Origin of the sequence: Nitrospira sp. (assembly GCA_005116745.1) — a bacterium.
Classification (GTDB): domain Bacteria; phylum Nitrospirota; class Nitrospiria; order Nitrospirales; family Nitrospiraceae; genus Nitrospira_D.
Genome location: SWDS01000006.1, coordinates 139979 through 370664, shown reverse-complemented (window position 1 = coordinate 370664; position 230686 = coordinate 139979). Strand labels below are relative to the sequence as shown.

220 protein-coding genes, 8 tRNA genes, 1 other RNA gene and 4 pseudogenes (2 of these 233 cut by a window edge) are annotated in these 230686 nt (G+C 54.8%); 103 read left to right on the top strand and 130 right to left on the bottom strand.

Translation table 11 applies throughout. The features are described from left to right. A protein-coding gene (locus tag E8D52_07430) for a hypothetical protein (protein TKB68808.1) crosses the window boundary here: on the bottom strand, positions 1 to 3076 show its 5' portion. It extends 149 nt beyond the left edge of the window; 3076 of the gene's 3225 nt are visible here — the first part of the coding sequence; its start codon is at positions 3074 to 3076; the stop codon falls past the left edge of the window. A 128-nt stretch (positions 3077 to 3204) separates the two neighbouring features. Next, on the bottom strand, positions 3205 to 4680 hold the full coding sequence (locus E8D52_07425) for a YdiU family protein (GenBank protein TKB69439.1): 1476 nt from the start codon (positions 4678 to 4680) through the stop codon (positions 3205 to 3207). Between the two features lie 311 nt (positions 4681 to 4991). On the opposite strand from E8D52_07425, the gene E8D52_07420 reads away from it, so the two are divergent. The 17 genes from E8D52_07420 (at position 4992) to E8D52_07340 (ending at position 22728) form a co-directional block, all read left to right on the top strand. Next, a complete protein-coding gene (locus E8D52_07420; GenBank protein TKB68807.1) occupies positions 4992 to 6350 on the top strand; it encodes a Na(+)-translocating NADH-quinone reductase subunit A in 1359 nt (452 codons plus the stop codon). Next, positions 6350 to 7564 carry an NADH:ubiquinone reductase (Na(+)-transporting) subunit B gene (locus tag E8D52_07415; GenBank protein ID TKB68806.1) on the top strand — a complete coding sequence of 405 codons (1215 nt, stop codon included), beginning with the start codon at positions 6350 to 6352 and terminating at the stop codon, positions 7562 to 7564. The genes E8D52_07420 and E8D52_07415 overlap by 1 nt, the downstream gene beginning before the upstream one ends. Further along, positions 7551 to 8360: a Na(+)-translocating NADH-quinone reductase subunit C gene (locus E8D52_07410; protein ID TKB68805.1), complete on the top strand. Its 810-nt coding sequence runs from the start codon at positions 7551 to 7553 to the stop codon at positions 8358 to 8360. The genes E8D52_07415 and E8D52_07410 overlap by 14 nt, the downstream gene beginning before the upstream one ends. A gap of 5 nt (positions 8361 to 8365) precedes the next feature. Beyond that, positions 8366 to 9031: an NADH:ubiquinone reductase (Na(+)-transporting) subunit D gene (locus E8D52_07405; protein TKB68804.1), complete on the top strand. Its 666-nt coding sequence runs from the start codon at positions 8366 to 8368 to the stop codon at positions 9029 to 9031. After that, complete coding sequence (gene nqrE / locus E8D52_07400) at positions 9028 to 9636, top strand: NADH:ubiquinone reductase (Na(+)-transporting) subunit E (GenBank protein ID TKB68803.1); 609 nt, start codon at positions 9028 to 9030, stop codon at positions 9634 to 9636. Before E8D52_07405 ends, nqrE begins: the two co-directional genes overlap by 4 nt. A 22-nt stretch (positions 9637 to 9658) precedes the next feature. Continuing rightward, a complete protein-coding gene (locus E8D52_07395; GenBank protein ID TKB69438.1) occupies positions 9659 to 10876 on the top strand; it encodes an NADH:ubiquinone reductase (Na(+)-transporting) subunit F in 1218 nt (405 codons plus the stop codon). A gap of 6 nt (positions 10877 to 10882) precedes the next feature. Next, a complete protein-coding gene (locus E8D52_07390; GenBank protein TKB68802.1) occupies positions 10883 to 11941 on the top strand; it encodes an FAD:protein FMN transferase in 1059 nt (352 codons plus the stop codon). Continuing rightward, on the top strand, positions 11938 to 12138 hold the full coding sequence (nqrM, locus tag E8D52_07385; GenBank protein ID TKB68801.1) for a (Na+)-NQR maturation NqrM: 201 nt from the start codon (positions 11938 to 11940) through the stop codon (positions 12136 to 12138). The genes E8D52_07390 and nqrM overlap by 4 nt, the downstream gene beginning before the upstream one ends. A 115-nt stretch (positions 12139 to 12253) precedes the next feature. Further along, on the top strand, positions 12254 to 12685 hold the full coding sequence (locus E8D52_07380; protein TKB68800.1) for a universal stress protein: 432 nt from the start codon (positions 12254 to 12256) through the stop codon (positions 12683 to 12685). Between the two features lie 467 nt (positions 12686 to 13152). Further along, positions 13153 to 14436, top strand: a complete 1284-nt coding sequence (locus tag E8D52_07375) for a citrate transporter (protein TKB69437.1) — start codon at positions 13153 to 13155, stop codon at positions 14434 to 14436. An 87-nt stretch (positions 14437 to 14523) separates the two neighbouring features. Further along, on the top strand, positions 14524 to 16509 hold the full coding sequence (locus E8D52_07370; protein TKB68799.1) for a PAS domain S-box protein: 1986 nt from the start codon (positions 14524 to 14526) through the stop codon (positions 16507 to 16509). Position 16510: 1 nt separating this feature from the next. Next, positions 16511 to 17914 (top strand): sigma-54-dependent Fis family transcriptional regulator, encoded by a 1404-nt coding sequence (locus E8D52_07365; GenBank protein ID TKB68798.1) that lies wholly within the window; start codon positions 16511 to 16513, stop codon positions 17912 to 17914. A gap of 311 nt (positions 17915 to 18225) precedes the next feature. Beyond that, positions 18226 to 19596, top strand: coding sequence for a SulP family inorganic anion transporter (locus E8D52_07360; protein TKB68797.1), 1371 nt, complete (start codon positions 18226 to 18228; stop codon positions 19594 to 19596). A 104-nt stretch (positions 19597 to 19700) separates the two neighbouring features. After that, positions 19701 to 20102: a universal stress protein gene (locus E8D52_07355; protein ID TKB68796.1), complete on the top strand. Its 402-nt coding sequence runs from the start codon at positions 19701 to 19703 to the stop codon at positions 20100 to 20102. Between the two features lie 634 nt (positions 20103 to 20736). After that, positions 20737 to 21129, top strand: a complete 393-nt coding sequence (locus E8D52_07350) for a DUF2294 family protein (protein ID TKB68795.1) — start codon at positions 20737 to 20739, stop codon at positions 21127 to 21129. A 530-nt stretch (positions 21130 to 21659) separates the two neighbouring features. Further along, positions 21660 to 22298, top strand: coding sequence for a hypothetical protein (locus tag E8D52_07345; GenBank protein ID TKB68794.1), 639 nt, complete (start codon positions 21660 to 21662; stop codon positions 22296 to 22298). A gap of 190 nt (positions 22299 to 22488) precedes the next feature. After that, on the top strand, positions 22489 to 22728 hold the full coding sequence (locus E8D52_07340) for a hypothetical protein (GenBank protein TKB68793.1): 240 nt from the start codon (positions 22489 to 22491) through the stop codon (positions 22726 to 22728). Positions 22729 to 22772: 44 nt separating this feature from the next. On the opposite strand, the gene E8D52_07335 is transcribed toward E8D52_07340, so the two are convergent. Further along, positions 22773 to 23114, bottom strand: coding sequence for a DUF2294 domain-containing protein (locus E8D52_07335; GenBank protein ID TKB68792.1), 342 nt, complete (start codon positions 23112 to 23114; stop codon positions 22773 to 22775). Between the two features lie 386 nt (positions 23115 to 23500). Here E8D52_07335 and E8D52_07330 point away from each other — a divergent pair, with 386 nt between their 5' ends. From E8D52_07330 to E8D52_07295, 8 genes and pseudogenes are all read left to right on the top strand, one after another. After that, positions 23501 to 25204 carry an NADH-quinone oxidoreductase subunit L gene (locus E8D52_07330; protein ID TKB69436.1) on the top strand — a complete coding sequence of 568 codons (1704 nt, stop codon included), beginning with the start codon at positions 23501 to 23503 and terminating at the stop codon, positions 25202 to 25204. Next, positions 25201 to 26502, top strand: a complete 1302-nt coding sequence (locus E8D52_07325; protein ID TKB68791.1) for a hypothetical protein — start codon at positions 25201 to 25203, stop codon at positions 26500 to 26502. The genes E8D52_07330 and E8D52_07325 overlap by 4 nt, the downstream gene beginning before the upstream one ends. Then, complete coding sequence (locus E8D52_07320) at positions 26373 to 29735, top strand: DUF2309 domain-containing protein (GenBank protein TKB68790.1); 3363 nt, start codon at positions 26373 to 26375, stop codon at positions 29733 to 29735. The genes E8D52_07325 and E8D52_07320 overlap by 130 nt, the downstream gene beginning before the upstream one ends. A gap of 34 nt (positions 29736 to 29769) precedes the next feature. Next, positions 29770 to 30111, top strand: a complete 342-nt coding sequence (locus E8D52_07315; protein TKB68789.1) for a P-II family nitrogen regulator — start codon at positions 29770 to 29772, stop codon at positions 30109 to 30111. Positions 30112 to 30443: 332 nt separating this feature from the next. Further along, positions 30444 to 31430 (top strand): hypothetical protein, encoded by a 987-nt coding sequence (locus tag E8D52_07310; GenBank protein ID TKB68788.1) that lies wholly within the window; start codon positions 30444 to 30446, stop codon positions 31428 to 31430. A gap of 85 nt (positions 31431 to 31515) precedes the next feature. Further along, on the top strand, positions 31516 to 32040 hold the full coding sequence (locus E8D52_07305) for a hypothetical protein (protein TKB68787.1): 525 nt from the start codon (positions 31516 to 31518) through the stop codon (positions 32038 to 32040). 302 nt (positions 32041 to 32342) lie between these two features. After that, positions 32343 to 32843: pseudogene (locus E8D52_07300) on the top strand (DUF4440 domain-containing protein). 822 nt (positions 32844 to 33665) lie between these two features. Then, complete coding sequence (locus tag E8D52_07295; protein TKB68786.1) at positions 33666 to 33890, top strand: hypothetical protein; 225 nt, start codon at positions 33666 to 33668, stop codon at positions 33888 to 33890. 116 nt (positions 33891 to 34006) lie between these two features. Here the strand turns inward: E8D52_07295 and E8D52_07290 are convergent, their stop codons facing one another. Beyond that, entirely contained in the window at positions 34007 to 34768 is a 762-nt protein-coding gene (locus E8D52_07290) for a DUF2490 domain-containing protein (GenBank protein ID TKB68785.1), read from the bottom strand. A gap of 253 nt (positions 34769 to 35021) precedes the next feature. Here E8D52_07290 and E8D52_07285 point away from each other — a divergent pair, with 253 nt between their 5' ends. After that, the gene (locus E8D52_07285) at positions 35022 to 35438 is read left to right on the top strand and encodes an aminoacyl-tRNA hydrolase (GenBank protein TKB68784.1); all 417 of its coding nucleotides are present in this window, start codon (positions 35022 to 35024) and stop codon (positions 35436 to 35438) included. Positions 35439 to 35467: 29 nt separating this feature from the next. On the opposite strand, the gene E8D52_07280 is transcribed toward E8D52_07285, so the two are convergent. Both E8D52_07280 and E8D52_07275 read right to left on the bottom strand, forming a co-directional pair. After that, positions 35468 to 36124 (bottom strand): hypothetical protein, encoded by a 657-nt coding sequence (locus tag E8D52_07280; GenBank protein ID TKB68783.1) that lies wholly within the window; start codon positions 36122 to 36124, stop codon positions 35468 to 35470. A 31-nt stretch (positions 36125 to 36155) separates the two neighbouring features. Beyond that, positions 36156 to 36947, bottom strand: coding sequence for an enoyl-ACP reductase (locus tag E8D52_07275; protein TKB68782.1), 792 nt, complete (start codon positions 36945 to 36947; stop codon positions 36156 to 36158). Between the two features lie 426 nt (positions 36948 to 37373). Between E8D52_07275 and E8D52_07270 the strand changes: the two genes are divergently transcribed. Beyond that, positions 37374 to 37610, top strand: coding sequence for a hypothetical protein (locus E8D52_07270; GenBank protein TKB68781.1), 237 nt, complete (start codon positions 37374 to 37376; stop codon positions 37608 to 37610). A gap of 58 nt (positions 37611 to 37668) precedes the next feature. On the opposite strand, the gene E8D52_07265 is transcribed toward E8D52_07270, so the two are convergent. From E8D52_07265 to E8D52_07210, 12 genes are all read right to left on the bottom strand, one after another. Then, on the bottom strand, positions 37669 to 38187 hold the full coding sequence (locus E8D52_07265) for an NUDIX hydrolase (protein TKB68780.1): 519 nt from the start codon (positions 38185 to 38187) through the stop codon (positions 37669 to 37671). Between the two features lie 30 nt (positions 38188 to 38217). Beyond that, the gene (gene gcvT, locus E8D52_07260) at positions 38218 to 39330 is read right to left on the bottom strand and encodes a glycine cleavage system aminomethyltransferase GcvT (protein ID TKB68779.1); all 1113 of its coding nucleotides are present in this window, start codon (positions 39328 to 39330) and stop codon (positions 38218 to 38220) included. A gap of 7 nt (positions 39331 to 39337) precedes the next feature. Further along, a complete protein-coding gene (locus tag E8D52_07255; protein TKB69435.1) occupies positions 39338 to 39709 on the bottom strand; it encodes an FKBP-type peptidyl-prolyl cis-trans isomerase in 372 nt (123 codons plus the stop codon). Between the two features lie 135 nt (positions 39710 to 39844). Then, positions 39845 to 41053 carry a hypothetical protein gene (locus tag E8D52_07250; protein ID TKB68778.1) on the bottom strand — a complete coding sequence of 403 codons (1209 nt, stop codon included), beginning with the start codon at positions 41051 to 41053 and terminating at the stop codon, positions 39845 to 39847. Positions 41054 to 41080: 27 nt separating this feature from the next. After that, positions 41081 to 41308 carry a hypothetical protein gene (locus E8D52_07245; protein ID TKB68777.1) on the bottom strand — a complete coding sequence of 76 codons (228 nt, stop codon included), beginning with the start codon at positions 41306 to 41308 and terminating at the stop codon, positions 41081 to 41083. A 102-nt stretch (positions 41309 to 41410) separates the two neighbouring features. Continuing rightward, a complete protein-coding gene (locus tag E8D52_07240; protein TKB68776.1) occupies positions 41411 to 42634 on the bottom strand; it encodes a P1 family peptidase in 1224 nt (407 codons plus the stop codon). After that, entirely contained in the window at positions 42624 to 44021 is a 1398-nt protein-coding gene (locus E8D52_07235) for an MBL fold metallo-hydrolase (protein ID TKB68775.1), read from the bottom strand. The genes E8D52_07240 and E8D52_07235 overlap by 11 nt, the downstream gene beginning before the upstream one ends. Beyond that, on the bottom strand, positions 44018 to 44872 hold the full coding sequence (locus tag E8D52_07230; protein TKB68774.1) for a TIGR00730 family Rossman fold protein: 855 nt from the start codon (positions 44870 to 44872) through the stop codon (positions 44018 to 44020). Before E8D52_07230 ends, E8D52_07235 begins: the two co-directional genes overlap by 4 nt. Before the next feature lie 67 nt (positions 44873 to 44939). Next, entirely contained in the window at positions 44940 to 45365 is a 426-nt protein-coding gene (locus E8D52_07225; GenBank protein ID TKB68773.1) for a hypothetical protein, read from the bottom strand. A 1-nt stretch (position 45366) separates the two neighbouring features. After that, positions 45367 to 45753 carry a hypothetical protein gene (locus E8D52_07220; GenBank protein TKB68772.1) on the bottom strand — a complete coding sequence of 129 codons (387 nt, stop codon included), beginning with the start codon at positions 45751 to 45753 and terminating at the stop codon, positions 45367 to 45369. 13 nt (positions 45754 to 45766) lie between these two features. Beyond that, positions 45767 to 46267, bottom strand: a complete 501-nt coding sequence (locus tag E8D52_07215) for a GNAT family N-acetyltransferase (protein TKB68771.1) — start codon at positions 46265 to 46267, stop codon at positions 45767 to 45769. A 3-nt stretch (positions 46268 to 46270) separates the two neighbouring features. Then, a complete protein-coding gene (locus E8D52_07210; protein ID TKB68770.1) occupies positions 46271 to 46882 on the bottom strand; it encodes a DUF502 domain-containing protein in 612 nt (203 codons plus the stop codon). Positions 46883 to 47013: 131 nt separating this feature from the next. Here E8D52_07210 and E8D52_07205 point away from each other — a divergent pair, with 131 nt between their 5' ends. Next, positions 47014 to 47274, top strand: coding sequence for a Trm112 family protein (locus tag E8D52_07205; protein TKB68769.1), 261 nt, complete (start codon positions 47014 to 47016; stop codon positions 47272 to 47274). 905 nt (positions 47275 to 48179) lie between these two features. Here the strand turns inward: E8D52_07205 and E8D52_07200 are convergent. Then, positions 48180 to 48548 (bottom strand): hypothetical protein, encoded by a 369-nt coding sequence (locus tag E8D52_07200; protein ID TKB68768.1) that lies wholly within the window; start codon positions 48546 to 48548, stop codon positions 48180 to 48182. A gap of 189 nt (positions 48549 to 48737) precedes the next feature. Here E8D52_07200 and E8D52_07195 point away from each other — a divergent pair. Beyond that, positions 48738 to 49853, top strand: a pseudogene (locus E8D52_07195) (ISNCY family transposase). A gap of 200 nt (positions 49854 to 50053) precedes the next feature. On the opposite strand, the gene E8D52_07190 reads toward E8D52_07195, so the two are convergent. From E8D52_07190 to E8D52_07180, 3 genes are all read right to left on the bottom strand, one after another. Continuing rightward, positions 50054 to 50443, bottom strand: a complete 390-nt coding sequence (locus E8D52_07190; GenBank protein ID TKB68767.1) for a hypothetical protein — start codon at positions 50441 to 50443, stop codon at positions 50054 to 50056. A 296-nt stretch (positions 50444 to 50739) separates the two neighbouring features. Continuing rightward, positions 50740 to 52029 carry a nitrate oxidoreductase subunit beta gene (locus E8D52_07185; protein TKB68766.1) on the bottom strand — a complete coding sequence of 430 codons (1290 nt, stop codon included), beginning with the start codon at positions 52027 to 52029 and terminating at the stop codon, positions 50740 to 50742. Between the two features lie 88 nt (positions 52030 to 52117). Then, positions 52118 to 55555: a twin-arginine translocation signal domain-containing protein gene (locus tag E8D52_07180; GenBank protein TKB68765.1), complete on the bottom strand. Its 3438-nt coding sequence runs from the start codon at positions 55553 to 55555 to the stop codon at positions 52118 to 52120. A gap of 578 nt (positions 55556 to 56133) precedes the next feature. Here E8D52_07180 and E8D52_07175 point away from each other — a divergent pair. Continuing rightward, a tRNA-Gly gene (locus E8D52_07175) sits at positions 56134 to 56208 on the top strand. 95 nt (positions 56209 to 56303) lie between these two features. Here E8D52_07175 and E8D52_07170 read toward each other — a convergent pair. The 4 genes from E8D52_07170 to E8D52_07155 form a co-directional block, all read right to left on the bottom strand. Then, complete coding sequence (locus E8D52_07170) at positions 56304 to 58499, bottom strand: DUF3488 domain-containing protein (GenBank protein ID TKB68764.1); 2196 nt, start codon at positions 58497 to 58499, stop codon at positions 56304 to 56306. After that, on the bottom strand, positions 58489 to 59607 hold the full coding sequence (locus tag E8D52_07165; GenBank protein TKB68763.1) for a DUF58 domain-containing protein: 1119 nt from the start codon (positions 59605 to 59607) through the stop codon (positions 58489 to 58491). The genes E8D52_07170 and E8D52_07165 overlap by 11 nt, the downstream gene beginning before the upstream one ends. Before the next feature lie 42 nt (positions 59608 to 59649). Further along, entirely contained in the window at positions 59650 to 60591 is a 942-nt protein-coding gene (locus E8D52_07160) for a MoxR family ATPase (GenBank protein ID TKB68762.1), read from the bottom strand. Positions 60592 to 60739: 148 nt separating this feature from the next. Then, positions 60740 to 62047 carry a hypothetical protein gene (locus E8D52_07155; GenBank protein ID TKB68761.1) on the bottom strand — a complete coding sequence of 436 codons (1308 nt, stop codon included), beginning with the start codon at positions 62045 to 62047 and terminating at the stop codon, positions 60740 to 60742. Positions 62048 to 62143: 96 nt separating this feature from the next. On the opposite strand from E8D52_07155, the gene E8D52_07150 reads away from it, so the two are divergent. From E8D52_07150 to E8D52_07140, 3 genes are all read left to right on the top strand, one after another. Next, positions 62144 to 63184, top strand: coding sequence for a hypothetical protein (locus E8D52_07150; GenBank protein ID TKB68760.1), 1041 nt, complete (start codon positions 62144 to 62146; stop codon positions 63182 to 63184). 144 nt (positions 63185 to 63328) lie between these two features. After that, on the top strand, positions 63329 to 64228 hold the full coding sequence (locus E8D52_07145; protein ID TKB68759.1) for a hypothetical protein: 900 nt from the start codon (positions 63329 to 63331) through the stop codon (positions 64226 to 64228). Positions 64229 to 64345: 117 nt separating this feature from the next. Then, positions 64346 to 64534 (top strand): hypothetical protein, encoded by a 189-nt coding sequence (locus E8D52_07140; GenBank protein ID TKB68758.1) that lies wholly within the window; start codon positions 64346 to 64348, stop codon positions 64532 to 64534. A 74-nt stretch (positions 64535 to 64608) separates the two neighbouring features. Here the strand turns inward: E8D52_07140 and E8D52_07135 are convergent, their stop codons facing one another. Then, on the bottom strand, positions 64609 to 65295 hold the full coding sequence (locus E8D52_07135) for an arylesterase (protein TKB68757.1): 687 nt from the start codon (positions 65293 to 65295) through the stop codon (positions 64609 to 64611). Between the two features lie 86 nt (positions 65296 to 65381). Here E8D52_07135 and E8D52_07130 point away from each other — a divergent pair, with 86 nt between their 5' ends. After that, on the top strand, positions 65382 to 66158 hold the full coding sequence (locus E8D52_07130; GenBank protein ID TKB68756.1) for an ABC transporter ATP-binding protein: 777 nt from the start codon (positions 65382 to 65384) through the stop codon (positions 66156 to 66158). Beyond that, the gene (locus E8D52_07125; protein TKB68755.1) at positions 66155 to 68824 is read left to right on the top strand and encodes an FtsX-like permease family protein; all 2670 of its coding nucleotides are present in this window, start codon (positions 66155 to 66157) and stop codon (positions 68822 to 68824) included. Before E8D52_07130 ends, E8D52_07125 begins: the two co-directional genes overlap by 4 nt. A gap of 11 nt (positions 68825 to 68835) precedes the next feature. Here the strand turns inward: E8D52_07125 and E8D52_07120 are convergent, their stop codons facing one another. From E8D52_07120 to E8D52_07075, 10 genes are all read right to left on the bottom strand, one after another. Then, positions 68836 to 69366 (bottom strand): PilZ domain-containing protein, encoded by a 531-nt coding sequence (locus tag E8D52_07120; GenBank protein TKB68754.1) that lies wholly within the window; start codon positions 69364 to 69366, stop codon positions 68836 to 68838. Positions 69367 to 69761: 395 nt separating this feature from the next. Beyond that, positions 69762 to 70538 (bottom strand): hypothetical protein, encoded by a 777-nt coding sequence (locus E8D52_07115; protein ID TKB68753.1) that lies wholly within the window; start codon positions 70536 to 70538, stop codon positions 69762 to 69764. Between the two features lie 174 nt (positions 70539 to 70712). Further along, complete coding sequence (locus tag E8D52_07110) at positions 70713 to 71081, bottom strand: VOC family protein (GenBank protein ID TKB68752.1); 369 nt, start codon at positions 71079 to 71081, stop codon at positions 70713 to 70715. Next, positions 71078 to 73825 (bottom strand): M1 family metallopeptidase, encoded by a 2748-nt coding sequence (locus E8D52_07105; GenBank protein TKB68751.1) that lies wholly within the window; start codon positions 73823 to 73825, stop codon positions 71078 to 71080. The genes E8D52_07110 and E8D52_07105 overlap by 4 nt, the downstream gene beginning before the upstream one ends. Next, the gene (rpiA, locus tag E8D52_07100; protein TKB68750.1) at positions 73809 to 74507 is read right to left on the bottom strand and encodes a ribose-5-phosphate isomerase RpiA; all 699 of its coding nucleotides are present in this window, start codon (positions 74505 to 74507) and stop codon (positions 73809 to 73811) included. Before rpiA ends, E8D52_07105 begins: the two co-directional genes overlap by 17 nt. Next, positions 74504 to 75574, bottom strand: coding sequence for a glucokinase (gene glk, locus E8D52_07095; protein TKB68749.1), 1071 nt, complete (start codon positions 75572 to 75574; stop codon positions 74504 to 74506). Before glk ends, rpiA begins: the two co-directional genes overlap by 4 nt. Continuing rightward, complete coding sequence (gene pgl, locus E8D52_07090) at positions 75571 to 76347, bottom strand: 6-phosphogluconolactonase (protein TKB68748.1); 777 nt, start codon at positions 76345 to 76347, stop codon at positions 75571 to 75573. The genes glk and pgl overlap by 4 nt, the downstream gene beginning before the upstream one ends. Before the next feature lies 1 nt (position 76348). Continuing rightward, positions 76349 to 78040 (bottom strand): glucose-6-phosphate isomerase, encoded by a 1692-nt coding sequence (locus E8D52_07085; GenBank protein TKB68747.1) that lies wholly within the window; start codon positions 78038 to 78040, stop codon positions 76349 to 76351. A 520-nt stretch (positions 78041 to 78560) separates the two neighbouring features. After that, positions 78561 to 78740, bottom strand: a complete 180-nt coding sequence (locus E8D52_07080) for a type II toxin-antitoxin system HicA family toxin (GenBank protein TKB68746.1) — start codon at positions 78738 to 78740, stop codon at positions 78561 to 78563. Then, the gene (locus E8D52_07075) at positions 78737 to 78928 is read right to left on the bottom strand and encodes a type II toxin-antitoxin system HicB family antitoxin (protein TKB68745.1); all 192 of its coding nucleotides are present in this window, start codon (positions 78926 to 78928) and stop codon (positions 78737 to 78739) included. The genes E8D52_07080 and E8D52_07075 overlap by 4 nt, the downstream gene beginning before the upstream one ends. A 114-nt stretch (positions 78929 to 79042) precedes the next feature. Between E8D52_07075 and E8D52_07070 the strand changes: the two genes are divergently transcribed. Then, positions 79043 to 79243 (top strand): hypothetical protein, encoded by a 201-nt coding sequence (locus E8D52_07070; protein ID TKB68744.1) that lies wholly within the window; start codon positions 79043 to 79045, stop codon positions 79241 to 79243. 350 nt (positions 79244 to 79593) lie between these two features. On the opposite strand, the gene E8D52_07065 is transcribed toward E8D52_07070, so the two are convergent. From E8D52_07065 to E8D52_07030, 8 genes are all read right to left on the bottom strand, one after another. After that, positions 79594 to 80427: a hypothetical protein gene (locus tag E8D52_07065; GenBank protein ID TKB68743.1), complete on the bottom strand. Its 834-nt coding sequence runs from the start codon at positions 80425 to 80427 to the stop codon at positions 79594 to 79596. A gap of 1 nt (position 80428) precedes the next feature. After that, positions 80429 to 81415, bottom strand: a complete 987-nt coding sequence (locus tag E8D52_07060) for a DNA methyltransferase (protein ID TKB69434.1) — start codon at positions 81413 to 81415, stop codon at positions 80429 to 80431. 497 nt (positions 81416 to 81912) lie between these two features. Beyond that, complete coding sequence (locus E8D52_07055; GenBank protein ID TKB68742.1) at positions 81913 to 82389, bottom strand: hypothetical protein; 477 nt, start codon at positions 82387 to 82389, stop codon at positions 81913 to 81915. Between the two features lie 144 nt (positions 82390 to 82533). Next, entirely contained in the window at positions 82534 to 84960 is a 2427-nt protein-coding gene (locus E8D52_07050; protein ID TKB68741.1) for an RHS repeat protein, read from the bottom strand. A 24-nt stretch (positions 84961 to 84984) separates the two neighbouring features. After that, a complete protein-coding gene (locus E8D52_07045) occupies positions 84985 to 85626 on the bottom strand; it encodes a hypothetical protein (GenBank protein ID TKB68740.1) in 642 nt (213 codons plus the stop codon). A gap of 24 nt (positions 85627 to 85650) precedes the next feature. Continuing rightward, entirely contained in the window at positions 85651 to 86289 is a 639-nt protein-coding gene (locus E8D52_07040; GenBank protein TKB68739.1) for a L,D-transpeptidase, read from the bottom strand. Positions 86290 to 86298: 9 nt separating this feature from the next. Next, positions 86299 to 87432: a L,D-transpeptidase gene (locus E8D52_07035; GenBank protein ID TKB68738.1), complete on the bottom strand. Its 1134-nt coding sequence runs from the start codon at positions 87430 to 87432 to the stop codon at positions 86299 to 86301. Positions 87433 to 87440: 8 nt separating this feature from the next. Continuing rightward, on the bottom strand, positions 87441 to 88052 hold the full coding sequence (locus E8D52_07030; GenBank protein TKB68737.1) for a hypothetical protein: 612 nt from the start codon (positions 88050 to 88052) through the stop codon (positions 87441 to 87443). A gap of 471 nt (positions 88053 to 88523) precedes the next feature. Between E8D52_07030 and E8D52_07025 the strand changes: the two genes are divergently transcribed. The 15 genes from E8D52_07025 (at position 88524) to E8D52_06955 (ending at position 101888) form a co-directional block, all read left to right on the top strand. After that, positions 88524 to 88661: a 50S ribosomal protein L34 gene (locus tag E8D52_07025; GenBank protein TKB68736.1), complete on the top strand. Its 138-nt coding sequence runs from the start codon at positions 88524 to 88526 to the stop codon at positions 88659 to 88661. Positions 88662 to 88807: 146 nt separating this feature from the next. Next, positions 88808 to 89173 carry a ribonuclease P protein component gene (gene rnpA, locus E8D52_07020; GenBank protein ID TKB68735.1) on the top strand — a complete coding sequence of 122 codons (366 nt, stop codon included), beginning with the start codon at positions 88808 to 88810 and terminating at the stop codon, positions 89171 to 89173. Continuing rightward, the gene (gene yidD / locus E8D52_07015; GenBank protein ID TKB69433.1) at positions 89148 to 89384 is read left to right on the top strand and encodes a membrane protein insertion efficiency factor YidD; all 237 of its coding nucleotides are present in this window, start codon (positions 89148 to 89150) and stop codon (positions 89382 to 89384) included. Before rnpA ends, yidD begins: the two co-directional genes overlap by 26 nt. A 39-nt stretch (positions 89385 to 89423) precedes the next feature. Beyond that, positions 89424 to 91118, top strand: coding sequence for a membrane protein insertase YidC (locus E8D52_07010; GenBank protein TKB68734.1), 1695 nt, complete (start codon positions 89424 to 89426; stop codon positions 91116 to 91118). Positions 91119 to 91163: 45 nt separating this feature from the next. Further along, positions 91164 to 92621 (top strand): tRNA uridine-5-carboxymethylaminomethyl(34) synthesis GTPase MnmE, encoded by a 1458-nt coding sequence (gene mnmE, locus E8D52_07005; protein TKB68733.1) that lies wholly within the window; start codon positions 91164 to 91166, stop codon positions 92619 to 92621. 8 nt (positions 92622 to 92629) lie between these two features. After that, on the top strand, positions 92630 to 94522 hold the full coding sequence (gene mnmG / locus E8D52_07000) for a tRNA uridine-5-carboxymethylaminomethyl(34) synthesis enzyme MnmG (GenBank protein TKB68732.1): 1893 nt from the start codon (positions 92630 to 92632) through the stop codon (positions 94520 to 94522). A 60-nt stretch (positions 94523 to 94582) separates the two neighbouring features. Continuing rightward, positions 94583 to 95233 (top strand): 16S rRNA (guanine(527)-N(7))-methyltransferase RsmG, encoded by a 651-nt coding sequence (gene rsmG, locus E8D52_06995; GenBank protein ID TKB68731.1) that lies wholly within the window; start codon positions 94583 to 94585, stop codon positions 95231 to 95233. A 56-nt stretch (positions 95234 to 95289) separates the two neighbouring features. Further along, positions 95290 to 96066 (top strand): ParA family protein, encoded by a 777-nt coding sequence (locus E8D52_06990; GenBank protein ID TKB68730.1) that lies wholly within the window; start codon positions 95290 to 95292, stop codon positions 96064 to 96066. Beyond that, positions 96044 to 96892, top strand: coding sequence for a ParB/RepB/Spo0J family partition protein (locus E8D52_06985; GenBank protein ID TKB68729.1), 849 nt, complete (start codon positions 96044 to 96046; stop codon positions 96890 to 96892). The genes E8D52_06990 and E8D52_06985 overlap by 23 nt, the downstream gene beginning before the upstream one ends. Before the next feature lie 171 nt (positions 96893 to 97063). After that, entirely contained in the window at positions 97064 to 97558 is a 495-nt protein-coding gene (locus E8D52_06980; GenBank protein ID TKB68728.1) for a polymer-forming cytoskeletal protein, read from the top strand. 129 nt (positions 97559 to 97687) lie between these two features. After that, the gene (locus E8D52_06975) at positions 97688 to 98134 is read left to right on the top strand and encodes a polymer-forming cytoskeletal protein (GenBank protein TKB68727.1); all 447 of its coding nucleotides are present in this window, start codon (positions 97688 to 97690) and stop codon (positions 98132 to 98134) included. A 36-nt stretch (positions 98135 to 98170) separates the two neighbouring features. Continuing rightward, positions 98171 to 99253, top strand: coding sequence for a tRNA 2-thiouridine(34) synthase MnmA (gene mnmA, locus E8D52_06970; protein ID TKB68726.1), 1083 nt, complete (start codon positions 98171 to 98173; stop codon positions 99251 to 99253). Positions 99254 to 99396: 143 nt separating this feature from the next. After that, complete coding sequence (tatA, locus tag E8D52_06965; GenBank protein ID TKB68725.1) at positions 99397 to 99681, top strand: twin-arginine translocase TatA/TatE family subunit; 285 nt, start codon at positions 99397 to 99399, stop codon at positions 99679 to 99681. A gap of 69 nt (positions 99682 to 99750) precedes the next feature. Further along, complete coding sequence (locus E8D52_06960) at positions 99751 to 100050, top strand: twin-arginine translocase TatA/TatE family subunit (GenBank protein TKB68724.1); 300 nt, start codon at positions 99751 to 99753, stop codon at positions 100048 to 100050. Positions 100051 to 100175: 125 nt separating this feature from the next. Next, positions 100176 to 101888 (top strand): hypothetical protein, encoded by a 1713-nt coding sequence (locus tag E8D52_06955; protein TKB68723.1) that lies wholly within the window; start codon positions 100176 to 100178, stop codon positions 101886 to 101888. 73 nt (positions 101889 to 101961) lie between these two features. On the opposite strand, the gene thrH is transcribed toward E8D52_06955, so the two are convergent. Beyond that, entirely contained in the window at positions 101962 to 102579 is a 618-nt protein-coding gene (gene thrH / locus E8D52_06950) for a bifunctional phosphoserine phosphatase/homoserine phosphotransferase ThrH (protein TKB68722.1), read from the bottom strand. Positions 102580 to 102625: 46 nt separating this feature from the next. Then, the gene (locus tag E8D52_06945; protein TKB69432.1) at positions 102626 to 103426 is read right to left on the bottom strand and encodes a YkgJ family cysteine cluster protein; all 801 of its coding nucleotides are present in this window, start codon (positions 103424 to 103426) and stop codon (positions 102626 to 102628) included. Between the two features lie 497 nt (positions 103427 to 103923). Between E8D52_06945 and E8D52_06940 the strand changes: the two genes are divergently transcribed. Further along, positions 103924 to 104298 carry a hypothetical protein gene (locus tag E8D52_06940; GenBank protein TKB69431.1) on the top strand — a complete coding sequence of 125 codons (375 nt, stop codon included), beginning with the start codon at positions 103924 to 103926 and terminating at the stop codon, positions 104296 to 104298. A 28-nt stretch (positions 104299 to 104326) separates the two neighbouring features. After that, the gene (locus E8D52_06935; protein TKB68721.1) at positions 104327 to 104797 is read left to right on the top strand and encodes an EVE domain-containing protein; all 471 of its coding nucleotides are present in this window, start codon (positions 104327 to 104329) and stop codon (positions 104795 to 104797) included. A 13-nt stretch (positions 104798 to 104810) separates the two neighbouring features. On the opposite strand, the gene E8D52_06930 is transcribed toward E8D52_06935, so the two are convergent. Continuing rightward, complete coding sequence (locus E8D52_06930) at positions 104811 to 105155, bottom strand: ImmA/IrrE family metallo-endopeptidase (GenBank protein TKB68720.1); 345 nt, start codon at positions 105153 to 105155, stop codon at positions 104811 to 104813. A 122-nt stretch (positions 105156 to 105277) separates the two neighbouring features. Here E8D52_06930 and E8D52_06925 point away from each other — a divergent pair, with 122 nt between their 5' ends. From E8D52_06925 to E8D52_06915, 3 genes are all read left to right on the top strand, one after another. Beyond that, positions 105278 to 106042, top strand: a complete 765-nt coding sequence (locus E8D52_06925) for a hypothetical protein (protein TKB68719.1) — start codon at positions 105278 to 105280, stop codon at positions 106040 to 106042. A gap of 191 nt (positions 106043 to 106233) precedes the next feature. After that, positions 106234 to 106722, top strand: a complete 489-nt coding sequence (locus tag E8D52_06920; GenBank protein TKB69430.1) for a DUF1264 domain-containing protein — start codon at positions 106234 to 106236, stop codon at positions 106720 to 106722. Between the two features lie 100 nt (positions 106723 to 106822). Beyond that, positions 106823 to 107302, top strand: coding sequence for a cytochrome c (locus tag E8D52_06915; protein TKB68718.1), 480 nt, complete (start codon positions 106823 to 106825; stop codon positions 107300 to 107302). Between the two features lie 26 nt (positions 107303 to 107328). On the opposite strand, the gene E8D52_06910 is transcribed toward E8D52_06915, so the two are convergent. Both E8D52_06910 and E8D52_06905 read right to left on the bottom strand, forming a co-directional pair. Then, on the bottom strand, positions 107329 to 108669 hold the full coding sequence (locus tag E8D52_06910) for a YihY/virulence factor BrkB family protein (protein ID TKB68717.1): 1341 nt from the start codon (positions 108667 to 108669) through the stop codon (positions 107329 to 107331). Positions 108670 to 109113: 444 nt separating this feature from the next. After that, positions 109114 to 109542, bottom strand: a complete 429-nt coding sequence (locus E8D52_06905; GenBank protein ID TKB68716.1) for a hypothetical protein — start codon at positions 109540 to 109542, stop codon at positions 109114 to 109116. Between the two features lie 375 nt (positions 109543 to 109917). On the opposite strand from E8D52_06905, the gene E8D52_06900 reads away from it, so the two are divergent. After that, positions 109918 to 111300, top strand: coding sequence for a cytochrome P450 (locus tag E8D52_06900; GenBank protein TKB68715.1), 1383 nt, complete (start codon positions 109918 to 109920; stop codon positions 111298 to 111300). Between the two features lie 170 nt (positions 111301 to 111470). Here E8D52_06900 and E8D52_06895 read toward each other — a convergent pair. The 4 genes from E8D52_06895 to E8D52_06880 all read right to left on the bottom strand — a co-directional run bounded on the left by E8D52_06895 (position 111471) and on the right by E8D52_06880 (position 112914). Then, positions 111471 to 111546: transfer RNA gene (locus E8D52_06895), tRNA-Lys, on the bottom strand. Positions 111547 to 111588: 42 nt separating this feature from the next. Then, positions 111589 to 111665, bottom strand: a tRNA-Arg gene (locus E8D52_06890). Positions 111666 to 111730: 65 nt separating this feature from the next. Further along, on the bottom strand, positions 111731 to 112336 hold the full coding sequence (locus tag E8D52_06885) for a hypothetical protein (GenBank protein TKB68714.1): 606 nt from the start codon (positions 112334 to 112336) through the stop codon (positions 111731 to 111733). Positions 112337 to 112353: 17 nt separating this feature from the next. Then, positions 112354 to 112914: a hypothetical protein gene (locus E8D52_06880; protein ID TKB68713.1), complete on the bottom strand. Its 561-nt coding sequence runs from the start codon at positions 112912 to 112914 to the stop codon at positions 112354 to 112356. A gap of 292 nt (positions 112915 to 113206) precedes the next feature. Here E8D52_06880 and E8D52_06875 point away from each other — a divergent pair, with 292 nt between their 5' ends. Beyond that, on the top strand, positions 113207 to 113494 hold the full coding sequence (locus E8D52_06875) for an HU family DNA-binding protein (GenBank protein ID TKB68712.1): 288 nt from the start codon (positions 113207 to 113209) through the stop codon (positions 113492 to 113494). 331 nt (positions 113495 to 113825) lie between these two features. On the opposite strand, the gene E8D52_06870 is transcribed toward E8D52_06875, so the two are convergent. Continuing rightward, entirely contained in the window at positions 113826 to 114101 is a 276-nt protein-coding gene (locus tag E8D52_06870) for a hypothetical protein (GenBank protein TKB68711.1), read from the bottom strand. 84 nt (positions 114102 to 114185) lie between these two features. On the opposite strand from E8D52_06870, the gene E8D52_06865 reads away from it, so the two are divergent. From E8D52_06865 to E8D52_06855, 3 genes are all read left to right on the top strand, one after another. Further along, complete coding sequence (locus tag E8D52_06865; GenBank protein TKB68710.1) at positions 114186 to 114617, top strand: hypothetical protein; 432 nt, start codon at positions 114186 to 114188, stop codon at positions 114615 to 114617. Positions 114618 to 114630: 13 nt separating this feature from the next. Continuing rightward, positions 114631 to 115191, top strand: coding sequence for a dTDP-4-dehydrorhamnose 3,5-epimerase (gene rfbC, locus E8D52_06860; protein TKB68709.1), 561 nt, complete (start codon positions 114631 to 114633; stop codon positions 115189 to 115191). 148 nt (positions 115192 to 115339) lie between these two features. Continuing rightward, positions 115340 to 115417: transfer RNA gene (locus tag E8D52_06855), tRNA-Glu, on the top strand. 395 nt (positions 115418 to 115812) lie between these two features. On the opposite strand, the gene E8D52_06850 is transcribed toward E8D52_06855, so the two are convergent. Continuing rightward, entirely contained in the window at positions 115813 to 116520 is a 708-nt protein-coding gene (locus tag E8D52_06850; GenBank protein ID TKB68708.1) for a hypothetical protein, read from the bottom strand. 123 nt (positions 116521 to 116643) lie between these two features. On the opposite strand from E8D52_06850, the gene E8D52_06845 reads away from it, so the two are divergent. The 3 genes from E8D52_06845 to E8D52_06835 all read left to right on the top strand — a co-directional run bounded on the left by E8D52_06845 (position 116644) and on the right by E8D52_06835 (position 118974). Continuing rightward, positions 116644 to 117066, top strand: a complete 423-nt coding sequence (locus E8D52_06845; GenBank protein ID TKB68707.1) for a hypothetical protein — start codon at positions 116644 to 116646, stop codon at positions 117064 to 117066. 35 nt (positions 117067 to 117101) lie between these two features. Then, on the top strand, positions 117102 to 118169 hold the full coding sequence (locus tag E8D52_06840) for a hypothetical protein (GenBank protein ID TKB68706.1): 1068 nt from the start codon (positions 117102 to 117104) through the stop codon (positions 118167 to 118169). Between the two features lie 484 nt (positions 118170 to 118653). Continuing rightward, positions 118654 to 118974 (top strand): RNA-binding protein, encoded by a 321-nt coding sequence (locus E8D52_06835; GenBank protein ID TKB68705.1) that lies wholly within the window; start codon positions 118654 to 118656, stop codon positions 118972 to 118974. A gap of 633 nt (positions 118975 to 119607) precedes the next feature. On the opposite strand, the gene E8D52_06830 is transcribed toward E8D52_06835, so the two are convergent. After that, a complete protein-coding gene (locus E8D52_06830; protein TKB68704.1) occupies positions 119608 to 119991 on the bottom strand; it encodes a hypothetical protein in 384 nt (127 codons plus the stop codon). 865 nt (positions 119992 to 120856) lie between these two features. On the opposite strand from E8D52_06830, the gene E8D52_06825 reads away from it, so the two are divergent. Genes E8D52_06825 through E8D52_06815 form a run of 3 tightly spaced genes read left to right on the top strand, consistent with a single transcriptional unit; the run spans position 120857 to position 122242 of the window. Beyond that, positions 120857 to 121342, top strand: a complete 486-nt coding sequence (locus E8D52_06825; GenBank protein TKB69429.1) for a glutathione peroxidase — start codon at positions 120857 to 120859, stop codon at positions 121340 to 121342. Between the two features lie 32 nt (positions 121343 to 121374). Continuing rightward, positions 121375 to 121794 carry a hypothetical protein gene (locus E8D52_06820; GenBank protein TKB68703.1) on the top strand — a complete coding sequence of 140 codons (420 nt, stop codon included), beginning with the start codon at positions 121375 to 121377 and terminating at the stop codon, positions 121792 to 121794. Between the two features lie 22 nt (positions 121795 to 121816). Continuing rightward, positions 121817 to 122242, top strand: a complete 426-nt coding sequence (locus E8D52_06815; GenBank protein ID TKB68702.1) for a hypothetical protein — start codon at positions 121817 to 121819, stop codon at positions 122240 to 122242. 141 nt (positions 122243 to 122383) lie between these two features. Here E8D52_06815 and E8D52_06810 read toward each other — a convergent pair whose 3' ends face one another. From E8D52_06810 to E8D52_06710, 21 genes are all read right to left on the bottom strand, one after another. Beyond that, complete coding sequence (locus E8D52_06810) at positions 122384 to 123643, bottom strand: FAD-dependent oxidoreductase (protein TKB68701.1); 1260 nt, start codon at positions 123641 to 123643, stop codon at positions 122384 to 122386. Positions 123644 to 123973: 330 nt separating this feature from the next. Then, the gene (locus tag E8D52_06805; GenBank protein ID TKB68700.1) at positions 123974 to 125281 is read right to left on the bottom strand and encodes a class I SAM-dependent methyltransferase; all 1308 of its coding nucleotides are present in this window, start codon (positions 125279 to 125281) and stop codon (positions 123974 to 123976) included. Further along, positions 125278 to 126069 carry a DUF1365 domain-containing protein gene (locus E8D52_06800; GenBank protein ID TKB68699.1) on the bottom strand — a complete coding sequence of 264 codons (792 nt, stop codon included), beginning with the start codon at positions 126067 to 126069 and terminating at the stop codon, positions 125278 to 125280. Before E8D52_06800 ends, E8D52_06805 begins: the two co-directional genes overlap by 4 nt. Beyond that, positions 126066 to 127328, bottom strand: coding sequence for an FAD-dependent oxidoreductase (locus E8D52_06795; protein TKB68698.1), 1263 nt, complete (start codon positions 127326 to 127328; stop codon positions 126066 to 126068). Before E8D52_06795 ends, E8D52_06800 begins: the two co-directional genes overlap by 4 nt. 179 nt (positions 127329 to 127507) lie before the next feature. Further along, a complete protein-coding gene (locus E8D52_06790) occupies positions 127508 to 128038 on the bottom strand; it encodes a hypothetical protein (protein ID TKB68697.1) in 531 nt (176 codons plus the stop codon). A 7-nt stretch (positions 128039 to 128045) separates the two neighbouring features. Beyond that, complete coding sequence (locus E8D52_06785) at positions 128046 to 128717, bottom strand: hypothetical protein (GenBank protein TKB68696.1); 672 nt, start codon at positions 128715 to 128717, stop codon at positions 128046 to 128048. 13 nt (positions 128718 to 128730) lie between these two features. After that, positions 128731 to 129519 (bottom strand): DUF1295 domain-containing protein, encoded by a 789-nt coding sequence (locus E8D52_06780; GenBank protein TKB68695.1) that lies wholly within the window; start codon positions 129517 to 129519, stop codon positions 128731 to 128733. Beyond that, positions 129516 to 130067 (bottom strand): DUF2878 domain-containing protein, encoded by a 552-nt coding sequence (locus tag E8D52_06775; GenBank protein TKB68694.1) that lies wholly within the window; start codon positions 130065 to 130067, stop codon positions 129516 to 129518. Before E8D52_06775 ends, E8D52_06780 begins: the two co-directional genes overlap by 4 nt. Then, positions 130064 to 131128: a class I SAM-dependent methyltransferase gene (locus E8D52_06770; GenBank protein TKB68693.1), complete on the bottom strand. Its 1065-nt coding sequence runs from the start codon at positions 131126 to 131128 to the stop codon at positions 130064 to 130066. The genes E8D52_06775 and E8D52_06770 overlap by 4 nt, the downstream gene beginning before the upstream one ends. A 51-nt stretch (positions 131129 to 131179) precedes the next feature. Next, the gene (locus E8D52_06765) at positions 131180 to 131374 is read right to left on the bottom strand and encodes a hypothetical protein (GenBank protein ID TKB68692.1); all 195 of its coding nucleotides are present in this window, start codon (positions 131372 to 131374) and stop codon (positions 131180 to 131182) included. Beyond that, entirely contained in the window at positions 131371 to 131781 is a 411-nt protein-coding gene (locus E8D52_06760) for a hypothetical protein (protein TKB68691.1), read from the bottom strand. The genes E8D52_06765 and E8D52_06760 overlap by 4 nt, the downstream gene beginning before the upstream one ends. Positions 131782 to 131793: 12 nt before the next feature. After that, entirely contained in the window at positions 131794 to 132747 is a 954-nt protein-coding gene (locus tag E8D52_06755; GenBank protein ID TKB68690.1) for a DUF523 and DUF1722 domain-containing protein, read from the bottom strand. Next, positions 132744 to 134189 (bottom strand): deoxyribodipyrimidine photo-lyase, encoded by a 1446-nt coding sequence (locus E8D52_06750; protein TKB68689.1) that lies wholly within the window; start codon positions 134187 to 134189, stop codon positions 132744 to 132746. Before E8D52_06750 ends, E8D52_06755 begins: the two co-directional genes overlap by 4 nt. A 23-nt stretch (positions 134190 to 134212) precedes the next feature. Next, a complete protein-coding gene (locus E8D52_06745; protein TKB68688.1) occupies positions 134213 to 134713 on the bottom strand; it encodes a PDZ domain-containing protein in 501 nt (166 codons plus the stop codon). Positions 134714 to 134756: 43 nt separating this feature from the next. Then, positions 134757 to 135701, bottom strand: coding sequence for a TIGR01777 family protein (locus E8D52_06740; GenBank protein ID TKB68687.1), 945 nt, complete (start codon positions 135699 to 135701; stop codon positions 134757 to 134759). Between the two features lie 396 nt (positions 135702 to 136097). Next, positions 136098 to 136898, bottom strand: coding sequence for a formylglycine-generating enzyme family protein (locus tag E8D52_06735; GenBank protein TKB69428.1), 801 nt, complete (start codon positions 136896 to 136898; stop codon positions 136098 to 136100). A gap of 41 nt (positions 136899 to 136939) precedes the next feature. Beyond that, positions 136940 to 137308: a hypothetical protein gene (locus E8D52_06730; GenBank protein TKB68686.1), complete on the bottom strand. Its 369-nt coding sequence runs from the start codon at positions 137306 to 137308 to the stop codon at positions 136940 to 136942. A gap of 52 nt (positions 137309 to 137360) precedes the next feature. Continuing rightward, positions 137361 to 138419 (bottom strand): formylglycine-generating enzyme family protein, encoded by a 1059-nt coding sequence (locus E8D52_06725; GenBank protein TKB68685.1) that lies wholly within the window; start codon positions 138417 to 138419, stop codon positions 137361 to 137363. A 65-nt stretch (positions 138420 to 138484) separates the two neighbouring features. Further along, positions 138485 to 139969, bottom strand: a complete 1485-nt coding sequence (locus E8D52_06720) for an SDR family oxidoreductase (protein ID TKB69427.1) — start codon at positions 139967 to 139969, stop codon at positions 138485 to 138487. A gap of 135 nt (positions 139970 to 140104) precedes the next feature. Further along, a complete protein-coding gene (locus E8D52_06715; GenBank protein TKB68684.1) occupies positions 140105 to 141049 on the bottom strand; it encodes a formylglycine-generating enzyme family protein in 945 nt (314 codons plus the stop codon). Between the two features lie 204 nt (positions 141050 to 141253). Further along, a complete protein-coding gene (locus E8D52_06710; GenBank protein ID TKB68683.1) occupies positions 141254 to 141733 on the bottom strand; it encodes a hypothetical protein in 480 nt (159 codons plus the stop codon). A gap of 836 nt (positions 141734 to 142569) precedes the next feature. Here E8D52_06710 and E8D52_06705 point away from each other — a divergent pair. Then, positions 142570 to 143025 (top strand): DUF393 domain-containing protein, encoded by a 456-nt coding sequence (locus E8D52_06705; protein ID TKB68682.1) that lies wholly within the window; start codon positions 142570 to 142572, stop codon positions 143023 to 143025. A 64-nt stretch (positions 143026 to 143089) separates the two neighbouring features. On the opposite strand, the gene E8D52_06700 is transcribed toward E8D52_06705, so the two are convergent. The 3 genes from E8D52_06700 to E8D52_06690 all read right to left on the bottom strand — a co-directional run bounded on the left by E8D52_06700 (position 143090) and on the right by E8D52_06690 (position 145422). After that, a complete protein-coding gene (locus E8D52_06700; protein TKB68681.1) occupies positions 143090 to 143470 on the bottom strand; it encodes a metal-binding protein SmbP in 381 nt (126 codons plus the stop codon). 20 nt (positions 143471 to 143490) lie between these two features. Beyond that, positions 143491 to 144693 carry a c-type cytochrome gene (locus tag E8D52_06695; protein TKB68680.1) on the bottom strand — a complete coding sequence of 401 codons (1203 nt, stop codon included), beginning with the start codon at positions 144691 to 144693 and terminating at the stop codon, positions 143491 to 143493. A gap of 111 nt (positions 144694 to 144804) precedes the next feature. Next, positions 144805 to 145422 (bottom strand): cytochrome C, encoded by a 618-nt coding sequence (locus E8D52_06690; GenBank protein ID TKB68679.1) that lies wholly within the window; start codon positions 145420 to 145422, stop codon positions 144805 to 144807. A 130-nt stretch (positions 145423 to 145552) separates the two neighbouring features. Between E8D52_06690 and E8D52_06685 the strand changes: the two genes are divergently transcribed. After that, positions 145553 to 146476 (top strand): cobalamin B12-binding domain-containing protein, encoded by a 924-nt coding sequence (locus E8D52_06685; GenBank protein TKB68678.1) that lies wholly within the window; start codon positions 145553 to 145555, stop codon positions 146474 to 146476. A 158-nt stretch (positions 146477 to 146634) separates the two neighbouring features. Here E8D52_06685 and E8D52_06680 read toward each other — a convergent pair whose 3' ends face one another. Beyond that, positions 146635 to 147117, bottom strand: a complete 483-nt coding sequence (locus tag E8D52_06680) for a DUF1566 domain-containing protein (protein ID TKB68677.1) — start codon at positions 147115 to 147117, stop codon at positions 146635 to 146637. Between the two features lie 566 nt (positions 147118 to 147683). Here E8D52_06680 and E8D52_06675 point away from each other — a divergent pair. Genes E8D52_06675 through pyrE form a run of 3 tightly spaced genes read left to right on the top strand, consistent with a single transcriptional unit; the run spans position 147684 to position 149759 of the window. Continuing rightward, positions 147684 to 148493, top strand: coding sequence for a methane monooxygenase/ammonia monooxygenase subunit C (locus E8D52_06675; protein TKB68676.1), 810 nt, complete (start codon positions 147684 to 147686; stop codon positions 148491 to 148493). A gap of 23 nt (positions 148494 to 148516) precedes the next feature. Then, complete coding sequence (locus tag E8D52_06670; protein TKB68675.1) at positions 148517 to 149107, top strand: hypothetical protein; 591 nt, start codon at positions 148517 to 148519, stop codon at positions 149105 to 149107. A gap of 55 nt (positions 149108 to 149162) precedes the next feature. Continuing rightward, positions 149163 to 149759 (top strand): orotate phosphoribosyltransferase, encoded by a 597-nt coding sequence (gene pyrE, locus E8D52_06665; GenBank protein TKB68674.1) that lies wholly within the window; start codon positions 149163 to 149165, stop codon positions 149757 to 149759. Positions 149760 to 149794: 35 nt separating this feature from the next. Here the strand turns inward: pyrE and E8D52_06660 are convergent, their stop codons facing one another. The 17 genes from E8D52_06660 to E8D52_06580 form a co-directional block, all read right to left on the bottom strand. Further along, entirely contained in the window at positions 149795 to 150112 is a 318-nt protein-coding gene (locus E8D52_06660) for a hypothetical protein (protein TKB68673.1), read from the bottom strand. Continuing rightward, on the bottom strand, positions 150112 to 151014 hold the full coding sequence (locus E8D52_06655; GenBank protein ID TKB68672.1) for a hypothetical protein: 903 nt from the start codon (positions 151012 to 151014) through the stop codon (positions 150112 to 150114). The genes E8D52_06660 and E8D52_06655 overlap by 1 nt, the downstream gene beginning before the upstream one ends. Positions 151015 to 151017: 3 nt before the next feature. Then, entirely contained in the window at positions 151018 to 152694 is a 1677-nt protein-coding gene (locus tag E8D52_06650) for a response regulator (protein ID TKB68671.1), read from the bottom strand. Continuing rightward, positions 152657 to 153112 carry a response regulator gene (locus E8D52_06645; GenBank protein TKB68670.1) on the bottom strand — a complete coding sequence of 152 codons (456 nt, stop codon included), beginning with the start codon at positions 153110 to 153112 and terminating at the stop codon, positions 152657 to 152659. Before E8D52_06645 ends, E8D52_06650 begins: the two co-directional genes overlap by 38 nt. Then, positions 153109 to 154599: a hypothetical protein gene (locus E8D52_06640; protein ID TKB68669.1), complete on the bottom strand. Its 1491-nt coding sequence runs from the start codon at positions 154597 to 154599 to the stop codon at positions 153109 to 153111. Before E8D52_06640 ends, E8D52_06645 begins: the two co-directional genes overlap by 4 nt. Positions 154600 to 154709: 110 nt before the next feature. Further along, entirely contained in the window at positions 154710 to 156206 is a 1497-nt protein-coding gene (locus E8D52_06635) for an NADH-quinone oxidoreductase subunit N (GenBank protein ID TKB68668.1), read from the bottom strand. After that, positions 156203 to 157912, bottom strand: coding sequence for an NADH-quinone oxidoreductase subunit M (locus E8D52_06630; GenBank protein TKB68667.1), 1710 nt, complete (start codon positions 157910 to 157912; stop codon positions 156203 to 156205). The genes E8D52_06635 and E8D52_06630 overlap by 4 nt, the downstream gene beginning before the upstream one ends. Before the next feature lie 8 nt (positions 157913 to 157920). Beyond that, the gene (locus tag E8D52_06625) at positions 157921 to 159480 is read right to left on the bottom strand and encodes an NADH-quinone oxidoreductase subunit M (protein TKB68666.1); all 1560 of its coding nucleotides are present in this window, start codon (positions 159478 to 159480) and stop codon (positions 157921 to 157923) included. Positions 159481 to 159510: 30 nt separating this feature from the next. Continuing rightward, positions 159511 to 161487 carry an NADH-quinone oxidoreductase subunit L gene (gene nuoL, locus E8D52_06620; protein ID TKB68665.1) on the bottom strand — a complete coding sequence of 659 codons (1977 nt, stop codon included), beginning with the start codon at positions 161485 to 161487 and terminating at the stop codon, positions 159511 to 159513. A gap of 135 nt (positions 161488 to 161622) precedes the next feature. Continuing rightward, positions 161623 to 161925: an NADH-quinone oxidoreductase subunit NuoK gene (gene nuoK / locus E8D52_06615; GenBank protein ID TKB68664.1), complete on the bottom strand. Its 303-nt coding sequence runs from the start codon at positions 161923 to 161925 to the stop codon at positions 161623 to 161625. Next, positions 161922 to 162449 carry an NADH-quinone oxidoreductase subunit J gene (locus E8D52_06610; protein TKB68663.1) on the bottom strand — a complete coding sequence of 176 codons (528 nt, stop codon included), beginning with the start codon at positions 162447 to 162449 and terminating at the stop codon, positions 161922 to 161924. Before E8D52_06610 ends, nuoK begins: the two co-directional genes overlap by 4 nt. Positions 162450 to 162458: 9 nt before the next feature. Further along, positions 162459 to 163046 (bottom strand): NADH-quinone oxidoreductase subunit NuoI, encoded by a 588-nt coding sequence (gene nuoI / locus E8D52_06605; protein TKB68662.1) that lies wholly within the window; start codon positions 163044 to 163046, stop codon positions 162459 to 162461. Between the two features lie 42 nt (positions 163047 to 163088). After that, entirely contained in the window at positions 163089 to 165782 is a 2694-nt protein-coding gene (locus tag E8D52_06600; GenBank protein TKB68661.1) for a 2Fe-2S iron-sulfur cluster binding domain-containing protein, read from the bottom strand. A gap of 85 nt (positions 165783 to 165867) precedes the next feature. Then, a complete protein-coding gene (gene nuoD, locus E8D52_06595) occupies positions 165868 to 167115 on the bottom strand; it encodes an NADH dehydrogenase (quinone) subunit D (protein TKB68660.1) in 1248 nt (415 codons plus the stop codon). An 11-nt stretch (positions 167116 to 167126) separates the two neighbouring features. Beyond that, entirely contained in the window at positions 167127 to 167624 is a 498-nt protein-coding gene (locus E8D52_06590; GenBank protein ID TKB68659.1) for an NADH-quinone oxidoreductase subunit C, read from the bottom strand. Positions 167625 to 167632: 8 nt separating this feature from the next. Then, entirely contained in the window at positions 167633 to 168160 is a 528-nt protein-coding gene (locus E8D52_06585; protein TKB68658.1) for an NADH-quinone oxidoreductase subunit B, read from the bottom strand. A gap of 7 nt (positions 168161 to 168167) precedes the next feature. Then, complete coding sequence (locus tag E8D52_06580; protein ID TKB68657.1) at positions 168168 to 168551, bottom strand: NADH-quinone oxidoreductase subunit A; 384 nt, start codon at positions 168549 to 168551, stop codon at positions 168168 to 168170. Positions 168552 to 169103: 552 nt separating this feature from the next. On the opposite strand from E8D52_06580, the gene E8D52_06575 reads away from it, so the two are divergent. Next, the gene (locus E8D52_06575; protein ID TKB68656.1) at positions 169104 to 170666 is read left to right on the top strand and encodes a hypothetical protein; all 1563 of its coding nucleotides are present in this window, start codon (positions 169104 to 169106) and stop codon (positions 170664 to 170666) included. A gap of 116 nt (positions 170667 to 170782) precedes the next feature. Beyond that, positions 170783 to 173050 (top strand): primosomal protein N', encoded by a 2268-nt coding sequence (gene priA / locus E8D52_06570; protein ID TKB68655.1) that lies wholly within the window; start codon positions 170783 to 170785, stop codon positions 173048 to 173050. Between the two features lie 5 nt (positions 173051 to 173055). On the opposite strand, the gene E8D52_06565 is transcribed toward priA, so the two are convergent. The 6 genes from E8D52_06565 to E8D52_06540 form a co-directional block, all read right to left on the bottom strand. Next, on the bottom strand, positions 173056 to 173481 hold the full coding sequence (locus tag E8D52_06565; GenBank protein ID TKB68654.1) for a hypothetical protein: 426 nt from the start codon (positions 173479 to 173481) through the stop codon (positions 173056 to 173058). 91 nt (positions 173482 to 173572) lie between these two features. Next, positions 173573 to 173944, bottom strand: a complete 372-nt coding sequence (locus E8D52_06560) for a response regulator (GenBank protein TKB68653.1) — start codon at positions 173942 to 173944, stop codon at positions 173573 to 173575. After that, positions 173922 to 176057 (bottom strand): PAS domain S-box protein, encoded by a 2136-nt coding sequence (locus E8D52_06555; GenBank protein TKB68652.1) that lies wholly within the window; start codon positions 176055 to 176057, stop codon positions 173922 to 173924. The genes E8D52_06560 and E8D52_06555 overlap by 23 nt, the downstream gene beginning before the upstream one ends. Before the next feature lie 156 nt (positions 176058 to 176213). After that, positions 176214 to 176870 (bottom strand): response regulator transcription factor, encoded by a 657-nt coding sequence (locus E8D52_06550; GenBank protein ID TKB68651.1) that lies wholly within the window; start codon positions 176868 to 176870, stop codon positions 176214 to 176216. Then, positions 176857 to 181989, bottom strand: a complete 5133-nt coding sequence (locus E8D52_06545; GenBank protein ID TKB68650.1) for a PAS domain S-box protein — start codon at positions 181987 to 181989, stop codon at positions 176857 to 176859. Before E8D52_06545 ends, E8D52_06550 begins: the two co-directional genes overlap by 14 nt. A 230-nt stretch (positions 181990 to 182219) precedes the next feature. Beyond that, positions 182220 to 182303, bottom strand: a tRNA-Leu gene (locus E8D52_06540). Between the two features lie 254 nt (positions 182304 to 182557). On the opposite strand from E8D52_06540, the gene E8D52_06535 reads away from it, so the two are divergent. The 5 genes from E8D52_06535 (at position 182558) to E8D52_06515 (ending at position 187312) form a co-directional block, all read left to right on the top strand. Further along, the gene (locus tag E8D52_06535; GenBank protein TKB68649.1) at positions 182558 to 183238 is read left to right on the top strand and encodes an HAD family hydrolase; all 681 of its coding nucleotides are present in this window, start codon (positions 182558 to 182560) and stop codon (positions 183236 to 183238) included. Positions 183239 to 183315: 77 nt separating this feature from the next. After that, positions 183316 to 183951, top strand: a complete 636-nt coding sequence (queE, locus tag E8D52_06530) for a 7-carboxy-7-deazaguanine synthase QueE (GenBank protein ID TKB68648.1) — start codon at positions 183316 to 183318, stop codon at positions 183949 to 183951. A 93-nt stretch (positions 183952 to 184044) separates the two neighbouring features. Further along, positions 184045 to 185556, top strand: coding sequence for a leucyl aminopeptidase (locus tag E8D52_06525; protein ID TKB68647.1), 1512 nt, complete (start codon positions 184045 to 184047; stop codon positions 185554 to 185556). A 23-nt stretch (positions 185557 to 185579) separates the two neighbouring features. Beyond that, entirely contained in the window at positions 185580 to 186677 is a 1098-nt protein-coding gene (gene nagZ, locus E8D52_06520) for a beta-N-acetylhexosaminidase (protein ID TKB68646.1), read from the top strand. A 194-nt stretch (positions 186678 to 186871) separates the two neighbouring features. Next, positions 186872 to 187312, top strand: a complete 441-nt coding sequence (locus E8D52_06515; GenBank protein TKB68645.1) for a hypothetical protein — start codon at positions 186872 to 186874, stop codon at positions 187310 to 187312. 25 nt (positions 187313 to 187337) lie between these two features. Here E8D52_06515 and E8D52_06510 read toward each other — a convergent pair whose 3' ends face one another. The 4 genes from E8D52_06510 to E8D52_06495 form a co-directional block, all read right to left on the bottom strand. Continuing rightward, the gene (locus tag E8D52_06510; protein ID TKB68644.1) at positions 187338 to 188786 is read right to left on the bottom strand and encodes an amino acid permease; all 1449 of its coding nucleotides are present in this window, start codon (positions 188784 to 188786) and stop codon (positions 187338 to 187340) included. Between the two features lie 131 nt (positions 188787 to 188917). Next, complete coding sequence (locus tag E8D52_06505) at positions 188918 to 189658, bottom strand: gamma-glutamyl-gamma-aminobutyrate hydrolase family protein (GenBank protein TKB68643.1); 741 nt, start codon at positions 189656 to 189658, stop codon at positions 188918 to 188920. Between the two features lie 14 nt (positions 189659 to 189672). Then, on the bottom strand, positions 189673 to 190053 hold the full coding sequence (locus tag E8D52_06500) for a hypothetical protein (protein TKB68642.1): 381 nt from the start codon (positions 190051 to 190053) through the stop codon (positions 189673 to 189675). A 121-nt stretch (positions 190054 to 190174) separates the two neighbouring features. Continuing rightward, positions 190175 to 190645, bottom strand: coding sequence for a hypothetical protein (locus E8D52_06495; GenBank protein ID TKB68641.1), 471 nt, complete (start codon positions 190643 to 190645; stop codon positions 190175 to 190177). Between the two features lie 81 nt (positions 190646 to 190726). Between E8D52_06495 and E8D52_06490 the strand changes: the two genes are divergently transcribed. Together E8D52_06490 and tatA (E8D52_06485) are read left to right on the top strand one after the other, a co-directional pair. Next, complete coding sequence (locus E8D52_06490) at positions 190727 to 191929, top strand: M24 family metallopeptidase (GenBank protein TKB68640.1); 1203 nt, start codon at positions 190727 to 190729, stop codon at positions 191927 to 191929. Between the two features lie 111 nt (positions 191930 to 192040). Further along, positions 192041 to 192181, top strand: a pseudogene (tatA, locus tag E8D52_06485) (twin-arginine translocase TatA/TatE family subunit). A 1030-nt stretch (positions 192182 to 193211) separates the two neighbouring features. Here the strand turns inward: tatA (E8D52_06485) and E8D52_06480 are convergent. The 6 genes from E8D52_06480 to E8D52_06455 form a co-directional block, all read right to left on the bottom strand. Next, positions 193212 to 193778: a hypothetical protein gene (locus E8D52_06480; protein ID TKB68639.1), complete on the bottom strand. Its 567-nt coding sequence runs from the start codon at positions 193776 to 193778 to the stop codon at positions 193212 to 193214. Further along, on the bottom strand, positions 193768 to 194295 hold the full coding sequence (locus tag E8D52_06475) for a hypothetical protein (protein ID TKB68638.1): 528 nt from the start codon (positions 194293 to 194295) through the stop codon (positions 193768 to 193770). The genes E8D52_06480 and E8D52_06475 overlap by 11 nt, the downstream gene beginning before the upstream one ends. Before the next feature lie 181 nt (positions 194296 to 194476). Next, the gene (gene clpX, locus E8D52_06470; GenBank protein TKB68637.1) at positions 194477 to 195733 is read right to left on the bottom strand and encodes an ATP-dependent Clp protease ATP-binding subunit ClpX; all 1257 of its coding nucleotides are present in this window, start codon (positions 195731 to 195733) and stop codon (positions 194477 to 194479) included. A gap of 13 nt (positions 195734 to 195746) precedes the next feature. After that, positions 195747 to 196373 (bottom strand): ATP-dependent Clp endopeptidase proteolytic subunit ClpP, encoded by a 627-nt coding sequence (clpP, locus tag E8D52_06465; GenBank protein TKB68636.1) that lies wholly within the window; start codon positions 196371 to 196373, stop codon positions 195747 to 195749. Between the two features lie 49 nt (positions 196374 to 196422). Beyond that, the gene (tig, locus tag E8D52_06460) at positions 196423 to 197739 is read right to left on the bottom strand and encodes a trigger factor (GenBank protein ID TKB68635.1); all 1317 of its coding nucleotides are present in this window, start codon (positions 197737 to 197739) and stop codon (positions 196423 to 196425) included. A gap of 41 nt (positions 197740 to 197780) precedes the next feature. Continuing rightward, positions 197781 to 197863: transfer RNA gene (locus E8D52_06455), tRNA-Leu, on the bottom strand. Positions 197864 to 198226: 363 nt separating this feature from the next. Here E8D52_06455 and E8D52_06450 point away from each other — a divergent pair. The 6 genes from E8D52_06450 to E8D52_06425 all read left to right on the top strand — a co-directional run bounded on the left by E8D52_06450 (position 198227) and on the right by E8D52_06425 (position 201873). Further along, positions 198227 to 198316, top strand: a tRNA-Ser gene (locus E8D52_06450). A gap of 110 nt (positions 198317 to 198426) precedes the next feature. Beyond that, positions 198427 to 198526, top strand: an RNA gene (gene ffs / locus E8D52_06445) — signal recognition particle sRNA small type. Between the two features lie 49 nt (positions 198527 to 198575). Further along, complete coding sequence (gene dnaX, locus E8D52_06440) at positions 198576 to 200414, top strand: DNA polymerase III subunit gamma/tau (protein TKB68634.1); 1839 nt, start codon at positions 198576 to 198578, stop codon at positions 200412 to 200414. Then, complete coding sequence (locus E8D52_06435) at positions 200411 to 200734, top strand: YbaB/EbfC family nucleoid-associated protein (protein ID TKB68633.1); 324 nt, start codon at positions 200411 to 200413, stop codon at positions 200732 to 200734. Before dnaX ends, E8D52_06435 begins: the two co-directional genes overlap by 4 nt. 2 nt (positions 200735 to 200736) lie before the next feature. Continuing rightward, the gene (gene recR, locus E8D52_06430) at positions 200737 to 201339 is read left to right on the top strand and encodes a recombination protein RecR (GenBank protein ID TKB68632.1); all 603 of its coding nucleotides are present in this window, start codon (positions 200737 to 200739) and stop codon (positions 201337 to 201339) included. 84 nt (positions 201340 to 201423) lie between these two features. After that, complete coding sequence (locus tag E8D52_06425) at positions 201424 to 201873, top strand: RNA polymerase-binding protein DksA (protein TKB68631.1); 450 nt, start codon at positions 201424 to 201426, stop codon at positions 201871 to 201873. A gap of 56 nt (positions 201874 to 201929) precedes the next feature. Here E8D52_06425 and E8D52_06420 read toward each other — a convergent pair whose 3' ends face one another. The 3 genes from E8D52_06420 to E8D52_06410 form a co-directional block, all read right to left on the bottom strand. Beyond that, complete coding sequence (locus E8D52_06420) at positions 201930 to 203054, bottom strand: hypothetical protein (protein TKB68630.1); 1125 nt, start codon at positions 203052 to 203054, stop codon at positions 201930 to 201932. Positions 203055 to 203204: 150 nt separating this feature from the next. Then, positions 203205 to 203546 (bottom strand): hypothetical protein, encoded by a 342-nt coding sequence (locus E8D52_06415; GenBank protein TKB68629.1) that lies wholly within the window; start codon positions 203544 to 203546, stop codon positions 203205 to 203207. Positions 203547 to 204017: 471 nt separating this feature from the next. Beyond that, positions 204018 to 205367 (bottom strand): amidohydrolase family protein, encoded by a 1350-nt coding sequence (locus E8D52_06410; GenBank protein ID TKB68628.1) that lies wholly within the window; start codon positions 205365 to 205367, stop codon positions 204018 to 204020. A gap of 692 nt (positions 205368 to 206059) precedes the next feature. Between E8D52_06410 and E8D52_06405 the strand changes: the two genes are divergently transcribed. From E8D52_06405 to E8D52_06390, 4 genes are all read left to right on the top strand, one after another. Further along, positions 206060 to 206353, top strand: a complete 294-nt coding sequence (locus E8D52_06405) for a helix-turn-helix domain-containing protein (protein TKB68627.1) — start codon at positions 206060 to 206062, stop codon at positions 206351 to 206353. Then, positions 206350 to 206799 (top strand): hypothetical protein, encoded by a 450-nt coding sequence (locus tag E8D52_06400; GenBank protein TKB68626.1) that lies wholly within the window; start codon positions 206350 to 206352, stop codon positions 206797 to 206799. Before E8D52_06405 ends, E8D52_06400 begins: the two co-directional genes overlap by 4 nt. A gap of 222 nt (positions 206800 to 207021) precedes the next feature. Beyond that, positions 207022 to 207336 (top strand): helix-turn-helix domain-containing protein, encoded by a 315-nt coding sequence (locus tag E8D52_06395; protein ID TKB68625.1) that lies wholly within the window; start codon positions 207022 to 207024, stop codon positions 207334 to 207336. Next, a complete protein-coding gene (locus E8D52_06390) occupies positions 207323 to 208444 on the top strand; it encodes a site-specific integrase (GenBank protein TKB69426.1) in 1122 nt (373 codons plus the stop codon). Before E8D52_06395 ends, E8D52_06390 begins: the two co-directional genes overlap by 14 nt. Here the strand turns inward: E8D52_06390 and E8D52_06385 are convergent. Continuing rightward, positions 208401 to 208475 (bottom strand) — tRNA-Val (locus E8D52_06385). The two genes, E8D52_06390 and E8D52_06385, sit on opposite strands and share 44 nt — an antisense overlap. A gap of 291 nt (positions 208476 to 208766) precedes the next feature. On the opposite strand from E8D52_06385, the gene E8D52_06380 reads away from it, so the two are divergent. The 8 genes from E8D52_06380 to E8D52_06345 all read left to right on the top strand — a co-directional run bounded on the left by E8D52_06380 (position 208767) and on the right by E8D52_06345 (position 216462). Then, positions 208767 to 210083 (top strand): methylenetetrahydrofolate--tRNA-(uracil(54)-C(5))-methyltransferase (FADH(2)-oxidizing) TrmFO, encoded by a 1317-nt coding sequence (locus tag E8D52_06380; GenBank protein ID TKB68624.1) that lies wholly within the window; start codon positions 208767 to 208769, stop codon positions 210081 to 210083. After that, positions 210056 to 210997 (top strand): tyrosine recombinase XerC, encoded by a 942-nt coding sequence (gene xerC, locus E8D52_06375; GenBank protein ID TKB68623.1) that lies wholly within the window; start codon positions 210056 to 210058, stop codon positions 210995 to 210997. The genes E8D52_06380 and xerC overlap by 28 nt, the downstream gene beginning before the upstream one ends. Beyond that, positions 210994 to 211530, top strand: coding sequence for an ATP-dependent protease subunit HslV (gene hslV, locus E8D52_06370; protein ID TKB68622.1), 537 nt, complete (start codon positions 210994 to 210996; stop codon positions 211528 to 211530). Before xerC ends, hslV begins: the two co-directional genes overlap by 4 nt. 39 nt (positions 211531 to 211569) lie before the next feature. Then, on the top strand, positions 211570 to 212937 hold the full coding sequence (gene hslU, locus E8D52_06365; protein ID TKB69425.1) for an ATP-dependent protease ATPase subunit HslU: 1368 nt from the start codon (positions 211570 to 211572) through the stop codon (positions 212935 to 212937). A gap of 30 nt (positions 212938 to 212967) precedes the next feature. After that, a complete protein-coding gene (gene argB / locus E8D52_06360; protein TKB68621.1) occupies positions 212968 to 213864 on the top strand; it encodes an acetylglutamate kinase in 897 nt (298 codons plus the stop codon). Positions 213865 to 213872: 8 nt separating this feature from the next. Next, the gene (locus E8D52_06355) at positions 213873 to 214754 is read left to right on the top strand and encodes a M28 family peptidase (protein ID TKB68620.1); all 882 of its coding nucleotides are present in this window, start codon (positions 213873 to 213875) and stop codon (positions 214752 to 214754) included. Between the two features lie 85 nt (positions 214755 to 214839). Further along, the gene (locus E8D52_06350; GenBank protein TKB68619.1) at positions 214840 to 215043 is read left to right on the top strand and encodes a hypothetical protein; all 204 of its coding nucleotides are present in this window, start codon (positions 214840 to 214842) and stop codon (positions 215041 to 215043) included. A gap of 150 nt (positions 215044 to 215193) precedes the next feature. After that, positions 215194 to 216462 carry a hypothetical protein gene (locus tag E8D52_06345; protein TKB68618.1) on the top strand — a complete coding sequence of 423 codons (1269 nt, stop codon included), beginning with the start codon at positions 215194 to 215196 and terminating at the stop codon, positions 216460 to 216462. A 166-nt stretch (positions 216463 to 216628) separates the two neighbouring features. On the opposite strand, the gene E8D52_06340 is transcribed toward E8D52_06345, so the two are convergent. From E8D52_06340 to E8D52_06315, 6 genes and pseudogenes are all read right to left on the bottom strand, one after another. Further along, positions 216629 to 216835, bottom strand: coding sequence for a hypothetical protein (locus tag E8D52_06340; protein TKB68617.1), 207 nt, complete (start codon positions 216833 to 216835; stop codon positions 216629 to 216631). A gap of 25 nt (positions 216836 to 216860) precedes the next feature. After that, positions 216861 to 217094, bottom strand: a pseudogene (locus E8D52_06335) (transposase). A gap of 3 nt (positions 217095 to 217097) precedes the next feature. Then, positions 217098 to 217652: an IS1595 family transposase gene (locus E8D52_06330; GenBank protein TKB68616.1), complete on the bottom strand. Its 555-nt coding sequence runs from the start codon at positions 217650 to 217652 to the stop codon at positions 217098 to 217100. A gap of 35 nt (positions 217653 to 217687) precedes the next feature. Continuing rightward, positions 217688 to 218398 carry a hypothetical protein gene (locus E8D52_06325; protein ID TKB68615.1) on the bottom strand — a complete coding sequence of 237 codons (711 nt, stop codon included), beginning with the start codon at positions 218396 to 218398 and terminating at the stop codon, positions 217688 to 217690. A gap of 276 nt (positions 218399 to 218674) precedes the next feature. Next, on the bottom strand, positions 218675 to 218992 hold the full coding sequence (locus E8D52_06320; GenBank protein ID TKB68614.1) for a type II toxin-antitoxin system RelE/ParE family toxin: 318 nt from the start codon (positions 218990 to 218992) through the stop codon (positions 218675 to 218677). Then, a complete protein-coding gene (locus tag E8D52_06315) occupies positions 218989 to 219228 on the bottom strand; it encodes a hypothetical protein (protein TKB68613.1) in 240 nt (79 codons plus the stop codon). Before E8D52_06315 ends, E8D52_06320 begins: the two co-directional genes overlap by 4 nt. Before the next feature lie 98 nt (positions 219229 to 219326). On the opposite strand from E8D52_06315, the gene E8D52_06310 reads away from it, so the two are divergent. After that, positions 219327 to 220058 (top strand): hypothetical protein, encoded by a 732-nt coding sequence (locus E8D52_06310; GenBank protein TKB68612.1) that lies wholly within the window; start codon positions 219327 to 219329, stop codon positions 220056 to 220058. On the opposite strand, the gene E8D52_06305 is transcribed toward E8D52_06310, so the two are convergent. Next, positions 220048 to 220587: a gamma carbonic anhydrase family protein gene (locus E8D52_06305; GenBank protein TKB68611.1), complete on the bottom strand. Its 540-nt coding sequence runs from the start codon at positions 220585 to 220587 to the stop codon at positions 220048 to 220050. The two genes, E8D52_06310 and E8D52_06305, sit on opposite strands and share 11 nt — an antisense overlap. Before the next feature lie 82 nt (positions 220588 to 220669). On the opposite strand from E8D52_06305, the gene rimO reads away from it, so the two are divergent. Together rimO and purU are read left to right on the top strand one after the other, a co-directional pair. After that, the gene (rimO, locus tag E8D52_06300; protein TKB68610.1) at positions 220670 to 222127 is read left to right on the top strand and encodes a 30S ribosomal protein S12 methylthiotransferase RimO; all 1458 of its coding nucleotides are present in this window, start codon (positions 220670 to 220672) and stop codon (positions 222125 to 222127) included. Between the two features lie 64 nt (positions 222128 to 222191). Continuing rightward, positions 222192 to 223058 carry a formyltetrahydrofolate deformylase gene (purU, locus tag E8D52_06295; GenBank protein ID TKB68609.1) on the top strand — a complete coding sequence of 289 codons (867 nt, stop codon included), beginning with the start codon at positions 222192 to 222194 and terminating at the stop codon, positions 223056 to 223058. A gap of 85 nt (positions 223059 to 223143) precedes the next feature. Here purU and E8D52_06290 read toward each other — a convergent pair whose 3' ends face one another. From E8D52_06290 to E8D52_06275, 4 genes are all read right to left on the bottom strand, one after another. Then, on the bottom strand, positions 223144 to 224634 hold the full coding sequence (locus tag E8D52_06290) for a DegQ family serine endoprotease (protein ID TKB68608.1): 1491 nt from the start codon (positions 224632 to 224634) through the stop codon (positions 223144 to 223146). Positions 224635 to 224767: 133 nt separating this feature from the next. Then, positions 224768 to 226171, bottom strand: coding sequence for a HAMP domain-containing protein (locus E8D52_06285; protein TKB68607.1), 1404 nt, complete (start codon positions 226169 to 226171; stop codon positions 224768 to 224770). A gap of 93 nt (positions 226172 to 226264) precedes the next feature. Further along, positions 226265 to 226936, bottom strand: a complete 672-nt coding sequence (locus E8D52_06280; protein ID TKB68606.1) for a response regulator transcription factor — start codon at positions 226934 to 226936, stop codon at positions 226265 to 226267. 305 nt (positions 226937 to 227241) lie between these two features. Further along, positions 227242 to 227895 (bottom strand): nuclear transport factor 2 family protein, encoded by a 654-nt coding sequence (locus tag E8D52_06275; protein TKB68605.1) that lies wholly within the window; start codon positions 227893 to 227895, stop codon positions 227242 to 227244. 294 nt (positions 227896 to 228189) lie between these two features. On the opposite strand from E8D52_06275, the gene gcvP reads away from it, so the two are divergent. Then, on the top strand, positions 228190 to 230686 hold the 5' portion of the coding sequence (gene gcvP, locus E8D52_06270) for an aminomethyl-transferring glycine dehydrogenase (protein TKB68604.1). It continues 392 nt past the right edge of the window; only the first 2497 of its 2889 coding nucleotides appear in the window; the start codon lies at positions 228190 to 228192; its stop codon lies beyond the right edge, outside the window.

Genomic DNA, 230686 nt, shown 5'->3' with positions numbered 1-230686 from the left:
GATCCTTCCCGATTCCCAAGGTCTGGACGATTTGCCGGTTGAGCCCGGCGAGCATCGCCGCTTTCGCCCGGCTTGCCGATTGATAGAGGAGAAACGCGCCGAGGAGCGCCACCAGCACATTCACCGACCAGGAGAGCAAGAGCAGCAGCGGGTAATTCCAGATGTCGAAATACTCGTTGCGCGCCGCGATCATGATCAAAAGCGCGATGAAGGGGTACCGGATCAGTCGATTGACCACCTCCGTCCGCTGCGCGATCAGGTCTACCACAGCGAGACACTGTAATTTCTCGAACTCTGATTTCTGCGCTTCACCCAACCCGTAGTTCCGCAGATACTCGTTCCGGATGTGGTCGGACCACCCTCCCGTCGAGTTGATAACCCATCCGATCCACCGGCGGCAGAGCATCACCGCATCGAATACCGCCAGATTCAGCAGCACCACAATGCCGACGCTGGCGAGCGTCATGACCGAGTCCACGTTGCAACTCAGGGCCCCACGGCAGGGATGGATATATTCCTCGTCCAACACAAAATAGCCGATGGCCCACATCGCTCCTGCATAGATGATGAACAACAGAAGTGTGCGAACAATCCCCTGGCTCAGCCGACTGGCTTCCCGATACCGGACCCAGGCCTGGTCCAGCTTCATCGGGGCGATGGTGGCGAGGGGATGGTAGACCCGCTGGAGATTCGTCCAGAAGGTCTGAAGAGAGAGGCGGTACCGTCCCGATGGCGCTTCGAACTGAAACTTCTCGCTGATCTGATCACCGTTTTTCCGAAGATCGCGGGCACCCTTCACGAACAAGAGGACGGTCAGAACCACCACGAAGAACCGCAACAGCTCGCTCGGCCAGATACTGACACCGGCCGTCCATGAGAACGGCTCCCCTTTGTCATGCCCGGCCAGCAAGGCCTCGGCCCCTCCGGCTAAGACAAACACCGCAAACAGCGCCACGAGAACCACTGCCGCGGTGCTCAGCGCACGCGGAGATCGTACGATGCCCGACCAGAGGCGCTGGTTGCTCCAGGCCACCGCCACCACGAGGACAAATCCCACCGCTGTCGCTGCGGCCACGGCGGCATTGTCAAATCCGACGCCTTGTCCCAGCTGGCCATATCCATCCGTATAGGCCAGATCGGGGCGCAAAGGGTGAATGGTGCGCACCGCTTCTTTCTTCACGATGCTCACATCTACCGCCCCGTTCCGACCCACCTCGAATAATCTGACATGAGATCCCGCATCGTAGAGACGGTCGTCGGGTGTCAATGCCGCATGGTAGGTGGTCGTACAGGGACCGCTCGGAGTTCCAACCTGCTCATCACGGCGGCACAGGACATGGCCGACCGCCTGTAACGCGGCGAAATAGGTGGAGGTCTGATAGCTGCTACGGAAGGGCGGGACATCTCGCTGCAGACCACCATCCAACTGCAACCCAAAGGGAGAGGCGATGACCATGTTGCGTGTCCATTTATACTCGCTCGGGTGCAGATGCCGGCCATCAAGGCCAACCGTAAAGAAAATGGCGTGCGGGAATGCAGGACGGAGGGCTTTGATGATCAAGAGCGAATCATAAGGATCCGTTCCAAAAATGCCGATGGCTCGAGCCCCCTCCCCCTCGTCATGGATTCGATCCACCAAGGCCCGTACATAATCGACCTGGCTCGTCCCTTCCGGACGATCCCGCTGGCCATCCTTGGCATTGTCGGCGCGAGCGATTTTCCCTTTGTCCTCCCCCGGAACTTCCCCATCAAGGCCGCTCAGGTAGCTATACCGATGGACGTTGAGACGTAGTGATTCATAATCAGCTTGCCGCCGAATCTGCAGATCGATGGCCTTGGGAATATCGAAACACCACTGTTTGATCGTCACCGGTACGTCGATCATTTCCAGATCCCGCTCGGAAAAGCTCCCGATTTTCTTGCAGGCAGCGGCCCGAAATTCAATAGGAAGGGCCCGCCCATAGAACGAATCCCATTCCCCAATCAGGATGACGGCATCCCAGCCGAGTCGCACCTGCCGGCGCTCCAGCTCCTCGACTAACGAGTCGAACAACTGATCGTCGGACCCGATATCATAGGCCAACCGGATATTCGCGTCCGACAACCGGCGAGCGAATTCCTCCTCGCAGGAGGCATACGTGGCACAGACCGCACTTTTCCCGCCACCCGTTGTGAGTCCGTAGGCCAGGAGCCCTTTCATCGCGCTGCTCCATGGGGAGTACAGCTCGATCCAGCCATCGGCATTCGGCCAGACCCCGACCCTTTCGTGGGGCTCGGCATACGATTCACTCGCCTCGACCAGGAGTGCCCGAAATGCCGAGGACGTACGAGGTCCCAGGATCTTGAAGGTGATAGCCTGTTGCAGATTCGGATTCAATCGAACGAGCCTGCGCCTATCGTCCGTGAGGAGGCACTCGCTTTTCTTCTCAGCTTCTCGGCAGACAAGCGCTTGAGAGAACGATGTCAGACTCGCGAGAAATCCCCGGCTCAGTGCCTCGTCCGGAAACCACACGACCAGCACGCGCTGAGAGCGCGTTGCGTCCTCGTCACAGACTCTGGTCTTTCTGAGTCGATACCATTCGTATGGCAGCGCCGGAATGGGACTCTGCGGATCCCACTCAACAAAAGACAGCTGGCCTTCTTGTTCCGGCACGTAACAGGCCACCCCCAGTGCAGTACCTACCGCATAGCGATCACGAACCCGCGACTCGGTACTTTCGACATAGGGTCCTCCGCTGGTCGTCACGAGAAGGACCGTGACGTGATGGCCATCCTTGACCCGATCTGCGATCGCTTGTCGGAGTGATCGGAGCCGCTGTGTGAGCGGCGGAACAGGGGTGGTGGAGGGCCGGCTCGTCTTGACTTCCCGTAGGCCCCGCTGAACTGCCGCGACGGGATCTTCCCACAAACGGGCACGCACTGTTTGCTCCTCGACGGTCGCTCTCATATCCAATCCCGTCCCGACTGGTCGGGAGCTGCGCAGCGGTTCTTTCACCAGCATGACGCCGGCCAGCGCCAGCACGAGCGTAAGGGCGCCTGCCACCGCTATCTTGGAATCGCTTTGTTTTTTTGCCATCTGGCTTCTCGGAGATGTGGTGCGTCAGAGAGACCTTCGTGCAGATGCCACGCGCGACACTCTACAACAGACCGTCCTGAGAGTGAAGCCGAGGGCCCTTACAACGCAATTGCAACAGTCACAGCCGACTAGGACGAGCAACTCACAGAGAGATGTTTCCCCCAGTTGGGTGGCGGAAGGGCGTAGGCGTCCATGCCAGGCTGGTCCTTGAAGGGCTCTTGCAGCAGCGTGAAGAGGCGGGCGATCTCGGAGAAGTCCTTGTGTTGTGCGTTCTCAATCGCGGTCTGAGCAAGATAGTTGCGCAGCACATACATGGGATTCACACGATTCATCCTCTCACGCCGGTCGTCGTCATGGCTGCGTTCACTCCGCAGGCGATCTCGATAGCGCGCGGCCCACTCGTGAAACCGATCACGGCTGAGGAAGTGTTCTCGCAGTCTGTCGTTCGTTGCGTCTTCCGCAGTGGAAAACGCGCTCAATTCCCTGAATACGATTGTGTAATCCGCATGGCTGCCCTGGAGCAAGCCCATGAAGTTGCGAATGAGTTCGTCGTCTTCCGGCTGCGCGTCGACCAATCCGAGTTTCGCCCGCATCTGCCTCTGATATTCCTGATCAAAGAGGGGCTGATAGGTCTCCAGGCCTGCTTTCAACACAGCTTTTTCCACCAATGGCACCAAGGCTTGTGCCAAGCAGCTCAGATTCCAGAGCCCGATGTAGGGCTGCTGATTGAAGGCATAGCGGCCGTTGTGGTCTGAGTGATTACAGATGAAGCCGGCGTCGTACTCATCCATGAAGCCGTACGGCCCATAGTCCAGCGTCAGGCCGAGGATCGACATATTGTCGGTATTCATGACCCCATGTGCCCAACCAACGGCCTGCCATTGAGCGATCAACCGTGCAGTGCGCTCAACAACATCGGTAAAGAACCAGGCGTACTTGTCGCCATCATCACGAAGATGTGGAAAGTGGTGCTCGATCACATAGTCGGCCAGCGTTTTCAGATGCTCATGTTGCTTTCGGTAGTAGAAGACCTCGAATGTACCGAAGCGGACATGTGACGGCGCCATGCGGACCACCATCGCGCCAGTCTCGATCTGTTCGCGATAGACCTTGTCGTCACTGCCGACGAGACAGAGTGCCTGCGTCGTCGGGATGCCGAGCCCCTGCATGGCCGCGCAGCAGAGATACTCACGGATCGTCGAGCGCAGCACCGCCCGGCCGTCTCCATCGCGTGAGAACGGTGTCATCCCCGCCCCTTTCAGGTGCAGATCCCACCGTTCTCCTCGTTCGTTCGTTGCCTCCCCAAGCAGGATCGCACGTCCGTCACCAAGTTGCGGAACATAGACACCGAACTGATGGCCGGAATACAGCATGGCCAACGGCTCCATGCCAGGCGCCAATGAACTCCCACCAAAGAGCGCTGAGAATTCTGGCCTCGTACATTGTTCTGGGTCGAGATCGATCAGCTCGGCGGCGGCTGAATTGGTGTGAATGAGATACGGTGGAGCATGAAAGGGAGTGGGGTTCACTCGCGAGTAAAAGGCTTGTGGCATCCGAGCATAGGTATTGTCGAAGGAGAGGGTTTCCACGGTGCGCTGCGTCATGGTTCTGTGTACCATGACGCCCTCGGATTTCGCCACTTACTCACGTTCGTCGATGACAGGAGGTCCGTTCTGATTAAAAGGCATACCCTAGGCAAGCCATCTGACATTCCTATCACAAGAATGAGGGTTGACAGCAAGGTGTCCAAACAGTTGTACTGCGGCAGTTTGATCCTATAAATTACTGCCGCCCTATATGGCGGCGCTCATGATGGATAAAAAGGAAACGCTCATCCGGTGGTGTAAACAATACATCACCCTTTAACTATCGCTCGTTGACCCAACTCGACAGCGTGACTGTCTTTGCAACTGCCATGATGATCAGAATTAAAAAGGGACTGGATGTGCCGATCAGTGGGAAGCCTGAGCAGCTGGTCCATGTCGCCAAACCTGTCCGCCACGTTGGCGTGCTCGGCGTGGATCATGTTGATCTTAAGCCCGCCATGCTCGTCGCCGAAGGGGACAAGGTGAAGCTCGGCCAAGCATTGTTCGAGCACAAGAAGTTACCCGGCGTGCGCATCACGGCCCCGGGTGCCGGCACAGTGCGTGCGATCCACCGTGGAGCGCAACGCCTGCTCCAGTCGGTCGTCATCCGGCTCGACGACACCGAAGACGAGGAGACCTTTGCATCCTACCCTGTCGACCAACTGGCCAGCCTGACCGACACGCAGGTGGTGGACAATCTCTTGGCATCAGGTCTGTGGGTGGCCTTACGTGCGCGTCCTTATAGCAAGATCGCCGACCCGACCACACGTCCGGCGGCCATCTTCGTGACGGCGATGGATAGCAACCCGCTGGCCGCCAATCCTGTTCCACTTATTACAGCGGAGGCCGAGTCCTTCGGCCATGGCCTGACAGTGATGTCGCGCCTGGGCACCATGCCGCTGTGGGTGTGCACGTCGCCGGCAGCTGAACTGCCGTTACCACAGGGGATAGGCCACATACGCCAGGCCAGTTTTGAAGGCCCTCACCCGGCCGGTCTGCCGGGGACGCATATTCACTTTCTCGAACCGGTCGACGTCAGCAAGGTGGTCTGGCACCTCAACTACCAAGAGGTGATCGCGATCGGCAAGCTGTTTACCAGCGGCCGCTTATCGACCACGCGCATCGTCGCGCTAGGCGGACCTCACGTGAAACAGCCGCGCCTGTTGCAGACCAGGCTCGGCGCCTGTATCGAGGAGTTGATCGAGGGTGAGGTTCAAGACGGTGAGAGCCGCGTCATCTCCGGCTCGATCTTGTCGGGGCGTCACGCAGCGAGCTGGTCGTCCTATCTGGGGCGCCATCACCTTCAGATATCCGTGATTCCGGAAGGGGTCGAACGAACGTTCATGGGCTGGTTCACACCTGGGCGGAACACATTCTCCCAGAGTAACGTCATGCTATCGAGTCTCTTCCGTTACCGACGGGAAGAGTTTGGGTTGACCACCGGGCTCAACGGAGGTCTACGCGCCATGGTGCCCTTCGGCAACTTCGAAGATATCATGCCGCTGGACATCCTCCCGACGCAGTTGCTGCGCTACCTCATGGTGGGCGACACTGACATGGCGCAACAGTTGGGCTGCATGGAACTGGATGAGGAAGACCTCGCATTATGCTCCTTTGTGTGTGTCGGCAAAAACGACTACGGCCCGGTGCTGCGGAACGTGTTGAGCCAGATTGAGAAAGAAGGCTGATGGCAGGTATGAAACGCTATCTCGATCGTCTCCGGCCCCTGTTTGCCAAGGGAGGCCAGTATGAAAAGTACTATCCCGTGTTCGAGATGGTCGATGGGTTCTTCTATTCCTCTCCCGAAACCACGCACCACGCGCCGCATGTGCGAGATGGCATCGATCTGAAACGATTGATGGTGTATGTGGTGGTGGCGCTGATTCCCTGCATCCTGTGGAGCTGGTTCAACACAGGCTATCAGGCGAATCTGGCCCTCGCCAAAATAGGGATGGCCAAGACAGGCTGGCGGTACGACCTGCTGGCAACGCTCCATATCGGGTTTGATGCCGGCAGTATTCTGGCCAATACGGTCCATGGCTTCTTGTACTTTTTGCCGATCTATCTGGTGACCTTGATCGTCGGCGGTATCTGGGAAACGGTCTTCTCCACGGTGCGCCAGAAAGAAATCAATGAAGGTTTCCTGGTCACCTCGATGCTCTTCACGCTGACACTGCCACCCAATATGCCTCTCTGGATGGTCGCCATCGGGATCAGCTTCGGCGTGGTCCTCGGCAAAGAAATCTTCGGCGGGACCGGCAAGAATTTTCTCAATCCCGCCCTAACCGCGCGGGCGTTTCTGTTTTTCGCCTATCCCGCCGAAATCTCCGGTGATCGGGTGTGGGTGGCGGTGGATGGCTATTCCGGTGCGACCGCGCTCAGCCTGGGGAAAGTGGGCGGCGTCGAGGAGATCATCCGCGGGGGCACGACCTGGTGGGATGCCTTTCTCGGCCTGATGCCCGGCTCTATGGGGGAAACCTCCACTCTGGCCTGTCTGCTCGGCGCAGCATTCCTGATCTATACAGGGGTCGCTTCCTGGCGCATTATCGTCGGGTGCTTTGTAGGAATGGTCGGAGCTTCGCTCCTGTTCAATATGATCGGCAGCGAGACCAATCCTATGGTGGCGATGCCCTGGTACTGGCACCTGGTGCTGGGCGGGTTTGCCTTCGGCGCGGTCTTCATGGCCACTGACCCCGTGTCGGCCGCCATGACGAGTGCCGGGCGCTGGGCCTTCGGTATTCTGATCGGGGCGATGACCGTGCTGATCCGCGTGGCGAATCCCGCGTTTCCTGAAGGCGTGATGCTCACGATTTTGTTTGCTAATGTATTCGCACCCCTGATTGATTATACGGTCATTCAGCTAAATATCCGACGGAGGCTACGCCGCCATGTCCGCGCCTGAATCCGATTCCGCCGTCTCCACTGCGCCAGTCGAAAGTGCGAGCAGGACACTGTTGGTGACGCTTGTCCTCTGTCTGGCCTGCTCGGTGGTAGTCGCTGGTGCGGCGGTGCTCCTTCGCCCCATTCAGGAATCGAATCAGAAGGCCGACCTCATACGGAATGTGCTTGCGGTCTCCGGCCTGCTCAAGGAAGGACTGACGGAAGAACAAGCGCTCAAACGAATCGACGCCCGCATGGTCGAACTGGCGACCGGTGACGAGGTGAAGGGGATCGATCCTGACACCTTTAATATCGTCAAGGCCGGAAAGGATCCTGCGATCTCTACCGAGCTCACTCGCCGAGAGGATGTGGCGGGGATCAGGCGCGAACCACGCTATTTGCCGATCTATCGGATTGTCAGCGCCAACGGCGAGTTCAAGAAACTGATCCTACCGGTGTATGGCTATGGACTGTGGTCCACGATGTACGGGTTTCTCGCGCTGGAGGAGGATCTGCGAACGGTTCAGGGCCTCCGCTTCTATCAGCATGCCGAGACTCCGGGACTCGGTGGAGAGATCGACAATCCCAAGTGGCGAGCACAATGGACAGGCAAAGTCCTCTTCGACGAGAACTGGAAGGTTCAGGTTGAAGTGACGAAGGTCGCAATTGACAGTTCCACCCCCGAGGCTCAACATCAGGTCGACGCACTCGCCGGGGCCACCATCACCTCGCGAGGTGTTGAGAATTTGCTGAAGTTCTGGCTGAGCGACAAGGGGTACGGGCCGTATCTATCCCGTTTGCGACAGGAAAGGAGCTAACGCTCATGTCATACCAACACAACAAAATAATCTTCGAACCGATCGTCGATAATAACCCGGTCATCCTCCAGGTTCTCGGAATTTGCTCGGCATTGGCCGTGACATCGAAGCTCTCCACCACGATCACCATGTGCCTCGCGCTAACCATCGTGACCGCCTGCTCCAATGCCGCCATTAGTCTGGTCCGCAATCATACCCCGAGCAGCATCCGCATCATTGTGCAGATGACGATTATTTCGTCGCTGGTCATCGTCACCGATCAGTTCATCAAAGCCTATGCATTCACCATCAGCAAAGACCTGTCGGTCTTCGTCGGGTTGATCATCACCAATTGTATCGTCATGGGACGCGCGGAAGCCTACGCGATGAAACATCCCCCACTCCCCAGCTTCCTTGATGGACTTGGCAACGGTCTCGGCTATAGCGCGCTCCTCATGGTCGTCGGGGTCATACGCGAATTGTTGGGGTCCGGTTCCCTGTTTGGGTATCCGATCCTTCCTCTTGATCGGGATGGTGGATGGTATGTGCCGAACGGCCTGCTGCTCCTGCCCCCGAGTGCGTTTTTCCTGATCGGCATGATCATTTGGGTGGTGCGTTCCTGGAAGCCGGCACAAGTCGAACAACCAGACTACCAGATCTATCACGCGCCTCGTCCGGAGGTGGCCTCATGATTGACCTGGTGAATTTATTTATCAAAGCGGTCTTCGTCGAGAATCTTGCACTGACGTTTTTTCTCGGCATGTGCACATTTCTGGCTGTCTCGAAAAAAATCGGTACGGCGCTCGGACTTGGCATCGCGGTGGTCGTCGTTCAAAGTCTGACCATCCCGATTAATAATCTGATCTACCAGTTTCTGATCCGTGATCGCGCGCTGGCCTGGGCAGGGCTCCCTGAGATCAGTCTGGATTTCTTGGGGCTCATCACCTACATCAGCGTCATTGCGGCGGTCGTCCAGGTCCTGGAAATGTTTCTTGATCGATACGTCCCCTCACTCTACAACTCGCTGGGGATCTTTTTGCCGCTGATTACGGTCAACTGCGCCATCCTCGGAGGCTGTCTGTTTATGGTCGAACGCGACTATAACTTTAGTGAGAGCGTCACCTATGGCGTGGGCTCCGGTGTCGGATGGGCGCTCGCGATCGTGGCGATGGCAGGGGTACGTGAGAAGCTCAAGTATTCCGACATACCAGAAGGCTTACAGGGACTGGGTGTCACCTTCATCACCGCTGGGTTAATGGCACTCGGGTTCATGGCCTTTTCTGGAATTCAACTCTGAGTCTGATGAGAGACCGCGTATGATCGAGATCCTCCTGGGAGTCGGTGTATTCACCGGGTTCGTCCTCATTCTCGTCGTCTTCATTCTGAGTGCGCGCTCCAAACTGGTGGCCAGCGGCAATATCACGATCACCATCAACGACAAGAAATCGATCGAGACCCCGATCGGAGGCAAGTTGCTCAATGCGCTTGGCGACGCCAAGATTTTTGTCAGTTCCGCCTGCGGCGGCGGTGGTACGTGTGGAGTGTGCCGGGTCAAAGTCTTCGAAGGGGGTGGAGTCATTCTGCCGACCGAAACCTCGCATATCAACAAGCGTGAAGCGCGCGAGGGCTACCGTCTCTCTTGCCAGGTGGCAGTCAAGCAGAACCTGAAGATCGAGGTTCCAGATGAAGTGTTTGGGGTCAAGAAATGGGAATGTACCGTCCGCTCCAACCACAATGTAGCCACCTTCATCAAGGAACTGGTCCTGGAGCTTCCTCAGGATGAATATGTCGATTTCCGTGCCGGAGGGTATATCCAGATTTTCTGTCCTCCGTATGAGCACACGTTTAAGGACTTTGATATCGAAGAACGGTTTCGCAGCGACTGGGACCGGCTGAAACTTTGGGAGCTTGTGTCCAAGGTCAACGAGCCCATCGAGCGCGCCTACTCCATGGCCAACTACCCAGAGGAGCGTGGCATCATTATGCTCAATATTCGCATTGCCACGCCCCCGCCGCGCACGCAAGATCTACCTCCGGGTAAAATGTCCTCCTACCTGTTTGGACTGAAACCGGGCGACAAGGTCACCATCTCTGGACCGTTCGGCGAGTTCTTTGCGCGTGACACCAACAACGAGATGGTATTCATCGGCGGTGGCGCAGGGATGGCGCCCATGCGTTCGCATATTTTCGATCAGCTGGGCCGCCTCAAGACCACACGCAAGATGTCCTTCTGGTACGGAGCTCGATCGAAGCGTGAGATGTTCTATGTCGACGATTTCGATAAGCTGGACGCCGCGCATGACAACTTCAAGTGGCATGTTGCCTTGTCCGACGCTCTCCCTGAGGACAACTGGGGCGGCTATACCGGCTTCATCCATAACGTGCTGTATAATGAGTATCTGAAGACCCATCCGGCGCCAGAAGATTGTGAGTACTATCTCTGCGGACCGCCGATGATGAATGCCGCTGTGATCAAGATGCTGTTGGATCTGGGAGTCGAGCGGGAAAACATCATGCTCGATGACTTCGGAGGATGACCGTCCATGCATCTCTCCATCCCGCGCCTGCGTACGCTGATTGCGTTGATCGCTCTGCTCGCTGCCGGTGCCGGCTTCAGCCTGCTGCGTCCTGAGCCGCCTATCGCAGAGCTGCACATGAGTGGTCCCACCATGGGAACCACCTATAACGTGAAATACCGCCCCACCCAGAATGCTCCGACACTGAAAGTGATGCAAACAGAAGTGGATGCCTTGCTGGCCGAGATCAATCACACCATGTCTACCTATGACCCGGAATCGGAGCTGTCGCGCTTGAACCGTCTGCGCACGACCGACTGGGTGCCCGCATCCGATTCGCTACGTACCGTGCTCAAAGCCGCGCTCGAGATCGGAGCCCAGAGCGAAGGGGCGTTTGACATCACAGTTGGTCCCCTGGTCAATCTCTGGGGCTTCGGCCCCGAGTTTCATCCGGACCGCATCCCGCTTGAAACCGACATTGCCGCCGCGCGCAAGCGCAGCGGTCTCGACAAAGTCACACTCAGTGAGGCTCAGCAGGCGGTGCGCAAGCACCGCCCTGATGTCTTTCTGGATCTTTCCGGAATCGCCAAGGGCTACGGGGTGGACCGAGTGGCTGAACTCATGACCGCGCACGGCATTGAACATTATATGGTGGAGATCGGGGGCGAGATACGGGTACGCGGGCTCAAGAATCAGGATACACCTTGGCGGATTGCGATCGAGAAACCGTTGTCAGGCGAACGTTCGGTGCAGACGATGCTGGCCCTCAGCGACATCGCGCTCGCCACCTCAGGCAATTATCGAAACTTTTTTGAAATCGCCGGGCGACGCTATTCCCATACCATCGATCCGACCACCGGCTGGCCGATCGATAATCATCTGGTGTCGGTGACGGTGCTGGCGGAGACCAGCATGCGAGCCGACGCCTGGGCCACCGCGTTCCAGGTGTTGGGACCTGAGCGTGGCATGGCCATCGCCGAACGACTCAATCTTCCCGTCCTCTTTGTCATCGAGCGGGATGGCCGGTTTGAGGAACGCGTCTGTTGCGCCTTCCAGCGGTACCGCAAACAGGAGGAGTTGTCATGACTATTTTCCTGGTGACCTTTCTTGTCATGGTAATAGCAATCCTGGCGATGGCGGTGGGTGTCCTGCTCGGTCGCCGTCCGATCGGCGGCAGTTGTGGCGGTCTTGAGCGTATCGGGCTGGAGTGCGATGCCGGCTGCGACAAGCCCTGCCCAGAACGTCTGGCCCGTCTGCAATCTCCGAGGAAAGAACTGCTGTAAGAGGGCCGAGACAACCACCCCCCCGGTGAATGTATGCACTGGCTACTTGAATCCGCGAGATATAGGGTGTATTGATTTTCTTTAATTGGTCGCCACTGGCTTGAAAGAGGCCGTTATGCCTAACACCATCTTGGTTCCGTTCGATGGCTCGGAGAGCGCAATGCGCGCACTACACCTTGCCATTGAGCGAGCACGTGAGAAGCCACAAGGTCGCGTGCATCTCGTGACTGTGCACCCCCCGCTACGCGTGTACGGCGAAATTCAGGTCTACGTGGGCGACAAGAAAGCAGCGGAAATGGCAGCACAGTATAATCGTGAGCTTCTCGAACCGGCGGAGCACGTGCTGCGCGCGTCGGGCGTGGCGTTCGCGAGCAGTACAGAGGAAGGCGATGCCGCCGAAAAGATTGTGGAGTGCGCCAAAGCAGTTGAGGCCGGCGAAATTGTTATGGGATCGCGTGGACTCGGGCGTATTGCTGGGCTCGTGATGGGCTCGGTCACCACCAAGGTCGTCCATCTGACCCAGATCCCCGTCACGCTGGTCAAATGACTCGGGTTTCGACGCAACATTTCAAACCACTCGCGCTCATTGAACGGAAAGCCGGGTGTTGGTGATGTCCCCCTTGCCTCACCGGTGAAACGCAGGCCGGAAATCTCACCGAGTTGTCTTCGATTCATGCTCCGTGGAAAGTTTGCCTTGATTTATACTCATCTGCCTGTGTAGCTTCTGGTTTCCTTTGAATTTCCGGTGTATCTGGATCGTCCGGTCGTCACTTCGAACCACGACCTCAGGAAATTCAACAAACTTCAGATCGACAGTCGCCTGATCGGGCGCTTGTACGAAGACCGCTTTGCGATAGTGGCGGACTCGCTGCTCGTATTGCGAGGAACAACGAGAAGCAGGGGAGCGTCATGCGTCTTGAAGAGCAGAAGATTCCATCGTCGCAGGCGGGCATCGGTCCGCGGCTGGTCATCGCCGGAGCCGCGTTCGCATTATGGCTCGCCCCCTCGCTTGCTATCGCGGCGACTGACCCACCCACCGCTTTTGGCATCCCGTTCGATTTCATCTTGTTCGCCCTCACACTGCTCGGCGTGGCGCTGTTCCACCACCATACGCTGCAGGTGGCGCTCACTGGACTCGGAACGATCGCGTTGTACAAATTGGCGTTCACCGGGTTCAAGACCGGCGATGGCCTGCCAGGCTTGGTCGGCCACCTGGCCCATGAGTGGGTCATTCTTTCCAATCTGCTGTGCCTGTTGCTGGGCTTTGCATTGCTGTCCAAGCACTTCGAGGAAAGCCATGTTCCCGCAGTGCTCCCAAAGTACCTGCCGGGACAAGCGAAGGGTGCGTTCGCGCTGCTCGCGATGGTGTTCGTGCTGTCCTCGTTTCTCGACAACATCGCTGCAGCGATGATTGGGGGCGCCATGGCACAGACCGTCTTTCGCGGCAAGGTTCACATTGGATACCTCGCCGCGATTGTCGCCGCCTCCAATGCGGGCGGTTCGGGCAGCGTGGTGGGCGACACCACGACCACGATGATGTGGATCGACGGGGTGAGCCCGATTGACGTATTCCACGCGTATGTCGCCGCGGTGGTCGCACTAGTCCTGTTTGGCATCCCGGCCGCGCTACAGCAAAACAAACATTCGCCGTTGATGGCCTATGAGCCCGGTGGCACACATGTGGACTGGGGTCGCGTCGGTATTGTGGGCTTCATTTTGGTGGCGGCGATTTCCACCAACGTGTACATCAACCTAGTACACCCCGAGATTGCTGATCATTTCCCCTTCATCGGCGTAGCCGTGGCCCTGGCGATCCTAGTCTCGGCGCCAGTACGCAAGCCGGATTGGAGTCTGTTACCCGGTGCGACCAAAGGGACGATTTTTCTACTGTCACTGGTCACCTGCGCCTCCATGATGCCGGTGGAAAAATTGCCGGTCGCCTCCTGGCCATCGGCCATGGGGCTCGGGTTCGTCTCCGCGGTGTTCGACAACATCCCACTCACCGCGCTCGCGCTGAAACAAGGCGGCTATGACTGGGGCATGCTCGCCTACACGGTGGGGTTCGGCGGCTCGATGATCTGGTTCGGCTCGTCGGCCGGCGTGGCCTTGTCCAACATGTATCCGGATGCGAAAAACGTCGGTCGATGGGTGTATCACGGCTGGCATGTCGTGGTCGCGTATGTCATCAGCTTCTGTGTGCTGCTCGCGGTCATGGGCTGGCACCCCACTCCCAAACGCGGCGATCCGCCAGTCACAACCTCTTCTGTTGCCCAACCGGCCGAGGCGCCGGTGCACTAGAACTTCTCATCCTTCTCGACGATGTCGCTGTCGGCTCGGTATACTACGTTGTCTCGATAGGACCCCTTTCCCAGACAGAGGCCGCGCGTGAAGAACCGCACAACGCATTCTTCTCCTGCTAAAAATCCGGTTCAATCCAAACCCGAAGTCGCCGCTGCCGAAGTGTTGGCCTGGGTGAGCGATTGTCTGGAAGGCGGACTCTGTCTCACCGCCAAAGGACTCCTGATTTTTGAGAACGCGCAGTTCGGCGAACTGGTCGAAGCGACTGCCGTGCCGCGTGACCGACCCACACGGAATGAGACGAGTATACGTGCGCACCTGTTTGCCGATTCGATGGTCTGGAATAAGGAAACCTTGGGATCTAGGGGCAGTCAAACCTATCGGCTCGCTGACCGCGAAGGCCAAACGCTTATTTATGAGTGCCGCTACAGCGTCGTCCCGTACCATGGGGAGACCGGAGTCCTCTTGGTTCTCCGAAACGTGACAGAACATACGGAGCTGGTACAGGAAGCATCACAAATCGCTCGATTTCAATCGGTGCTGGCCCGGATCGGCACCTTGGCCGTCAGTGATGCCCCGGCGCAGGAACTGATGAGCGAAGCCGTGAAGCATACCGCTGAGGCCCTCGAACTCGAGATGTGCAAGATTCTTGTTCCGCGAGAATCAGACGATCACTTGGCTGTGGTGGCAGGAATCGGTCTTGAACCGGAATTGATCGGCAAGCTGACGATCGAAGGAGGGACACATTCCCAGGCCGGATACGCCATCCGGGAACGGCTGCCGGTTGTCATGCGGGATTTGCGAAAGGAAACGCGGTTCACGCCCTCAAAGCTTCTGACCGAGCATGGCGGCATCGCGGGCATGTGTGTGCCGATGCTGGTTGAGGACCGGGTGTACGGAGCCATGACGGCCCATTCCAAGATGGTTCGTGACTTCACCGTCAAGGAACTCGAGTTTCTCTGTACGGTTGCGAATACCGTGGCAACGGTCCTGGAACGACGTCGCCGTGCCGATACACAGCGAGATCTCTATCATCGATTGTTCATGTCGGCGCAGGATGGGATCATGCTGACCGACACCAAAGGGTACATTCTGGAGTGGAACCCGGCCATCGAGCGTATGACGGGTTGGACACGTGGCGAGGCACTCGGCCAGCGGCCATCACTTTTGAAGTCAGGCAAGCATCCACCGGAGTTCTATGAACGACTCTGGCAAGCGATCCACTCTGGACTGGCGTTCGTGGATCGTTTCGTCAATCGCCGGAAGGACGGATCGGAGTTCCTGGTCTGGGAAAGCGTGAGCCCCGTCAAAGATCGTGACGGGACTACGCAATTCTATTTGGCGATTTTAACGGATCTCAGCGAGCGGGAACAGATGCTGGAAGCCCTGCGCCACGCTGAACAGGTGAAATTGATCGGACAGCTGGCCGGCGGCATCTTGCATGAAGTCCGCAATCCGCTAATCGGGCTCGGAAGTCTGGCGACGCATCTCGCAGAACAGGACCAATTGCCGCGGGCCGCGAGAGACCGCTGCGCGCTCATCGCGCGCGAAGCAGCTCGTATCGACGAGCTACTGGAATCCCATCTAGGCCAATTGCGGCCACGCCCGTTTGATCTCCAGCCCTGCGATCTCCCATCCCTGATCGACGACATGCTGACACTGCTGCAGCCCAATCTCAGCAAGCAGCGGATCCGTGTAAAAAAAATCATCCCGGAGGGTCCTGTGGTGGATGCCTCCCGTGCCCACCTGCAACAAGCCTTTCTGAATATCTCAATGAATGCGATTGACGCCATGGCGAACGGAGGAGAATTGACGATCCGAATCGCCTTGAACGCAAAACAAGGTCCGGGGATTTCGGTGACGTTCTCCGATACGGGGAAAGGCATCGAGCCCGAGGATCTACAGCGAATCTTCGAACCGTTCTTTACGAATGGGAAAGCGAAAGGGGTCGGCCTGGGCTTGACGATCACCCACGACATCGTCGAGCGACACGGCGGGCAATTGGCGATTAGCAGCCCTCCCGGAAGTGGAGCAATCGTCGAGGTGTGGCTGCCCCTGAAGCGAGAGACCTAATATGACCTGGCAACTCCTATTGGTGGAAGACGAAGCCTCGGTCCGCGAAGCGTTCGCCCTGCGCCTTGCCGATCAAGGCTACGCCGTGCAGACGGCAGGATCTGGAGAAGAATGTTTGACCCTGCTGAAGACCTTTGAGCCGGATATTCTGGTGCTAGACCTTGTGATGCCGAATCTATCCGGCTTGGACGTACTCGAGCGTGTCAAGCAGACCTCCCCCAACTTGCTCGTCATTCTGCTAACCGCCAGGGGTACGGTGAAGGATGCGGTTGAAGCGACGAGGCGCGGCGCGTTCGACTTTGTCGCCAAGTCCATCGATATGGAAGACCTGCAGCACGCCTTGGCCAGGGCGACTCAACTGCTCACGCTGCAGCGCCAGGTTCATTTGCAGAGTGGGCAAGATGTAGAGCGCTATGCGCTCAGCCGCGTTATTGCTAAGAGCCCGGCAACGCAGTCCTTCATGAGCCAGGTCCGTGAACTCGCCAAGAACGACCGTGTGACCGTATTGCTCCAAGGAGAAACCGGCACCGGGAAGCAATACATCAGCCGCGTGATCCACTCGAACGGCGCCAGGGCCCAGAAGCCCTGTATCGAGGTGGACTGTCCATCGATTCCACGGGAACTCTTTGAAAGCGAACTGTTCGGGCACGAAAAAGGCTCGTTCACTGGCGCGACTGGCCGCAAAACCGGATTGATCGAATTGGCAGAGGGAGGGACGGTCCTTTTTGATGAGATCGGGGACCTCCCCCTCCCCTTGCAAGCGAAGTTGTTACGCGTGATCGAGGAACGTACGTTCCGGCGCGTGGGCGGGTCAGCCAACATCCCCGTGGATGTTCGCTTCATGGCCGCAACGAATCGGAATTTGAAAGAGGCGGTCACCAAAGGTGAGTTTCGTGAAGACCTCTACTTCAGACTGAATGTCGTGACTCTTATGATCCCCCCCCTGCGGGAGCGGCAGGATGACATCATGCCATTAGCCGAGCAATTCTTGACCCGATCGGCTCTTTCTCTGAGAAAACCGGTTCGTCATTTCGGAGACAGCGCACAAGCCATTCTGTTGCAATACTATTTCCCCGGCAATGTGCGCGAGTTGAGCAATCTCATCGAACGTGCGGTGCTTTTCTGTCCGACGGATACGCTCGAATCAGTTCATTTTCCATCCGACATGGAAGGATATCCCACACAGCCAGCGATGGATATGGCTCAGCCTACATCCACTTTTTCTGACACGGCGGATCCCGATCAGGTCCACGTGACCTTCCGCCTCGGTGAGTCCCTGTCTGATCTCGAGGACCGTATCATCACCGAAGTCTTGAGCCGTTCCAACGGAAATAAATCCCTTGCCGCCAAACATCTCGGCATTACCCGTTGGATGCTCGATCGCCGTCGAAAGCCCGATTCCTAAGATGGTTTGGGGTAGCCGTCTGCTCTACTGGAACTTCTATCCTACGTTATAGCTTTCCCGATCCGTGCATAGACGCACGGGCATGTGCACCTGCACTCAGTCTCTTGGAGTTCTGGTCGTCGTGATCTGAGTCTAGCCTGAGCCTCTCATCATTTTTCCTTTAACTATGCCGACTTGAGTCACAGGGCCACAGCCAGGATGTACGGCCCCCTTCTTGCTGTCTCTATGTAGTAACCAGATGAATGTGTTGAGCGCGACCGAGTGCCAGCAAGTCCAATTGAATCGGCCCCAACAATATTGAGACACCGCCTATGACAACGTATGAAGCAGAAAGAAATGTAGAGTCAGCCGAAGATGAACTTCATGATACCGGGAGTGATCAACCTGTCCTGACAGAACCGGTTGCCATACCTGGATCAGCCGCTTTCCAAGCACAATACGCAGGGCGTGATATGGCCGCAGGACTGATCGCGGGATCGATGGCCATCCCATTGACGGTCGGCATCGCCATGATGTCCGAGTATCCTATTAAGGTGGGGCTGGCAACCGTGGCGTTTGCCTGCTTGATCGGCTGGGTCAATGCCTGGTTCAAGCCAGGCAACTACATCGGCTGCCCAGGAATCGCAGCAGGTCTGGCGCCAGTCCTGGCGGTCGGCGTGGCCACCTTTGGCATGGAGAATATGGCCTTCGCGATTTTCCTGACGGCGACCATCCAAGGCCTCATATGGAGATTCAACTGGCAGCGCTATATTTTGGTGGCGGTGCCGGTCTACCTCGTCGAAGGGCTGTTGGCAGGCGTCGGTCTGAAGATCGCGCTCAAGTTTCTTACCTTCACCTATGAGCTCCCCCCAGACATGGAAGCTGCTGATTCGTTCTTGAACGGCGCGCGTATCCAGATGATCCTGATCTCCATGGTTGGTTATGGCGTCTTTGTCGCGCTCTTTTTGAAGTTCAAGAGTACGCAACCGGCAATTCCCTACTTTGTCATCATCGCCGCGGGGACCATTCTCGCCCAGTTCATCTCGGTGCCTATGCTGTCCATGGATGACACGGAGCTCACGCTCGCGCTGCCGATTCCGCACTTTGAGCGTCCCCTCACAGTTCTCGCCATGGTAGGGTTTGCAGTGATGCTCGCCATGATTGACGTCATCGAACAGGTCATGAGCAACGCCGCCATTGAAAAAATTGACCCCCTTAAGAGGAAATGCAACAGCAACAACAGCTTGCTGGCCATCTGGATTGCAAATATGGGATCGAGCTTTTTCGGCGGCATGACCAATCTGGACGGGTTAGCCAAGAGCACGACTAATCGCTTGGCTGGCGCCTATACGAAATTCTCCGTCCTCATCATTGGCTGTGTCGTGACCTTTTTTACCTTCAACACCTACGCCCTGGCCTATCTCCCAAAGTTTGCGCTGGCGATCATCATGATCTTCTCTGGCTGGAAGATGATCGAGGGACTTGTGCATGTGACCCACCATGGTCCCTATGCCATGATCCTTGCCATTTTATGCGGCGTCCTGGTCTTTAAGGTGGGTATTTTTGAAGGATTGTTGATTGCGATGGCCGTGCACGGGATCGTACACTATATGGTGTATGTCAATATTGAAAAAATGCCAGGAAGTGTGATTATCAAACGATACATTGATGATCTTAAGAAGAATGGTGGTGACGTCAGCTAGAAAATCTACTCCACATTGATCACAGGGTGAAGAGCCACGAGGATGGGGAGACGACTAGTAGCCTCCTTCACTCACCTATCAACGACCAATTAGGACGCCGCTCCATGTTCATCAAAATTCTGGCAGCGATCGACGGGAAAGACAGTTCCATCAAAGCATTGATGGAAGCGAAGCGCATGGCTGTCTCCAACCATGGAACGCTCCGCATTGTCTATGTTGCCACCGAGGATACCGACCCAAAAGCCAGTCTCAGGCTGTTGGCGCAGGCCAAATCCGCCGTTGGCGACGGAGTGACCGTAGACACCCGTGTCCTACACACTGAGGCCATGTACGGCGTGACTGGAATCGTCGACTCCCTCGCCAACGGTGCACGAGAATGGGGCGCTGATCTTGTGGTGGTGGGAAGTTCATATCGCGGAGCGCTGGAACGGTGGGTCATCGGTTCAGTCGCTGAACAGTTGATCGACAAGATTGATGCCTCGGTTCTCTTGGTTCGTTCGCATTAAAGCAAGAATCGGCCTGGATAAGCCAACCTTCTGTGCCGCACTCCCTGCAACCCCAATAGTCGTCAACATTGTAGCCGAGCATCGATGCACAGGTCTCGTGCGGCTCGTGCGCTGATGCACGGGCAATTTCCCACGCTGAGAGGCCCACTACTTCGGTGAAATTCGTGAGCCGCTATTTTTGAGGCATTTGTGTGAATCGTTTTGTTGCATACGAGCCGTGCAGACTTCAAACGGTCTGGACTCTGATTTGCATTTACCATCAATTGCCTGAGCGGATGGTCCGATAGCCCTTTCAGAGGTTGTGAGCCTATGCCGGAGAGCCCGGATTCAACAAAGCCTATTGATAGACGGGACAGTCCGGTGGGCGCGAAGGCGCCCACCGAGTGACGCGTGCAGTCCCACCCCTAAGAGACGCACGATGAAGTCCTTAACGACAGCAGAAATGGCTATCACGTCAGAGGACATGACCTCACCCCACGACATGGATAGGATCTGCTCGTCCAGAGACTTGGGTGCTGGCACACCCTGTCTTTCGTCTGAACATGAAGCGTTTCTTCGCGAGCACTACAGCACAAAACTCGAAGATCCACGAACCGGACGTTGGATTCGCTCGTGGCGCACGGAGGGGTAGACCATGGCGAGTGCGTTGACCAATAAGGCTGAAATAGAGTATGCGATCACGTTGGCCGTACTGGACTTTCACACGGAGTTCATGAAGGCCCGTTATTCCAGCGTCCACGTGCATGTGTGTGATGAACTCATCGAAGTGGCGTTGGCGAGAACCACCTCTGTTCCAGCCGAAAACCAGCTGGCAAGGTCGACTGAAGGGCGTGCGCTTCTTCGCCAGTTTCACCGAGCCATGTTCGACTCGTGTCAGAGCCTTTTGTGTACGCGAATTGAGGACGCGATCGGGGCGAAGGTGCAGCGCCTCATCGCAGATGTCGATCCGTCAGCCGGAAGAACCACGCTCATCATCCGGCTGCAAGAATCTCTTACCACTTCCACTGCATGTCGATCGAACGGTTAGACGAATTGGCTATCCCTCAAATTCGGATCGTTGTGGTTTTCATCCCTTGAACCTTGCAACGAGAGAACGCTGTCATTGTGACCACGCCGATGCAAGTCACACCGAACGAGCACTAGATCACGTTCTTCTGAGTTCGTCGTTCTGACCAGTGGGCTTTTCAGAACACCTGGCGCGTATCCCGCAATTGCCGACCTCCTGAATGAGAGAATCTCGGACCGTCACCGTCATTTTTGCCCGTTCTCGGGTAGATACGAGCCAAACGTGAGGCCGAAACCATCCATCATGAGGTCCAAAGCCGCCCTTGCGCATCCCAGCATCTATTTCGAGATGGGTCCTTGCCCACGTATCTATGTATCCATGAACCGAGTGATTGTTTACTTGTTGTTTACATGCTGGTTACATAATGGATATGAGAATGCGTTACATAACAGGTTCAGATTTGTCGCATACGTATGCGCCTGAAGGTCAACGCCATCGTCTGCCTGCAGGGAGAGAGCTGAGTCCACTTCAATCATAGGAAAGGGGTTGGCATGAACTACATACGTCGGTCCATGGCACTATTGGTCTTCATCATGGTCGGCATTGGGGGTTGCGCGCACGAGTGGTCCTCGATGTCAGAGCCACATCCCGTCACTGCGGCGGATATGCAAGCCGTCTTGCGTGATGAATGGTCTCGACACCTCTTCTGGATTCGCAACGTTGTCTTGGACAACGCGAAAAGTGATCTGAGGTCGCGAGACTTTGCGGAGAAGGCCGTGGCGACCAACACAAGAGATATGGCGAAAACATTTGCTCCGTTCTACGGGGATGCGGTCGCTGAACGGTTCCGCAATTTGCTGACGAAGCACTATGGCGTGATTAAAGCCTACTCCGAGGCCACTGGGGCCGGGAATAAGCGCCGCCAGGATGCAGCCATGGTCGAATTTTCCTCGATCACCGACGAAATGGCCACCTTTTTTAGTGGGATCAATCCTCACCTTTCCAAAGAGACGGTCCGAAATCTATTTGCCACGAATGTTGACCATCATGTGGCTCAAATCAACAAGTTCCAAGACAAAGATTACGCCGGCGAGGAAGAAACCTGGCCGGTCATGGAACATCATGTCTATGTTATTGCCGATGCCCTCACGGCCGCCTTGGTGAAACAGTTTCCAAAGAAGTTCATGTAACTCGTGCGCCATGGAAGCCGATGCGGTGGGTACGGCATCGTCATGGACGATTGAGTACTTGCCAGCCTGAACCTGATGAATGTCGATTCGGGTGACAGTTTCGACGTTCATGCGCGGCCCACTTCGGCCGCACGAAGAATCTGATGCCCGCTTGCCCATGCAATGGTATTCGGCTGCACCCTGATCGTTCGTGGCTCCGGCGTATCAGCGGAGACCCAATCCAATCCGTGGCATGCTCGTGCGGCCACGAACCGGTCCGGCTTACTTTTTTCAGCAGATCGAGCGGCTGCCTTCTGTCCGACAGGTTGGCTACGGCGTCGACGATGCCGAGAAAGCGGCGAAAGAGATGAAGAGAGAAGCCTCTTTGTCAGAACTTATGAAAGGGCGTTGGCTTGGAACCCATGCGAACTACGCCGGGCATGATTTCTGAATCGTCTTTGCCGCCGGTTTTCACAAGAGTCAGCGGCGCACTCGTTATCTCCCATGCTGAAGCTCTCGATCCATCGTAAAGACGAAGACCCGCTCTCCGAGTTGCACATCGATATCCGTGAAGAGCCCCAGAATTTTGGCTCCCGTGATCTCGCTGACTTGCTCACAGAGCTTGTCACGACCTTGTGCGATCAAATTCTGCCGAAGTCGCTTCACCATCTCGACGCCTTCTGTGGTTTTCGCCAGCTGCCGTTCGGCTGGGGTCAACACACCCTTGAGCCGAGCCACAACCAAATCCCGCACGACAAAGGCTCGGACCTCATCGGGCCCTCGCCCAAGAAACTCCTGCTCAAACTTGATAATCGCGTTGCGTATCGCGTTTTCCATACGTTCTTCCCGGTCGATTATAGTGTCGCATAATGAGCCGAACAAGGGTTGTCTTGGCACTTTCTTCTTCATCGCCGGCTGATAGTTGGGTTTTGAGGACCCAGGCTTCTGATGGTTGAGAGACCCAATGCTTGAGATGAACCTTGACGTTGTCCTCCGAACCGTATTATTCATGGTGCCGCATTTACTAATACGGCAATGCTGTCCATCCTCACAATTTCTTGTGGATAGGCAGAACGCCTGGTTCTTCCCTCATTGGGCCGTAGGGCGACAGGCAGTTCGCATGAGAGGCCGGTCGCAGTACAAGCCAACCGTCTGGGACGATTTTGCATCGTCCTACTGCGGTTGGCTTTTTTATTCTAAGAGGCGATCGTGTGTTGACCTGGGTGTTCCTGCTTGTCCCCTTTCTCCCGCTTGTAGCCGCACTGGTCGTGCTCTGTGCCGAGGACGCGACTCGTTATGCTCACGCGAAGATTGCCGCTTGGCTGATAGGGATAGCCTGTATCGGGTCAGCTACCACGCTTTACTTCGTCACAACCTCCGGCCCGATATCCATCCGGTTCTATAACCCGGCTACGGCCGCTTCATTGACCATTCCCGTTGGCTTCTATATCGACCGGCTGAGCGGGGTCATGATGACGCTGATTTCAGCCGTGAGCCTGATCATCTATTCCTATTCCACGAACTACATGTATCAGGACCCCCACTACCGCCGATATCTGGCGTTGATCTGTTTCACGGACTTTGTGCTGATCTGCATGGTGTCGAGCTCGAATCTCATGATGCTGTTTTTATTTTGGCAGTTACTGAGCTATCTGCTTTACCTCCTGGCCCATAATCATAGCCACACCCCGACCCTTGAGGGCGCGTATAAGACGTTTACTGTCCTGCGCCTTGCCGACATGGCCTTGCTGATGGGAATCATCCTCGCCTACCAAGTGTACGGTACACTCGAGCTGCCGGACTTGTTTGCACGCGCGACCGCCTCGCGCACGACGGTTGCGCTCTGGCCCGGCATGGACATCGATGCCGCCACGGCCATTACGTTACTGATGTTCGTGGGGGCCATGGGCAAGTCCGTCCAGTTCCCGCTCCACTTGTGGTTACCAAGTTCGCTATTTGCCCCGACCCCCGTACATGGCCTCCTGCATGCCGGCATCATCAATGCGGGCGGGTTCTTGATTAATCGGTTGGCGCCGCTCTTCGGCATGAGTTCCACCACCCTGCATGTGGCCTTTGTGATCGGTACCGCGACGGCGGTCATCGGCGCCTCCATGATGCTGGTGCAGAATGACATCAAAAAGACGCTCGGGCTTTCGACGATCGGCCAAATGGGCTACATGATCATGGAGTGCGGATTGGGCGCCTTCTCACTGGCTGTGTTCCATCTGATCGCTCACGGTCTCTTCAAGGCCACGGTGTTCTTGAATTGTGGAAACGTCATTCAGAAAGCCCGTTTGGAGCCGCACTTTCCCCACACGAAACACGACCAGGTGCATCATGAGGAGGGACAACTTTCCAGACTCACCTGGTCAACCGGGTTCGCGACGACGCTGGTCATCCCGCTGCTCATTCTGCTGGTGACACATGGCGTCCTGCATATTCCGCTCTTGGAATCACAGGGGACTGTCATCATCCTCTTCTTCATCTGGATCACGTCGTCGCAAGCGATTTTGACGCTCACACGACTGCGGGCGGTCGCATCCTGGAAAGTCTCGTCGACCATGTTGGTGACTTTGCTGTTCGTCATCTTCATCTATCTGTTTGCCGTCGAGTCGTTCACGGCCTTCCTCTATCCGAACCCCGCGGAAGTGGCGTCTTATTTTAAAGCGGCGGACCTTCCCGACTGGTTGTTCGACCTCATCCTCGTCGGTTCCACCGGGCTGACGATGCTCGGCTGGTGTTACCTCTATATGAAAGCCCATGGGCGACGTGTGTGGATGCCGACCTGGATCGATCGTATTCGCAATCGACTCTACGTGGCTCTCATGAACCGACTCTATGTAGACGAATTGTACGCTCGCGCCGGACGCGCCATTATGCGAGTGGTCCATTGGATCGATAAGCAGGAACAGGGGTGGTCGCGATGACGGGCCACGACCTTTTCCCCTGGCTCTCGACTGCTGTGCCACTGATGGGCGCACTGGCCGGTCGAATATTCTGTCGAGACCCACACCAACTCAAGACATCCTGCCTGCTCTGGTCCGTCCTCAGCTTAGCCCCGATTGCGGCGTCGGGTGTGGCCGTGCCGGAAGGTCCCTTGCTGCTGTATCTCCTCCCGATAGCTGCCGCCATCTCACTACTAGGACAACCAGTTCATCGGGACCACCGTCTGTCCTGGCTGATGACTTTGGTTTGCCTAGGACTTGGAATCGGTGTCATCGTCCATCACGGTGTGGTCGCTCATTTCTTCTTGTTGGCCCTATTGGCGACCACGATCAGCTTGCTCGTCCGCCATCACACGACGCTGTGGCCGATTTCCTGGTGGGGCATTGGCCTCTTCGGCCTCGCCAGCTTGGGCGTGATCATGACCGCGTTCACCGATCCCCCGATAGCATCCTCAGCCGCCTTCCTGACCTGTGTGGTCCTCATCCCACTCCTGCCGTTCCATACCGGGTATCTGACGGCGCTCACGCGCCTGCCGGGCAACCTCCCGTCTTTTGCTGCGGTTCTTCTCCCTTCCGTGGGCCTGCACTTCATGGTCGCGATACTTCCGACCATACCTATCACCATCACCGGTCTCGTCAGCCTCTTTGCCTTGGCCGGCGCCCTCTATGGGGCAGTTAAGGCGCTGGCACAAACACGCGTTCGACTGATGTTATCCTACGGCAGTCTCTCCTTCTTCTCGGTGCTCTGGTGGTTTGCCGCTATGTCGCACATGGCGACCTCACGCGCAGCCGTACTCGTTGCAGCAATCAGTCTCGCCACGTGCGGATTGCTCATCGCCTGGCAAATCATCCGGACACGATACGGGGATGATGTGGATCCACTCTCAATCAGCGGGTTGGCTTCGTCCATGCCGAGCTATGGCGTCCTGCTGTCGCTGCTCGCGCTGGCGGCCATGGGCCTTCCACCCTTCGGGGTGTTCGCAGGCTTGATGGGGTTGCTGCTCCATTCACCGATCCCTTCACTGCTCGGTCTCCTCATCATTCTTTCGGCCTGGCTGGCCGCCTCCTGGTACATCATGAGCGCCGTCCAACGGCTGTTATTCGGCGTGAGACGGAGTGACATACGGCATCACGACGTCGTCCCGGGCGAATGGGGAGCACTCGTCGCCACGATTTTGGTATTGGCGCTGCTCGGACTGGCCCCGAACGACTGGTTTGCATCCACCATGGCAACACAACCGACCGACTCGTTCTCTCGAGGCATCATATGGCAACGGTGAACGATGTGATGGACCTTGAATCGAGACGAATGGAATTGCGCGGCGTGGTTCGACTCGCCGGCGAAGTCATCGCGCAGTACTGGCCGATGCGGACCTTCGTTCACCACAATCCACTCCACAGCCTGGAATACCTTCCCTTTGAGGAGACCGTCCGACGCGGCAAGCAGTTTCTGAACGGCGACGGCTATCTCCCGAGCGACCTGTATCGAGCCTACGTGACCTCCGGTCGAGTCCGCCCCGAGCATATGGATGCCGCCCTGCAGCCGCTAACGGGGGATCAGCAGATCGCTCTCGGCTTGCGAACGGTCACGCATGGTGACGTGTTGCGAGCCTGTCTGACAGAAGGACTCTGTTCGCCGGCACGCGAGCCGCTCGATGATCAGCTGGAAGATCCCGACAGGGATGTAATTGAGCGCATTGCGCGCCAATTGGAACGCGTCCTTGAGACTTCTTCTCTGGACGAGCGAATCCGAAAAGTCGTGACTGACAATCAGTCCTCGCTTTGTCGGTGGCTGACATTGTCTCACTGGTGTGACGACACCCTCGGCACCACGATCGTGCAGAGCATCAATGACCAAATGATCAAGTGGTGCTCAGCCTTTCTCGACGAGGGACATGCCGCCTGGGCCATGCCCGATCGTGAGGGAGGTCTCTACCAGGCCTGGAAGCGCCTGGCGAGTCAAGAATGGTCGCTGCTCGGTATTGCCGACAGTCGGCGCAAGATCGCCGCGCTGCCCGATTATCCAGAAGACGTGCTGCTGGAGAGCTTAGAGATGTTGGGCATTCCGGTTGAACTGCGGCAAGATTATTTGTCGCTGCAATTGACCGCCCTGCCTGGCTGGGCTGGCTTTATTAAATGGCGCGGTGAGGAACGAGACTATCCGTGGCAGCAAGCCCACCCCGTGGGTCTGGTGAAATTCCTGGCCATCCGCTTGTGGTATGCGCGAGAGCTCGTGCAGGCGGCCTGTCGAGACTATCTGGACATTCAGGGACGATTCGAAGACATCACCGCGTACATGCGCGACTATTCGGAAGAATACTATCTGCGGCGACAGCGGATCGCCGGCCACTTGCCTGCCCTGTACGCCGAAGAAGTTGATCGGTTGGCTCATCGGAAGGGGCAAAGCTGGAGCACGGTGCTTGCCCGCTACCGCACCGACGTTGTTCCCCGACAGCAGGCTGCGAGTCGGCGTGGTGCCGCACGTCGGCTCCTCACGCTGGGCCGATCACTGGGCATTGAAGGTGAGCAGCTGGCGGAGAGCCCGGCTTATGAACTCAAACAAGCCATGGAATGGATCGACGCCTTTCCGGAGTCTGACCATGGACCAATCTGGCTGAAGGCCTTTGAGGCTGGCTATCATGACCCTCTGATCGGACAACTCATCGACGCCTCCCGACTTCGGGCAGGAAGGATGGATACAGCCGCTCCTATTCGCCCCTACTCTCAATCGGTCTACTGCATCGATGTGCGGTCGGAACCGTTTCGTCGCTACCTCGAAACAGTCGGGCCACATGAGACCTTCGGCTTTGCCGGTTTCTTCGCCGCCTTCATCCGCTACCGAGCGTGGGGAACGGAACATGACACCGAACAGTTCCCGGTCATCATGCGCGCAAAAAATGAAGTTCGTGAAATACCTCGCAGCTACCTCGATCACCAGGTGTCAAAGCACCAGGCCTGGGCCAAGTGGGTCCATGCCGGGCACACACTGCTGCATGACCTGAAAGAAAACGTCATCACACCGTACGTGATGGTCGAATCGGTTGGTTGGTTTTACAGCCTTCCGATCTTCGGGAAGACGCTCCTTCCATCTCTCTACCGGCAGATTGCGAATTGGTTTCGGCAACAGTTCGTGCCCTTACTCCCGACGACGCTCACCGTCGACAAGCTGTCACCCAGCGAGACTGGAGAGATGCTCAAGGTCGAACAACAGGAACTAATTCGGAGGGCGCTTCAGGAACGCCTCGGATTGCGCAGTGCCAGGATGACGCCGTCGCTCATTGAAGGACTCCGACAGCGGGCCCTTCAAGAGACCCATCCACAGGACGCGTTGTTCCTCGCAGAAGCCGAGAGCGTGGGCGTGAAGACAGAGGCACTCGACGCCTTCGTCATGGCCTTGCAGCGAGAGTACGACCTGAATCCACGGGCTTCGTCGCGATACAAGGAACGCCTAACGAGAACCGGGTTTACGCTGGAGGAACAGACGCTGACTGTCGACACTGCGCTGCGGATGATGGGGCTGACCAAGAACTTTGCCCGCCTGGTCCTGTTCTGCGCCCACGGCAGCACGTCGGAGAATAATCCCTATGAGTCGGCCCTCGATTGCGGAGCCTGTGGAGGCAATGAAGGCAAACCCAATGCGCGTGTGCTGGCCATGATGGCCAACAATCATCTTGTCCGAGATCGGCTGAGGAAGACCGGCGTTGACATTCCATCCGACACGCATTTCCTTGCGGGACAGATGGATACGACGACCGACGCCGTACAACTTTTTGACCTCGAAGATGTGCCCCCCACCCATCGCGCCGACTTAGCGAGACTGCAGGAAGATTTGAAAGAAGCCGCGCAGCTAGCCAGCCGAGAGCGGTGCGGCCGATTCCCTGAACTCCTACCGGCCCTCACTGACTCGCAAGCTTCAGCCCATGTATGCCAGCGAAGTGTCGACTGGAGTCAGGTCCGTCCAGAGTGGGGGCTCTCAAGCAACACCACCTTCTTGGTGGCTCGCCGTGGGTTGACAAAAGGCCTAGATCTCAAGGGACGTGTGTTCATGCATTCGTATGACTATCAAGAAGATCCCAGCCATCGCTTCCTCGAGGTGCTGCTTACCGCGCCCCAGGTTGTGGCGCAATGGATCAACATGGAACATTATTTCTCCACCGTCGATAACGAGGTGTATGGCAGTAGCAGCAAGATCTACCATAACGTGGTGGGCCGGTTCGGCATTATGTCCGGCCCTTGGGGCGATCTCCGGCTTGGATTGGCCAGACAGACGGTCATGAACGGCGAGATGCCGTACCACGAGCCGATGCGTTTATTGACGATGGTTGAAGCCCCACGGAAGGGAATTGAGAAATTGATTGCCCGACACGAAGTGCTTCAGCACTATTATCACAACGAGTGGGTCCATCTCATCGTGCTCGATCCAGAGGACAGGACCTGGTATCGATATCGACCCAGTGGAGAATGGACTCGCATCTTACAAGACGCATCAAACGTGGCATCACTGATTTCGTGACCGGAAGAACCGGGCACCGGAAAGGAGAGTCTTGATGGGCAGGGCAAGTTTGCATCCAATGAAAGAAGTTCGTGTGATCCTCGCGGGTGAGCATCGTGCATTCGTGACCGAGCTGTTGGACCGAGTCCAGGCCTCCGGATACACGATCATCGGCAATATTTCTGGAAAGGGACATCATGGTGTGCGGGAGGCGCATTTCATGTTCAGCGAGCAAGAAAGCCTCGAGATGATCCTCACGGTCGTTCCGGAAGAAAAGGTCGAGCCGATTCTTGCCGGCCTTCGCCCCCTCTTCGAACGGCATTCCGGTTTCATGTATGTCGCCGATGTCGCCGTCGGCCGACAGGAATACTTCGGAAAGAAGGGCGCGAAACCCTGACTCCTGGCTCTCTATCAGCCGTGAGGGCATCATTGACCCGTCGGTTCGTTTTGTACATGAGCCATAAATATCCCTTGCAAATTGAATAAGGCTAACTGTACAGTTGCCGAAATTTTAGCGCCTGAGGTGGACTCGTCAGGGAGAAGACGGCTGATTCGCGATCAGGCGATACTGTTTGGGGTACAACGGTAGGTGGGCGTTCAAGGTAATTTAGGTAGCCCTGCCAGGTCCTCACCAGTAAGCTGATTTAGCTCGAACTTTATTTAACAATGTCACATTTCTTATCGCCCATTTTTTCCGGGTTCCGAAATCGCTTATTTTTCGTAAAGCTAATGGTAGCGGGCCTTTTGCTGCTGAGCGCGCCATCCCTCGTCTTGGCCGAATGGTCCGCGACCGGAGGCGGGTCGTTGTTCTACACCGACAATGCCACTCTCTTTTCAGCCACACGCCGATCAAGCCTCGATGGCGATCCATCGCAACCGGTTTTGGATACTTCGGCCTTCGGACATGGCAAAGACATGGTGTTCGAACCCAACCTCCGCGTGATGAAGTTTATCCCCAATTCCTGGGGCCAGACGGCGTTCACTATCAAAGCCAGAGGATTTGTCTACGCCGTCAATCCTGAATTCAGTCAGACCGGTATTTATTTAGAAGGGGCTCATGCCTTCAACCCCGGCACCGCCATCCGGTTGCGGTTTTTTACGGCCCCCGATCAGTTGCTGGGACAGACCGAGGTGGAGCGTGAGGGTCTTACTGGGTTACAAGATGCGCGGGTCACCTCGCATATCGGAGCGGTCAGATTTGACAAACGTCTTTCCGAACATTTTGAAGTCCAATTATATGGACGCGCCGGAATTCGGCGTTTCAACGAGCCTTTTGCTGAACGAGACACGTTCTTGTGGGCGATCGGACCACGCTTGGTTTGGCATATGACGCACCATGCGCGAGTGGTGGTCGGCTATCAGTACGAGCGGGGGTTGGCGGAGGGTCGACATAATCCAGAGCTTCATGACGATGGTTCCTACGTCCAACATTTCGCGTCGGTCGCCCTCGAAGCTGATTTGACGGAGCATCTGGAATTGGAGTTGGACTTTCATTATGAACGCAACAACTTTACCAGCGGGATACCCGAGGACCATCATCATTTTCTGGGAGGCGAGAACATCTTCCTGGGAAGCGGGCGTCTTTTGTATCAACTCACGGACAATACGGCTCTGACGCTCACGGTCCAGCGGGCGAACCGCAACCTGCACACCGATCATGAGCGTGCGCAGCACCACAATACGAACGTGGGTCTTGGCGTTCTCTACCGGTTCTGAGTCCTGCCCAGGCTTGATCGGTGGTGGCCTTAATCTGGCGATTGGGTGTAAAGTCTAGGAAAATAGTTCATCCAGGGGACAACCCATGATCAGAATAGTTCCTATCTTGATTTTGTGCGGTCTTCTCGCCGCTTGCCAGAGTACCCCTGGCGTACCTCCTCCGGTCGTACATGACCTTACCCGCTTGGCTTCCGTCAAATCTATCTACATCGAGGACCTTGGGAAGGAAAAGGACGCTGATCTTATCGAGGGCTCCGACATTGTCAGTGACGAGATTAGTGCAGGATTGGCTAAATCAGGCCGTTTTTCCGTCGTCGACTCTCCACAACAGGCCGATGCTGTCCTGACAGGATTAGCTGGGTTCGAGAAATGGTACCATGGCATGGAGGGATTCTACGGGTTGGAGGGTGACCTGGATACACATTACTTAGGAGTCGGACATTTTCAATTGCTTGAGTCAAAGACGAAGCAGCCTATCTGGACACACGAGTATGAAAAAGGTTTCTTCAAGCTGCACCAAACCGTGACAAGTCGTGTCGCCCAGCAAACGGTCGACAAGTTACTTCAAGACGCCATGCTTGCTGATGGTAAGAAGGAATGGGCTCCGTAAGCTTCTACAGACCCCACCGATCCCATCCCATCATTCACCACATCAGCCAGGTAAAGAACTGCCTCTATTTTTCTCGTCTCCCCTAGTGAAACCGTGCGACTAGTCGGTGCTTCGTCTTCATCGAATAGATCTGACCTATTACTAGGGCCATTTGGGTTTATTGCGAGCGCTGCTCACGGGAGACTATAGTCCCGCTCGCATTTCTTGCTTCATTTCCAACCGACCCGTTTCCCATATCTTTCGCTTCAGGTGTCTCCATATTGTGTGTGGGTGATCAGTCCTAACATAAGGGGGAATCGTTCATGAAGGCATTCTCATTGCTTGTTGCTTTTCTCGCTGTCTCCATAATGAGCTGCGCGGAGAAACCCAAAGTCGACACGCTTCATAAATTTAACCACGCGGTTCCAAAGCACTCCGAAGTATGTGTGGCGGCCACTGAAGAAGATATTGCGGCCTTGTTTCATCGCTGGAATGCATCCCTCCAGACCGGCGAAGCTCACAAGGTTTCTGCCAACTACGCGCCAAAGTCCGTCTTGCTGCCGACGGTGTCGAGCCGCCCTCGACTCACGGCCTACGACAAAGAGGACTATTTTCATCATTTTCTGGAGAACCAACCAGTAGGACACATCGACTCTCAGGACTCGCGCGAGATCGAGATCGATTATAATTCAGCCATTGACACAGGGCTCTACACCTTCACCTTTCAGAAAACAGGCGCCGCTGTGAAGGCCCGGTACACGTTCACCTACAAGTGGGATGGCAAGCAGTGGCTAATCACCAGCCACCATTCGTCTGCGCTGCCCACGGTGGACGCGCCTCCGACTCACATCCATCAGGTTGTTGCGCAACACGCGGAGGAGTGTGTGGAAGCGAGCGAGGAACAGATCGCCGCCTTATTCGACCGCTGGAATGGCGCACTCCAAACCGGGAATGTTCACAAGGTCGCATCTAATTATGCCCCAACGTCCCTCTTGTTGCCGACCGTCTCGAGCCGACCGCGATTCACGGCCGTCGACAAAGAGGACTACTTCCACCATTTTCTCGAGAACCGCCCAGTGGGGAGCATTGACTCGCGTGACATCGAGATCGATTGCAACACGGCGATCGACACGGGACTCTACACCTTCAGGTTTCAGAAAACCGGTGCGGCGGTGAGAGCCCGCTACACCTTTACGTACAAGTGGGACGGTAAACAATGGTTGATCACCAGCCATCATTCATCGGCGGTTCCACCGAAGGAGTAGCCTGAATAGGCCAGGGGTTTTTACGGAAAGAAACGCGAGGACGGAAATGACCGATCTATTGATGGGTGATTCTTCCTAACCTTCTGACCCTCTGCTAGCCCTCTATCCCAGTGCCGCATCACTGGCGTCAGGTGGACCTACCACTTGAAGCCGGTGACGGCGGTGTAGATACCATTAGAACAGTTTCCCCCACAGCTACTCATGTGATCGTGCTTCAGCGTACACCCACTGCACCATCACACGATGGCCTGGCCCTACAATAAATTGAGAAGGAGGCTCTGAGGTCATGAGAATGAGGCCACACCCCTACATTTGAGGCATTGTGGAAGCCCGGTCGTCTCAGCGATAAGTGACAGGCATTGGTCACGACCAGCCTCTACTATGTCGCAATTCTTAAATTTGAGCCAGCATGCCAGCGATGAGGAAGTTCACTACCTGACGTCCCTGCTTGTCTATTATCTCGTTGATCGATGTGGAGGGGAATTGCAATTCACTCCGGAGGATATGCGACAGATCCGAGAGAAGCTCGCCAGCAAGATGGTGCAGATCCGACTCGGGAACGACTTGCGACTTCGCATCATCGACCGCCTGCCGGAGCTCCAGTAAGCGGCCTACTCGTCGAGGGTAGAGAGCCACGAAAGCCAGCATCCTGGTTCTCTCACTCCCCCACCCATCCCCATTGTGTTGAAAGTCATAGCCAGAGCGATCTGTGCCGTGCTCTCTTACAGATTGATAAACAACTGCAGCAGAACCATATGGTTCATCTGGTTGGCCAGGTCGGGAATCGACCGGCTGTTGAGGAGCTGATTTTGGTAGCCCACGTCCAGATTGACATACTTCGAAAACGTCCGGTTGATCCCGACAAAGACCCGGTTTTGGTCGAAGCCGGCCTGGGGTCCTCGCGCGCCGACTGTGTTCAGGTTGACAAAGATTTCCTCATATCCGACAAGAGCCCATTCTGGGGCCATGGGTAGTGGATACTGCCCCCGCAACATCGTGCGGAACCGGACGGCAGTGCCGTCCACGTGCTCAATCCAACGTTCCTCAAGGCGCGTACGACTGGTGATCGTGAAGGAGTCGAACTTTCGTTTATAGAGCACTTGCTGATAGATGCGACTTTCATCGAAGAACGGCGACTGTGGAGGCGTATGCCTCTGATTAAAGTTGCCGACCCAGGCATAGCCCTGCCAGATCGAGAGATTCTCCGTCAGTTGATAGCCGAGCGCGGGGCGAAGGATCAGCTGATCGATATGGCCGGCCTCATCCAGATCGGCGAAGCGTGGGTTGACTTCCATATAGGCAAGAAAGGATGACGGCAGCTTCACCGTCATAAATACGGGTGACCATAGGCGGAAGTCCTGGCTGAATGTCGAGGTAGACTGGGCGAAGGTTTCTGCCCCCACCAGCAGACTCCACGCAAAGGCCACGATTGCAATCCCTTGCCCCCACTGACGTGCTTGTTGATTGGCTGCTGGACACTGCATGATTCCCCCTCCAAGCTGGCATAGGTTCGATATTCTCGAGAACACCCCACATCCTATTCTCAAGGAACACGATCTCCATTTCTGCTTTTCTCACCTCATCACAACCCTTGGTCAAGGCAGACAAGTCTGTACGTCGCTTTCGGCAGACCTTGTACCTTTTCTAGACGGAGAAACGCTAGTCAAAAATGTGATTAGTGCGAGGCCTCTGGCGCCATGGATTGCGCCCGTAGCGCGTTTGTGCTAGCTACTCCTCATGCTGCCCATTTCTGCATCCGTTTCTATTCCCGATCAGGACATCGAGATTCATGCTATCCGCTCGCAAGGCGCTGGTGGGCAAAATGTCAACAAAGTCTCGACGGCCATACATTTACAATTCGATATTCGCGCCTCTTCCCTGCCGCCGTTCTACAAAGAAGAATTGTTGAAGTTGCGAGATCACCGCATATCAGCCGACGGCGTCATCACGATCAAGGCGCAGCAACATCGGACACAGGAGCGAAATCGTGAGGACGCGCTGGAGCGGCTCCGCCTTTTGATTCAGAGCGTTGCCATCCCGCGCAAGAAGCGACGAGCCACAAAGCCAACGAAGGGGTCACAGAATCGGCGGATTGAGGGAAAGAAACGGCAGGGGCGCTTGAAGACGTTACGGAAATCACTCGATGAGTCTTGATGACGATCCGATCAAGTGGCAGCAGGATTTTAGAATTGAGTTTTGTCGGTCGCTTTGGTGGCGTTGGCCTGGAGCTGCTCAAGCACTGCTCGCGCCTCAGGGATAAAGTCGGGTCGGTTGTGTTGTTGGGCGAGGGCTAAGGCATCAGTCGCCAATGTCACGGCTTCCTGATGTCGGCCATGCTCGCATCGCACCTTGGCAAGAGATAAGCGAGCATTGACGGCTTTCGGCGCTCGGCTCACAACCTGCTCCAAAAGCGCCTCTCCTTTTTCAGCATCGCCCCCCAATAGGCTCGGCAGTTTCACCAGTAATGTTCCTTTGGCCGAAAGCGCATCGATGTGAGCTGGATCGAGTTCAAGAACTCGGTTGAGCTCATTCATCATGCGGCGGAGCCCAAAGAGCGAGGTGAGGGATTCTCCGTCGACACGGAGCAATTCTCCGAGATTGCAGAATAGCGCAAAGTGGGCATCGGCGCTTCCCTCAGCTACGGCTACCGCGCGCTCCCCCATGATCTGCCCCTGTTGAAAATGGGCTAGGCGCGTCGCACGATCCACGGCCAGTCTCCCGCGATGACATGCTTCAAGAGCTTGTTCCGTAAGATGCTCGCCCGACCCTTGCGCTGAAGATGGCATCGGCAGAAAGAACAGGCCGCTTGTAAGGGTACCTGCCAGTGCGAGAGTTTTCATCCGCATCATTCAACCATTCAACTGGAGAAGGTCAAGCGCTCGCCTGTTCACCGGGAGCCATCATGCCCAGAATATTGAATCCGCCATCCACGTAGATCACCTCACCGGTAATGCCCCGTCCCAACGAGCTAACGAGGAACAAGGCCGTGTCGCCGACCTCACCCTGTTCGGTTGGACGACGGAGCGGCGCAAATTCCCTATGCAGATCGACCATTTTAGAAATGCCCGAGACCCCGCGTGCGGCAAGGGTCTTAATGGGCCCTGCGGAGATGGCATTCACCCGGATATTCTGTGGACCGAGGTCATACGCCAAGTAGCGGACCGTAGCTTCAAGCGCGGCTTTGGCAACACCCATGACGTTATAGTGAGGCACGACGCGCTCGCTCCCCAGATAGGTAAGCGTGACAATCGAGCCCCCGGCGGTCATCAACGGCATAGCGGCTCTGGTGACGGCCACAAGCGAATAGGCGCTGATGTCGAGCGCCATTGCAAACCCCTGTCGACTCGTATTCACAAATTGACCCGCGAGTTCTTCGCGCGGAGCGAATGCCAAGGAGTGGACAAGGAAATCGATCTGGCCGACTTCCTTCTGAACCTGCTGCATGAGCGACGTAATCTCTCCGTCGTGGCTCACATCGCATGGAAATGCTTTCGCGCCGGGTAAGGTGGCAGCCAGCTCCTCTACGTTTTGCTTCAGCCGTTCGTTTTGATAGTTGAAAAGGAGCTGAGCTCCCTGGCCAGCGACCGATTGGGCAATGGCCCAGGCGATGCTGTGTTTGTTGGCGACACCGATGATGAGTCCTTTTTTACCAGTGAGTAACATCGGCCCTGATCTCCTTGTTTAGAGGGTATTCATGAGCAGTACAAGGCCTGACTTTTCGCTTATATTCATCGAAGCACCGACAACTCCCATGGCTTCGAGAAAGGCTACACAAGCGAGGAGAGCCGTACTGCCAGTGGGCACGGAAGATAGCATGATTTAATGTCACTGTGAATTGACGAGATTGCGTTGTGAATGCCTCAGCGTCTTTTCTGAGGCAGTTTAGTAGAAAGTCACACTATTCCGCCACAAGAAGAATACGGAGCGCTCTCGTCCAGCATTGTCCTTACCGCGCATAAGATGCTGATTAGTTGATACAAAGTTGAACCGACGCAAACAAGAGAGTCCGGCACCAAGTTTGCTCAGTACATCTCGTGAGTGTGCCAATGGTCGGCACACACTTTTTCAACTTCAAGGAGGTAACAAGTTATGAAGCGTTTATTGATGGCAATCATGGCAGTCGCAGTGGCAGTGACCTTCAGCGCTCCTTCTTTCGCCGGTGAGAAGAAAGAAGAGAAAAAGGGCGGCCACGTCGTGGTGTCTGCTGAGGAAAAGAAGAAGGATGCCGGCAAAGCTGAGGACACCTTCGGCGACAAGAAGGAAGAGAAGAAGGGCGGCCATGCCGACACCTTCGGCGAAGAGAAGAAAGATAAGGGCGGAAAGTAAGACTCCGTCTAGTGAGGTTTGGCTTGAGGGCATTTCCACTTCTTTTTGTGGAGTGCCCTCAGGTTGCTTTTAGCCCTCTGATATACACCGCCTGTAATCCAACAATCGTTTTGCTATCTCGAATCGTCCCATCTACGATTCTTTCCATCGCAGCGGTCAGCGGCATCTCGACAATCTCCAAGACTTCGTCGTGATCCAGTTGCTGCCTGCCTTGTATCAATCCGGTCGCCTTGTAGACGTGGATCACTTCATCCGCGAATCCCGGTGCGGTAAAGATGCTGGAGAGCAGTTCAAACGAAGACGCGCGATAGCCGACTTCTTCTTCCAGCTCGCGTGCCGCACAATGCAATGGGTCTTCACCAGGAGAAAGTTTTCCCGCTGGAATTTCATAAATGAATCCCCCGGCCGCATGACGGAACTGCCGAACCAACACCACCGTGCCATCGTCTTTCATGGGCACAACTGCAGCGGCCCCTGGATGGCGGATGGTCTCGAGATCAATCGTCACGCCATTCGGTAATTTCACGGTGTCGACATTCAGCGTCACAACTTTGCCGGTATAGATGTTTCTCGTCACAGAAGACCACTCTCCTTCGCTTCTCACCCCTTACCCTTCACGCCTCACCGATTTTTTATAGAATGCCGCCTTCACCACCTTGGCTGGAACCGCTTTTCCTCGAATGTCGATACAGAGGTCCGTTCCAACGTCACTATACTTCGTGGACACATAACCCAAACCGATCCCTTTCTGAAGAAGGGGAGAAAGATTGCCGCTGGTCACTTCTCCAATGGGCGACTGCGGCGACGAAGACGAGAGGATGGTGAACCCATGGCGCGGAACAGCTTTTTCGAGTAACTCAAAGCGCACGAATCGGCGAGACACACCCGCTTGCTTCTGTGTCAGCAACACAGGCTTGCCGATAAAGTCTCCCTTCTCGAAGCGCACAGCCCATTCCGCGCTGGCCTCGATCGGTGTCGTGCGTTCATCGATATCGTTGCCGTAGAGCAGATAGCCCATCTCCAGACGCAGGAGATCCCGTGCCCCGAGTCCCGCCGGTTTCAACCCGAACGACTGGCCCGTGTCCAACAGCTTGTCCCAGACGGGGCCGGCTGGTCCGTAGACATAGAACTCGTAGCCGAATTCTCCGGTATAGCCCGTTCGTGCAATCAGGCACTCCACATCCGCGACTCGCGCCATTATGGATTCTCTAAGCTTGAGCTGCTCCAACTGTGGCAATCCAACCGCTGCGACGATCGCTCGCGCCGCTTGTCCCTGCAGGGCGATTTGCGCGATCTCCGCTGAACGGTCGGAGACCTGACAGTCAGAATCCTCCCGGCTGTGCTCCGTCAGCCACGAGACAATCTTCTCTCGATTGGACGCATTCACACACAACAGAAATTCCCCGGCCCTCGCTAACCGATAGACGAAGATATCGTCCTTGATGCCGCCCTGCTCGTTACAGACCATCGAGTACTGCGCCTGCATAGGCCGCAACGCTGCGAGATCATTGGTCGTCATGCGCTGGATGAACGACTCCGCGCCGGAGCCGGTGACGACAATGCGTCCCATGTGGCTGACATCGAAGAGGCCGGCCTTGCTCCGAACCGTGTGATACTCATCCAACACGCCACTGTACTGGATGGGCATTTCCCAGCCGGCAAAGTCGACCAGCTTGGCCCCGGCGGCGCGATGTTGTGCGATGAGCGGTGTCTGCTGCATGATCGGGCTATCGCACCCCGAGCAATTCGACGTCGAAAATCAGCGTGGCATTCGGTGGGATGACACCACCGGCACCTTGTGGTCCATAGCCTAAATTGGATGGGATGGTAAGTTTGCGCTTGCCTCCCACCTTCATCCCCTGCACCCCTTCGTCCCAGCCCTTAATGACACGCCCAGCGCCGAGAGGAAATGAAAATGGCTGTCCACGATCGACGGAGCTATCGAACTTCTTACCGTTTTCCAGCCACCCCGTATAGTGGACGCTCACCGTCTTGCCAGACACGGCCACGTCTCCGGATCCGACCACCTGATCCACGTAGTTGAGCCCGGACGATGTCGTAATGTCCTGCGCGTTTGACCCCTTTTCGCTCGCTGCCATAATGCGTTCTCCTCCTAATATCGATGTCAGAACTAACAACATGACCATTGATGAGATTGATAGAAATTTCATAGCGCGTCTCCTTCGTCTTATCTGTATGGCATGGGAGAGATTGTTCGGTCAACTGGAGTTTGGCTACGAATCTCGTTCGGCAAAGAGCGCCAGACTGGCCGTGTAGCCATGCAAGAAGTTGCGGTTTCCAATAGGACCGATCTCACCTTGTGCGAAGAACCCCGCGATCGGAATCGGTCCCAGTCGGTCGGTCGCGGCGGCGGCATCGTGATGAGGTCTGCCGAACAGCCCCCGACCTCGGCCACAACAGCTGAACATGAGCGCGCCAAGAGCAGGATGCCGATGACCGGCTCGATCGGTCGCCAACAGGACGTTCAAGTCTTCCGTGGCTGATTCCGCGTCGCGCAGATGAAACTGCACCGTTTGTCCTTCTTGCACCACCTCTCCAACCGCAATCGCCCCACTCGTTTGGTCGGCCCCCAAGAGGTTTCGAATGAGAAAATCGCCGCGCTCGAATCGGTTCCGATGCTCATCGATCACGATGCCGAGATGGAGGGCTCGATGGGCCCGGCCCCGGTCTTCCTCCTTCAACGTTTCGAACACGGTTTGTAAGCGTTCGAGTGCTGGTGTCCCCCCAAGCTCATGGATGAGATTGCCATCCGACTTCGTGACCACAAACCGTTCGCCGACTAGACGACATCCCTGGGAGATGATGGGGCGAACGTCAATCGGTCCAGACAGGCGGACACCGACCAACCCACCATCGAGAACCTGCTCATGGAGAATCAGTCGATTCATGCCGGCCTCGTGTCCACCCCCAGCGAGTCCTCCAATGACTTTGGCTCCAGGGTATCGCTCATCGATGAGGCCAAGGACTTCTTGAACGGGAGTCGTGAAGGGATCGGCGAATAACAGAATGGGCGTATCCCCCGCCCCTGGCGGAGGCCATCCGGAGAGTTGGAACTGGTCCTGCGTGGGTGAAAATGCTGACTGAAAGGCGTCCAGCCCAACGCCTGGAAGCACCGCCGCCCATACGGTCACGGCCGGAGCCGTTTCCAATTCCTCGGCTCCTGAAATCACACCCTCTCCACTGCACCCGATGAGCAATCGAGGACACAGCTGCTCGGTCAGCATACTCGCCAACACCTCAGCTCGCGCCGCATGATGGGCTGAAAAGAATACACAGACGAGATCAATCGGCGTACCACCAAGCTGCGTCTGAATCGCATCGGCAAGATCCCGGGCAGCGGCTTCCGTATCGCCCGTTTGTGCCAGGGCGTTGGCAAAACGGAAGGCCGTGTTCTGTGGGGCAGATGACGATAAACCAGGCATGCGTAGGCGTGAGTAAACGGCTAGCGATCAGACTCCCGGATCCATGCGCTGGGATCGGGTCTGCGCGAGCTTTTTATAATATCGCCAGAGATACGAGTGGTAGTCGTCGACTTGTGCCAGGAGGTAGTGCAGTTCGGTCGGGTCCTCGGTTTCCAACGCGTGCACCATCCGCTCCTTGAGGAACTCGGCAAAGGCTTCTGTTTTTTGTACCGCCGTCAGCAGCTGGAGTCCGCCGCCGATCTGATAGTCGGCCATACCATTCCTCCGGGTTAACTCTGGCAGGATAGCGAGGGAGTCGCCACATTTGCAAGCTTGGTTCACCTCACAACACACGCTCAGAAATTTAGTGGATCAGTTTCATCGCGAACCGGACAGGAGTGTGTGGAGGCGGCCCAGGTCGATGGCCTCAATCCGATGCCCATCACGGCCTGTGACGGTGGTGGCCATGGTGAGGGCATTGAGGATCGCTTCTTCGGTGGCCTCCACTGTCGCTGAGATGAGCGGATTCAGATGGGTGTCGGCGAGATGGGTCAGCTGGTATGTGGATTCTGCTGGATAGTGAGGAATGACGTTCGCCGTTGAAAAGGCGAGCATGAAGTCGCCGCTACTGTGCCGGGCGGTGGAACCGGTGCGGGCAAGGCCCAGCGCGGCGCGCTTCGCGAGTCGTGTGAGTTGTCGACTGTCGAGTGGCGCATCGGTGGCGATGATGACGATGATGGAGCCTTCGCTCTGGCCCGGAGAGAGGACATCAGACATCTGTGGCGGCGGCTCATAGAGTTTGCCCACCGGCACACCCGCGATGAGGAGTTCCGGCCTGCGGCCATGGTTCGCATTGACCAAGACACCGATCGTATAGCCGCCTTCTTTCTCGGACAGTTTTCTTGACGAGGTGCCGATGCCGCCCTTGAATCCATAGGACACCATCCCGGTGCCGGCCCCGACGGTGCCCTCTTGCACCGGACCGCCGCTGGCCCCGTCGAGCGCAGCGATGACATCCTGCTCGGACACATGGCGGCCCTGGATATCGTTCAATCGTCCATCGTCACATTCGGCAACCACCGGCGTGAGCGTGTCGTCTTCGATGCCGATCGCCGGATATTGTTTGATCATCCAGCTCATGACACCGTTGGCCACGCGCGGGATGTTGAGCGTATTCGTGAGTGCAATGGGATACTCCAGAAAGCCCGACTCCGCCACCCAGGAGAGGCCGGTCATTTCACCCGTGCCGTTGAGGACGAAGGAACCGGCAGCCACCTTCTTGTGCCACACATCGTCGCGTGGAATCACGACCGTCACGCCGGTACGGACTGGACCCTGACCTGGCTTGAGCGGCCCGTCGCCTTGGATGAGGGTCGTGTGACCGACTTTCACGCCGGCCACGTCGGTAATGGCATTCAGAGGGCCTGGCTGATAAGACCCGATGCCGATGCCAAGATCTCGAAGACGATGACGGCTCTGATCCGATTCGGCAGCCGCCGTGGAAAGGCAACCAGAAATTAAGATGGCAATGCAGGACAGTAGAAGCAACTGAGTCAGTCGCTCGCCGCCGACTGATCTCACCAGCAAAGACTTATACCTCATGTGTGCTGTTCTGATGAGGAATTCGCACATCGATCTTTGGATGTTCCGCCTGGATCGCAGCACCCAATGAGAGTGCTTGTTTTTCCTCTCCGTGCACGATGAAGACGGTGCTGGGTCGTGGGGTGATTGCTCGCACATAGGCCAACAGATCATTGCGATCGGCATGGGCCGACAGGCCGTTGAACTTGACGATCTGAGCGCGTCGCTTCGTCGGCACCCCAAAGATTGGCACGACATCCCAGCCCTCGACGAGTTTGCGCCCAAGTGTATGTTCGGCTTGAAAGCCGACGAACACGATCACGTTCGCTTCATCCTGAATGGCATGTTTCAGATGGTGAATGACCCGGCCGCCCTCGCACATCCCCGACGAAGAGATGATGACACAGGGGCCCCGCATAGCATTGAGCCGCTTGCTGTCCTCGGATGATGACACGAAGTGGATGTAGCGCGAGGCGAAGACGTCGTTATTTGAAGAAAAGGTCTTCAGCGTTTCCTCGTCATAACATTCCGGGTGACGCTTGAAGACGTCTGTTGCCTTACCAGCCAAGGGCGAATCGATATAGATGGGAATGGGGTCGACGCGCCCTTCACCCACCAGCTCCTTAATCCGCATTACCAGCTCTTGGGTGCGGCCCACCGCGAAGGCAGGCACGATGATCTTGCTTTTGTGTAGCCGCGCGTGGGCGATTAGGTCCTGGGCTTTCTTTTTCATCTCCTCGCCGGCCTGTTCGTGCAAACGGTCGCCGTAGGTGGATTCCAGAATGAGAATATCGCAGGCGGGCGGCGGCTCCGGATCACGCAGGATCGGCATGTGAGACCGCCCTAGGTCGCCACTAAACAAGACGGTGGTGCTGTTCCCGCGCGCCGTATACTTCACGCGGACGGCTGCCGATCCCAGGATATGCCCGGCATCATGAAACGACGCTACCACGCGCGGGGCAATCTTCAGCTGATCCCCGTATCGTGCCCCTTCAAACTGCTTGACTACTTTCCTGACGTCGTTGCCGTCATATAAGGGCTGAATGCAGGTTCTCCCGCGCCGCTTCTCTTGTTTATTCACGTACCGGCAGTCGTTTTCTTGCACGCGGGCGGAATCTTCGAGCATGATGCCCGCGAGATCGGCTGATGCTCGGGTAAGGTAGACTTTCCCGGAGAAGCCCTGTCGCGGCAACACCGGCAGCGCGCCCGAATGGTCGATATGCGCGTGTGACAGCAGGACGGCGCTGAGCGATTTTGGGTCGAAGCCCAGTTCTCGGTTTTTCCGTACCGCCTCATCTCGTCGGCCTTGAAACATTCCGCAATCCAACAACATTCGAAAGCCTGGCACTTCCACTAGATGTCTGCTTCCGGTGACAGAACGGGCAGCGCCATGGAATGAGAGTTTCATATCGTAGGTACTCCATTGTGACGTGAGATGAGGTCCCAGGCTTCCTGGGCCGTTTCAGCGTAGTGAAACAGTCCCAGATCTGCCTGTACAATTAATCCGCAATCAACCAGGAATTGCCAGTTGATGAGCCGCTCCCAAAAGGCCCGTCCGACCAACACGACGATGACGCTCTGGGTTTTCCCGGTCTGGAGCAAGGTGAGCGTTTCGAACAACTCATCGAGTGTGCCGAACCCTCCGGGAAACGCGACAAGTGCCTTGGCTCGGATGAGGAAATGCATTTTTCTGATCGCGAAATAGCGGAACTGAAAACTCAGCCTTGGCGTGATATAGGGATTCGGGTACTGCTCGTGCGGTAGGGTAATATTTAACCCGATCGATTTAGCGTTCACATCCGCCGCGCCACGATTGGCTGCTTCCATGATGCCGGGACCCCCGCCTGTCACGATCACGTAATCACAGTGGCCATCAATTTGGCAGGTCGATGAGACGAGGCGGCTAAATTCTCGGGCCACATCATAATACTTAGCGAGATCAAGCTGCCGTTTGGCAATCGAGACTTTGCGTTGGCAGCCAAGGTCGTTCGGCGCCTGATCTGCTTCTTCCTCCGCCTTCTTCAGTGCCTGCCTCGCAGCAGTTGGCTCCTGCAATCTTGCACTGCCAAAGACGACGATGGTGGATTGGATCTGTTCTTCCTTTTGAATGAGTTCTGGCTTGAGCAGTTCGAGACCGATGCGAATGGGCCGAAGCTCATCCCGCTGGAGAAACTCTGTATCTTTATCAGCTGGGATATAGGACGAGGATACGCGGTCACTGTCGAGTTGCGGTGGATGGTCCGTGGTTTTCTGATCCATAATTTATCATTATAGCCGCCGGAGGAGAACAGCGGCAATTCGTTGTGGAGTGGTGGATTCTGTGTGGTTAAAACGGATAGGGATGGAACGGAGGTCTGGTGACACTACGTTGAAAACCTTGCTGCACTACAACCCAGTTAGGACTACAGAACACTTGGAACTCATCGAGACCAAGTCCAGTCCGTGAAAAGATGAAATCTGGATCCACGGGCGTCCACGGTTTCGCTAACCACCCAAAATTAACCCGCGAGTATTTCACGTCGAGAAACCGGTATGTGGCAACAAGCCCTGAATCAGCATCTGTGATGGTATCTGGTGCGCCGAGCCTGGTGACAACGTCGGTCAACGTCGTCTTTCCCGGAACGATAAATGCGACGCTCTCTGGAGTGAGAGTGGTATTGAGGGTCACGCGAGCCACATTACACCCCATGAATGGCAGACTCACCATCACCGCCACCAGTAAGGAAATGGCCCTTTCCCCTACATTCTTCATGTCACTCCCCGAATGGCCAAAATCGAAAGCTCAAGTTATCTGTGCGTTTCGATGAAATGACCTCTTCGACGATCCCGTCACGATTCACGATGATAAACACGTCATCACTCTTCACTGAAAGACGCGTGAAGTTGAGGAGAATTAGGAGCAGGCTTCCCGCCTTCGCATCATAGCGATAATAGTGAAAGACATCCCGTCCGTTGAGTTGAAGCAGCCGATCTGGTGCGCCCAGCAGGTTGACCACTTCTGTTTTCGTGGTCGTCCCTTTCTGAATCGCCACGACGATCTCGGTTTTGACGTCATCTCCGACCGTCCCTCGACTGAAGGCACAGCCTTGAAACAACAATGCAGCCATAACGAAACCGAGCACACAGCGACCAACTTTCATGTGAACTCCTTGTCTATTTCTGGATCGCCTCAGGCCCCAGAATGAAATCCTGTTCGAATACCGTGTAGACGGACGGCGCGAGCCCCACACGCTGATACACGGTTTGAGCGCTGCGGTTCTCTCGCTCCACGTACAGCCTAATCCCGCAGACTTTTGGATCGGTTTTCGCCTTGGCCAAGATATGCTTGTACATAGCTCGAAATACCCCCCTGCCACGCCGTTCTGGAGCGACATAGACGCTCTGAATCCACCAAAAGACCCCGTTTCGCCAGTCACTCCATTCGTACGTCATCATCAGTTGGCCGATCGGCTTGCGGCTCTTGTCTTCTGAAAGTTCAGCCACGATATACGATCCATAGCCAGGGCTTTCTAAGAATGCTCGAATGCCCTGGCGCAATGTTGGGAGATCGAGCCGGCGATTCTCTGTTTCGAGTGCCATCGCCCTATTGAACTCGACGATGGTGTCTGTATCGTCCCTGGTCGCCGGTCTGATCTGGATGCTCTCACTCGCCATAGATCATGTGAGACGCGATGGTGACGCGTCGAGCCAGCCGTTTGGTGGTCTATAGAACCCAGCGGAAAACTCCATTTTCATCGCGTCTTCGACCGGAAGATTGATCGCCCGTAGTGCATGTTCCGGGATGAAGGCCAGGAAGCCGGTAAAGGGATGAATCGCGGTGGGAACGAAAACCATGAAGAGGGTGTGGGCAGGCTCGACTTGAACGGCTGGAGGCGCCGTGCCCATCACAAATCCCAACGCCCAACAGCCGTCGCGCGGAAACGGAAAGGCAACCACTTTGCTGCGCCCGAAGCGAGAGCGAAAATTCAGTACGTCGGTCATTCCCTTTAATGTCAGATAGATGCTCTGTACCAGAGGGATCTTTTCAATGCGTTGTTCAAGCCGCGCCAGCAAGCCTTGCCCGATGACATGATCAGCGATGAGACCGACAACAATAAGAAGGACGATCAAGAGGAGCAGTCCGAGGCCGGGGAGAGGATCTGATATGTACTGTCCAACCAAGCTGTCGAGTGTCGTAAAAAGTGTCCTGAGAATCAAGAACGTTGCCCAGGCGGGGACCAGCACGATGAGGCCCGCCATGCATGTCTTCGAGAAGGCTTTGATCATCACGACATTTCCTTGAGGAAGGTCCGCTCAGTGTAGCAGATATGCCAGAGGATGAGGAGTTCGTTCTGGCAGCTTGCGCTTGATGTGGCTATCGATTATTCTACCTTCCATCACACAGCGGGAGGTTGACGGTCATGAGTATTGATAAAGAACTCTTGGCAATCCTCTGTTGCCCGGAAACGAAACAAGCAGTGAGTCTGGCCGAAGAGTCTCTCATTCAGAAACTCAATGCTACAATTGCGCGCGGCGAATTGAAGAATGCAGGGAAGCGCCCCGTGTCTGGCGAGCTTGACGGTGGTTTGATTCGCTCTGATCGGAAGATTCTCTACCCCATCCGCGACCACATTCCGGTGATGCTGATTGAGGAAGGCATTCCACTTGACCAAATTGATTGACCCAGGCGCTCCGTTATTTCTCTCTCCTTCTCGCATTGGCATATTGGGTCTGGGTTGCTGTCTTTGACCGCCGTCCATCTCTTCTGTAGGTCCTCAGACATACCGTTTTTTGGCTTTCTACCTTCAGGCGCTTAGACTTCTGTGCGATCAGCATCGTCAGGTGTATGGATTTCAGATCACGATCTTCGTTGCCCATACGAGTAGGCTGGACGAGATTCTGCAACCGTTGATGTGTGAAAGGGCTAGGGAGCGACGATCTGAGGGGTCTTGGCGGGATTGTCTGTCTTCGACCCCGTAGAGGTTCCGCAGTGGCTGCAGAGATATTCATACAGATTGCCGGTTGGCAGAACGAGAAGAAGTCGTTCTCTTGTCGGAGTAGCCACACGGCACCGAGGGCAGAACAATAGAGAGGCATTGAGTGAGCCGAATTGCTCTTGTGGAGTGTCTGCAGAGGGACGTGGCCTGCTTCTGGGGGTGCGATGAGGGCCAGGAATCCACTGGCTGCCTGGCTTGCGAGAAGGTGGAAACATAGTGTTATCTTAGTGAGAATGAGAAGTCTTGGTCAAGGGTTACTACTTTTCGATCTGGATCATACTGATGATCTGCCCGCTTGGCTAATAAAAGCCATCCTCGGCTGAGACGATCGATCCAAGAACTCGCGGACTGTAGCTTGAAGAGTTACCGCTTAAGGACGTGCGCTCGCACCTGCGAGTTGAAATTAGACTGAATGAGTGTGCTCCTGGTCAGACAAAACGGTAGGCTAGCGTGGTCCTGTCTCATGGGACAATACAGCAATCTCGTGGATGGTGAGTAACTCTTCTGAGGCCGAGAGATTGGCGGAGAAGGGGGGGCGTGCCTCTGCCGCGTGAGGAGAGGCAGGCCCCCTGTTGCTTGAAAAGACCCTGTTAGACGGTGGTTTTAGCAGACTCGATTTCGGTTGCTGTGATGAGGCTTGAAAGATAATCCGCAACGAAATTGAGAGCTTCCTCCCGTCCATCGGCACGCCGTCCTTTTTCTCTTCGCTGGACGGATAGCTCATGTTCCAAATCTGATTTGACTTCCCCCAGGATACGCTGGAGGGACGTTGGCGTCAGGTTGGTGTCCATGTCTTCTAGTTCCTGACAGCGGTCGAGGACCCAATTAAGGCCTTCAATACGTCCGGCGTAATGCTCCTGCTCCGCAGTATCGATTCGTGCCATTGCGGTGGCAAACGCCTGGGCTTCGTAAATCAAATTGTAGAAGCTGGTGACGGCCCTTTGTAACGATGGAAGCATAATACTCCTTCTCCTTTGGATGAGCTGCAATTATACATGAGATTGGAGTGCCGACAAGGAGTATTTTTTGTTTGTGTAGCTAGCACATCATCTGTCCGGGTTTTGTAGCACGTGAAGTGTCCGGTTTAGGGTGCGCCCTCAAGGAGGGCCACCATGACACGGGCAACCGTCCTACAGGAGGTGCGACAGATGCGATTTGAGGAGTTGTATGCGCGACGACAGCGGCGAGATCTGACGATGGCGGAGGCAGCGGAGATGCTGGGCGTGACGGAACGCACGTTTCGGCGGTGGAGCACCCGCTATGAAGCGGAGGGCATTGAGGGGCTGGAGGATCGTCGGCTGGGCCGAGCGTCGGCCCGGGCGGTCCCCGTCGATGAGGCCCTCCAGATGGTGACGCTGTATGAGAGCCAGTACACAGGCTGGAGGGTGAAACACTTCTACGAGCGCTGGCAGGCGGAGCATGGGGGGCAGCGGTCCTACACGTGGACCAAGAACCGGCTGCAGATCGCTGGACATGTGGTCCGCGCGCCTCGACGCGGGGCGCATCGGAAGAAGCGTCCCCGCAAACCGTTGCCGGGCATGATGCTGCACCAAGACGGCTCGACCCATGAATGGGTGCCCGGCTGTCAGTGGGATCTCATTGTGACGATGGATGATGCCACGAGTGACCTCTATTCGGCCTTCTTCGTGGAGGAGGAAGGGACCATGAGCAGCTTCCAGGGGCTGCGAGAGGTCATTGAGACACAGGGCCTCTTCAGTTCCCTCTATACCGATCGCGGCTCGCATTATTGGGTGACGGAGGAGGCCGGAGGCAAGGTGGACAAGACCCGGCTGACGCAGGTGCATCGGGCCTTACAGCAACTGGGCATCACGCGCATTCCCGCGTACTCGCCGGAAGCCCGCGGCCGATCGGAGCGCGTCTTCCGCACCCTCCAAGATCGGTTGTCCAAAGAGCTGGCCCTGGCCGAGATCACCACGATGGCAGCGGCCAACCGGTATCTCGCCGAGCAATTGCTTCCGGCCTACAACCGACGCTTTGCGGTAGCGGCGGCGGAACCCGGCACTGCCTTCATCCCGTGGGTCGGAACGTCCCTCGCCGAGATCCTCTGCGTGCAGGAGAACCGCGTCGTCGCCAAGGACAATACGGTGCGGTATCAGGGCCGGCATCTGCAGATCCCGCCAGATCGCCACCGCTTCCATTACGTGAAGGTCACCATACGGGTCCACGAGTATCCCGACAGCACCTTGGCGGTGTTTCATGGCCCGCGATGCTTGGTGCGGTATCAGCCGGATGGGCGGGTGATCGAGTCCGAAGGCGCCCCGCCCCGCCGTCGCGGGCCGATCCAGAGATCGGGCGACGGACCGATCGTGGCTCCTAGGCCACCTGTGAGGAAAGAAATTTTGGCCTCGGGCTGAAATGATCGAGAGAAAAACCCGGACAGATCATGTGCTCCATACACCGGACAACTTAACTTGCTATCTACAGGGGGATTTTTTGTTGAGGTTTAGGTGAAGAGGAGCGAGTGGAACTCATTCATGAAGCCATAGTAGAGAGATGCAAAATCCTTTAAGCAGTCCGGGCTGGTTTCTTTCAACCGTTTGAAGAAAAAGACCTGTGTGCGTGGATCAAGCTGCTCCAGAAGTTGGCTCAGCTGAGACATGGAATAACTGCCGGCTGGAACACTGAGGATATAATGAACAAGGCGCTCAACGAACTGTTGAGCGACATATTCGCTATTCAGATAGCCATCTGGGAGTTTACCGGAAGCGAGAAACTCATCAAATGGAATGGACTGGGCAGCAAAGGGAACTGCTTGCTGCTGATGTGATGTCACGCCGGGAGTACTCCCCAATACAATAGCAAAGACACCATACTCCAAAACTGTACTGGACACAGTCTGTCTCGTCAAGCGTGCAGAAGAAGCAGTGCAGGTGAGCCAAAAGACTGATAGAGGGAGATAGTTTGGCTCTAGTTTTGTTGAGAGCCGTATGTAGGTGTTGGGCTGGTCACTGGCCAGGACGGTGACATGAGTGAAGAGGTGCCTGGAAAATGTCGATACACGGATGTGCTTGAAAAATTATCACGAAGTGATTGTCCAGATAAATGCTGGAACGCTGCCGCTCTGAACCAAGCAGGGGCGGAGCCCAAGAAGGACTCCGCCCCCCATTCGAACACAGTGACTGTGTCAGATCATAGCCAGGTTACGCGCTCAGCTGGCCGGATATAGATCGGCTCTTCGACCTGAATCCTGGCCACTTCCTTCCCCGACTTATTGAAGCCCAAGACGGTGTCGTTGTACATCTCGAACCGCTTCCCGTGGATCTGGGTTTCAAATACTTTTGGCCCAGGGATGACATCGTAGCGGAACACAATCTGCTGACTGGCTCGCCAAAGCTGGAGCACTGCCAACAGTTCGCGGCTGGGGACCAAGTATTTTTCAATGGCATTGTCCACGCCGGGACCAAACATCTGCCGGGCATAGCCCCGTGGGGAATGCCGCGGTGGGATATAGAACCCATTGGGCTCAGTTCCCCATTGCGGATACAACGGCAACGCCACTTGCTCCACCCGGATCGCATAGTACAGCGGATGCCACCGATCTTCCGCCCACAGCCCGTCCTCTCCGATCCTCATCAAGCTCTGCATGCGAATCTTTCCGACACAAGCTGCCATACAGCGCGTCTCCATCGGCTCGCCGCCTGTCAGAGGGTCTTTCCCTTCGATACGCGGATAACAAGCAATACACTTCTCACTGACGCGGGTCGTCCCCCGATACATGGGCTTCTTATAGGGGCATTGCTCGACACACTTCTTGTAACCCCGGCACCGGTTCTGATCGATGAGGACGATGCCATCCTCTGGCCGCTTGTAAATCGCCTTCCGAGGGCAGGCCGCCAAGCAGCCGGGATAGGTGCAATGATTACAAATACGCTGGAGATAGAAGAAGAAGGTCTCGTGTTCCGGGAGGCTGCTCCCGGTCATTTTCCAGGGTTCATCCCGCGAGAAGCCGGTCTTGTCAATGCCTTCGACTAAGGCGCGCATTGAAGTGGCAGTGTCTTCATAGATATTGACGAAGCGCCATTCCTGGTCCGTTGGAATATAGCCGATGGCGGCCTGGCCCACTTTGGCTCCCGCATCGAAAATGGTCATCCCTTCAAAGACGCCGTAGGGGGCATGATGTTTCCGCCCCACGCGGACGTTCCAGACTTGGCCACCCGGATTGACCTGCTCAATCAGCTGCGTGATTTTCACGTCATAGAACTGTGGATACCCGCCATACGGCTTGGTTTCCACGTTGTTCCACCACATATATTCCTGGCCTTTCGAGAAGAGCCAGGTCGACTTATCGGCCATGCTGCAGGTCTGACAGGCCAAACACCTATTGATGTTGAAGACAAAGGCAAACTGCCACTTCGGATGTCGTTCCTCGTAGGGATACAACATCTTACGTCCCAGCTGCCAATTATAGACTTCAGGCATTGCGTCCTCCGTTCTATGTTCGACGTTCTCCGCATGAGGCCCTGCACATTCACGGTTGAGCCTCACACGCTCTATCGTGCGTCCTGGTTTACACCTTAATCTTAATATGTTCGCCCTTGAGCCATTTGATCATGAACTCGTTCTCTTGACCTGGCGTGAACCCGGTCCGAACTGGTTCCCACGGACCACGGGCGCCGATTCCGCCGTCTTCGGCCTTAGTGATGCGGATGAGACATTCCTTGGGCACCGTATTGATCGCATGGTGATCGACTTGATACCCCCATTTGAATTTCCAGGCAATCGCGTGTTTGCCCGGCAACGAATCGGTCTGGTGCATGGGCATCAACCAATTCCTGGTAAACGACTGTTGGGCACCGTACCGGAAATTAGATTGATATCCGGTATCAATCGCGATCGCCCGTCCATCCGGCCTAGTCTCATGGCCCTTGACGGACTTCGCGGTGGAAACATATGGCGCATGCTTGGCCATGGTCACGTGGTACGGATAGGCCGGGTTATATTTGGCGCGAATCATCAGCCGTGCCACCTTGTAGTAAGGATCGCTCGGCTTCCATCCGCGGTAGGGGCGGTCTACCGGGTTCCCATCGACATACACATAGTCACCATCGTTGATCCCACGATCTTTGGCGGCTTGAGGGTTGATATGAATCTGGTGTTCGCCGACCCCTGGCGTCCGCTTATCCATACGATAAGGATCACCGAAGTTGGACTCGTAGATCTGTACCCAGTCGTTCACGGACCATTGACTGTGGACTCGGTGGCGGGTTTTTGGAGTCACGCAGTAGAACTGATACCCTTTTTCCCACAGAGGATTCGAATGACGCATGATTTCATGCCACGACAACTTGATATTCCGGACCGTTTTGTCATCGTGGTGTTGTGCCGTAATTGGAATGCCATAGTCGTCAGGCCGAACATATGGGTTCGTCGTGAAGATAGCATTCGGGAGATACGGTGTGGCCTCCGGACCTTCTCGATGGGAGATAAAGTTTTCTCCGTACTCAATGGCCTCGGGTTCGACACGGTAGTTTTCGTATCGTCCGCTACGGGTCCACATCGGTTTCGACTCATTCGTTTCTTCCCAGAAAGGATGCCGTGGGTACGTGCGGACCATGACCATCCAACCTTTTTCCGACTTCAGCATGACGTCGGCTGAATACCCGTAGAATGTGCTCGATGCATCCAGCATGCGCTGGGCATAGACGTCGACTCGGTTCGCGTAGACCATGGCGAAATAGTCCTTCATGCGCTTGTCGCCAGTCATGTCCGATAGCTTGGCGGCAACACCCGCAAAGGTATCCAAGTCGTTACGGGTATCGTACAGCGGCCTGATGCCGCCCTTCCAAATCTGAACCCATGGATTGGACACCGTAATCGTCATTTCCGGATAGGTGAACTCCATCCAGGAGTTACAGGCAAAGGCGATATCGTTGTGATTGACATCAGACGTCATTTCGATGTCTTGCGTAATCAGACATTCGATATTCGGGTCAACGTTACGCACCATGTCGTAATGGTGCTTGGCATTGTTCAGCACGTTGACATTGACTACCCAACGGAATTTGCTCGGTGTCGGCATATGGGTCTTACCGGTAAACACCTTTCGCCCATACTTTGGCGTATTGACGATCAACGCCGTGTCCCCATGGTTCCAATAACCAACTTCTTCGCCGTAATAGTATGATTTAGTCTTAATTTCCTTTCCGTGGGCATTCGGATCCAACGTAATATTGAAGGGATCCTCACCCGTGTGTACGGCTAATCCGGCACCCGACCATGGCGTTGCCGTCCACGCTCCCGCTTTGTAGTTGCCAGCCCAGGTATGCTGCCCGGTGCCAAACTTGCCGACATTGCCGGTGATGATGAGCACCATGGCAGCCGCGCGCCCGTTCGCCGTCATATGGAAATAGTGACAGACACCTTCACCGTTGTGGATTGCAGCGGGTTTAATGGTGCCCGAGTCACGAGCCCACCGCACAAGGAGATCCTTCGGTGTGCGGCAGATCTGATGGACTGTGTCCAGATCATAGTCCTGGAAATGCACCATGTACATCTGCCATACCGGCATAGCATCAATTTCTCGGCCATTGAGCAGCTTGACTCGATAGGTGCCGGTAAGCGCGGCATCGATACCACTGTTCGTATAGTGCCATCCCACTTGCTCCCGATGGAGCGGCACGGCTTGCTTCTTCGTATGGTCCCACACCATCATTCCACCGAGCCGTTCAACCTGCTCAGGTTTCAAGGATTGGATGCGGCCAGAGTAGCTCTTGGAAAAATCGGGGAACTTGTAATCCGCCACAACATCGCGCGGATCCAGGTATTGCAACGTATCCGTACGCACCAATATTGGAGCATCGGTAAATTGCTTCAAGAAATCGACGTCATGCATGTTTTCGTCGACGATGATTTTCATGGCGCCCAAGAAAATTGCACCGTCCGACTGTGGGCGTAGAGGCATCCAATAATCGGCACGGTAGGCAGTAGGATTGTATTCTGGCGTGATGACAACCACACGGGCGCCGCGCTCAATACACTCTAACTTCCAGTGCGCTTCCGGCATTTTGTTCTCGACGAAGTTCTTCCCCCAACTTGTATTCAGCTTCGAGAAGCGCATATCTGCAAGGTCAATGTCCGAACCCTGCACGCCGGACCAGAACGGCTGGGAAGGATTTTGATCTCCGTGCCAGGTGTAATTCGACCAATAGCGACCGCCCTGTGCCTGCTCAGGACTCACCTTACGGATCCAGGTATCCAACAAGGCATTGATTCCACCGTTCATCCGAGTATTGCCCATCTTCCCGATAATACCGAGGACCGGCATTCCGGCACGATGCTTAAAGCATCTGGTACCAGCGCCCTTCATCATCTCGATCATTTCCGGGGCATACCCCTGCTCGCGAAGACGTCGCGCTCCAGCTTCACCGCTGTACCGAGTGGCAATGATGATCATCGCCTTCGCCGCATAGGTAAACGCCGTATCCCAGGAGACACGAAGCATATCGTCGAGGAAGCGACTGTCGAACTTGTACTTGCGCTTGGTTTCTGGAGTCAGCTCGGGAGAACCGTCATCCATCCACTGCTTCCAACCCTTCCGCATCAAAGGCCCTTTCAAACGATACGGGCCATACACACGTCGATGGAAAGTAAACCCTTTTAGGCACATCCGTGGGTTGTGGGCAAACGTTCCACGATTGCCGTATAAGTCTTCATAGGTTTGGTGGTCATAATTCTGCTCCACACGCATGACCACTCCGTTGCGAACGAAGGCGCGCACACGACAGGCATGCGTATCATTGGGGGAGCAGACCCATGTGAAGGATGAATCGTAGCGATACTGATCATGATAGACCCGTTCCCAGGATCGATCCGGATAGTCTCCCAGCGGGTTGCCAACTTCGATCACCGGCTGGAGAGCCGTCAATGCCAGGACTTTGTCCGCCACGGCTGCGGCAGCAACAGTGCCAGCAGAGACTTTCAAAAATTGTCGACGTGACAAGAACATTGTGGATACCTCCTCAACGTTTATGAACTTGAACGAGCCCAGTTTCCTTGTTTGTTTTCATACCAGCTGGATGTATGTGAACCAGCATTCATTTGTTTTCTGTTATGCGTTGTACGCATGAAACTCATATACTCAGCACTAGCATGTTGAAAGAAAGCAGTGAAGCATATATCACCGCATACCATTCCTTGCAACCGTAAAATTCAGCAATATTCGAGCCATACGCTGTCTGCTTAGAAACTGCTTCATTCCACTTCACATAAGTATATGTAAAACAATTTCGTTTCAAGTTTTTCACTTACACATATCGTGGTTCGATCATTTATAGCTTATGAGTAGTATGAGTAGCAGTTTTCATTTAATATTTATGTGATTAGAGGCTGCGTCTTGCGCTGTTTATGATTTTAATTTCTTTTTAAATCATATTGTTTCGTTACAACCACCTTGGCAATATCTGCATTCGTTACGAATATGTAACGTTCCAATATTTGTAACTGATAATTTTCTGTGAATCCAACAGAGTCCTGGCTTGACAGTACCCTGAGAGGTCAGTACACTCCACACCTCAAACCTCGCGAGCGGGAATAGCTCAGTGGTAGAGCATCGCCTTGCCAAGGCGAGGGTCGAGGGTTCAAATCCCTTTTCCCGCTCCATCGAGATTATCTTTAACTTCACACTGATTCTTCGTACATCTATTCTCCTGGACGCTTTCACGATCTGTACGAAGGAGTGCCGCTTCCTGATTCTGCTACGGTTTCTCGAGTGTCATCAGGTCGCGAAGATGGTCTTCAGCGAGTGACAGTTCTTCTCTGGTGGGGGAGATTTGACCGAATCGGGCTCGGCAATAAAGATCGGTAATAGACGCAACCGCTGAACCGGCATTGCTCCACCGCTCCTGAGTGAGGCGGACGAACTCAAGGGGCGGCATCGCAGTGAGTTTAGCAATGCCCTTCCGAGCGAGATGTCCGATCATTCGTCCGTAGAGTTGCATAATAACCTGCTCGTCGCGAGTCGTTTTCTTAGAGATCATCCCCTTGACCCATGGCCGCCTGATCCCTAGCCAAAGAAGCACGGCAAGGCCAATCAGTGTGGGGATAAGCAGCTCAGCCAACGACTGTATCGTTCCTTTAGACGCATAGCCCGCCATCCCGCCAAACATGGCCATGAACGGGCTGAAGAGCGTGCTTATAGAATCAAATGCCTTGTTTCTGGCCGATGTACTCCCCGCCTTCAATTCCCGCACAACAGCGAGCTGATCAGCCGCGCTGTACTGCACAAAAAATCGACCCCACTGAAGTCTGATGGTATCCAACATTCGTCCCAACGCATGCCATGCGGGAGACCCGCTGCCGATACTTTCGATCGAAGGAGGAGTTGGGTCCATCGTAATCCACCCGGAATGCGGTAGGTGCACCTCCACCCATGCATGAGCGTCTTGCTGTCTGACCACATAGTAGTTGCCGTATTCGTTCCACTCAGTGGCGAGAAATCCCGTGACGAGACGCGCCGGGATTCCGATCGTCCGAAGCATGATCACCATGGCGGTGGCGTAGTGTTCGCAATACCCGGTCTTGCGGGTAAAGAGAAACTCTTCCAGTGGCTGGTCCTGCTCTGCCAGAGGCGCATCAAGGCTATACCGAAAGTTGTGCGTCAGGAATGAGTGGATGGCGGTGGCTTTGTCATAGATGGTGCGCTGCGTGTGCGTGATTTCCTTTGCTAGGACGGCAATCCGCTCGGGTTGACTAGGAATCTGCAGGAAATGTCGGATAACCGATTCAGGGTAGACACCGGGCTCCGCGCCGAGATCCTCCGGTAGCACCGAGTTGGATCTGGAGAGGACGGAATATTCGATCCGTGACGAACTAGGGAACGGGAGATACACCGAACCGGTGAGGTCAGACTGGACGCCCGGGAACTTTCCACTGATTCTTTCGATAAACGGAGCAGCAAAGAGAACCGGAGTGTCGAGCGGCTCCAACAGAATGTTCTGTCGTATGGTGTCGCCAAGGCGGGGGGTTGTCAGAGATCGGCTACTACGAAGAACAAAGGTCCCGGCCGCGTCTTCGCTCATCGCCCGCCTGTAGTTCAGCCGATTCATCCAGGCCTTGCCATCGTATTGATCGAAGGCCACTCCACGTAAATACAGGCGACCTGCTTGCTGTGGGAGGCTATCGGATAGCTCAACCCGCATGACGACGCTGGGATCTCGCTTGATAGGCCCAATCTCTCCTAAGTTCACCGTTTCGGAGAATCCCGACGTGCGAATGTTCTCCCCAAAGCCCTTTTGGTAGAACCCGGCGCCGACCCGAGGAATCGTGAAGAAGATCACCAACGTCAGCCCAAAGGTTGCCAGTGCAAGCCCGTTGGCCAGCCAAAAGAATTGTGGCGTGACCTGGCTAACCGATGCCAGAGGAGGTTGTGGTCGCATAGCGACCGACATCGTGAGGATGCGGGGTTCCTCTGAATGTTTCGTCAGCTGAAACAGCAACAGCGTCCACACGCCAACTACAAGATAGAGCAAGAAAATCGGGAGATACCACAGATCCGTCGTGAGAGACCCGGAAGCCAGAATCGCGACGAGACTGATGGCGTAGAGATGCAAATAGTCACGACGAAGCTTGAGATTGAACAGCTTGATGATCATGAGGATCATGAGGAAGTGAACTCCGGCCGGAAGGAGTTCGCCCGAGACCCACAACATATCCACCCAGAATCCAAGAAATCCGACGATTACCAGAAGATTCCATCCGGTGGTTGACATGAGCGTATAGGTGGCGAGTCGCCCCACAGACCTGCCCCCTGCGTTCCGTAAGAGAGCAAGGATCAGTGCGGCCCCGGTTAACGCAGCCAGCCATTCCGGAAGACCGGCTCCGAGCGTCAACCCGATGAAAGACGTAGACGCCAGCCAAATCGACGCGAACCGAAGGGCCTGATCAAACGGCATGTGATGCTCCGGCGATGAGGTGTCCGTTAATCAAAATATCAGGCTGTTCGGGCTTGATGTCCCCCGGTCCCCGCCATGGCTGCACGACAATCACCGCCCCCTCGTCGACTTCCAAAGGGTCACCAGACAATTCTGTCAGTACGGCAGACCCTTCAAGGGGTGAGCACCGTTCGCAAAGAGCCAGCATTCGAAGAAGTTCCAAGCGGTGACGGTCTCCTTGACCGAATGATGACCGAGACGACCCCACAAGCAATTGGAGCACGTACCCGCGTTGTGCCAAGTGCTGAATGATGGAAGCGGTGATGGACACCGCCTGTTCAAATACGGCATCGTGACTCACCGGAGCGACGGTCGGTAGATAAATGGTCGCTCGGCGTTGGTCTTCGGCCTCGGTTTCTCGAACCGTCAATTGAGACGTCCGTGCTGTCGTCGGCCAATGAATGCTTCGAGAGTCATCCCCGGCGTGATACAAACGCAGGTTGTATAAATCATTGCCAGGCCCCCGCTGCGGGATGCTCTGTTCCGCTCCAACTGTGAGAAGCCCCTGGAACAGCCGCTCGTCGATCGGCTTGAGTTCCGGGCAGACAATGACCGTTTCATCGATCGGGTAAAACGTGTGCTTCATGAAGAGCCCGAACGGAAACTCCGTCCCGACACAGACACCGTCCAGTTGCAACCGACCACGCCGCGTGGCGACGAGCGGATATGACATCAGCTGGCTGGCGCCTGGAGGGAGTTGGTGAATCTCCAGACCTCGATCCAGCTTCCGGCCGTCACTGACATCGAACAGCTTCAATGAAAAGCTGGGGAGCTGTGACTTCCGGTTCTTCACGACCAGTGTGGCGGTGGTTGGTTCATTCACGATGAGATGATCGGGAAGGTGACGATGGAATTCCAGCCGTCGCAAGCAGTATTCCGCTGCAACTCCTGAGATCAACACGAGACTCAGCATCATCGCGAGCAAAAGATAGAACAGATTATTGCCGGTATTGATGGCGGCGATACCGATCGCCATAGTAAAGAGCAGGAATTGAACCCCCTCTGAAGTCACGCTTGTCGAACGGTGGCGAAACATTCGATGAAGAAAGGAAGGAGATTGACGCAGCATGTACCACCAGCTCCACGCCGGGACACAGATGTAGGGAAAGACCTAGACGGGAACAGGAATCGAGTCGACCAAATCCTGGATGATCCGCTCAGCGTGCTCACCACTTCGCTGACGCAACCCCTGCGCGCGGGCCACCATAATGCGGTGAGACAACACGATGGGGGCCAGTTCCTTAATATCATCCGGCAGACAATAGGTCCGCCCGCGGACGAGCGCCAAGGCCTTGGCAGCCCGACTCAACGCCAACGCTCCTCTGGTACTGACCCCCAATGACAAGAGGTCAGACTGCCTGGTGCGTTGGACGATGGCCAAGAGATAGTCCGTAATGCTTTCCTCCATGAGTACGCGATCGACCTGCTCCTGGAGTAGCAGGACATCCTGCGTCGGCAGCAATGGTTGGAGCTCTTCGGCCGGATGGAGTGATTGTGGTCGGTCAAGGACCTTTTTTTCTTCCTCCGGCGAGGGATAGCCGATGCGAAGCCGCATCAAGAACCGATCCAGCTGCGACTCCGGAAGAGGAAACGTGCCATGGTATTCGGCGGGATTCTGGGTTGCTATGACCATGAAGGGCTGATTCAAGGGATAAGTTTTATTATCGAAAGAAATCTGCGCTTCGCTCATCGCTTCCAACAGACTACTTTGTGTCTTCGGTGTCGTTCGATTGATTTCATCCGCCAATACGATATTGGCGAAAATCGGACCCGGCATAAATTCAAAGGCTTGTTTCTGGCGATTGAATATTGAGACGCCCACGATATCAGATGGAAGCAGATCGCTTGTGAACTGAATGCGCTTGAAGGAGCAATCGAGCGATCTCGCAAGACTATGCGCGAGCGTCGTTTTTCCAACCCCTGGGACATCCTCGAGAAGGAGATGCCCGCGAGCCAAAAGCGCGACAATGCTCATTTCGATCACCTGCGGCTTACCTTTGATCACCCGCGCAATATTGTCCTGGATGGCTTGAATGATTCCCGTTGGATTCATGATGGTCTAGGGCGTGAACTGGCGTTGGAGGATTGGCTGGTGATCGGACACGATCGAAGTCTAACAAAGGGGCTGGAGACGGTCAATTTATTCAAGATTTTTGCGCCCCTACGATCAGGCATCATGGCACGAGGCTTAGACCAGTCGCTCACGCAGGAACCAGTGTAATGAACCACGGCGGAACTTCTTCGGTCATGGACGAGAACTTCCGTGCGGTGCTGCTCGCAGGAATGCCCGGGAAGGTGGCACCTCGGCTGATGCGGACATATCGAAAATGACCGGCACCGCCATCCATGGCAGAAGAGGAGCCTGACCCAAGATAGTGACGCCGAAGGGCTGCCACCCCAGCCAAGTCAATGGACTCACCGATCGCGAGACCGGCCAGAACATGATAGACCTCGCCAAAAATGGTGGGCAGATTGACGGGGGTAAAAGGTTGGTCTAGCGGGCGATAGCGTGGCTCCTCCAATAACTGAGCGAGAAGCTCCCAAAATACCTGCGCATCCACTGCTCCCAGGACACACAGGCATCCGCGACGGGCAAGCAGGCTCAGGAGAGCAAGGGGGCCGACGATCTCAAACTTCCACGGCGGGAAGAGGAGGGCACGGCCAGCATGCTGGACTTCGAGCGCTGGTTCCCTCCCAAAGCATGTCTGGTGGAAGACCCCTTTGGTGCTCTCCAGCTCCTTCTGAATGAAAGCCTCAGAGAGCCTGGTCGGCTCATAGGCGAAGGTCGGTGTGGCTGGGGCCCAACAGGTGGCAATGGTATATCGTGGGGCCAGCAACTCCTGTTTATCCAGATCGCCAAGTGTGAACATGTCTTGATTGCCGAAGAAGGAGAACGACACCTCAGCCCTCTGCTGCAACTTCTGCAGCCTCTCCGGATTCGCATGGAGCGGACCGCCCAGTTGAGAACGAGGGTCGAGTCGATCCAGGCAATGAATGATGAACGGGTGGGGTTGTTGCGTGAGCTCGGAGCCATACAGATCCACTAACTCCTCAGCGAACGAGAGATCCCCAGCCCCAATCTCCAACACAGAGGCCACCTCAGTGCGATGAAGGAAGTCAAATGGATTGTCCAACTGCCGTACGGCTTCTTCGACCTCCTCACTCGATAGGTGCGGCACGGGCCACCTCACGGCTGCTGCAGGCACCAACTCAAAAAAGATGGCGAGTGCGCGTAGGGCTTTAGCCGGAGGAAGGCCCGTGACGGACTTGAGGCACTCTCCATCGATATCCTGAACGCGCCGTGGCACGGGCTGTTCAAAGAGGCGCAACAAGGTTTCTTTTACTGAAACCGGAAGATCTTTGTTCTGCACGGCCGCACGGAGTCGGGCAAGGGTAGAGGGGAAAATGGCACCTTCTATCAATTTCCTTGAGGCCTCCCATTGTCCCGGCACCTGACGTGCGCGAACACTCACAACACGGCGGAAGTCAGCAAGCGGGTTGAGACTCATGAACGTTTGATCGTCGCGTATAGAAGTGGGTGTCGATTGGAATCCAAGGGTAGGAGCATAGTAATCTTCAAACTTCAGCGTCAAGTCTGCTTGTTCATGCTTATTCAGTATGATAGGAGTGGTTTCATGCCACTACCATTCTTATCCACCGATTCACTAAGTTGGCGATTGATCGGCCTGCTACTCATGCTCGTCGGTCTGCTGGCATTACCGATCGGCTGTGCGGCTGACCGCGAGGGCAGCCTCCGTTCCGTCGTCGATGAGGGATGGCAACCCTGGCAGATTCTTGAGACTCACAGCGGGCGCGTGCTCCCGTTTGCAGAATTGATGACAAAGCTGGAACAGCACGACATCGTCTATCTGGGAGAGGAACACCATAATCCCTACCATATTGAAGCCGCGCTGAAAGTGCTGAATCAATTGGTGGCTGATGACATCGAGCCCACCATTGGGATGGAGATGTTCGGCTGGGACGGCCAACCGGCACTCGACGGCTATGTCGCGGCCAATCAGCCAATTACGAGCGAGTTCTTGGAACAGGTGCGCTGGAAACAGAATTGGGGTGGCGCGTTTGAAGATTACGCGCCATTGGTGACGTTTGCTCGAGAACGACGCTTGTCCGTCCGGGCGATGAACCCACCCAAGCCCTTGATTCGTCGTGTCGTAAAATTAGGGCTTGATCAAGCCAGGCAGGAACCTGAATGGGCGCCGTGGGGAATCCTACAGGAGGATATCGTCGACGACCCCGCGTACCGCGAGAGGATTGTCGATCAGTTGGTACGGTGCCACGGAGGAAGCGAGGAGCACTTCCGGACGATGTATGAGGCATCGATGGTCCGGGATGAGGGTATGGCAAGAACGCTGGTCATCACGCAAGAAGAATTTCGCCGCGAGAATGACGGCCGTCGTCGTATGATCGTGAGTTACACGGGAGCTGGCCATGTTCAATTTAACCTCCCCGTACCGAAGCGAGTTGCCAGACGTCTGCGAGGTGACATCAAACAGGCTACGATTTACATGACGTCGTTCGAGCCCAGTAAAACTGCCAATGTTCAGGCTCTCATACAAGAATCCATTGCGGACTATATTTGGCTGACACCTATGGGCAAGTCCAGTTCAGCCAAACCCTGCCGGTAGGACCACCTCAGCGCCTTACTCTTCAGATCGTCAGATAACACAGGGCAATACAAAACCACTCATTGCTTGACAGGATTTAAGTCGCTCGGCACACTGAGGCCATCATGCATCCTCAGTAGCAACACAAGAGATCTTCGCACGTACATGCAAAAGAAAATTCCCTGCAACGCTGAACGACTTGGTTTGCTCGATTCTCAAATGATCCAGGCCGTCTCGGACGCCTCGTCCTTTCAAATTGCCCATCAATATTTGACTGGAAATCGCGTCCGTATTGTCGAGGCCGATGATTCGCAGATTACGTCGGCCGTCGTCGGTCATTCTGGTCTATACGAGCAGACCATCCGACTGAAAGACGGTCACCTTGTCTCGAAATGTTCCTGCACGCTTCCCGAAGAGCCGATGTGCCGCCATTGCATCGCGGTGCTGCTGGAATATCAGCGCTGGGCCCAGCCCCAGCCATCACGCAAAGCAAAACCTGCAAAGGGATCGATCCCGGCACCTCCGGTCGCCTCTTCCGAGAATGGGAAAAGGACCACCCCGCACTCGGTCACGCCAGACGTGAAGCTGAGTGAGGTCATGGTCTTTTTGGAATGGCTAGAGCCTGCGACAAAAGCTCTTGAGCGGCAGGAGCCGCTTCCTAGTCCGCCCGCACTCGGTCCCGGAGCGGCCCTGACGTGGATCCAAACGATTCGGAACCTTGAGGAGCGACGCAGGGAAAATGAAGAGGTCATGACGAACCTCGAATCTCAGTTGAAAGACCGTGACGCGGACGTTGGACAGCTCACACAACAACTCCAGACCTCTCTGCGGGAGGGCAATGCCGCACAGGCCACCACTCAGGAACTTCAACGGGAAGTGGCCTCCTACAAGGAAGTGTTGGCCACAGTCAGCAAGTTGACAACCGAGATCGTGCGGTACATCGCACAGATGCGGGCAGTGACGGATGATATGCAGCAGAAGGGCTCTCAGCTCGAGAAGCTTATCGGCTCATTTAAAGATGTGGCTGACGCGCTTCAGTCAGCCGTTGTACCGCCTCCCCACTAATTACAAGTTGACCCGTCCCTACGCCGATTCTCCCAAACTGGCTCCCTCTTGCGCCTCACGGCCAACATTCAGTATGATGAGCCCCACTTTTTGTGTCAGGATTTAGAAGGGGGAAAGATGAAACGGCTACTTTCACAAATAGGTCTGTTAACGGGAACCTTGCTGCTCCAGGCTTTACCGGCGTTAGCGAACGCTCCAGAAGGTGGAGGGCCTCCTGATTATAGCGGAATCAGCGGCCTATACTACGTGCTGATAGGGGGGATCCTCGCGTACGGCGTCTATGATACGTTTTTCAAGAAGTCGTAAAGAATAGCGCTTCGTTGACCCGCTTACGTCACCTTGTCTAACATTCGTACGGGCTCTAATCGAGCATCTCGCCTTCAACTCTGCTTATGGGCGGTCGTGGGTTTGTGTACCCGCTCATTCAGCATTGGCCTGAGCACTTTCAGTACTTGCTCCACGATGACTTCGTACCCTTCCTTGGTTGGGTGAATGCCGTCAGCCTGATTCAGCGAGGATGAACCACCCACTCCTTCAAGGAAAAAGGGGATGAGAAGAAGTTGGCACTCTTTGGCCAGCATCCGGTACATGGCTTCGAAGCTAGCCGTGTAGTCCTGTCCGTAATTCGGCGGCAACTTCATCCCCGCCAAGACCACCGTCGTACCGGATTCCTGTAATTGTCGGATGATCTGACGAAGGTTACTTTGAGTTTGATCGACGGGGAGCCCTCGAAGTCCATCGTTCGCACCCAATTCGAGAATCACCAGCTCAGGCTTATTGTTCAGAATCCAGGGTACGCGTCGAAGTCCGCCGGCCGTTGTATCGCCACTCACACCGGCGTTGATCACCCGATAGTGGTAGCCGAGGCTATCAAGTCGGCGTTGAAGTTGAGCCGGGTAGGATTCAACGGCTTGTACCCCGAGTCCGGCAGTAAGACTGTCACCAAACGCCACGATACGGGGCCTCGTGTCTGATGCTGAGGTGGAGGCTCCATCCGAGACCAACGGCCAGAGTAGAACTACGAACATCAGCAGCGGAATCAGATGAAGTCGTCGTGATAATGGCATACCGTGATACAAAACTAGCTCATATCTCTCCAGACAGTATAATATCGTCCAATGTTTCTTTCTCACCAAAGAAGTGAGCAGTTTTTATGATTAGCGTCAAACACGTCTCGATGGTTCTACCAGCCGCAGGCCGTTCTGTCACAATTCTTGACCGCATCACCTTTGACATCCCGGCCAAGCAGACGGTCGCGATTGTGGGGCCATCCGGAAGCGGCAAATCGACATTGCTTGGGTTGATGGCCGGCCTCGATCGACCAACCACCGGATCCATTCAGCTCGATGAAATAGATATCACAGCGATGGGTGAAAGCCAGATGGCCCGATTTCGACGTGAAAAAGTTGGCTATATCTTTCAATCTTTTCATCTCATTCCCACGCTGACGGCCATCGAAAACGTGGCAGTTCCCCTTGAACTCAGTGGCGAGCGGCGCGCTGGTGAACGGGCCGCCGACTTGCTGGCTGCGGTTGGGTTGTCCAGCCGTATGGAACACTATCCAGTTCAATTATCCGGAGGGGAACAACAACGAGTCGCCGTGGCCCGTGCCTTTGCCTGCCGGCCACCCATCTTATTGGCCGATGAACCGACCGGCAATCTGGATAGTTCCACCGGTGCCCATGTCATTGCGCTGCTGCTCTCACTACATCGCGATCATGGAACCACACTCGTGCTCGTGACACACGATACCACGCTCGCTTCATCGATGCAGCGCGTGCTGTCCCTCCGTGACGGGCGTGTGGAGTCTGATTCCATGCCCTCGTATTCGGGATCGATCAGTGACGTCACAACTGATTCTCCACGCAAGAATCACGTGGTTCCCGCCGATCAGTCACTCTCTGACTCTGCGCCCGAATCCCGCCCATGACATTCTTCATCATCAACATGGCGTGGCGAGAAACGCGCGCGGCATGGCGACACTTTCTTTACTTCTTGGTCTGTATTGCAGTCGGCGTAGGCGCATTGACCGGGGTCTCTCTTTTCGGAGCACAGGTTGAACAAGCCGTGACCAAGGAAGCGCGAGGCCTGCTCGGAGGCGACCTTGAAATCCGACTCTCCCGCCCGATTAGCTCCACAGGCCAGGAAGTGCTGGATGCATTGACTGATCGTGGAGTCGCACTCACCCACGTCAGCGAGCTCGTTGCGATGGCCGCAAGGGCCGGATTATCCGGAAGTGGACAGCCGACACAGATCATCGAGCTCAAAGCCGTCGAACCTCAGTATCCGTTGTATGGCACGCTCCGACTGGAGCCACAGGGCGACTTCGTGGATCTGCTTCGCCAGCAAACGCGCCGGTGCCCCGACCATACCTGTTTTGGAGTGGTCGTGCAGGAATCTCTCCTGATCCGGATGGAGCTCGCGGTGGGAGATCAACTCAGGATCGGACAAGGTCTGTTCATCATCACCGGGGTAGTCAGGACGGAACCGGATCGCATGGCTAACGCCTTCAGCCTTGGCCCCCGTGTGTTGATGTCACGAGAGGGGCTTCGCACAGCGGAGTTGATCAAGGTCGGCAGCAGGATGCGCGAGCGATATCTACTGAAAGTCCCAAGCACGATGGCGCCTGAGCCATTGCTTTACGAGTTGAGGGGACGACTTGCGCTCGATGCGGCCCGCGTGTCCAGTTACCGAGACGCACAGCCGCAGCTGAAACAGTCGTTGGAACAGCTAACCCGTTATTTGGGCTTGATCGGATTGGCCGCGCTATTTGTAGGAGGCCTGGGGGTTGCCACATCGGTTCATGCCTTTGTGCGAGAAAAGCTCCATACGATCGCCATCTTGAAGACAGTCGGCGCAGATTCTTCCACCATCATCCAGACCTATGGGTTGCAAGCCATGATCCTTGGGCTGGGTGGAAGCTTGGTTGGTCTGATGATCGGTGTGCTGCTCCACCAAGGACTTCCGTGGATGATCACAGCGCTGATGGCATCGGATCTTCTTGACCAATTGGGATTCACTCAGGGAGGGAGAACGCTTCCCCTCGCTCCCTTAGCCAAGGGATTAGCCTTGGGTATCCTATCGACGCTTTTGTTTACACTGTGGCCATTACTGACGATTCGCGATGTGAAACCGGCTCGGATTTTTCGCCGTGATGTCGCCCCACTTGCTTCCGCCAGCGCCCCAGACAGGACCCGATGGTGGATGTTCTGGAAGGGGCTTGACCCAGCAAAGGCCATCACGTCGATCGGTATCGGCCTGGGATTGGCGCTCTTATCGATCTGGCAAGCGAACTCCTGGAGAGTAGGTCTGCTCTTTATCTTCGCGTTTGCCGCCGCGGTGCTGCTGCTGGGAGCTTCAGCCCATCTGGCACTTAGCGCCCTTAAGAACGGACCACGCCCTGAGGCGCTCATCCTTCGCCAGGCCCTGGGGAACGTGGTGCGACCGGGTAACCAGGTCGTGAACATCACGATTGCAATCGGAATCGGCGTGATGGTGGTGACCACGGTGTCGCTCGTTGAACGATCGCTCCTCGCGCAGGTCAGTGAGAATCGGTCGACCGACTCGCCAACATTTTTCTTTATCGATATCCAGCCCGATCAAGCGGAAGAATTCGTCAGTCTCTTGCACCAACGGTCCAGCGATCAGGCCCCCAAGCTGACCCCATTGGTGCGATCACGACTCGCTGGTCTGAAGGGGGAACCGGTCAAAATCGAAGCGACGTCGGAGGAGGAAGAGCAGAAAGAGAAAGCCGCCCAGAAGGAAGAACGGCGGAAGAAGTGGTACCTGACACGCGAGTACGTCCTGACGTTCCTCCATGATCTTCCCAAAGACAACAAGGTCGTTCGGGGCGAGTGGTGGAAACCGGGACAGGTCTTTACCAAACCGCTGATCTCGATCGAGGAGGATGCGGCGAAGCAACTTGACCTCACAGTCGGAGACACCCTTGAGCTCGATATACAAGGAACACCCATCACTGGAGAGATCAGCAGCATTCGACAAGTAGAGTGGGGAAACTTCTCGACTAACTTCTATATGATCTTTTCTCCCGGCGCCCTTGATGGAGCTCCGCATACCTATGTGGCCACCGCTCGTGTCGCCCCGTCTGAAGAGGTGGCCTTACAGCAAGCGGTCGTCGCATCCTTTCCTAATGTGACAGCCATCAATATGGGCGACGTCCTCGACAGTTTTGCGAAGGTATTGGATCGACTGTCCCTCGCCATTCGTGCTATTGCGCTGTTCTGTGTGCTATCCGGAGGCCTGGTGATGGCTGCGGCCCTGGCGGCGACACGCTATCGCCGGTTGTACGAGTCAGTCATCCTGAAAGCCCTGGGTGCAACTCGCAGCATGATCGCACGTTCATTTGCAGTCGAATATGCCTTGTTGGGGGCCTTGGGTGGGTTGCTCGGCTGTGCGCTGGCCAGTGTGCTGTCATGGGCTGTTCTGGAGACCGTGTTTGATCTCTCCTGGAACCTTCAACCAGCTGTTCTGGCTGTGGGTGTCATAGCGACGATCATCCTCACCATGCTGGTAGGCTTCCTCAGCACCTATCGAATTCTTGGCCAACCGCCGTTGTCCGTGCTTCGGCAGGAGTAACAGTGCCTGGCTTAGGTGCGGGGACTGCTTGTACTTAGTTCACTCGTGGGCAAGAGTTCGGGCAGCCACACATCGATGAGCTGACGAATGCGCCGTTCCTCACTGCGATGAAGTTTGGTGAAGCGCAGGCCAATCGCGCCATCGGCTATGGAGCGCACAACCGCTTCCTCAATCATCACCGGGAAAGAATTGTCTGAATACTGGAATTCCAGTTCCAATCGCGAGCCAATCCTCATGGGAGCGGCGGAACGAATTCGGCATCCACGAATCGACAGATTATCAATCACGCCCTCATGCCCTAGTCGGGAAGAGGGTGAGGATCGTCGAGATTTGAACCAGACCGGGAAGGACACCTCGACGCGATCGAAGCTGCGACGGGGATTGGGCGTGCGGCGGCCAAGGAATGTTCGAAAGCGATCGGCGCAGAGCTGGCACCGAAACGGATAGATCGTCAGACCGCTCAGCAGAACATCAGAAAGAGATTTTCTTGCCGCGAGGCGGATTTTGCTCGCCCCGCAAGTTGGACAGTGGAGATTCGACATTTGACTTCCCAACAAAAGTTTTATGTGATTGTAACGAGATGCAAAGCCCTAGACAACCTGGGGAAATGACTAGGACCTCTCTCGAAATTAATCGCCCAGGTTTTTGGATAGGCTTCTCGCTAATATCGAGCGGGACGCAGAAGATCAGTCTCCATCCACTGAACAACTCAGGATTGCCGTGCACTGAACAGAGGAACCCACTGATCCGCATCTTCTATCGGCGCTTGTGTCAGGCCGGAAAAGCGAAGAAGTTGGCGTTAACGGCATGAATGCGAAAGCTACTCGCCATTCTCAATGCAATGGAGAAAAGCGGAACCTCGTGGCAGGTGGCCGTCAGTCAGCCCGCTTGATTTTCAAGACAGTTGCTGACCCTTTTCCACGAGATAGGGCCTCAACTATTTTGGTATTAATGTGAGTACTCGCTGTCGAATTGTATCACCATAGGTGTTCCCAATACGAGATTGCTCCTCTTCAATGATGGCCTCAAGAGCATACCGTTTATACACCTCTGGTGACACAAGCTTGGCAATTAATTTCAGTAGCTCCCCTCTATCTTCTCCCGGCGGTGTGAGTGCGTTAGGGTTGGCCGTAGCACGTTTAGGCACATCGTCATATTCTGCTTTTGCTCGCTGCCGAATGTTCAATAATTCCCGGCTCAAGGTAAGAAGACTTTGGTCGAGGAGCTTTCGATCCTCTGGTTTCAGTACCTTAAGTGGAGTGTATTCTTCTGCAGCTTTAGTTAAACAAGCAGGAACATCCAACTCGAAGAGTTCCGCAAAAGGAGGAAGTGGCTTCCCACGTTCAGGCTCCCTATACTTCAAAGCGCTGCACCTAGCACCTGCCATAAACACAAAGTCCTTCAGAACCGAAAACTTAATTCGCCCATATGCTTTTTCCAGTTCAATATTTGCCTCTTTAAGCTCAATTTCCTTCCTTGCAATTGCTTCATCAAGAAGCGCTTTTTGGTAAAGCGGTATCACTGTAAAATATAGTGCCCATGCTGTGAAAAGGAAAAGCCCGACCTGCGATAAATGACTTAGTCGTTTCAGCCAAATGTCTAACCGATTGCCATTATGAATAGAGATCAAGGATCCTGGGAGGTCTGAAGAGGTTTCCACAGCATTCGCATTGGGTTGCCGCTCTGACCTTGCGCCGTTCTCGTCCAAGCTCACGGTGTCCTCTTAGCAGAAGATCTGCCCTATCCTTCTAGCGATCTCACAATAACGATTTGTATCGTAAGACTTTCTGGCTCACAGAATGCCACAACAAGATAGAGTTGCTCCCAATACTGACAAGGTTTTCCCACCCAGATCGATCTTGCGAAGAGTACATATCGTATGCAAGTCCTACCAGACTTGTGTTGCCTGATGCAGCGTGACGGCGTTGCCTTCCGAGTCTAGGATGACTGCGAGGCGGCAAACCGGTGTCGAGAACGGTTCAAGTTTGATGCGCACACCCTTGCCGCGCAATTGCTCAACCATTTGATCGACGTTCTGAACTTCAAAGGCGATACTTCCACCTGCCTCGGCGCTAGGTGCGCCTCCTTGTTTCACATTCGTGAGGGCGAAGGTTCCACCATCAAGATCATATTCGATCCACTCGAACTCGTGGGCCTCCCGGCGAGTCAACCGGAGACCGAGCGTCTCTTCATAAAACTGCCGCGCTCGCGCCATATCGGTTACGGGATACATAGTAAACGCGATATGCTTGATCATGATGAAACTCCTGATTGTTGACGTTGAAGATACGCCCGCAGTGTAGCCCCTTCCCGTTCTCGGAACGAGACCGCAATACGGAGTTGTTCCAAATACTGCTCCAGTGTCTTCCCTCCTAGATCGATCTTGCGCGAAATAAAGAATGCACGCACGTCTTGTTCGATCTCCGGTGTTGCCAGGCCAAGGATACCCCCGCACATGCGCCTGAGGCCTTGTTTGGGGAACAGCCGATCCATTTGATCCCAGTTCGCCTTCACAAACTCCCAGGCCTGTTCTCGCCCATCCACATTCATCATCAGCGCCCCGACGATAAACGGAGCATCTTGCGTACGGATTTCGCCGTTGATCGTCCGGGCCAGCGTCCGCGTGAGTAGTTCCTTGGGCCGAAAGGCCGCCAACGAAAAGAGATACCGTCGCTCCTCTTGTGGGGTGGAAGCGGTGCGATAGCGTTCTGAGAATTCCTCATAGCGCGCCTCGTCTCCCGTATGGGCTAGGATCCCGACGAGGGCTGGCACAATATTCGCGTCGGTGGTCGACGGGTCTTTTCGGTATTGCTGATACCGTTCTGCCGCTTCCTGCTGTGTTTCCGAGTCGTTGCCAAGCTTGCCAAGTGCGCCGATGAGATCCCCTCGCAGCTGTTTGATAAGATCTGATTCTCCCGGCTTCGGATCCCAGCCAAGGTCTTTCACCGCCGGCATCACTCGGTCACGAACAAGCGCTTCCAGGGCAGCCCTCTCTTTTGATCTAATGACCCTGTTCAAGAAGGAGAAGGAGTCGAGGACGACGGTCCAGACATTCCTATCTCGCTCACCCTTGAAACGCGCGGTGAGTTGGAGATACTCGGGAAGCGGCATCAGCCCCGCCACGGTGGTGGCCCATGCGTCGCTGATGAGGTTGAATCGTTCCATCGCAGCCAGACGATTGAGGCCCTGATCGAGAAGCTGCTCCAAAAGCGGAGCCCGATGGCGAACCCGATAAAATCCATGGCCACCCTCGTTGACAAAGATGGAGGTCACCCCCGCTGGGACTCCGATCGTCGTCTCACGCTCCGTGAGCAATAGTCGCCGATGTTCTGTGCGCTCGCCGATGACTAGGCGAATCTGCACCGGGATTTGCCAGAGCTGTTCCGACACCGACTGTTGCATGAGATAGGTGAAGCGCTGCTGCGAGAGTTGTAATTCTTGACCGCATACTTCCGCCGTTACCAAGGGGAAACCTGGTTGAAAGATCCAGCCGTCCATCAGCTCGGGAACCGGCTGGCGGGCGACCGTGCCAAGGGCAGCCCACAAATCCTTGGTATCGGCATTGCCGTAGGCATGGGCGCGAAGATACTGCCGGACTCCGTCACGGAACAGGACGGGACCAATATGCTGTTCCAACATGCGGAGAACCGATGCGCCTTTTTCATAGGTCAGGATATCGAACATCGCATCCGCGTCTTTAGGGGCGTGGACCGGGAATTCAATCGGCCTAGTGCTCATGAGCCCATCGACCGAGAACGCAGCTGCGCGGGCAACACTGAATGTTTCCCACCGTTTCCATTCCGGTTTCCAGGCGTCGACGGCGAGCATCTCCATGAAGGTCGCGAAGGCCTCGTTCAGCCACAACCCATTCCACCAGGACATCGTCACTAAGTCGCCGAACCACATGTGAGCATTTTCATGGGCCACGACATCGGCAATTCGTTCGAGCTCAGCGTGCGTTCCCGTCCGTTGATCGACAAGCAGTGCCGTCTCACGGAACGTGATCGCCCCAAAATTTTCCATTGCGCCTGAGGCAAAATCTGGGATCGCAAGAAGATCCAGCTTATCTCCTGGGTATGGGATCCCGTAGTAGTCTTCAAAAAACTTCAACGACGCAGCGGCAATATCCTGCCCGAAGGGCGTGAGCGGCTGTTTTCCAGGAATCGTCCAGAGTTGAAGCGGTGTCTTGCCTACGTAGACTGGCTTCGTTGCTTCGATCTGCCCCACAATGAAGGCCACCAGATAGGTCGACATGATGATGCTGTCGGCAAACCGTACGACCTTCTTGTTGTGCTCAATTAATTCAGACACCACCGCCGTGTTCGAAACGGCAGTGAGGTGTGGATCGATGACCAATGTCGTCGCGAAGATGGCTTTGAAATCCGGCTCATCCCAGCAGGGAAAGGCGCGCCGCGCATCGGTGGCTTCGAATTGCGTAGCCGCAAGGGTCTGCGTGATCCCCGACGCGTCCTTGTAGGTACTCCGATAGAAGCCGCGGAGCTGGTCGTTCAGTGTGCCTTCAAACGAAATGGTGAGCGTCCATTCGCCTGGATCGATGGTCTCCTGAAATGACAATCTAGCCCGTTGGGTCTGTTGTTCCAATTCGATTGTCGCGTTGAGTGGGGCTCGGTGTAATCCCTCAACCATGACGGACCGAAGCACAAGATCCACAGCATTCAAGAGAATGGTCTGTGTCGTCCTTTTGACCATGATGAGAATCGTCGCTTGGCCCGTGAAGCGTCCGGTCGTAAGATCCGGCTCAAGCCTCAGGTCATACCGGGTCGGAATCACGTGCCGTGGGAGCCGATACGGATCGTTGCTGCCTGAAATATCATCAACACTCATGTCTTCACCTTGTGCTCTGGTTGTTGTTGAAGCGTCTGCGGATTCGGATGGTACGAGTGTATACGCTATTGGAGCGGCCAGAAGGAAGCGAGCCTGTCGCCCAAGTGCCTGTAGGATCTCTCGCCTGCTGAGCAAGTGCTCATACCTTGGGAGCATGGAGGGTGTGGACACCTTGGGGCGCACCGACAATCAACACATTCGTTCGACCGACAAAGAGCCCCGTCTCCACGACACCGGGGATGAGGTTGAGGGCGGTTTCTAGTTCACCCGGCTGACTGATGCGATCGATATGCACGTCAACGATCAGATTCCCGGCCTCGGTCCTAAACGGAGCCCCGTTGCGTTCTCTGAGTACTACGCGGCTTTTGGTCAGCGCTTCAATTTCCCGGGCGGTACTGCCCCACCCAAAGGGGATCACTTCGATAGGGAGCGGGAAGGACCCTCCGAGCACCGGCACCTGTTTCGTGTGGTCAACCATCACGATGAACTGTTTTGCAGACGCAGCCACGATCTTTTCTTTCAACAACGCGCCCCCACCGCCTTTGATCAGATTGAAATGGGGATCGACTTGGTCCGCTCCATCGATGGCGACATCGATCTCCCACCGATTCTCGGTGTCGATCAGTGGAATACCTGCCTGCTTGGCGAACAGGGCAGTCTCTTGTGACGTCGGCACGCCTCGCAGCTTCATGCCCGCCTTGACCTGTTCGCCAAGCGCCACCAGAAGATGTTTTGCCGTGGACCCTGTCCCCAGGCCGACGACCATGCCGCTGCGGACGAATTCACTAGCTTTTAGGGCTGCTGCTTTCTTGAGATGATCGAGATCAACCAACGTCATGGCGTAGGTGCGAGCGAGAGAGCCGCCGCGACGGACGCGGCGCCGAGCAGAGCCGTCTGCTGATTCATAATGACTTTCACAGGCATCTGACTCATGAGACGCTTATACCGCCCCTTGTTGGTAAAAGCTTTCATGAAGGTGCCGTCTTGCAGTTTCTTGATGAGCTTCGGCGCAATTCCACCACCCACATAGACGCCGTCCAGCGAGAGCGCCTTCAACGCCAGATTCCCGGCTTCCGCGCCATAGATCGACGCAAAGAGGTCCAACGCTTGTTTGGCGATCTCGGCTTGTCCCTGCAATCCAGCTTGCGCAATTTCAGCGGCTGGATTGCCAGCTTTTATTTTTTCCGCTAACCACGTCGGTTCATTCTTCTTGGTGTCATGCAAAAACTCATAGACTGCGTGGAGGCCCGGACCGGACAGAATCCGTTCATAGCTCACATGGAGGTATTGGCCCCGGAGATAACGAAGCAATTCGATCTCCAGATCGTTGCTTGGCGCAAAGTCCGTATGCCCCCCTTCCGATGGCATCGGGCGATACGATTTCCCATCCCAAAATAAGATTCCTTCACCCAATCCCGTCCCGGCGGCGATCAGCGCAAGAGCTTGTCGTTTTTTCGGAGGATTGCCCGTGTTCAGCACTTCCAGCTCATCCGCTCGCAGCCACACAAGTCCGTACGCGGTGGCTTCTAAGTCGTTGAGCAACTGCACACGAGGGATGCTGAACTGTTTCGCGATGGTTGGACCATCTACCACCCAGGGAAGGTTCGTCGTTTGACAACGATTGTCGATCACCGGTCCTGCGATTCCAAAACAGGCGGCTGTGAGCTTCACTGGTTCGGACGCCGGCTTACTGGCCTTTTGGATCTTCTCCCCTCCCTCAGACCCCACTAAATCCAATGGAATTGGCGGTTCTGGCGGTGTGAGAAATTCTACGAGAATGTCTTCGAGGGAGGTGTAATCGCCGCTGTGAAAGCTTTCCACGCGTAGTGGTTCCACTCGCTCGGTGGTCCAGTCATAGAGCGCTAGGTTGGTTTTCGTTCCTCCGATGTCCCCCGCGAGAATCATGTCTCTCCTTGAGGTGATGACGTCTTCTTCAGCTGTTGTGCGGCTGAGTGATCAAGCATCCACACGAGTCGACCCGACGCGGGCAATATCCTCGCCGCTGGCAAAGACCGATCTGCTTCAGATTCTTGGTTGAGAACCCTTCGGACCATGTGGGCTTTACCGGATCCCGTCACGAGGAACAGTACCACAGCCGCATGATTCAAGACACCTAGGGTCACTGTGAGGCGAGATCTGATGCCTGCGGGAGCGTGACCAACTGTGACGATCCTCGAGTCTTCCTGCAAGGCTGCGGTTCCGGGAAAGAGCGAGGCGGTGTGCCCATCGTCTCCGATCCCTAGAAGCACGAGGTCCAGAACCGGAACCCGTGGAGCCGGGCTGTTCGTCAGTCGTCGAATTATTGCCTCGTACTCCCGAGCGGCAGCCGTTGCATCGTCGCTCTCGCCTTTCATGCGGTACACCTGTTCCGGTCGAATGTTCAGCGGTTGAAAGAGCTCCGTCTGCGCCATTCGAAAATTGCTTTCTGGATGGTCCGGTGGCGTACAGCGTTCGTCACCAAACAGAAAGACCATACGCGACCAATCGAATCGCGTGGCCCATTCGGGAGTCGCCAGGACGTGATAGAGCGTCTTCGGGGTGGACCCTCCAGAGAGGGCGATGAGGCACCGGCCGTGGGCTTGAATCGCTTGTTGGCTCACTGCAAGGATCAAGGAAGCAGCCGCCTGTCCCCACTCCTGGGTACCTGGCGCAATGCGGATGTCTGGCGTGGCAGCCATATCAGCGGGAAACGCGCTTGGGACGTTTCTTCACTGTTCCACGCCGTCGGCCTGATGAGGCTGGTGCCAGTGCCGCCGTGATCGCGTTCACCATGGCAACCTGGTCACGCCCTAATTGAACGCGGATCGCATGACGATCGTGCGCACGCAGTGATGCCAGATCGCCGACCGCCTGAGCCTGGGCCAACGTGCCAAACGAGAATGGTTTACCAGGAATGGCCGTGTCCGGCGACATTCGGTCCACGAGTTCAAGAAAGACCCCGGTCTTGGGACCGCCTTTGTGAAGCTGTCCGGTTGAATGAAGATACCGAGGCCCGTATCCAAATGTGGTCGCAACGTGATGTTTCGTCATCAGGGTTTGGCGGAGACGACGCACCGCCGTTTCGAACGGACGTGACGGCGTAGTGTAGGCCAGGACGGAAAGATAGGTTCCGGGATGAAGCTGGTTCGCGAGATCTTGTGCGACGTCTTTAGGGGAGCTACTCACCTGCTCTGGCAAGCGCCCGGTCGATTGGAACGTGTCCAGAACCCGATTGGTGTTGTCTTTGCTCTCTTGTACATTTGGTTGGTCGAAGGGATGGATCCCCAGCACATGCCCGGCGATCGCCGTCGCAAACTCCCATCGAAAAAACTCGGCCCCGAGATCATAGCGATCACGCAAGTCAAACTGCAGGACTGGGTGCTCGGCCTTGGCAAGCGCTTGCACAGCCCGATCGAGCGCCCCGTTCTTTTCTCCTTTGAGTTTGAGATAGACGAAGCACCGGTCGGTTCCATAGGCACTCGGCTTTAACACCGGCTCCTGTGCGATGGGGATGAGTCCTGTGCCCTCTTTGCCCGTACTTTCCGCAAGAAGCTGCTCGACCCAGAGCCCGAACGTCGCGAGGGACGGTGACGCAATGACCGTCACCTTATCGCGTCCGGTTTTGGCAAGGCTCCCCATCACTGCGCCGAGATAGGCACCAGGATTCGCCTTGGCGTCTTCTTGCTGCCGGCATCGTTCCGCCATGCCGGCAGCGCGGTCCAAAAGCCGCGTGACATCGAGTCCCAGAAGCGCCGCGGGTACCAGACCAAAGAGAGAGAGCACCGAGTACCGCCCGCCGATGTCGGCTGGGTTGGTGAAGATCTGTCCAAATTCATAGTCCCGCGCCATCTTTTCTAAGCCGGTCCCCGGGTCGGTAATCGCGACAAACTGCTTTCCTCCATGATTCCCTTTGGCCTTCGTCACGAGCTTCCAAAAGTGGGCGAAGAGTGACATGACTTCAATCGTTCCACCGGATTTGCTCGCCACGAGAAAGAGGGTCCGCGATGGAGAAATGGCCTTCGTGACCTGCCGAACCCAGCCAGGAACAGTTGAGTCCAATACCCACAGGCGCGGAGACCCTTTCTGAGCGCCAAACACGGTGCGGAACACCTCAGGTCCAAGACTGCTGCCGCCCATCCCCAGGAGCACCACATCCTTGACCTTCATCTCCTTAGCCGTGGACACACAATTTCGTAGTGGTCCAAGCTGTTGAGGCATCTGATCCTGCAACGTCAACCACCCCAACCGGTCGACGATCTCCCTGGGGTCCTGCTTCCAAACTCGATGGTCTTTCGCCCAGAGGCGCTCAATGACCTGCGCCTGAGTCAGCGCATCTAAAGCCGGATTGACTGTGGATTGGAATAATGCTGGAAGCTTGTCACTCATTCGCATAGATATCGACCTCCCGCCTCAATGAGATTGTGGTAGTGGAGATGGTGAGTGATCCTCCGCATCTTATGGAGTCAGTCTAAAAAAGGCAACGCTTCTTGGTGTCTTTGCGTACAGGCCCATGTGCTTTGGTAAAGGGTACGGCCAACCCATTGTCAGCAGTTTTGATAAAACCATCGGCTTCATCACCGGTCTTTCATCACCACTCACCACTCACTCGCACATCCCGCTAAAGCCACATTGTACTCAAGCCCCGACAGAAAAGTAGCCGTTCTTTTTTCAGCAGGACCTTCATCTTCCGTCTGCCGGATGCTTCGAAGGACTAGCGAGTGAGGAGGATCAGCTCCTTGGAGACATATTTGCCCTTGGAATACTCGACTTTTATACCGGCCTAGCCCTTTTCCTCAAACTGGGAAAAGTGACAAGACAGCCACTGGGTTAGGCTCGAAGATGGACTTTGCTATGGTAGAGGGAAGAAGACTCAGAGGCGAGAACGATACCGATAAACTCGGCCTTCATTACCTCAGGAGTTGCCTAGCATCCTCAGAATACGTTTTGCGAGATGTTCCTTGATCTCGGTGTGGCGAGGAACGGGCTGGGAAATCTTCGTGGCAGAGTTGTGATACCAATCGTGCTTTCCACCGTGACGAACGAGCACACACCCAATGGCTTCAAGTTGTCGGATGAGATCTTTGCGCTTCACCGGACCGTCAGCTCAGCGAGCTTCCGAACTCCAGGGATTTCGCCGCTGGTGAGGTCACAGTATAGATCTCGAAGATGTACCTGCAGATCCTCAAACGATTCCCCTTGCGTCCAGTAATCGGGATAGTCCTGCAGGTAACCGAGCCAGTGGTCTTGATCTTGCCAATAGATATATTTGGCCGACTCCATGGTGCTCATTATAGCGGCAGGCAGCTGGATTGCAAAGAGGCAAGCAGAACTTGCCCTATTTGACGGACACCTACACTAAAAGCATCATGGCCTGAACGGCTTCGAAAATGCCTGGTGCGTGGAGGGAAAGGTGGACAGGTTACTTTTCCCTACCTCCAGCCGCTCGTCGATCATGAACTCACCACGCTGCGCACCTGCGTGAATCGGCAACAACCCTTCGGGACTGCGGACTGGCAGGCGAGGATGGCCGCCCTGCTTGGTCTCGCCTCCACGCTGCGCCCACGCGGACGGCCCCGCACATCCCCTGAAAAGTAGCCTGGCCCCTTTTTCTCCTCCGCGCTGACCAGAGGCGGTTGAATGTTATGCACTGGAGAGTTGAATCTGGGAAGCAAAAGAGTATCTGTAATGAGACGCCAAACCCCTGGCAGGAAATGTTGGCGTGTGAGGGCCTTCCATGCCCTCTACAACAGGACACAAGCTCGGCAGCACCGGCAAAGTCTCTCCTGAGCTAAAGACACAACCATCAAGCAAAGGATTTGGCCGAGATAGAACCACAGCACCTGCGACCATTGATCGGGTCAGTCGAATGTAGCTATGGTGACAAGAGGAAGGGGGGAGCTTACCTTTTGTGAAGCATCACAAGTAAGCGTTAGGACTCCGGCTTCTTAGAGCTTGCACTCAGCTTTGAGTTGGCGCAAGTCCGCCTCAAACTGCTCGGCCATGGCATAGGTGTAGATCCGGGTGATGCCGCCCGCATTTTGAAACTCAACGATTTTCCGAAGGTCGCTCTTGCGCTGCTTCCACGTCAGACCATCCATGAAAAATAAAAGCGCCGTGTCCGGGCGCTTGGCCCTGATGATCTGCTCGATGTCCCCGATGATGTCGCTCATCTTGGAGCCTGTCGCGCCGTAGCCTTTGGACTCAATGACGATGCGCGGAGAGCTCTTCGAGGAAATGGCGAAATCGCACTTCGCCTTTTCTTTTGGGCCGGTGAATGTGCAGCGCATATCAAACTTAGAGCCGAACACCTTCTTGACAATCACTTCGGCAAAATCCTCAACGCCGCGCCCGCGCTTCTGGCCTGAAATAGCGCTGCCTCGCCCGCTACGCAATCTCTCAACAAGCGTGTCGCTCCAGTGAGGTTTGCGGTTCGCCTCTTGCGCCATTGCTTTCAAAAGTCCCATGCTGAGAAGGTCTTCAGCAAAGCTCTCGGAGTTGGCGCGGTAGCTTTTGACGCCGATGCTCTTCTCATCCCGGATACCCCGCAGCACGGAAACGAACTGGTCCTTCGAAAAACCCAGGAACAGCCGGAGTATCAAGATACCGTCATCAAAATTCTCATCCAAGAGCGCCGTCACATCCGCTAGCGCGTAAGCCTTTTTGACGGGGAAGTTTTTCAGCCGGTCGATGACGCGGCGGGCTGTGTCGTCCTTCCACTCGACGGTGAGAAGCTGAAGGCTGTCAACGATGTCGTCAAGCTTCTGCGCGATAACTTCCATTTCACCGTCCCACGATCAGGTATTCACTCACTTCGGCACGTTCAACGCTGCCGTGAGTGCCAAAATGGTAACGGTGAGGCTTCTCGAAAGCGGTCACGGATCCTTTGTAGCGCCGCAAGAGGCTTTCGAGTTCCTCGCGGTCAGGAAAGCCGTTCGAGCTATACGAGAGAACGATGATGCTCTCCCGGTAAATCTGAAACAGCTTGTCAAACGCCTTGATGGCACTTCTGCGATAGCTGAACGGCGTATAGGGTTTTTCGATCTTCTTGACCCGCGTTTCTTCCATGATGCGCTGGCCCTTCCAATAGCAGGAAAGCCCTTCAAGAAAGTGGTAGCGTTTGATGTAACAGTTGTCGTCTGAACGCGGTACATAGGGCGGGTCCAAATATACGAGATCAACGCCGTTCGGCTTCAAGCTGAAAACGTCGGCCCGCTTCACCGTATGGCGATGGCCATTGTCAAACACCACGCGGTTGAAGACTGCAACCTGCTCGATAAAATGCTCTTCGATGGTCAGCCGGAGATCACGCCGCCCGTCGTCGTAGTGGGACAAATCACCGGAGACCGTAAATACTCCACGCGGCTGTTTTTTCAGACAGGACCGAATCAGGGCCGCTTGGGCAAGGGCGCGTTGGGCTGGGCGCTCAAGAGTTTCGAGATTGCCGCAAACTCGGTCAAGAAAACGAAGATCATCCGGCGTGTAGAAAATCCCGTCAAAAGTTTTCTCGATGAAATGAGGGCCGTTGTTTCGCGGCGCAAGAAGTTTTTTTATGGCGGGACTGTCCAGCCTGTATTTGTTGTTGGCCAGCGTTGCCGCGGCTAGTACGGTGGGAAAGTTCAAAAAATCTGATGCGATGACCCGCTTGCCCATCGCTTTGAGCAAAAAGGCGACGCAACCGCTTCCAACGAACGGGTCCGCCGCCGTCTCGAATGGAAGGGTTCTCAGAACGCCGTGGATCCATGGCAACAAGCGACGTTTGGATCCCATGTAGCGAAGCTCGGGGTAATCCGCGATGCGCTCGGGCAAAGGAACGCTCAAGAAGTTTTCCCGGCTGTAGACAATCTTGATTCGTGGAGCTGGGGTTGGTAGGGCGATTGCCGGGCTAGACATCGTTAAGCTTCACCATTGGCGGTATAAATAAGTCCGCCGTTGTTGTAACACAACGGCGCGGTTTTGTTTAGAAGCGTTGGCTTCATGGAGACTCTTCATTGAGAACCATGTCGATAAGCTGCTGGATTATCAGACCACGCGCAGGAAATAAAAGGGTTGATGGAAAGGAAAAGGGGTTGGCCTGAGGTGACCCGGATTTGATAGACACCTTTGACGAGGTGTCCCGTCTGCCGGCCAGTAATTACATCTCTCGCGGAGAGTTTGCGGTTCTTCTCTCTTTTGTGGGGCAGAGATGGGGTCAGTTATTGACTTTGCACTCCACTCACGTGACGACAGGATGCACGAATGCAATCCTCATGGGTCATTACTTGACCTCACCTCTCAGGCACGCCGATGAACCTCGCCACCTTGGGAGCAGGCAATGCAAAGTCAAGAACCGACCCCATCACCACTGTTGCAATCTGGAACGTTGCGGTGATCGAAGTCAGCGTGGTCACTACATTGCGGACAAGGATGCCAGGATTGTTCGTCGCGAGCGAAGCGCCGGTCAGATTCGTACCGGTGAGGGAGACGCTGACCGAGGCGCCCGCATTGCCGGTGTTCGGGGTAAAGGCCGTGATGGTCGGCGCGCCGACGCCACCGGTGTTCCGTGTAATGGAGAGCAGATTGCCGACGGCATCGTACTGGTACGTCGCGACATTGCCCTGCGCATCGATCACCTGCGAGAGCCGGCCGAGGTCGTCGTAGATGTACTGGGCCTGGTCGGCGATCGTCGGTGGCGGGACGAATACACACAGCATCAGCACGCAGGTCACAACGGACACAATTTTGCCAAATGTCATCTGCTTCATCCCCAGTCTTTCATCCCTGATGAGAAATCTCTCGTCCTTCTATTTCGAATCCATCACGCCAGAGTGCGCACCCGAAAAGCTGCCTTGCCCCTTTTCTCTTTCTTTTCTCTCTCACTCGCCACTCACTCGCACATCCCGTCAAAGTCACATTGCACTCAGACTCTCACAGAAAAGTAGCCTGTCCCCTTTTCCTCCAAACTCCAACGGATCTTCGCTCAGGAACCGGCTGCGGGAGGGGCTGTAGTAGCGAGCGCGGTAATAGTAGAGGCCGGTCCCGTCGTTCTCCCGCCCTGTGAATTGGAAGGGATTGGTCGAAGGCCCTGTGATGCTGGTTGAACCGAATGGACTGTAGGTATAGGTCGTCGTCACCGCGCCGGCATCATTGCTCAGGGCGAGCGTCGAACCCATATCGTTCGTGTGGTAGTACTCATTGCCCGTGGAGGTCTGCCGCACAATCGGTTCGTCGATGTTCAGCGTGCTCAGGTAGCTGGCATTGCTGACCCCCGCCTCTATGGCGATATCCGCTCCGTCATATAAGTAGCTGGTCGTGGAACCGTTGATGGTCTTCGCAATGCGGCGATTGAGCGCATCGTAGCTAAAGGTGGCGCTGGTGCCTCCGCTGATCCCAATCAACCGATCCCGCGCATCCCAAACATAGGTCGTCGTGCCGTCGTTGGTCAGATTGCCGTTCGGGTCATAGCCCAGGGTTCCACTGTTGAATTGAATCTGCGCATTGACCGCGTTATAGGCCGCCGTCACAGCGGGAGGCAGCGCCGTGGCGGTCTGAATCAGTTGGGTCGCCTGCGTCTTGTTGTCCTCGGGATCGAAGCCATGCGTGAGCTGCTCCAGCGTGGTCGTGCCTTTGGCATGGGTGATTCCTGACAAACGTGAAGCGGGATCATAGTTATAGGTCGTCGTCACCCCGTTGGAGCGTTGCAATTGCGTGCGCCGGCCTAACGCGTCGTGCGTCAGGGTCGCTGACAGGGTACCCTGCGTGACTTGGGACAGCTGGGAATTGGCATCGTAGCCGTAGGTGACCGGCGGCTGGGCATTCGCCCGCATGGTGAGCCGTTGACTAATGGCGTCGTAGGTATAGCGGACGATCCCTTGCGGCGTGACTTCCTGCGTCACGCGATCGAGCACATCGTACGTCCAGTCGATGGCGCCGGTGGTGCTGTCCGTAAGCTTCGTCAGATTCCCCACCGCATCATAGGCAGCGGTCACACTGGTACTGTCGGCGTAGCTGGTGAGCGTGCGCCGGTCGAGCGGGTCGTACTGGAAGTTTGTGATCTGACTCTTCCGATCGGTGAAGGTGCTCAGATTGCCCGCGAGGTCATAGGCGTAACTTTCTGTTCGATTTAAGGCGTCCTTCCTGGTTGCCAACCGATCCATCGTGTCGTAGGTATAGGTCGTGGTCTGGTTCTTCGCATCGGTCAGCGTGAGCAGATTGCCGTTGGGATCGTAGGTGAAGCCGGTCACGCCGCTGAGGGCATCGGTGATCTGCGAGACCTGATTCACAGAGTCGTAGTCAAACTGGGTGGTCTTGCCCCGAGGATCGATCAGGGCCGTGAGCCGACTCACCGCATCGTAGCTCTGCTGGGTCTTGTTGCCGACCGGATCGGTGCTCGAGATGAGGTTGCCGACGGCGTCGTACTCGAAGGTCGAACTATGGTTCAGTGGATCGGTCACACTGCTCGGCTGCCCGACGGCATTGTAGGCCACCGTGGTGGTGTGCGTGCGCGGGTCCGTGATGGTGAGCAGATTCCCGTTGGCCGGATCGTAGGTGAACCGCGTGATCTGGTTCAGCGCGTCCGTGATCTTCGTGACGCGGTTGAAGGTCGGCTCGTATTCGACGAGCGTGGGATGGCCTTCTGGATCGATGACACTCGTGACGTTGCCATTCGCGTCATACGTGTACTTCGTGAGGCGATTGAGGGGATCACGGACCTCCATGACCTGATTGGTCACATAGTCTCGGGTCAGTCTGGTCTGCTGGCCCAGCGCATCGATGCCGACGACCTCATGCCCTCGACTGTTGAAGCGATGGACGGACTGGTGCCCTCGTGGATCGGTGACGGTGGCCTGCGTGACCGTGCGATTCGTCATGACATAGTCAAAGCGGGTGATCCCCCCATCCGCTGCCGTTTGGGTAACGACGGCGGGATCGGGCGGACAGGTCGATCCCGTGCAGTAGGTGTTCGTCAGATAGGTAATCCCCCGCGCGTCGGTGATGCGCTCGAGATCATACGGCTTGAAGGTGGGCACGTAGGTATACGTCGTCGTGCCGCCGGCCGGATTGGTGACGCTCCGCAGCCGGGGAAACGCATAGGGCACCGGGACGCCTTCATAGGTATAGGTGACGGTGCGGCCGAGTGGATCGGTGATCTGACTGATGCCACCGCCGCTGTATTGGAACGTGAGGGCGCGGCCGCCGGGCTCGATGATCTGCTGAATCTGCGCGCCGTTCCCAACAATCGTCACGGTGTTGCCGGTGCGGTCGGTGATGGCCGTGAGAAAGCCCTGGCTGTTAAAGGTCCGGACGGTCGTGTTCTTCTCCAGAAGCGTACTCATACCCGTTGCCTATGCGTGCGCTACCTATTTATCGGCTGGCCGGCGAATGACGATCGCCATCCCGTCCACCAGCGACCAGGCCAAGGACTGCGCATGGTCGACCGCGATGGTGAGTTGCAGATGAGGTGTCGGTGTTGATGGCGCGTCGGTGAAGAGCGAGCTGGCCCAATGTTGCACGTGATGCCACCCTGATTTTCCCAGAATGGCGGCGCCGCGAAGGAGGGTTTCGCCGGCTGTCGAGGGAACCACGGCAATGGTCATCGGAGGCGAACATGACACGACATAGTCGGTAGGCATATCGGCGAGTGAAATCGGCTCCTGTTCACCTGCGGCACCCGGATCGATTTTTCGTCGAACGACTGATGGTCGCGCCACCAGCTTGTGTATCCCTTTTAATTCGTTTCCCGATTCACCAGACCAGCGAATGATCGGAATCTGGTGGAGCCCGATGCCACGCCCTTTAATCTGGATGGTGCTCCCAACCAGATCAATCAGTAGATAGGTCTGCGGGCGTGCCGCGAGCTTGAGTTCTTCCTCAAGCACACGGGTTGCTTCTTTCAGTCCTTGTACGTCGTTGAGCTGGAGGTCAGGGAAAGCCTCAAGGTCCTTTCCCCAGCTTGGCGTGGTGAAGACGAAGAGGATCAGAATGGCGCAGAGTTTCATCATCAATATCTGCGCACTGTGGAGGGGTCAAAAGATCATGATGGGTGTCCCCACTCGGGCGAGCTGGTAGACACCTTTAAGATCGCTGTCATTCAGCCGGATGCATCCATGTGTCACATTCTTCCCCAACAATCGGGTATAGAGCGTCCCATGGATGAAGTAGCCTTTTCCAAAACCTAGCGCATAATCGCCTAGCACACCTTGTTCCGCTCGTTCGGCAGCGTTTTGCGGAACCGCGAGCCCTTCTTCGATAAAGGCCCAATCCGGCTTAATCCAGGTGGGATTCGCTAATTTTGTCTTTACAAGAAACTCTCCACGGGGCGTATCGAAAATCCACTGACTCTTGCTTTCGCCAGGCTTGTCGAGAATTGTTCCGCTCCCAGTCGAAGCAATTGCGTTAAGGACCACCTCATCATGACGCTTGACATACAGTCGATTCCTGGCCGTATCCACCAAGATATAGGGCTCGCGTGGCATGAGCTGTGATAACTGTTTGGAAAGCGTCTTGTACCGGGCTTGCAATGTACGAAGGCTGGTGTTGTCCTGAACTGCAGGCTGGTGAACCGCTTGGGAATCCCCAGGCGCTGCAGGATTCATAGACCGGGTACTCACGACCAGGAGAAGGAGCAAGACGACCACTGACGTGGCAAGAAGGAGTCGGCGCATAGTCTACACTCAGATTTGAGTTCTTCGCTGCGCAAGTTCCGATAAGGCCAAGGCCACTGCGTTCTCCCTGGTCAAGGCACCCACGATCGTGACCGGTGTCCCGACAGAAACGCCTTCGAAGAGCATCGCCATATTCGGATTATCGAGCATGATACACCCAAGGGTCCGAGCCAACAGTTCATTGTCGGCTCCATGGATCTCGATTTGGCCACCAATGCCTTTGGCCGGGCTAATCCTTCCCGACTTCTTCGCATAGTTGAATCGCCGCCGATCTTCGGCATTAGGATAATCTAGAGCCAGGGCTCGGTAGAATTGCGTTTGCCCTGGACCACGCTTATCCGTCACTCGATACCGGCCTTCTGGTGTCGCCCCATCCCCCTGGACCTGCTTTTCCAGCATGCCATTGAATCCTAACCGGACGGGGTATGATAGCACCCTCCGCCCGCTCTTGTAGAGTATCAATTCTCGGTCGGCCTTGCTCACCACGATGGCCGTTGATTGGTGGATGCGTGACCACTCGATCGTCTGCCTGGCCATCGTCTGCCAAGAGGCGATTCGATTCTCGTCGGCATATCGTCCCAATTCTTGACTGAGCAATGCCGTCTGGGCCTTGAGCGCATGATCCGCTTTCTCCGCCGCGTGCATGGCTCGTTGGAAGTCTTTTTGCTCGAAGAAGGAGCGCGCTTGTTTGACCAGAAGATCCGTTTGAACGACTCGTTCTCCTAGGAGGATGCGCCCATCGATCGCTTCGACTCTCGAGGTAATCGCATGAAGCTGTTCTTCAAGGCGAGCCACCGTGGCTTGCGCCGTGCGGTGCTGCGAGGCGTGCCGCTCGTGGAGCTGGGAGACGGTACGTTCGCTCGTGATGTACAGCCGGCGGAGTTCATTCTCAAGATCACTCACTTCCCATGGCCATCTGATCAGATCATCATCCAATTGGACGCGCGCTTTCAGAGAGACCCATTGGCGAACAAACTGCCTATACTCCTCAGGCGCAGCTTCCGGAGCCCGCAATGCGATCAAGTCTTGGTCGATGGCCTCAAGAGCAACAAGGAGGTCCGGTGGAACAGCTTGAACACACCCAGCCACGCAGAGGACGCAGAAAATTGCGGCAAGCCTCGTATGTGTCTGGTCACGCGCCATGCCGTGCGTTATCTTTTCCTCGCAGGTCTTCCTTTGCCCACCTTCGCAAGTGCGTTCTGTATTTCGGCTGACACGCTTTGGCTCATGTCATGAATGGCCTTCGCCTGGGTTTGCGCAGCCGGATAATCTTCTTTGTCGATCGATGCCTGAACCTGTTTCAGTAACGACTTGAGCCCGTCTACGTCGTTCCTGATGGCCTCCACTGCGGCGCGATCTTTTCCAACCGGTGCCTTGGCGACCAAATCTTGCGTGGCTTTTACTGCCTCTTCGGCGACTTGTTGGGCTTGTAAAGCAGCTGCCTTCGCCTCTTCCTTCTTTAGGGTCGCGGCCGTCTTGATCCGTTCACTATCCGCTTTGGCCGAGGCAGACAATTGTTGGGCCTTGCCATAGTCTCGAAAGAGTGAGAATTTTTCATCCTGATCGGTGACTTCTTTCCGCAATGTGGTAAGGGTCCCTTCCAGCTTGGCATACTCTTCAGCGCTATAGGTGGCCGCGCCGCTTTCCTGTGCATCTTTGAGAGCCTTTTCTGCTTCCTGGATCTGCTGGGTAGGAGGTTCCGCACATCCAGCAATCATCATGAGAGTCAGGGTTAGAGAGACAAGTGATGCTTTTCTCAACATAACGAAGAATCCTCCTTACAGGTTCTATCCATCGATTTTGTTCAATTCAGCTGTCCTTGCATCCATCCTATGCGTAGCAGTGCCTGATCCGCCGCTGGTACTACCCCTCGAATACTATAAAGATTATTGCATGATAGATACGCCAGCTTAACAGACTACGCCCTTCTGGCATACTGGCACACCTAAAACATGCAGCAAGCTCGGTGCCACCGATAATTGTCGGTATCAGGTAACAATTCTATCTATTTCGAATGTTTATGGTGACTTTGATCATCCCGTGACACCTGACTTTGTGGCACTCTGGTGGCCAAAAGCAAAAGTGCCTCAATCCTATGGACATTTAGGGGTCGCAGCCGGCCACACCGACCGATGGTTGGAGGCAGCCTGAAATTGACAGGCCCACATGCCTCCCCTATAATCCACCGTTCATTTGACCTGACTATTCAAAGCGAGGGAACGGAAAGGGAACTTATGTCTTTTACATCGCGACAACCGTCCAACTTAAAAAAGAAGCGTGAGCACGGGTTTAGAAAACGTATGAGCACCAAGAACGGACGCAAGGTGCTGGCCCGCCGGAGGGCTAAGGGACGAGCTCGGTTGACTGTCTAGGTACATCGTGTCGGATCGGCAGGTGTCCTTCGGGTCGCTCTCCAATTCTCTCGCGTTGCTGTTGAGCGTGCGCTCACCTACCAGCTAGAGCCTTCTCCGGGATCGTGAACGGATAGGATGCGGCGTCGAAATACCTCCTTCATTCAATGACACCGAAACCTCGCATAGACCATGGTATCTTCTTGCGCAGCAGCCGAGATATTCAGACCGTTAAACAACATGGTCGCCGAATTTCAACCGGGCTCTTCAATCTCTTGGCGCACAAGATGGACGATGCGCCGAGTCGGATTGGAATTATCGTGGGACGGCGATTTGGGAATGCCGTCCGGCGCAATCGGGCGAAACGAGTCTTTCGTGAACTGGTAAGGCAATTACATCCGGACTTGGTTCCGGGCCGAGGACTTCTCGTGTTTCCAAAGCGAGATGCACTCCTGCAATCCCATGAGGGGTTGGTCCAAGCGTGGAGAACGTCGCTTGAGCGCCTGCATGTGCTTCGAGCAAAGGCCCATTGATATGCGATCACTGTGTCTGTGGCTGATTCAAGGATACCGCATGGTGATTTCCCCTTTGTACGGTCGCACATGCCGATTTGAACCCAGTTGTTCGCAATACGCCTCAGATGCGATCACGAAATATGGAGCATTACAGGGACTCGGCTTAACCATCCTCCGGCTTCTGAAATGTCACCCCTTCCACCCCGGTGGAGAAGACCCGGTCAAGTAGCGACGAGTATATCTTTATCAAAGAAAGCATAGCCTCCTCATGGAAAAGCGCGTCATCGTGTTCTTGTTTCTCTCTCTTGGGATTATCTTTGGGTATGAGTACATCATCAAAGAGCTTGGCCTACTCCCTGAACCGACTATTTCGGAAGAGGCGGAACCTTCCATAAGCGATACGTCATCTCCTTCGAGTATAGGCCCTGCGTCTCCAACCCCGGGCGCTCCCGCGACCACGACCATTGCACCACAAAAACCATCCGCTGGGGATGTTTCTCCCCAAGATTCACGTCGAGAATCTTCTGCGCCGGAATTCATCGTGGTTGAAACGGAGCTCTACCGGGCTACGTTTACGACCCGTGGGGCCGCACTCACGAGCTGGGAACTCAAACGCTATCGCAGCAGTTCCGATGGAAAGCCCTTCGTACAACTCGTACGACAGCGCGGCAAGTTTGCCGAGCCCTTGACGGTCACAGTGGATGACACCTCTCATTCAAAAGAAATAAGCGAAGGGATCTATAGGGTCGAAAAGGACTTTACGACATTGGACCAGGGCCACCCCACGGGCCATATCACCTTCTCGTACAGTAATCCAGCAACCGGCGTACGATTGGAAAAGCGCCTGACGTTTCACACCGAGAGCTATGTCGTCGATATCGCGTTGAAATCCAGTGGGCTCACAGAAGCAGTGAAACTAGGATTGGGGACGAATTTTGGGGTTGTGGATTGGGGAGAAGGGTTTATCGGTTCTGTCGGAGCCGCCTCGCTTATTGACGACAAAATTGAACACGACATGCCGGAAACCGAGACAGAGCTCAAGGGTCCTGTGAAATGGGTCGCGCTACAAGATAAGTACTTCATTTCTGCACTTATTCCAAAGACGAGCGCGTCCGCTTGGCCTAAGAAGCAAGGAGACAAGCTTATCTCCACGGCGGTACGGTTACCGGTTGATTCCTCCGGAACACCACTCGAACTCCAGCTCTTTGCCGGCCCCAAGGAGTTTGACACCCTCCAGAGTCTGCAAATTCGGCTCGAAGATACCATTGATTTTGGCTGGTTCCTTTTCGGGAGCTGGGACACGGTCAGGGCCGTGGCCAAGCCCATCTTCTCCGTGCTGCGTTATATCAATGACTATACGCATAATTATGGAGTGACGATCATCCTCCTCACCATCTGCATCAAGGTGTTGTTTATCCCCTTACAATATAAAAGTTACACATCGATGAAGAAGATGCAGGGCATCCAGCCGAAAGTGGCAGCTGTCCAAGAAAAGTTCAAGGACGATCGTGACCGCTTGAACAAGGAACTGATCAAGCTGTACCGGGACCACAAAGTCAATCCCGTGGGTGGCTGTCTCCCGATGTTATTGCAAATGCCGGTCTTCGTGTCGCTGTTTAATATTCTGTACATGACGATCGATTTGCGCCAAGCGCCGTTAGGGCTGTGGATCACCGACCTGTCGCTTCAGGATCCCTACTATATTCTGCCGATCATCATGGGAATCAGCATGATGGTGATGCAAAAGATCCAACCGACGACGATGGATCCGACTCAGGCAAAAATGATGTTGATGCTGCCGGTGGCCATGACATTCCTGTTCGTCAATTTTCCTGCCGGCCTCGTGTTGTATTGGCTGACCAATAATGTGCTCACCATTGTGCAACAATTCGTGACGGATCACTTTTTCTTTCGAACTCCCGCCACAGCACTGACGACGGATGACCAAGGTGGCAAGAAATGAGGCTCGGTCGGTTTCGTTCGATGTGACGGATCCTCACGAACGCGTGTGAACATGCCAGCTGTCGGAACGCCCGAGGATACGATTTGTGCAATTGCCACTCCTGTTGGTGAGGGCGGTATTGGTATCGTTCGGATAAGCGGGCCGCATGCGGTTGACATCACAAGCCACGTGGTTCGGCTGCGTTCCAAGAAATCGCTTCATACCCTCGCTTCTCACACGCTGTACCTGGCCGATATTCTCTTTCCACCTGCTCCTTCAATCAGTAGCCATTCAAGCTCCACGGCTAGTCAGTTGACAGAGCAGATCATCGACGAAGGCCTGGTGGTCTATATGAAGGCGCCTCGGTCGTTTACCGCAGAGGACGTGGTGGAGATCCACTGCCACGGCAATGGGCTCGTCCTGCAACGAGTCTGTCAGGCTTGCATCGTTGCCGGAGCCCGGCTGGCACAGGCAGGAGAGTTTACCAAACGAGCCTTCTTGAACGGCCGCCTGGATTTGTCTCAGGCTGAGGCGGTGCTGGACACCATCAGGGCCAAATCAGAGCTGGGCCTCAAATTGGCACAACGCCAGCTCCGCGGCGAACTCACGCAACAGGTCCATCGTTTGCGTACTGAACTCGTCAGACTGTTGGCTCACCTAGAAGCAGGGATCGACTTCGCAGAAGAAGATATTACGTTCGTCCGGCGCGAGGAGATGATCGGCTCTCTCCAGGAGACACTGGATCACGTTCGGAGGATGTTGGAGACTGCCGAGACGGGACGGGTCCTGCGCGAGGGAGTCCGCGTGGTGATCGCCGGGGAGCCCAATGTTGGCAAGTCGAGTTTGCTGAATCGTTTACTCCGGGAGAATCGAGCGATTGTGACTGATATCCCCGGCACGACTCGCGATATTATTGAAGAGTCCATTACCTGGCTCGGTCTGCGAATCACGTTGATCGACACCGCTGGGCTGCGTGATACCACCGACCTTGTTGAACAAGAGGGCATCCGTCGTTCCATCGAAGCTCAAGGCCAGGCGGATATCATCTTATATGTCTTGGACGCTGCTCAACTGACACAGATGGATCTGAGAAATCTCCGTTCCCCCACCCTTCATGCTGAACATGTCCTTGTCATTAATAAAATCGATCTTTGCGACGCAGCATTCGTAGAACGGCTGACCGACGCACTGCGCGCTGATACACCGTGCAAGGTTGTTCCCATTTCTTCCCAAACGGGCGAGGGACTTGACGCCTTGAAGTCCGTGATTCACTCACAATTTGTGAAGCCGTCCTTTGAATCTCGCGATGGTGTCGTTGTCACTCACGTTCGGCATCGGGCGGCGCTCGAACGTGCGGAGGCCTCACTCAATGACGCACTGGCCTCGGTCCAACAAGGCATAGAGCCAGAATGTGTTGCGGTCGATCTCCGTGGTGCCGCTGATGCACTGGGTGAGATTGTTGGAACCATTACGTCTGACGAAGTGTTGGATGAGATTTTTTCCGAGTTTTGTATTGGCAAATAGAGGAACTGATGGCCATCGCATTTGATGTTATCGTAGTGGGAGGCGGTCATGCCGGGTGCGAAGCCGCGCTGGCTGCGGCACGAATGGGTGCGAACACCTTGCTGCTGACGATGGAGCTGAGCCGAATCGCGCAGATGTCGTGCAATCCTGCCATCGGTGGGATCGCTAAGGGACACCTCGTGAAAGAAATCGATGCGATCGGCGGTGAGATGGGGCGAAACACGGATCGTGCCGGGATTCAATTTCGATTCATCAACACAAGCAAAGGACCCGCAGTGCGGGCATTGCGCGCCCAATGCGACAAATCGCTGTATCGTATGGTGATGCAGGAAACAATGGCCTCACAAGAGCATCTGACGCTTGCCGAAGGAGTCGTGGACCGACTGCTCGTGGCTGGGGGTACGGTCACCGGGATTGTCACAGGCTCAGGCGAGAGGATCGATGCCAAGGCAGTCATACTGACATCAGGTACTTTCCTTAAGGGTCTTATTCATATCGGTCTCAACCATTTTCCCGCCGGTCGCGCCGGCGAAGCTTCAGCCGAACACCTTTCGGATTGTATGCGGGATCTTGGGTTTGAGGTTGGCCGGCTCAAGACCGGGACCCCTCCACGATTGGACAAGGCGACGATTGATTTCTCGGTGATGATTCCTCAGCCCGGTGATTCCCCTCCCCCTCCTTTCTCCTATCGGACTCAACACATCACGACCAGACAAGTACTCTGCCATTTGACCTATACCAACCGAGAGACACACGACATTATTCAAAAGAATCTCGATCGCTCACCGCTATATAGCGGTGTCATTGAATCGACCGGCCCTCGGTACTGTCCATCCATCGAGGATAAAATCGTGCGTTTTGCGGAGAAAGAACGTCACCAGATTTTCATTGAACCCGAAGGACTGGACTCGATCGAATTTTATCCGAACGGTATTTCAACCAGCCTGCCGGTTGATGTCCAGGCCGCTATGCTGAAAACAATCCCTGGATTAGAACAGGCCAAAATACTCAAACCTGGCTATGCGATTGAGTACGATTATTTTCCCCCACGCCAACTTTACCGAACGCTCGAGACAAAGCAGGTTGCTGGCCTCTATCATGCCGGACAAATTAATGGGACTTCTGGGTATGAAGAAGCAGCAGCGCAGGGCTTGGTTGCCGGGATCAATGCCGTTCTGAAGCTGAGAGAGAGACCTCCTCTCATCCTGGACCGGTCCCAAGCCTATATTGGCGTACTCATTGATGATCTCATTACAAAAGATGCCTACGAACCATATCGAATGTTTACCTCTCGAGCTGAGTATCGATTGCTTCTCCGCCATAGCAATGCGGACCTTCGACTCATGCCAGTTGGATACGACGTCGGACTGATTCCAGATGACGCGTACGAAAGGTTCTTGCGAAAGCGACGTTTGATTGAAATGGAGATCGAACATCTGAATACAGCCAGGCCATCATTCACCGAAGAAATCCGTTTGCAGACCAAAGGCACGTATCTCGAAAATGCATCGGCTGCTATGACCATGGCACAGCTTCTTCGCCGGCAGGAAGCGAGCTATCAAGAACTTCTAGAAGCTTTTGGGATGCCAGTTATTCCTGAGATCGAAATCGGCGAAGAAGTCGAGCTCCAGATCAAGTACGAAGGTTATGTACGTCGGCAGATCCAGCAAGTTGAGAAATTCAAGAAGCTTGAGCAGAAATTGATTCCTTATACGTTTGATTACAATTCTATTTCAGGGTTTTCCAGTGAGGTTCGAGAGAAGTTCAATAGGGTAAGACCGGAGACGGTTGGGCAGGCATCGAGAATATCCGGAGTAACTCCAGCTGCTATATCCTTACTTCTGGTTGCGATAGAAAAAAGCAGGCGTCAATTCCCTCCTATACAGCACGTACTTTCCTGAAATTCCATCAAACCAACCTTTCCTATTGACCTCGCTCAAGCATCAGCGTAATTGTTCTACGTGGAACAATCGAGTTCGCCTTCATTGCTGCTTCAAGAAAGTTCGGCTGAAATCGGCGTTCTACTCAGTACTGAACAGGTACAGCAATTTATGGTGTACCTTGAGCAGCTTCAGATCTGGAATCAATCCTTCAATCTCACACGCATCACGCTAAATGATGAGATTATTATCAAACACTTTGTGGATTCTTTAGCCGCACTCCAAGCTGAAGATGTCAAGGTCGGAGCCAGATTCCTTGACGTCGGTACAGGGGCTGGATTTCCTGGAATTCCTTTAAAACTCGCTAGATTAGACATGCATATGACTCTCGTTGAGCCGGTCGCCAAGAAGGTCTCCTTCCTTCGGTTCATCATCGGCCTTCTTCAACTTGAAAATATTGACATATTCGCCGGTACTCTAGAGAGATTCATGAACGAACGCATGCCATACGGATCATTTGATTACTTGGCGACTCGTGCCTTGAAGCATGGTTTAATTTTAAAAGATGGTCAAAAACTCCTTCGACAAGAAGGGAAGGCCATTCTGTTTTCATCACAACCAATTCCCCCATCTGATCTTTCTTCAAACTGGTCATTATTGCGTGAACACATATTTCAACTGCAGAATGGATATGGGCAGAGAGTTATTTCCATTGTTATGCCTTCGGTCTAAATGAAACACACACTTGGTGTTCCACGTGGAACAATTCTGTTGTAGGAGCTCCACAAATGGGAAAGGTCGTTGCGGTTGCGAATCAAAAAGGCGGAGTTGGTAAGACTACTACGGCGATAAATCTCTCATCTGCCATTGCCCTAGAAGGAAAATCAGTTCTGCTCATCGATATGGATCCTCAGGGAAATGCCACGAGTGGTCTCGGCATTGACCACGGATCGTTAAAGAACACAACGTACAGTTGTCTAGCTAAAATCAGCACGATTCGAGAATCTTCAATGGCAACATCAGTTCCAGGACTCTCCATTCTTCCGGCCAACTCTGACCTTGCAGGAGCTGAGATTGAGCTTGTCAATCTTGAAAGCCGTGAAAGTCATCTCAAGTCCATCATGAGTGAGATTAGAGAGACCTATGACTTTATTTTTCTAGATTGCCCTCCAGCCCTTGGAATCCTCACCATTAATGCTCTTACTGCTGCGGATTCAGTTCTCATACCGGTTCAATGTGAATATTATGCGATGGAAGGTCTGAGCAGACTCATCCGGAGCATCGATCTTGTTCGTCAATCATTTAACTCACGTCTAGATCTAGAGGGCATCGTCCTGACGATGTTTGACTCGCGTAATAGCTTAGCCAGACAGGTAGCCGAACAAGTGCGCTCTCACTTCATTGACAAGGTGTATCACGCGGTCATCCCACGCAACGTGTCCCTCGCAGAAGCTCCGAGTTACGGCCGACCTGGAATTCTGTACAACGTCGCATCAGCCGGCTCGCAGTCTTACGTACATTTAGCTAAGGAGTTTATTGCTCATGGAGAAAAAAGCCCTCGGTAAAGGCCTTGGTGCCCTCCTCCCATCCTCCACGTTGAGTCCATCTACGGAGCCGACCGATGTTCAGAGGATACGGATCGAGACGATTGTCCCCAATCGCTATCAACCACGGCACACCTTCCCGCCAGACGAACTCGCTGAACTTGCTGCGTCCATCAAGGAGAGCGGAGTGCTTCAGCCGATTATGGTCAGGCGCAAAGGGGACGGCATCTATGAACTAATCTCTGGAGAGCGCCGATGGCGCGCATCGAAAGAAGCTGGCCTAGAGACCATTCCCGTCGTTATTCGCAATTGCAGTGATCAAGAATCACTCTTGCTGGCATTGGTGGAGAATCTCCAACGGGAAGACTTGAATCCTATGGAAACGGCACGAGCCTATTCGCGTATGATGAATGAATTCGGTCTGACACAAGACGCCATTGCCACGAAAGTCGGTCGTGATCGTTCTTCCGTGGCGAACTTTGTTCGGCTAATCCATCTTCATCCTGAGCTCCAGGAGCTCGTCCACGAAGGCACCCTCACAACGGGTCACGCGAAAGCCCTCCTCGGCCTTTCATCCCCCGAAGACCAGTTGAGGATTGGCAAAATGGTGGCGTCTGGAGCTCTGTCTGTCAGGGAAACAGAAAAACTCGTGGAATCCTCCCTTACAGGAAAGAAACGGCAGCACAAGACATCTCACAGCTCCCCATGGGCGGACCTCGAAGCCAGGTTACAGAAACGGTTGGGCACAAAGGTGAGCATTCACCCTCATAATCAAGGAGGGAAGATCGTCATTCATTATTTTTCCCCCGAGGAACTTGATGGTGTTGTGGAGACCCTGCTCAGCTAACGTTCATCGTGCCTTGGTACCCCTGACGCGCCCAAAAAACGCTTCTCATTGCGCTTTTACCCAGATGGCCGCTCAATATCTCGGTGGAACTGACCGATATATCTCTTAACGATAAGGATTCCGCCCTTCAGCCGGATTCCCCTAGCCCAAATCGTGAGAGGAGGCGAGCGTATGTGGAAGGATAAACAAGACAGTAGGCGTTCCGACGAGGTTGATATTGAAGGCAATGGATCGAGCCTTGAACCTATGCGCCAAGAACCAGGCCAAGACGTCAGCGCATTCGTCGGAAAAGGCGTCATGTTTAAGGGGACAATCACCTATAACGGAACCGTCCGGATTGATGGGACTCTTGAGGGGGAAATCCATACCGATGGCATCCTCTTAGTTGGAGAAGAAGCCGTTATCACCGCAAAAGTAACGGCCGGCACGATCGTCTGTAAGGGGAAAATTACAGGAGATATTTATGCCAGAGATAAGATGAAGCTGCGAGCACCCGCGATTATCAACGGCGGAGTCACCACACCCATGCTGTCCATGGAAGATGGGGTCCTCTTCAATGGCACCCTGGAGATGGAAGAAGCCACCTCCACATCCCAACGTGACACCACACATCTCCATGCGGTCACGACATCCAATGAACCAGCTATCCGGAGGGTTTCCACCTAGAGCATGTGATACACTAGACGACACACAGAGGGGAGGCTCCTTCTCACTGAATAAGCCCCCCTCTCTCCTGTCCAATCCCACTGAAGGACGGCACCTCCTCGGATTTGTCACAAGGAGCAAGAACAACTGATGTGGGCTCTAGGCGACAAAAGTACTCAGGAAACCAGCGACAGCGACAATTTCACCTTCCTCGGAAAGGGCGTCGATTTCAAGGGTATCCTCAACTTTGATGGAACCATTCGAATCGACGGTCGTGTTGAAGGCGAAGTCCACACCACCGGGACTCTTATTATTGGAGAGCAGGCGGTGATCAAAGGCATTCTTTCCGCCGGCACCCTCATGACCAGCGGCAAGGTCAACGGTACAGTCACAGCCACGGCTAAAATTCAAATCCTTAAACCTGGGGTGCTCATCGGCGACATTCGCACACCGGGCATTTCGATCGAAGATGGCGCACACTTCCATGGCATGTGTGATATGGGAGCTCATAAATGGGTCGATGACGGTCAACCGTCATCCAAGAACGTGCACGATTTCCCGTCCCATCGTGGCAAGACTCGCGTGGTAGACCTCTAGCCCTTTACCCACTCCTCCCGGTACAATACTCCTCCAATGACTCGTCCAACCGTCCTTCTCGGTATGAGCGGTGGAGTTGATAGCTCCGTCGCAGCTGCATTGCTCGTTCACCAAGGCTACGAGGTGCACGGCGTCACCCTCCAAGTATGGGAACACGAGGACGAAACCGCCGCAACGTCCAAAAAATGGCAAGAACGAAGCTGTTGCAAGGTCGGTATCGCCAAGCACGTCGCCAAACAGCTCAACATCTCTCACGAAGTGATCGATACCCGTGACACCTTTCAGAAAGGAGTGATTGACGATTTTCTTCACGGCTATACGACTGGCACCACACCCAATCCCTGTGTTCGCTGTAACGAGAGAGTAAAGCTTCGGGGCCTCATCGATCTCGCCGCTGCACGCAAGGTCGATTACGTCGCAACAGGCCATTACGCTCGTCTCCAAAACCATCAGGGCATTCCGGTCCTGGCGCGAGCCGCCGATGATCGCAAGGATCAAACCTACTTTCTCTACCGCCTTAACCCTCACTGGCTGCCCAAACTCCTCTTCCCCTTGGGCAATCTGAGAAAACCTGACGTGTGGAGAGAAGCGGAGGCCTTGGGGCTCCCAGCCGACGAGCTGAAGGAAAGTCAGGAGATCTGTTTTGTCACCCAAGGAGACTACCGTACGTTTATCGAAAAGGAGCTTCCCGAGGCCAAACGACCAGGTCTCTTTATCAATGAGACGGGGCAGCCCCTGGGCCAACACGACGGAATTGCGTTCTACACCCCTGGTCAACGACGAGGCCTTGGTATTGCCACAGGACAACGGCTCTACGTGCAAGAGGTACGGCCAGCGACCAATACCGTCGTGCTCGGCCCAGAAGAATCCCTACGCAGACACGAGTGCACGGTGAGCGACCTCAACCTCTTTGCGTCCCATTTATTGGAGAGATCCGCTGAAGTTCAGGTCAAAGTCCGCTACGCGACACCCCCGACACCCGCGATTCTGTCTCCATTGAACTCCTCAAGCCTCCGCATTCAGTTCCAGGTGCCTCAACGGGCACTCAGTCCTGGTCAATCCGCCGTCTTCTATGAAGGTGACCATGTCCTTGGAGGTGGAATAATTCAACCGTTCTAACCCCACACGATCACTCACTTCATCTTGACTGTCCTGCAATTTTCCTATAGCCTTCGCAGCGAAGGGTGCAGAGTAAAAGTCTCTCTATTCCAGGAACATAGCGAGTTAGGATCCATACTCATCACTTTCTTTTGAGGTTCTGGATGTTCGGTTCATTTGGATGGATGGAATTAATGCTGATTTTGATCATTGTCTTGATCATTTTCGGCGCAGGTAAACTTCCCCAATTGGGAGAAGGCCTCGGAAAAGCCATCAAAGGTTTCAAAAAGTCTGTGCACGAAGCTGATGCAATTGACGTCACACCGGCCGAACAGTCTCAACAGGGCCAGTCGCAGGCAGCAGCGTCAAATCAGGTCGGTGCCCAATCAGAAGCCTCACCATCGCCTACGCCCCAATCGACACACCCAAGCCAGGTAAAACAAGGGTAAGCGGCCTGAGTGGCTGGACGACTGAACAGCAAGAGATCAATGGCATTACCTTTTCTCGTACCGTGATTCATGTTTGGATTAGGAGCCAGCGAGATCTTAATTATTCTGGTGATCGCCTTTCTCCTATTTGGTCCCAAACAACTTCCTGAAGTCGGTCGCCAAGTCGGCAAAGCCATTAAGGGCTTTAAAGATACAGCTGAGGACCTTCGTAAGTCCGTAGAACCAGAGCTGAACATGATTCAGCAAGAAGTCAAAATGGTCGAACAAGACCTTCAATCTTCCATAAAAGAAGCCGAAGAAGAGATTACAGCTGCAGGGACACCTCCGGAGGAGGCCCCCACACCCATGAGCAAGTTGGGTCAGATATAAAATAACCACACATCATCAATGCGTGATTTCACGAAGAGGACACGGACTAGAGAGCTTCTCCTCTATTTCCCCCCTCCTGCTGAAGGACCTGCGCAAATCAACTCAATTCTTTTCCAGAGTATAGTATGAATACCCCCAAAACGACTCGTGAACCACGACAGGGACAATGGCAGACAGTTCTCCTCACGGCGACGATAGCAGGGGTTGGGCTTATTGCTCTTTGTAGTCCAGCCCAAAGCGCCTTTGAATTACCACCAGGCGAAAAGATCACCAATCCAATCGTGATCGGCCGCGGGATCCCACAAAAAGAAGCCTACGAACCATTTGATCCAAAAACTGGAAGGAACTTTGACCTTCGCAACCTCTGGATGCGCGCCGATCTTCGGGTCCGACCTGAATACCGCAACAACGTCTGTTTTGGTGGCGGAATCGGAGCGGCTGGACAATGTAATGCGCCCGGCATTGCACCAAACAACCTCCTCGGTAAAGCCAATGATCAATTCGTCCAACAGATGACCCGACTGGGTATCGGCTACGACCTGTCCCCTGATGTCAATTTCTACCTTGAACTGATTGATTCTCGTACCTGGGGTGGAAACGGCACACCGGTCGGCGCCGGAGGCGCGGGGGTCAATGGAGACCCCATTATCCATACATGCGGGTCTACGCCAAGCCCGGGAGGAAGACCCGTCTGCTCACTCGGCGTACGAGCCGGTTATATGCTGATCCGTAATTTTGCCGGCATCCAAAATTTGGGAGTGAAGGCAGGCCGGCAGTATCTCGTCTTCGGGGACCAAAGCTTGTTCGGCCACTTCGATTGGGCCAACACAGGCTTCTCGTTTGACGGGGTCATGGTGCAGTATAGCCACAGCATCATGGATACCCATGCTGGCTGGTTTCGGACAGCAGAAACGGACCTGGTACAAGGAGCAGCCCTCGGGAGCGGAAACCCAAACATCGGGGGGACAGGTCAAGCAAGAAATGCGGCCGGAGATGCGGACCTCTTTATCTTGTACAACCAGATCAAGACAGTCCCTGGGTTTTTGATAGAACCATTCTACGCCTATTACAAGAGCAACCTCGGCGGAGGAGACATTTCTTCCCAGGGGCTGGGCACCCCGAAGCACGGCAATCAAACTCGCCATACCGTCGGAACACGTGTGGCCATGAAAAAGGGCTATTTCGATGCGTCCAGCGAAGTGGTCTATCAGTTCGGTCAGATGGGGGACACCGCTGCGAGCGCTAGCGCCCTCTGTGGTGACCCTGGAGGAGAGGGAAAGTGTCTCCACATCAATGCATGGGCCACGAGAAACTGGATCGGATATACCGCCTTCAACCTACCAGGCAAACCTCGAATCGCCTTTAATTTCGACTATGCCTCAGGAGACGGCCGAGCGAATTGTACCCTCAACGCGGCCTATGGGGATTGTAAGACCGCCAACACGTTTGAGAACTTCTTCCCGACGAATCACATTCACATGGGATACATGGATGTCATCGCGTGGAAGAATATGATGAGTTTCTCAGGGAACTTCCAAGCACGCCCAACCACGAACGACCATATCGAACTCTGGTACTCGAACATCCACCTTGCGAACGCTCGTGATAATTGGTACCGGGCAAGCCAAGGAGTGTACGTGTTCTCACAACCCGACAACACGGAAACTCATATCGGTGACGAAGTCGATGTCGTCTGGACACACTTCTTCATGGCCGGCATGGTGGCCTTTCAAGGCGGCTATGGCCATCTGTTCCCTGGTCCCTATATTTCGCGGAATTTGGGGGGCCGGGCCGTTGGGCAAGATTGGGCCTATGCACAGCTCTGGATCAACTTCTAGGCGGCCGCTAGCCGCAGTGACCGACTCCACCAAGAATCTCCATCGAACCCTCTAAATCCCCGTCTATCACCCGCTATTGCAAATGGCCCGCTTTCGCAAACCACTCTTGCAGCTCGCCGTAGGTCTGCGTCACGGGAAACTGAGGGAACTCCTTTGGTAGATGCTCGGGAGGACAAAAGAAAAATCCGGCGTCGGCTTCCCTGAGCATGGTGGTGTCGTTGTACGAGTCACCTGCGGCCATCGTATAAAAGTTCAGCGATTTCAACGCATCCACAGCATGCTTCTTTGGATCCTGCATTCTCATGTGGTAATTCATAATGCGGCCACTCCCATCGATCTCCAGCTGATGGCAAAAGAGAGTTGGGAAGCCGAGCTGTCGCATGAGTGGCTGGGCGAACTGATAGAAGGTGTCCGACAGAATAATGACTTGGCAACGCTCCCGTAGCCATGCGAGGAACTCAGTCGCCCCGTCTAACGGCCCCATCTTTTCAATCACATCTTGAATGTCACTGATCTTCAACGCGTGCCGATCGAGAATGTGCAACCGCTGTCTCATGAGCTTGTCGTAATCGGGCATCTCGCGAGTCGTAATCTTTAAATCGTCAATGCCGGTCTTCCGTGCGACATTAATCCAGATCTCCGGCACGAGCACGCCTTCCAAGTCTAGACACACCACGACAGACTTCTGCATATAACCTCTCCTCTTCATTCACGCTGCATAACGCTGATCTTGGCACTTATTCAACAGAATCTTGGCCGCTTCTAGGCGTCGATTGGCTTAAGAAACGCCACGTCTTGTCCAGTGCGCGATCGAGTAACTCGACGCCCTTCCACGTGTGGTGATTCTCTTGCTCATAACCCTTCGCCCAATCGAGAGCTACCGGGAGTGGGATCAACCTTGTCGGAGCCTTCCTCAGCTCTTGCCAGAGCAGCCCCAATACCGTGCTGACCAGTATAGGCGCTGAAATTGGGTCCACGCGATTATTGATCAGGTCATCACAGCGCTCGGGAGGCGAGCTCACCAGCAGCTCCCGGCATGCCGCGGGACGTGCCTCATAGATCGTACATGCCTCTTCTTCAAGGAAGGGGCAAGGCAGTCGCAGAGCATAGTACTCGCGATTCATCACTTCCAGTGCCTCGTCGTTCGGCTGTTCCTGAGCACTACAGAGTTCTGAGAGTCGTTGCCAGAGACCCTGTGACAGCAGCCGAGATTTCGCTTCCACGAACCGTGCTGCAATACGCCCCTGTTGCTCAGTCGAACACGAGCGGACCCACTCATCTAACGCAAATGCTTCCGGAGCCGACAGGGGGACCAACATTCGACAGCAAGCCGCACATCCCTTGTGGCACGAAGGCGGTCGACCCGCCTCAACGGAACGCGCCACTTCGAGTGCTTGGGCTTCTTCCCCCAAACGCCGTATCAACGGAACAATGGCAGTAACCGGCACAAATCCAGTCGGCACCTCCACAGCCGTGGAAATCTGACCGGCAGAGGTGTTGAGCGCGATCTCGAAGCGCTCGGTTGTGGGAGGGGTCATCATCTCGACGGGCCCAGAATGGCTAATTGGATGTTTTTTTGAGAGCAGAGAGAAACTAATATGCCGGCGCACGATGAATCAAGAGCCGTCTTTCTAACAAGAGGGCACAGATCCTCATGTCGTCTTTGACCTCTCGACGGCGCACCCATCACGCTGTTCATCTTTCCACTCCAAGCTCAGGCAGGTCCTACTGGCTCCTTTACCCTAGCCCAAATGGACTCCCACGTAAGGCCATCTTCGGGCCTTGCGTGTTGTAAGAAAAGGCGTAGAGTTTATCGTGCGCGGGTACACCGACCCTGCCGAACGTGAGATAGCCAACGAGATGTCGTCGCTCATAGCGGGTCAGCGAGGTGTACCCCCGCTCAATCACTGCCGGTCACTTTTGGCCCCACACCCAATGATCCACATCAATAACCACCTGGCATTATCCTATCAATAAGCTTGGTCGATCTTGCTCCTTCCTTCAGGAAGCTCGATAATAGCGCATGGGACAGCCTATCGCGTTTTCTGGACATGTCATTGGTCTACTCAAAGAGTACATGCGGGACCTTGTCGATCAGGCAATGCAAGAGCAACAATCCCAAGAACAGTTTGGCTTTACTCCCCTTCCGTATCGTCCCGATCAGGCCATTTCCGACCTCCTCGCCCTGCTGGACGATCGAATTGAATCGGAAGGCATCCAAGTAGGCTTACCCGAATGCTTTCTCCATGACCTGTGGACTGTTTGTAACGAAGCCATTGAATCGATCTCTACTCGCATCTGGCTAGAAGGTAACCTCGATGGCCGAAGCATGACCACAGCTCAAATAAGGGAGCTGACCTATCAGGCCCTGATCAAGTTTATCGACTCCCGTTCGCGAGAAAGGAGCTGATGAATGCTTCATAAAAGGAGAGGAATGAATGGGACCACAAGGGTATTGGTTGATGAAGTCAGAGCCCACCACATTCTCGATCGATGACTTGATACGCGCTCCCAACCACGCAACCTATTGGGATGGCGTACGCAACTATCAAGCTCGTAATTTTATGCGCAGCATGGCAGTCGGCGATCACGTGTTGTTCTACCACAGCAACACTGATCCACCGGCGGTCGTCGGCATCGCAGAGGTCGTCAAAACCGCGTATCCTGATTCAACGCAATTCGACAAGAAGGACAAGCACTACGACCCTGCGAGCAAACCGTCCGAGCCCAGATGGGACATGGTCGATATCAAGTACGTTCGGAAATTTTCCCGCGCGTTGACCTTGGACGAATTACGAAAAGAGAACAAGCTGAACGGTATGGTGTTGTTGAAGAAGGGATCTCGCCTCTCAGTTCAGCCGGTCACTCCCCTAGAATGGAGGCATATCATGAAGTTGGCGGAAGACTGATGTGCTCCAGCCCCTACGTGCTGGCCTTGCCATCGTCTATATATCGATGCTGCCAATCCAACCAGGCGTGGCCCAGCTCGTGGGCAAGAATGTATCGGCGGCGGGTCACGGGAAGTCGTTTCCTCACATAGATCGTCTTCGAGTCATCATCCCAAATTCCGTCTGCGTTTGCATCGCGCTTGTCCATTTCGGCGTCCGATAACTGCCGAACGGTAATCCGGTAGCCGAACGGAAGGACAACCTGATTCGGTATTCGCAACATCTTCTTTCGCTCTCGAAGCATCGTACCCATTGTACACTCACCCTTCCTTCTAGCGTGAAATAGCCTACCATAATAGACCAGGCTGAGTGCTTCCATTTTATCTTCACGTTTTATCAATAACTTACGATTCTCTTCGAGCTATCAACGCTGAAACAACTTTTACCATTTCGTCATCATAACCGTTTCCCTCCTCCACCAAATTTGTGTATGATCCCCTCATGGAACCTGCATGTGATGAGGAGCTCCTCCACACCTATCCAACCTCAATCCGCCTGGTCGGAGTGAAGATCAGGAACCGTGGAGAGGTCAAGAAGCTAGGCGCCGTCAGCGTACCATTGCGCAACGGAGATCCTGTTTTACTCGAAGTGGATGGAGAAGCCACGTACGGGATTGTCTACACTGAACCGTACTCAACTCCCTTTCTTCCTCCTATGCGTGCGATGAAATCCATTTTGCGAAAGCCAGATGCTGAAGAAACGGCGTTGATCCGTCGGCTTGAGCAGCTCTCGCAGGAGGCCGCCTCCTATTGCCGAACAAAAGCCGCCGAACTCAATATCTCTCTCAAACTCGTCGAAGTCTACGGAGCCATGCACCGTCGGCAGCTGACCTTTGTCTACACAGCAGAGGACCGAATCGATTTCCGAGAACTGGTCCGAGACCTGGCCCGTCGTTTCGGCGGGCGTATCGAAATGCGCCAAGTCGGGGTACGCGAGGAGGCCAGACGGCTCGGTGGCATCGATACCTGTGGCTTGGTCCTTTGTTGTGCCAGCTTTCTGACCGATATGAAGCCGATCTCGGCCAAGCAGGCGAAAAAGCTCAACCTGGCGATTGACGACCCTCGGTTGCTGGGGGTGTGTGGAAGGCTTAAATGCTGTTTGATGTTTGAAATGATGGACGCCGAGGGCAAGATCGCCCCTCAGGCTCACCAGCTTATTACCCCGACCAGGCCCGACAGTCCTTCCTCACCAACGCTCCCTTCATAGTTCATACGCACGCGCATGCACGTGCCTTGGTGTGACAGTGTCCTAACTAATATCCGAATCCTTTTTCAGTCGACTGCCTCTCATAACTATCTAAAATGGGGAATTCATTCTCTGCCTGGATAGGCTAGGCAAAGACTTCTCAAACCTAGGAGGCGTGTGTGATGAAAAAAGGACTGTTAGCCATACTTGCGATGGCTGCCGTAGGATGCAGTGGAGTGGCCACCCAAAAAGCTGTCGGCGGAGAACCAACCGGTCCGGCCATGGGATACGACATCCATGTTCAAGCGCCACATATGATGGCGGATGGAACCCCGGGTGGCCCATTCCATCATTACTGTAAGGGGATTTCCGATAAGATCCTTCAATGTCTACTCTTCGAATCCACTGATCCAAAAGCTCCATTGGTTGCCATCGAATATTTCATCGCCAAGGACCTCACGCGCAAGCTCCCAGCCATTCAGTGGCACCGGCATTTCCACGATCATAAGGTCGAGGTCGCAACCGGGCGAGTTCAAGTCCTGGATATGCCTGCTGACCAAGCGGCCAAAGTCGTAGAAATAGCAGCAGGGACAGACGGCATTGTTTACCAGCTGTGGCAGCACGGACAAGAATTTCCCGATGGGACGGTGAGTTTCCCGCAATCCCTCGGACATAAGTTTCCAGGCTATTCAGAAAAGTAGCTCTACCGAAGGAGGGTCGGCCTAGCTCCAAAATGGACGGGCCGGCCCCCATGGCTTGGCCAACAATCATCCAGTACTACACAGGGAGAAAAACATCCCAATGGGTCACGTTCTCTTGATCACCGTATTGCTCGCAGCAGCCTGGGCAACCGGCAGCTCAGCCTTGGGCGCCGATGACGCCATACTCAAGCCGCGAGTTCCAGTCGACCAAATTAACCAGGCTAAGACCTGGAAGAATCCCCTGGCACCGACTCAAGAGACCATTGAGAAAGGGAAGCAGCTTTTTGAGGGGAAAGCATTCTGTGTGACCTGCCACGGAAGAGACGGCAAGGGATTGGGAAGCGATATTGAGCCCGGCACACTCAAAGGTCCCTTGCCGCGCAATTTCACCGACCAAGAGTGGCAAGCAGCCAGAACAGATGGCGAACTCCTCTGGATCTTGAAGAACGGCAGCAAAGGCACGGCGATGGCGCCCTTTATTCCACTCATTCTGACGGAAGAAGAAGCCTGGCACGTCTTGCTCTACGTGCGATCGTTCGAAAAGAATCGAGACACGCCACAAACCAATGGACAGCCGTAACAGATAGACGACTGCCTGTTACACAATCACGGCTCCGTGGAGCAAGACAGCGGTTGGTCTTGCAAGAGCGATTGCATGGTCTCGCCAACCAACGCTCGTTCCACCGCCTTATCACGACGGCGCAACAGGGCAGACACCGGATCACTGGGATCGAGGTGGGGCACCACCCACGGCGGGGTTCCATTGCGAACCGAATCCAGAACCTCTTTCACGAAGATCAGGTCCGGCGCCTTGATGAGACTCACCCCTTCCGGTTCTTGAAGGCGACCTACAAACCCGTTATCGACGAGCCGCTCAACCTCTTCCTCCACCAGAGACAAGGGCATGTTCAGCTCGCTCGATAGCTCCGGCAGTCGCAACGGACGATCGCCTTTGAGGTAGTGATGCCCCAGAACGCGCAAGACCTTCAGGGCTAGCTGTTCACGAAAGACGTACGTGCCTTGATCCCACAGCAGGCGGGACAAATAGGCTGTGGGGTATTGGCAAAAAAATGAGAACTGCGCCCCGATCAGCACGATCATCCATCCGGCGTAGAGCCATAATAAGAACAGCATGAGGACGGCAAAACTCGAATAGATCGCGCTGTAACTGGCGGAGGCTGCCACGAAGTTCGCAAAGATTTCCTCGGCGATGATCCACAGAACAGCCGCCGAGACGCCACCCACAGCTGCTGAGCGCACATGGACATGGGTGTTAGGGATCGTCTTGTAAAAAAAGGTAAGCACGGCACAGAGCATCACGAAGGGCACCGCATCGCCGCTCCACACCAGCAGCGTCCCAAACGGTTCCATTTCCACGAGACGCTGAACCACCGTATGACTTTGTAGTGACGCGAGCAGGCCGAACGTGCTCACCACAAGCACCGGTCCCACAAGGACCGCGCTCAAATAGTCGGTAAACTTTCGTTCCCAAGTGCGTCCCTGTTTAACCTGCCAGATCGCGTTGAGCGCTTGCTCGATCTTGTCGATCAGCGAATAGGTCGTATAGAAGAGGCCGGCAATCCCGAACGCTCCCAGCACCCCCATTTTCATATTGTCGACAAACCCAATGATGGTGGACGTGATCTCCTGGCTCTTGGGGCCGAGCGGCTCCAGCGTTTGGGCCAAGAAGGGTTCGATCACATGGTGGACATCGAAGGCCTTCAACACCGAGAACATCACAGCGAGAAACGGCACTAACGACAGCAATGTCGTGTAAACCAGACCAGCTGCCCGAGCATCGAGCAGACGATGGCGGAATTCCATGCCGACCGCGGTGGCCAGCCGGAGCGCTTGAGTGCCCAACCGTTGGAGCCATGACATAGTAGCAAGATCCTTGGTCCAGAGGTCCTGCTTCGAAAATTGAGACATGCGTGTGGAGCCTGCCATAGATCCTGCTGCTCCTAGCAGGCGGTTCACATCTTTTCAGTACAACAGGTGCGGTGGCGAACAGATACTGAAGGCGTCAGAATACCATCACAGGATGCATTTCCCAAGAGGCAGGTACACCGTACGGTAAATTGAGGCAGTTGTTAACAGAAGCTAATGAGCCGCTGACGATCCAGGCATTAGCAGAGGGTTTAGATACCTAATGAAGAGACTAAGACAGGTCATGCGTCCGTGCCAGTCTTGGGAATGACTGGAAACCACGGGATACGGCTGGTATCTGGCAGTTGTTTAGTAGTCTTTTTGTCGGACCCCCTCGCGCCCTTAAGTTTTGCTCTGTCAACGAGCCGGGGCTTGGGGTGCTTCGAATGCTTCTGCGGCATACGGTAAGTATATCATTCGCTAACCCTATGGATTAATTGACGGGTCTATCCCGTGAGGATCGTGTTACACGTTTCGGCGTGTCTGCGTCATGCTCCGGACGATGGTCGCATAAGGCGATTGAGCAGGCGAGTCGTCCACGGTGACACCCAGCAACAAGCGGCCCAAGAGCATCGTGGTTGCGATAGACATACTACTCTGAAGCCAGTCCGTGAGGGACTGGGCACCCACGAGTACGCTTGTCACGCTCAGGAGCCAGATGCCTGCACCCAGTGCGACTAGACTGGCAGGTCGCGTGGAGTCTGTCATTCGGAGTGCCACCGCCACAGCGATGGCCCCCATAAGCAAGGCAATCAGCGGGTACGACCCAGGTTCACTTTGAGACGAGATCCCAAGCGCGGCGAGCACCAGCCCCGCCACAAAGGCAACGATATAGACAATTACTACCCCGCGTACAATGCTTCTCCATGGAAGGGGTTGTGGCTGAAGTGTCATACGGTGCAGCGTAAGGTCTGCACCGCTGACACCGCTATCCTACAAAAGCCGGGGGATCAGAAAGGCAGAGGTGTAGTGGAAGAGTTCGAGGAAGAGATCATTCAGCCATCGGGGGACCAAGACCCAAGCATTGACCCGCGGTTTCTTAGTTCGCTATCTTTCACACTTATGCGGCTGCGAATCTGCACGCTGCTACTATTGGTCCTTACTCGTTAAAGTGCTGACAAGCTGCGGGTCGTACGATTCATGCCCAAACCGAGATTTGATTTTGAGCAACTGCATGGTTCCACCCAATCGAGCTCGTACAATACATGGCCAAAAGCGTCCCCTGTTCATTTGATGCCCCTGCTCTAGTGTGATACGGTCCGTGCTCTCATGCCGGACTCGGTTCCCCCCTTCACCCTTGTCGATGTGCCCGGCGCGGTGCCTCTGCTCGGCCACCTGGGTGCGTTTAAGAAGCAACCGCTGGAGATGCTCTCGGCCTGGTGGCGCCGGCACGGCGATGCGCTGCGCTTTCGACTCGGCCCAAAGACGATCCATCTCTTCAGTCATCCTCATCTCGCTGAAGACATTCTAGTCCAGCAAGCCGACCGATTCGTAAAAGTCTACGACCCTCAGCGGCCGACCGGCCTCGCGCTGGTCCTGGGTAATGGACTCGTCACCAGTTCAGGTGAGGTCTGGAAACGCCATCGTCGCATCATCCAGCCCATCTTTCACCGATCTCGCATGGCCGCGATGGCCGATCGGATGGCCCAAGTGGGCGAGCAGCGGATTGCCACGTGGGACAACCGCGCGGGACGTACGATCGACATCGCCGCTGAAATGATGCAGCTGGCCCTCGAGGTCATCTCACAAACGATGTTCACCACCAGCATGGCGCACCACATCGATCGGATCAGTCATGCATTGCGCATAAGCATCAAATACGCCTTCGACTCGTTTCACAATCCGCTGCAGTTGCCCCTGTGGGTCCCGACCCCGCGCAATCGAGAATTTCGTGCGGTCATGCAGTTCCTGGATGGGTTGATGTATGGATTGCTCGCCGAGCGGCGCCAAAGCAGAGCGCAGCACGGGGACCTGCTTGATCTCCTCCTGCAAGCACGAGATGAAGAGACCGGTGAGGGACTCAGCGATCAGGAACTGCGCGACGAGGCCCTGACGATCTTTGCGGCGGGCCACGAGACCACCGCGAACGCGCTTGCCTGGACTTGGTATCTCCTCGCCACTCACCCGGAGGCGAAGGCACGGTTTCATGAGGAAGTGGACCGGGTACTCCAGGGAAGAATACCCAGCGCCGACGACCTGCAGCACCTCCCCTATACTCGGGCCATATTCGATGAATCGCTTCGTCTGTATCCGCCTGCACCAGCTGTACAGCGCAAGGCGACGACCAGTACAACTGTGGGCGGATTGCCGCTGCCAGCTGGTGCCTTGGTCCTCATCGGCACCTACAATCTGCACAGACACCCGGCGTTTTGGCCAAACCCCGAACAGTTCATGCCAGAGCGATGGCTAGACGGCGAGCGGCCGACTGCACGATATGCCTATCTCCCATTCGGCGCGGGACCGCGCGCCTGCGTGGGAATCCATTTCGCATCAGTAGAAGGGCCACTTCTATTAGCCCTGATCGGTCGCCGCTATAATCTGCACCTAGCTCAAGAGCGCGTCGAGCCGCAACTCATGGTAACCCTGCGGCCTAAAGCTGGCATTAAGATGATGCTTCAACCACGGCAGGTGCCGGTCGTATCGGTCGCCTAGAACCAACTCCACCTTCAGCCTTGAGACAGGCTCCCGTTACAGTGATGAAGAGAGTGACACAGAGATGATCGTACAAGCACGCGAGGTGTGGTAACAGGAGAAAGATTACTGGGTGGTTCTATCCGTGCGCATTTATCGCAGAATAGCGCACGGCATGAGAGAGCTTGGTTTGGTGGGCCGTGTAGGGGTCGAACCTACGGCCCGCTGATTAAGAGTCAGCTGCTCTACCAACTGAGCTAACGGCCCCACCGGGTATTGAATTATCGCTGCCGACTGCCAAAGGCGGTTTGGTGCGCCTGACAGGATTTGAACCTGTGGCCCTCAGCTCCGGAGGCTGATGCTCTATCCAGCTGAGCTACAGGCGCTCCCGCAACCAAGGACAGTCACCTTAGCACAGCGAGAAATATGCTGTCTAGCTCGTGTTTGTGCTTCACCGAGCCTCGGTATCGGATACGAATGCATAGGGCAGGAACAGCTCTTCTCCCTCGGCACCTGCATGGAGGCGCAGCGCCTCGATTGCCTCCGCTTCTATCCCAGCGAGATGATTCTCTTCCTCTCGAATGGCTTTTGAGAGCCGAATCAATGGAACGGCCGTTTGAACGGCACAGGCACCACTAACAGAGTCCCCATCATCTGGAGGCACACCCATAGAACGACAGACCAGCGGGCGAAACTCATAGAGGCCACATCGTCCGTCCTGCTCCAAGGCCGGACAAGGCCACGCATCGAACCGTTCAATGAATTGTTCATTCATATCCTCAGGCCACTGGTCGATGAATCGATTCGTGTTCAGTGATGGCGCCGCAGCGGTAAGCACTGTGATTTGCTCCGCTGCAATTCGTTCGATCCTCTTCCGCTGCTCATCTGGAAGCGTTCGGAGACCTCGCTGAAGCTCTTGTCTGTCGAGAATCGTCACGGAAAACAGGCCGATACAACAGTGCGCGCAGCCTTGGGTACAGGGGAGATTGCCGAGAAGGGAGGCGTTCGCGCGATGAAACCACCGAGCAGTCTTTTCAAACAGCGGAGCCGGACACAAGTGATTGCCCTCTTCGCTTAGCCTTCAACGGCCGTCGACATGTCCACAATGAGATCGCCTTGGGGCGAATAGAACCCTTGCTTGTCGATTTGAACGATCCCATTACACTGCTCCTGATAGAACTCAAGGATCCATCCATTGAAATCATAGCCCTCGTCGGTCACATCGTTCTCTGCTATGCGCGTCGTTAAGATAAACCGACAACGAGTCACATATTCAATCGCAAGTTGCGCTTCGATATCAGAATGCGCGGTGAGGAGATCCAGGAAGACTTTTTTTTCCTGGTCGAAGACATCTCGATAGCTGCCACGATCACGGACGCAAAAGAGGTGAATCGGTTTCCGCTCACGATGGTAGCCCAAAGTCACTTGCACCCAGGCCCAATCTTCAAGAGCTCCTTCCTGGAGATCAGCCGGAACGATGGGAGCTTGTCCGCGCGACTTCAGAAAGTCGATCAAGAGTCGCAGCGGAGGGGAATTTTCCTTCTGACAGAAAACCCGTGTATAAAGAATGCTTTCCGGCTGTTCGGATTCTTGACTGTCTGCACCTAAGGGTAATATAGGCAGGTCTTTACCCACGCACCGTCACCATGGTCAAGAGCCGTTTATGCTGGGCCACGAAGTCCATCCAGCTCTACTCTACCCTTCCATTTGCCTCAACCGCAAGGGGTGGTGTATGCATTTCTCCACGCCAGACGTGCGTTTTTCTCGTTGACACTCTTCCGACTCTTGGCTACACTCTCGCGGGTTTTGATGATGTGATCACGAGCACGCACATCGGCGACTCAAAACGAGCCAGGATGTGTTTTCAGAAGGCGCGTCAGGCGAGACATCAACATAATTTATCCCTTACCCTCAAGGAGGTTCACGAATGGCAAAATCAATGACGAAATCGCAGATTGCAGATTACATCGCCGGGAAAGCTGGCATCACAAAAAAAGGGGCTGTGCAGATTCTTGATGATTTTGCAGCACTGGCCTATCGCGAAGCCAAGAATGTCTTCACGGTACCCGGTATCGGCAAGCTCAAGCTGGCGAACCGCAAGGCGCGCATCGGTCGCAATCCTCAGACCGGTGCGGAAATTAAGATTCCGGCAAAGCGCGTAGTCAAGTTCCGTGTGGCCAAGGCCGCCAAGGACGCAATTCTCGGCAAGAAATAAAGAGAATTCCTGTCCCGGCTTTGCTACAGCACTCAGATCTACTGAGTTGGGGTCCATCCCCTGCCTCCCAGGAACACACGAGGGTCGAGACCGAACCGGTCTCGACCCTCGGCTTTTCTTGCCGACAGCCGAGCAGTCTACTGAACAAATCGGATTCTGCTTCGCGCACCGTTGCACGGTGACAGAAAATACTGTGGCATGCTCCATCTCAGAGTGCTCAAAAATGCCGTCCAGCAAGACCGCAGCGAGCGAAGAGACGAGGCGTATGCTTCGGTACGGTGAGCCTCTGAGTAATGCGAGAACACCGCTAGAGGACTTATTCAGCATTCTGCTAGTGGTGTGACGGACCGAGTCCACTGCCTCCCATCCCATCGTGTCCGATTAGACGAATCGCATCCCCATCCTGAACAAGCGAATCCTCACTGGCGATCTTCTTATTGATAGTCACGAGGACTTTCTTTTCCCGTAGGAGCTGCAGCAGAGGACGAAGTTGCACTCCTTGTCGTTGGATCAGTTGGCGAACGGATATCGATCGATCGATGTCGCATGCCAGATCACACTCCCCATCCACAGTTTGTAATTGTCCAGTCAGTACGATCGTCACCATATCTGTTTTTCCTCATCCATACACATGCTCTTACTCTCTCCACTAGACGAGAGTTGACTCGCCCACCATCTCTCCTGATAATAGATGAGTATGCATTCTCTCGATGTTCAAAATCCTGGCATGCCCGATCTCCAGTTCGTCTTGTTCGTGTCGGCACTCTGCACGGCAGATCTGGCGACGATCAATGTCTCGGAAGAACTTCGGCAAACGATCTTTGATCGCTGCTGGGCCCTTATTCACACCGAACCACCACCGACCACCTCTCATGAACGCGTGCTGGACCTCCGAGGAGGAACAGAACTTACGCTCGACGCCTGCACTGCGACGATCCGATCCCTCTTCCACGAGGCAAATATTACGACCTTGGTGTGGGACCATCCGGTGAGCGAGACTCGCATGACCAGCACACCTGAAGCCACTCCATTGATCGATCGATTGGGACAATTGTATCCCGACCATCCTACAGTCGTCGATCCTCCTAGTCATCCACCTCACAGATCCAATCCGACACCATGAACTAGGGGATGCCGTGCGTGTGACACCAATTGACATTCCTGGCGTACTCTTGCTCGAACCGTCCATCATTTCCGATCATCGAGGCTACTTCATGGAAACCTATCATCAGCAGCGCTACGCTGAGGCAGGTATTACGGAGCACTTCGTGCAAGATAACTGCTCACGATCGATTCAAAACACGGTACGCGGTCTGCATTTTCAGGAACCGCATAGTCAAGGGAAACTCGTCATGGCCCTTGAGGGGACTATCTACGACGTCGTCGTCGATATTCGAACGGGATCGCCGACGTTCGGAAAATGGTATGGCATCGAGCTGTCTGGTAAGAACCTTCATCAGCTGTACATTCCCCCGGGATGCGCTCATGGCTTTTGTGTCACGAGCGAGATGGCCACGTTTCTCTATAAGTGCACTGCTTATTATTCGCCGAGGGATGAGCGAGGTATTTTGTGGAACGATCCGGCGTTGGGAATTCGCTGGCCGATCAGTGACCCAATCCTCTCACCGAAAGACCAAGCCTACCGCACCATCAAAGAAATGGATCCAGAGTTACCGGTCTATACGCCTATTCGCTAGCAGATATCCACTCACCACACATTCGATCTTCACACATCGTCATGAGCGTTTGCGACTCTTCCCTCCACGGGATCTACAGAGCAGTCCTAGTGACAGGGCTGTTAGGAGTGTGGTATGAGTGCCTCTGTTCGCGTATCTATAGTGGCACGTCCCCATCGTCTAGCCTGGCCTAGGACATTGCCCTTTCAAGGCAGTAACACGGGTTCAAATCCCGTTGGGGACACCAAACCTTTCAAGGCACGCTAAGCCGTTGAAAAATCTATTCACTTTTGCTTCCCCTTCGAATCGATAGACCTTCTCCCCGTCTCTGATCTCGCGCCAGACCCCAACCCGGTTCGGCAACAGTTTTCGCAGGATTTGCCGTGTCTGGGCTGGGTGGACCTGCCCGACCGAGGGCTCCTATTCGCTTCTCCATCCGCCTGCCCCCGCAGGTGATCTTGGAGAAATAAGAAAGACCCGCCGCCGGAGAGGAACCAGCGGCATCACGCGAGGGGATCGGCCCCGCGCTCGGGTCTCCACGTCAAATGCGCGACGTAGGGACCATCGTAGGCTGGGGCCAGCCGGGATGTACATATGAGGCCTCTTGCCGAGTGGCTTGTGGTAGGTCTTCGCCGGGAAATCTTAATCAGCGGGAGCCATCGCAATTCTTCTGAGTAACAGTCTTCCTAACCAAGTTAAGCCATAGCTGGATGCTTTCATCATCCCAGTTGCTCGATCAAACTCAGGAACCTCCCCACGGCGAACAGAAGGGAATGAAGGCGTTAACAATTGAAGTTGAACAAGGTGCTGTTTATAGCTGTTATGGATAGCCGCCTCGTCCATCTCTTTTTCTGAAGACCCCGAATGAGGAGCACGAGGTGCAAGGGCTGCCTCATGTCGCTGCCAGAAAGCCGGGTCTCTTTGAGGATGTCGGCTCGTGTGATGTGAGGCAAGGATGATTACTTCCACATCATTGATCTCCCCTAGAATTCCAAGTAACCGCTGGGTTTCCTCGTAGGAAACCGCGTCGTCCGTGATACCTCCTGCGAGCAGAGCTGCTAAGTAAACCAAGCGTTCATCGCTCATGGCACGCGAAGCCTGATGGAAAGAATCCTCGATGAGGTCTATCACGTCAGGCTGACGCAATTTATCCCTAACTCGCTCGGATTCAAGATCGCCAAGCCGCACATCTAGCTTTTCAAGAAATCGTACGATGCGATCTATCCGTTGGTTAGGTATTAGCGTCCCGATGATTTCTGCGGCCATACCGCCAAGATAGGGAATTGCACCAACTGCTCCTTTGGCAATCAAGACGGCATAGTCCGCTTTATTCGATTTGAGTTCGTCCATGGGGAGCCTTCTACGGATACAGACTATTACTCAAGTGCCATACCACCTACCAGTTCTGATCAATTTATGTTATTGTTCCGAACTTTTCATTAGGGCTTTCGGCTCTTCATGGTAAGGAATTCTATGGGGTACTTACAACTACCTGTTTTCACTTTAACTTTGGTTTGCTCCTTAGTGCTCACACTGATGCCTAGCCGTGGAGATGCAGAGACAAAAACAAACGGAGCAGAAATTACTCTATCAGCGGAAGAAGTAAAGTTTGTTAAGTGGCTCAGCACGACCGATGAGATGGTCAAATCACTCACCAAACAAGGGGAATTACTGGATTGGTTGAACAAGTTGATTGGAGTGGTGCCTGGACCAATAGGAATCGTTCAAAAGTGGAATATGGCTACGATCAAGGGTTGGAGAGCAGCTAATAAGAAACTTGTTGGACTCAAGAAACAAGTTCACTGCGCCAAGATTCAAGAATTGCTCGCAGGAGGAACGGAGAATACTGAGTTTTTTGAGAAACTATATGAAGCAAGAGGGTGTGAAGAAGATTAGACCACAAGTTCGAATAATCTAATAGGAGGGAGTGCATGTCGAGATTCAAAATGCAAACGGCCATTTTTACCGTAATGCTCTTGCCAACATTTACGGCTTCTGCTGCACAAGATTGTATCGAGTTGGCCCGAGCAATCGTTTACAACGATACCCAATCATACAGCGAAGAAGAACAAAGACAGATCACTAAGGCAGATTTTTGCTCAGAACAATACAAGAAAGACGGGAGCGGTAAATCTTTAGCAATTGAAGCATCATATAAGGTATTTTCTGGCGGCATTGCGGGTACCGAACAACAAATACATGAGGAACAGACCAAGCAATGTGAAGGTAAGTATGGCGAGTACTGGATGAAGAAGATTCAAAGTAAGCAGGCTCGAACCGCATCGTCTGCTTCTCTGGCTGTGATCAATACCTGCCTTGACTTGCATAAAAGGGGGCTGTCTGAATCAGCGAGAATTAAACGCGATGGTAGTGAATTTATCTTGGGACTTAGCTGGAATAATAATACTCCCGGTTCAGTCAAGGTAAAATATGTCGGCCCAACCACGTTAAGCGCATTTAATTGCAGTGTCCAAGATGAACCCGGCGGTTTAAAAGCTGTTAAGACTTCCAAGGATATGAGTACCTCCATTCCAAATGGAGGATCGTTCTCCGTAATATGCCAACATAAAACCCAAAGTAAACAAGTGCGAGACGGTGAAGAGCATCGCTGCTATCCTGAAACTCTAATAGCAATAGCCACTGAGGGGCCTAATGAATCACTCACGATCCCGGAAGCCTGTACACCAAGTATGCCGGGAAAACGAGCGGAGAAAATTGAAGCCAAGCTTAAAAAGGCAGTGGACGATATTAAGGCTCTTTCAGATCAACTTAACCAAGTAAGTGCAGAGAGGGCTAAAGACAGTGCATACGCGAAAGAGCAAATTGGAAGGTTAGATGGCGCTGTGACTGCGGCGGCACAGAGAGGCATCTCGGGTATCGACTATCATTATGCGGGTCCACCTCCGCAACGTCCCGCGGGAGAATGTGTGGGTATTATTGAACCGGGAGCTCCTGGTGCTACCATATGGGCGGATAATTGGCTCTGTCTGAAACGATAAGAATGAGTTTATAATAAGTTCATCTATTAGGCTCGGAAGATACATTTCTCAGGCTGCCATATTGATTTCCCCCGCAAACCAGATCACGAAGCGGGCCAGCGGCGACATTGAAAGGTTCACATTCCGATTCGAGACACCACATTCTTTGTAGGCCAGACATCTGGAAAGCTCCTCAGGATCAGACATACCCCTATCCATGATCCAGCTACAGGATCTAGTGTGCAGAAATAAATGACTGAAAGCCTGAGGCGTAAGGAACACTTTCTATTGTTGTTGTATCTTGATAGACTCAGACTGTTTCATCGCGTCAGGCCTCGCATGAAACGCGCGTAAGACGGCCTATTACCGATGTTGTTCCTACCGAGACCGTGATTGGAAGTTTAGCCTCAGCCCCATTACGCCGTACCATCCTTGGGTCGCGTCTTCCTTTTTACGAAACCCTCTCGCGTCATGGACAATGTCATCATCACAGGAGGACCCCAAGATGGGTTCAAAGCTTTACGTCGGTGGGTTGCCGTATTCGGCGACCGAGCAGCAATTGACCGAAACGTTCGGGGCCCATGGCACGGTGGCCTCGGCAAAGATCATCTCGGATAAATTCACGGGACAGTCGCGTGGCTTTGGCTTCGTGGAGATGTCCTCGGATGCTGAGGCGAAAGCCGCGATCACAGCGCTGAATGGCACAGAGATGGGTGGCCGCACCTTAACGGTCAATGAAGCGAAACCACAGGAGCCGCGTTCTGGCGGCGGTGGTGGATTCGGTGGTGGTGGCGGTGACCGTGGTGGAAAGCGCGATCGCTGGTAAACGGCTCGCACTGATCCAGACGCCAAAGGATCTCCGGCCCAGACCGCTGGTCTACAAGGGCATTACGCGGCGCGGGCCGGAAATTCTCCAGAAAATGGGATCACGATGTGCCCCAGAGACGACATTGAAAGGTTCACATTCCGATTGGGAACACCAACACCATCCGAATAATCACCAGTTACCGTCTTGCTTGTTCCTCACGGGCCTGCTGAACGTATCTAACTGGAACGTAGGATCTGGGGCTCGTCTAGCGCTGACTGCAGGCGATCTTCCACAGAGCCTTCTGCCAGTCCACCAGTTCCCATGTGGTGTGAAAACTCAGTGAAGGCAAGCAGTCGCGCACGTTTGTTAGCACAATCGAGTTCCTTGCCGGTCACGGTCGAGAACAACCGATGCGATCCCGGTCCGAATCCTCCAAACCACGCATTCCCTTGCATCCACAGATAGTCCGTCAATTGCCTTAACACAATAACGCATCCACCCAGACGTATGAAGTCAGGATCAACATACACCGTATATAGACTGGGTATTTGATACGCATCCTCAATTGGTACCCATCTCGTCTCACCAGCAGATACGAGACTGACTCCATCACAAGTAAACCAGATACCAACTACTCCTCCTGTGAGCAGCCTATCCTTCAAACGCATGACTGCATTTCCGGCATAGAAACTTCGACGCAATGGTATCCTTCCATTCAGCCAGCTTCTCAGCATAGGTCTTAGTTTTCAACCTTCCATATCCAACCCATACCCCCAATAATCCTGCTGACGAGGCGATCTCTGCGACCGACATCTCTGCTTCTGACGCTTGAGGGGACCCGATGGTCAGTAGGAGGCCAACATACACGGGGACCCCAAGCAGAAATCCCTGAAGATAGGCCCAGGGGACCTTTGGCGGGAGATACGACTTTGGAAGACCAGTCAACGCTTTTGCAGACGGCGATTGTTCCAGAATATCCCGTATGCGTTGCGCCTTATCTGTCATGCAAGTTGGACAGGTCCGTTCAACAGACATAGAATTCCTCCTTTCTAAGTAAGCACTCCCAGTAGCGCGCCTAACAACAGAACAAGAGCCAAACTCTATCCCAGCGCAGCCTCCACCGACCGGAGACTCACATGAACAACTATTTGGAATGCCATGTTTTTACAAATCACTATCAAACAACGGACACGTTGAATCGTACGTTAATATTTTAGGCGGGAAGAAATTCCGCTGCAAGGGGACCCTACAGATTAGTAGGTTATACGGAAGTACCACCGTAAGGCAGAAAAAACATGGCCCGGAACTCCCTGATTGGAATTCCGGGCCGCATCCTCACGCCGCTACTGCGATTGCCAACATCCCCAACCAGCCGAGCTTCGCCGCCTTCGTGTCGTACCACTGCGAGATATCATACGCTCTCTCACTGGCCATAATGTGACCTCCTTGTTAGACGAACCTCCGCATTGACGAACTCTTCATGAAAAGCCAAAGACCCACCACTGCCCCTATTGCTACCTTGCCATGCGCAGGCCGACCCCATGCAAGAGGATCATGAGCAACGCAAGTAGCTCCGATGGTACGACGCGCGGCCTGGAGATTACTTGGCGACATGGGGCTCTCTTTTTCACGAGACGGATATCAAAATCGTGACAACTTTACCATAGCGTCCAATGTTAGTCAAGTATATAATGGACAAACATATGACGAAATGCTATTGTCCACAATAAGTTTGATGGTTAGACCAAGTGAGGAGGCACGCGACATGACGATCTATTCAAAAACTACCTTCGTTTTATCAGGTCTCGTCTTTTTCGGACTGGGACTCTTTGCGATCACCGCGTCAGACATCAATGCAAGGGAGAAACAATTCAATGTGCCGCCGCATGCTGAGAGCTCGATGGCGCCTCTCTATGGGTTTCGTCTCCCTGACATTGATGGTCATCCCGTCGATCTCAAGACGTTCAAGGGTAAAGTGCTGCTCATTGTGAATACTGCGAGCATGTGCGGTAATACGCCTCAGTATGCTGGCCTTCAGGAGATGTATGAGCGGTATCAGGAGCGGGGATTCGAGGTCCTGGCGTTTCCAGCTAATGATTTTGGGCAGCAGGAGCCGGGTACGAATCAAGAAATTAAAGGATTCTGCTTCACAAAATACAGTATCGGTTTCCCTCTGTTCTCAAAAATCAGCGTGGTTGGAAAAGAGAAGCATCCCCTCTATCGGTATCTCACTGAACAGAGTCCCTTCCCTGGCCGCGTGACGTGGAATTTCCAGAAATACCTGGTGGATCGCTCCGGCAACGTGATCGGGAAGTATGATCCCGGCATGAACCCTTTATCGCCCACCATTCTGTCCGATGTGGAAAAAGCCTTGTCAAAAAGCTGAAACCGCATATCGATAAGGAACGAGGAATGTGGATGCATCGGTTCAGTATCATGATTGTTATTTGTGTGGGGCTCTTTCTGCATGACACGCTGCGTGCCAACTTGCCAGCGGCTGAGTGGGCTAGAGTTGGAGGGACCCATAAATACGACCGCTATGTGGATATGACCACTATTGGGGTGTCGGGGCAGCGAGTCACGCTCTGGACACTCCGGGACTTTCGTATAGAGCGAGCCATTCCGCGTGGTCCCTATCGGTCACTGACGATCAAGCGTCAGTACGACTGCAGTCAGAGGAAAAGCCGGCCGCTCCGCGCTCCGTACTATCCAGACGGCATGGCACAAGGCCTCGTGTTGTATGCTGCGCCAGCGACGCGCGAGTGGTCCCGCGTGGTTCCCGGTAGCGATGATGATGTTGAAATGAAGGTGGCCTGTCGGCAGGCTCATCGAGGTTGAGTCATGGATAGCAGGGGGTGATATGTTGCGACGATGTATGTTGCTGGTGCTGAGTTGTGTGTGGATGACGGCCTGTACAGGAGGGGAGCCGTCATCAGGTCCGACGACGATCTCTGCAGCTGATTGGTCAAAAGTTGGTGAGATGGAGATATACGTCTACTACGCCGACCGTGGGAGTATTCGGAAAGCCGACGAAACGGTCACCATGTCTGATCTGTTCGATTATAAGACGGCACAGACGGAGGGTGACATCTCGGCGCTCTCAAAAATTACCGTGCGAGAATACGACTGTCAGAATCAAAAGAGCCAGCCAGTGAAAACAACGTGGTATGCCAAGCATATGGGTTCTGGAGCAGTAGGGCGCACTACTGGAGCGATAGGCAAACTGACAACCTCCATCTCGGGGACATCCACTGCAGCACTCATGAAGGTTGCTTGTGGGCTTTGAAAGTCTCGTCACAGGGCTTGCAGCTATCAACCTTTCACGATGACCATGTGATCCGTGCGTTCGCGAGACGAAATCCTATCTGTACGAGGCGGATTGCTTGGCGACGGATATAGCGAGTTTGGCTAACACCGGCAGTCGAAGTCACGACAAGTCGTAATCAGATAGTACTGCTTCAGCTGCTTTCCGTCCGGACAACAGCGCACCATCCAGCGTACCGCTCTCCCGGTAGTCGCCACACAGGTAAAGACCCGCAGCCACGCGCGGTGAGGCTGTGCGGTTCCCGGGCGACAGCAGGTCTATTGGGGGCAGCGTGCAGGGAATGTGATCGGTCCGCAGATGACGCCACCCGTCGACGTGTGAGCCGAACCAGGATTGGAGACACAGCCGCACCGCTTGCACAAAATCATCGTGTGCCCCAATCTGTTCTGTTGTAGTCACCGAGATCAAAGCACGTCCTGTCGGTGCGTATGAAGGCGCTGCTTCACTCAGCACACAGACGGTCCGGACTAACCCATTGCCGTCTCCGTTCAATATCAACCAGGGCCCTCGTTGCGGAGCAGCTGGCGCATCAAAATAGAGCGTCATCGAACTACGCGCTGAGGGGCGTGCCCCTTGCTCCCCACGCAAGCGGGCAGCGGTCGCATGATCTGTCGCGACCACTAGCACATCACCCGTGAGCTGTTCCCCGGACTCCAGCCTCACACTCGATCCCTGAATGTGCTGTACTGCTTGGTTGAGGCGGATCGTACCGGGAGGCAATGGAGCCGCAAGTTGTTGTGCGATAGCGCCCATGCCATCTCGAGGCAGGGCGGTTGCTCCTCGGCAGAAGGCGCCCCAGACTAGCTCGAAAATCCAGCAGGGCGTCGTTAACTCTGTCTCCAAGAATACGCCGCTGAGAAAGGGCTGGAAGAAACGCGTCACCATGACGTCCGAAAAGTGATACGCCTGCAAGACTTCATGAGTCGGACGAGCGGGGTCGCTCATCTCAGAGCAGAGGCGTTGGTGCAATGCGTCCCGTCGCACCCGCAACATTCGCACCTTGTCGGCAAGCGAGCCAATAGGGCTGACCAAAGTCTGAATCAGATCTTGCGGCCGACGAAAGAGATCGCTCATCACGTGAAAGCGGCCGGCATAGCGAATGAGCGCTCCGGGATGAAAAGGCATGAGATTCAACGCGGAATAATTCAGCGTCTTGCGCGCTTCCGGGTAGCCAGTGAGAAGGATCTGGAATCCGCGATCGAGCTGAAAACCCTCTACCCGATCTGTCCGGATGCGCCCACCGATGCCGTCGGAAGCTTCAAGGACTGTGCAGGTAAGGCCCGATTGTGTCAGACGACGTGCACAGGCCAATCCGGCAAGACCGGCGCCGATAATGAGCACGTGTTGAGTGGAGTGCTTCATAGAGCGTTCACGTTGAGACTAGAACCTCTTTCACAATCGATTCTTGATGGGATTTGGTCTCTTGATCCGCTGCATAGACCAAGTCTCCCACCCAGTCACAAGTCCCCTATTCGGAGAGGTCAGAGTGTATCACGAGTATCTCTCTAACTGTTCTGTCAATGCCTGTGCGATAAGTCGCAAGTCAGGGCTAAACGTAGTGCAATTCGCCACCGGGATACCGTGGCAGAAGTTGATCAAGGATTCAGTAATCGCGCTCTCTGAATGACAGCCTCCAAGAGCAAACATCATCGTGCAAACGCCATGTGAATGGCGCCTTGTGCACAGAACTCGTTACACGCCATACCGAATAGGAGGCCGCCAATTCGGTTTGCAAAAGAGCATGTGCACGGTGCTGATTGTGCGCTCAAGGAAGCCGCCTTCACAGTAGGATAGATAGAACTCCCACTGGCGAAGGAATTCAGGTTGATACCCCAGCCTCTTGATCTCCGGAAGGTTCGTGACAAGGTTCCTCCCCCAGGCCCGCAGCGTGGGAGCATAATGTACTCCGATATCTTCAAGGTGAATCAGGCCCAGATCTCCAACTTTCGCCGATGCTTGCGTTAACGCACTCACGGACGGGATGCAGCTGCCAGGGAACATGAAGCGCTGGATAAAGTCCACGGACCGCTTTGCCCGTTCGTAGAACTGTTCGTCAATCGTAATGCCCTGGATTAAGGCCAGCCCGTGAGACGTCAACATGCGACTGCAGATCTCGAAAAATGCATGGTAATACTGATGTCCGACGGCCTCGATCATTTCGATCGAGACGAGCTTGTCGAATTGCAGACCAAGTTTCGGCAAATCCCGATAATCCGTGAGCAACACCGTGACCTGGTCGCTCAAGCCAGCATCGCGAACTCGTTGCAGCGCCAGGTCATACTGCCGTTGCGAGATCGTCGTGGTCGTCACACGGCAACCATAATGAGACGCGGCATGGATGGCAAAGCCACCCCAACCGGAGCCGATCTCAAGGAGATGGTCGCTGGCAACCAACTGTAGCTTTTGGCAGATACGATCGTTCTTCGCACGTGAGGCTTCCGCCAACGTCGCATCTGTTCGCTCAAAGTAGGCGCAAGAATACATCATCGTCTCATCAAGCATGAGACGAAAGAACTCGTTGCCCAGATCATAGTGGGCTGCAATGTTCTTTTGGCTGCCAGCCTTCGTGTTACGGTTTAGCCAATGAACCGCCTTTCGCAGGGGTTGGGACAGCAGCGCGAAGCCTCCATCCATACCCTCTAAGAGCGCGCGATTGAGGACGGAGATCCTGACCAACGTCGTCAGATCGTCACAGCGCCACAAACCACGTCGGTAGGCGTCCCCTGCTCCCACCGTGCCACCCAGCGCGATATCCACATAGACGCAGGGGTCATGGATCGTTACGGTGGCTTCCAAACGACAGCTAGTGGTGGGTTGGCCAAACTGGAAGTGCTCATCTCCTTCGACGATCGTCACTGTGCCGAACTCGAGCTTCGACAGGTGAGAGAACACCGCGCGACGTGCCAGACGGTAGCACCAAGGTGCGATCTTCGAAGAAGCCTGGTTCTTGGTGGGCCGATCGTCAAGCGCAAGACCGGAAACAATCGTCTGGTTATTCATGATGGTGTCTGACGCGTCGCCACAGGCGACGGCTCCTTTCTCTTCTTAGGGTGAGCAAGGAAGGGAACACCCTTGATCCAGAGTTTCAATGCCTGCCAGTGGATGGCACCGATGACCTTGGCCGTCATCAAGGGATACTGTGCAAGGACGTGTGCTAGAGACGATCTGGATAGCTCTCGCCGTTCCAGCCTCATTGTGGCGTCGAAGAACGGCCGTCCGTCGCGAAGATCTTCCATATGGATGGCCAATTGCGATGTCGGCTCGGTGAACCGCCAATCGTAGGCCACGTCCATGTCGATAAAAGGCGAGATGTGGAACACTTTGTCGAAGCGGTAGCGCTTCCTTCTGCCGCTGGCGCGATTCTGTGCAGTTCCCAAGACGTAACAGTGATGCTCCCCCCATGGGGTATTCGTGATTTCCGCGACGATGGTGTCCACAGAATCACCGGATCGGTCGTAGCAAAAATAGAAGCTGACGGGGTTGAAGACATACCCAAAATAGCGGAAGTGTGTCAGGAGGCGGATCGGTCCAACCGGTCGACTGCCTGTTCTTGCCTCCACGAGTTGTCGGATGGATTCATCCAATGGGAGGCTTGGATCGCCAACATGGTCAACGCGATTGAACGAAGCGAGGTTGGTTCGATCAACAGACCAGAACCAGCGATTCTTGAAAACGGTCGGGAGTTCCTCCAGGTCCACATACATCATGAACAACCGGTAGGTGAACTCGTGCGGAACCGGGCTGAACCGCCGGTGCCGAACGTGTCCAGCATAGATTGCGCTCTTCATGACGAGAGGTCCTTCCCGAATGGCTTACAGACGGCCAGCGCACTGTTCACTCCATCCTCGTGAAACCCAAAACCCCAGTAGGCACCGCAATAGGACGTCCGATTGACGCCGTTGATCTCGCCGTGGCGCTCCTGTGCGGCAACAGCTTCCGGTGAGTACACAGGATGATGGTAAGTGATGCGACGCAGGATCGTGGCGGGATTGATGGCGTGCGTGTGGTTGAGCGTCACGCAAAACTCGCAGGGTGCGGTCAGGCTCTGCAGCTTGTTCATGTGGTAAGTCAGGACCGCGCGATCCGGCTGGGCGCCGAGCAGATGGTAATTCCATGCGGCCCAGGCCAGTTTGCGTTTGGGGAGCAACGACGTGTCGGTGTGCAACACCGCTTCATTCTCTTGATAGTGGATCGCACCCAACACCTCCTTTTCCGTCGGTGAGGGGTCGGCCAGAATTGAGAGGGCTTGATCGCTGTGCGTGGCGATGATCGCGTGGTCGAACCGCAAGGCGCGGTAGTCACACCCTTGCATCTTCGCGCGGATCTCCACGTAACCTGGGAAGCGTGCCATCGATTCGACCGGGGAGTTGAGATGAATCCGGTGGTGAAACGGTGCGATGAGTTTCTCAGCATACCGCCGCGAGCCACCCGTTATGACTCGCCACGTCGGCCGCTCATCCACCGAAAGCATGCCATGGTTCTTGAAGAACTGGACTAAGTACCGGGCCGGAAACTTCCACATGTTCTCGTGGCTAGCTGACCAAATCGAAGCTCCCATCGGGACGATGTAGTGCTCGATGAACTCCCTTGAGTATCGATGAGTCTCCAGATAGGAACCGAGTGAAGGACCTGGCTCCGGCAAAGTCAGTAGTTCAAGCGAGTCACGATTGAAGCGCAGGATGTCCCGTATCATCCGGTAGAACGAAGGGCGAAGCAGGTTACGCCGCTGGGCGAACAGGGTATTCAGCGACGTCCCATTGTATTCGAGGCCGGTTCGCTCGCACTTTACACCGAAGCTCATGTCGCTCGGTTGTGATTCCACACCCAACTTCTGGAGCAAGGCCATGAAGTTTGGGTAGGTCCAATCGTTAAACACAATGAATCCGGTGTTTATGGCGTAACGTCGCCCTTCCATTGGGACGTCGACTGTATTGGTATGTCCACCGATATGATCACCAGCCTCGAAGACGGTGATCTCATGATCTCGCTGTAGGAGATACGCCGCGACCATTCCCGAAATGCCTGTGCCGACAATCGCAATCTTCATATGTGCTTCAGTGCCTCGTTGATCCGATCCGGACCAAGCGAGACTGTGTAAGAGGCCTCAAGAATATCGACAGCCGGTATGATTCCCTTACGCTCGTGTTGAGCGCCAACCCGGTCCCGACAGTCGGCATATCTGTCACCACAGTACAATCGACGTGTCCCATGACTTGCTGGGGCGCACTAATTCCACCGTTGAGGCACCTTCCTGACTTTGGAGACATCGTAGCCTTCCTCGGCGATGAGCTGCAGGAACCCCTGGTACTCAACCTCAGAGACTTGCGGTGCGCGCGCCATCAGCCAGACGTAATCGCGCTGTATCCGTCCGATGATGGTGTGATTGTATGCATGGTCTACATAGATGATCCGATAGTCGGCCTTGATCGGCCAGATGAACTGCATGCCCCAGACGGCATTTGATTGCGCGTCGATGATATAGCCGGTGGGATGATAGGTCTTGCGCTCCCCCTCAAAGCCGCCCTTGCGGAAGCTAAAGGTCGTGGCCACGGTCCCGTCCTCGGCCAAGCGATAGGACTCCATGGCGTTGTAGGCGTTCGTTTCGATAAAGGTTGGAATATTGGCGATGACATACCAATCTCCCATGAAGCGCTCCAAGTCCACGGCCGTCGCGGTGCGAATAGGTGGTGGGCTGCTGCAGGCAGCGAGCGCAAGCAGGAGAGCGGGCATGAAGAATGATGGCATCACAGATGACATGGTGTCCTCACTGGAGCACATACCGAAGGATATCGCCCTTCTTCGTGGTTGAGTGGAGCGCGACCCAGCGGCCGTTTAAGGTGTACCAGAGATCGATTGTGAACTTGTCCGTCACAATGCGGCGATGTGTGGTTCGTGTCGGGACTCCCTGCACGGGGATCGTCTCTTCGCCCACCGTAAGAATGGACGCGGGCTGATGTTCGCCGGTCTGCGAATTCAGCAATCGCTCGCCCGTAATCCACTCAGGGTTCCAGTAGGCAAAGGTCCTGATACATCCCTCGCCAATCCAGGTCCCGGCTTGCGTCTGCACCTGCAACTGCCCGTTCTGAAAGATGCCGTTCACGAAGAAGGACTCGCCGTTATCATTGGTCTTCGCGCGAATCTCGCGCAGGCACGTTCTCTCCCATGTTTCGACGTTGGTATGACGATAGGTGTAGACGGTGATGTACAGGAACTTGACCGTGAACTGCGCGTCTACTCGGACCTCGGTCTGCTCGCCTTCCGTAGAGACGTCGAAGCGCTGGTGTCCGATTTCATCCTTGCCGAGGAAGACCTTGAAGTCGTAGGTCTGCGAAGCGGCACTCCACGCCTGTTGCGAAGCGCTTCCAAGGCATGTCAGGAGCCCAAGGAGGGTCACCGCGATACGCAACCCGCTGGTCATCGAATACGCGCTCATCATGACTGCTGTTTCCTCAAATGGAACCCTCCATGCCCTGTTTCGGAAGGCCGGGAAGGAAGGCATTGGTGTGAGCGATATACTCTCGATACGCAGGTCGCCGTTCGATGATTGTCTGCTCCATCAGCGTTACGCCTGAGAATTTCAGGAGCAGGTAGGTGAGGAGCAGGGGGCCCGCAAGGGTCCACCAGGCTCCCGTCGGCACCGCAAAAATGTAGAAGCCCCACCAGATCAGGCACTCACCGAAGTAATTGGGATGCCGTGTATAGTGCCAGAGTCCGCGGTCCATCACCTTGCCGTGGTTCTCCGGGTCGGCCTTGAACCGTGACAACTGCCAATCCGCGATGCCTTCGAAAATCATGCCGACGGTCCAGACGGATACCGCGAGTACATCGAATACCCCCCAATCGACCGGAACGGAGAGAGCCGGCCACAGGGGCATGGAGATGATCCATGCTAGTCCCGCCTGAAACCAGAAGATGATGCCAAGACTCTTGAATGGGAAATTTGGTTCGTATTTCAGGCGGATGTCTTGATAACGCCGGTCCTCAGGCTCACCCCAGTTGCGATGGATGATATGAGCCGACAGGCGCAGGGCCCACAGCAGGACCAGCGTCAGAATGAGCATGGTCCGCCCGGTGTAGGGCTCTGCACCGGTGGCGTACACGGTCGCGGCGGCGAGGAGCATGAAGGCCCACGCGCCGTCTACAATGCTTACGTCGCGCTTGAGGAGGCTGACCACCCAAGTCAGCGTCGCCAGACCCAGCGTCGAAAGCAGTCCCAAGAGATAGAGCGATACGTTCATGACGCCTTCTTTTTCACCAGGCCGGCATAGCCGTCAAAGCGCGAAGACAACGCCAGCAGCAGCGGTGTCAGCAGCGCCCAGCCGATGGCCAGAGCCAACAGCCCTGCGGGCATATTGCTGAATTCCAGCGCCCCGAGGCGGAGACCGCCGTAGTAGGCGGCAGGGCCCCCGACGGCTCCAAAGACAATTGCGAGGACCCAGCGGCCCCTCATCCAACGCAATGAGATATTCAAGAGGGTTGCAAAGAGCCCCCACAATGCCACGATCCAGTATGGGGCTACGTTCGGGAGCAGGATTCCCGAGGAATACTGAAGCCAGCCCTGCCAAACCAATAGGCTATCAAGGACGAGTCCTAAGCCGAGTGAGAGGAGCACCAGTTTGAGCTCCGCCGTTGGGATGGGAGCGCGAAGCACGTGGGTGACTACCACCGCTGTCGTCACAAGGATGCCGAACCAGGGTTGATGCGCTGTGGCGCTTAACACGCACGCAAACCAGCCAATCTGAAAAAGGACAAAGTTGCTGACGATCATGGTGGTGCTCATCTTCATGAAGCACGCGGCACTTGTTTTTCAAAAAGATAATGACTCACCCCCCACTGACGGCCCTCCTCATAACCGAAGAGCTCGGCACAGGCCATGAAGAAGAGACGCCACCGCCCCCACCAGGCTCGCGCTTGTGTCTTACCGTAGACACGCTCGATCACAGGCCACAGGGTCTCGCGGGCAGCATCCATATTGGCCAACCAGGCGTTGGCCGTCTTCTCATAGTGCGTGCCGTCCCATCGCCAGCGGTCCACGCAGGCAAGATGGTCCTGACAGGCCAGCGGGAGGCTATCGCTGGGCATCATCCCGCCTGTGAAAAATTCACGACTCATCCAGTCGGCGGGCCCCCGGTCTTCGAACAGGTACGAAGTAGCACGATGCACGAACACGTGCATGAAGAACTGGCCGCCTGGTTTCAGCCATCGGCGGACGCGCGCAAAGAGATCAGGCCAGTTACGCATGTGTTCGAACATTTCCACCGACACCACCCGATCGAATTGCCCTGGGTCGACCTCGAACGTATTCATGTCGAAGGTCATCACCCGAATCTGGTTCTGTAGGCCGCGTGCTCTGGCTTGGGCCTCGATGTACGCCCGCTGTGAGTGGGAATTGGAGACCGCCGTGATACGGCTATCGGGGTAGTGCTCAGCCATCCACAACGTGAGGGAACCCCAGCCGCATCCGAGCTCCAAAATCGTCTGTCCGTCTATCAGGCCCGCATGCAGACAGGACTCACGCAAACCGGCGGCTTCTGCTTGGCCTGGGGTCGTCGCGTTGGCGGGCCAGAAGGCGCTGCTGTATTTGAGGTGGGGACCGAGGACCTGCCGGAAGAACTCAACCGGGACTTCATAGTGCTGATCATTGGCTTTCTCCGGTACCACTGCGATGGGCGCACAGCGCATCTGGTCGATAAATCGCACTTCCTGCCGGGCTGCCGTTGGAGCGTCGACTGAACGGATCTCCCGGAGGCGCTGCTTGAGCAACTGTCGAATGCCATATCGAACGGCCAAGTCTGGAACCAGCCCCTGTTCCGCCAAATTCAATGCAAGATGAGTGAGATTCTGCATTAGCCCTGTCTCCAGGTAGAGGCGTCTGATCTGACGCCGTCTCAAGCATCGTCATGAAAAACGCTTCACCTGCTCGGCCAAAGTGTTGGCGACTGAGTCGAGCTCAAGCTCTTCCGCCGAAGGGCGAAGCTTCGCGGCACGCCGCTGCGCTTCCAGCCGTTTCAGTTTCGAGACTAATTCCTGCGGACACCCCTTGGGAGTGCCGCCGTGACCGACCAGAATCACTCCTCGTGTGCCTGCCGTCATTTACTCCTCTTATTAAGACTCGCGTCTGTATCCGCTGACTCAGAACTCACCGTCGCTTCGAGGTATTCTTGTAAGTTGGTCTTTCCATAGCGACTCCCTGGATACACTTTCCGAATGAATCCCGCGACGAGAGCCATGAGCTTCTTGACCGAGGGAGTTTTCTCAGGGTCTGTGGCCGGCAACAGACGGACGGTGATGGCTTTCTCATGTGACTTGAGTTGGACAAAGAACGTGCACGCAGTACCCTTCTCGATCGCCACGGACTCCAGCAGGGCGTCTTTTCCGCTCCGGGACAAATAGAATTCCTGAATTTTGAGTATTTCGTTACCGGATCGGTGAACTATCGGCGTGAATGCATGATAGAGGCCCTCCAAAGCTCCGGCTTCTTCTACAACAACATGTGGCATTGCGATTCCCTTCTACGCATGATTCCGCAACATGAGCTCTTTCGGATGCGGGTTAAGATAGACCTGATCGCGAATGTACCCGACGTCGAAGATCTGGACGTAATGTTTGACCAGCGTGAGAGGGACGATCAACGGCGTAAGCCCCTTATGGTAGTCTGCGATCACGCCCAACAGCTCGGCCTTTTCATGAGTGCTCAATCGACTCTTGAAGTAGCCCACAATATGCTGCAGCACATTGACATGCTTGCGCACCGTCGCCTTCATGGTCAGGGCTCTCATGAAGTGCTCACCGTACTTCAACGTCAATTCTTTGAGTTGATACCGTTTCGTTTGGCCGACCAGCCGCCCCATCGTTTCGTAGTGTTGCTGGCTATGGGCTAAGAGCAGGTATTTGTGAATCGTGTGGAAGCGTATCAAAGCCTGTTTTGTGACTCCGTTCTGGACCAGATCCTGAAAGCGTCGGTAGCAGAACACTCGTTCGATGAAGTTCTCTCTGAGCGCAGGATCACAGAGCCGCCCTTCCTCCTCGACGGGAATCAACGGAAACTCCTCTGTGAAGGCTTTCGCAAAGATCCCGACCCCGTTATGGCTCGGCATGCCCTGTACGGTGTACACACGCACCCGTTCGACTCCGCAACTGGGTGAACCTCTCTTGAAGACAAACCCTGAGAGGTCCTGTTTTTGGAACGAATCAAGACGCGTGGCGATCATCGTCTCCATTGCCTGGGTGTGATCGTGCTTGCTCTTAATTGTCATGAGCCGGGGATGATGCGGATTGCCCATCAGACGCATGGCTTCACGCGGGGTGCCCAATCCCGCTTCCACCTCAGGGCAGACCGGTACCCATTCGACGTAGCGGCCCAAGACATCGGTTAGGAAATGGTCCTGCTTATGTCCTCCGTCGAAGCGAACCTCATCTCCGAGAAGACACCGACTGATTCCAAGACGAAGCGGGGAGGTCGTCATCTCGTTGCCTCCTGCTTCCCGAGGTTGAGATATTCCTGACGGGCGAGGTGATGGTCCACAATCGGGGAAGGATAAGTGGTCCCGATTCGGCATCCAGCGCGTTCTTGCTCATCTGCGGTCATGAGATGCAGCTCATGAATCCTCTTCGCCGGTACACGGGCCAGTTCAGGAACATACCGGCGAATGTAGGTTCCGTCGGGGTCGAACTTCTTGCTCTGGAGCGCAGGGTTAAAGATTCGATAGCCGGGCATACTATCGGTGCCAGTTGAGGCACACCACTGCCAATTGCCGTTGTTTGCCGCCACGTCAGCATCAATCAGATGTTGCATGAAATACCGTTCGCCGCTCTGCCAGTCGATCCGCAGATCTTTGATTAGGAATGACGCGACGATCATTCGAACACGGTTATGCATCCATCCTGTCTGGTTGAGTTGCCTCATGCCTGCATCCACAATGGGATAGCCGGTCTTTCCCTCACACCACGTTTGAAACAGCCGATCTCGTTTATTCCCAGCTGGTCGAGCTGGTGGGACGATGACTGTTCTGAACGGGCCCTTCGCGACATGTGGAAAGGATGTGAGAACTTGCTGGAAGAACTCACGCCAGATCAACTCATCAACCCAGGTCAGGACATCAACCCGGGACACTGGCCTACCTTTAGTCAGTGCATTCAACGCAGCGTGAATGGCCATGCGCGGCGACAGTGTTCCGAACCGGAAGTGCGGGGAAAGTGTTGAACTGCCATCGATTGCCGGCAGGTTTCTACCTTGCGCATAGGAATGAAGCGGTCCTTTCATGAACCAGCGCAATCGCTTCAGGGCGTTCTGCTCGCCAGGCTCAAACGCCAAGACGATAGGCTCGTACCCCAGCTCACCGGCGGTGGGAAGAGGACGAGAGAGTGGCAGCGGTGCGGCTTTTATTTTTGCAAGGGTGGTTGGGATTGGTTGAACTACTGGGGTTGTGGCATGCCATTTAGCCCACCAGCGTGAGCGATAGGCGCTGTACCGTTGCAATGGCTCACCCGTCGCGCCCCGCACCTCGGATGCTTCAAACACCACATGGTCTTTGAACGTCCGCACCGCCACCCCGAGCTTTGCCAAACGCTGTTGCACCAGCCGGTCCCGCTCGATGGCTCCCGGCTCGTAGTCGCGATTCCAATAGACCACGTCAGTTTTCCATTCACGTGCTGCTTGTACGACCTGTTCGACTGGGTCACCCCGCCTCCATTGGAGCGGCGTTCCCAATCCACTCAACGCAGCGTTCAGATCTTCGAGGCATCCCAGCATGAAGTTCACACAGGCTGATCCAAACTCATGCGATTGCAGCAACGGCTCATCAAATATAAACAGCGGAATGATCTCGTCGCATTCCGCACAGGCCGCGGTCAGAGCCGGCTGGTCGTGCATTCGAAGATCGCGCCTGAACCAAACCATTCCTCGCACAGGTTGCTCCCTTTTATGAATTTCTAAGGCGCTGGGTTTCCATGTGATCCCGATGGTCCTCTTGAAAGCTTGTCACCTGCCACTCGTGTGATAGACAGCTCACGGAGGCCGTTTTCACCCTTGACTCCAACCTTCACGGCGGTTCCTGCTTCTCCTCGAATCATACCGACCACTTCCTCATAACGTTTTCCGTTCACGGGTGTTCCATCAACACTCACGACCTCATCGCCATGTCCGAGTCCCGCCTTGTGGGCTGGTCCCTCCGGATGGACCATGCCGACATACAGGATGGACGGATCACCAATCCGCTCGGCCCCGATCTGTAGAGAGAGACCAATCACACCCTTGGGCAGCTTGGTATCGTCTCCATGCCCATACGGAGCTTGGTTTGCGGGTTGGTCGGCTACAGCCGATCCCACAACGAGAAGGCCCATCAACAACCCTGCCATCATATGGAAGCCGGAGATTCTCATAGCGCACCTCCTGTTAAATGCCCATTGATCACCGAACACGTACACATCCATGTAAAAACAGTGCCGCGACTGCGCGATGATTCTCGGATGTCGATCATGTCATAGGCTCTGCGGCGATCGGTTTCTTGAGCACGGCTCGCAAAGCGGATTCGAGCGTCGGGTAACGAAACACATAGCCTCTTGCCATCGCTTTCTTCGGAATCACTCGTTGGCCGGTTGTCATCAATGTCCCCAACTCTCCCAGCAGCATATTCAATGCAATGCCTGGAACGGGAAGCCACGACGGTCGGTGCATCGCTTGACCGAGAACGTCACAGAACGTGTTCATCCTCACAGGCTCTGGGGCTACGGCATTGATCGGACCGCAAACTGCGGTCGTGGTGAGGGCCCATTGGATCAGACCGATGTGGTCACTCCGATGAATCCATGAGACCCACTGGGTTCCCGGCATAATCGGGCCGCCTGCAAACAGCCTGAACGGCAATAACATTTTGCCCAACGCACCACCGTCTGCCTCGAGGACCATGCCGGTTCGCAAGAGGACCACGCGGGTCCCAAATTCTGCGGCGCTCATCGCTTCCGCCTCCCAGGCAAGACAAAGGTCAGCGAGAAATCCGGTGCCACGAGCCGCGCCTTCATCCAATTGGCGGTCATCGCTGGCGCCGTAATAGCCGATGCCAGAGGCACTGATAAACACCGGGGGTTTCGATGACCGGCGGGACAGCGCTCTGACTAGTAAGCGGGTAGTGAGGACTCGGCTTTCGGTAAGGAGTCGCTTGCGCTCATCGGTCCAGCGTCCGTCGGCTATCGGTGCCCCGGCTAGATTAACGACGGCATCGGCTCCTTCAAGGAGCTCCTCCCAGGGGCCCATGTCACGCGCATTCCATTCCGCCACGTTCACACGTGCGTCAGGTCGGTGCAGAACCTGTCCTGCATGTCTTGTCAGGAGACTGACTCTGTGGCCACCGTATAAGAGCGTTGCGCACAGCGCTTGACCAATGAACCCTGTTCCTCCAGCTACGACGATGTTCATAGACATAACTCCTGAAAGAGCTATCGACAGGCCGACTGATACGCCTGGCAAGCCGATAGTGTCTTACCTTCGGGTCGGTTTTCCGTTGGTCCGCCGCCTAACAACAGCGGTAACAGTCTGGAAGAGTCCGGCCACCCCCACAGAAGTCAGGAATCCCATCGCAGCTAAAAATACGAAGCTCATATCCATATCGTTCCTCCTTCTCATCCGAGTCTGGAACTACCTGCCCGTATGTTGATTATACTGTTCGCCAAGGAGACAGGCTCCTCATGAAGAGGAGACCTGTCTGCCTTAGCGGGCGACGCCGTGCGGAGTTTCGGCGTCACCTCTACAAAACCAATAAGCCAGCCTCCGAACTCTTGTCGTTGCCATCGTCTTATCTCGCACGTTCACTACAACCGGTTACTTCTTCTGGATCGCTTCCTCGACACCACGGACACATCGAAAGCCTGTACCATGGGTCTGCAAGGCGAACCCGCCACGACCGCGCGCCGATGTGGTGATATCGGACGCTGGACTATGCCAGGACCCACCACGAATCGACCGAACCACTCCCTTTTTGTCCGGACCTTGCGGATTCCGATTGGGCGCATGTTGATAGTAGTCCGCGTCGTACCAGTCGGAGACCCACTCCCTGACGTTTCCGGCCATATCCTTCACTCCGTAGGGTGAATCTCCATCGGGAAGCGATCCGACCGCATGCAGGGTACGCTCATCCTCCCACTCTCGATCAATGTTTGCTCGCTTCGCCGTGGGTGGTTCATTCCCCCAGGGGTAGAGGCGGCCGTCAGTCCCGCGAGCAGCCTTTTCCCATTCTGCTTCCGTCGGCAGCCGTTTCTTCGCCCAACTACAATAGGCCTTCGCGTCGTACCAAGTTGTCTGGACCACCGGTAGTTGCTCAATGCCTTTAATGGATTGGAGAGGCCCGGTGCCATAGGGATTGGGTGGTGTGCGATGGCCAACGGATTTCACAAAGGCCATATACCGTTCATTCGTCACTTCGACTTGATCGATCGCAAACTCGTCGAGGTAGACGGATCGCTGAGGTCGCTCATCATCACGGCCTTTTCCTTCTGGATTGCCCATCAGAAAGTCCCCGGCCGGAATCGTGACCATCGGCACCGGGTCAAGCTCTTTCGCTCCAGCGAATGCTTCCAGGCTGAGCAATTGCATCAGCGCCAGAGCTGTGACAACCGCCATCATCATTCTCTTGAGCTGAGTTGATCTCTGCCACAGACCAGTGATCATTTCTTCTGCTCCTTGCTACCCTTGATGGCTTGGGTGGTATGGAGTCTTACTTGCTTGATGAGCGCTTCAACCTGACGCTTGTCTCCTCGGTCAGCTGCTTCTTGTGCCTGGGTCACGAGGGTTCTGGCTTCGTGCAGGTGCTGCTCGATTTCCGCCTGAAGGGCAGGCGAGGCGACTGTTCCCCCCAATGCTGCCCGATGGTAGACCTCCCATGCCTGGTCCACTTCATGATTAGCCTTATGGACCAGCTGGGCCTTATCCTGATGCGCGTGTCCGGGTGAATCGATGGGCCCAGCGTGGAGGGATGAGGCTCCGAGTAGGGCGATGAGGACAATCCCTCGATAAAGAATCTTCTTGAGTATCATTGGTTCGCCTCCGTCACGATCAAATCATGTACAAGTCGCGTGAAATCTTCCTTCACGGTCGCTTCATCGATTGTTCGATCAATTGTCGAAGATCCAGGAGCTCCCTATTCTTTGGGTCAAGGGCCAGTGCTGGAGCAAGGGTCTGCTGAGCTTCCGCAAAGCGCTCTCGTCCCATTTCGACGTAGGTCAAGATGGCGGCGTCTTTGATTCGCTGGTCGATTTCTGGTGGGGCAGCCTTCGCGCAGCGGAATCCCAGACCCACGCCGTAGCTGTTATTGAGTGGATGATTCCAGAACCGGTGGGTCGCCCTCGCTGTGCCCTCCGGTGCGATCCAAGACCCACCGCGAATAACGCGCTTCTCGCCGACGGTCAGACGATCCACGTACGTCCCGGTTCCTCCCATCCATAAGGGTCGAGCCGGGCCGCTTGGATTCAGGCTCGTTTCAAGCCGTCCATAGTAGCGCGGGTCATACCAGTCTGAGACCCACTCGAAGACATTGCCGGACATGTGGTGTAGGCCGTAATAGCTGGCTCCTTCTGGGTATGAGTCAACGGGCATGGTGGCATCGTGCTTTTTCCCATAATTGACTTTCGTTGGATCAAAAGCGTTGCCCCAGGGATAGAGATTACCATCTGGACCTCGAGCGGCCTTTTCCCACTCTGCTTCAGTCGGCAGCCGTTTGCCTCGATAGTCGCAGAAGGCTCTGGCGTCCTCCCAATTCACCCCGACGACGGGCAGTTGAGACTTATTTAAACGGGGATCGTCCCAGTAGGCCGGAGCTGGGTGACTTTTTGCCTTGATGAATTCACCATAGTCTTTGTTCGATACTTCGTACTTATCAATGAAGTATGGATCCAAGAACACCATATGAGCCGGACTTTCGTCGTTCAGTGCTTCTGCAGACCAAGGTGTCTTCATCCGCTGTTCGTAAAGCGTGGGCTTCTTGCTCGTGTTTACGGGCTCCTCCCGGTCGAGCCCCATCACCGATCCTCCCTGCCCGATATACACCATGTCCTTTGGTAGCAAGGGATCTTCCGCACGGGCTGCCGGGTTCACTGTTATGAATGCGGTTGCCAGCGCCGCGATCACAATGATTCTTGCTGTATGCATCGCAGACCTCCATCACAAATTGGTTTGTCCATACAAGCAGTCCCGCCTCTTTCGGTGTGCCCGGTTCAGCGGTGGTGCTGCGTTGCCGTCTGCCCATTTGGCATTTTCGACGTATCGAGGTCCCTCATTTCTCGCAACGCGGCTTGCGCGATTCCCCGTAACATCCCATTGAACACAAACTCATGCGGCACGTAGAGGGAATACCAGTATAGCTGGCCTTTCAGTCCCACCGGATCAAAGATCGCCGTCTGCCGTATCTGTGTTGAAGAGCCGGCCTCCGTCACCTCAAACTCCAGCCATGCCCGCCCAGGCAAATTCATCTCGGACTTAAGCCGCAGGCGCTGATTCGGCTCGATCGCTTCGACGCGAAATGAGTCGACCGTGTCGCCGACGCGGAGGGTCGTGGAAGAGGGCCGTCCCCGTCCCATGCCGACACCCCCTTGAATGAGGTCGATGAAGCCGCGCACCCGCCACAGCCAGTTGCAGGCGTACCAACCATGGTTACCTCCGATTCTCTCAATGGACCTGAAGACGGCTTCTGGTGGCGCTTCGACGGTCAACGTTCGTGAATCGACGATGCGCGTGCCGAACCGGACGCCTCCCCACGACGGCAGCCTGCCGGATGAAGAGAGCGCATCGGACCAGCGCGTTTCGGAGAAATGTCGCTCCTCACGGACAAGGGCTCGGTGCATCGCTTCATCGATTCCCATCGGACGTACAGAGAAGGTTGTCAGCGCAGCATTGTCCCGTACCACCGTGACATGGACGATGCTCTCAATAATCGCTCGACCGATGCGAGCGTAGAGCGGTGTGATCAACCCCAACCACAGAGCAGACAGCCAGGGGGTGAGGACCGGCACTGGGATGATGAGCGGCTTAAGCCCGCGTTGCCGCCCGTATGCCCGCATCATATCCGCGTAGGAGACTTTGTCTGCCCCGCCGACTTCATAGATACGGTATTGGGAGAGAGGAATCTGAAGCGCTTCAATCAGATAGTCCAACAAGTCGTCGATTCCGATCGGCTGCGCCTTCCCTTTGACCCATCTCGGTGTGAGCATGATCGGCAATCGTTCGACCAGCGCTCGAACCAGCTCAAACGAGGCACTGCCGGAGCCAATCACGGCGGATGCCCGAAACTCACAGACCGGTAGGCCCGACTGCCTCAAGATGTCACCGACCTCGTGCCGACTGCGCAAGTGTGCCGAGAGTTCTTCTTCGTCGCTGCCCAAGCCTCCCACATAGATGAGTCCCTTCACACCAGCTGCCTTGGCCGCTTCACTAAAGTTCCGCGCCGCCTGCCGGTCCGTCTCCTCAAACGAGCCAGTCGAACTCATGGAATGGACCATGTAGTAGGCCACGTCGACCCCGCAGAACGCGTTGTCGAGACTTGCTCGATCAAGGACGTCACCCGCCACAACTTCCGTTGATGGACTGACCTTCGGCTTAAGAATCTCTGGGCGCCTGGCCAGGCAGCGCAGGCGGTAGCCCTGATTTTCTAACGACGGCAGAAGACGGCCGCCAATGTACCCGCTCGCGCCAGTGAGAAGCATGAGGGAGGTGCCTGGGGTTGCTGCTGGGTTCGCCGTCGATGTACTTGGACCAGTGGTGTCAGACTTATTCACTTCAGACCTCTCATCACGACTTGGACCAGGGGAGGGGGCGATAACCCCCCTCCCAGGCTTCGACTACTTCTTCTTCATACCCTTCTGGATCAGTTCACGGGTTGCTAGGTACTCCTGGTTTCCCGGATCCGAGGCCAATGCTTTCTCAATGGCAGCCATGGCATCCGCATTCTTTTCGGCACCCATGGCGACTAGCGCCTGAATAAAGGCGTCACGTCCTGTTTGTACGGCTTCGTCCGAAACCGTCTGTACAGACTTTGCGCAACGAAATCCAAGACCGACTCCGTATGAATTATTATCAGGCTGATTCCAGAATCGGTGACTCGTATGGAGAGAGGTTTCCGGCGCAAGCCAGGACCCACCACGGAGCACTTTCACCGGTCCTTGATTGGCGAAGTTGTACCCCTTTTCGGCGCCGCGGGGATTCATTGCTGGACTGGTCTTGTAGTAGTTGAGGTCATACCAATCCTCGACCCATTCGAAGACGTTGCCGGCCATGTTGTAGACGCCAAACCCGCTTACTCCATCTGGGTAGGAATCGACTGGCGCGGTGCGGCCCACGTTCTGCCCATAGTTGGCCTTCTTGGGATCCAGCATGTGTCCCCATGGGTAGTGGTTGTCGCCCTGTGGACCCTTAGCCGCTCGCTCCCACTCCGCTTCCGTCGGAAGCCGTTTGCCATCCCACTTGCAGAACGCATTGGCATCAGTCCAGCTCACACCGACAACTGGATGGGTAGGCTTACTGAGCCTTGGGTCGTCCCAATAGGCCGGTGCCGGGTGACTGGTTGCCTTCATAAACTCCTTGTAGCGTGCATTCGAGGCTTCGAACTTGTCGATCAGATAGGCATCAAGCACAACCTGGTGCTGGGCCTCATCCGAATGCTCGCTACTACCCATGGTAAATTCTCCCTTTGGGATGAGCACCATGTCCCCCGCTGTGGCGACTGAGACGGCTCCTACCATCACCGTCACCCCCAATCCCACCGAAAACGCCATTACACTCCGCATAAGAGACCTCCTTGGTTTGGAACACCAGGACCGCCCTGGTACAGCAAAAATGCAATTCTGATTTTCCCAACTAATTCAAATGTTGGACTATTTCTCCGGCCAATTTCAGTATGAAGTACGCCTCGGCTTCTTCTCCTATGGTCCGGGTGATCAACCGTTGCACGAACTGTCGAGAAGACTTTGGCCGTGGCAGCTGAACGGTCCTCAGCCACCGCCGAGCTCACCCCTCGTCTCCACAACCAAAAATTCCCCCTTCATGTGGGTGTGAACATCACACCAGAAGGGTACCTGCGTCGTTTCCCCTTCCGGAGTAGATACTTTAGAGAAGTGCATAGTCATGACCTTCCCAGGTTCAAGATGATAGGCCTTGTATCCTTTGCCCTGTGAGTCTCTCACCTCCACACCATCGCCCTCCTTCTTGATGACTCCCTTCGTGAACGCCGGGGAAGTGATCCCATGGGGGATGGTGCCATTGTTGCGGAACGTGATTGATGTCAATTGATCGGGCATTGTGTGGCCTTTTACGCTGTACCCCAGGTCCGTGATTGTAATATCGATGTGCATCTCACCCTTATCCATAGCCTGGACAACGGATCGCCCATCGAAGCTCATCACCGCTATCACGATGGCCCCCATAACTAGAGCAACCAGTAACCTATTTCGTACATACATGTTGTTCTTCATCACGCCCTCCCTGTGGTTTAAACGGTAAAATTAATACTCCATGCGTGGGTGCCCAGCCGAAAGTCTGCTTGGAACAACAGGACGATTCTGATTTGTCGGAGTAGGGGAATGAGTCAATTCAAAATGTATCGTCGCATAGTGTCCTAACAGAGACCGTTCCATAGTGATCATCTCTCGATTGAGCCCGCGCGCCCTAAAGATTGTCTTGGATGTTGGATGGTCGTTGGCTCTTGATGAACGCAACGATTACGTAAAATGACGGCATCGATGATGTCACCGCACTGCACGCATCGTCTTGTGACGCATTCTAATTCGCTCATGCTATTCCACAGGTCCATAGAGATTTCCTTCACCATAAGACCGCCACATCTGCAGCAGCTTGATGGACGCAGTGTTGGAGAGAAGTCTGATTTACTTCCAAGTTCACCGACTCTCGTTCTTTGTTTCGCGCTTGCCATGGCGACCTCCATTGAATGAGGCTCAGTGTATGTCAAAAGTATGTCTAATGTATAAAGCATAATGTCCAAGGTGTCAAGTGTTATCATTAAAAAGAGTTGACAAACAATGGACATAAAAATAGAATAGATTTATAAAATGAAATATTTAAATAAAATATATAGTTACGAAGCTCGTGGGCCTATCCAGATATGTCATTCAAGCCTGTGGACGTCGAGTTGGTCTTATGAAACTGACTAGGGGAGTGAATGGATACCGAAACTGCGGAGAGAAAGATGGCGTGCTCGCCAGGCGTGAGTTATTGATCAACTACCGTATGAAGAATATGTGCTCGGGTGCTGGAGAACTTTGCTGAGTTGGATCACAGGTTGGATCGATTCATGAGGCAAACCATATCTCGCGGATTACGAGGAGAGGTCGATCATATGGCATCCTACCCGCTCACCGTATTCTTTGATGGAGCCTGTCCGATTTGCGATCGAGAAATCGCCCTCATGAGACGGTTGGATAAGCGACGGCTACTGGTATTTTGCGACTTCTCACGGCCGGACTATGACCCAACATCTATAAATATCTCTCCCGCTGAACTTGGGAGAATCATTCATGCTCGTTGGGTCAACGGGACTGTGATCACCGGCGTCGAGGTATTTCGAGCTATGTGGGAGGCAGTTGGCCTGGGATTCTTGGCGAGACTCAGTCGTCTTTCTTTAGTCGAGCCACTTGTCGTGAGGGCCTATGCCTGGTTTGCACGGAACCGCTTGAGGCTCACCGGTCGCTCGCATACCTGTGCGGAAAGTGCATGCAAATCTGCTCTTTCACGTCCGCACAGTGAGTGAGCGGGCAGAGTCATCTTCCCCTGCCCACTCGTACAAGCCATCTTTCGTGAGAGGTGTTCATCCGTTACTTGACTTGAGAGAGGTGGGTGACGGCAGTTTCGGCATGTTTCGTAGCCACGTCAGCATGACCAGCTTTACCATGCTCAATCGCTGCTTTCAGATTGGTCATCGCTTCTGCCAAATGCGGGTTTTCCCCTCCTCTAACTACATGCTGCAGCGAGGCTTCGGCATGGGTCACAAGCTTCTCGGCATGACCTTGTTGGCCGTGTTCCACTGCTTCCGCCGCGTGGTTGATGGCATCTTTGACGTTTTGCTGTTCTTGCCGTACGACATCACGTCGCGCACCACCTTCACCGAATGCCGACTGGAGTGGCATGCCAGTGGTGAGGAGCGTGGCGAGAACTCCGGTCAGCGTTAGAGCGATTTGGGTGTTAGATCGTGTCATTGGTAGGCCTCCTTGTTCCCCTACGGACTCTTCGCACAGCGGAACCCACTGTTGAAGTTCCGATACGCCGGCGAGTCGTAGTCGGTGGTCGACGGTATGTTAAAGTCCCGGCGAGCTGATCGCAGGCTCTCGGGAGCAAAGTCCCACGAGCCGCCCCGCATCACCTTGTATTTGCCGCTTTTTGGTCCTGGCGGGTTTTGCGATGGGCTGGTCGCATAATAGTCTTGGTCATACCAGTCGTTCACCCATTCCCAGACATTTCCCGCCAGATCATAGATCCCATAGGGGCTCTTGCCGGCTTTCAATTGCCCCACCGGCGCCAGCGCATCATGTTTGTTCCACTTCTCCTTCTCTTTCCCATAATTGGCGCGGAGTGGATCGGGTGGATCGTTACCCCAGGGATAGATGCGCCCATCTGTTCCCCGTGCCGCCTTCTCCCATTCGGCTTCGGTCGGCAGGCGCTTGCCGGCCCACTTGCAATAGTTGTTCGCATCCGCCCAATCGACATTGACAACCGGTCGGTTCTGATGAGGCGGCTCGTTCATAGTCGTCCACTTCGGCGGTGGGAATATACTGGTAAAGTCAAGAAACTTCGCATATTGCCCGACCGTTACTTCATAGACATCGATATAATAAGCATTGAGAAAGACCTTGTGCTCGGGCTTTTCATCGTCACCACCTTCATTGTTCCCCATCGTAAATTCCCCGGCGGGCACGAGGACCATCGGCCCCACATTCTTGGGCTTGATCTTCTCCGGTCGCTTGTACCCCGTATAATCTTTGTGTTCGACAGGTTTTCCTCCATGCGAGAAGGTATGCATGAATGCGACAACTTGCCAGATCTGGTCTTCTGAGAGGAGCGATTTGTATGGCATCATTGGCGTCTTTGGAATCCCTTCCGCCACCCGCCAGAACCAATAGCTGTCTGAGAAGCGTTTAGTATGTTTCAGGCTACGAACCCCCTCCCCACTTCTTACTGGTTCACCGTCCTCGCCATGGCAACCAGTACAGGAGACAAGCGGGTCGGCTTCACCGACATAGATCTTTTTTCCCTCCTCAATGATTTTTGGATCCGTCCACCAACCGGCTGGCATTTTGTTGTTGGCATAAGCGGCTGGCACTGGATCCAACGGCATGAGTTCTGCCGAACCGGCGATCCCTCCTGAGAGAGTCAGGCTCGATACCAAGACCATGATGCATTGCGCTATCATCCTCCCACTCATGCGCGACCTCCTATTGCTACCTCAACTTATTGGACATCTGGTAGTGTTTTACTATCAATTGGATGACAACGCCATGTTGACTTTGGATTAGGACGGGTCACGAGGGATAGACTAGTCCTTCTCATCCTTGTCTTCTGTTTCTTTTTTTACTTCCTTCAAGACCATGATGCCCTGCGCCAAACTTGCATTGAGATCGCTCTCCGGGACTTTCTTGTGGACCAGATTCTGATGGCAGTCAATGCAGGTGGCGCCCTCGGTTTCCATCTTCTTGTGTGCGGCCTTCGCTGATGCGCCAGGTGGCTTAGTATTCTTGTGGCACTCCCGGCAAGTGACGCTGTCCCAGTTTTTTAGAGACATGCGAGCGTAGTGGGCCATGATTGGCCGGCGCTCGTTAAATTTCTCGATCGTTGAGTAGTCATATTTGATCTCTGCGAGCACCGCCCGGATCCCGTCATAGGTGTGTGTCCATAAAGCCAGATGGAAGTTCCCTAAGCCCTGGGGGACGTGGCAATCCTTACAGCCTGGATCGGCCCCTAGCGCGCCATAGTGTGAGGACTTTTTCAGCTCCTCATAGGGATATGTCTGGGAATGGCAGCTCACGCAGAACTCAGTCCTCGAGAGGGCATGCTCGCCGCCGAAGACCACGGCGATTGCTCCGACCATAAGAACGACACCAAGAAGCAGGGCCCCACCCGACACACTCAAGTATTGCCTGAACCTCCCTTTCATGATGATCCTCCTGACGAATGTTCAATGTTTGTATCTTGTATGTCTAATGTATAATTGAACATGTCCAATGTGTCAATAGTGTTCGTGAAGTAATTTTGACAAACATTGGACATTTTAATATAATTAAAGAATGTTTATGAATAAACATAGAATTCATAGAGTTGCGAAATTAACTGGACTGTCGAAGGACGTCATTCGTGTGTGGGAGAGGCGGTATGGGCTTGTCACACCTTCGAGAAGTTCGAATCGCTATCGCGAGTACAGTGATGAGGATGTGGCACTTCTTCGCTTTGTGAAGGCCCAGATGGAACAAGGCGCAACAATCGGTGGTCTCGCCACAGAGGGACGTGTTGCAGTGATCGCACGTATGCGTCTCGCAACTCCGTTCGTCGCAGAGGAACAGAAGCCACATGAACATCTATTGGATGATTTGATGGGATTGCTTGCCCCGATCGATAAGGCGGGGTTCGAGCGGAAGCTCAACGGTGCAGTGGCCGTCATTCCGTTCGAAGAAGCTGTCCAGCGGATTTTACTCCCACTACAACGACGAATTGGGGAAGAGTGGCACGAAGGCCGTCTTGGTACAGCCATCGAACATTACGTGACGAAGCTCATCCAGCAGAAGTTGTTTTCTGTGATGAGCCAGCTTCCGGTGAATGAATTCGGTCCGCGTGTATTGATCGCTTGTCCAGAAGGTGAAACGCATGAAATCGGCGCCCAAGCCGTGGCGTATATCGCAGCGACGAGAGGTTGCCAAGTCTATTACTTAGGCCCTAACTTGCCCATGTCAGACCTCATGACTTTCTGCGACAAGATCAGTCCCGATCTCGTGCTTCTCTCTCTCACTGAAGCGAAGTCTGAGGAGGCTATGCTCCAACAACTGAAGGGGTTTGAACAACTGGCTACGCGATGGCCTCTGGCCGTCGGTGGGCAGGGTGCTCGCGCGTTCGGAGACCTTCTTCGTGAGACCAAAGTTGAACTGCTCGATGATCTCCCTGCACTACACAGCCGCCTGATGATTCTTCTTTCGATGCGCCAGCGCGTGTATCAGTAACGTCAATTCATATCCCTGCGATGCGGATCGTTGTTTTCAATGGAGTCACACTGGGAGAGGGTTTTGGAAAATGTGTGGCACTGGGGAAGTGGGTGAGGTGAATGAGCTACGCTGTGAGCAAGACTTGTTGGAGTTCTACCGCAACGTGACTGCTCAGCTCAATGGTCATCGGATTTGATCGGTCCACGCACGCACCAGACTGGATAGGTGTAGATCTTGATGAAACTCAGAACGTTACCGAGGAATGCATCTACATATCGCGCATAGGAAGGCTGATTCTCTTCGGGGACTACTGTCCAATAGGATGTTGGCTGGATGTTCAAGAATGGATGCCCTGGGGGGATATTAGGTATCGGAGAGTCCACTGCCGGCCCCACGAGGCTACGCATTTCGGAGGGTGCCGGTAGGCGCCAGCCTTTTTGACCACCGGTCACTCGGGGTACACATGTAGTGCGGGCTTCGTTCCATGTCACGGACGTTGGCATTGGGGAGAGCTCCCAGATGAGGTTTGTATCCTTATCGAGAACCGCATTGTTGTTGAAGTCCGGCAAGATCACGAAACGTTCAGCCGCCGGATGTGCCTCTTGCCAGTTCTTGATGATATCGGCGATGAGCGCGTCCTTTTGGACAGCCGGGCGCATTATGAATTGGGAACCCACTAGGCAAGCTCCCCCAATGAGGACCAGGAACAGCAATTGGCGCACCCACTTATTATTAGCTAGCACTGCGTCACTCCAAATCGTCAACTATTTGAAAAATGAGAAAACGCGTTCATCCTACTCTATGGATGAGGGTGTATCAATGTTGAGCTCATCGAGCTTGAGGATATCCATGAAAATGGATCAACCAGGAGATGGGGTTTTAATCACCAGTAATGAATTCTCACCTCTATCCTTTACCAAGAATGCTAAATCGGTAGCAATTTTAGATGTAGGTCTTACGTGCTAACCATTAATATTGCCAGATGAATAATCTGTATTATGCCAATAGTATCAATAGGATATAATGAAAAATGGAAAGATGAGCATACTAGAGTTAGTCTCGCATGAGAGTGGTGGGGGTAATTGAGTTGAAAAGAGTATCTTGATGAGTATAAATTATATATGCGTGAGAGGAAGGAGAAGGCGTTTTTCTCTAGAAATCACTGTAGTGAAATAGTAGGAGAGCGCAGTCTCTGAGATTTATATAGTTGAGGGAGGGACACATTATGGCCAGCGATAGAGGGTATGATATCTCGCAGTGGTACGACACAAAGTCGGCGAAGCTCGGCTGGTTTGGGATGTTGGCAATTGGCGTGTTTTGGGTGGTGTACCAGCGAACGTTTGGGTACTCGCACGGTCTCGACTCCATGACGCCAGAGTTCGAATCAGTGTGGATGGGGCTGTGGCGGTTTAACATTCTGGCCAACGCCGTGTTCTTTGCCACGTCGATCGGGTGGATCTGGGTGACGCGGGATCGGAATCTGGCGAACCTGGACCCGAAGCTCGAGCTGAAGCGGTACTTTCACTGGATGGGCTGGTTGGCCTGCTACATCTGGGGCGTGTACTACGCGGGCAGCTACACGTTAGAGCAGGATGCCGCGTGGCATCAAGTGATCATCCGGGACACGAGCTTTACGGCGAGCCACATTGTGGCGTTCTACGGGACGTTCCCGTTGTACATCACGTGCGGCGTGTCGAGTTATCTGTATGCGCAGACCCGGTTGCCACTGTACAGCCAAGCCACGTCGTTCCCGTTGGTGGCGGCGGTGGTGGGGCCGATGATGATTCTCCCGAACGTGGGCCTCAATGAGTGGGGCCATGCGTTCTGGTTTGTGGATGAGCTGTTTGCGGCGCCGTTGCATTGGGGCTTTGTGACGTTGGGGTGGTGCGGGCTGTTCGGAGCGGCCGGTGGAGTTGCGGCGCAGATCGTGAGCCGGATGTCGAATCTGGCGGATGTGATCTGGAACAACGCGCCCAAGGCCATTCTGGATCCGTTCCCCAGCCAGGTCGGCCCGGGGGCGAAGTCGGTCTACTAGTCGATCGCAGTAGCGGCGTGAGGATGCGGCCCGGAATTCCAATCAGGGAGTTCCGGGCCGAACTATGCATAGGAGGATTCATGGCGACTTATCAGCATGGAGTCATTTTGGTGGGACACGGTGGCATTCCCAAGGGATGCCCTTCAGAACTCATCACAAAACTGAAACGATTAGAAGGCCAACGCCGGGCGGCGAAGCTTCCGCCTTCAGCGGAAGAACTTGAATTAGACGCTAAGGTCAGGCAGTGGCCCAGAACAGCAGAAACGGACCCCTACCAAGCAGGTCTCGAACAAGTCGCAGCACGACTTCGAGCGCAACTCAATGGCACTCTCTTTGCCGTGGCCTACAATGAGTTCTGTGCACCGACATTGGAGGAATCAGTCGAGTTATTGATCAAGCAAGGGGCAACTCACATTACCGTGACGACGACCATGTTCACGCCAGGTGGGTCACATTCGGAAGTCGAGATTCCCGAAATCCTCGATCAGTTGCGGCCACAATATCCCGAGGTCGATCTGCGTTACGCCTGGCCATTTGATCTCGACTCAGTCGCCAACACGTTAGCTGAACAGGTCCGGAGGTTTTCCGAAGCAGTTTCAATCGGAAAGGCGTGAAAAGGTATGTTCCCATTCAGGTCACTCAGTGTAAAATGTCCCCACCATTTGATTAATGCACAGGGGAGAATTCATGGGGACTGTTCGGGAGCAACTGGCGCAAGCGTTTCACGATACGCAGTCGTTTAAATGGGATCGTGACAAGGGATTCAAGCTCGCCTCTGGCGAGGTCAGTCCTTTCTATGTCGATTGTCGAGCCCTTATGGCGCACCCAGAAGCGCGTCGTCTGGTCGCCCAGCTGGCCTATGAAGCGCTCACTGACATTGAATTCGATTGTCTGGGCGGCCTCGAACTCGGAGCTATCCCAATCGCCATGACTGTTTCAGATTTCGCCTGCGCTGCTTCGCGTCAACGCCTCTGGCGGACATTTGTAGTGCGCAAGCAACCCAAAGACCATGGGCTAGGGAAATTGATCGAAGGTAGTATTCGCCCCGGCGATCGAGCACTGATCGTGGATGATGTACTCACAAGCGGTGGGTCCTTGTTGAAAGCAGTGGCGGTCGCTCGGGAAGCTGGGCTTAGGGTGGATCATGCATTAGTGATTGTGGACCGCCAAGAGCAGGCGGGAAGAGCACGGGTAGAAATAGAAACGATTCAGCTGATCAGTCTCTTAACCATTCAGGATCTCATGACCACGATGAAGAATCGCTAGTGCCATCCGCGTAGATTGTGCCTTCCCTCTCACTTTCATTTGCACTCAAACTGAATCCCCCAACGCCGCTCCTCTACGAGTTCTTGCGCCCCATCAAGGGGACTCACGACTCGAGTGCGCCCTTTGGCTTCTCCCTCGCGAACGATGCTGTAAGAACTACCACCGCATTTCCCTTTCATGAGGTCGAGGGCCTCCTGGCGGAATGACGAGAGCATCGGCCCCTGTCCCTCTTTGAATGGATAGATGACAACTCCGCCTGTGTCGTGTTGCTGAACAATCTTTGCGCCATCGGCACAGCCTCCAACGGCTAGGCACGCTGCTACCAGAATGGTTGTTAGCCAAGATGTAGTCATTACCTGGGACTGGCCCCAATCACGGTCGGCAACGGGATATGACTGCCCGTGCTTCCCCCGAACAAACTCTTCCAGGAAGCATGATCTGGTACCAGGAAGTCTTTTTCCCACAATGATCCTAAAATTCTGACGTCTGAGGACGACCCACCATCCATTGCCATCGCTTGACGCACAGCGGGAAGCGCATCTTTGAAACACTGAGCGATATCGTATAAGCGAACGGCTCCAAGGCTCTTCAAGAGAAGAATGTGTCCGGCTTTCGTCTCCGCGACAATCGTCTGATAGGCATGTTTCCCACCCTCGCGGACACGGATCTTGCCGGTCAGATCCAACAGCATTAACGCCTGTGCTGCTTCACGGTAGCCCGGTTGTTCTTCATCGAAACGCTCTGCGGTCAGATCAAGAATCCGCGCCTTCTTCAACCCCAAGGCGATCGGTTCTGCAACAAACAATCCCTGCCATGAGGTGTGGCGCCGGCTTCCTAACGGGCGCCCGTCCTTATAGAGAAGACCGAGATACGCAAAGTTTTCCCGGAACAACCCGGCATTGAATAGCACATGATGGCCCGTTCGTTTCTGCCATTCGTCGATCCTGGGCGGCTCTGAAAGCGCTTCTTGGGCGTAATGATGAACGGAGAACTTTGTACGTTCCGGATCCATGTCAACAACTAGCATGGTCGGCACAGTAGGACACACATCGCCTGGCTTCCACACCGACACCATGAGACCGTCAGATAGGCGCTCCCACAAAATATCTTGAGCTGGACACAAGTTTGGCAGTAGAACAACGCTCAGGAAGAGGATGCGCACGGCATGCTGGGTTCCTTCACACCACCAGGATCTGTTCATGACGGCCCCTACGGACATCCAGTTGGAGCAAGGAGGCAGGTCACAACAGCTCATAGTTCAGGAGCGAGTGACGCTCTGGGACTGTTCACTCGCCTCAGGCTGCTGATCGCCCCTTGTCCGCGTTGTCAGCTTCATATCCAACAACTCACGTACGGAACTTGCCAATGCTTCCGGTGTAAACGGCTTCTGTAGAAAGGCACTCGCCGGGTCGCCGGCCCCGATACCAACATCATCCGTATACCCCGATATGAAGAGCAGCTTCAATTCCGGTTTAATCACGCGAAGATGCCTCGCCAGTTCAGTCCCACTCATCCTCGGCATCACGATATCCGTAAGCAATAGGTTGAGCTTCCCAATATGCGGCGTGGCCACCAGACACGCCTCTATACCGTTTCTTGCTTCGACGATGCGATAGCCGAACTTCCGAAGCTCATCTCGGATCAGTACACGAACCTCCTCCTCATCCTCAACAAGGAGAATGGTTTCATGGCCCTCGAGCGACTGCACCGGTACGTTCTCCTCTGCTGGCACCTCAATCTCGCTAATCGCACGCGGGAGGTAGACCTCAAAACGCGTCCCCTCTCCTATCTCGCTGATCACATCCAACCCTCCGCCACTCTCGGTCACGATGCCGAACACGGTCGATAGCCCAAGTCCGGTTCCTTTTCCTTCTTCCTTGGTCGTGAAAAACGGCTTGAAGATCTGCGTCTGTACCTCAGGAGACATTCCGCAGCCTGTGTCAGACACCGATATCTTTACATACTCTCCTTGTCCGATCGGATTGGCGTGATACTTCGGCGCGTAGTCGAGATCGACCGATGTAGTCTCAATCATCAGCTTCCCGCCGGTCGGCATCGCATCTCGTGCGTTGACGACCAGATTCATCAGAATCTGCTCGACAAAAATAGGATCAGCCTTGATTCGGAGATCGTCTACACTCAACCTCAACATCAGTTGAATATCCGCTCCTATCAACCTCCGAAGCATGCTCTCACAGTTACTGAGCATGGTGTTCAAGCTCAGAACTTTCGATCCGGAAAGTTGCTTTCTGCTGAAGCTGAGCAACTGCCGGATGAGCACCCTCGCGCGCTCACCCGCCTTCTGCATTTCTTCCACCCTATGCCTCAGCGGGTGATCCAAACCCATTTCACTGAGCAGCACCTGACTCTGTCCCATGATAACCATCAGTAAGTTGTTGAAATCATGTGCCAGACCTCCCGTCAAACGGCCGACGGCCTCGAGTTTCTGGAGCTGACGAAGTTGCATCTCGCTTTGTCCCAGTGCATCCTCTGCTTGCGTTCGTGCCGCTCGTGCTTCTCGCTCACGCAGGACACGGCGCACCGATGGGACCAGTCGACCTAATCCTTCTTTGGAAATGCAATCCGTCGCACCACGATGCATGTGCTCGATACACCGCGTCTCAGCATCTGCTGCCGAGATGAAGATAAACGGCACGTCAGGAGCTGCCTGCTGAGCCACCGCTAGAGCACCTCCCTCATCAAACCCATGAATGGAGAACGCAGCCAAGATGAGGTCCACCTGGCCATCGTTCAGAGCGGAAGTAAAGGCGCGGTGAGTTTCTACCCGTCGCAGCGCACACGACAGCCCTCCCTCACACAACAGGGCCTCGATGCGATCTCCATCCTGTGGGTTCGCCTCTAGATGCAGGATTCTCAGCGCAGTCGTCATGGTAAGGTCAGTGGGTGGAACGGCAATTTTCAGGAGGGGGTTCATTAATGACACCCCAGAAAGTTCCTAGCTCTTTGACCGCGGACAAGAACTTGTGAAACTCCACAGGTTTGACGACGTAGGCGTTGGCCCCCAAGGCATAGCTCTCGGCTAGGTCACGTTCTTCTCGCGACGATGTGAGCATCACAACAGGAATCGGACGAAGATTGACGTCCGCCTTGATGGTACGCAAGACCTCCAGGCCGTTCACTTTTGGCATTTTGAGGTCAAGGAATACAACAGCTGGATTCCCTTTCAGTCGTGACTTGAATTGTCCGCGACAATATAAGTAGTCCAACACTTCAGCGCCGTCATGGCACAGCACGACTTTCTCGGAGATATGCTCTGCCTCCATGGCAGCCAAGGCCAGTTCGGCGTCTCTCGGGTTATCCTCGGCAAGTAGAATCGGCTTGGCCGCAGTCATGAGTCATGCCTCCTTGTCGGAAGCAGAACGTAGAACGTCGCTCCCTTATCAGGCACACCTTCGGCCCAGGTCCGTCCCCCATGGCGATGAATAATCCGACGAACGTTGGCGAGCCCAATACCGGTTCCTTCAAACTCATCGACTCGGTGCAGTCTCTGAAATACTCCAAACAATTTGGAGGCGTACTGCATGTCGAATCCCACACCATTGTCACGGACGAAAAGAACGATCTCGGTAGAGCTGGGACGCTCCGCACCAATCTCAATCGTCGCCATCGGCCTGGTGCTCGTGAACTTCACAGCGTTTGCGATCAAGTTCATAAAGACTTGTCGGAGCATGGCCGGATCACCCTGTACTTCAGGCAGTAGAGCGATTGTCCATGATATCTCCCGTCCTTGCAAGTCCACGCGGAGATCGGAAAGGATGCTCTTGATCAACTGATCCAGATTGACAGCGGTATCAAGCATTTCTTGCCGACCCATACGAGAGAACACCAACAAGTCGTCGATCAGCTGTCCCATCTGTTTGGCAGAGTCGGAGATCGTCTGCAAATAGCGAGCAGCCTTGTCGTTGAGAGACTGCTCAACCGCTTTCCGTAAGAGTGCGGCATAGCCGTCAATGTGTCGCAGCGGAGCTCGGAGGTCGTGGGAAACGGAATAGCTGAACGCCTCCAACTCCTTGTTTGCAGCCTCCAAGAGCTCTCCTCGCCGTTGGAGTTCCCCGGCCACACGTCGCCGTTCCGTGAGGTCATGACGAATGAGATAGTGGACCCATGCCAGCAGAACCAGCTGCAGCAATGCACCGATGCCCAGGAGTACGATGGTAGCTTTGGTCCCGGCGGATGATTCCACGATACGCCGACTTACTGCCTGTCGCTCATACACATCCATTTCCCCAATAATTTTGTGAATCACGCTAAGCTCATGTTTTCCGGCCCCTTCAAAGGCCATTTTCTTAACGGCTCGGAAGCCACCCTCCTGAAACTGGGCGATAGCTTTTGATTCAGCGTTCAGTTGCCGGTCCATCATCCGATCGAGAAGTCCTGCCCGTTGTTGCTGCTCCGGTGATTCACGGATCAAGTCATTAAGATACGTGGTGAATGTCGGCTTCTGCTTCACAACCTGCTTATACGCTTCCAGATACGACGCCTCTCCCGTCACCAGATAACGACGGTGTGTATCTTCTGCTTCACTCATCGCCACATCGATATTGTTTAGGACCTGGATGAGCTCCTGACTGCGGCCATCCAATCCCCTGTTCGCAAGTAGGATCTTCATATTGCCATAGGATACGGCGCTCACGATAAGAATCCCCACGAACACCAGGCTAAAGCCAGCTAACACCCGCTGCTCAATGGTGAGTCGGTAAAACCACGCGATAGCAGCACGGTACAGACTGGATGAGCCGGCAGGAACGGAGGATGAAGGCGCGGGTGCCTCAGTCGCTAAGGAAGGAGCCTGTGAATGATGGTTGGAAGCTGATTCCATCGATCAGGATGACTTGTATCACGAGACTTCGGCGATGGGACAGAAGCCAGACAGTGAACGCGTCTCTCACTGGTAATTGTAGCAGAACTCTTGTAAGGCGGAAGCAGAAACTACCCGCCCAGCGAAGCGCCAGGAGGAATGATCGTCACAGAAGGACCGACAAAATTGGCAAACATAAGAGTCGCGGAGACGACCCAGTCGGTGAAGGGTTGCGGGTAAATGCCGATCACCAACGTTCCGGCTAGCCCGACATAGATCACCGTCTTCATCGGACCAGAAATCGCGATCGGAGAAGGATCGATCGGCTCATTGATATACATCTGTTTCACGACGATGAGGTAATAGTACATGGAGATCACGATATTGATCAGACCGACCGCGATCAATGTATAGAGGCCTTCTTTGATAGCCGCCACGAAAATATAGAGCTTGCCGATAAACCCGGCGAGAGGTGGCACCCCGGCGAGGGACAGGAGAAATAGCAACATCGCGAACGCCAGAAACGGCGACCGTCTACCGAGGCCTCGGTAATCCTCAATCTCATCTGTTCCAATCGCTTGGCTGACCGCAATCACGACGGCAAAGGCCCCGATATTCGCAAACAGGTACGCGAGAAGATAAAACAAAATGGCATCGTTTCCCATTTTGGTGCCTGCTGCAAGACCGATCAGTACATTCCCTACTTGGGCGATACCTGAATACGCCAGCAGTCGCTTAATATTACGTTGAGCAATTGCCACAATATTGGCATAGGTCATCGAGAGGATGGACACAGCCACTAAGAGAACCACCCATAACGGCTTAAATGTTCCCAAGGCGACCAGGAAAATGCGGAGCAAGATCGCAAAGGCTGCGGCCTTTGGAGCAATCGACAAAAATGTTGTGACGGGAGTCGGAGCTCCATGGTAGGTATCGGGAATCCACGAGTGGAATGGAACGGCACCGACCTTAAATCCCAGGGCAGTAAAGATCAGCAGAAACCCAATGATCAAGCCTGGCGTTGGCTGGGCAGATGCCATGTCCGAAAACACGAGCTTGCCGGTTTCACCGTAGACAAGGCTGATCCCGTAGGCGAGTAAGCCAGCGGCAAGGACGCCTAGGATAAAAAACTTGAGCCCTCCTTCGTTCGAAGCCAAATCATCACGTAGATACGAGACCAGAACGTAGAACCCAAGCGTTGCAAACTCCAGGCTGACGAAGACGGACAGCAGATCATTGGCGGACACCATGAACATCATGCCCAGTGCCGACATGACGACGAGGCAATAATATTCCCCCCGGAAAAGCGTGAAGCGATTGACGTACTCAATCGACGCCAGGATGACGAGTATCGTGGCTCCGAGGATAACGATTTTGAAAAAGATCGCCATGCGATCCAGCACAAACATGTTGCCGAAAAGCGTGCCGGAAACATGATTCATGTCAAACCATGCCAAACAGCCAAGCGTCACGACAAGACCTGCGATACTGAGATAGGCCAGTCGCTCTTTAGGTACACGCGGAAAGGAAAAATCAACGATGAGAACCACGCAGAGCCAGCAGGTTAACAAGATCTCCGGCAATAACAGTAGAAGATCAGAGAAGGCCAAATTCAGCGAGAACGTCATTCGCCTTCTCCTCGCGAGACCTGAGACGGAAGCGGTAGGAGCTTGCTGGCCACGACCGGAACCGTGGAAGTTGTTCCTGGGATTATCACCTCACTCCGTACCCCTGACCCTTCATGGGTTTGGGCAACTGGAACCACGCGCGTAATCCTCGCCACTAACGGATCGACTCCGGACCGAACGACATCATACAAATGCATGGGGAAAATTCCGAACCCAATACTGATCGAGATCATGATCAACAAAGGGAGACGATCGACCGCAGAGATCGCATCGTGCGCATGACTGTACTTTTGGTTCATGGGACCGTAGAAAAGCCCTCGCATCATTTTGAACAGGTAGGCCAAGGTCAACACAATCCCTAGTATGGCCACGATGACTTGGAGCGGGTATTTCTCCCAACTTCCGACAATGATCATGATTTCTGCAATAAAGTTGACCGTGCCCGGCATCCCAATTGATGCCATACAGCCTACGACAAAACACACCGAGATGAACGGCATCTTGTTGGACAGACCACCTAACGACTGGATATCCCTCGTATGTGTTTGGTCATAGACCCAGCCAGCCATCGCGAAGAGCATGCCGGTTGCCATCGCATGAGCAAACATATAGATCACGGCCCCACTCAAACTGATGTAATTCAACGCGGCCATGCCTAAGAATATATAGCCCATGTGACTGGAACTGGAATAGCCGATCACGTATTTGGTGTCTTTGGCGTAAAACGCAACCAAACCGCCATACACAATGCTGAACATGCACAGGACCGCGGCGATCGGCATCAGTTCTCTGGTCGTTTCAGGGAGAATTTCGAAGGCCACCCGAATAATGGAAAAATGCCCGAGCTTCATCAACACGCCCGCATGAAGCATGCTGGTTGCAGCCGGCGCAGCCGCATGGCCGACCGGAGACCACGAGTGCAACGGCCATAGTGGAGCGATCGAGGCAAAACCGAAAAACACCAACACCCAGATGATTTTGTCCAAGGTCGTGCCGAGCACCGGAATATTCATGAGATGAGCCTGTTCACGGAGCACCAGAATGTCGAAGGTGTTCAGGCCAGAGTATTTGTAGATGAGTAAGATCCCCATCAGCGCGGCAACGGCGAACGCCGATAGAAAGAGCACCAGTTTCATCGCCGCATATTCTTTACTGTTGGAGCCAAAGTTGAGGATAAACCCAACTGAGTCCCGCAGCTTCAGACCTTCAGAATCGGTCATCTCCAAATACTTCTTCGTGTGGCTTCCCCACATCCCCAACAACAAATACATCGGAATGACGGACATCTCGTAGAAGAAATAGAGGAAGAATAGGTCGAGAGACATAAACACACCGATCGTGGCCGCGGCCAAGATAAGGAGCCAGATGTAAAACTCTTTCGCGCGGTCCTTGACATGCCACGACACGAAGATGCCGGCAAACAGCAAAATCGATGAGGCCAGCACGAGAGGCGTGCCAATCCCATCCACCCCAAGGTGGAGTGAAATACCAAGCTGTTTCGACCACTCATATTTCTGGACGAACTGGAACCCACCTTTCACCGGATCATACGCATAAAAGAGATAGAGCGATGCAAGCAGCGACACAAACGCCGCACCCGCCGCGACGCTTCGAACCAGCAGAGGTTGGCGATTAGAAATAAAAATCAATGCCAGGGCGCCTGCGAACGGCGCAAAGAGGATATAGAGCAGTGCGTATTCTCCCATCTTGTGACCTAATACCCTCTTCCAGTTCGGTTATCCTGTAGTGACACCTTCGTCTCCTGTTGGACTCGATCAACAAGTGCTTGGATCGATCCATTCATGATTCGCAGGAACGGTGACGGATACAGACCGATCCAAAGAATCATGACGGACAGTGACACCGCAATGATCTTCTCGCGCGGTTGCAGATCGTTCATGGTCCCCTTCACCGCAGCACCCAACGGTCCAAGCATCGACCGTTCGTAGTACCACAGAAAATAGGCGGCGCCAAAAATGACCCCCAAAACGGCGACAGCACCGAACCACCATTTGGCCTTGAACGCCCCCAACAAGATTAGGAACTCGCCGACAAAGCCGTTGGTGCCAGGAAGTCCGATCGACGCCAGCCCGATAATGAGAAAGAAGGTCGCTAACAGAGGCACTTGCTTCGCCATCCCGCCGAACGCCGATAACTCTGTCGTCTGTTGCCGAGAGTAGAGGAATCCGGCGATAAAGAAGAGCCCCGCCGTGCTGAATCCAAGATTGATCATTGTGAGCAAGCTGCCTTGCAGACCTTGATAATTCAAGGCAAACAACCCAACGACAACAAAGCCAAGATGACTGACGCTACTGTAGGCCAGCAAGCGTCGAAAATCGGCTTGGACCAAAGCCATCCACGCGCCATAAAGAATCGCGCAGAGCCCAAGTCCGACCACAACCATGACGACCGTCTCGCTTTTTGATGCATCCGGGAGCAGCGGAATGCTGAAGCGAATGAAACCGAACGTGCCCAGTTTCAAACCCGCCAAGACGACAGCCATTCCAATCGGCCCCTCCAAGAGCGCATCAGGCAGCCAAGTGTGAAAGGGAAACACTGGCGCTTTAAACGCAAAGCCGAGGAACATCAACCAAAAGATGACGAGTTGCTGAGAGACCGGAATCGGCACCCTCAGGAGATCCAGCAGATCAAACGAATAAGTCTGCTCCGTGTAATGCAGCAATGCCCACTGATGATAATTGATATCCAGTAACGCGATGCCGACCAGCATGAAGACACTGCCCAAGAGCGTATACAGGACGAACTTCAGCGCGGCATAGTGACGCTCGGCCCCTCCCCCCCACAGTTTGATCAGAAAGTAGCTGGGAATCAGCATCAGCTCCCAGAACACGAAGAACAAAATCAAATCCAATGACACGAACACGCCCATCGTCGTTGTCTCGAGCGCTAACAGGCACATCATGTACAGCTTGACTTGATGCCGGATCGTATCCCACGAGTACACCACCACCAGAACAGTCAGAAAAGCCGTGAGCCCCACGAACAATACGCTGATTCCATCGACTGCCAGGTGATAGCTAATGCCTAAGGCCGGAATCCATGGAACACGTTCCGTAAACTGCATGGCAGCCGATTCCGGAACGAAACGCAGCAGGACAAATACAGAGAGCGCAAGCTCAACCAGCGCAATCGTGAGGGCTGAGGTCCTGACCATGTCCTCTTCGTCGAACAGCCAGAGCACAACCGCACCGGCAACTGGGAGGAAGAGAATACAGGACAGAATCGGGAATCCGGCTGTGAGTTCTTCGAGCATGAAAGACCGTCTAACTAACTCGGTTAACGCCTACATCTGAGCAAATAGTTGAACAATAAGAACTAACAGGAACAGTCCTGCAACAATGATGGCGGCATAATGATGGACCATTCCACTCTGCATCTTCCGCCCTTCGCGAGCCGCGAGGTGATTGCCATAACCGATCACGTTGAGCCCGGCATACACGATGTGCTTCTCGATCCATGTGGAGCCAGAGGCACCCCAATCCGTCAGCCGTCCCACCCCGCGCACGATACCGTCTATGATGGTACGATCGAACCAGTCAAGCATTGCACCCAGACGCTTGAGCGGCTCAACAAAAAGAAAGTCGTAGAGTTCATCCACGTAGTATTTGTTCAATAAGACCCGATAGGCTCCTGAAAATCTCTCCGCCCATCCTTCCGCAGTCATCGGACTCACGGCATACAGGAAATGTGCGAGACCCCAGCCGAGCAACGCAATGACGATCGCGATGCACATCAGCAGAATCACCATGCCGACACCGGCCTCATGTTCAGCCCCACCCCCGACGACCGGTCCTAAAAATCCATGCAGCCAGCCTTGCTCTGGTGGAAACCCCAAGATCAATCCACCCACGATCGAGAGGAAGGCCAGGACTAGTAAGGGAGCGACCATGACCATCGGAGATTCGTGCACATGCTCGGCCGTATGAGCATCCATCCGAGACGCACCATAGAACGTCAGATAAGTCAGACGGAACATATAAAAAGACGTCATCAGGGCTCCGACAGCCGCCATGCTATACAGGAGATAGTGGTGATGGGTGAAGGCATGCGCCATGATTTCGTCTTTACTCCAGAATCCCGCTAGGGGAGGAAGCCCGGCGATCGCAATGGTGCCGATCAGAAACAGGCGATGAGTCCATGGAATTCGGTTGCTCAGCCCACCCATCTTCCGGATATCTTGTTCCCCGGATAAGGCATGGATCACCGACCCTGCCGACAAGAACAACAACGCTTTGAAGAACGCATGGGTCATGACATGAAACACCGAGGCCGTATAGGCACCGATTCCACAACCCAGGAACATGTATCCAAGCTGGCTGACAGTCGAATAGGCTAAGACGCGCTTGATGTCGGTCTGGACGAGTCCGATGGTGGCCGCAAACAACGCGGTGCCTCCCCCGACAAACGCGACCATCGACATCGCGAAGGGCGAGAGATCGAAGATGGCGTGATTACGGACGATCATGTAGACACCGGCCGTCACCATCGTCGCCGCATGGATCAACGCGCTCACCGGCGTCGGGCCTTCCATTGCATCGGGCAGCCATGTATGGAGGGGAAGCTGCGCGGACTTCCCAATCGCACCAACGAGAAGACAGAGGGCAATAGCAGTGGCCATGTCCGGAGACAGTTGCCCAACCTGGGCGAAGACCTTTGTGTAGTCAAGAGTCTTAAAGTTGATAAAGACAAGAAATATGGCGACGAGAAATCCCGCGTCGCCGATCCGGTTGACCACGAACGCCTTGGAGGCTGCTTTGGCGGCGGAAACCTTGTCATAGTAGTAACCGATCAAAAGATAAGAACAGAGCCCGACACCCTCCCAACCGATAAAAAGCACGACATAGTTGTTCCCCATAACAAGAAGCAGCATGGAGACCATGAAGAGATTCATGTAGGTGAAGAAGCGTGTAAATCCAGCTTCGCCGTGCATATAGCCGACGGAATAGACGTGAATAAGGAACCCCACACCAGTGACAACCAGCAACCAGGCGCAGGTCAAGGGATCCACCAGGTAGGCTAAATTGATCGCGAGATCACCCCCGAAGATCCACTGATAGACAATGACTTCATGGGAAACCCCTGTCCGCATGACGTCGGTGAAGACGCCGACCGTACAGAGAAAGGAGAGACCAACCGACCCCCACGCCAATCGATGGGCCAGGTCGTGAGAGTAGCGGGATCCCAGCAGTCCATTCACCAGAACCGCGAGCAGCGGAAACACTGGAATCAATTTAATGAGGAGATCAGTCAAATCGGACACAGTCTCGTGCCATTCCGAGGATGTTCACCTAGCCAACCATTGCTCACGGAGTCGGATCCTAAAGCGTACGCTTGAAAGTACGTTGAGGGCTACGAGCTACCGACTGCGCTGTTGGAGGTGATTATCCACATTCTGCTACCACTTTAATAGGTTCATTTCATCCACATTCGTGGAAATCTTGCCTCTGAACACAACGATGATGATGGCCAACCCGACGGCCGCTTCGCCCGCCGCAATCGCAATGATGAACAGGGCCACAAGTTGCCCTGCCATCGATTCCAAGTAATGTGAAAAGGCGACGAGATTGATATTGGCCGCATTCATCATGATTTCAACTGACAGCAACACAATGATGAAGTTCCGTCTGACAAGCACACCCATGAGCCCTATGATAAAAAGGACGGCACTGACGGCTGTATATGCAGACAGCGGGATCATGATCGCTCTCTCTCCGTATCGAGCTGTTTCGGCGTCTTGGCCAGAACAATCGCTCCAATGACAGCTCCAAGCAGAAAGATGCCGACGATCTCAAACTGCAAGAGATGGTCGCTGAACATCTTAATACCCACGGCGTAGGTATCCCCGTCTTGCAACACAACAGCGGCCGGCGTGTCCCCCTTCGCTCCATCAAATGGAGACCTCAGGAGGTTGTATAGAACGTAGCTGGCCCCCAAGACAGCAGGCCCCAGAACATACAACGCTGATTGGTGGAAATACCGTTCATCCGTTTTGAGATTCATCAACATCAACACAAAGAGATACAGCACCAGAATGGCTCCGACGTAGACGATGACTTGCACAGCCCACAGAAACTCCGCGTTCAGCAGGATGAACAGGCCGGAGACGTGCATCAGCAGCACAAGCAAGGAGAGCGCGCAATGCACCGGGTGCCGCAAGGTCACCGTTAAAACACCAGCGGCAATACTGACCAATGCGAAATATGTGAAAAACACTCCGACCATAGGTTCAGCTCAACTCAGATGTTTGGGCGGCGGTTGGGTCGACTTCTGTACCGACTGCGGGAAATAGTAGCGGTACTCGCGGCTCTGCTCGACATCTTTCTCTTGGTTGTGCGCATACAAATATTTCTTTCCATCATCGAGGTGGCGTTCGCCAATATCGTACAACCGCTTTTTGTCGAACAGCAGACTGCGCTTGTCGTGGGTTGAATATTCGTACATCTTGGTCATTGCCAGTGCATTGACTGGACAGGCCTCAACACAATAGCCGCAGAAAACGCATTTCGTGATATCGATATAGAATTCGCTGGCATAGCGCTGAAGTGGACGGGTCGTATCCTCCGCACTAATCACCTTGATACAATGCGATGGACAGGCAACCTCGCACAGATCGCAGCCGACACACCGCTCATGCCCATCGTCGTATCGAAGCAAGCCAAGCGCACCGCGATGCGCATCCGGAATCGTGCGCTGTTCCCGTGGATACTGAAACGTCATCGGTCGATGAAGCATGTGTCGAAACGTGACTTTCATCGCATCCCAAATCTCATAGAAGAGCGCGGCTTGAAGGATTTTTTTGGTCAGGGCTACGACACTCATCGTAAACTCCTCGCCACGAACGGGCAACCGATAGACATCCGCTTATACCTGTTCAATACTCACCCAGATCTGCTTGAACGACGGGACACCAGTCGTGGCATCAACCGACACCGTCATCAGATCCTTGACTGGCGGTTCGTTAAAATGCTCCGGGAAAAAGCACGTGCCAGGCGCAATGGACTGGTCAGGCTGTACACCAAGCTGAAGAGAGCCCCGATCCGAGATCAGACGCACCTTCACCCCATCGTGCAGTCCAAGACGTTCCATATCTTGTATGTTCATCCGCAGCTTCCCGGTGTTCGGAGCGATCATGATAAGCCCCGATGCTTGCGTCGACATCTTTCCCGAATGCATCAGCACCTGCCCCATCATCAGCGCAAAAGGCCGTGTGAGTTCCCCTGATACAGGTGACGGGCGATAACGAGCCTTGACCTCCGTCTCATAGCCGGTAGACAAATATTGGTCAGGAACAGGTGTGACGGTTCGTGGTTGACCAAGATTATAGTATCCGGGCAGCAGCTTCATAATCTCGGCTTGAATATCGTTGGCCGATTGGTATTCCCATTGACACCCCATGGCGTTGGCGAGGGCGGTCATGATGTGCCAGTCCGGCAGGCTTTCTCCAAGTGGATCCATCGCCTGACGAACGCGAAGCACACGACCTTCAAGGTTCGTAAAGGTCCCGTCCTTTTCCGCGTAGGTACAGGCTGGGAGTGCGAAATGAGCCATCTTCGCCGTGTCGGTTAAGAAAGGATCTTGCACCACCAGCAGTTCCAGCCGATCGAGAGCAGCTCGCACCTCCATTGAAGCCGGCAAGGTCGCGAGTGGATTTTCGCCGAGTACATACAACGCTTTAATCTGGCCGCTCTTACACCGCTTCAATATTTCAACGAGGTGGGCACTCGATCCGGTCGGAGGAAGTGGCGCCTCCCATGCTCTGGCAAACCGGTCCCGTGCTGCGGGATCGTCAAACCGAGCTTGCCCGGGGAAGAACTCGGGAGCCACGCCCATATCAACGGCGCCTTGTTCGTTCGGCTCCTCCGTCACCGTGTTCACACCGCAACCTGGTTGACCAAGCTTACCGGTGATCCAGGCGAGATCCATTAGTTTTAAGACGTTCTGATAGCCATTGACCCACCTGACGATCCCTTCCGCGCACAGGATGATCGACCTCGGCGATTCGGCAAAGATACTCGCAATTTCTCGGAAGGCTTCTACGGGAACGCCGGTCTGAGTTGCGAGCCGTTCCAACGAAACATCCGCCACCGAACTCTTAAGCGCTTCAAACGCCTGGGGATGTTTCCCAACCGCCTCTTCATCAACCAAGTCCCGATCGATGGTCGCCTTGACTAACCCATCGATCACGGCCCCTTCCGTCCCAGGCTTGATCAAAAACGGATGCGATGCCAACTTCCCCATATTCGTGATGGCGCTGTCGAGCGTCACCACTTGAGCCTTGTAGACCCGTATGGCTTCTTTGATTCGCACAGCAGTCAACGGGTTCGTCTCGGTAATATTGGAGCCGATCAAAATGATGGCTTTCGCTTTTGTCAGATCTTCCCAATCATTTGGCGTTCTCCCCAGTCCGACAGCATGTTGGGAAGCGAGCACAAAGTTCATATGGCCGTAGCGGGCGCTGCTATCAAGCTGGTTGGTACCAAAAGCCGTGCGCATGAGCTTCTGAAACAGATACAGCTCTTCATTCGTACAGCGGGCCGTCACGAGGCCTGCGATGGCATCAGCACCGTATTGGCGTTTGATTTCGGTCAAACGGTCTACGAGCAGGTGCATCGTGTCCAGCCAAGGTTTCTGCACCAACTGACCGCCTTCGCGGACCAGAGGCTGTGTAAGGCGGCTCTTACTATCCAAATTTTCGAACCCAAAACGTCCACGTACGCAGAGCCCACCATGTCCCTTGGCAGTTTCCGATCGGTCTCCCCACTTGTTCTTCCAAGATAATGGGGAAGTGACTCGGACCACCTCTTCATCTTTCGTTTCCAGATGGAGCTGGCAACCGTCTCCGCAGTAATTGCAGGTCGTCGTCGTCGTCTTCATCTGCCACGGTTTATACAGATACTTGGAAAACTTGTTCGTGATGGCGCCAACCGGACAGACCGCTAAACAATCTCCGCAGAATTCGCAATTGAGGGCGAGGTCGCCCTTAGCCACAACCTGGTTGAATCCACCCTTCTTCATGAACTGCAAGGCATCGATCATCAACACATCCTTGCAAACATTGATGCATTCTGCACAGGCGATGCAGCGATTCATGTTGAAGTCGAGCACGGGACTGCGTGTATCTTCAGGAATTAATTTCTGCTTGGCACTGGCCAGATTCGTCACGCCATGCTGAAAGGCCATATCTTGAAGTTCACAATGGCCGTCCGCATCACACACTGGACAGTCGAGAGGATGCACAGACAGGTGTTTCTCGACGGCTTTCTTCCGGGCGAGAAAGAGATCCTCGCCTTCAGTACGGATCACCATTCCCGCCGCCGCCTTGGCAGTACAGGACCGAACAGGAGCTTTCTTCCCCTCTTGCATGACGAGGCACATCCCGCAAGAGCCGAACGGGTCAAATGTGTAGTGGTAACACATGGCCGGGATGATCTTGCCTGTCATCGAGATGACGTCGTACAGCGACACGCCGTCCTGCGCAGTGACGGATTTTCCGTCGATGTTCAATTCAATTTTTACCGCTTCGACGTCTGGATTAGTAGCTGGCTTCAAACCCATGGTTCTTCTCCGCGAAAGGAAAAACGAGAACCGTCAAACGAAACCCTGATTTTACCTTTCACTTTGCACATCTCACGCGTCACGTTTATCGGTCACACTCGCCCATCACGATATCGTAGGTCCCGAATATGGTACAGGCATCCGAGATCATATACCCTCTGGACATGTGATCGAAGGCGCCCATGTGAATGAACGAAGGGGCTCGAATCTTGAGTCGATAGGGCTTCCCACCCCCCGTACTGACGATGTAAAACCCCAGCTCCCCTTTGTGCGCTTCTGTACCGCAGTAGACTTCGCCCGGTGGAGCATCGAACCCCTGCGAGAAGAGCTTGAACTGTTGGATCATCGCCTCTAGATTTGTAAAGACGCGTTCTTTCGGCGGCAGCGTCACGCTTGGAACATCCGCCATGACAGGCCCCTCCTGCATCTGCTCCAGACATTGCCGAATGATCTTGACGCTCTCGTAGAGCTCCATCACCCGAATCCAGTAACGATCATACGTATCCCCGTTTTTTCCGACAGGCACGCTGAACTCACACTTTGGATAGGCGCTATAGGGCTCATACTTGCGAAGGTCGTAGTCCACCCCAGATCCGCGGAGAACTGGACCACTCAGCCCAAAACTGACCGCATCTTCTGCCGAAATCACGGCGACCCCTTTGGTGCGCCCAAGCCAAATGCGGTTTTTCTCAAGAAACACTTGATATTCATCGATCTTCGGCGGGAAATAGTCGAGAAACTGCTTGAGCTTGTCGATCAACGACGGGGTCAAATCCCGCTCAACCCCACCGATTCGGTACCAGCTCGTTGTGAGGCGAGCGCCACATAGCTCGTCGAACCAATCAAGCAGGATTTCGCGATCTCGAAAACAGTAAAAAAAGACGGACATGGCTCCAATATCAAGCGCCTGGGCGCTCAGCCAAAATTGGTGTCCAATGATGCGCTGAACTTCCGCAACGATCGTCCGTAAATATTCCGCTCGTTCTGGGACCTGTAAATTTAAAAGTTTCTCGATGGCTCGGCAGTAGGCAAAGTTGTTGTACATTGCGCAGACATAGTCGAGTCGATCCGTATGAGGAATGAACTGATGATACGTGCCATCTTCGGCAAGCTTTTCTACTCCCCGGTGGAGATATCCCATCACTGGCGTGGACTTCACCAGCCGTTCCCCTTCCAGCTCTAGGATTACCTTGAGAACCCCATGGGTACTGGGATGTTGCGGCCCCATATTGAGCAAGAGCTCCTCGGTTCGCAAGGTCGGGAGCGTCTCGCTTTCCGGGTGTTCCGGGTTGACCTTATAAACAGTGGTTCTTTGATCTTCGAATGCCATGATGGGAGAGCGTCCTATCGCGGAAGTTCGTCCAGAAAATCAAACGTGTCTCGCCAGCCTTTGCCGCGAAGTGGAAAATCCTTACGCAAGGGATAGCCCTCGGTATAGTCATCCGGCATGAGAATCCGTCGAAGATCAGGATGATTCCGAAACCGGATACCCATCATGTCGAAGACTTCACGTTCCATGAAATCGGCACCCTTCCAAAGATCCGTCAAGGAATCAACAACACAATCCGATTCAGGCACCCGCGTCTTCAGTCGGATGCGATGCCGCTTCCGAATCGAGTAGAACTCCCACACCACTTCGAATCGCTCTTCATCGTCGGGCCAATCCACAGAACTCACATGGACGATATAATCGAAATCCATCCCGGGATCGTTGCGCAGAAACTGAGCCACTTCATGGAGTTTGTCTCGCGTAACGGTCACCGCCGCATCACCTCGCCACTCAGCCAAGCCAGTGACTCCAACCGTAAACGTCTGCTGAATTCGTTGCAGCAATGGATGCATACAATGCGTCAGACCTTCAGACCGGCCCTAACCTGTTCTGGCTGAGTTACAAACACACGTTTTTGCATAATGCGCTCCTGCAGCTTCAGGATGCCGTCCAAGAGTGCCTCCGGCGTCGGAGGGCAGCCAGGCACATAAATATCAACGGGAACAAATCGATCAACTCCCTGCACGACACTGTAACTGTCATAGATGTTCCCGGACGTGGCGCAGGAACCCATCGCAATCACATATTTAGGTTCCGGCATTTGGTCATAAATCTTTCGAATGACCGGCGCCATGCGTCGGCACACGGTTCCAGCAACGATCATCAAATCTGACTGCCGCGGCGAGCCACGAAACACGCCTGCACCGAACCGATCCATGTCGTACCGAGAAGAAACAGCAGCCATCATCTCGATGGCGCAGCAAGCGAGCCCAAAGGTCATCGGCCAGAGAGAACCTTTCCGCGCCCAATTCACGGCCTTTTCAAGAGACCCCGTGATGACGTCCGGAGCCGCGTCTTTCTCATGCCGTCCCAGATGGATTAGTCCCATACAATCCTCAGTCCCACTCCAGTGCGCCTTTTCGCCAGGCGTAGACGTAGGCCACGATGAACAAGCCTATAAAAATCAGCATTTCAATCAGCCCAATCACCCCGATCTTGGTGAAGACGACCGCCCACGGGTAGAGAAAGATGACTTCAATGTCGAAGATGACAAACAACATGGCAAAAATGTAATACCGGACAGGAAATGGCATACGGGCGTCGGAAAATGGTTCAGCTCCACATTCGTAGGTTGATAACTTTTCTGGCTCCGGATACCGGGGCTGCACAAAATGACTGACGATCAAGGTCATTACCCCAAAGGCCAAGGCGACAAAGATAAAGAGAAAGATCGGGAAAAATTTCGTCAGATATTCAAGAAGAGCTTCGGTTCCAGTCATTTAGTTTTCTCTCACAAGGCATTGATCTGGAAAGGGCATTATAGATCTGACGCGTGAAATCTTAGTGTGCTGGTCTCGGGGATAGCAAGCGAACAAAGGACCCAATTCAGGCAGACCCGAAAGCCCTAGGGAAGGCGGTCTGGCGGCGGAGAGTTAGGTTGAGCAATTACATTCTTGGTGCAACTCATGATCAGACACCGAGTGAGGAATCTCGTTCGCCTTGCTCATCACCCCCACAAGAAGATGGTCCAGCTTGGGAACTCTCCCATTCAGATTCCAGAGGAGAAAACGCTTTGACCGTTCGTCGCCGATGGATTTGTGTATCGATTCGGTCCTTCTGGCGGAAACCCCTGGAAAGACGCTGACCCTCTTTTGCACTACCATTCATCGGTCAGTCACCATGCCCCGGTCAGATAAAGAATGACAAGGTCTCACGCTAGCACTTGAAAGAACGGCCCGTCAAGCTCCTACCAATCCAGCTCAAATTCTTGACAATACAGCGTCTTTTGCTATGGTTTTCAAAGCAACACTAGTCTCAAAAGGAATCCACCCATGAAAACCTTTGCGCCTCTCGTCTTGGTCCTGTGTTCAGGAATCGGTGTCTCGCTTGATGAAGCGGTGGCACAGGCACCAGAGATTGATTCCGTTCGATTTTCAGATGCCGCGCGCGCCTTTTCTCATGGTGCTATCCAGAAAACATCTCCGATCGACGGAACTGTAAACTTGATAACTGGTGACAATCAGTCGATGGGCAATCGCATGCTGCTTGGCAAGCGCGATTCACTCTATCTCAAGCTCAATAATCCCGCTGAGGTAGCAGTTGGCGATCTTTTCACCGTCTACCGGCGTGTTCGGAAAGTGTTTCACCCAGTGACTAATGAATACCTCGGATTTGTTGTGAATCGTTCGGCGATCGTGAAGGTGACCGCAGCCGACCACGCTCTCACGACCGTGGAGGCCGTGCACAGCTATGGACCAATTTCCCCCGGGGACCCCGTCATGCGTTTTGTGGTACCGGCGCCAGACACCGAGGCAAGCCCTGCGTCGAACATCTCCGACCTGGAGGGGATGATTGTTGAACTTCAGGCCGACCGGACAATGACCCTCGTTTCACAATCAAATGTTGTGTATGTGGATCGAGGGAGAGAGGACGGACTAAAGACCAGCGATCTCCTCGATATTCACCGTCACAGTGCCGGACTTCCTCCACGAAAGATCGGCCAGCTCAGGGTCCTGTCGGTGGAATCCCACACGGCAACTGCCATTATCCTTAAAGCCAATACCCGCGTCTTCAAAGGAGACCGATTCAAGCTCGTTGGAAACGCGGCACCCCCTACTCAACCGGTAGGCGTCATCCCGGAATCGCCCACAACTCAGGCCAGTCAAACGGTTCCGGCTGATCTGGTAGCCAGCAAGCTGAAAATACAGGATGCATCAGGACATAGCCGGCTCAACCTTGGGGACCTCGCGAAGTTCCTGCACTACGATTCAGGGGATGCGGCGATTAAGCCTGACAATTATAAAGTGCTCGATCAGTTGATTGATTACCTGCGCACCAGCAGCGACATGAGGATGATCCGAATCGAGGGCCATGCAGATAATATGGAGATCGGCCCTTCACTCAAGTCACGGTATCCAAGCAATTTGGAATTGTCCAAAGTGCGCGCAAACGGAGTCCTCCGGTATCTTATTGAAAAGGGCGGTATTGAACCGAAACGGATCAGTGCGGTGGGTTTGGGTGACACCAAACCAACTGCTACGAATATAGTAGAAGACGGCCGCACGAAGAATCGCCGTGTGGAAATTCTTCTGTATACTCCCGACACGGAGACTCCGGCACCTACACCAGAGATTGAGACTCAAATGCAAAAGCCGGAAGGAAGGCTTTCCACTGTGAGTGCTCGTGACAACAACGACCAGCCGCTTCCCGCTACTACTTCCATCATGACCGATTCCCCTGGTCGAGGGACCATGGCTACGGGCGACTCTCCAGAGACTCCCTCAAAGGATAGGTCAAATCCTGCCAATAACCCTGATGAGAGTGGCTCAACATCGCCTGACACAAACAAGAAAGATAATCCTCAGCAGCCAACCGCCGGAACCCAGACGGAATAGCATCGGACCGAAACGGGGACACGTCGGTATTGGATTCCCCCCCAAGGGTCTTGTCAAACACCTTCCTCGCCGAGAACGCCGGTGTCCTTCACATTTCCAGACTGCTAGAATGCGACATGGCTTTCGATGGGCTCTCGACCGTTCCGCGTCAAATGCAGACACTCTATGCAGACGTTATAGTACCTCGCCATATTGCAAAGGCCTTCACCTATCTCGTCCCTCCCACTTTAGCTCAGACCCTAGCCATAGGGCACCGCGTCCTCGTCCCGTTTGGACATATGGTGCTGGAAGGGGTTGTCATCTCGCTGAGTCACCACCTTGCGACCGAGATAAAATCCACTTCCCTTAGAGAGATCCACTCTCTGGCCCGCGATGGACAAACTTCCACACTGTCTCCAGCGCTGTTCGAACTCTCTCGCAAGATCGCAGAGCATTACGTTGCACCCTGGGGCCAGTGTCTTCGACTCATATTGCCCTCGCTGGCAACGCGAAAAACCTCCCCCGCACGATACGTGGCCACTCCGCAGGGTTGCGCGGCCCTGGAAGCCGGCCTTTGTCCAGACGATCTGAAGCCGATTCTGGACCGAATTGCCCGACGAACTCTAGGGATTCTGGCCTCCACACTTCAAGCACCTCGACAGGGAAACATCGTGCGGGGGATCGACGCCCTCATCAACACGTCCTGGATCACACTCATACCTTCGAACAACGCCAACGTTGAGTCCCAAAAGCCACGTAGGACACCCACCGCAGGCGAGTCTGATCGTCGAGTTCCAGAAGATGGCATTCTGCCCACTGACACGCCTCCGAAGATCGACTCCTCATGGAAAGCGCATATCGCACACTGCCTCCAAAACAATCACATGAAAAAGCTCGTGCTCCACGCCTCATGGGAACACCGGCTCCACCGGCTTGCCGACGCCATTCAGCAAACCCACTCAATGAAGCGATCCGCTCTAGTTCTCACAGGCGAGATCGCAAGAGCATCCCGGTTGACACAACAGCTCGCAAGACTCACTGGCCTCCAAATTACCCTCGCACACCCATCTTCACAATCTGCTCGATGGCCACAGAACCAGGGGCAGACTCCCTCGGTAGTCGTAGGAACCCGTTCGGCCATATTTTCGCCGCTTCAATCGATCGGGCTCATCTGGGTGGAGGGAGAAGAGGACCCTGCTCTGAAAGAGCCTCAGGAGCCTCGTTATCATGCCAGAGAGGTGGCTAGCTTGAGAGCGGAGAGCGAGCACGCGCTCGTTGTGCTGGCATCCGCTCATCCATCTCTTGAATCGAGGTTCGATACCGAAGCGGAGATCCATCACGTGCCACAAGAAGCGGCTCTTCAACCTACAATTGAGCTCGTTGACCTCCGCAACGTGTCTGCAAGAACCCTCCTTAGCCACGCCCTCATCCGGGCAATGCACGACGCCCTACAGAACCGTGACAAGATCCTGCTCTTTCTTAACAGGAAAGGGTACGCCGGGACCTTGGTGTGTCGAGACTGTGGCTGGGTCCCTCGTTGCGAGTCCTGTATCGTACCGCTGACCTATTATCGTGAAGCCGGCAGGCTGGCTTGCCGCTACTGTGGTAAGGCAGATCGGTTGCCCGACCTCTGTCCTTCGTGCCGTACTCCCCATATAAGCCCTGTTGGTGGTGGCACCGAGCGTGTTGAAACCGAAGTTCGTCGTATATTCCCACAAGCCAACGTCGCCCGGCTCGATGGTGATACGCTCCGGCATTCGGCGTCCGCTCAGGCTCTGCGGGAAGGTGCCAGGTCAGGTGTGTGGGATGTTCTTATCGGGACCCAAGCACTGTTTAGCCGAGAGCCACTACCCCGCTACGGCTTAGTGGGGATCCTTCAGGCAGATTCCGGGTTGCACGTCTCAGACTTTCGAGCGGCGGAGCGGACCTATCATCTACTGGTTGATGCTGCCAACCTCGCATGTCCGGCGTCCGCCGGAGGTCGAGTCATCGTACAGACGCGCCTTCCTACACATCATGCTGTACAGGCCTTGATCTCAGGAGATCCCAATCAATTTTACAATGAAGAATTCACGGCACGCCGGCTTCTTCATTATCCTCCCATCTGTCATTTGGCTGATCTTTCGGTAACCGGGCAAGACCTAAGAACCGTCGAAGAGGCCGCCACGCGATGGGGTGCAGATCTAGAACAGAGCGCACATGATCAGAAGCCGCTGATTGTTTTAGGACCCGTCCCCGCGATACGCAGGCCTTCCAAAGGCCGTCAGCAGTATCGCCTCTTGGTAAAGGGAACGGATCGCACCACTCTCAGCCGACGGATCCATGATTCAGTCCAGAAAATGGAGAGAGAGTACCGCAAGGGACGAATCAAATTCGTCATCGATATCGACCCGATCGAGAATTGATAAAGCTAACGGCTTTTCTTCTTTTTATTCGCCTGAGAAGTCGGCACCGTTACGACCTGCGGCTCGGTTCCAGCCGAATCCAACTTACGTGCTCGTTTGAACAGGCCATAGGAAAATGAAATCCAGAACACAGATGCGAAGAGACCCAGCACGACGGCTGAGAGGATCGTTCCCATCTCAGATTCGGGAAGTGAGTCAGCCTGGCCTCTGAGTTGAATCATCAACACCACGGGCCAGGCAAAGCTTTCCAGGCCGAGCAACAAGGTAGACCAAGCCCATAGTCCCGTGATCGACTCCGCCATGAACCATAAAAACAGCCCTACGCTCAGGGCCCATCCAACCACGAGGCCTGGCGCGACAGTCCCCCCCCAGATAAGCCAGAACCCGACGGCGGTCACCAGGGTCCCCAGAGACAGATTGAGCACTATCATGATGGGCATGATCCAGGCATGGCAGACGAAGTCTGACGGGACCCTGTCGTGATGTCAATGTGAAGCGCGTTGAGCGTACCCGGCGAGTTCTCTAGACGGTCAGTTCAGCAGCAACCGCATCGAGGAGGACGTTCAGCTCGAATGGCTTGTGAAGCGTCCGCCTGGCTCCAAACATCTTTGCAACATCCAATAAATCGAGGACGCCGATCGTATCACTTGCCCCTGTCATCGCAATCACACGCGTATCGGGAAACTCCCGGCGAAGCGTCATGATGGCCTCGAGCCCATCTTGGTCCGGCATGAGAAGATCCATGATGACAAGATCCGGCGATTTAGCCCGATACCGCTCCACTCCCTCTTTCCCATTAGAGGCCTCTTCGACCTCGTAGCCAGCCTGCTCCAAGGTTTCTCGGATGAGCTGACGAACTTGGTCTTGATCATCAACCACGAGGACTGACGGCATCCGACACCTCAATCGATATTTTTGATGGTTCTGGGCCAGAGTTAGTCGGTACACCTGTCGCGTCCGAATAAGTCGGAGACTGGTCCAAAGCCCGACGGATGGCATACGCCAACTCATGCAATGCGAACGGTTTGAGGAGGCATTCCGTCACGCCCTGCGAACAGACGCCGTCCAGACCAGGTGCACCATGTGACCCGCTGCAGAGAATGACGGAGAGATCCGGTCGTAGCCTCCGACATTCCCGTGCTAGACGATCCCCACTCATGCCAGGCATCGTCCGATCAGTGATCAGTAAATCGAACCGTGTGGGCTCAACTTGAAAGATCTCCAAGGCTTCTATGGCTGTTCTACAGACTACTGGATGGTAGCCAAGGGATGTCAGCACCTCTCTTCCGAAACGGGCCACGGCCTCTTCGTCATCGACGAATAAGATACATTCGTGTCCATGAGGAAGGGGACCATCCTGTTGAGCTGTTGATGGGGCACAAGCCCCGAGAACCGGGAGGTAGGCCGATACGGTCGCACTGGTGCCAATGTGGTTCTCAACCGTCAAGATACCGCCATGCGCCGACACGATGCCATATACGACCGTGAGCCCCACACCCTGTTCCTCGCTGACAGTCTTGGATGTCGCAAGCGAGTCGACCAATCGACTGATGCTCTGGGGGTCGACGCCCTCGCCCGTATTCCGAGCACTCACGCAGACATACCTTCCAGCAGGGAGTCGACCGGAGAGCATGAGTTGATCCGTAACAAACTCCCTGTTCTGAAGCTGAATATCGAGGACTCCTCCCGTCTTCTGCATCGCATGGACGGCGTGATCGACCAGATGGAACATCATCTCATGCATCTGCATAGCATTGGCCGAAATCGGGTTGGTCGCATGCGCAATCTGCGTTCTGAGTTCAATCCACAGGGGAAGTGTGGGACGAAGAAACCTGAGGGATTCCTTTACTAAGGAGTGGAGTAACAATGGACATCGACCGTGGTCATTCTGCCCACCGAAGGCCAGCAACTGTTGGATCAATTCACGAGATTTTTGGGCCGCCGCCACCACTTGCCCGACATGGCGATGCGACTTCGTCTCAGCCGGAATCAAGGGAAGCGCCAACTCACTGAAGCCGAGCACAGCCGTGAGACCATTATTCAACTCATGAGCGATACCGCCGGCAAAGGTGCCGATCGCTTCCATTCGTGCTGTCTCACGCCAACGGGTCTTGACGTTGTTACGATCGGTCACATTGACGACCGTCCCGAGCGTACGGACCGGTTGCCTCGAGGAACCATCGCCATCAAACGACGTCAGAGAACGAAGGCTGATGTGCTGCATGGCGCCGTCTGGTCTGATAAGACGGTACTCCACCTCATGCAGGCCATTGCCTGTCATCGCACGGGCTCGTTGTACCGTAGAGACCACGCGGTCCCGATCATCGGGATGAACGAGTTCAAGGTACCGCTGCCAGGAAGCTGGCTCATCGGTACCGACGCCGGAGATATCCCGCAGGATCGGTGACCAAGAGAGAGCATCTGTCCGGTGATCATGTTCAAAGAACCCAACCTGTCCAACCTGCACGGCAAGATCAAGTCGCGCCTCGCTCTCCCGGAGCGCCTGTTCGACCTGCCGACGCGCGGCGATGGCTTCGCTCTGGGTCTTCTCAGACGCTTCTGGGATCTGCCCAAGTTGTGATACTTCGCTCATCGTCCAAACAACCGACGTCACCCGACCCAGGCGGTCTTTCACTGGTGATAGCGAGACATCACTCCAAAATGAGGTGCCGCTCTTGCGGTAATGACAGATCCGCACACGACACGCCCATCCATCTTGGAGAGCCATCGCGAGCTTTTCCATTGAGGCCCGATCTGTATCCGGCCCGGTCAAGATCGACGTCGTTTGACCGATCACGTCCTGCTCGGCATAGCCGGTCAGTACCAGGAAGGCCGAATTGACAGAGACGATGGGATGATGGGACACCCTCGCATCCGTCACGAGCACACTACAATTCGTCGCCGCGATGACGGTTGAATTCAGAATGTTCTCTTGGCGTTGTCGAAGCAGTATCCAAAGAACACAACTAAGAGACAGGAGCAACCCTAGGAAGAGACCAGCAACCATGCGGGACAACCTCCCCGTGTGTGCACGCGGAGTAGTTATGTATACTAATAATTTGATGCCACACTACACGAAGCGCGAGTAGAATGCTCAGGGATGAAGGATAGCTGCAAAACTATTTTTTTGCACCTAAAAGCAGTAGATCCGAATGTTGGTCGCTCATCCTTGCCGTTTCACAAAAAAGGCAGCCGCTTGCGCACGCCGGGTGATGCGAAGTTTTTGAAAGACGTTGGCCAAGTAGTTCTTCACGGTCTTGTCGCTGAGCCCGAGCGCGGCGGCAATTTCCTTGTTGGTCTTTCCCTCGGCAACCAACGCAACGACTCGTTCTTCCTGAGCGGACAGTTGGTCCGTACCAGAGGTTGCTGGCAGATCGTGAAGCCCTCTCAGCCACCGCAGAGCCTGTTCCGTCACATGAGAGTCCAAGATCGATTGACCCTTCGCCACCGAGCGGATGGCTTCGAGCAAAGCGGGTGAATCGATTTCTTTAAGGACATAGCCATGAGCGCCGGCGAGCACGGCGGCGAGCACGGAGTCGTCGTCAGCAAAGGACGTCAGGAAAATGATCCGTGTCTCCGGCAGCGCTCCGAGAATCTCCCGACAGGCATCGATACCGGACCCGTCCGGTAGTCGGACATCCATCAAGATCACGTCGGGCTTCAATCTCTGCGCTTGCTGGACGGCCTCCTCCATGGTGCTCGCTTCTCCTACAACCACGATGCCCTGGGTTTGGCCGAACACCGTCCGCAGTCCCACGCGAATGACCTCATGATCATCGACGAGCAGGACTCGAATACCATGAGTTTTAGGTGTGAGCATAAGGCGTCTCCTTTGGAAGATCGAGTGAGACCCTCGTCCCCTTGTCAGGTTTCGACTGGATGGCGAACAAGCCCCTGACTTTTTGAGCCCGTGCCGCCATGTTGACTAATCCATGGCCAACCCCCTGAACTGAGCGGGTACTAAACCCGATGCCGTCATCCGTCACGGCCAGACGATCAGAGCGGATGAGATCACGAAGCGAGACGGTGATCTGTTTGGCACGGCTGTGGCGCAATGCATTACTCACCCCCTCCCGTACGATGTTGATGATATGGAGTGCCTGTTCGGTGGAAAGCCGCTGTGCGGCCGCGTCGTCGATTCTGACCCGGCATCTGATGGAAGAAGAGAGAGACATCGTTTCGACCATCGTCCGCAAGGCGGTCGAAAAGTCTCCACCCTGCAACACTTGAGATTCGAGGCCGGCAATGAAATTCCGGACTTCTGACATGACCTGGTTGAGCTGTCTAATGGCCTGATCCAGTGCCACCATGAACTTCTCCGCCACAGGATCGCGTCGCTTCCTGATCAGTGGCTTACACGCTTCTAACCCAAGTCCAACAGCATACAGGGACTGGAGAATACCATCGTGGAGGTCTTGACTGATCCGCTCTCGCTCTTGAAGTGCGGCGCTCAAATCTCGTTCACGTCGTACGAGGATCTCCTCCATCCGTTTGCGCTCCGTGATATCCGTCGCGGCACCCAGCACCATGTGAACCTGTCCTTGATCGTCGAAAATCGGTCGCTTGACCGTCTGTAACCAACGCGTCTTTCCCCCGGCATCGGTGATCTTTTCCTCCGGAATGAACCGATCTCTCCCGGAATAGATCACCTCAAGATCGCTCCGCCGAAAGAACTCCACCTCTTCGGCATTTGCATTGAAGTCGGAATCCGATTTCCCGATCAATTCTTCCACCGTCGTGCCATACCAATCGGCCACAGCCTTGTTGGCCACCGTAAAACGACCGTCGCGATCCTTGGCAAAGATAAGATCGGGATCGGTGTCGATGACTTGTCGCAAGAATGTATGGGAGCGACGGAGCTCGGCTTCCGCCCGCTTTCGCTCTGCAACGTCTCGCAAGATCATGCAGGCGTACTCTTTCCCTTCATGTTGCAGATAATTGACCGTCACGTCCGTCTGCAAGACGAGTCCAGTTCGTGACCAAAACTTCGCATCGAATATCAACGCTCCCTGCTCTTTGAGATAATTCCAATGAGTCACCCACCGCTCCACGGGGAAATTTGGGTCAATATCATGGACCGTCATGGCCATCAGTTGCTCGCGTGAGTACTCCAACATTTGGCATGCGGTATCATTAACGCTGAATATTCGAGCGTTCGGGTCTAACCACAAGATCGCCTCGACGGCTTGATCCACGGAGAACTGGGTCAACCGGAGCGCTCGCTCCAGGCGCTTGCTCTCAGTAATATCGTTGCCAACCGTCACACTGCACTGCTTGCCGTTCAACTCGATCAGTTCCGATGACAAGAGGCACTGGCGAATTTCGCCACTCTTGCTTCGTAGCGCCACTTCCACGTTGCGGACTGATCCCTGGCGCTTCAACAGTTCGAGATAACGGTCCCGTGCCTCTGTCGAGGGCCAGAGTCCTATTTCTTGCGTCGTGCGTCCTACGACTTCTTCTTTACGATAAGCGAACAGCTGACAGGCGGCATCATTAGCGTCTACCACGAGACCAGAGTCCAGCTCGCTAAGGACGACCGGATGGGGACTGGCTTGGAACGCCTTCGCAAAACGCTCTTCGCTCCTGCGGAGCGCTTCTTCGGCTTGCTTACGGTCCGTGATATCATTAGCGACGGTCACAATACAGAGCGTTCCGTTGAGCTCCGCGAGATCAGCGGAGGCCAGAAGGTAGCGTACTGCACCCGATTTGACCTTTAAAGCAAACTCCATGTTGCGCACCGGCTGCCCAGCTTTCAAACGCTCGATGACCCGCACTCTCTCTTCGAGATTCGGCCAGATACCTAGTATCAACGTGGAGTTTCCGATCACTTCCTCTCGACGAAAACCGAACAGCTCAAGACAGGCATCGTTCACCTCAATACATCGGCCCGTTGCGACCTCCGTGATCCCGATCGGATGAGGGCTTGTTCGGAAGGCTTTGGAGAATCGTTCTTCGCTTTCGCGAAGGGCTTCCCCCGCATGCCTGCGCTCGGTGACATCGAAGATCGCGCCGTCGAGGAAACGCACCTCGCCATTCGGGGTGAACACCCCCTGACCTTTTTCATAAACCCACCGGACGGTACCATTCGCGTGGATAAGACGGTACTCGATGATATATGGACGGTGCTCCTGCAAGCTCGTCCAGGTCGTCTCCTCCACCAGCTGGCGATCATCTGGGTGAATCACACTGGCGTAAGAACGGGTGTGGTTGGCGATGAACTCCGTGGCCGGATAACCGACGATGCTCTCAATCACATTGCTGAGATAAGACATCGTCCACTCCCTGTCCACGGCGCAGCGATAGATTGCGCCTGGAATATTTGCAACTAAAGTGCGGAACCGTACCTCGCTCTCGGACAATGTTTGTTCCGCTTGCTTGCGCTCCGTAATGTCGACGGTGGCGCCGATCAGGTGCGTCAATCGCCCGTTCTGATCACGAACGCTGTGGCATCGAACATCAGTCCACACCCTGGATCCGTCTTTCTTAACCATTCTCAGCTCGTAGTGACAGGCCTCGGCTGCTCCGCTTTGGATCAATTCCCAGTTTTTCATGGCAACCGGCTGGTCGTCCGGATGGACCAGCTTCAGCCACATATAGGGATCTGTGGAGAGTTCTTCAGAAGCATAGCCAAAGAGGGCTTTGAGATTGGCATCTGCGTGGTATGCACCTGTGACGATGTCTAATTCCCAGACTCCAACCTTGCCGATGGCCGTAGCACGCGCATAGCGATCTTCACTGGCCTGCAATTCTGCAGTGCGCTCAATGACCTTGCGCTCCAATTCATCATGCGCTCTCCGGAGGGCTGCTTCTGCCCATTTGCGTTCCGAAATATCTTGGAACGTTCCGTAGGCCCGAACTGCCCGATCGTTCACGACTTCGACCTTCCCGACTGCCCGGACTGCAATCTGGCGGCCCTTCGCTGAGACAAGATCTAACTCCAGATCCCAAGACACCCCCTGGGTCACCGCTTTTTCAAGTGCCTCAGCGAGAAGGGGCCGGCGTTCGGCTGTATAGAATTCCAACGCCGTTTCCACCGTCGGGTTGTACAATTCCGGCGTGGTCTCGTGCAACCGGTAGGTTTCCTCGCTCCACCACAGACGGTTCGTCAGGAAATCTAACTCCCATCCCCCGATTTTTCCGATCGCCTCTGTTTGGGCCATCAGCGCCAACTGTTGCTTGTGGTGCGTGATATCCTCCGCAATACCGGCAACGCGATTCTCCCACCCCGCCATCCTGACGCGGCGATCGGAAATCCAGCGGACATGACCATCTCGTCCCACAATCCGGTACTCACAATGGAATACCGCGGTCGCCCCTCCACCAACAAACCGATCATGGTTTGCCGTCACCCGCGCACGGTCATCCGGGTGGATCGAGTCGAGCCAGAGAAACCAGTTTTGATATATCTCCTCCCGCTCAATGCCCCAAATAGAGGTGAATGCGGAGTTGACATACAAGACTTTCTTCCCCTCCGGCGTCACATCCGCGATCCAGAATGCTGAACCGACCGACTCAGCGAACTGCTGCCACCGAGCTTCGCTCTCCCGTAGCGCCTCTTGTGCACGAGTGCGCTCGGTGATGTCGATCGATACGCCGCTGAAACGAACTGGGACACCGGTCTTGTCGTAAAAGAATCGCCCATACAACGAGAGCCAGCGCTCCTCAGCGCCGTCGCCCCAAACCGTCCGATGCTCGACGGAAAATAACTCCTGCGTCTCTTTAGCCAGCTCGACTTCCACCATAACGCGATCGAAATCATCCGGATGAATCCGATCTTTCCATCGGTGAATTGAGACGGGACCGTCATCCGGTGTGTAGCCTTGCATGAGTGCATGGCGGCGATTCCACACGGCTTCGCCGGTCCGGATATCCACATCCCATGACCCTAAATCCGCGGCGTCCATTGCTAGCCGCAGCCGCTCTTCGCTCGCGCGCAATGCGGCCTGCGCGCGGTTGCGCTCGGCGAGATCGCGGACGGCGTCCATGTGGTTGACGTAAACTGCTTGTTCTTCACTGACGAAGACCCCCGATGGTGAAAGCTCGACCAACGTCCTGTACCATTCTTCGCTCTCCCGTACCGACTCCTCCATCCGCTTGCGATCAGTAATATCGGTATGTGATCCGAGAAGGTAAATCTGTCGGCCATCTGGCTCTGTGACAAATGAGGCTCGTGCTTCAATCCATCGATATGTCCCGTCTTTGTGACGCAGCCTGAATTCCTGTCGATAGTCTCCCTTGCGATGAGACACGTAGTCTTGTACGTAGGCCATCGCCGCATCACGATCCTCTGGGTGGAGACGCGTCATCCAGGCTTCAAAAGAATCTGCAAGCTCCACCGGCTCGTATCCCAGCTGGCGTTTCCATTCCTCGGAAAAGACCACGTCGTTCGTTTCCGTGTTCCATTCCCAGAGTCCAGTCCCTGACGCACGGAGGGCCTGTCGAAGTCTTTCTTCCGAAGTCCCAAGCATCGCCTCCGTAGGCTTGCGATCGGTAATGTCCAAGGCCGTCCCGAACATACGAAGGGGTTGACCGCCGCTATCGCGCACGACCTCGCCACAACAATGAATCGTCCGTACTGCACCATCGGGGCGGACGATTCGGCATTCCATGTCGTGGGCTGCGGCCCCTGCCAACGCGTCATCGATCGACGCCAGCACCCGATCATGATCGTCCGGCAGTACCGCCGACACAAAGCTGTCGAAGGTGATCGCTCGCGCTCGAGGTTGATAGCCGAAGATCCGGTAGAGTTCGTCGGACCATTCCACCTCGCCGCTTGCGATGTTCCAATTCCAACTCCCCAGGTGGGCAAGAGCTTGTGCGACCTCGAAGTGACGAGTCTGTTCGTGCAACACTCGATCCCGTTCGGCAAGCTCACGTGCGAGATCGGCAACCTGCCTTCGCAGCAGATCCAATTCAGGACGGTGACTCGTAGGACTCATGATGAGGCTCCTTACCGCGCGACGCCGACAGCACCTCAACAGCCAGCTCAACTCACAGGAGCGACTATCTCACGTGGCGAATGCTGGTTGATGGTGACAGCCCAGCCTACTGCTTCCTAAGATTAAAGACCTCAGGAGGGGGCTAGTGTCCTATGAGATTAGGCGAAAGTCTAGATCCAAATGGCCCGGAGGCACTAGCTGGAAATCGGAGGGAGCTGTATCGAGTATGATGGTGCCGAAGGCGGGACTTGAACCCGCACGGCTTTCGCCACACGCCCCTCAAACGTGCGTGTCTGCCATTCCACCACTTCGGCACTCAGCAGGATGTTGAAACGAAACCTACACCTGCGTTCTGGCATCGCTCAAACCCTCAACGTACTCAGAAGTACGCCTCAGGCTTTCGCTCGCTGCGGGCTTGTTGCAGGCTTATTTGACCATCCTGCATTCTGGGCTCCTGTCAGCAGCTGAGGGGAAAAGGAGTGCGCATTATAGAAGTAGGGTAAAATTGTTGTCAATCAACCGGACGTTCGGTAGAATCGGCATCTTAATTGTCCTAGGTCGCTCTTTCATGACGCAAACAGACGAACAAGGCCTCTCCTCTTCCATTGCAGCATTTTTTGATGTCGACAATACCATTTTGCCTGGTGAAGCGAGTGAGATGAGATTTTTCCGCTGGCTGTGGCGACGCGGTATCGTCGGGTGGCCTGAAGCTCGTGAGAGCGTGTCGTGGCTCCTGCGACATGTCCCAGCATTGTCGCTGCACCCGCTCCGCAAGCGGAAGCTGTACCTGGCCGGAAAACCTTCGCAAGTGATTCAACCGTTGGGCGAGGAGTTTTGTCGCGAGGAACTCTGTCCTCGTGTCTCCCCTGCTGCGATGCGGATGCTCGACGAGCATCGCCGTGCCGGCCACGCCATTGTGTTCGTGACAGGATCCATCGATTTTCTGATCGCCCCCATCGCGGACGCGCTTCGAGCTGATCGTTGCTTTGCCACTCAATTAGAGCAGCAGAATGGACTCTATACCGGATTTCTTGTGCCACCTCTGCCTTATGGGGAGGGGAAACGACAACTCATTGATCGATTGTCCCATGAACTGACGTTGGACCTCTCCCAATGCTATGCGTACGGGGATAGCCCGGGTGATTTTGACTTGCTCCGTGCCGTGGGGCATCCGACGGTGGTGAACCCGATTCGTGGCATGGCCTCCATCGCCCGACAGCAGAACTGGCCAATCGTCAAATGGCGATGAGTGACTCCTTGTGATCGAATCAACCGCCTGCTCGGTGAATCATCCAATCGACGATTTAGTTAGTCCACACACGGCTCATGCGCGTCACTGAAATTTTTCATAGCGTTCAAGGCGAGTCGACCTTTGCCGGCCTCCCCTGCGTGTTCGTACGTCTGACCGGTTGCCCGTTGCGATGCACCTGGTGTGACACGGAGTATGCGTTCTTTGGCGGAACGGACCGATCCATCGATGACATTCTCGACACGGTGCGATCCTATGGTTGTCAGTTGGTGGAGGTGACGGGAGGTGAACCGTTAGCGCAGCCGGATAGCAGCGCGCTGCTCTGTCGATTGTGCCATGAAGGATTCACGGTCCTCCTTGAAACGAGCGGAGCCGTGGATACCGCCATCGTTGATCCATCGGTTCGTATTATCTTGGACGTGAAATGCCCAGGAAGCGGCATGACGGACCGGATGCACTGGCCCAATGTTGAACGATTGCGGCCACAGGATGAAGCAAAATTCGTCATGCAGGACCGGAGTGATTACGAATGGGCGAAACGTATTCTGGATCGCTTCCGGTTGACCAATCGTTGTGCGGTTCACTTTAGTCCGGTATTTGGTGCCCTGGATCCACAGCGGTTAGCTGAATGGCTCTTGGCAGATCGATTACCGGTTCGCCTTCAGTTGCAACTCCACAAGCACATCTGGGCACCCAATATGCGGGGAGTGTGAAGAATATCGCCGTCGAGCAAGATGAAGAAGTCCCGATGACAACCAACCATTGGCTGATGCTGCTTGCCCATTGACGCATCAAAGGAGAATCGAATGCCCATTCTGCGAGTTCACGCGAAACAAGGACACGTCGACACCGAGACCACAGACGCGCTGGTCCTCCTGCTGTGTGAAGGGGAGGGACTGCCGAAGGAAGATGGGGCGATTCTGGATAGAGCGCTCGGTGGAGCCCTCCGTGATCTTCTGCAATCCAAGGAGTTCGATGGAAAGGCCGGTACAGTTGTTTTGTTTCATACGCACGGGAAAATTCCGGCGAAGCGGTTGATTCTTGTCGGGCTCGGGAAAAAACAAGACCTGGGGTTAGATCAGATCCGACAAGCGATGGGCCATGCCGTCAAACGGGTTCGCCAAGCCAAAGCCGGTGCCTTTGCGGTGGCGCTGTCGAGCAGCGTGCCGCATGGGGCGTCGCCAATCGACGTTGGCCAGACCATGACTGAAGGAGCGATCTTAGGAAGCTATCAATTCACAGCCTATCGCAGTGACGCCCCGACGGGTAAGGGAGTGACGGCGATGACGGTTCTGGCTCCGCAGAAAGATCAACTGCGCCAGTTGTCGGAAGGGATTCGTCGCGGTGTCGCGACTGCCGAAGCAACCGTCTATGTTCGAGATCTCTGCAACCATCCATCTAATGTGATGACACCGACCAGGATCGCCAGTGAGGCAAAAACCGTGGCGAAGGAAGTCGGCGTAAATCTCAAGATCCTCGAACAAAAGGAGATGGAACAACTCGGCATGGGCGCGCTACTGGGGGTTGCAAAAGGCAGCCACGAACCGCCGAAGTTCATTATTCTCCAGTACCACGGAGCCAAGAACAAACACGACCGCCCGGTCGTGCTCGTCGGCAAGACGATTACCTTCGACACGGGTGGGATCTCGCTCAAACCGGCTGAGAATATGGAACAGATGAAGGCTGACATGACCGGTGGAGCGGAAGTGTTGGCCGCGATGCGAGCGGCGGCTCGTCTGAAGCTACCCCTCAATCTCATCAGCATCCTCCCAGCAGCGGAGAATATGCCCGGGGGCCGGGCGATGCGACCTGGTGACGTGGTCAAGACCCTTTCGGGCAAAACCGTGGAGGTGCAGAACACGGACGCCGAGGGCCGCCTGATCCTCTCCGACGGCCTTACCTATGCGACGCGATTCAAGCCGGCCGCGCTCATCGACATTGCCACGCTGACGGGGGCGTGTGTCGTCGCACTGGGTCAGTTCGCCATCGGCATGTTCGGCACCGATGCCACGTTGAAAGAAGCGGTTCACAAGGCCGGCCTTCGAGCAGGCGAGCGGGTATGGGAAATGCCTTTGTGGGACGAATATTTTGAGCAACTGCGCAGCGATGTAGCCGACATGCGGAACATCGGCGGACGTGGGGGTGGCATGATCACCGCGGCTCTATTCTTAAGCAAGTTCGTCGGCGACGCCCCCTGGGTGCATCTCGACATCGCCAGCACCGATTGGAGCGAGCGGGAACGGGCGTATATCCCCAAAGGCCCAACTGGCATCGGGACCAGACTGTTGATCCAGTTCCTCATCAATCGCTCACTATAGGGTAAGAGAAAGACGGTTCGACGATGTCGCACGACCAGATTGGCCAACTCTTCATGATAGGGTTCGATGGCACCACCGTGTCGGCTGACCTCGCCTCCTTCATCAGAGAATATAAGCCCGGTGGAATCATCCTGTTTTCGAGAAATCTCGAATCGATCGCGCAGATCGTAGAATTGACAAGTGATCTTCAACGCTGTAGTCCACACTCCCCCCTCCTGATCTCTATCGATCAAGAAGGTGGACGTGTCTCACGGTTGCCAAAAGACTTTACAATTTTTCCACCATGCGAAGTCCTTGGGCAATGCCGTTCCTCTGAACTAGCCTACGCGGCGGCAGCCACGACCGCAGCAGAACTCAAGGCCGTCGGCATCAACATGAATATGTCTCCGGTGCTTGATGTGAACAGCAACCCCGCCAATCCGGTGATCGGTGATCGAGCCTTCGGCACAACGCCTGACCTCGTGGCTGAATTAGGGTTGGCCACAGTGGGAGGCCTCCAGGACAATCGTGTCGTGGCGTGTGGGAAGCATTTTCCTGGTCATGGCGACACCAACTCGGACTCACACAAGGAGTTGCCCATCGTCACGGCGCCGCGCGAACGATTGGAGCATATTGAGTTTCCTCCATTCCAGCGAGCGGTGGCGAACGGCGTGGCAACGATGATGACAGCCCACGTATTGTATCAGGCGTTGGATGAGAAACGGCCGGCAACCCTGTCCCCGACGATCATCGGGAGATTTCTTCGTGAGGAGTTGCACTACGACGGTATCGTGTTGACGGATGATCTTGAGATGCATGCCATCATTGATCATTATGGCATCGGCGACGCGACCGTACAGGCCATCCAAGCCGGTTGCGACATGCCGTTGATCTGTAAAGACCGCAACCGCGTCATCGCCGCGATGAATGCCGTTGACAAAGCCGTGGCCGACACGGACATCTCGGCCGGACGGTTGGCCCAGTCTCTCGCGCGTATCCGTCGCGTGAAAGAGCGTTTCCTGCTTCCCTATCGCCCCGTGATGATTTCAGATGCCAAACTTGTGGTGGGGTGCCGAAGCCACAAAGCGCTCTTGCGCTCCATTGACCGGGCACGAGAACGAGTCGCGAAAGCCGACCTATGACCTGTGCTTTTTTCTTTTCAACATAAAAGAGTGGACAACTTTATGCCGTGTCTCTCAGGAGAATTCCGCGAGTTACGCAGAGATGGAAGACCTCCCCTCACTCAAGTGAGGAAACGAAACCTCTGTCTCTCTACCGAATACCTTGCCCTCCTCTCATCTCTTGTGGCATCATGAGCGTTCCTTTGGAGGGCCTTATGGCCTCATTGCTCGAGTACGTTGGATCTGTCCATATTTTTCTTGGGCCCTACCGGGGCAATCCGATCGCGATCTATTTGCGGCGGACGGAATCTGGCTGCCAGATCGGCCCAAAAGTCTATCCTTGGAACAATGTCATGGGCCTTGGTGAAACGCCGAATAAGGCCGCTGCTGATTTTGAGGAAAAATGGAAGACCAAGGGCTTAACGGCAAATATGTATTCGGGCCCAGCCTGGGAAGGAGGCATTAAGCCAGAAAGACCAGCGCCGCCCAAGCCAGCTGCCCCCCCACCTAAACCGGCCACTCCGCCCAAGGCCGCAGCCGTTCCAGTAGACACAGCCCCTGGATCGCCTGTCCCGGCTGCTGCCGCAGTTCCCGCTGAAGAGACTTCTGCCACAGCACCCGTTTCCGCAACCCAGCCCTCTGGAAAGTCGGACTAGACTCCTTACTAGAATTGTTCAAGATTCATCGTGACGGCAGACTACTGTCGACAGCCTGAGCAGCTAGTTTGCTGTGTTTCATCCCATACGCCGCATACACGAGAATGCCAATAACGGTCCATACCACAAAACGGATCCATGTTGCTGAAGGCAAACCAGCCATGAGGTAGAGGCATGCGGCAATACTCATGATGGGCACGAGAGGCATGAAGGGAAGACGAAAGGGTCTGGGCAGATCAGGCTTTACGTACCGGAGCAGCATGACCCCAAAGCTGACGAGGATAAAGGCAAAGAAGGTTCCGATGTTGGTCATATCAGCCGCTTCCCCGATCTGGAACAACGCTGCCAGGATCGCAATAGCCATTCCGGTCAGAATCGTTGCCCGATGGGGCGTTCCAAACGTTGGATGAACCTGTGAGAGCCTCGGGCTTAACAGCCTATCGCGCGACATAGCAAAGAACACGCGGATTTGCCCCAGCATCATGACGATCAATACACTCGTGATACCCGCCACGGCTCCGATAGCCACGATAGCAGCGCCCCATTTAAACCCCACGACGCTGAGCGCTTCAGCCACTGGAGCGTGTATGTCAATTTGGCTGAGGGGAATCAGGCCGGTGAGGACCGCCGCCACGGCAATATAGAGCACGGTACACACAGCCAGCGAAGCAAGGATACCCAACGGAACGTCTCGTTGGGGGTTCCGAGCCTCCTCTGCAGCAGTTGAGACCGCATCAAACCCAATATAGGCAAAAAAGATGATGGCAGCCGCGGCACGGACCCCTTCAAATCCGTTCGGCATAAACGGTGTCCAGTTGTCCGCGTTGACAGACGGAGCCCCTACGGCGATGAAGAAGAGAACCACCGCAAGTTTCAGCAGGACGATCATGCCAGCGGCACGAGCACTTTCCTTGATTCCTATCACGAGGATGGCCGTGACCAACAAAACGATGATGGCCGCTGGAAAATTAGCGATACTTCCCTCTGGACCACCCGCCCAATGCGGCGGATTCGTCGCCCAATAGGGCAATTCCAAGCCGGCGAGCGTCAATAATTTGTTGAAATAGCCGGACCAGCCGATAGCAACTGCGACGCAGGCCACACCATATTCCAAAATCAGATTCCACCCCGTGAGCCAGGCCAGAAACTCACCCAGTGTGGCGTACGAAAAGGTGTACGCTGACCCTGCGACCGGGATCATCGCTGAAAATTCGGCATAACACAGGGCAGCTAACGCGCAGGTGATGCCAGAAAGAACGAAGGAGAGAACAATCCCTGGTCCCGCTCCTGGCCGGTGGGCATCACCGACGATGGCGGTTCCGACCAGGACGAAAATGCCTGTCCCAATAATCGCGCCGATCCCAAGCGCCGTGAGATCCCACGCCGTCAATGTTTTCTTCAGACGATGCTCTGGATGTTCGGCATCGGCCAGAATTTGATCGATGGGTTTCGTTCGGAAAAGTTGGCTGCCCACGGGCCCTCCCACGCTCAATGTACCGGAATTCGCTGTGATGGGGTCACGACGCTACGGCTCCATCTAAGATCAACGTATGGCCAGAGACCAGGGAACGAGTTGGCGGTGCTTGCTGGAACGGTCTGGAGAGATCATGCACGTGTCCGGCGGGCCGCACGGAGCAGGGCTTCAAACAGCCGCCGATGGACCATATGCCGCTCGAACAAGAATTCGGGGTGCCATTGGATCGCGAGGAGAAATCGATGTGCGGGGGATTCGATCGCTTCGATAATCCCATCGGGTGCCATGGCACTTGCGCAGAGCGACGGAGCGACTGTCTTGACTGATTGGTGATGGGAACTATTCACCATGAAGGTTCTCTTACCGACCACCTTGTTCAAGAGGCTCTTGGGTGTCACGGTCACCGGGTGAGCGACATGGATCGCTTTCGCTTTTTGACGATGATCCAACGCACTGGGGACTTGTGCAGGAATGTCCTGATACAGGCTCCCTCCACAGGCGACATTCACCGTCTGCATCCCTCCGCAGATTCCTAGGAGGGGAAGATCCCGCTTCTTGGCCTGAAGGACTAACTCCAGCTCAAAGTTGGCACGGCGCTCGCTCACCAGTGGAAACTTGTAGCGCTGCCGCTCTCCATAGAAACTCGGCGGAAGGTCCGGCCCACTGCCGGTGAGGAGCAACCCATCAACACGGTCAAGAAGCCGTCGCCGGGCAGACGGTTCCGCTACGAGAGGAAGGATCAGAGGAATACCACCGAGTTCTTCAACAGCCCGAATGTAGCGAGCCCGCAAAAAATAGGTTGGCTCGTGACCGCCCATGTCCTTCCTGTCACCGGCATTAAAGTCTGGGGTCACGCCAATTACAGGCTTCATACTCAATGCGCAGGCTAGTTCGTCGGAGCAGGTGCGACGGAGATTCCGTCATTTTCGGCACCAACACCAAGGAAACGTACCGGACGATCGCCGCTGAGATGCTCCGGGGTAATAAGGTAGGTCCCATACACGCTGGGGACCCAGATACTTTTCGCCGTTGGCTCACTGAAACCTGAAAACACATAGGCGAGACCACCCACGATCCCACCGCCAACAGCAAATGCTGCTTTAAACGGGAAATACAAGATTGTGGCGGCAGCTGAAGCAGCTCCCATACCGGCCCCGGAAGCCGTCCCTTGCTGTGTGTCAGCAGACGACGACTGACTCCAAGCTGGAGCGACAAACATCGAACAATAGGTGATGATGACGACGAGAACCACGATTGGGAGTCTCACGTGAAGCGCCTCCTTCATTTTTCACACCAATGATGTGGGATGCATGAACAATCATACACGAGTCCTGGCATGCGTTATAACAAATTCTCCGCTGAATGCAACTCCCGAGGGGATCTCGACCTTAACAGGATGATGACACCGAACGATCAGGGGCCAGATCCAACTCTCCCAAGATATAGGCGAGAACATAGTCTACGCGATTGCTGGCTTCGTGATCCAATTCGAGAGCCAACTCATCGGCTTGGATTCGCTGATTTTCTTGGGCCACACCCGCTTGCAGTCTGAGATCCAACTTGCACCAACACACAGCTTGTGCAAAGCAATCCGCCATGCGCTCTTGATAGTGAGGACGATCGTGGGGATCGAGTGCCATCAAGCTCTTCGCCAGTCGATCCGCAAGGCGCATCTTCTCTTGAAGCCCCGCCAGCTGGTCATTTCTCATCTCAACGGAGATCTGAATGCCTGCTTTCCAACTCCGTTTTTTCACGTTGAACACACAGGCCAGCACATCGGGGTGCCCTACGACTGGCTCAGGCCCGAAGAAGAACGTGACTCGATAAGATGGGACATCCCGATTTGATTCTGGAACCATGGAGGCCCATTGTACCATGATTCACACAGAGACTCGGTGCTTGATTGACGCCTCTGTACCCCAAGGCTAAGATGGAAGCCCATGAGCGACAGTGCCTATCATACACGGATCGCTGAGATCCAAGACGCCCTCGGAAACATGGACAGCGTTGATGGATGGCTTTTCTACGACTTTCGCGGCGGCGACCCATTAGCCTATCGGGTCTTGCTTCTTGATCCAACCCAGCACGTCACTCGACGTTGGTACTATTGGATCCCGACAAGGGGGGAACCGGTCAAACTCCTTCATATGATCGAACCACATGTGTTGGATGAGTTACCCGGCCAAGTCCAGCAGTACGTGTCATGGGAACAGCAACGTTTGCTCTTGGCCTCGCTGTTGCGAGGTCGACGGAAAATTGCCATGCAGTATTCACCGTTCAACGCGGTTCCGTATCTGTCCAGAGTGGATGCCGGCACCGTTGAGTTGATCAGAAGTTTTGGGCTTGAGGTGGTCACATCAGCTGATCTCGTCCAACAATTCGAGGCAGTCTGGACGGATGCGCAACTGGAATCCCATCGGTACGCCGTGACGGCGCTCAGAAACATCGTCGATGAGACCTTCGCCCATGTGGCGTCATGCATCACCAACGAACGTCGGTTATCCGAATATGATCTGCAGCAGTTTATTCTCTCGCGTATTCGCGATGCGGGCATGACCACATCCAGCGCTCCAATTGCAGCTGTTGATGCCCACAGCGCCGATCCTCATTATGGACCGACTGCATCAAGCTCCTCACTCATCACTCGAGACAATTTAGTTCTGATCGACCTCTGGGCGAAACAAACGGCCCCGGGATCGGTCTATGGAGATATCACCTGGACAGGCTATACCGGCACGGACGTACCGGCAAAGCAGCGCATAATCTTTGAACATGTTCGGCGCGGACGCGATGCAGCACTGTCGTTTGTCCAGGATCAGGTGGCCACCGGCCGATTTCCTTGCGGATGGGAAGTTGATGATGTCTGCCGCACGACGATTCGCACGGCGGGCTACGGCGACTTCTTCATACATCGAACCGGCCACTCGATCGGGGAAGAAGTCCATGGCAATGGAGCCAATATCGACAACCTGGAAACTCAGGATAGCCGTCGGCTTCTGCCGAGAACCTGCTTCTCTATCGAGCCGGGGATCTACCTGCCGGGAGAGTTTGGGATCAGGAGTGAGCTTGACGTCTATGTATCGGATCGCGAAGCCGTGGTGTATGGGCTACCACTTCAAACCGAAATCGTGTCTCTGCTCTGACATTTCTGTCTGATCGTTCTGCTCCGACCCTTTTCTTGACACCATGTCCGAGGGGCGGCTAGATTCAGCCATTCCACAAGGGCACTCTCTGGATCACATGCGAGGCCATGCATGTTCGGCACAATGGGTTTCTCAGAACTCATTCTCATTCTCGTCATCGTGCTGATCATTTTCGGCGCGGGCCGTCTGCCACAGATCGGCGAGGGGGTCGGCAAGGCGTTGAAAGGCTTTCGAAAAGAAGTCACCGACGTGCCTCAACCCGCTTCTGACCCGGTCCAACAAGAATCCGGGCAACCACAGGCAATTCAGACTCCGGCAAGTATCGCAGCAACAGTTCCACCACCGGCCACAGGATCATCGTCGACAACGACGAGACCACTTGCTCCCTATGTCCCTGGTCCGGAGCTGACGCCCGGCACCACTGCTTCATTGTTGTACAACACAAACCTTCAGACTCGACAACCATCAGCTCCTTCCCTGAATCAAGCATCAGCGTCTGCCGCCAGCCCCGTGCTCTCGATGGAGGAACGGGCTGCAGCCCCCCCTCCAAGAGCTCACGCGTCGTATCCACCCTTGCCGGCTGGTTCTCAGGCAAAACCGACCGCCAAACGTCCTTCTGCCATTGTGAACAAAGATGCGGTGGCTCGCGTGCAGGCGCAACAGGCAGCACTCAAAGCGACGCAATCAGCAGCGGTATTGCCCGATGACCTTCAGCATTTCGGTGAAGGACTCGGAGAGGTCGTGCGAACGTTCCGGCAAGCCGTGACCGATGTCCGTAATAGTGTCGACCCTCAAATGAGTACGATTCAGGCCGAACTGGATGCCGCCAAAAAAGAAATCCAGCAATCTATGGATGCCGCTAAAGAATTACCGCCGCCGCAAGAAGATCCCCAGAAATCTGCGTGACCCTCATCCATAGAGCCTCCTCATATTTCACTCATGTTCTTGCCGACTGATGTTTGCCCTCTTCGCACCACTCACATGAGGGATCGCTATCGCTGTAGACGTTACCAAAATACTCCAGCACCCGACCCTGACGTGACCCTTGAACAGGCTCAGTCGAACAGTTAATGAGCCATTGATGCTTTAGAGAAAGCGAGGGTTGGTCAGACAGTTCTACATCTACTGGATCGGTGATGGGATGAGGCGGTCATTTTCTTCGTTCTGGCGGGAGGTGCCTACAGGCTTGGGGGAAGAGGTCCATATCGGAAAAATAGCAGCCGTTGGCCGGCAGGCGATAGTCTGAACGTTACATGCTGATTCGGAAAAGCTTGCTCGTTACTCAGGATGGATTTCGACTTCGATTCAGAGCCTCAACCAGTCCGACCAATTCCTCTTGTACCGTCTTCTCCAAATCCACAAACTGGATACCCATGCCTGGAAACAGAAGGTATCGCTCCGGCTTGTTGCGAACCCAGGCGACCTTCGCCTTCGCTTTCAGCTTGTTCCACGGCCGATCTGGAAGGGCAAATTCGACCGTCAATTCGGTGCCAGGACTGAGAGGGACACCACTCTCGATAAAAAGCCCACCGCCGCTGATTCCCCCGGTTAGACTATCAAAGTGCTTTCCTTCTGGTGTGGTATATCGGATCTTCAGAGCAAGGGGCGCACGGGGCTGCTTGCGACAATGGGCAAACCGCCCTTCTTCACCACTGACAACCACGTGCTCGATGATTGCCCCCCAAGACATGCTGCCCAACAACTGGCCAGAGGAGTCGCGTACGTTGATTATCTCTCGCCCAGAATCAATACTCAGAGATTTTCCTTGATACCCCGTAGTGGAAACGACAGGAAACGTCATACATCCCTTTTCCGGGTGGCGTAAGCCAGGAGTGGAATTATGCTGCATGCCCTATCTTCTGGGTTGATTTCACTAACTCATGAATTCGATCTCGGACATTCTCCGCTATTTCAGTGAACCGTATCCCCATTCCTGGGCTAAACGTATATTGATCAGCTTTCGGACAAACCCAGGCGACGGTTCCTTTTGCGGGCATCCATTCATCAGATTTCTCTTGAAACGAGAACTCCATAGCCAATCTGGTCCCTACAGAAAGAGGGGTCTGGCTTTCGATAAATAATCCTCCACCGCCAATACCACCTGCCCGACTTTCACATCGTGGTCCTTCTGGGCTGTTGTACCGTACCCGGAACGCGAGCGAAATCCGAGGCTCTGACCGGACCTCCTTTTGAACACCCATAACATCCACCTTGCGGTAGGCAAGTATTTGATCAATGACGAAGTCCCAGGACAGGGAGCCGATTGCCTCCCCCTTCACACCCAACAAGACGATCATTTCACGGGCTGCGTCAAGTTCAATGACGTTGCCTTTATAACGAAGACTCAAAGAAACAGGGTATTTCACAGCCACTCCCTCAAAAACACGTACGAGGCAAGTATAGCGCGGCGTTTCTGATTGTCGAGGAAAATGAGGAGGTTAGGAAAAGCGATGGAAAGAGGTAACGGCCAGGGGGGAAATTTATATTTCCCCCCTTCTACGAATTATTAGCTAGACTTATCAATCAATAATAGAAATGTGTCAGTTTTTATGCGGTCTTAGCGTCATTTTCCTGTTCAAATATGCGCATCGGTGGGTTTTTTCCCAAGATTGCATCTTCCGTAATCACCACTTCTACGATTTGTTTCTGAGAGGGGGCATCATACATGATGTCAAGCATCACTTCTTCCAGGATCGCCCGAAGACCTCTGGCCCCAGTCTTCTGCGCATAGGCTTTACGCGCTAGGGCCCCCAACGCCGCTTCGGTGAATCGGAGCTTGACCTTTTCAAACGATAACAGCTTCTCGTACTGCTTGGTCAACGCATTGCGCGGTTCAGTCAGGATACGGATCAAGGCTCGCTCGTCTAACTCCTCTAACGTGGCCACGACGGGTAATCGTCCTACGAATTCCGGTATCAGACCGTACTTCAGAAAATCCTCTGGCTGTACCTTTGACAGAAAATCTCCCAAACGAATGTCGCTTTTTCCGCGGATTTCAGCTCCAAATCCAATGGATTTTCGATTCAGACGCTGTTCGATGATCTGTTCTAAACCGACAAACGCTCCACCACAGATAAACAAAATGTTGCTGGTATTGACTTGAATAAATTCCTGATGCGGATGCTTTCTCCCTCCCTGCGGTGGGACATTCGCGACCGTGCCTTCGATCAATTTCAGTAGGGCTTGCTGAACACCCTCGCCAGACACGTCACGCGTAATAGACGGGCTATCGCTCTTCCGACTGATCTTATCGATTTCGTCGATGTACACAATTCCGCGTTCAGCCCGCTCCACATCGTAATCCGCAGCTTGCAGGAGTTTCAGAATGATATTCTCGACATCTTCCCCCACATAACCGGCTTCGGTCAGCGTCGTGGCATCAGCAAGAGTAAATGGGACGTCAAGATATTTAGCCAAGGTCTGGGCCAAGAGAGTCTTCCCCGTGCCGGTCGGACCCACCATGAGGATATTGCCCTTTTGGAGCTCGATATCATCAACCTCTTTTTCCTTTGAGGAGATGCGCTTGTAATGATTATGTACGGCCACAGACAAAATGCGTTTAGCCCGATCCTGCCCAATGACATATTGATCGAGGTGATGCTTGATCTCCGCTGGTTTCTTGAGTTTAGACGAAATTTCTTCTTTGGCTTCTTCCCAGTCCTCCGCAATGATGTCATTACAAAGATTGACGCACTCATCACAGATATACACCGTCGGTCCGGCGATGAGTTTTCTTACCTCATCACGGCTTTTTCCACAGAAAGAACAGCGCAAGTGTCGGTCCATCTTTTCCTGCTTGGCCATGCACCCTCCTGCGTTACTTACCTTTGATCCCGTCGCCGGATTCTACTGCTTTCATAAGTTTGGGTGGTCGTGTGATGACCTCGTCTATGAGGCCGTACCGCTTCGCTTCTTCGCCGGACATGAAATAGTCCCGTTCTGTGTCATGCGCGATCTTTTCAATCGGCTGGCCAGTGTGTTTGGCCATGATTTCATTGAGACGTTCACGAATCTTGAGAATTTCCCTGGCATGAATGTCTATTTCCGTCGCTTGTCCTTGGAACCCACCCAACGGTTGATGGATCATCACCCGAGCATTGGGCAGGGAAAAACGCTTGCCTTTTGTTCCGGCGGTCAATAGGAGCGCACCCATACTGGCAGCCTGACCGAGGCAGATGGTGTTGATCGGGGGCTTCACATATTGCATGGTATCGTATATGCCCAATCCGGCAGTCACACTACCTCCCGGAGAGTTGACGTAGAGATTAATATCTTTTTCGGGATCTTCCGATTCAAGAAAGAGCAGTTGCGCAATCACTAAGTTGGCAAACACATCATCGATTGGAGCTCCAAGAAAAATGATGCGATCTTTGAGAAGGCGTGAGTAGATGTCATAGGCTCGTTCGCCTCGATTGGTTTGTTCGACTACCATCGGAACCAACATATTGTTCAATTCCTTTCCCGGGCAACTCCGTACCCAACACCCACCACGCCTATCCTTGAATGAACGCTTGACGATAGACAACATCCAGCGCCTTATCGGCCAAGATCCTCGCGCGTAATTCCTCAATAGAATCCTGGCCACCTGCCTGGATCATTTTCACGAGATCGGCCATCGGTACCCTGAGCTCCGTAGCTAGTCGAGTCACTTCATTATTCAGATCGTCCTGGGTCACCGACAAGCTTTCTTTCTCCGCGATGGCCTCAAGAATCAACCCTGCTTTCACACGACGATTTGCGTCCTCACGGTGCTCTTCGCGAATCTTCTTCAATTCTTCCGCATCTGGCGGAGGAGGGGAATCGGTGACGTTGCCGCGCTGTCGTGCTTGTAATTTCTGCTGCACAATCGTGCTGAGCTCTCGTTCTACAAGTGTATCAGGGAGATCAAAATGATGGGTCTCGATAAGGCGTTTGAGAAGAGTATCTTTGTAGGACTCTTCAATATCCCTCTTGAGCGCCTTTTCCATTTGGCCACGCAACTTGTCCTTTAACTCGTGCAGCGACGCGTATGGTCCGCAGTCCTTGGCGAACTCATCATCAAGGGTAGGAAGCTTTTTCTGTTTAACCCCCTTTATGACGAGGCGGAAGCTGAGAGCTTTTCCCGCGACCCGTTGATCCGGATGGCTCACCGGATAGGTCTGAGGAATTTCTACCATATCCCCTGCCTGTCTTCCGATCAGATGAGCGTCGATTTCAATCCCCAGCAAAGCGGCCTTTGATCCCACTTTATGGAGCTGGCCTTCCTTCTTTGTACCTTCGAGAGGAGCACCTTCCAGAAATCCTTCGAGATCGACGATGGCATAATCCCCTTCGGCTAAAACCGTACCAGCTTGAGCCTCGTCTAGGCGCGCCTGTTGTTCGCGCAATACTTCGAGAGCACGGTCTATCTGTTCCTCTGCAACCGTGCGCTTGTCGGCCTGGAGCGAAATGGGATTGGGGGACTTATAGTCGCGAAGTTCGATTGTCGGTTTGATTTCGACGGTCGCCGTGAACGTAAACGGGGCGTCTTTTTGGATTTTGACCCGATCCAGAGGAGGAATATCCACCACTACTGGACTAATCCCAGCCTGTTTGATGGCCCGACCATAGAAGTCCGGCACGAGCTTTCGAATGACATCCTCTTCGATTGTTTTGGCATAACGCTTTTCTAAAATAGCCACCGGGGCTTTCCCTGGTCGAAACCCTGGAATCCGAACCTGACGGTTGAGTTCCAAATAGGCTCGTGAAAATTGTTGCGCCACCTCATCGACCGGCACCTCGATTTTCAAGGCGCGTTTCATTGGTCCTAACTCAGTCACTTCCATCTTCATTGTCGAAATGAGACTCCCTACTCCATAAGTGTTCGTTATAGTGGTGCGAGAGGGGGGACTTGAACCCCCACGGTTGCCCACGAGATCCTAAGTCTCGCGCGTCTGCCAGTTCCGCCACTCTCGCATGGTAGAGGATACCGTGGAGCTGCCACTCTATAACGATAGATTAACTAACCAAGAGTGGCTAAGACTGTAAAAACACGCGATGTCGTATAGCGTTGTACCGTTGGACACCTGTAATGTCAACCCATACGACCGAGGGTACCCTACTCCTCTGTATGGATGGTCCAGCTTGGCTATTTGCCGATCTACTCTATCCCCGTTACTCACCGAAAACTTCACCCATACATTCACTGTGGTACACCGCAAGGCGACCGCCCTACTACCGCGGCTGCCTCCTCATTTCGAATAGCATCGACGAGCGCCGGTCACCTTGCTGGCCATGAATACGCATGCTAAGATACTCTCCCTTTACACTTCTCGATGCGGAGAGGTGCGAGAGTGGACGAATCGACATGCTTGGAAAGCATGCGTCCCGGTAACGGGACCGTGGGTTCGAATCCCACCCTCTCCGCCATACCGCATTTTATGTGTACCGCCTGCTCTTTATCGCTGTATCGTAATTTCCGCGGGCGGTATAGACACCTGAAGCTTGGGCGGGGCTGGAAGGTCTCGATCGAGAATAGGGGCTGGGCCCTGTGCAATAGAACCCTGTGAACCCCGCCAGATCCGGAAGGAAGCAACGGTAAGCAGTCAGTTCTATGTGCCGCAGGATCACCTAGCCCCACTCTCTATCAAAAAACTTGGCGTATTTAGGGACATCCTGGCGTCCATGAATCTCAGGTTTTCTTAAGACTTACTGTAGGGGAGCAACGCGACAATTGGATTACCAAGTCTCCGCGCGCAAATATCGGCCCGGCACGTTTGACGATGTGATTGGTCAGCCCCATGTCGTCCAAACGTTGATGAACGCGGTCTCGACGAAGCGAGTCGCGCACGCGTATCTCTTTTCCGGCACGCGAGGTGTGGGGAAAACGACCGTCGCACGAATCCTCGCGAAGGCACTCAACTGTGAACGAGGACCGACAAGTCATCCCTGTGACACCTGTGAAAATTGCCGTGAAATTGCACAGGGGAACTCGGTTGATGTCATCGAGATCGACGGCGCATCGAACACCAGCGTGGATGATGTGCGAGAGATCCGAGAGAACGTTCGATTCACGCCATTTCGTGGTCAGTTTCGCGTCTACCTTATCGATGAAGTCCACATGCTCTCAAACTCGGCGTTTAATGCCCTCTTAAAGACACTCGAAGAACCACCAGCACATGTCGTGTTCATCTTTGCGACAACGGAGATTCACAAAATCCCCGCGACGATTCTCTCGCGATGTCAGCATTACAACTTTCGTCGGATCGCCAGGACTGAAATCATCGAACGACTTCGGCACGTCGCAGCGCAAGATCAGTTGTTGCTTGAGGAACGGAGCTTCGTGGCCCTGGCTCGTGCCAGTGAAGGGAGTATGCGTGACGCCTTGAGTTTGCTTGATCAGGCCATTGCCTACGGCGGCAAAACCATCAGCCACGCGGATCTTGAACTGCTCTTGGGAGCCGTCCCTCAAGAACTGGTGCAGGAACTTCTCCGAGCGATTTTGGCCCAAGACAGCCCTGCTGCCCTTGCCAGTCTGGCTAACCTGTTGGACCGGGGACATGACTTGCGGGCGTTCTGCGCGGAAGTCGTGGAACACATCCGTAATCTGCTGGTGGCAGCAGTCGTTCCCAGTACGGTCGAGCTGCGTAGTTTGATTGAAACCTCGGAAGATGATCTGAACCAGCTGTCGCTGGATGCCAAGATACTGACTCCGGAGCGGTTTCAGGAACTGCTGACAATCTTCATCCAAGCGGAAGATTCTTTACGATTCAGCAGCCATCCTCGTTTCGTGGTGGAGACTGCGGCTGTTCGAGCTACTCGCCTGCTTCGCCAACGAGAGAGTACGGAGGCTCGCCCAGCACAGACAGCGTCGTCTTCCAGCCAGAAACCTCCAGCTAGACCGGAAGAGCGCAAGAGCGGGCCATCAACTCCTCAGACTTTACGCCAGGCCGTACCCACGGCGTCACAGCCCATCCCTAAACCCGCTCACACGCCCAGGGGGGAAACGGACGAAGGGTCAGCGATCTCACCCAAACCATCTCACAATCCACCGACCGCTGTGACGACAACCGCCCCAGCCACCGTGCCTCCCATAGCCGTTGGTCCACAACCAACATTGCAGTGGGACTTAGTCCAAGAAGAGGTTGCCGCTTCATTTCCTAATATTGGCCCGTTTCTCGAAGCCGGCAGGTTTGTTGGAATGGAGGGCGGCTTCGTCACCATAGGATTTGCCAAGCAGGCAACCGTGGCCAGAGCGAGATTGGAGAAGGAAGAAAATCTTCTGGTGTTATCAAAGCTATGCGAGCGTCAGTTGGGATCTCCCGTACGTGTCCGTATCATCGAGCTGACTGAGACTCATCCACCGGGACCGACCATGGCCCAAATACGAGCAGCCAAGGAACAAGAACAACGGGTGATGTTGTTCGAACGTGCGAAAGCGAACCCGACGGTGAAGCAGGCCCTCGAGATATTCGGCGTCGAATTGGCCGAGGTTCGTCCTATAGCTCAGCAGGAGGCAAGCGAATGAAAAGTCCTTTCGGTAATATGGGCAACATTCTTAAGCAAGCTCAGGCCATGCAGGAACAAATGGCCAAGATTCAGGAACAAGCAGCGTCAAAAACCGCCAGCGGGACGGCCGGCGGTGGGATTGTCACCGTCACAGCGAACGGGGCGATGCAGATTGTCAGTGTGGCGATCGATCCCGAGGTCGTCAAGAGCGGCGATGTCGATATGCTCCAGGACCTTGTGGTGGCCGCGACAAACGATGCGCTCCGCAAAGCCAAGGAATTGATGGAAGGCGAAATGAAAGCCCTGACTGGCGGGATGAAAATTCCAGGCCTGTTTTAGCGATGGCCGTCGATCAACAGGGCTTGTTGGCGAGATTGATCAAGGAATTGGTTCGTCTCCCAGGAATTGGTCACAAGAGCGCCCAGCGATTGGCCTTTCATCTCATGAAGGCCGAGCGAGAGGATGCCTTGCGGCTGGCGGATGCCATTCGTGCGGTGAAAGATGGGTTGGCGTTTTGCCGACAATGTCGCAATATCGCCGAAGCAGACTTATGTGAGTTTTGCCTCGACCCGAAACGTGATCAGACCAAGATCTTCGTCGTTGAAGAACCGAGTACGCTGTACGCCGTCGAACGGGCAGGCGCCTATCGCGGGCTCTATCACGTCTTATTGGGAACGCTTTCCCCACTCGACGGCATAGGCCCGGGCGACATCAAAGCTGAGGAGCTGGTTGAGCGCGTGAAACTCGGCGGGGTTGAGGAAATCATTCTCGCAACGAACCCGACCATTGAAGGAGAAGCCACCGCGATCTATCTGACCCGATTGCTTAAGCCCTTCGGCGTCCGCGTTTCCCGAATTGCCTATGGGATTCCAGTAGGCATGGATATTGAGTATGCGGACGAAGTGACGTTGTTGAAATCGATTGAAGGACGGCGCGAGTTGTAAACCTAACAGACCCCTTCCGGCCCTCGTTGACCCCTCTTCAACGAGGTTGCTATAGTCATCGTTGACGTATCCAAAATCACCGCTATGAAAGCACGTTCTCCGCATAAAGACGCTCCTTCAACCAAACCGCCACGCGCGGTGCCTGCCGAATCATCGGCGAATAAACGGAGGACAACTCCCAGGAAAGCAAAATATCCTGACATTCGCCGTGATCTTGAACGGCAACGGACGGCAATCCTGAATGAGGCCGGGGACGTTCTGACGCACCGGGAAAACCTCGAAGCATTCCCCGATGTCAGTGATCAAGCGTCCGCCGAGGTCGATCAGAGCTTTTCAATGCGAATTCGGGACCGCGAAGGGAAGTTGCTCAAGAAGATCGATGAAGCGCTGGAACGGATGAATGTAGCGACCTACGGGATCTGCGAGCGCTGCAGTGGAGATATCCCTTACAAACGGCTCAAAGCTCGCCCTGTCACCACCCTCTGTATCGAGTGCAAGACCCTCCAAGAACAGGAAGAACAAGCTCGAGGCTGAATCCTTTTCTTCACACGAATCAAGAATACTCAAGATAATCCCGGTAGAATAAGGAACTACTGCTTCAAGGCCTTCACCCGTTCCTTGACGTGTACTATACGGGCTTCCTCTTCGGGTATCCCTTCCACAAGAGCAAGATAGGTTTCGTACTCGGAGACAGCGCGTTTCGGGTTCGTGGCTTCAGATGCTTCGGCAAGATTGTACCGAGCCAGGGCATAGTTAGGACGCAGAACCACCGCCTTTTCGAACAAGCGTAAGCCAGCCGCCGTGTCCCCTAATTTTACCTGGACCGTACCGAGATTGTTCAACACTTCTGGGATGTTGGGCCTGAGGGTTAGTGACTGCAGCAACTCCGCTTTTGCTTTCTCGAGTTGGCCTTTCACGAGCCATGCAACCCCAAGTTTGTGCCGAGCTTCGGCAAGCCAGACCTTATTTGTGAACCCACTGGAAATCGCCTTTTGGTACGCATCGGCGGCGATCTCATAGTTCTTGTCCCCGCAGTAGGCAAGCTGAGCAGCCTGACCACGAGCGAATTGCTGCAACGACGCGAACAGCTCTTTATCCTCGGTTCCCTGACTCTCCATTGTTTGCCCCCCCGTACCCCCCGTAAAATTGCGAAGCCGATCAAGAAACTCCCGTCGGTACGGAGAGAAGAGGCGCACATAGGGATCGATCGTGTAGGAGGCCTGGAGCAGGACCGGACGGTCGTGAGGACCGGTGACGAGATACTGGGTCGTGCTTTTCTCGTCTCCAGTTTCGAGGAGCGCGCTGCTCTCCATATTCATTCGTGTTTCCAATTGAGCCACGTTTAAGTAGAACTCGACCGACGGCTTCAGTTGAGAAAGCGTGTGCCGAAGCACCGGATAGGGCTTGAGGTCCAGTCCCTTCGAGAAGGTGAACAGAGCCCCTACCAGCACGTCATCTTCGTCGAAGAAATAGGATTCCTCTCCGTGCGAGGCACTTGCTTCCACAGGAATGACAAGCTCCTGCCCGCTCCCCCAACTCGTCGAGGTATCCGCCACGGGAGGGGATTTTTTCAAGAAGTTGACCTTGCGCTCACAGAGCGCCGTTGACACGAGCAGAGGAAGGTCGCTTTTCGAGGGTGGGAGCGGAGGCTTCACAGGGGCCGGGGACCCGCCACACCCGATCACCAGACCCACAACCGCAAAGAGACTGGCCAAAGATACGGACCTGAAGAAATTCGACGGGCAATCCCTGTCCTGCATACTACAAACAATACACGATTCGAGGGGGTCTTCGCGAAGAGGAAATGAAAAGGCCCGCTCTTCTCTCAAGAGCGGGCCTTTTCTCATTCGAAAGGACTGGGTAAACTAGCGACGCTGTGCGTCTACCATATTGTCTTCCGCTGTATAGCCGGAAAGATACGAGAATCCGGTTGCCAGCTTATAGATCGGACGATTGATCCCATAGTCGAACGCATGGCCGATCGGATTTGAGAAAAATCCAAGCCAACGAAGGGGATGATCGTTGACAGCCGAACCAGCAGCGGGGTCTGAGTATACCAGCGCGGTGCTGTCCAGAATATTGTAGATGCTGGTTGGGGGCGTGTACTCCTTGTCAACGACTCCTGCGGTTTGTTGATGCGCCGTACTGCAACCGACGGCAACCGTAGCCAGCACCATGATGCCCAGAATGGTCGATATTGCTTTCATATGTAGACCTCTCTTGTTTCGGCTCCCATCTACTGGAAACTCAAACTAGATACGCCCAAAAGACAATCAGAAGTGTAGCCGACACCCTCGTTTCTGTCCAGAATTCAAGGTGTTCGATCGTTGCAGGAAAAGTCAACGTTTCTCAGCAGATAGGACGCCGTCAGGAAGGAGAGGATGGTGGGCGATACAGGTATCGAACCTGTGGCCTCTTCCGTGTGAATGTAAAAAGATAGGTTTTCAAATGTGCTAGCTGTTGCAACGGTTTCCCCATTTATCTCAGCAATTGCACGGAGTTCTGAGCATTCTATTTGCTCTACTAAGTTCACCGCTTCTGGTGCTTCCCGATCGGTTCTGGCACAAAAGTATCCACAGTATAAGTACGTATATTAAAACGTGGTTCGGCGCGCTGTGCGCAGTACAGCCAGTGATGAATGCCAGCGCGAGCAGTAAGGATCTATTTATTTGGAAGAGTCATCTCAAAGTATTCTTATAGATCTTCCCGTCCTTCATGATCACCACGAAATTCTTCGCCGGGTCATCAATGAGTTTGATGTTCGCGATCGGGTCGCCATCGACAAGCAGCAAGTCGGCGAGAGCACCTACCTCGACAACACCAAGCTTGCCGGGATAGGGACTCCGCAAGCCGGACAACGCGAGCAGCTCGGCGTTATCCGCCGTCGCCATTCTGAGCACTTCAACCGGCTGATACCACTGCGCCATCTTCGAGAGCATTTTTCCCTGTCCGGCTGCGTTTTCAGCACTGAAGAGAATGTCGGTACCCCAGGCAGTTTTGATCTTATATTTCTTGGCCAGTGCGTAGGCTGTATCGGTGCCGCTGAACATCTCGAGCTGCTTGATCCGGTTCGGCGAACCTTCAGAGAATGGCGAAGGATGGTCGTCGGTGAATGGTTGCAGGCTCCACCAAACGCCTTTTTCCCCCATCAGCTTCACGGTGGCATCATCGAGTAACTGACCGTGGTCGATACACTTCACGCCGGCTTCAATTGCCTGCTTCACGGCCCGTGGAGTGTAAGCGTGCACGGTCACGTAGGTGCCCCAGTTCTCGGCACTCTCCACTGCGGCACGCAACTCGTCGCTGCTGTATTGCGTAACATCAAGCGGATCAAAGCTCGACGCGACACCGCCACCCGCCATTAACTTAATCTGAGAGGCTCCCAACATCAGCTGCTCGCGCACCCGCTGGCGCACCATATCAGGACTATCGGCGATCGCGGTCGCGCCGATGCGTTCACCATAGGTGTAGTCGCCAGGGCGGGATGGAATGTCCGTCGGTAACCGGAAGTCACCATGGCCACCCGTCTGGGAAATGAACGCACCGGACGGCCAGACTCGCGGTCCGGCCACGAGCCCCTGATCAATCGCTCGCTTGAGCCCGAACACCGGGCCGCCCAGATCGCGCACGCTGGTGAAGCCGCGCATGAGCATCTCGTGTGCAGCTTTCCCAGCGGCAATGTTGACGTACCCGATGTCGGCCATCAGGATCACCGCCTGCGACACATTCGAGAACATGAGATGGACATGGGCGTCGATCAATCCCGGCATGAGTGTACGCCCACCGCCCTGAATCCGCGTCACCGATGTGTCGGAGGGGACAGTTACGGGCACAGTGGAAATCACTTTGATGGTGTTACCGACAATCAACACGTTCGTAGGCGACGACAGACGATCGGAGGATCCATTGAAGACGCGCACATTCTCGAACAGCATACTAGGTGGAACATCGGTAGCCTGAGCATTCGGCCCAAGGATATCGTTGAAAAGGATGAGCACAGCCAGTGCCACCATGAGATAGCGTTTCATGTCTTTCCTCTCTCCAACACAGTCAAAGTGCTGGCCATGAATTGTCTACGAGTGCCCGACTCCATTCTCCGTTCAAATCAAATTGCGCCGGAATCGTGCTCATCAGCAATAGTTGCTTCGCACTTTTTTCAGTCAGACAAAAGAGATACATCGGAGAAGCAATGCAGATCTGATCTTTAGACACACCAGACCATCTATCCACACGTCCTAATCGCCATCGGTCTACTGCTTCACCGAATTACTGGGGCTTTCCTTGTCGGACGGCTCCTCCTTCGGAAGAAAATCGCGAATCAGGTTATTGAGAAAGACACCGGAATATAAATGCCAAATCGCATTCAGTAAACCTATAAACAAGTAAGATCGGTTATGTCTATGGCAAGATTATTAGGTTAGGATCAGGTCAAGGGAATCTGGCTGCCTCAAAAATATTTCTCGCCGCCCAGCATCATGATGCATTCAGCTTACTGATTAGACTATCTCGATCGGCTGCAGACTATGCCAAGAGCCATGTTGCCAAGGTTGACCGCACCACCTGAACTTCCTGTTCCCAAGGGCCTACAGCCTATTCCTGTCCCCTACTGACCTCTCCTGTCCCTTCCTGCCTAATGTTCTTTCTTCTCTCAGTACGCTAACCTCGCACTAGCGGCACTCATGTTGTGCTGTTCCATAACTCCTGGTTACGGTGGAGGAGCATGAAAAGAACATCCCACAACCACCGCGTGTCGGTTCGGGAATTGGCTGAGCTGCTGCGGGTCAGCACCGATACCATTCGACGGGCCTACCGAAGAGGAGACCTCCCGGCAATTCTGGTGAAGACCGCGCTCCGGTTCGATCTGGAGGAAGTCCATCGCGTGATGCAACGCCAGGCCGAGGCCTATCGGAGCGCACGGCGATGCGCCGCAAGCGGCGCACGCCGGATGCCCATAGAGGCACAGCCCCCGCCTTGTCAAACGGGGGCGCAAATTCCAGCAGAGAATAAATCATGAGCCTTTCCAAACGATTAGACCAAAACCCTGCTCGTACGAGAGTACTCCTATCGGGAAGTGAACCCTCTGCCGGACTCCAACAGCAACACTGTCAGCGCTGCGCCAAAGCCTGGTGGCCCCGTCAACCACACACGCCAGTCCGTTGTCCCGGTTGCAAGAGCCCATACTGGGACAAGCCTCGGCGGCTGAGACAGGCCGCCACACCTTCGAACGAATCGGTGAACAAAGAGGCGCTCGGCAACAGCCTCGGCCAGACACTCACCAAGGCCCATGAGAGAGAGGACGACCACCAACGAGACCACGAAGACCGCTCCTTGGCACACGCGCTTCATATGCTCAAGGCGATGAAAGCCGCCGGACGAACCTGGCAGGAGATGGCCGACCGGCTGGAACGGGAATTCGGGACTACATTGGAGAAAGACCAACTGAAGGCGCTCGTTCGATAAACATCACGTTCCCTGCCCCTACCACCAGTCCGGGAAGGGAACCACAATCCTTGTCGCTGAGCGCAGCGCCTTGCAGTAGGCAAACCTGGATGCGGTAGGAAGGTTGGCCTGCTGCTCCCAGCGAAGCTCAGCCGCCAGTGATTCGCTGGCGTTCTGACGCGAGCACGGAAACGGGGGTGCGGGGGTGTCGGAAGACGCCCCCTCCTGGGGCTAAGGAAGGCGATGTTGCTGACGATCAAAGATGTATCCGCCTGGCTCAAGATCAAACCCTCAACGCTCTACCTCTGGGCTGCTCAAGGTAGGATTCCCAGTCAGAAGATATATGGCTTGGTCCGGTTCGAGCGAGAGAAGGTGACGGAATGGTTGGATTCGTTTGAGCGGAAATCACCCGAATCAGTGCCGCGAGCGTCACGGGCGAGTCACCGCGATCTGGATCGCATCATTGAAGCGGCCAAGCGAGACGCCTATACTCCGCCCCCGGGGAAACCATCGACAGCGAGCCCAAAGGGAAGGGAGGTAGACCGTGGGGCTCGTTAAACGAGGGAATGTCTGGTGGATGAATTTGATTTTTCAGGGTCAGCGGATACGCCGGTCCACCGGGACGGCGAATCGGGCCTTAGCTGACTCGATCATGGCCAAGGTGAAGGTTCAGCTGATTGAGGGGCAGTATTTTGATCGCCTCGAAGAAAAGACTCGAACCTTCGATGAATTGATGGATCGTTTCGAGCGGGAGCATCTCGTGAAGTTGGCAAGCCAGCAGATATGTCAGGTCTTCGTGAAACGCTTCCGTGTGTTCTTCGGAGGTCGGACGTTAGCGGAGATCACGCCCCGACTGATCGTGGACTATAAGAGCACACGGTACGCGGCTGGGGTGCAAGCCGCCTCGATTAATCGAGAGCTTAGTTGCTTGAGAAAGGCCTTCAACCTCGCCAAGCGGGAGTGGGAATGGTGCCGCGAGAATCCCGTGAGCCGCGTGTCCCTCGAAAAGGGCGCGAACAAACGGGACCGTTGGCTGACAGAAGACGAAGAGGCGCAATTGCTCAGCGCTTGTCCGTCATGGTTGCGCGACCTCGTGGTGTTCGCGCTGCATACCGGGATGCGGTTGGGTGAGATCCTCTCGCTGACATGGAGCGCAGTGGATCTGGTTCGGAGAACGGTCACGGTCTTTCGATCCAAGAACGGAGAACGGCGCACGGTGCCGTTGAATCATACCGCGATGGCGCTCCTCACAGAGAAGGCCAAGGTGCGCCACCTGAAAACATGTCTCGCGTTTCCAAGTCAGGCTGGCACACGTCTCGATCCCAACCATCTGCGACAGGCCTTACGGCCTGCCATGGCCAAGGCTGAGATCGTGGATTGTCATTTCCATGACCTCCGGCACACCTTCGCGACGAGGCTAGTCCAATCCGGGATCGATCTGTACAAGGTACAGCGATTGCTCGGGCACAAGTCTCCGATCATGACGCAACGGTATGCCCACCACTACCCGGAGAGCTTACGAGATGGGGTGGAGATATTGGACCGACGGGGGCGCTGTGACACAAAATCGACCACAGTGCTGAGGACCTCGGAAAGCGTTGTCTTGGAAGTGCTTGAAAAGATGGTGGGCGATACAGGTATCGAACCTGTGGCCTCTTCCGTGTGAAGGAAGCGCTCTACCACTGAGCTAATCGCCCGACCGGAGGCAAGTCCAAAAAGCGGCCAAACTCTAGCACTGCGCCCCCGGGGCAGTCAACGCGGAGGCTACTCCCTCGCGAGTGATCGATCAGCTCATTGTGTGATTTCAGGTAGTACCGTTCGCGGTGAGCCCTTCGATGAACTCAGGACAAGCCTGTCGAACCATGATCGGGTGATTCCCCGGAATTAAAGAGAGTCGGCACAAGTTCGCCATCGATTATCTTGACAGAGGAAAAAATCGGTTCGTACAATGCCGCATTACTCACCGGTTGTGTGCTGTTCCCAATCACATGCGTGACGATGTTGTGATAGTCGGCGGTGGTCTGGCTGGTTCCGAAGCTGCCTGGCAGGCGGCGAGTCGCGGTGCCAAGGTCACGCTCTACGAGATGCGCCCGAAAGAGATGACGAAGGCGCACAAAACGGGCGGCTTGGCCGAACTCGTCTGCTCGAACTCGCTGGGATCTCTCGATCCCCTGAATGCGCCCGGCATCTTGAAAGAAGAGATGCGGCGGCTGAACTCGCTGATCATCTCTGCCGCAGAGCAATCCAAAGTGCCGGCCGGATCGGCACTAGCCGTTGATCGTGATCAGTTCTCCCAGCACATCACCCGCGCGCTGGAAGGCCATCCAAATATCAGAATTCTCCACGAAGCAATCAGCGAGATCCCGACCGATTGCCTCTGCATCATCGCAACGGGGCCGTTGACCTCCGACACTCTCTCACAAGCCATCCGTGCGGCAACGCAATCCCAGCACTTGTATTTTTACGACGCGATCTCACCGATCGTCGATGCGGACTCGATCAATATGGACATCGTGTTTCGCGCGTCACGCTATGACAAAGGCGGAGATGATTATTTAAATTGCCCCATGACGGCAGAACAGTACAATGCGTTTTACGACGCCATGATGTTGGCGGAAAAAGTCCAGCCGAAGGAATTTGAGAAGACGCCTTATTTTGAGGCCTGCGTGCCGATTGAAGTACTCGCTGAACGTGGCCGCCAGACGATGCAGTTCGGGCCTATGAAACCAGTAGGCCTCAAAGATCCAAGAACCGGGCTGCAACCAGCAGCCGTCGTGCAATTGCGAACCGAAAATATTCATCGCACCTGCTACAACCTGGTGGGCTTTCAGACGAAACTGACCTATGGCGAACAGAAGCGCGTGTTTCGCATGATCCCAGGGCTCGAACAGGCTGAGTTCCTCCGGTATGGAAGCCTGCATCGCAATACGTTCATCAATTCTCCTCAGCTCCTCCTGAACACGCTGCAATTCAAGGCTCGCGGCACGCTCTTTTTTGCCGGGCAGCTTGTGGGCGTGGAAGGCTACACCGAATCGGCAGCCATGGGGGGCCTGGCCGGGATCAATGCCGCGCGGGCTTTGGCAGGAGAACCGCTGATCACGCCTCCCCCCACAACCGCGCATGGCTGCTTGATCGCACATATCGCCTCATCGGATCCGCGCCATTTCCAGCCCATGAACACTAACTTCGGCCTGTTTCCTCCCTTGTCGAACCATCCCAAAGACAAAGAGAAGAAGCGTCGCTTGCTCAGCCAACGAGCCCTTGAGGATTTTGACTTGTGGAAGATGCAATCAAGGCTTTCGTAATGTACCTCCAGGTTGAACGCAATGCGTCACAGGAGACGATTCGCAGTTATCGATCCGACCTTCATCAGCTGGTGAGGTTCCTTCAACCAACCAAGGAGGACACCACACCCATCCACATCGATACGGTTACCAGCGACAATATTCGCGCCCACCTACACAGGTTGGATCATCAAGGCGAGAAAGCGTCTTCCTTAGCGAGAAAACTGGCGTGCCTGCGAAGTTTTTTTCGGTTTCTCGTTCGTGAGGGGCAGCTTTCTAAGAACCCCACGGAAAACCTGAGGAGCCCCAAGCTACCCAAGCCGCTCCCCCGAGTATTGACAAAGGACGACGCGGCGGCGCTCATGGAGTTTCCGTCTGGCCAGTCGCCTCTCACCCTACGCGACCGTGCCCTGCTGGAAACACTGTACTCGACCGGTGCTCGGGTAAGTGAGGTCGTAGGCATCAATCTGGATGATCTGAACGAGACGGACGGAAGCGTGTGCTTGAGCGGGAAGGGCCGCAAGGAACGGATGGTCCCGATCGGGGATCTGGCGCTTCACGCCATCCGAGAGTATCGCACGTCATTGAAACCGATGGCCCGCAGCGGTCAGCTGCAGGCTCCAATGTTTTTGAATCATCGTGGAGGCCGGATTACCACGCGGAGTGTCGCTCGAATGGTTGCTCGATATTCCAGCCGTCTCGTGAGTGGAGCGGTCAGTCCCCACGCCTTGCGGCACTCCTACGCGACGCATCTGCTCGACGAAGGCGCGGATCTCCGGTCGATTCAGGAAATGCTCGGCCACGCGTCACTGAGCACGACACAAAAATATACGCATTTGGCGATGGATCAGCTTCTCACGGTGTACGATAGCGCCCACCCACGAGCACGGGTGACGGCAAGCCCCTTGTCACGAAAGGACCGGAAATCGTCATGATCATTCGCTCGACCACCATCCTCTGTGTCCGGCGCGATGGACGGGTCGCCATGGGCTGTGACGGCCAAGTGACCGTTGGCACCACGGTGATGAAGCACAACGCCAAGAAACTCCGGCGCCTGCATCATGACCAGATCTTGGCAGGATTTGCCGGTGCCACAGCTGATGCGTTTACGCTGTTCGAGAAATTCGAGAGCAAATTGGAGGAGTATCGGGGCAATCTCACGAGAGCGGCAGTCGAGCTTGCGAAAGATTGGCGAACCGACCGGGCGCTTCGACGGTTGGAAGCGCTGCTTGCCGTCGCCGGCAAGGAACAGTCGTTCATCATTTCAGGAACCGGCGATGTCATAGAACCGGAAGACGGCATTTTAGCCATCGGTTCGGGTGGACCCTATGCCCTCGCGGCTGCCAGAGGACTGCTCCGCCATTCTCAACTCGAGGCCCCAGCGATCATCACCGAAGCCATGAACATCGCAGGTTCGATTGACATCTACACCAACCAACAGATTATTGTTGAAGAACTTCAAGGATAACTCACCATCATGAAGGCTCTCACATGCGATCCCGAACCGTTGAATCTCAACAGTCTTACTCCGCGCCAGATCGTCGAGGAACTGAATCGCTACGTCATCGGGCAAAAGGACGCGAAGCGGATGGTCGCCATCGCACTTCGCAACCGCTGGCGACGGCAGCAGTTGTCTCCCGACATCCGCGACGAGGTCATGCCGAAAAACATCATCATGATCGGGCCAACCGGCGTAGGAAAAACCGAGATTGCCCGACGGCTCGCCAAGTTGGCCGAAGCCCCCTTCATCAAAGTGGAAGCATCAAAATTCACCGAAGTCGGCTACGTTGGACGTGATGTCGAGTCGATCATTCGTGACTTAACCGAACTGGCCATCAATATGGTCAAGACGCAGCGGTTGGCGTCCGTTCAACAAAAAGCGGAACAACAAGGCGAGGAACGATTGCTTGAGCTTCTCCTACCGCCACCGCCTCCTCGACCAGTCTTTGTAGACAGCACAGGCGAGCCTGGTGCTCAAGCCCCTCACGATTCCCACGAAGCGACGAGATCGAAACTGCGCCTGCAGCTGCGAGAAGGGAAGCTAGATGAACGAACGGTGGAGATGGAAGTCAAAGAACGAGGCCTTCCAATTGGCGTCATTTCCAACGCGGGTGGACTCGACGACATCGAGGGCAATCTTCGAGACATGCTGGGCGGCATGTTCCAAGGGAAAAAAAAGAAGCGGCTGATGAAAGTCCCCGAAGCGCTCAAACACCTGACGCAGGAAGAAGCCCAGAAGCTGATCGATATGGATGACGCCACGCGGGAAGCCATCACCAAGGTGGAACAGACTGGAATCGTGTTCCTCGACGAGATCGATAAAATTGCGGGCCGTGAGCGCAACACGGGACCGGATGTGTCCCGAGAAGGTGTCCAACGCGATCTACTCCCCATCGTGGAAGGCTGCACAGTCAGCACCAAACACGGCCCGGTCGTGACGGATCACATCCTCTTCATCGCCGCCGGTGCTTTTCATGTGGCGAAACCGTCCGATCTGATTCCGGAGCTCCAAGGGCGATTTCCGATCCGCGTCGAACTCAGTCCCTTGTCCAAAGACGATTTTGTCCGTATTCTCACAGAGCCGAAAGGGGCGTTGGTCCGGCAGTATCAGGCCTTGCTGGCCACCGAAGGCCTCGTCATCGAGTTCACCAAAGACGGTCTGGAGGAGATCGCCGAAGTGGCGGTGCAAGTGAATGAACGGACTGAGAACATCGGTGCACGCCGCCTGTTCACCATCATGGAGCGGTTGCTTGAGGACATTTCTTTCGAGGGACCAGGCTGGCCAGACAAACGAATCAGCATCACCGCGACCAATGTACGGGACCGATTGAAAGATATCGTGAAGGACCAGGATCTGAGCCGGTATATTTTATAGGGATTCGGTGTCGATCGCCGGGAGTGCTGCATGGACAAACTGATCAAGAAAGCCAACGTCCTCATCGAGGCCCTGCCGTACATTCGATCGTTCCGTGGGAAGACCGTGGTGGTCAAATACGGCGGCCATGCGATGACGGATTCATCCCTCAAAGAACGGTTCGCGCAAAATGTCGTGTTATTGAAGTACGTCGGGATCAACCCGGTCATTATCCACGGCGGCGGACCCCAAATCGACAAGATGCTCGACCGGCTTGGCATCCAAGCAAAATTCCGCCATGGTGTTCGAATCACCGACGAGGCCACGATGGAAATCGTGGAGATGGTCCTGGCAGGAAAGATCAATATGGAGATCACCGATCTCATCAACCGACACGGTGGCAGTGCGGTTGGTTTGAGCGGAAAGGACGGCGGGTTAATTCTCAGCAAGCCATTGACGGCCAAGGCCTGGGCGGAAAGCCTCGATCGCGATTTGGAAGGCGAGGACGGCGAAGGGGACTTCGGGTTGGTGGGCGATATCGAAAAGGTCGATCCTGGTCTGCTCCGTAATCTGCAAGACGACCACTACATTCCGGTGATCGCGCCCATCGGAACGGATCGCGAAGGGAATACCTACAACATCAACGCCGATCTTGTTGCCGGAGCCGTCGCAGGAGCCCTGCGCGCGGAAAAACTCGTCATGATGACCGACATCAAAGGCATTCGCGATGCCAACGGGCGTCACCTCTCTACCGTGTCTCGAAAAGATGTGCAACGGATGATGAAGAAGGGGACCATCACGGAGGGGATGATCCCGAAAGTTCACGCCTGCCTGGACGCGCTAGCCGAGGGGGTGGGGAAGGCCCATATCATCGACGGGCGCATTCCACACGCTGTTCTGCTCGAAATCTTCACGCGTAAGGGGATCGGCACCGAGATCGTGGCCTAACCCTTCCGTTGACGGACACCCACGTGCCCATTGATCACAATCTCCTCAAAGAAGACCTTCGCCATCTGGTGGGCGAGCGCCATCCCCTCTCTTCTCCGATTCACCTCCAGGAAGTAGAAGCCTATCTATACCGCCAATTCTCTGAAGCCGGTCTTGCCGCCACAACGCAACACTTCCAGGCCTTGGGCAACACCTACCACAATGTGATCGGAACGGCGCTTCCCGACGCTGAGCCATTCCAATCCGTACCGCCGCTGATCCTCGCTGCGCACTTCGATACGGTCCAAGGGTCTCCCGGCGCCGATGATAATGCTAGCGCCCTCGCGGTGATGCTGCAGATCGCTCGCCGAGTGCGAGCCATGAAATTGGCCAGACCAATCCATTTCGTCGCCTTTAATTTGGAAGAAGAGAACTTGCTCGGCAGCTCTGCCTATACAGCAATGTTGAGAAAGAATCGTGACACGATTCACGGAGCGATCGTGTTGGAATGTATCGGCTATGCGAGCCATCAAGCAGGCTCACAGAAGACTCCTCCCGGTGTCCCCATCGCGGTGCCCACGACCGGAAATTTTCTTGCCGTGATCGGGAACGAGCACTCACACATCTTGACCGGCTCCGTCGCGAAAGCCATGCAATCACATCTCCCAATTGTTCCACTGATCGTGCCGGGCAACGGAGAGCAGCTCCCGGACACCAGACGCAGCGACCACACCTCGTTCTGGGAGCAAGGCTTCCCTGCTGTCATGCTCACGGATACGGCAAACTTCCGTAATCCTCATTACCATCGGCCAACAGATACCCTGGACACGTTGAATCTGGACTTCATGGCATCGGTCGCTGATGCCGTCATGGCGGCTATCATCGATTTAGCCGGCCAGCCGACCGCGTAGCTTTCATCCGCCGATTTGGCTAGACTCAGCGACTGCTGGAGACGATGGGATGGAATAGGATGCTCATCTCTGAAATCAGAATGTCATGACGCTATCCGTTGATTCTCAAGAGCTCGGGAGCCGCTTCAATGAGGATGAAGCGGTTTGGCACCGCTACGAGAAGAAACGCAGACTGCGTCGATTGCCCGGCTCCAAGACATCGATCCCTGAAGCGGTCCTCAATGCTCTTGACTGGCTTGAAGCGGAGCAAGAATGCCGCGAGAAACACTATATTGGAACGCCGATGTGATTAAAGCGGAACTACCGTTGGCTTCCGAGCGACTCCTCATTTCATATTCAACGTCAGGAACTTACCGTCTTGATGTTGCAAATTGCGATATCAAGTTCCATCCATGGGAGCGTGCGTAATCTGTTCATATTTAGCTAACAATGTAAAGCCATGAACACTTCGATTTTCTTTTCCTGGCAAAGCGACACACCAACTAAAATTGGGAGAAACTTTTTACGAAAGGCTCTTGAAGAGGCCTGTGAAAAAATCGTGGCAGAATCCTCCATCAGTGAAGCGTTGCGCGACGAACTCGTCGTGGACAGTGATACTCAAGGTGAAGCAGGACAACCACCTATAGCCGACACCATCTTTAAGAAAATTGATGCCGCGGCCGTCTTCGTTGCAGATGTGACGTTCACTGCTAAGCGAGTGGACGGACGGCCAACACCAAATCCGAATGTGCTTATAGAATATGGATGGGCCTTGAAATCTTTAGGCCACTCCCGCGTCATCTCGATTATGAATGATGCATACGGAGAGCCTTCTATAGCAACACTTCCTTTTGATCTTGCTCACGTTCGATGGCCGACTCGTTTCAAATTACAGGAGGATGCTTCAGATCAGGAAAGAGCCGAAACAAGGCAGAAATTGGTTACGAGCTTGAAGAAGGCTATCGGTGCTAGCCTCGCGACGATACCACCTCCTCCTACCCAGCAAGCAGCCAGATTCCCAAGAGCCACTCCAAAAGACGGACCTGCTCGATTCAGAAATGCAAATGAAGAACTCGGTTATGACGAAGGTTTTGGTGATGGCCCTCCCTATAAAGTATTTCTAAAGCCAGGTCCTGCCATGTGGCTTCGTGTCATGCCTTCTTCCGCTCAAGGAAGATTATGGACACCCCGTAAGCTCAAAGAAACAGCAGTACCAGGTAATGCTCTCAACTTGCGCCCCTTCTTGAATGCTTCCAGCTATAGTTGGCTACGAGCTGATGATGGATGGGGGGTATTCGACGCTTCTGATGCAATTGACAAACAACAAGGCCGAAGAGAAGCATCAAGCGTCGCCTTCGCCTTTCAGACCGGAGAAGTATGGAGCCTCGACACAGCACTGCTCGCACGTGACACCAAACGAATCCCTTTTATCGAGCGGATTTTCAACAATCGGTTTTCTCAGTACGCGAAATTCTTAACGCTCTTGGGTGTACCACCACCGTATCACTGCATTGCGGGAATTACCGGCGTCAAAGGTCGTCTGTTAGTTGTCCCCCCAGAGCCGGGCTACATGAGCATAGGATCGGGTGGACCGCTTTGTTTGGGTGAGACCATAGAAGTGGAAGGGATCTACGAGGCTGGCCAAACACCGGGGAAAGCGCTCCTCGATTTTTACACCACTATTTTTGAAAACTGTGGCATGGAGCGTCCTTCGCATCTAGAAGGATAGGATTGCGGTCTCGCTGTGTCTTGCCAATGCATCCCGACAGGTCACCAACGCACGAGGAAATCGCGGAAACCATCATCTCCTCAGCATTGCCTTGTTCAGAACCGATCGTGCTCAACCCTAGCTCATTTCGCATATAGCTCACCGCTTTAGACAGCATGAGACTTGATCAATAGGTTTGCCAAAGTTCATCGTCAACAATGCGCTCATAACGGGAGAGATTGTAACCGCCATTCTTTTCCATGTCGGTCAGAATATCAATGAGCGTCAACGGAGCATTGTCTATCGTCCGAATCCAGGAACGACCTTCAAGCTTATTCCCAAATGGGTGCCGTTGGGGAGTAACAATATTTTCACCCAATAAAGGCTTTTTCAAAATCGACTCATTAAGATATTGGTAATTAGGGCGAAACGTAACCAAAGAAGCACCGTAAGAAGAGCTTGAAAAGGTTTTCCTTACGGTGGTTGAAGCGATACTCAATTTCCTTCAGATACATCGGGAAGTGATATTTGGACACGCCTCGGTAATTGTACAGAATATGCTTGGCAAACGACCAGAACCCTTCAATTCCATTGATGTGGTTCTTCGTCCGGCGATCAACGAGGCTTTTACTGTGATTGACCGTGTGATGTTTGCCCTAGCGTCGCAACGATTGATAGCCTCGAAAGGCATCCGTGTAATAGACGGAACCTTTCCGAGTGGTGGTTTGAATGTGGGCCATGAGTGTGTCCGCCGACACATGCTCCACCACCTTGGTATAGACGCGCCCATCCCGCTCCAGCAGCCCGAACACGACGCTTTTACCAACGGCACCCCGGCCCCGACGCCCTTTGCGTCGTCCGCCGAAATAGGCTTCATCCAGTTCAATCTCGCCCGACAGTTTACTGGCCATGCCTTCCAATTCGGCGACGTGGAACAACGCTGCCCGCAGTTTCTGGTAGACCCGGCTGATGACTTTGGGATCGACGCCCAGGTCATGGGCCAACCGATAGGCGGGTACCTGCTGATAGAATCCCTGCAGAATGGCAATCTCTCGCCGGAGCTTCGCGAGACTCTTCTGCCGTCGACAGGTGCGACATTTGACATACCCACGTTGCGTCCGATTGACCCGAAACGAACCACAGAACACACACTTGCGGCCACGCAAAAAGTTGGCCGCACACCCAAAAACACGATGAGATCCCGTAACCATGCGGCCTCCAGCCTACCAGATGGTTACGAAACGCCCTAATTACCAAGATATTTGATTACGCTCACGTGGAGAAGTTGAAAGTAGTCGATCTGGCCATCTTTCGGCTGGAAATACTCTCCATGAATAAGCCGATGACGCAATGCCTTCTCATGGTCATCTTTGGTGCCCCACAATTCCTTTTTCAATTCGGGGCCAAGAATCTGTTCGAGCTTGTCCCAGTCCTTTTGAGGTTTGCCACCAGGCGTCTTAATTTTGACAAGAGCCTCGACCGCGGACAACATCAGCACAAGTTTCGATGCGTAACCTGTAGAATTGGTTGCATCATTCCAGTAGTAATGGAACTCATCGGGTATTTCTGGGCTCTTGAGAAGCAACTCAAGCGCCTCCTGTTCGTCTTCCATGAACATCAACCCAGCACTGCCTCTTTCCTCGACCCAACGGACAAAAGAAACATCGGAGCCTTCACGAAGAATCAGAAATGGTTCAACACGATATGCGGCATAGCACTGACTTACGACAGAAATTCGTGGAACGAGCCTTGAGAGGCATTTCTGAAATGCTTCCCACGACCCTTTATAATTGTCGGCCTTTATGTCCGATGTTGCCAGCCAGTAAGGATGCGTCCACCATTCCTGCCAAGGAGTAAAGGTTACGCCCTCCGCAGTAAACGTCGGTGGCAATCCAGTTGAATGGTCTACGACATTCTGAGCCAGCGTATGGATGCGTTGCTCTACCCGATAACGCATGCGGATTGTTCTCCAGCCTGAAGAGCTTGAAATTGTGTGCGCACGGCGTAACTGTAGGGGTTCTGGGAAAGAACCAGCAAGCGGGAAGGAAGGGGACTATGAATCGATCGCGAAACGGCAACACTAGACAAATCAACGTTTGTCGCCGCGATCAGAGGTGATGAAATCGCGGCAAGTCGCATCCCGCCGCCGACTAGATGACCTCTTTCACTCCATGCTCCACCGCGCATTCCAGGGAGAGTTATGAAAGCGAAGGCATTGATCGATGAATGTGCTTCAGATGGTTTGCAGGCGGTTAAGCCAGTAGTCGGGGTGGCGTTTGGCGTGGGCGACTGCGAGAACCCGGATTTCGGTCGGAAGTTCAAGAAACACAAGTGCATAGGGAAATCGAGGAAGTAAGGCTCGCCGGATCTGGAGATCCTTAGCCGTATCGGCCAGCCGGGGAAACGAGAGGGGACGAGATTGTATCGCGTGTCCTGTTTGATCGATTTCTTCAAGAAATCTTATGGCGAGTCCAGGTTGGCGGGTTTCGTACCACGAGGCAGCCTCAGCCAACTCCATCACAGCCTCAGGTGAGAAGCTGACTGATTTCACCGTTTGGGCAGGCGATCCAGCACCTGCTTGCGCACCTCTTCCCAGGCGACGCCGGAAACTCCAGCCTGCGCTGCCCGTGCGCGGCGGTCAATTTCCGCAAGCCATGCTGCGTCACTTCGCACTTGTCCCAGTTCCGCCGGTGGAAGGCTATCAAGTAATTCGACGACTAGTTCCGCACGCTGTTGATCCGGCAGCTGCAGCGCATCCTTGAGGAGTTGCTGAGTGGATGGAGCCATGAAGATACTCTAGCCCATATTCCGCAGAAATGAAAGGTTGGCTCAGCGAGAAGTCTGCATCGATTTTTGGTCATGCGTTGTGCCATAAGTGAGCGGCCATGGGAAAACGCCTATCTGGTTCAGCTCGGCACGCTATCGCCTCCGTCTTTGATCACCTCGATTACAAGCGGCTCGAGTCCGTCTACTGTTACGAAGGTGGTGATGAGTTTTGGCGTAAGAAGCGGGAACCCTGCCGGCGACTGGGAACCAAGATGGCCGAAGTTCTCGTACGGAAGTTGCCGCATAGCGGGCGGAGTCTATACGTCGGAGCCGGCGTGACCGAGCTGCCGGCCTTATTAGTAGAAGTGATCGAGCTTCAACGCCAGGTTGCGCCCTACAATCTCCGACGGTCTGAAGTGACGGTCCTCAATCGTGCCTGCCGATCTCTACCCGTGAAGTTTAGAGCACAGGATGCCTCTCTAGCTTCTGGCCTCTTCGACCATCTCTGGATTGTGAGCGTCTTGAACGATCCGGAGCGATTTCCTCACCTGGCCCCTCTGTCCTACGGCAATGCCGATCCGGTGACGTTTGACCCACACCAATTTGAACAGCAGCGCCGCGTTGTACGTTCGATAGTCGATCGCGTTATGCCGAAGCTGAGCCTGCCTGGATTGGTAACCACCTCAACAGAGGAAGTGATCTGGATCGCGGACTGGTGCCATCGCAAGAATATTCCGTATCTCGTTGAACGAGAGCAATTTCCGACGGCTCTGGTCGGCGATCCAGTCTGCTTTATGAAGATTGGGGGCTTGGAAACGAACTATCGCAAACCGAAAGGAGCTAAAGTCTAAATCCGGTCGGCGGCTTCGACGAGTCGTCCATATACTGCCGGGCATATTTCATGTAATTGGCGGCTGACTCTTTGATCCAGGCGAGTTCGGCCTCCGACGCGCCACGCCGCACCCGACCGGGCGAGCCAAGGATGACGCTCTTCGGAGGAACCACCGTTCCTTCCACCACCAAGGAGCCGGCACCCACAACGGAGTCTTCCCCGATCACTGCCCCGTCCATAATGACCGCGCCCATTCCGACCAGCACGCGATCCTGAATCGTACACCCATGCAGCACAACATTATGGCCAATCGTGACGTCGCTGCCGATGATGAGCGGGTGGGTGTCGTGCGTCACATGAAGCATGCAGAGGTCCTGGACATTCGTCCGTTCTCCGATCCGGATGTAGTGGACATCGCCCCGGATGACGGCGTTGAACCACACACTGCAACCCTCCCCCATGACCACATCGCCGATCACGACAGCGGTTTCTTCAATAAAGCATGATGTGGGGATCGTCGGTCTGATGCCCTGAAAAGTTCGAATCATGAGGCGTACTCTAGGGGAAGTGGCCAGCCCCCCGCAAGAGTCTAATTGACAGACTTTTTAACCCTCCCGTAGACTGGCCTCCATGTCTCAGCCCCTCATCATCCCTCAACGCGCCAGATCAGCCAAACCCGCCAAGATAAAAGGAACCACAACCACTATTGGTTTCGTCAATCTTGGCTGTTCCAAAAATCAGGTCGATTCGGAAATCATGCTCGGGAGTCTCGTAACCGAGGGGTTTCAGCTGACCAGCGACCCGAAACAAGCTGACGTGGTCATCGTCAATACCTGCGGCTTCATCGAAGAAGCCAAAGAGGAATCGATCAACACCATCCTCGAACATGGGCAGCTGAAAAAAGCTGGAACCTGCCGTGTCTTGATTGCAGCCGGGTGTCTCGCACAGCGGTATCAAGGAGACTTGCTGAAAGAGTTACCGGAGTTGGATGCGGTGGTCGGCACCGGAGAATTCGGCAAGATTGCGGAGATCTGCCGAGACTTGTTGGCTCCTAAAAAACGACATCGACGTCTCTGGATCAGTCAACCTCCCTATCTCTACGATGAACTCGCACCTCGCGTGAGGCTCGGCAAGCAGCATAGCGCCTATGTGAAAATCGCCGAAGGCTGTAACCGGAATTGCACCTTTTGCGCGATTCCGTTGATGCGCGGGAAGCAGCGCAGCAGGCCGGTGGAATCCATTGTCGCTGAAGCGCGCCAGCTCGCCACTGAGGGTGTCAAAGAGATCAACCTGATCTCGCAAGATACGATCAACTACGGAGTCGATCTTGGTCTTCGCCACGGCCTCGTCCAGCTACTTCGTGAGTTGGTGAAGGTTGAGACACTCCGGTGGATCAGACCGTTTTACCTGTACCCCCAACAAGTCACGGATGACCTCCTCGACCTCTACGCCGGGGAAGAAAAGATCACGAAGTATATCGACATGCCGCTTCAACACATCAATGACCGGATGCTTAAACGCATGCATCGGCTGGGCAATCGCGCTGCCATTGAGTCTCTCGTCGATCGTATCCGGACCCGCATCCCCACGGTGGCCTTTCGAACAGCCTTTATTGTCGGCTTCCCGGGAGAAACCGATGCCGCCTATACCGAGCTTCGCGATTACGTGGAACGGGCGGAGTTTGACCGCGTTGCGGTGTTTCTTTATTCGGATGAAGAAGGCACTGGGGCAGTCGGCCTCGACGAAAAAGTCGAGCGGGACGTCATGGATGAGCGCCGTAACGAGATCCTCTCCATTCAGGAGTCGATTTCAGCCGCCAAAGGAAGGGCTACAGTCGGTTCCATCATCGAGGTACTGGTCGATGGACGATCCGAGGAAACGGAACATGTTCTGGAAGGCCGCCACGAGGGGCTCGCTCCTGAAATCGATGGTGTCGTCTACATCGACGAGGGCCCGTCTGATACCACACCACAGGGCCCAGCCCGTCACAACGTCTCCTCTCCCACACCTGGTGAGTTCTGTAAGGTCGAGATTACCGATGCCGCAGCCTTTGACCTCGTCGGGCGCATCGTCACGGCTCCCGTCTAGGAAATGTAGTTCCTTGCTGCTCCTGCTAGACTCATCGCAACCACCAACAGAGGAGTGACCACCGATGTCGGCACAGGGAAAAGATTCGATCATTCTGTTGATCCATTGCAAAGACCGTAGAGGCATCGTGGCACGCGTGTCGGGATTCATTCATGATTTCGGCGGCAACATCCTGGATTCGGACCATCACACTGACAAGGACACGAACGATTTTCTCATGCGCATGGAGTTCGCCACGGAGGGATTCCAGATCCCACCAGACGACATTTCGTCCGCCTTTGCTCCCATCGCGAAAGTGTATGAGATGCGCTGTGAAGTGTATCCGTCCAGCCGACGAACACGCGTTGGTCTGCTGGTCTCGAAACAAGATCACTGTCTCGCCGACCTCCTCCAGCGGCACCGCCGAGACGAACTGCACATCGATATTCCCGTTATCATTTCAAATCACGACACCTGTGCGAGCTGGGCAGAGCTCTTCAAGATTCCGTTCGCCGTCTATCCTGTGACGAAGGAGACCAAGCCGCAGCAGGAACAGCAGGTCTTAGCGCTCCTGAAAGAGCACCAGGTGGAGCTCGTGGTGATGGCTCGCTATATGCAAATCCTCACTGCGGATTTTTTGGCTCAGGTCGGCTGCCCAGTCATCAATATTCACCATTCCTTTCTGCCGGCCTTTATCGGAGCCAATCCCTACCGGCAGGCCTACGACCGCGGCGTCAAGATCATTGGGACGACGGCACACTACGCAACTCAAGATTTGGATGAAGGGCCGATCATCGAACAAGACGTGATTCGCATCGGACATCGAGATACCGTGGACGATCTCGTACGGAAAGGACGCGACTTGGAGGAGGTCGTGCTGGCGCGCGCCGTGCGGCGCCACATTGAGCGGCGTGTGTTAGTCTACGGCAGAAAGACGGTCGTGTTTGATTGAATCGGTGACGATCCAACGATAGTAGAAGAGAAAGGGGAACGGATTTGTATCCGTTCCCCTTCTGTTTGAAACCGAGGACACGATGTTAGATCTTTGCTGACAGAAACAGTGATCCCCCACGGCGGTTGACCAGCATCAGGATGCTGTCCCCCTTCTTCAAATCTGAAGACACCTTCTCAAATTCCTTTACAGACTTGACCGGCCTCCGATTGACCTCTTGAATGACATCACCAGGTACGAGTCCGGCCCTTTCCGCACCACTGTCCGGGTCAACGCTCGTCACGACGACTCCCTGAGCCTTGCCTTTGATGCCCAACTCGCGCGCGGTGTTCTGATTCAAATCCTCAACAGACAGACCGGCTAAGGCGTAGTCATGCTCTCCACTTTCTACCTTCTTCGCAACTTTCTCCAGCTCCGGCTGCTCCCCGACCCGCACGGTCAGATCCCGCGCGCGCCCATCGCGCATGACCTTCACCGGGACCTTGCTGCCGACTGGAGTCCTGGTGACCATCCGTTGCAGTGCGACACCATCCTCAATCAGGATCCCCTGATACTCAATGATCACATCGCCCTGCTTAAGTCCAGCTTGGTCAGCCGGGCTGTCTTCCTTGACGTCGCTCACCAAGGCGCCTTTCGAATCCTTCATACTGAAGGACGTTGCCAGATCCTGGTTCAAGTCTTGAAGACCGATCCCCAGATACCCTCGGACCACCTTACCGGTCTTGACAAGGCTCTCATAGATCGGCTTGGCCATCGTTGTAGAGACCGCGAAGCCCACTCCTTGATACCCACCCGTCTGCGAAAAGATGGCTGTATTGATACCGACAAGCTCACCTCTGGTGTTGACCAGTGCGCCGCCTGAGTTACCGGGATTAATAGCGGCATCCGTCTGAATAAAGTCTTCGTACTGAGTGATCCCCATATGGCCGCGGCCAACAGCGCTGACGATCCCGAGCGTCACGGTGGAATTCAACCCGAAGGGATTACCGACCGCCAAGACATACTCACCGACCTGTAGTTGTGACGCATCGCCCCATGGTATGGCGGGAAGACTGCTGGCGTTGATCTTGACCACAGCGAGGTCGCTTTTCGGATCAGCTCCGATAATCTTGCCCTTGAATTCTCGCTTGTCGGGAAGCGTGACGCGTACTTCATAAGCCTTGTCGATCACATGATTGTTGGTCAACACATATCCGTCAGCAGAGATGATCACGCCTGATCCCTGACCCCTTCGAGGTCCTCGATGTTCCCCGGGAGGTTGCGGCCCCCGACGCCGTGGGTCAAAGGGTTTGCCGAAAAATTCCTCCATACGGTCTCGTAGTTCATCGGGGAGAGGGGATCCGTCCGAAACCCTTTCAGTCATGACCGTCGTAATATTGACAACCGCTGGTGTAACTTGCCTTGCGACGTCTGTGAACCCGCTCGCGGGAGTTGTGATGACCGCGGCCGCTGGAGTTGAAGTCGGCGCACTGGATGCCTGGGGCGCACTCAACGAGTACCCACCCCAAACCACGACTCCACTCATGAGACCGATTCCGATCGCGGACCCGACCTTCCTACGCAGATGTGATGACATACACCCTCCCCATAGCCTGGTTGATTGGAAACCCGTGATTCCTAGTTCTTACGATCGGGTAACCCCTGCCTTGCAGTTGCAAGGAACATAACAACCTGGGATGAGAACGAGATTAACCAACGATTAAAGTTTACTAAGCAGTGGGGTGAGCGAGCGGTAAGACAACGGTGAAGGTCGATCCCTGACCAAGATCGCTTTTGACTTCTATCCGGCCCTTCTGCAACTCCGCAATCCAGGCACAGATGGCGAGGCCGAGACCCGTCCCCTTCTTGGTATGGCCTCGGGCAACGTCGGTGCGGAAGAAGCGTTGGAAAATCTTCTTATGATCAGCAGGGGCAATACCGATCCCATGGTCTGTCACCGACAACCTGGCCTCCCGACCGTCATTCAACAGCGCGATCTCGACCTTCCCGTCAGAATGCGAATACTTCATCGCATTCTCGACGAGATTGAGCAGCAGCTCACGAAGCCGCAAGTCGTCGCCCTGAACCACCACTGGCATGACGGTTCCCAACAGGACTTCAATATGGCGGTCCTGCGCAAGCAACTTGGCCTGACGATGAATATCCTCCACCAGCGACTCCATGGCGACAGGCAGCGACTCCACTCTGACTTCACCCATGTCGGCACGTGAGAGAAACAACAGTTCGTCGACGATTCGCGTCATTCGATCAATTTCTTCCAGATTGCTCTCCAGTACCGATTTATAGTCGTCGAGCAAACGAGGGCGCCGCAACACCAGGTCTGTTTCGCCTTTCATCACCGTCAGAGGAGTCCGCAACTCATGCGAGGCATCGCTGGTGAATTGACGAATCTGGCGAAACGACGTATCCAGTCGGCCAATCATATTATTGAAGGTGTCGGCCAGGCGGCCGATTTCGTCGTGAGCCGCCGGCATGCTCAGGCGTTGACTCAAGTCCCCAGCGGCAATGCGCTGCGCCGCAAGGGTAATCTTATCGACAGGCCGTAACGCGCGTCCTGCCAAGAACCATCCCCCTGCCAGAGACACAGCCAGGGCGATGGGGATTGCCACAACCAGCAGCACCAGGAAGCGCTGGAGTGTCTCTCCAACCGATTCCATCGACGTACCGACCTGCACGATGTACAGGAGATTGCCTCGATACACGATCGGCACGGAAATCAGCCTCAGCGGAGGCTCCTTAGGATACTTGGCCGACTCAAAAATTTTCTGTCCGGCCAACGTGGCATCAAGGGCGGTTCGGCTCAGCGGAACTTCGTGTTGTTTGATATTCGGAGAACGGATCGTGATCGTGCCAGAGGGGCTGAAGATCTGGAAGAACTTATCGATTCGCGTCAGTTCAGGAAATTGCGAGAGCAGTTCCTCTTCGCTGATCAGTGGAAGAAATCCTCGCTCTTCGAGCGACCGCACCGCCGTCATGGCCGTATCTTCCAACGATTCATCGACGGTGTCGCGGAGACTTCTCGCCGTAATGGCGTACAGCACGACGGAGAAAATGATCAAGACCAGGGCTAGGGCGGTCCCATACCACAGGGTCAGCCGGACGCGTAGCGGCATGGATCAGCTCCTGCTCGGTGGTGACGACGTCGTGCCGTCCGTTCGCTGCGCCTCAAGTCACTGCGTACGCACGGGGCCTGTGTCAGGTTCACGCTAGTCGGCCTTCAGCATATACCCGCTACCGCGAATGGTATGGATCAGTTTCTTGGTTCGGCCTCGATCGATTTTGTTCCGAAGGTAGTTCACATAGACATCGATGACGTTCGTAAAGGTGTCGAAGTCTTGATTCCACACATGTTCGGAGATCATGGGCCGAGTGAGGACGCGGCCGGTGTGACGCATCAGATATTCAAGTAAGGCATACTCTTTCAGCGTCAAATCGATGCGTTGCCCACCCCGGGTGACATCACGGGTTGCCGGATTGAGCATCAGATCATCCACCTGTAGAATTCCAGGGCTTTCAGATGCTCCACGACGCAACAGGGCTCGAACACGCGCCAAGAGTTCATCGATCGCGAACGGTTTGGTCAGATAATCATCGGCGCCAGCATCCAATCCTTTGACCCGCTGGTCGATCTGGGATTGCGCCGAGAGAATCAGCACCGGTGTGTGGACCCGTTCGCGACGAATATTCTTCAGCACATCCAGACCAGACATGGAGGGCAGCATCACGTCGACGACCAAGAGGTCATAGTTGGTCGCCAGGGCCATTTCCAATCCCTTGGCACCGTCCTCAAAGAGGTCGACGGCATAGCTCTCTTCTTCGAGAGCCCGCTTAATAAAACAACCGACTTTGGTTTCATCTTCTATGACAAGCACGCGCATACACACCCCAACAAATATTGAGCAGCGGGGTGATTATACCAGACCGATGACTGTGAATCTTGAAGGGTACAGTGGCTCTCACTCGTCACGAAGCGGGGACTTAGCAGGCTGCGGAAAAACTCATGTTGATCTCTGTCGCCGTCACGGATATTGAGGTGTGAGACGACGTTGAACAGCCTTGCAGGATGCGCAAAATGGCCGCCCAGCAAGGCCGCAGCGAGCGAAGAGGCGAATCGTACTCTGGGCCGTACGTTGAGCTTCTGAGCGATGTGAGAACGCCGCTGGCGGTCTTTTTCCGCATCCTGTTAGGTCGAATCGCCGGGGAAGGTCTGTTCGAGAGAGGTAATCATGGGCTTGCCATCGCGGATCATGAAGACCAGCGTTTCCTCACCTTCCGTCTTGAATTCTCGATTGGCCTGGCGAAGCGTCTCTGTCGACTTGAAGGAGACTTTCGCGCTCCGTTCATCGACGGCCAAGGACACGGACGTATTCGTACGAGTGAAGTCGTGGGCGCTGGGAAAGGCGAAGCTCATGGCGAGCGTTTTTCGGTAATCTTCCCGCGTCAGCATGGCCATCTGTTGTTGCGGGCCTTGTTTCAGATGAATGGTGATGGTCACGTCGTGAGCAATGTGGCGCAGGACGCCGTCGACATCTTTTCGTCGAACCGCTTCGTCGAGTGCGTCGAGAAGATGGTCGATCCCTTCACGAGTCAGACGGACATCGGGCTGGAGGGGCTTCAACTGCGAATCTGTGAGCACCACGCTGGGCTGACTTGTTGGAAGATGGGGAGCCAGAAACTTGTTGACCAGACTCTGATTCTTGAAAATCGCGTACCCTGCGTATCCGATGGCCACTGTGGTGCCCAGCACAAAGAGAATCACGATGGCTTTTACCATCGAGAAGCGTGGCGGCGCTCGCTTCTCGGTTCGCTCAGCGGTCCCCTGCTTCGTGGCGACCATCGGTCAGCTCTCCAGACTGAAGATATGAGGTAACAATAGCGTGAATTATGTGAAAAGCAATCAAAGCCTGCGGCGCTGCAGGCCGATGTACTCCGCGGAGCACGTGCCGAGCCCGAGGGCTGTTTCAGATAAGGCCTCCTCGCCACGCAGCAATTGTCATGACCACGAAAACATCTCCGAAAAGCGGGCCTGGTCTCTTGGAAAAGGACTGATGCCATGGTACGCTGCCCGCGATTGACAGGGAGCACCACGCAACCAAATTCTCTCCGACCTGAACAGAGGGTAGCTGAATTCATGACCACTCAGAATTGGCGCCAACCGACTGATGACTTTATTCACCGGCACCTAGGTCCCACCGAGGCCGATATTCAGGAGATGCTGGCCACATTGGGCCTGCTGTCGCTCGACACATTGACCGATACCGCCATTCCTCCTGATATTCGATTTCGGCGAGCTCTTGACGTTCCAGCCGGTGACGGCGAGCAGGCCGTCCTGGCCCGCCTGAAAGACATCGCATCCCAAAATAAGGTCTATCGATCGTTGATCGGCATGGGGTACTACGATTGCGTCACCCCGGGCGTGATCCAGCGAAATATTCTAGAAAACCCGGCTTGGTATACGCAATACACCCCCTACCAAGCCGAGATCTCACAAGGCCGCTTAGAAGCGCTTGTGAACTTCCAGACCATGGTGGCGGACTTGACCGGTCTCCCGCTGGCGAATGCCTCGCTGTTGGATGAAGCGACCGCTGCAGCCGAAGCGATGGCGATGTGTTACACGATCGCCCGCAACACCGGCGATGAACGAAATGAATTCTTTGTCTCGCACGACTGCCATCCACAGACCTTGGCAGTGTTGCAGACCAGAGCCGAGCCTCTGGGTATCGTCATCAAGACCGGTGTCGCCTCGTCCGTTGATTGTTCGCATCCTCAGCTGTGCGGCCTATTGTTACAGTATCCGGCCACAGACGGCTATGTGAGTGATTTCAGCACATTGGTTACACAGGCGCATGAGGCTGGTGTTCTCGTCGCGGTTGCCACTGACCTTCTCGCCCTGACCTTGCTCCGCTCACCTGGGGAATTCGGCGCTGACATTGCCGTCGGTTCGACACAGCGCTTCGGTGTTTCCATCGGCTTCGGTGGACCCCATGCTGCGTTTCTGGCGACCAGAGAGGAATACAAACGGCAGGTGCCGGGTCGCCTCGTTGGTGTCTCGAAGGATGTGACCGGCAAACCAGCCATCAGGCTTTCGCTTCAAACGAGGGAGCAACATATTCGGCGTGAGAAAGCCACCAGTAATATCTGCACCGCTCAAGTCTTGTTAGCCGTCATGGCCGCCATGTATGCGGTGTACCACGGGCCGGACGGGTTGCGTCGGATTGCCGAACGTGTACACGGCCTTACGTTGCTATTGGCTGAAGGACTGCGTCGGCTTGGATTCGACGTATTGCCGAAAGTCTTCTTCGATACGGTTCGGATACCGGTCCCCAAAGCTCAAGCTGATCAAATAGCGACCAGGGCGAACGAACACGGAGTCAATTTCCGACATTATGAAGACGGTTCCATTGGCATTTCACTCGATGAAGTCAGCTCCGAGGAAGAAGTGCACCGTCTCCTGCACATCTTCGTCGGGCATGACCAGTTGCCGTTCCGTCTTTCCGATCTCGCTGACACCATCGATCTCAACTACTCGTCCCCCTTGGCCAGGACGAGCAAATACTTGACGCATGAGGTCTTCCATCGCTACCACTCCGAGCACGAGATGCTCCGCTATCTCCACAGACTACAGGCCAAAGATCTTTCTCTTGTCCACTCCATGATCCCGCTGGGTTCCTGCACTATGAAGCTGAACGGCACCACGGAAATGCTGCCGGTCACGTGGCCGGAGTTCGCTCGTTTGCACCCCTTCGCGCCAATTGAACAAACACATGGTTATCGGACGTTGTTCGAACAACTCGAATCGTGGTTGTCTGAGATTGCCGGATTTGCAGCGTTCTCGCTCCAACCGAACGCGGGGTCACAGGGCGAATATTCGGGCCTGATGATGATTCGGGCATACCACCGAGCGAAGGGAGAAACACACCGAGACGTCTGCTTAATCCCCGTATCAGCCCACGGCACGAATCCCGCTAGCGCCGCCATGGTCGGCATGACGGTGGTGGTCATCGCATGTGATCGAAACGGAAACGTGGATGTCGCCGACTTGGAAGCCAAGGCCGCTCAATATCGAGATCGACTATCAGCCTTGATGCTCACCTATCCGTCAACTCACGGGGTGTTTGAAGCAAGTGTGCGGCGCATTTGCCAAATCGTCCATACCCATGGCGGTCAAGTCTATATCGACGGGGCCAATATGACTGCCATGGTGGGCCTCTGCCGCCTAGGGGACATCGGGGCGGACGTCTGCCATCTCAACCTCCATAAGACATTTTGTATTCCCCATGGAGGTGGAGGGCCCGGTGTGGGACCGATTGGAGTGGCACGGCATCTCGTGCCCTTTCTTCCTGGGCATCCCGTGGTCAAGCTTGGTGGGCCTCAAGCCATTGGTCCTGTGTCGGCAGCTCCGTTCGGCAGCCCGGGCATCCTTCCGATTTCCTGGGTGTACATCGCCTTGATGGGGCGGGACGGATTGACCAAAGCCACACAGGTGGCCATCCTCAATGCCAACTACATGGCCAAGCGGATGGAAAAATATTACCCCATTCTGTATCGGGGCGATTCCGGATTGGTGGCTCACGAGTTCATCCTGGATCTCCGTGAATTCAAGGAGAGCGCCGGGGTCGAAGCGATGG

Excerpts from the sequence above, each read along its gene's own strand:
- E8D52_07425 (TKB69439.1), bottom strand. The coding sequence starts at position 4,680 with ATGACGCAGCGCACCGTGGAAACCCTCTCCTTCGACAATACCTATGCT.
- E8D52_07420 (TKB68807.1), top strand. The coding sequence starts at position 4,992 with ATGATGATCAGAATTAAAAAGGGACTGGATGTGCCGATCAGTGGGAAG.
- E8D52_07415 (TKB68806.1), top strand. The coding sequence starts at position 6,350 with ATGGCAGGTATGAAACGCTATCTCGATCGTCTCCGGCCCCTGTTTGCC.
- E8D52_07410 (TKB68805.1), top strand. The coding sequence starts at position 7,551 with ATGTCCGCGCCTGAATCCGATTCCGCCGTCTCCACTGCGCCAGTCGAA.
- E8D52_07405 (TKB68804.1), top strand. The coding sequence starts at position 8,366 with ATGTCATACCAACACAACAAAATAATCTTCGAACCGATCGTCGATAAT.
- nqrE (TKB68803.1), top strand. The coding sequence starts at position 9,028 with ATGATTGACCTGGTGAATTTATTTATCAAAGCGGTCTTCGTCGAGAAT.
- E8D52_07390 (TKB68802.1), top strand. The coding sequence starts at position 10,883 with ATGCATCTCTCCATCCCGCGCCTGCGTACGCTGATTGCGTTGATCGCT.
- nqrM (TKB68801.1), top strand. The coding sequence starts at position 11,938 with ATGACTATTTTCCTGGTGACCTTTCTTGTCATGGTAATAGCAATCCTG.
- E8D52_07380 (TKB68800.1), top strand. The coding sequence starts at position 12,254 with ATGCCTAACACCATCTTGGTTCCGTTCGATGGCTCGGAGAGCGCAATG.
- E8D52_07365 (TKB68798.1), top strand. The coding sequence starts at position 16,511 with ATGACCTGGCAACTCCTATTGGTGGAAGACGAAGCCTCGGTCCGCGAA.
- E8D52_07360 (TKB68797.1), top strand. The coding sequence starts at position 18,226 with ATGACAACGTATGAAGCAGAAAGAAATGTAGAGTCAGCCGAAGATGAA.
- E8D52_07355 (TKB68796.1), top strand. The coding sequence starts at position 19,701 with ATGTTCATCAAAATTCTGGCAGCGATCGACGGGAAAGACAGTTCCATC.
- E8D52_07350 (TKB68795.1), top strand. The coding sequence starts at position 20,737 with ATGGCGAGTGCGTTGACCAATAAGGCTGAAATAGAGTATGCGATCACG.
- E8D52_07345 (TKB68794.1), top strand. The coding sequence starts at position 21,660 with ATGAACTACATACGTCGGTCCATGGCACTATTGGTCTTCATCATGGTC.
- E8D52_07335 (TKB68792.1), bottom strand. The coding sequence starts at position 23,114 with ATGGAAAACGCGATACGCAACGCGATTATCAAGTTTGAGCAGGAGTTT.
- E8D52_07325 (TKB68791.1), top strand. The coding sequence starts at position 25,201 with ATGACGGGCCACGACCTTTTCCCCTGGCTCTCGACTGCTGTGCCACTG.
- E8D52_07320 (TKB68790.1), top strand. The coding sequence starts at position 26,373 with ATGGGGAGCACTCGTCGCCACGATTTTGGTATTGGCGCTGCTCGGACT.
- E8D52_07315 (TKB68789.1), top strand. The coding sequence starts at position 29,770 with ATGGGCAGGGCAAGTTTGCATCCAATGAAAGAAGTTCGTGTGATCCTC.
- E8D52_07310 (TKB68788.1), top strand. The coding sequence starts at position 30,444 with ATGGTAGCGGGCCTTTTGCTGCTGAGCGCGCCATCCCTCGTCTTGGCC.
- E8D52_07305 (TKB68787.1), top strand. The coding sequence starts at position 31,516 with ATGATCAGAATAGTTCCTATCTTGATTTTGTGCGGTCTTCTCGCCGCT.
- E8D52_07295 (TKB68786.1), top strand. The coding sequence starts at position 33,666 with ATGTCGCAATTCTTAAATTTGAGCCAGCATGCCAGCGATGAGGAAGTT.
- E8D52_07290 (TKB68785.1), bottom strand. The coding sequence starts at position 34,768 with ATGCAGTGTCCAGCAGCCAATCAACAAGCACGTCAGTGGGGGCAAGGG.
- E8D52_07285 (TKB68784.1), top strand. The coding sequence starts at position 35,022 with ATGCTGCCCATTTCTGCATCCGTTTCTATTCCCGATCAGGACATCGAG.
- E8D52_07280 (TKB68783.1), bottom strand. The coding sequence starts at position 36,124 with ATGAAAACTCTCGCACTGGCAGGTACCCTTACAAGCGGCCTGTTCTTT.
- E8D52_07275 (TKB68782.1), bottom strand. The coding sequence starts at position 36,947 with ATGTTACTCACTGGTAAAAAAGGACTCATCATCGGTGTCGCCAACAAA.
- E8D52_07270 (TKB68781.1), top strand. The coding sequence starts at position 37,374 with ATGAAGCGTTTATTGATGGCAATCATGGCAGTCGCAGTGGCAGTGACC.
- gcvT (TKB68779.1), bottom strand. The coding sequence starts at position 39,330 with ATGCAGCAGACACCGCTCATCGCACAACATCGCGCCGCCGGGGCCAAG.
- E8D52_07255 (TKB69435.1), bottom strand. The coding sequence starts at position 39,709 with ATGGCAGCGAGCGAAAAGGGGTCAAACGCGCAGGACATTACGACATCG.
- E8D52_07250 (TKB68778.1), bottom strand. The coding sequence starts at position 41,053 with ATGCCTGGTTTATCGTCATCTGCCCCACAGAACACGGCCTTCCGTTTT.
- E8D52_07245 (TKB68777.1), bottom strand. The coding sequence starts at position 41,308 with ATGGCCGACTATCAGATCGGCGGCGGACTCCAGCTGCTGACGGCGGTA.
- E8D52_07240 (TKB68776.1), bottom strand. The coding sequence starts at position 42,634 with ATGAGGTATAAGTCTTTGCTGGTGAGATCAGTCGGCGGCGAGCGACTG.
- E8D52_07235 (TKB68775.1), bottom strand. The coding sequence starts at position 44,021 with ATGAAACTCTCATTCCATGGCGCTGCCCGTTCTGTCACCGGAAGCAGA.
- E8D52_07230 (TKB68774.1), bottom strand. The coding sequence starts at position 44,872 with ATGGATCAGAAAACCACGGACCATCCACCGCAACTCGACAGTGACCGC.
- E8D52_07225 (TKB68773.1), bottom strand. The coding sequence starts at position 45,365 with ATGAAGAATGTAGGGGAAAGGGCCATTTCCTTACTGGTGGCGGTGATG.
- E8D52_07220 (TKB68772.1), bottom strand. The coding sequence starts at position 45,753 with ATGAAAGTTGGTCGCTGTGTGCTCGGTTTCGTTATGGCTGCATTGTTG.
- E8D52_07215 (TKB68771.1), bottom strand. The coding sequence starts at position 46,267 with ATGGCGAGTGAGAGCATCCAGATCAGACCGGCGACCAGGGACGATACA.
- E8D52_07205 (TKB68769.1), top strand. The coding sequence starts at position 47,014 with ATGAGTATTGATAAAGAACTCTTGGCAATCCTCTGTTGCCCGGAAACG.
- E8D52_07200 (TKB68768.1), bottom strand. The coding sequence starts at position 48,548 with ATGCTTCCATCGTTACAAAGGGCCGTCACCAGCTTCTACAATTTGATT.
- E8D52_07185 (TKB68766.1), bottom strand. The coding sequence starts at position 52,029 with ATGCCTGAAGTCTATAATTGGCAGCTGGGACGTAAGATGTTGTATCCC.
- E8D52_07180 (TKB68765.1), bottom strand. The coding sequence starts at position 55,555 with ATGTTCTTGTCACGTCGACAATTTTTGAAAGTCTCTGCTGGCACTGTT.
- E8D52_07170 (TKB68764.1), bottom strand. The coding sequence starts at position 58,499 with ATGCCGTTTGATCAGGCCCTTCGGTTCGCGTCGATTTGGCTGGCGTCT.
- E8D52_07165 (TKB68763.1), bottom strand. The coding sequence starts at position 59,607 with ATGCTGCGTCAATCTCCTTCCTTTCTTCATCGAATGTTTCGCCACCGT.
- E8D52_07160 (TKB68762.1), bottom strand. The coding sequence starts at position 60,591 with ATGAATCCAACGGGAATCATTCAAGCCATCCAGGACAATATTGCGCGG.
- E8D52_07155 (TKB68761.1), bottom strand. The coding sequence starts at position 62,047 with ATGAGTCTCAACCCGCTTGCTGACTTCCGCCGTGTTGTGAGTGTTCGC.
- E8D52_07150 (TKB68760.1), top strand. The coding sequence starts at position 62,144 with ATGCTTATTCAGTATGATAGGAGTGGTTTCATGCCACTACCATTCTTA.
- E8D52_07145 (TKB68759.1), top strand. The coding sequence starts at position 63,329 with ATGCAAAAGAAAATTCCCTGCAACGCTGAACGACTTGGTTTGCTCGAT.
- E8D52_07140 (TKB68758.1), top strand. The coding sequence starts at position 64,346 with ATGAAACGGCTACTTTCACAAATAGGTCTGTTAACGGGAACCTTGCTG.
- E8D52_07135 (TKB68757.1), bottom strand. The coding sequence starts at position 65,295 with ATGCCATTATCACGACGACTTCATCTGATTCCGCTGCTGATGTTCGTA.
- E8D52_07130 (TKB68756.1), top strand. The coding sequence starts at position 65,382 with ATGATTAGCGTCAAACACGTCTCGATGGTTCTACCAGCCGCAGGCCGT.
- E8D52_07125 (TKB68755.1), top strand. The coding sequence starts at position 66,155 with ATGACATTCTTCATCATCAACATGGCGTGGCGAGAAACGCGCGCGGCA.
- E8D52_07120 (TKB68754.1), bottom strand. The coding sequence starts at position 69,366 with ATGTCGAATCTCCACTGTCCAACTTGCGGGGCGAGCAAAATCCGCCTC.
- E8D52_07110 (TKB68752.1), bottom strand. The coding sequence starts at position 71,081 with ATGATCAAGCATATCGCGTTTACTATGTATCCCGTAACCGATATGGCG.
- E8D52_07105 (TKB68751.1), bottom strand. The coding sequence starts at position 73,825 with ATGCTCCCAAGGTATGAGCACTTGCTCAGCAGGCGAGAGATCCTACAG.
- rpiA (TKB68750.1), bottom strand. The coding sequence starts at position 74,507 with ATGACGTTGGTTGATCTCGATCATCTCAAGAAAGCAGCAGCCCTAAAA.
- glk (TKB68749.1), bottom strand. The coding sequence starts at position 75,574 with ATGATTCTCGCGGGGGACATCGGAGGAACGAAAACCAACCTAGCGCTC.
- pgl (TKB68748.1), bottom strand. The coding sequence starts at position 76,347 with ATGGCTGCCACGCCAGACATCCGCATTGCGCCAGGTACCCAGGAGTGG.
- E8D52_07085 (TKB68747.1), bottom strand. The coding sequence starts at position 78,040 with ATGCGAATGAGTGACAAGCTTCCAGCATTATTCCAATCCACAGTCAAT.
- E8D52_07075 (TKB68745.1), bottom strand. The coding sequence starts at position 78,928 with ATGGAGTCGGCCAAATATATCTATTGGCAAGATCAAGACCACTGGCTC.
- E8D52_07065 (TKB68743.1), bottom strand. The coding sequence starts at position 80,427 with ATGGAAGTTATCGCGCAGAAGCTTGACGACATCGTTGACAGCCTTCAG.
- E8D52_07060 (TKB69434.1), bottom strand. The coding sequence starts at position 81,415 with ATGGGATCCAAACGTCGCTTGTTGCCATGGATCCACGGCGTTCTGAGA.
- E8D52_07055 (TKB68742.1), bottom strand. The coding sequence starts at position 82,389 with ATGAAGCAGATGACATTTGGCAAAATTGTGTCCGTTGTGACCTGCGTG.
- E8D52_07050 (TKB68741.1), bottom strand. The coding sequence starts at position 84,960 with ATGAGTACGCTTCTGGAGAAGAACACGACCGTCCGGACCTTTAACAGC.
- E8D52_07045 (TKB68740.1), bottom strand. The coding sequence starts at position 85,626 with ATGATGAAACTCTGCGCCATTCTGATCCTCTTCGTCTTCACCACGCCA.
- E8D52_07040 (TKB68739.1), bottom strand. The coding sequence starts at position 86,289 with ATGCGCCGACTCCTTCTTGCCACGTCAGTGGTCGTCTTGCTCCTTCTC.
- E8D52_07035 (TKB68738.1), bottom strand. The coding sequence starts at position 87,432 with ATGGCGCGTGACCAGACACATACGAGGCTTGCCGCAATTTTCTGCGTC.
- E8D52_07030 (TKB68737.1), bottom strand. The coding sequence starts at position 88,052 with ATGTTGAGAAAAGCATCACTTGTCTCTCTAACCCTGACTCTCATGATG.
- E8D52_07025 (TKB68736.1), top strand. The coding sequence starts at position 88,524 with ATGTCTTTTACATCGCGACAACCGTCCAACTTAAAAAAGAAGCGTGAG.
- rnpA (TKB68735.1), top strand. The coding sequence starts at position 88,808 with ATGACACCGAAACCTCGCATAGACCATGGTATCTTCTTGCGCAGCAGC.
- yidD (TKB69433.1), top strand. The coding sequence starts at position 89,148 with ATGTGCTTCGAGCAAAGGCCCATTGATATGCGATCACTGTGTCTGTGG.
- E8D52_07010 (TKB68734.1), top strand. The coding sequence starts at position 89,424 with ATGGAAAAGCGCGTCATCGTGTTCTTGTTTCTCTCTCTTGGGATTATC.
- mnmG (TKB68732.1), top strand. The coding sequence starts at position 92,630 with ATGGCCATCGCATTTGATGTTATCGTAGTGGGAGGCGGTCATGCCGGG.
- E8D52_06990 (TKB68730.1), top strand. The coding sequence starts at position 95,290 with ATGGGAAAGGTCGTTGCGGTTGCGAATCAAAAAGGCGGAGTTGGTAAG.
- E8D52_06985 (TKB68729.1), top strand. The coding sequence starts at position 96,044 with ATGGAGAAAAAAGCCCTCGGTAAAGGCCTTGGTGCCCTCCTCCCATCC.
- E8D52_06980 (TKB68728.1), top strand. The coding sequence starts at position 97,064 with ATGTGGAAGGATAAACAAGACAGTAGGCGTTCCGACGAGGTTGATATT.
- E8D52_06975 (TKB68727.1), top strand. The coding sequence starts at position 97,688 with ATGTGGGCTCTAGGCGACAAAAGTACTCAGGAAACCAGCGACAGCGAC.
- mnmA (TKB68726.1), top strand. The coding sequence starts at position 98,171 with ATGACTCGTCCAACCGTCCTTCTCGGTATGAGCGGTGGAGTTGATAGC.
- tatA (TKB68725.1), top strand. The coding sequence starts at position 99,397 with ATGTTCGGTTCATTTGGATGGATGGAATTAATGCTGATTTTGATCATT.
- E8D52_06960 (TKB68724.1), top strand. The coding sequence starts at position 99,751 with ATGTTTGGATTAGGAGCCAGCGAGATCTTAATTATTCTGGTGATCGCC.
- E8D52_06955 (TKB68723.1), top strand. The coding sequence starts at position 100,176 with ATGAATACCCCCAAAACGACTCGTGAACCACGACAGGGACAATGGCAG.
- thrH (TKB68722.1), bottom strand. The coding sequence starts at position 102,579 with ATGCAGAAGTCTGTCGTGGTGTGTCTAGACTTGGAAGGCGTGCTCGTG.
- E8D52_06945 (TKB69432.1), bottom strand. The coding sequence starts at position 103,426 with ATGACCCCTCCCACAACCGAGCGCTTCGAGATCGCGCTCAACACCTCT.
- E8D52_06935 (TKB68721.1), top strand. The coding sequence starts at position 104,327 with ATGGGACCACAAGGGTATTGGTTGATGAAGTCAGAGCCCACCACATTC.
- E8D52_06930 (TKB68720.1), bottom strand. The coding sequence starts at position 105,155 with ATGGAAGCACTCAGCCTGGTCTATTATGGTAGGCTATTTCACGCTAGA.
- E8D52_06925 (TKB68719.1), top strand. The coding sequence starts at position 105,278 with ATGGAACCTGCATGTGATGAGGAGCTCCTCCACACCTATCCAACCTCA.
- E8D52_06920 (TKB69430.1), top strand. The coding sequence starts at position 106,234 with ATGGCTGCCGTAGGATGCAGTGGAGTGGCCACCCAAAAAGCTGTCGGC.
- E8D52_06915 (TKB68718.1), top strand. The coding sequence starts at position 106,823 with ATGGGTCACGTTCTCTTGATCACCGTATTGCTCGCAGCAGCCTGGGCA.
- E8D52_06910 (TKB68717.1), bottom strand. The coding sequence starts at position 108,669 with ATGGCAGGCTCCACACGCATGTCTCAATTTTCGAAGCAGGACCTCTGG.
- E8D52_06905 (TKB68716.1), bottom strand. The coding sequence starts at position 109,542 with ATGACACTTCAGCCACAACCCCTTCCATGGAGAAGCATTGTACGCGGG.
- E8D52_06900 (TKB68715.1), top strand. The coding sequence starts at position 109,918 with ATGCCGGACTCGGTTCCCCCCTTCACCCTTGTCGATGTGCCCGGCGCG.
- E8D52_06875 (TKB68712.1), top strand. The coding sequence starts at position 113,207 with ATGGCAAAATCAATGACGAAATCGCAGATTGCAGATTACATCGCCGGG.
- E8D52_06870 (TKB68711.1), bottom strand. The coding sequence starts at position 114,101 with ATGGTGACGATCGTACTGACTGGACAATTACAAACTGTGGATGGGGAG.
- E8D52_06865 (TKB68710.1), top strand. The coding sequence starts at position 114,186 with ATGAGTATGCATTCTCTCGATGTTCAAAATCCTGGCATGCCCGATCTC.
- E8D52_06850 (TKB68708.1), bottom strand. The coding sequence starts at position 116,520 with ATGGACGAACTCAAATCGAATAAAGCGGACTATGCCGTCTTGATTGCC.
- E8D52_06845 (TKB68707.1), top strand. The coding sequence starts at position 116,644 with ATGGGGTACTTACAACTACCTGTTTTCACTTTAACTTTGGTTTGCTCC.
- E8D52_06840 (TKB68706.1), top strand. The coding sequence starts at position 117,102 with ATGTCGAGATTCAAAATGCAAACGGCCATTTTTACCGTAATGCTCTTG.
- E8D52_06835 (TKB68705.1), top strand. The coding sequence starts at position 118,654 with ATGGGTTCAAAGCTTTACGTCGGTGGGTTGCCGTATTCGGCGACCGAG.
- E8D52_06830 (TKB68704.1), bottom strand. The coding sequence starts at position 119,991 with ATGTCTGTTGAACGGACCTGTCCAACTTGCATGACAGATAAGGCGCAA.
- E8D52_06825 (TKB69429.1), top strand. The coding sequence starts at position 120,857 with ATGGCGCCTCTCTATGGGTTTCGTCTCCCTGACATTGATGGTCATCCC.
- E8D52_06820 (TKB68703.1), top strand. The coding sequence starts at position 121,375 with ATGCATCGGTTCAGTATCATGATTGTTATTTGTGTGGGGCTCTTTCTG.
- E8D52_06815 (TKB68702.1), top strand. The coding sequence starts at position 121,817 with ATGTTGCGACGATGTATGTTGCTGGTGCTGAGTTGTGTGTGGATGACG.
- E8D52_06810 (TKB68701.1), bottom strand. The coding sequence starts at position 123,643 with ATGAAGCACTCCACTCAACACGTGCTCATTATCGGCGCCGGTCTTGCC.
- E8D52_06805 (TKB68700.1), bottom strand. The coding sequence starts at position 125,281 with ATGAATAACCAGACGATTGTTTCCGGTCTTGCGCTTGACGATCGGCCC.
- E8D52_06800 (TKB68699.1), bottom strand. The coding sequence starts at position 126,069 with ATGAAGAGCGCAATCTATGCTGGACACGTTCGGCACCGGCGGTTCAGC.
- E8D52_06795 (TKB68698.1), bottom strand. The coding sequence starts at position 127,328 with ATGAAGATTGCGATTGTCGGCACAGGCATTTCGGGAATGGTCGCGGCG.
- E8D52_06790 (TKB68697.1), bottom strand. The coding sequence starts at position 128,038 with ATGTCATCTGTGATGCCATCATTCTTCATGCCCGCTCTCCTGCTTGCG.
- E8D52_06785 (TKB68696.1), bottom strand. The coding sequence starts at position 128,717 with ATGATGAGCGCGTATTCGATGACCAGCGGGTTGCGTATCGCGGTGACC.
- E8D52_06780 (TKB68695.1), bottom strand. The coding sequence starts at position 129,519 with ATGAACGTATCGCTCTATCTCTTGGGACTGCTTTCGACGCTGGGTCTG.
- E8D52_06775 (TKB68694.1), bottom strand. The coding sequence starts at position 130,067 with ATGAAGATGAGCACCACCATGATCGTCAGCAACTTTGTCCTTTTTCAG.
- E8D52_06770 (TKB68693.1), bottom strand. The coding sequence starts at position 131,128 with ATGCAGAATCTCACTCATCTTGCATTGAATTTGGCGGAACAGGGGCTG.
- E8D52_06765 (TKB68692.1), bottom strand. The coding sequence starts at position 131,374 with ATGACGGCAGGCACACGAGGAGTGATTCTGGTCGGTCACGGCGGCACT.
- E8D52_06760 (TKB68691.1), bottom strand. The coding sequence starts at position 131,781 with ATGCCACATGTTGTTGTAGAAGAAGCCGGAGCTTTGGAGGGCCTCTAT.
- E8D52_06755 (TKB68690.1), bottom strand. The coding sequence starts at position 132,747 with ATGACGACCTCCCCGCTTCGTCTTGGAATCAGTCGGTGTCTTCTCGGA.
- E8D52_06745 (TKB68688.1), bottom strand. The coding sequence starts at position 134,713 with ATGGATGTGTACGTGTTCGGTGATCAATGGGCATTTAACAGGAGGTGC.
- E8D52_06740 (TKB68687.1), bottom strand. The coding sequence starts at position 135,701 with ATGTCTATGAACATCGTCGTAGCTGGAGGAACAGGGTTCATTGGTCAA.
- E8D52_06735 (TKB69428.1), bottom strand. The coding sequence starts at position 136,898 with ATGATGGCGGTTGTCACAGCTCTGGCGCTGATGCAATTGCTCAGCCTG.
- E8D52_06730 (TKB68686.1), bottom strand. The coding sequence starts at position 137,308 with ATGATACTCAAGAAGATTCTTTATCGAGGGATTGTCCTCATCGCCCTA.
- E8D52_06725 (TKB68685.1), bottom strand. The coding sequence starts at position 138,419 with ATGCATACAGCAAGAATCATTGTGATCGCGGCGCTGGCAACCGCATTC.
- E8D52_06720 (TKB69427.1), bottom strand. The coding sequence starts at position 139,969 with ATGCTTCTCACTGGCGCGAGCGGGTACATTGGCGGCCGTCTTCTGCCG.
- E8D52_06715 (TKB68684.1), bottom strand. The coding sequence starts at position 141,049 with ATGCGGAGTGTAATGGCGTTTTCGGTGGGATTGGGGGTGACGGTGATG.
- E8D52_06710 (TKB68683.1), bottom strand. The coding sequence starts at position 141,733 with ATGAAGAACAACATGTATGTACGAAATAGGTTACTGGTTGCTCTAGTT.
- E8D52_06705 (TKB68682.1), top strand. The coding sequence starts at position 142,570 with ATGAGGCAAACCATATCTCGCGGATTACGAGGAGAGGTCGATCATATG.
- E8D52_06700 (TKB68681.1), bottom strand. The coding sequence starts at position 143,470 with ATGACACGATCTAACACCCAAATCGCTCTAACGCTGACCGGAGTTCTC.
- E8D52_06695 (TKB68680.1), bottom strand. The coding sequence starts at position 144,693 with ATGAGTGGGAGGATGATAGCGCAATGCATCATGGTCTTGGTATCGAGC.
- E8D52_06690 (TKB68679.1), bottom strand. The coding sequence starts at position 145,422 with ATGAAAGGGAGGTTCAGGCAATACTTGAGTGTGTCGGGTGGGGCCCTG.
- E8D52_06685 (TKB68678.1), top strand. The coding sequence starts at position 145,553 with ATGTTTATGAATAAACATAGAATTCATAGAGTTGCGAAATTAACTGGA.
- E8D52_06680 (TKB68677.1), bottom strand. The coding sequence starts at position 147,117 with ATGCGCCCGGCTGTCCAAAAGGACGCGCTCATCGCCGATATCATCAAG.
- E8D52_06675 (TKB68676.1), top strand. The coding sequence starts at position 147,684 with ATGGCCAGCGATAGAGGGTATGATATCTCGCAGTGGTACGACACAAAG.
- E8D52_06670 (TKB68675.1), top strand. The coding sequence starts at position 148,517 with ATGCGGCCCGGAATTCCAATCAGGGAGTTCCGGGCCGAACTATGCATA.
- pyrE (TKB68674.1), top strand. The coding sequence starts at position 149,163 with ATGCACAGGGGAGAATTCATGGGGACTGTTCGGGAGCAACTGGCGCAA.
- E8D52_06660 (TKB68673.1), bottom strand. The coding sequence starts at position 150,112 with ATGACTACATCTTGGCTAACAACCATTCTGGTAGCAGCGTGCCTAGCC.
- E8D52_06655 (TKB68672.1), bottom strand. The coding sequence starts at position 151,014 with ATGAGCTGTTGTGACCTGCCTCCTTGCTCCAACTGGATGTCCGTAGGG.
- E8D52_06650 (TKB68671.1), bottom strand. The coding sequence starts at position 152,694 with ATGAACCCCCTCCTGAAAATTGCCGTTCCACCCACTGACCTTACCATG.
- E8D52_06645 (TKB68670.1), bottom strand. The coding sequence starts at position 153,112 with ATGACTGCGGCCAAGCCGATTCTACTTGCCGAGGATAACCCGAGAGAC.
- E8D52_06640 (TKB68669.1), bottom strand. The coding sequence starts at position 154,599 with ATGGAATCAGCTTCCAACCATCATTCACAGGCTCCTTCCTTAGCGACT.
- E8D52_06635 (TKB68668.1), bottom strand. The coding sequence starts at position 156,206 with ATGACGTTCTCGCTGAATTTGGCCTTCTCTGATCTTCTACTGTTATTG.
- E8D52_06630 (TKB68667.1), bottom strand. The coding sequence starts at position 157,912 with ATGGGAGAATACGCACTGCTCTATATCCTCTTTGCGCCGTTCGCAGGC.
- E8D52_06625 (TKB68666.1), bottom strand. The coding sequence starts at position 159,480 with ATGCTCGAAGAACTCACAGCCGGATTCCCGATTCTGTCCTGTATTCTC.
- nuoK (TKB68664.1), bottom strand. The coding sequence starts at position 161,925 with ATGATCCCGCTGTCTGCATATACAGCCGTCAGTGCCGTCCTTTTTATC.
- E8D52_06610 (TKB68663.1), bottom strand. The coding sequence starts at position 162,449 with ATGGTCGGAGTGTTTTTCACATATTTCGCATTGGTCAGTATTGCCGCT.
- nuoI (TKB68662.1), bottom strand. The coding sequence starts at position 163,046 with ATGAGTGTCGTAGCCCTGACCAAAAAAATCCTTCAAGCCGCGCTCTTC.
- E8D52_06600 (TKB68661.1), bottom strand. The coding sequence starts at position 165,782 with ATGGGTTTGAAGCCAGCTACTAATCCAGACGTCGAAGCGGTAAAAATT.
- E8D52_06590 (TKB68659.1), bottom strand. The coding sequence starts at position 167,624 with ATGCATCCATTGCTGCAACGAATTCAGCAGACGTTTACGGTTGGAGTC.
- E8D52_06585 (TKB68658.1), bottom strand. The coding sequence starts at position 168,160 with ATGGGACTAATCCATCTGGGACGGCATGAGAAAGACGCGGCTCCGGAC.
- E8D52_06580 (TKB68657.1), bottom strand. The coding sequence starts at position 168,551 with ATGACTGGAACCGAAGCTCTTCTTGAATATCTGACGAAATTTTTCCCG.
- E8D52_06575 (TKB68656.1), top strand. The coding sequence starts at position 169,104 with ATGAAAACCTTTGCGCCTCTCGTCTTGGTCCTGTGTTCAGGAATCGGT.
- priA (TKB68655.1), top strand. The coding sequence starts at position 170,783 with ATGGCTTTCGATGGGCTCTCGACCGTTCCGCGTCAAATGCAGACACTC.
- E8D52_06565 (TKB68654.1), bottom strand. The coding sequence starts at position 173,481 with ATGATAGTGCTCAATCTGTCTCTGGGGACCCTGGTGACCGCCGTCGGG.
- E8D52_06560 (TKB68653.1), bottom strand. The coding sequence starts at position 173,944 with ATGCCGTCAGTCCTCGTGGTTGATGATCAAGACCAAGTTCGTCAGCTC.
- E8D52_06555 (TKB68652.1), bottom strand. The coding sequence starts at position 176,057 with ATGGTTGCTGGTCTCTTCCTAGGGTTGCTCCTGTCTCTTAGTTGTGTT.
- E8D52_06550 (TKB68651.1), bottom strand. The coding sequence starts at position 176,870 with ATGCTCACACCTAAAACTCATGGTATTCGAGTCCTGCTCGTCGATGAT.
- E8D52_06545 (TKB68650.1), bottom strand. The coding sequence starts at position 181,989 with ATGAGTCCTACGAGTCACCGTCCTGAATTGGATCTGCTGCGAAGGCAG.
- E8D52_06535 (TKB68649.1), top strand. The coding sequence starts at position 182,558 with ATGACGCAAACAGACGAACAAGGCCTCTCCTCTTCCATTGCAGCATTT.
- queE (TKB68648.1), top strand. The coding sequence starts at position 183,316 with ATGCGCGTCACTGAAATTTTTCATAGCGTTCAAGGCGAGTCGACCTTT.
- E8D52_06525 (TKB68647.1), top strand. The coding sequence starts at position 184,045 with ATGCCCATTCTGCGAGTTCACGCGAAACAAGGACACGTCGACACCGAG.
- nagZ (TKB68646.1), top strand. The coding sequence starts at position 185,580 with ATGTCGCACGACCAGATTGGCCAACTCTTCATGATAGGGTTCGATGGC.
- E8D52_06515 (TKB68645.1), top strand. The coding sequence starts at position 186,872 with ATGGCCTCATTGCTCGAGTACGTTGGATCTGTCCATATTTTTCTTGGG.
- E8D52_06505 (TKB68643.1), bottom strand. The coding sequence starts at position 189,658 with ATGAAGCCTGTAATTGGCGTGACCCCAGACTTTAATGCCGGTGACAGG.
- E8D52_06495 (TKB68641.1), bottom strand. The coding sequence starts at position 190,645 with ATGGTTCCAGAATCAAATCGGGATGTCCCATCTTATCGAGTCACGTTC.
- E8D52_06490 (TKB68640.1), top strand. The coding sequence starts at position 190,727 with ATGAGCGACAGTGCCTATCATACACGGATCGCTGAGATCCAAGACGCC.
- E8D52_06480 (TKB68639.1), bottom strand. The coding sequence starts at position 193,778 with ATGCAGCATAATTCCACTCCTGGCTTACGCCACCCGGAAAAGGGATGT.
- clpX (TKB68637.1), bottom strand. The coding sequence starts at position 195,733 with ATGGCCAAGCAGGAAAAGATGGACCGACACTTGCGCTGTTCTTTCTGT.
- clpP (TKB68636.1), bottom strand. The coding sequence starts at position 196,373 with ATGTTGGTTCCGATGGTAGTCGAACAAACCAATCGAGGCGAACGAGCC.
- tig (TKB68635.1), bottom strand. The coding sequence starts at position 197,739 with ATGAAGATGGAAGTGACTGAGTTAGGACCAATGAAACGCGCCTTGAAA.
- E8D52_06435 (TKB68633.1), top strand. The coding sequence starts at position 200,411 with ATGAAAAGTCCTTTCGGTAATATGGGCAACATTCTTAAGCAAGCTCAG.
- recR (TKB68632.1), top strand. The coding sequence starts at position 200,737 with ATGGCCGTCGATCAACAGGGCTTGTTGGCGAGATTGATCAAGGAATTG.
- E8D52_06425 (TKB68631.1), top strand. The coding sequence starts at position 201,424 with ATGAAAGCACGTTCTCCGCATAAAGACGCTCCTTCAACCAAACCGCCA.
- E8D52_06415 (TKB68629.1), bottom strand. The coding sequence starts at position 203,546 with ATGAAAGCAATATCGACCATTCTGGGCATCATGGTGCTGGCTACGGTT.
- E8D52_06410 (TKB68628.1), bottom strand. The coding sequence starts at position 205,367 with ATGAAACGCTATCTCATGGTGGCACTGGCTGTGCTCATCCTTTTCAAC.
- E8D52_06405 (TKB68627.1), top strand. The coding sequence starts at position 206,060 with ATGAAAAGAACATCCCACAACCACCGCGTGTCGGTTCGGGAATTGGCT.
- E8D52_06400 (TKB68626.1), top strand. The coding sequence starts at position 206,350 with ATGAGCCTTTCCAAACGATTAGACCAAAACCCTGCTCGTACGAGAGTA.
- E8D52_06395 (TKB68625.1), top strand. The coding sequence starts at position 207,022 with ATGTTGCTGACGATCAAAGATGTATCCGCCTGGCTCAAGATCAAACCC.
- E8D52_06380 (TKB68624.1), top strand. The coding sequence starts at position 208,767 with ATGCGTGACGATGTTGTGATAGTCGGCGGTGGTCTGGCTGGTTCCGAA.
- hslV (TKB68622.1), top strand. The coding sequence starts at position 210,994 with ATGATCATTCGCTCGACCACCATCCTCTGTGTCCGGCGCGATGGACGG.
- argB (TKB68621.1), top strand. The coding sequence starts at position 212,968 with ATGGACAAACTGATCAAGAAAGCCAACGTCCTCATCGAGGCCCTGCCG.
- E8D52_06350 (TKB68619.1), top strand. The coding sequence starts at position 214,840 with ATGACGCTATCCGTTGATTCTCAAGAGCTCGGGAGCCGCTTCAATGAG.
- E8D52_06345 (TKB68618.1), top strand. The coding sequence starts at position 215,194 with ATGAACACTTCGATTTTCTTTTCCTGGCAAAGCGACACACCAACTAAA.
- E8D52_06330 (TKB68616.1), bottom strand. The coding sequence starts at position 217,652 with ATGGTTACGGGATCTCATCGTGTTTTTGGGTGTGCGGCCAACTTTTTG.
- E8D52_06325 (TKB68615.1), bottom strand. The coding sequence starts at position 218,398 with ATGCGTTATCGGGTAGAGCAACGCATCCATACGCTGGCTCAGAATGTC.
- E8D52_06315 (TKB68613.1), bottom strand. The coding sequence starts at position 219,228 with ATGGCTCCATCCACTCAGCAACTCCTCAAGGATGCGCTGCAGCTGCCG.
- E8D52_06310 (TKB68612.1), top strand. The coding sequence starts at position 219,327 with ATGGGAAAACGCCTATCTGGTTCAGCTCGGCACGCTATCGCCTCCGTC.
- E8D52_06305 (TKB68611.1), bottom strand. The coding sequence starts at position 220,587 with ATGATTCGAACTTTTCAGGGCATCAGACCGACGATCCCCACATCATGC.
- rimO (TKB68610.1), top strand. The coding sequence starts at position 220,670 with ATGTCTCAGCCCCTCATCATCCCTCAACGCGCCAGATCAGCCAAACCC.
- purU (TKB68609.1), top strand. The coding sequence starts at position 222,192 with ATGTCGGCACAGGGAAAAGATTCGATCATTCTGTTGATCCATTGCAAA.
- E8D52_06290 (TKB68608.1), bottom strand. The coding sequence starts at position 224,634 with ATGTCATCACATCTGCGTAGGAAGGTCGGGTCCGCGATCGGAATCGGT.
- E8D52_06285 (TKB68607.1), bottom strand. The coding sequence starts at position 226,171 with ATGCCGCTACGCGTCCGGCTGACCCTGTGGTATGGGACCGCCCTAGCC.
- E8D52_06280 (TKB68606.1), bottom strand. The coding sequence starts at position 226,936 with ATGCGCGTGCTTGTCATAGAAGATGAAACCAAAGTCGGTTGTTTTATT.
- E8D52_06275 (TKB68605.1), bottom strand. The coding sequence starts at position 227,895 with ATGGTCGCCACGAAGCAGGGGACCGCTGAGCGAACCGAGAAGCGAGCG.